Here is a 163010-nt window from a genome sequence, read left to right as displayed (position 1 = left end):
TGTAGGCGATGAGGTGTGGGTAGGAGTGAAAGGCTAATCAAGCCGGGAGATAGCTGGTTCTCGCCGAAATATATTGAGGTATAGCCTCGGATGAATTGCGCCGGAGGTAGAGCACTGAATGGGCTAGGGGTCCTACCAGATTACCAAACCCAATCAAACTCCGAATGCCGGTGACAACTGTCCGGGAGTCAGGCAGCGGGAGATAAGTTCCGTTGCCGAGAGGGAAAGAGCCCAGACCGTCAGCTAAGGTCCCAAAGTCAGAGCTAAGTGTCAAAGGATGTGGGAACGCTTTGACAACCAGGAGGTTGGCTTAGAAGCAGCCATCCTTTAAAGAAAGCGTAATAGCTCACTGGTCAAGCGAGCCCGCGCCGAAAATATAACGGGGCTAAAGCTCTGCACCGAAGCTACGGGCTCTCGCAAGAGAGCGGTAGGCGAGCGTCCTCAAGGAGATACACGGTAGACGGAAACGACTACTAACGGCCTTGAGGAGTGACTATGCAGGCATGAGTAGCGATAAACCGGGTGAGAAACCCGGTCGCCGTAAGCCCAAGGTTTCCTGGGGCAGGATAATCCTCCCATGGGTTAGTCGATCCCTAAGCCGAGGCCGAGAGGCGTAGGTGATGGAAAGCAGGTTAATATTCCTGCACCACTAGGGACAGCATTGAAGCGAGCGGGGACGGAGAAGGGTAGCTCAGCACGGCGCATGGTCGTCCGTGTTCAAGCCCGTAGGCTGAACCACTAGGACTCGATAGAGACAAACGGTGGTTCACTAAGGCCGAGAGGTGATGAGGTCCGGTCTTTTGACCGGGACACTGAGTAATCCCACGCTTCCGAGAAAAGCCGCGCGCAGAGCTCCTCTAGTGATCGTACTGCAAACCGACTCAGGTGGGCGGGGTGAATATCCCAAGGCGCGTGAGAGAACCCTGGTTAAGGAACTCGGCAAATTGACACCGTAACTTCGGGAGAAGGTGTGCCGCTGGCGGTGAGAGGCTTCGCGCCTCGAGCTGTCGGTGGTCGCAGTGAAACGGGAGTTGTGACTGTTTACTAAAAACACAGGACTCTGCGAAGTCGAAAAGACGACGTATAGGGTCTGATGCCTGCCCGGTGCTGGAAGGTTAAGGGGATATGTCAGCGCAAGCCGAAGCATTGAACCGAAGCCCCAGTAAACGGCGGCCGTAACTATAACGGTCCTAAGGTAGCGAAATTCCTTGTCGGGTAAGTTCCGACCTGCACGAATGGCATAACAACATCTCCACTGTCTCGACCAGGGACTCAGCGAAATTGCATCGGGGGTGAAGATGCCCTCTACCCGCGGAAAGACGGAAAGACCCCATGAACCTTCACTGCAACTTGGCAGTGATTTTCGGGTTGTTCTGCGTAGGATAGGTGGGAGGCTTTGAAGCCGGGCTTCTGGGTTCGGTGGAGCCAACGTTGAAATACCACCCTGGATGTTCTGGGAATCTAACCTGCGCCCGTGATCCGGGTGAGGGACACTGCCTGGTGGGCAGTTTGACTGGGGCGGTCGCCTCCTAAAATGTAACGGAGGCGTGCGAAGGTTCCCTCAGCCTGATTGGAAACCAGCCGTAGAGTGCAAACGCATAAGGGAGCTTTACTGTGAGACCGACAGGTCGAGCAGGTGCGAAAGCAGGTGTTAGTGATCCGGTGGTCCCGTATGGAAGGGCCATCGCTCATCGGATAAAAGGTACTCTGGGGATAACAGGCTGATCGCGCCTGAGAGTTCATATCGGCGGCGCGGTTTGGCACCTCGATGTCGGCTCATCGCATCCTGGGGCTGGAGCAGGTCCCAAGGGTTCGGCTGTTCGCCGATTAAAGCGGTACGCGAGCTGGGTTTAAAACGTCGTGAGACAGTTTGGTCCCTATCTTCCGTGGGCGTAGGACACTTGAGAGGAGCTGCCCATAGTACGAGAGGACCTGGGTGGACGTACCTCTGGTGTTCCGGTTGTCACGCCAGTGGCATAGCCGGGTAGCCATGTACGGAACGGATAACCGCTGAAAGCATATAAGCGGGAAGCCGGCCTCAAGACTAGGTGTCCCTGCCGTAAGGCACTAAAGGCCCCTTGTAGACTACAAGGTTGATAGGCCGGGTGTGGAAGCGCTGCAAGGCGCGGAGCTAACCGGTCCTAATAGGCCGTGCGGCTTGATCATCTCTCTAAGGCACTATTGTAGTTGGCGCCCGGAGTCCGGGCGACGAGACACGACCTCAACGCAAGTTGAAAGTCGTCTCGTCACGCGAGCCAAGCACACGTGTGTGTCGCTCCTCGAGCGCAAGCTCGAAGGGAGCAGCTAGGCAATGAACGCAAAAACGCCCAACAGATCACGGTGGCGATATCGAGGAGGCCACACCCGATCCCATCCCGAACTCGGAAGTTAAGCTCCTCGGAGCCGATGGTACTGCACGGATTCCCGTGTGGGAGAGTAGGACGCTGCCGGGTTAATACCCCAAAAGCCTCAGGCCAAAAGCCTGGGGCTTTTGCATTTTGTTTTCGCGCGCCCACCGGGACGCGCCGCGAGCGGCTCGAGCGTTTGCCCGGAGCCTGGGGCGGTTTTGGGCCCCGCGCGCACTCTGGCGGTAACCTCTCGGCGACCCAATGCAACGGCGCTCTTGGCTCAAGCTCGGCGGCGGACTGATCGCCGGAGCGGCGCTGGCTGCCGTCGTCGGGTTTGGTCCGGTGGTTCGCTCGCGCGCCACCGAGCAGGCTGCCAGGCGTGGAGCGACGCTCGAGATCGGCTCCGTGAGACCCGGTGTGGGTCGTGTATGGCTCCGCAACGTGACGGCTCGCCTGCCCGACGTGCCCGCGGTCGAGGTCAGCCTCGACGCCGTGGAGGTCCGGCTGGGCGCGTCCCTGTCGCCGCAGGCGCTGGTGGCCCACGGTGGACAGCTACGCATCCGCGGCAGCTTCGACGAGGTCTCGCAGCAGCTCGCTGCTTGGCGCGCCAAGCGAGCGAACGATGCTGGCGGCAGAGGCGGGGGTGCGCCGTATTCGGTCGATGGACTCACGGTTCAGTGGGATGCAGTTCGGGAGGGCAGCGCGCCGCAGTACGCTTGGGGCGCTCGTTATTCGAAGAACGGCGAGACCGAAGAGCTCGCGGTCGACTTGATGCGCGTGGCGTTCGACGGCGTGAGCCTGGAGGTCAGCGGGGGGCGGATCGCCTTGGGTCGCCGAGACGGGCACCGGGTGATCGAACGACTGACGACGGATTCGGCGAATCTCGTGGCGGATCTCTCGGCGGAGGCGCTGGACAAACGCTTGCCGCTGCCGAAACCAGTCGCCGGCTCGGGCCCCAAGGGCAAAGGAGTCGGCTCCGACGCGGGACCGAACAAAGCGCCGGACCACTGGGATAGCGCGTCGCTCATCGATCCCGAGCGTGGAGCCCGAGCTCGGAAGTCCTTCGCGCGCCTCGCCACACTCGCCGCAGACGCCCTGCCGGTCGATTCCGAGCTGGACCTGGGCGGCCTGCGCGCTCGCCTGCTTCGGGGCTCCGAGGCCCTCAACGTGGGGCCCGCGCGGCTGAGGATCGTGCGCGGGGCGGAGCAGGTGTCCGTCTCCTTGGCGCCAACCGCAGACGCCGAGAGCGCGCTCCGTCTGGGATTGGACGTGCCGATTGGAGACGGGCCGGTCAAAGCCAATGTCGAGGGAGGGCCCGTGAGCTTGGCGGCTCTGGGGGTGCAGGAAGGCGACTTCGGCCTACTGGATGTGTCCAAAGCCACCCTCGCTGCCCGGGCCAACCTGACCCTGGCTGCCGATGGTCATGAGCTGACCTTCGTGGGCAACACCAAGCTCGCGCAGCTTGCGGCCAACAAGAAGTGGTTGGCTCCCGGCCCCGTGCGCGGGCTCACGCTCGCCTTGCAAGGCCGCGCCGTCCTGGCGCTGGACGGCACGCGCCTCACGATCGAGGACGGCCAGCTGGAGGTAGGCAAGGTGCGCCTCGACCTGAAAGGTGAGCTCCAGCAGACCAAGGACTACAAGAAGGTCTGGCTCGAGGGCGGGATGCCACTGGCGTCTTGTCAGTCGATGCTCGACGCAACACCCGAAGGCCTGATGCCGCTGCTTTCCGGAACGCGGCTGACCGGTACCTTCTCGCTGACCGGCAAGCTCGAGGTCGACACGCGGGCGCTCGACAAGATGGTCACCAGATGGTCGAGCGTGAACGAGTGCAGGATCACCGGAGCGCCGGCCGACATCGCGCCGAGTCGCTTCTCTCACTCGTGGACCCGGGAGGTGCTCGATGTCACCGGACGGCTCGTTCAAACTCAGAGTGGCCCCGGAACCCTGGGCTGGGTTCCGAAGGGCTCCATCTCGAAACACATGGATACGGCAGTCCTGATCTGCGAGGACGGCGCGTTCTTCCGTCATCGCGGCTTCGATCAGGAGGCGATCCAGAACTCGATTCGCGAGAACGTGAAGGCGGGGCGGTTCGTGCGCGGCGCCAGTACCATCAGCATGCAGACCGCGAAAAACCTGTATCTTTCGCGGGAAAAGACCCTGTCGCGCAAGCTTCAGGAGGCCGTGCTCACCCACCTGCTCGAGCAGGAACTGTCGAAGGATCAGATCCTCGAACTCTACCTGAACGTGATCGAGTTTGGTCCGGGCATCTACGGCATCGGGCCCGCCGCCGCGTACTATTTCAATTCGACTCCGAGCCAGCTTTCTCTGGGGCAAGCGCTGTATCTGGCGAGCATTCTTCCGAACCCCAAGCGCCAATACTTCGGGGCAGATGGTGCGGTCACACCCGGCTGGTCGAACTACCTGCGCAAGCTCATGCGCATTGCAGCCAAGATCCATCGCATCAGCGAAGGCGAGCTCGAAGATGCGCTCGCTGAGCAGGTGACGTTCAAGAAGCCGAACTCGCCGCGCATCGGGGTCGATGGCGAGCTCATTCCGGAAGGCGTCGACGCCGAGGGGCCGCCGCTCGAATCCGAGCAGACCGTGGAGTGAGTCGCGACGGAGCGGAGTTCACTCGGCGCGTCGGAAGGGTCGTGTTCACTTCTCGCCGGCCGCCCGCAGCTTGGCGAAAAACGCACTCAGGCGCCCGGCGCACTCGTCGCGGCGCACGCCAGCTTCGACCGTGAAGCGGTGGTTGAGGCGCGCGTCACGGCCGATCTCGAACAGACTGTCGATGGCGCCGGCCTTGGGATCTGCGGCGCCGTAGACCAAACGGCCCACGCGAGCGTTGACCAGAGCCCCTGCACACATCGGGCAAGGTTCCAGGGTCGCGTAGACGGTGGCGCCCTCCAGCCGCCAGTGCCCGATTGCCAGCGCCGCCTCTCGCAACGCCAAGATCTCCGCGTGGGCGGTGGGATCGGCGTCGAGCTCACGGCGATTGTGCGCCCGCGCGAGCGGGTTGCCGGCCGCGTCGACGATCACGCAGCCGATCGGCACGTCGGCGTGTTCTTCGGCGAGGTCGGCCTCGGCCAGGGCCTGGCCCATCCAGTCGTGATCGTTCTGGCTCATGGCCCCGCCCTCCCCCGGGAGGCAGGTCTCTGGCGCACCCGGCATGATTCGAACATGCGACCCTCGGTTCCGTAGACCGATGCTCTATCCAGCTGAGCTACGGGTGCTTGGCGGGGCGCTTCATAGCACGGTGGCGCCAGGGCTCAACTGAACAAACGCCCGACCCCTGCGCCCTCCGCAGGCCCGGAATGAGCCAAATCACGGCCGGGCTAAGCTTCGGGGGTCGTGCCGAAACTCTCTCCCATCACCCTCTGCGGATCACTCTCGCTCCACCCCGTTCTGCTCGGCGCCGCGATGCATCGCGCGGGTTACGAAGCGCTGGGCCTGCCGTTCGTGTACGTCCCCTTTGCGGTCGAGGAGAGTGACCTCGTTGGTGCACTCGCGGGCATGCGCGCGCTCGGCATCCGAGGCTTCGGAGTTTCGATGCCCTTCAAGCTGTCGATCATCCCGCTGCTCGACGCGATCGACCCGCTGGCTGAGCGCATCGGCGCCGTGAATACCGTCGTGAACGACGACGGCCGGCTCACCGGCTACAACACGGATGCGTGGGGCGCCGAACGGGCGCTGGCTGAAGCCCTGCCTTTGGCGGGGAAGCGTGTGGTCGTGATCGGTGCCGGCGGCGCCGCGCGTGCTGCAGCGTTCGGATTCAACGCGGCTGGGATGCGGGTTCACATCGTCAATCGAACTCGGGAGAAGGCAGAGGCGCTCGCGCGTGCTGTCGGCGGCGACGACAAGACCGTCGGCGCGGGCGGGCTCGCTGAGCTCGAGAAGCTCGACGTCGATGCGGTGGTGAACTGCTCCTCGGCCGGCATGGCCGAGTACGGTGACGAGGTCTTGGCGCCCAAGCGATTGCTGCGACCCGGCATGGTGGTGATGGACATCGTGTACAAACCGATTCGCACCCCGCTGCTCGTCGCCGCAGAGCGCGCCGGAGCACGGACCGTCCACGGTGGCCGGATGCTCCTCCACCAGGCTTGTCGGCAGTTCGAGCTCTACACGGGGCGGGATGCGCCGGCCGAAGCACTGGACGCGGCGCTGGAGCGCTCCATCGGCCCCTGAGCCCGATCCTGGGTCGAGCTTCGCAACTATTTCATACCCCTCGATCAGGCATGACTCCAATGCCAGAGCGGGTCCAACGGGGCGCCCGCAGGCTTGCCAATCTGTCTAATAATTACCTGCATTTATGAGTCGCCGTGACACCCTGGCACGCTCACTGCAAAGAGCGTTGCGGCTTGGATCTAGCGGAGCGCTCAGCCGCTCTGCTCTTAGGCGCTTGTGCTTGGACGCCCCGGGGATGGGGTGCTGGAAAAACGTCAGCTTTCTTAGCTTTCTCTTCTTTCTTCGCTTCTCACTTCACTTCGCTTCTCGCTTCACTTCACTTGCCCCGTCTGCGGACGTTTCGCTCTCGCGCGGTGGTTCTTGCAAAGCCCGGTGGTAACCCCGCCGGGTTTTTTGCTTGTGCGCCCAGCATGGGCGCTGTCTTGCGGGTGCAAGTCCCGTCGGAAGGAGGTCATCCCGATCGAAGCGAACCGCAACTGCGGAAGGGAGACCGACCGTGGGAAGGAAGGGGGAGCGAAACCGCAGGCCGATGTACAAGAACCGGATCCGAGGCGACGCCGAGCGGGGCGAGCGAGCAAGTGACCGCGAAGCTCCGATGACCAAGCTCAGGCGGCGTAAATCCGGCGGTCGTGCGGTGAAGGACAGCGTTCTTACCTGGGGAGATCTCGCCTCACGCTCGAAAGGGTGACGCAGCAGCGGCGCGAGAAGTCAGCCGAGGTCGTAGTAGCCGGCGGCGGCGAAGGACCGAACGAAGAGGAGAGCGAAACGACCGTGGGTCTCGAAGGCAAACGGCCTCAGATGTCCAGGCAACTGGAGCTGCCGCTGGTGGGTAGGGGTGAAGCCCCGAGAGGAAAGCGGAGCGAGGAAGCGCCGACGGCGACGTACGGAGACGAGCGCTCGGGAACGAGTGACTTGATGGAACGGGTGGTCAGCCGCCGGAACCTTCAAGCCGCGCTGAAGCGAGTGAGGAAGAACAAGGGTAGTCCCGGCATCGATGGGATGACGGTCGATGAGCTGCCCAACCATCTGCGCGCCCACTGGGCCGAGCTTCGCGAGCATTTGCTTTCGGGGACGTACCAGCCCGCGCCGGTGAGGCAGCGGCTCATCGAGAAACGAGGCGGTGGGGTGCGCGAGCTTGGCATCCCGACCGTGCTCGACCGATTCATTCAGCAAGCCCTGTTGCAGGTCTTGCAGCCAAGATTCGACCCGAGCTTCTCGGAGCACAGCCACGGTTTCCGGCCGCGGCGCGGCGCACACGACGCTGTGCGTGAGGCGCAGCGCTACGTGCGGGAAGGCCGACGCTGGGTGGTAGACGTGGATATGCTCATGGGCAAGCTCGCAAAGCGAATCGAGGACAAGCGAATACTGGGACTGATTCGCCACTACCTCGACGCCGGTATCATGGCGAACGGGGTGGTCGTGGAGCGGCACGAGGGAACGCCACAAGGCGGTCCCTTGTCTCCGCTCTTGGCGAACACGCTTCTCGACGAAGTAGACAAGGAGTTGGAGAAACGCGGGCACGCCTTCGTGCGCTACGCCGACGACTGCAACGTTTACGTGCGGTCCAAGCGTGCGGGCGAGCGCGTAATGGGGCTGCTACAGCGGCTCTACGCGAAGCTCCGACTCCAAATCAACGAGTCGAAGAGCGCCGTGGCGCGGGTGTGGAACCGCAAACTGCTCGGCTACTCCCTCTGGGTGGCGCCGGGTGGCGTGGTGAAGCACCGGGTTGCGGACAAAGCCCTGACGACGATGAAGGAACGGGTACGGCTCATCACGAGACGAACTCGTGGGCGGAGCATCGAGCAGGTCGTGGCCGAGCTGCGAGGTTACCTGGTCGGGTGGAAGGGGTACTTCTGCCTGCCAATACGCCCCGCATCTTCAACGACCTCGACGAATGGATCCGCCATCGCCTGCGAGCGATCCACCTCAAGCAATGGAAGCGAGGGCGTACCATCTACCGCGAGCTGCGTCTCCGAGGTCTCTCGAACGCGCCGCGGCCCAGGTGGCCGCCAACGGCCGGCGCTGGTGGAGAAACTCGGCCATGGCGATCCACATCGCACTTCCCAACGAGCTTTTCGACGCGCTGGGTGTGCCCCGGCTCGCCGCGTAGCCTCAACTCTTCGAACCGCCCGGTGCGGACCCGCATGCCGGGTGGTGTGGGAGGGGTCCCCGAGGCAAACTCTCGGGGCCCCTATCCCGATTGCCGACTCCCGATCGCAGCCGCCGCAGCGTCAGTGAAGTTTAGGCAGCCCAAACAGCCCGCCGTTGGGTGACTCGGCGTGGCAACGCTCACACAGCGTCAGCACGCCGTGTTCATCCGGGCGTCCGTCGGGCTGGTACGCAGAGTAGCTCCAGCCGTTCTGCCGCCGCTCCATGACGTAGACCGGGCCAGGATCGCCAGATTTCTCGCGTTTGTGGAACGCCGCGATCACGGAACCCTCCGGCAGCGTGCTCCCGGGGTGCAGGCTCAGATAAGCGGCCCGCGCACTCTCGCTGACCCGCACGTCCATGAGCAATCCGGCAGTGCCATGACCGCGTGATGCGAACGCAGCCGCGTTGACCGGTGACCACGCCGATACCTCTTCGAAGCGCGACCACGGCAGCACCGGCCGACGAACCACGGGCTTTGCATGCGCCTGCGATGGCCGTGGGCGCTCTTCTGGCGGACGCCCGCCTGCGCACGCCGGCACGGCGAAACAGAGCAGGACGAGAGGCACGTTGGCTGCGCGCAGGCGAGGTGCATGGTACCACGATGACGCGTATGTCGCGCGGCCAGGTCGTGTTTGCTCTCGCGTTCGCTGGCTGCGCCACGGCCGCGTCGCCGCCGAAACCCGCCGCGAGTCCGGCAGTGAACGACGACTCCGTGGCTGCGAGTGCGTCAGCGGACGAAGGCGAGCCGCTGAAAGTGTCCCCGCGCGGCTGGCTGGGTGTCGAGGTCAGCGTGTCTCCGGACGCCGACGGCGGCGTGTTCGTTCGAGGCATCCTGCGCGGTTCGCCCGCGGAGCTCGCTGGCTTGCAGGCGGGTGACCGCATCCTGAAGCTCGGCGGGGCTCCCGTGGTGACCCCCGGGGACGTCGTGCGCCTGGTCAGCGAGCGGGAGCCCGGCGTGCGCCTGCCGGTCGTGGTTCGCCGCGCGGGGGCCGAACGCTTGCTCGCCGTGAAGTTGGGCTCCGCTCCCGACGTGGACGGCGTGATGAGGATGAGCTTCGTCGACGCCGCCGCGCCGCGGCTCGACGCGCTGGAGACCGTTCAGGGCAGCATCGAGCCAAGTCTGTCGGCGCTCCGCGGCCAGGTCGTCGTGCTCGAGTTCTGGGCATCGTGGTGTGGAGTGTGCCGGTTTCTCGTGCCGAAGATGAACGAGTGGCACGCGCGTTACTCAGCCCAGGGTGTGGTGGTGCTGGGGATCACGATGGACGCGGTGGTGCCGGCCTCTCGAGCGGCCTCGCAGCTCGGGATCCTGTATCCGGTGGCCTCGGATCACAGCGGCAAGACAACCGTGGCGTACCGCGCCAACGCGCTGCCTACCCTGTTCGTGATCGACAAACGCGGCGTCGTCCGCGACGTCCTCGTCGGTTACTCGTCGGGTCGCATCGCCGAGCTGGAAGGGTTGGTTCAGCGGCTCACCGACGAGCGTTGAGCACCAGCGCCCAAGCCGGGTTAGGCTTCGCTCGTGGGCATCACGCACAGGATTGCCGCGGCGTGCGCCGCGATGCTCGTGACTCTGCCGGCGTTGGCACAGGTCGACGTGGGCATGTTGAGCCGCGCGATCGGGAAGAGCGCTGCAGCCCGTCCGCTCTCGGTGCTGGTGGAGCTGCCAGCGGGCGCCAAGACACCGCCGGGCTTGGTGCGCCTGTCCCCGGGGTTCTCGGGGTTCCACGGAACAATCGCTACCATCGGGGAGTTGGCCGCGAGTCACCCGGATTGGAAGCTCAGCTGGGCGCCGCCGCGCCGCACCTTGCTGAACGCCGCAGACGACACCACCCGCGCCGCGATCTTCAGGGACTTCACCGGTCTCACCGGGAAGGGCGTCGTGGTTGGCATCGTAGACACCGGGTTCGATCCGAAACACCCGGATCTTCGGGATGCCGCCGGGAAGTCCCGCGTGGCCTGGGCGCTCGACCTTTCGCGACAGCCTTACGGCGCTCACGCCGATCTCGAGGCCGACTATGGGTGCACTGGCGGCGCGGGTTACTCGTGCGCGGTCTTTTCATCGGCGGACCTCGACGAGCTGATGCTTGCGGACTCGGCACAGCTGCCGCGCGACACACTCGGGCACGGCACTCATGTGGCGTCGCTCGCAGCCGGCAACGGCTTGTCACAGACTCCACCGAAATATGTGGGCATCGCGCCGGAAGCGACGATCGTCGGCGTGCGTGTGACGCGCACGGGTGAGGGTTCGATCCTGGATCCGGACGTGCTGCTCGCGACCCGCTTCGTCTTCGAGCGGGCAAAAGAACTGGGCATGCCGGCGGTCGTGAACCTCAGTTTGGGCAGCGATTTCGGCGGCCACGATGGCCTTACGCCGCTCGAGCGGGGGTTGTCCGAGTTCGTCGGGCAGAGCCAGCCTGGGCGCGCGATCGTCGTCGCCGCCGGCAACAGCGGAGGGATCTACGGCAACCTCTTTCCGCCCTACCCGCCGCCGTTCGGGATCCACACCGAGGTTCACGTGCCTCGCGAGTCGAGTGTGCGGGTTCCGATCATCTCCCCACCCGTGGGCAAGAGCAGCACCAACGCCACGATCTACGTCTGGATCAGCGCTCGCCCCGGCGACAGCCTGGAGGTCGGCGTCGACGACGAAGATGGCGAGTGGATTGAACCGCTGGGTCCGGGCCACGGCGCCAGTTACTCCGACGCGGGTGTCGAGGTGACGATTCTGAATCAAGTGAGTGGTGAAGGCAGCCCCATCACGGGTGGCTCCAACGGCGCCGTCGTAGTGCTCGATGGCACCTGGAAGAGCGGGACCACTTTCGCAGTGCGCCTCGAGGGGCACGGCACGGCGCGGCTGTGGCTCCAGAGCGAGGGGGATCTCGCGCAGGGCGCCTCCGGACCGGGCGCGCTCTTCCCGCGCGCGAGCAAGGAGGGGACCATCGGCATCCCGGCTACCGGCGCGGATCTCATCGCGGTCGGCGCGACCGTCAATCGCGTCGCCTGGACGGATCGCAAGGGTGAGCACATCGGGCTCGAGTCGCTGGGGGCGCTCACGAACCCGAAGTCCGACTCGTCCGCTTATTTCAGCGGTGCCGGGCCCAACTCTCTCGGGCAAATGAAGCCCGACTTGGTGGCGCCCGGCGCGTTCGTGATCGGCGCCATGTCGTCGCTGGCGGACCCTGCGACGAACGGCGGGGGCGGCCTGTTCGCCGGCGGAAGCGTGTGCGGTGACCGGCCCGGATGCCTCGTCGTCGATGACTTTCACGCACTGTCGAGCGGCACGTCGATGGCCGCCCCGATCGTGTCCGGCGCCGTCGCCCTGCTGCTCGAGCGTGATCCCAACCTCGACCAAGGGCGATTGCGGACTTTGCTTCAAGCCGGCGCACGTTCGCTCGATGGTGTGGTCCTGCTCGAACAGCAGACCGGTCCGGGCGAGCTCGATCTGCTCGGAACCCTCGCGGTCATGGACGCGGAGAAGTCGCCGCTCGCAACCGTGCCCGACGCGAGCGAGAGCTGGCTGGCGCTGGCAAGCTCGTACGTTCATCCCGATCCCGAGTGGCCCGTCGAGGCGGTGCTCGAGCTGCGAACGGATGAAAAGAACATCGTCGATGGGTTCGAGCCGTCACGCCTCGCGCTGCAGGTCTCGGGGGGTCGTGCCGTGTTGCCGTTGACGCGGATTGCGCCGGGCCTCTGGCGTTTTTCGGCGGTACCGAATGCGGCCTCCGGCGGTGGGGTGCTCTCACTCCGGCTGACCTTCGACGGCCAGACTTTCCTCGAGCGAAAGCTGCCGATCGCGGTGGACCGAGGTGTGGCTGACGGCGGCGTCGACGCGCGCGGGGGCTGTGAGGTCAGCGGCCGAAGCACGAATTCCGTCCAGATCTGGGCTCTTTTCTTGGCTTCGATCCTTTTGGGCCGGCGGCGCATCAGAAGGCGTCGAGCGTGAAGAGGTCTCTCGTCTGTGTTGTTCTCTGGCTGGCCGCCTGCGCGGAGCAGCCCGCCTCGCCGCCCGAGTCTGCCCCTCGGCCGCCGGTAGCGACTGCGCCAACGTCAGCGCCTGCGGCGCCGCCGGTGTCGACGGCCAGCAGCCCTGCGCCGCCGAACGCCGCCGACGCGAGTCCACCTCCGCTCTCGACACCCAACGCCCTCGCGCTGCCGACGGATGACGCCGGCCCAGAAGCAGCTCCTCTGAACCTTGGAAGCTCGCGCACCCAAGCCCTGCGTCGCATCGCGGTTCACGCGCAGAACTGCCACGCTCGGCATGCGCCTGGCATCAAGGGCCGGCTCACCTTGAGGGTCACCCCCGACTCCAGTGGCGCGGTTGCCAAGCTGAGCATCGACAAATCCAAGACGTCCGCGGAGCTTCGTCTGGCAGCGTTCGAGAGCTGTGTGCTCGACGCGGTGAAAAAGGAGACACTCTGGCCCGCACGAGATGCCGACGACCAGGTCGAACTACCGCTGACCTTCGATCCCTGAGTCAAATCTGGGTGAGGTAGACGGTGCAGCCGTGGGGCTCGAACGGTGAGTAGTCCGGATCGAAGGGATGAGACAGGGATACACCGCCGAGGTTGGTGCCGACGATCAAGACTCCGTGGGCCCCGTCGAGGTCGGTCAGTGTCTGCTGCACCTGAGTGCCTCGCTCCACGAACGGGGCATAGATCCGGGATAACTCCCGCCCTTCGGCGTCCACGCGCACGATCGCCCACTGAAACGAGACGGGTGATTCCCACTCTGCCTGGAACGCCAGTTCCTTGTCGCCGAGTGGCCGATCGACCTCGAGCCAGACGTACATGGCGCCGGTGGGTTCGATGGGACGGAGTGACGCTACCCGCCGCGGCAAGCTCGAGAGCTTGATCGACCAGTCGTAGCGAACGCGGCCGAAGTCGCCGGACCACTCGAGCTGAGGCAGGTGCTCGCCGTCGTCTCTTGCGCCCAAGAAACCGCGTGTCACTGCGAAGCCGGAGAGCAGCATGGCAGCGTCACGCGGTTTGTCGTCCAGCGCGCGCCGCAGCACGTCGAACACGTCCGGCGAGTTGTTCCAGAGCAAACCCCGCGGTTCGGTCTTGCTCGCAGCGATCGACATCAGATTCGTCGCGAGTGTGCCGGGGTATCCGGTGCCGCGACTGGCCTCGAGATACTCGAACCAAAGACCCGCGCCCTCCGACGACTCGTTCAGCTCGCGGCTGGCGATGGCGCGTTCGGGGTGAGCCTGCACCTCGTCGATCGCTTCCATGTCCGCGCTCGTGGGCGCGGCAATCAAGCTCCAGAGGTGACTGGCATAAGCGCGGCGCAGGTGTGGGGTTTCGGCGGGGTCGAGTCCGAGCCCGATGGCTTCCCCGACGCAGAGCGCGGCCTCGCGCTCGAGCAAGCGGTGCTCTGCGTCGCCAACCAGGCAAAATCCCGCGGCTTGGTCGAACAGTCTCGTGACCTGCGGCTCCACTCCGATGCGCAGGCGACTCGTGTCACTCGTGAGGTAGAGGTCGAGGTGATCGCTGCCACCCATGCCCGCGTCCGACAGCGGGCGCGGCAGTCGGAGGACCTCGACCAGTCGCCCGTAGGCGTTCTCGAGCGCCGACAGCGCCCGGAGCGCGCGCTCGGGGCTCGTGTTCGCGCTGCGATGGACACACACCGGATAGCGGAACGAGCAGCCCGGACTCTCGACGTCGGCCGGGCGTGACACCGGTGATCGGACCGTCGCGCCCGTTGGCAGCCACGGGTCGGTCTGAACCGGCGCCTTCTTCTGGACGGCTCCACCGCCAAAGAGAAGCGGTGCTTCCCGCTTGGTTTCAGCGCGCGCCCAGCCGGTCCACACGCTAAAAAGCAGCGCAAAAGCCAGCCACCGGCGCGATTGCCCCGGATCCGACGGAGAATTGACACGCTCTCGCACGGCCGACCTATACTGGCACACCCCGCGAGGGGCTCCCTTTCCACGAGGTAGCATGGCGGTTCCGCGTTTCGACCCATCCCACTCAGTGAAGTTCGACCTGGGCCGCGGATCGGTGCAATTGGAAGGGACCGGCCCGCGCTTGCTGGTGCCGCCGGATGCGCTGGTCGAGCTCTGCCGACACGCAGGGCAAGACTCGCTGACGGATTTTGGGCGCAAGCTCGGGACGGAAATCGGCCTTCGTGTCAGCAACTCCCTCGGAGATGCCGGCAAGACCATCGGTGTCGAGGGATTCGTGGACCACCTGGGCGGCAACCTCGCGCTGCTCGGTTTTGGATCGCTGTCGCTGGAGCGCTGGGGTCGCGCGATTGTGTTCGTGGTCGAATCGTCGCCCCTGAGCGCCGCCGGTGATCCGCTGCTGGGCGCATTGTTGGAAGGTGCGCTGCAACGTTGCATGGGCCGGGACGCAACGTCCGTACTCCTGGGTCGCGACGCAGAACACGTTCGGTTCTTGATGACCGGTGCCCGTGGTGCAGAGCGGGTCCGAGCTTGGCTGTCCGAAGGAAAGTCGTTCGGCGAAGCCCTCGAGCGCCTGCATGAAGGAAGCGGGGCATGATGGGCTCGCAAGATCAGATCACGCGGTTGCAAGGACTGCTCGAGCGCGTGCAGGCCAATGCCGCCCGGCCCCGCGTCGTGGTCGCAGCTCAGGCGTCTGCCGCTGCCGAGCCCGAAGCGGTTGTCGCGCTGGAGCCGGTCGCCGAGATGGTTCCGGTCGCCGAGATGGTTCCGGAAAGTGAGCCGGTTGCACAGGTTGTTCCGGCGAGCGAGCCGGCGATTGCAGCCGTTGCCGAGCCAGCCCTTGCGCCCCCGGAGGAGACTTCCATCGTGCGCGTGGTGGAAGCCCCCAGCGCCGTTGACGACGGAGAGGTGTCCGTCGAAATGGGTGAGGCATCCCTCGAAGATGTCGACTTGCTGGAAGACGACATCGTCGACATCACCGACGAGGGAGAGGAAGAGGCTCTCGCCGAGGCGGACGTCGAGCCTCCCGCGTCCTCGCGTCGACCGATTGCGGGCAGCATGGGGGAAGCCCTCGCGGGTGCCGCGGAGCAGGTTGAGATGGACGAAGGGCGGGAAATTCCCCTCAAGACCCCGCCGCCCGAGTCAGGGCCGCAAGCTGCGGTTCCGCCTCAGCACGCGCTCGCGGCGCCGCCGCTGCCGGAGATCGACGAGCTCGCCGAAGTCGACATCGTTTCGCGTACGCAGCCAACCGCGGCTCAGCTCGGCTCCACCGTGGAGCTCGAGCCAGGCGACGACGCGGAGCTGGAGCTGGGCGAGCCGGTGGCCGAAGCGCCGCCCGTGCACCTGGTTCGCGACGAGCGCCCAGCGGCGCCCGAGGTGGTGCGACCTCAGGTCGTCGAGCGCCCCGCGCTCGCGGCAGCGGCTCCGCCAGCCAGTGCCTTCGTTGCAGCCGCCAAGACCTTCCAACCGCAGAGCTTCGCCGAGCTCTTGGATGCGTCACTCGCCCTTGGGGCCGACTGACCGCTCCAATTCGTCCATCACAGAGGCTACGTCGCCCGAGAGTGCGCTCTGCGGCTCCAGCCAACGAACCGGTTGATCGCGCAGCCATGTCCGCTGACGCCGGGCAAACACGCGCGTTGCGCGGATGATCTGTTCAGCGAGCGCCGTGGTGTCGATGGCGCGACCCGTGCTCAGCGCGTCGTGGACCTGTTTGTAACCGACCGAGCGCATGGCACGCGCGCCATCGAAGCCTCGTGCAACGAGCGACTCGACCTCGCAGACGAACCCCGCGGCGAGCATGGCCTCTGCGCGCGCCCGGATGCGACTATCGAGGGCCTCGGGTGTGTGACGAATGCCGATCAGTCGATGCGGATGTCGCACCTCGCGGAATGCATGGTCGGCGTGCCACTGGCTGAGCATGATGCCCGAGAGCTCGAAGACCTCGAGCGCTCGGCTCACGCGCACGAGGTCATTTTCTGCCAGGCGCTCCGCGGTCTTCGGGTCGACGCGCCGGAGCTCCGCGTGCAACGCGCCACGACCCTCTGCTTCGGCGCGCAGTTGATGGCGTTCGCGGATGGCCGGGTCAGCCGGAGGAGCATCCGCCAGCCCGCGAGTGAGGGCACGGACCCAGAGAAACGTGCCCCCGCACACGATGGCGCGTCGGCCCCTGTCGCGGATCTCCCGGACCTTCTCGTCCGCGAGCTCTGCCCACTGCGCCGCGTCCATCGCTGCGTCCGGCTCGACGACGTCGATCAGATGATGCGGGGCGCGCGCACGCTCTTCTCGTGACGGTTTGCCCGTACCGATCTCGAAGTGGCGATAGACCTGCACACTGTCGGCGCTGATGATCTCCCCGTTGATGGCCTCGGCGAGGCGGATCGCGAGCTCCGTCTTGCCGGACGCGGTCGGGCCCACGAGCACGAGCAGCGGATCGGTCATCAGCGCCGTCCGACGCGTCGGTCCAGCTCGTTCCAACCGGTGAACGTGACGACGGGCCGGCCGTGGGGGCAGTGGCCCGCAAAGTCAGCCCCGTCGAGCGCGGCGAGCAGCGCCGCCGCTTCGTCGGCAGAGATCGGATCACCCGCTCGGATCGAAGCGTGGCAAGCCATCGTGGCGAGAGCCAGATCGACGGCGTCGGAAAATCCGCGACCTCCGCCGCGCGTGACCTCACTGAGCAGATCACGCACGAGCCGCTCAGGGCTGCCTTTTTGCAGCAGCTTCGGCACCGCATGCACACTCAGGCTCTCGGGCCCGCGCACTCGGAGGTCGAGCCCGACGGCCGCGATCTCGTCGCCGCGCGCCGCGACCAACTCGGCCTCCGCGCTGGTGACCTCGACGAACACGGGGAAGAGCAGCGCTTGCGAGGCCACCGAGCTCGAGCGATAGGCTTTCCGCAGCTTGTCGAACATGACGCGTTCGGCGGCCGCGTGTTGATCGAGCACGTACAGGCCATCGTCCGCCTCACACACCAGATAGGTGTGGCGGACCTGAGCCACGAACCGCAAGTTCGCCCAGCTCATCTCCGGCCGCGGGCGGATCGGAGAGCGCTCGGAGTCCTGCACCGCGACCAGCGGCGGCTCGGCCGCCCGGTAGGGCGCACTGAGAGGGGTGCTGGTGTTGTCCGCGGAGGCAGCCGCACCCCCGGCCAGGCCCCACGGATCGTCGCTCTCATCGCTCGGCTTCGCCGGAGCTGTGGCCATCTCACCCTGAGCCGTGTGCGAAACCGCGGCTTCGGGTTGCGATGCGCTCGGAGCCCCAGCCGCGCCGGTGGGTGCAGTCGGCGAGCCGTGGGCGGCGCGCGACGCATGAAACCCCGCCGTTTCGCGGGCGTCCGCCGCCGCAGTGCGCGGCTGAGCTGGTGTTCCTCCCCAGCGCCGGCCTGGCGGCAACGAGAACGCGGTCGCGAGCTCCCGCGACAGGATCGAATACAGAGCGTCGTTGGCCGCGCGCGGATCCGCGAAGCGCACCTCGGATTTCTGCGGGTGTACGTTCACGTCGATCAGCACCGGGTCGATGTCGAGGTAGACGACACCGCGCGGATACCGGCCGCGCTCGAGCACGCTGCCGTAAGCTTGAGCCACCGCGAGCGCGAGGGCGCGATCACGAATCGGCCGATCGTTGACGAACAATCGCAGCCCACCCGCGCCCGCCCGCGCGGACTCCGGACGCCCTAGGAAGGCCTCGACTCTGAGCGGGCCGCGCTCACCCGCGCAGCGTGTCAGCTCATCGGAGCCGAGCACTTGCGCAACACGCTCGGCGCGCGTCGCGACCCTCAGCCACTCGCGTACGGGGCGACCATCCCGGGACAACGTGAAGCTGACGTCGGGCCGAGCGAGCGCTGCGGACTCGACGACGTCCGTAACGTGACCTGACTCCGTGCCGGTGGAGCGCAGGAACTTGCGGCGCGCCGGCACGTTGTAGAACAGATCGCACACGCTGATGGTCGTGCCGATGGGAGCGCCGGCCGGGCGAAGGTTCGGCGCGGCGCCTCCCTCGATCGACAGCTCGACTCCCGCGTCGTTCTCCCGGACCCGTGTCTTCAGCGTGAAGCGACTGACCGAGGCGATGCTGGGCAGCGCCTCGCCGCGAAAACCGAAGGTCTGCACGTGGCTCAGCTCGTCGAGAGAAGCGATCTTGCTGGTGGCGTGCCGCTCGACGGCGAGCTTCGCGTCGTCTTCACTCATCCCCGCGCCGTCGTCCGACACCAGGATCAATCCGACACCCCCCGCCTCGATCTCGACGTGGCAACGCCGAGCGCCCGCATCGAGGGCGTTCTCGACCAGTTCTTTGACGGCGCTCGCCGGCCGTTCGACGACCTCGCCCGCGGCGATCTGATTGGCGAGCTCCGGGGGCAGGATGCGGACGTTCCCCACGGCGAAGGCTCAGCTTTCTTCGCTCGCGTTCGGGGCGGGGCGCGCCAAGAGCTCCCGCGCCGAACGCCGGCTCACCGCCACCGCACCCAAGCCCAGGAGCGCCAGCTGGATCCCGAGGCGAAGCCGAAACGTCCACCAGGACTTCAGTCGCACCAGCTTGTCGAAGTCCCCCGGCGCGATCGCCTCGGGACGTTGTTCGATGCCACTGTGCACGATGGCCTCGACCACACGATTGCGGACCGGTTGGTACAGCGCGTAGCCGACGATCAACACCGCAGCGTTGGCCAGGATTACCTGGACCGCGAAGGCCGGCGAGGCTCGACGGGCAAACAGCGCCTTGCTGCTCACTGCCACGAGCAGGCCCCCCAAGATGACGTGGGCCACGCCGAGCGGGAGCGCGTGTCGGGCGATCGACTGCACACCCTCGACGAAACCCCGAGTGAGGACCTCCTGGCTGGCGTCCCCGCGCAGCGAGCCGAAGGCGGAGGAGAACGGGTTGCGTACGATCTCGATGGCGGCAAAACCTTCGGCCGCCGCTGTCATGCCAACCAACCACAGGGTCACGAGCGCGATCACCAAGTAGATGGGTCGCCTGGGTGTCTCGTCCTGGTCCGCCACGTCGTTCCCTCGAGGGTCGCTCGTTACTCCGCGTAGCATGCCCCAAGTCGTTGCGCGACACATCGCGCCACGTACTTCTGGGTCACAGCATTCCGGCGCGCCGCGCCGCTTCTTCGATGCCGCCTCCGGACCATGCGTCCGCCTCGAGGGTCTCCGTCGCAGCCGCCTTCACCTCGTCCGGTGCTTGGCCCATGGCGTAGCTACGCCCCGCGGCCGCGAGCATCGAAATGTCGTTGATCCAGTCACCGACGGCGACGGTCTCTTCAACGGTGACGCCGTAGTGCTCGGCGATGCTGCTCAGGGCCGTGGCTTTGCTGACGCCGGCCGCGCGCACGACCATGCCCCAATTCGCATCGAGATCCCGCCGCGCCACCGCGAAGAACCCGATCTGGATGTGGTTGCCCGCAAGCTCGAAGATCCGCTGCGCCGCGGCGCGGATCTGGCCTTCGTCACCCAGCGAGACCAAGGCCGCAACCGAGCGGTCATCCTGGAAATGGGCCGGGTCGAGCACGCGCTTCAGGTGTACCGAGCGCTTGGACCAGAGGCCCACGAACGGCAGGAACGGCACTCCGCGCTGGTCGTGCAGCACCGAGTCCTGAGAAAACACGAAGGTGATCGGGTCGAACTCCTCGATCGCCTCGATCAGGGGCTCCGCGGCTTCGGCGAGGATGGGATGGGTCGTCAGCGCCGTGTCATCGCTGCAATCCACGACCTGGCTACCGTCCAGGCAACCGACGGCGCCGGTCACGCCGATCTCGCGGGCGATGTCCCGCGTGCCCGAGTACATACGCCCGGTGCACACGGTCACGTGAATGCCGCGCTGCTGAAGCTCGATGACTGCTCGAAGATCGCTCTCGTGCACCTGGCCGCTCGAGTCGAGCAGCGTGCCGTCGAGGTCCGTGACGAGCAGCTTGAAACGGGTCAGATGGCCGTCACCGGATAGACGGAGACGCGCTTCTTGATCCGGGTTGCGAACTCGTAGGCAACGACACCATCAACCAGTGAGTACAGCGTGTAGTCACGACCGACGCCGACGTTCTTGCCAGGAGCTATCGACTGCCCGACCTGGCGAACGAGAATGCCACCGGCGCGAACTGCTTCGCCGCCGTAAACCTTGACGCCACGATGCTGCGCGTTCGAGCCGCGACCGTTGCGAGTAGAGCCGCCACCTTTTTTGTGTGCCATCGATCAGCCTCAGCCGGAAATGCCAGTGATCTTCACTGAAGTGAGTTCTTGTCGATGACCCATCTTGCGGTGGTAGCGCTTGCGGCGCTTGAACTTGAACGTGGTGATCTTCTCACCGCGTCCGTGCTCGACGATCTCGGCACTGACTTTCGCGCCAGCCACGGTGGGCTTGCCCACCTTGATGATGTCGCCAGAAATCAGAAGCACATCGGTGAATTCCACCGTGGTGCCGGGTTCACCCACGAGGCGCTCCACCACGAGGGTGTCGCCTTGGGCCACTGAATACTGTTTGCCGCCAGTGCGGATGACTGCAGTTGCCATCGGAAGGGCGCGGAACCTAGCCCGCGCGTCCGAACCACGCAAGACGTGAGCGGACTTTCAGCGGTCGGCCGGGTCGGCTCCCGGAGTTTCGGTCCGGGCGTCGCCGGAACTCCCGCGGCCGTCACGCGTCACGCGTTCGGCACCGGCCCTTCGGCCGCATTTGGCTTGCCTCTACTATTGAGTGGAACTATACAACTGGGGTCAGGCGCCGACGCCCTGCGTCAGGGCCACTGCGCACCGGGAGAAAAGCATGATTTCCTTCGAGCCTTCCGAGGATCAGAAGCTCATTGTGGGCACCGTGGCGGACTTCGCGCGAGAGAGCCTCGCCCCCCGCGCGCGGGAGTTCGAGAAAGCCGCGGCCATCGCCGCCGACGTCCGGCGCGCGGTTCACGAGATGGGCCTCAGCTTGGCTGCGCTGCCCGAAGCGCTGGGCGGGCAGGGCCTGGGCCTCACGACCGCGGTGATGATCAACGAGGAGCTCGCCTACGGTGATCCGGCGGCGCCCTTTGGCCTGCCGGGCTTCGGGGCCTTCCTGCATGCGGCCAGCGAGCTCGGCTCGGACGAACAAGCCAAGGCGCTGCTCGCGCCGTTCGCGGATCCCGAGGGCGAAGAGCCGTTCGGTGCCGTCGCCTGGAGTGAGCGCAAACCAAACCGCGAGCGGCCGGGGTTCGTCACCACCGCGAACAAGGTGAACGGCGGCTTCGAGCTGACGGGTGCGAAGGCCTTCGTTGGTAACGCGGATCTTTCGCAGACGTTCATCGTTTTTGCGCAGGTCGAACCGAGTGACGGGTGGAACGGCATCGGTGCGTTCGTCGTGCAGAAAGACAATCCGGGTCTGAAGGTCTCGGGTCGGCACGACACACTCGGCCTCGAGTGTGGGCACTTCGGTGAGATCGTGCTCGAGGGCGCCAAGGTGAAGGACGCGGATCGGCTCGAGGGTCGTGGTGACTTCACGCTCGCTTGTGCGAAGTTCTTCGCCAAGTACTCCCTCACCGTCGCCGCGCGCCAGGTGGGTCTCGCGCGGCTCGCCTTCGACATCTCGCGCGAGTACTGCGACATCCGCAAGGCCTTCGGCAAACCCATCGGCCACTTCCAGGCCATCGCGTTCACCCTGGCGGATCGCCACATGGACGCCGAGAGCGCGAAGGAGCTCGTGCGGCGCGCCGCGTGGGCCTGGGACAGCGGTAAAGAGAGCCCGACCTGCTTGCTCTACACGGCGCAGGCCGTGGCCCACGCGCATCAGGTCGCCATGCGCTCGGCCGACGACGCGGTGCAGCTGCACGGCGGGGCGGGGTTCATGCGCGACGTCATCGTCGAGAAACTCATGCGCGACGCCAAACAGATGGCCCTGGCGGGCGCGACCGCGGAGCAGATGGATCAGCTCGCAGCCGCGGTCGAGCTCGGCATTCCGCTCGATCCGGCGCTCATCTTGCCAACACCGGAAACCCAAGCCGTCCTGACCTGAGCCGTGCGCACCCGCGTCAATCCAGAGGAGATGAAGCCATGATCGACTTCGAGCTGAACACCCAGCAGCGCGCACTCAAAGAAGCCCTGCAGGAGATGGGCAAGAACGTGATCCGACCCCAGAGCCTGGGTTGGGATTGGGTTAAGACCGTCGACCTCGACTTCTTGCGCACGTTCTACATGATGAGTCAGGCGCTCCGCGGGGACAGCAACCCGATGGAGGACTTCAACGAAGGGTCGAAGACCCGCGACCCGAGCAAACCCGTGCAGACCAACCGCACGGCGGCGGTGGGGGCGGAGGAGCTCGCGTGGGCCGACGCGAGCATCATGCTGAGCTTGCCGGGGCCTGGGCTCGGTGGTCCGCCGCTGCGCGCGACGGGCACGCCGGAGCAGAAGGAGCGCTTCTTCTCCATCTTCCGCGACATGAGCCAGGAGCTGCGCTGGGGCGCCTACGGGCTGACGGAGCCGGGTGCCGGCAGCGATGTGGCTGCGATTCGCACGAGCTGCAAGAAGGACGGCGACGTGTACATCCTGAACGGTCGCAAGTGTTACATCACGATGGGCGGACGCGCCTCGTGGGTGGTGATCTTCGCGACCGTCGATCCCGCCCTGGGGCGAGCCGGCCATCGCGCCTTCGTGGTTGAGAAGGGCACGCCGGGTTTCTTCGTGGGAAAGATCGAGGAAAAGATGGGTCTTCGCGCCAACGAGACGGCGGAGCTCGTGCTCGAAGACTGTCGCGTGCCGGCGGCGAACCTGCTCGGTGGTGAGGAGAAATACCAGACCAAGGAGGGATTCATGACGGCGATGAAGACCTTCGACAACACGCGTCCGATGGTCGCCGCCATGGCGTGTGGCATCGGGCGGGCGGCCTACGAGTACGCGCGGGACTTCGTCAAAGAGAACTACGTGCTCGGACGACCCGTCCCGCGCTACGCGGCCATCGCGGAGCGCCTGGCGAAGGTTGGGCGTCAGCTGGAGGCGGCGCGCATGCTGGTCTGGAAGGCCGTGTGGATGGCGGATCAGCACATGCCCAACGCCAAGGAGGCCAGCATGAGCAAGGCGCTGGCGGGGCAGGCGGCGATCTGGGCGTGCATCGAGGCCATCGAGATCTGCGGCGCTCACGGCACTCTGGCCGAGGACCACGCCCTGCTCGAGAAGTGGTTCCGTGACATCAAGGTCTACGACATCTTCGAGGGCACCGGGCAGATCCAGCGCATCGTGATCAGCAAGCGGCTGCTGACCGACCTGCGGGCGTTCTGAGCCCAGGCAACGCCTGCACTCAGCGGCTACCCCTCGTGGTAGATCGCGGCGGTGCGCCGCCTGGAAGACATCGATTGGGCCTCGTGGAAAGCCGTGGACGAGGCCACCCTCCTGTTCGTGATCCGTGACGAAGAGGTGCTCCTGATCCGTAAACAGCGCGGGCTCGGGGCGGGCAAGATCAACGGGCCCGGCGGGCGGCTCCATGTCGGAGAGGCGCCGCTACAGGCTGCGATTCGCGAAGTCGAGGAGGAGGTGTGCGTCACGCCGCACGACATCAGCGAGTGCGGGGAGCTGTCGTTTCAGTTCGTCGACGGGTACTCGATCCACGTGCACGTGTTCCGAGCAGCTGGCTGCGTCGGCGACGCGCGCGCGACGCCCGAGGCCATCCCGCTCTGGACGCCCATCGATCAGATCCCGTACGACGAGATGTGGGCGGACGACCGCATCTGGCTGCCCATGATGTTCGAGCGCCGGCGTTTCAACGGGCGTTTCATCTTCGACGGCGACACGATGCTCGACCACGCGATCGACGTGGCGGACGCTTTGGGTTGAGCTGGCGCCCGCGTCACGGCGTGTGGGTGCGGCTGAGCGCGCCCGTGCTGGGAGTCACCAGCGCTGTCCCTTGGGTGCTCCTTTGAGCCCGACCAACCCGGGGATGGGTTCGTTTGGAATTTCGCTCGACAGCTTCTGGTAGAGCTCCTTCATTGCCGTGAAGCGCTCGGGATCCGACTTGGAGAGATCGTTCTCCTCCTTCGGATCCTTCATCACGTCGAAGAGCAGCCACTCTTCGTCGTTGCCGATTTCGATGATCTTCCAGCGCTCGTCGATGACGGCGCGGCGGCGATCCATGATGTCACAACGAGGCAGCTCGGCGACGATGGGGCGGAGCTCGGCCGGGGCACCCAGGGCCTCGGGCACCAGGCTCTTGCCGCGGAACGGCGGATCGTGCGGCAGACCCATCAGGTCCGCGAAGGTGGGGGCGAGATCGATGTGGCCGCGTGGGGTCTCGATGCGGCGGGGCTCGGCACCCGGGATGTGGATGATGAGCGGCACACGGATCAAGCTCTCCCAGACGTCGTAGGCGTGACGGAATCGCCCGCGCTCGCCGAAGCCCTCGCCGTGGTCGGCGGAGATGACGATGGCGGTGTCCTTGCCCCAGGGTTGTTTCTGGGCCCAGTCGACCAGATCACCGACCCACTGATCGGTGTAGTGCACCTCGTTGTCGTAGAGCGCGCGGATGTCGAGGCCCCAGTCGGGGTGGTCACGATGTTGCCGGTACGTGTAGTGGGGATCGAGGAAGTGGTAGTAGGCGAAGAAGCGTTTGCCATTCTCCTGGCTCACGTTCTTGGGCTCGGAGAGCATGGTCTTGGCGAGCTTGTTGAGCGCTTCGCTGGTGACGTTCTCGATGCCCTGGGTGTCGAGCTCGGTGCCGCGCAGCAGGCGGTAGTCGTCGAAGCCCTGGTTCAAGCCCATCACGGGCTTGAAGTACCCGTGACCGTGACCTGCCAAGGCGCGGAAGCCCGCCTTCTGGGCGCGCTCGCTGATGAAGAGATTATCGGGGCCCCAGAGCGTGAAAAAGAAGGCGTCACGCTGCATCTCGCTCGGGTACTTCCCGACCAGCGCAGGGGCGACACTCTTCGCGGTGTAACTCGAGATGGAGTACGCGCGCGGATACAGCGTGCTCCGTTTTCTGAACGCATCGAGCCAGGGTGCGATGGGCCGCTCGTAGCCCGTCCATGGCATGTCCCAGCGCAGGCTATCGATCAGGATGAAGAGGACGTTGTAGGTCTGCTTCAGCTTGGGGGGCGCGGGTGAAGGTGGAGCGCCGCTCTTTTCGGCCTCCCCCGACGCCGGCGGCGCGTCCACGGCGGGCGACTTGGCCGCGTTCTCGCCGGGTGCGCTGGACCCTTTCGAACAGCCGAGGGCCGCCAAGAAGGCCAGGCAGGTGAGGTTCGGGAGGCGGAAGCGCACGGGGGAGGGAATTGTGACCCGATCCGCCCCGTGCGCCTCAATTTTCGGCCGCGTCAGCCGCGGATGATGGCGGCGCGCGCGCTCGCGTCCTGACCGGAACGGACCTCTTTCAGGAAATCCATCACCTTGTCGATGAAGGCGCGCGCGTGGTCCATGTCGGCCGCGTGTTCGTCGGCGGCGCGCTCCGAGCGACTGGCGCTCGCTTCGTGCCCCACCGCTCGAGCGTCCGCCACACTCGCGTCGTGTTCGAAGACGGCGCTGCCAATCTTGCCGAAGCCATCGAAGATCGCAGCCATGCCCTGAGCGGTTTGCCCAAACACCTGTGCTTTGGCCGGCGTCGCGAGCCCGGAGACCCCGCCTCCGACGTTGATCATACCTGCTGCCATCCCGGTCATTCCGGAGATGACCGCGGCGTTCCGCCGGTCGTCGGCCGCGTCCCGCATGTTCTGGACGCGAAGCGCGACCTGGTTTTCGATGTTGCGCTCGCTGGCGAGTTTCATGCTGCGGGCCTGCTTGCGATCGTCGGAGGCTGACTCGGCGAGCAACGCGGCGATCTGATAGATCGCGTCGTCGCTCAGCGGTGGCGTACCCGCAGAGGGCTCTGGCAGCGTCGTCGTGGCGCCCACGCTTACGCCTGCGTTGGTGTTCCCGGCGGCCTCCGCCACATCGTTGACCGTGACCTTCGCCCCATTCGTGATGCTGATTCCCATCTTCATACCCTCCGCGAGGCCATCAACAACGCTCCATCCTTGGCCTCGATGGCGGAGCGAACGTGTCCGAGTGCGCGCTGGTCCGACTTGTCGGATGCAGCGATGGCGTCGAGCAAGAAGCCGAGCATGCGGTCAGCACGCTCGGCCTTCGCGCGGTCGGCGGTGGCGTCGGCCATGAGATCGGCGGCTTCGCCCTCACACTCTCCTTGTTGCCACTTGGCGTAACCGGCTCCGGTCGCCGAGGCACCGCTGATGATGGTCCCAGCCGACCCCAGGAAGCTGCCAACCTTTTGCAGCTGCGATGCCGTGGCGGCGGCGCTCCCACCCAAGGACGCGATGCCGGCGCCGCCGGTGCAGGCGGCACCTCCAACCCACAGGCCGATCTCGACGTAGGTAGCAGTCTTCGGGTCGAGACCCGCGTCTTCGAGCCACTCCGTTTTTTCGAGGACCATCGCGGCTGACGAAAGAATCGCCCCGCTGACAGCGAGGACTCCGACAACGCCCGCCCCGCCCGTCGAAACCGCGAACCCAACCGCAGCAACCACGGCTGCGATCTTGGCGATTTCCCCGAGGTCGCCGCCGATGCCGAGGAAATTGCCCGCGTCGCGGGCTTTCTCCTCAGCGTGCCGGAGTTCTCGGAGGGCCCTGTCGCGGGCGACTTGCTTGCGTGCGCGGAGACCCTCGGCGTTGCCGCGGGAGGCGTCGAAGCCGGTCCGCCGTGCGTCGCTCATCAGTGCATAGAGCTCGGACAATGCGTCGGTGTTGGTCTGCGGCTCAGGAGCCGGGAGCAGGCTGTCCAAAGCGGTGGGCGTCGATGCGCCGCGCGTCGAAGCGGCGGGGGTCACCTGGGTGACGGGAATGCCGCTGCTGATGCTGGTACCCATCATGACTTCATCCCCTCTCGTTCCACCAACTCGGCCAAGTCTTCGTCGGCGCTGTCTTCGGCCAGGCGTCGGGCCACCTCCAGGGCCTCGTCGGCCTCGGCGTCTTCGCCGAGGGCTCTGAGGGTCCGGAAGCGGGCGAGCGCACAGCGCCCCGCGGTCGGCAGGGCCGAGACCGCGGTCGTGTAGAGCTGGAGCGCGATCTGCTCCTGGCCGACCTGAGCGTGGCACTCCCCGAGCGCGAGCCAGCTGCGTTCGTCCTCCGGGCAGAGCCGGAGCATGATCCGGAACAGCTCTGCGGCCTGCACGTAGCGATCTTGTGAGAACAGCGAGTGGCCCATGGCGTAGAGCGCCTCTTTTGCGTCGCTCGAGAGCGTGGGCGGCACCGAGCCAGAGTTGGTGGTTATCATCGCGCACCTCACCGGATGTTCCCGACGATTCCATCCAGACCCTTCAGGTTCTTCTCCATCATGTTGGTCGTCAGCTGGATGAGGGTCTGGCGCGACGAGACTAGGGACTGAAGCTGGATCATGTTCAGCTCGGCGTTCTTGCCGAGGTCGTCGATCATGTCAGCAAGGGGTTTGAACTTCGCGTTGAATTCCGACTCGGCGCCCGTCGGCAGCGCAGCGGTGGCGACGTCGTGTTTGCCTTCGCTGATGTTGCCGTTTGGAAACCAGCTCTTGTAGTCGAGCAGGAGAGCGGCTGCCTCTGCGTCCATGCCCGCTCCTTTGAGTTCCTTATAGGCCTTTGTGTACGCATCTCCGATCTGCTGGCCGAGCTGCTTGACCTTGTCTGCACTCTTCCCGCTCGTGGTGTGGGTTTCGATGGCGGTCTTCAGCTCCGACAGGATCTTCTTCTTCGCCTGCATGTTCTTCTGCTGAGCCATGAAGGACTTGATTTCGTTGTCGATGCCCTTGAGCTGCGTCTGGCAATAGAGCAGCAGCCCCTCTGCCGTCAGCGAGACACCGCTGGCCAAGAAGCCGTCGACGTTGTTGTTGACGCTGTTGGCCATGAGCTGAGTTTGAGCGTTCAGGATGGATTGAATCGGGTTCTGCATCGGTCTACCTCTTCTTCTTCGGTTTCTGTTCGACACGGTCAGCAGCGAATGACGCCGCAAACTTGGGTCCTCGGGTCCACGGGGCGCGCGGCGGCGGCCTGAGCGATCTCTTCAAGCTCGGCTTCCGAGACCTCGAAGGTCGCGTCGCTGTGCGCGAACGTCGCGCGGAGCAGCTCGAGTGATGCGTCCTGTGCTTCGAGCTCAGCGGACAGTTCGTTCAGTACGGATTCGAAATCGCTTCGGCTCATTGCTGCCTCCTGGCGCTGACGTTTTGGGCGTCAGTGCGCGTCCCATCGGGGGAGGTGTGCGCGGGTTGCGCACTTTTTCCCCCCCAACGCCGCTGCGCTGACCCCGCCCCTTCCCCCCTCCGCCCGACTTCGGGTTATGCTCCCGGTTCCGATGCGTCGCGCTTCCCTTGCCTGGGCCCTTGCCCTCGTCCTCGTGGCGTCGAGTGGGGTAGTCCTGACGGGATCCGATGTGGGCGCTCAGACGAAGAAGGGCGCGAAGGGCGGCAAGGTCAAGAAGGTCTGGAAGAACGGCAAGCTCGTTCCCGTGGACCCCGCCCCCGACGAGGGCGACGACAAGGCCACGAAAGACGCCAAGGACGCCAAGGATCCCAAGACGCTGGCCAAAGACTCGAAAGAGCCCAAGGCCGAGGGCACCAAGGAGTCCAAGAGCGGAGGCGCCGAGACCAAGGCTACGACCGGAAGCCCCTCGGTGCTCGAGACCAAGAGTGAAGGCGACGGCGGCGTGAAGACCTACAAGTTCGGACCCGTCGAGGTCGAGGGCCGACTGAAGTCGCCGCAGGTCGTGTACTTCATGCGCCGCGTTCGCGCGGAGTTCGCCGCGGGAATGCTCGGGCACCGATCCTTCATGCGTGAGCTCAGCGATACCCGCCGCAGCCCCGCCGTAAAGTAAGAGCCATGGCCCTTCCCGCTTCGCAACCCATCGTCCTGCGCACCGCCGCCGTCTGGGGGACCACCGTGCTCGCAACACGGCAGCTGAGTGGCGGGCAGTCGTTTGCCTTCGGCGACTTCAAAGAAGCCACGCTCCCGAAACCCGACAACAGCGTGATGCCGGACGTGCCGGTCCGTGCCGTCGCCAGCGGCTGGGAGCTCGATGCGCGAGGCGCGACGGGCGGCGTCATCTACCTGCGCGGACGCCGGGAGAATCCCGTCGATCTTGGACGCGGCGGCGCGCCGATCCCCATCGTCGCCGGTGACTTCGGGGTCGTGCAGTACGGCCCGACCTTCAGCGTCTTTTTCCAGTTCACCCACGCGCCGCCGGCGTTGCGCACCCGGCGCCGCTGGGAGTGGTCGCTGATCTTCGCGTTCATCTTCTCGCTCGTCGCCATCTGCGGTGGCCTGGCCATGATCTGGGCCATCACCACGCCACCCGCGATCCCCAAACCGCTCGAGCTGACCAGCTCGGCGGAGCTCGCGGTGCAGTTCAATCTGAAGGAAGAGCCCGTCGAGCCCGAGAAGCCGACCGGCAAAGAGGACTCCGACAAAGGCCAAGGCATCAAGGACCCCGGCGCCAAAGACAAGAAGGACATGGGCGGCGGCAAGAAGATGAAGAACGAGGAGGGGCAGCTCGGCAAGAATGGTGCAGCCGACAAGACCGAGCTCAAAGGTGAGATCCGCAACGGGCTCGGTGGCATCTCGGAAGTCCTGAACAGCGAGGTCGGCGAGGAAGTGAAGAAGACCCTCGGCACGATCAGCTCGGTTGCTGATGCACTGGGTGGTCTGCGCTCCGACAACATCGTGCTCGGTCGTGGCACCGGTACTGGCCTCAAAGGCTCCGGCTCCGGCGGCGGTGGCGATGGTGAAGGTGTGCCGTTCGGTTCCGGAACCCTCGACACCGGTTGGGGTCCGGGCAAGGGCGGCGGCTTCGGTTCCGGCAGCGGCGGCCCCGGAGGTCGCGGACTCGGGGGCTACGGCAAGGGCGGTAAAGGCGGCGGCGAGGGCTCGGGCTCCGGCGATGGCAAGGGTCCCGGCGAGAAGGCGGTCGCGGGCAAAGACGTCCCCAAACCGGGTCAGGGTCTCACTCCGGCACAGATCTCACGCGTGGTGATGTCGCGGTACGGCGCGTTCCGCGCGTGTTACGAGGCCGCGGCCTCGTCGAATCCAACCATGTCCGGCAGCGTGAGCATCGGCTGGAGCATCTCTGCTGGCGGCTCCGTGGCGGGCGCGAGCGTTGGTAGCTCTTCACTCGGCAACCCGCGCGTCGAAGGCTGCATCGTGCGGCAGTTCAGCCGCCTCTCCTTCCCGACTGCGGACAAACCCACCAACGCCAGCTGGACCTTCAGCTTCAAGCCGAGCAAGAAGTAGCCGACCACCCGGACAATGCGGGCTCATCCCGCCTGTTTTGTCCGGCCGCCTTTCGGCTCTGGCACGCGCGTGGCATAGTTGGAGTTCATCTCTTCTCCAGGGGTCCGAAAATGCCGACAATCTCGCTAGTCGTGTCCCGTTTGCTGGGGGGCATTGCCCCCGCCCGTTGGGGTCTCTCCCCCTCGCACGGCGTCGTCGCCGGTCTGCTGGGGCTGCTCGCCATCGGCTGCGGTTCCAAGGACGAGAACCGAACGCTGGAGCCGATCCAGCTCGGCATGACGAAAGGCATGGGTGCCATCTACGAGAGCGACGAGATGAGCATGTACGAGGTGAAGAAGGCCGTGGCGTTCCCGATCCGCGCACCCACGGCTGCGGAACAAGCCGCGCTCAGCGGTGCGCCCGTTGCGCCCTTCCCGAGCAAACCCTGGCTGCAGAGCTCCGATCTGAAAGTACAGGTCACCTGGACTCTGACCAACCTCGACGCGGAGACCCACAACGTCGAGATGCTCATCGACCCGTGGAACGAGTTCGGGCGCTACTGGCCTGGCTTGAGCGTGACGGACGCCCAGCGTGAAGAACAGATGCCGAATCTGTCCGGCATCGACGTCCTGATGGAGCTGCCCGGAACAGCGAGCGGGCGCGCGTCGCGACGCCACGGGATCTTCACGTACGAGGACATGAAAGAACTGTCCATCGACCTGGCCACCGCGATGAACATCATCGCGACCGCGCCGCCACCCGATCCGGCCATGGAGGCGGAAGACAACCCCGCCGTTGGCCTGGTCAACCACGCATTCGCCGTGGAAAACCGCTCGTACAACGACGTCGTGATCCAGTCCTACATCCCGACCACGATCCCCGGGCTGACCGGCTTCGACATCGGCCTTCGTACGTACGAAGAGGCAAACGTGGCCATCGAGATCTTGGTCGAGGTCGTGGATCCAGGCAGTGGCAAGGTCGTCAAACGCGATGAAAACGTGACGCTGCTTCCCGAGCCGGCGACCTACATTACCATCGGCAACGGCTCGTACTGAGCCTCGCCGCTTGACTCGCTCGGCGGGCGTGGCCGAGCCTTCGCAGGTGGTCGCGGATTTCGACCCTCTGGGCGTCGGCTCGGCCGTTGCGCGCGCGCTCGGTGCGGCGGGTGTGCGCACAAGCGTCTCTGCCGATGGCGCCGTGTCCCTCGGGATTGAAGCGCTCGAAGAAGCAGAGGCCGAGCTCAGGGGGTTCGGAGTCGCGCTTCAGAGCCCTCGTCGAGGCCATTCCAGAGCCGGTGTTCATCGTCGGTGCGCGCGGACTCTCGTACGGCAATCCCGCCGCCGTGCAGCTCTTCGGCTACGACCGGCTGGAGGAGGCCCTGGGCAAGGACCCGCGGAGCGTGGCTCATCCGGACGACCTGCCGCAGCTCGAGCAGCGAGCCATTGCCATGTTGCTCGAGCGCCGCACTCTGGCCCCGTTCGAGTACCGCGTATTTCGACGGGACGGGACGCTGCTCACCATCGAGGTGAGCTCGATCCCAATCGAGTACGAAGGCACCCCCTCGATCCTGACGTTCGCGCGGGACGCAACGCTGCGCAAACGCCTCGAAGCCGAGCTGCTCCAGGCCGATCGGCTGGCGGTGCTCGGTCTGCTCGCCGGCGGCCTCGCCCACGCAATGAACAACCCGCTGTCGTACGTGTTGCTCGATCTGGAGCAGGCCGAACGTGCGCTCGAGCGGGGACTCACCGAGGAGTGCGACGCGGCCAACGTCCTCATGCGGCTCCGCGAAGCCCATGACGGTGCGCAGCGGATCGCGGAGGTCGTGCGTCGCATGCGTACACTCTCGCGGATTGACGACGATCGGCGAGGTCCAGTCGACGTGCGGGCCGTGCTCGAGGCAGCGCTCGAGCTCGTTGGCAACGAGCTGCGCTACAAAGGCGAGCTCACGACGGAGCTCGGAGATGCTCCTCCGGTGTTAGCCAGCAAGAGCCGGCTCGAGCAGGTCTTCTTGAATTTGCTGGCTCACGCGGCGCAATCGCTCCCCGAAGGGGGTGAAGGCCGCGTGCACCTGGTGCTCAAGGGCGAGGGTCAGCAGGTGATTGTGGAGGTGTTCGACGACGCGCGGTCCCGCGACCCGGCTGAGCTCACTCAGGCGCTGATTCCATTCGCAACCCCGCTCGAGGGTCTGGAGCGAGCGCTCAGCCTACCGCTCTGCCGCAGTGTGGTGGAGGGGCTCGGTGGTGAGATGAGCGTCGACGGGACGGAGCACGGCATGCGCGTCCGGCTGGTTCTGCCCGCAGCGTCGGCCATGGTCAGCAGTCTGCCACCGCCGCGGACGTCGTCGCAGTCGAGCTTGGGATCCTCGAGCTTGGCTCCCACTCGCGTCTTGGTCATCGACGCAGATGCCGCCGTTGGTTCCGCGGTCCGACTGATGCTCGAACCCGAGAGCTCCATCACTTGTGTGCGCGACGCCAACGAGGCCGTCGAGTCACTGCTGGCCGGCGACGTGTATGACGTCGTGCTGTTCGATTGTTCCGCGTCCGACGCCGCAGGCGAGGGCCTGCTGTCGATCGTCGAGCGTTCCCTGCCGGGGGTCGCCGCGCGCGTCGTTCTGATGACCGCCCGCGACGCCACGCTGGGCGCCTTCGGGCGCAACAACCTGCGCATCACGAAACCCTTCGACGTGGCGGCTCTGCGGGCGGTGGTGGAGCGCGTTCGCCGGCCCACGCCGGCTCAGTGACTGGGGAGCGGCGCGGCGCTGCCCGCGGCGGGTGGATGAACGGCAGGACCGTCGTCGCGCAGCAAGCGCCCGAGGACTTGCTGCAGATTGCCCGAGTCGAAGCCGAAGACCAGGCGCACGGCGTTCTGCTCGACGGAGCTCTCGATCCCCGAGATCGGATCTGCACCGAGCTCCCGCGTGAGCCCCGCCCGCGCATTCGCGATGGCACCGTCGGCCCACTTTCCCAGCTCACTGCAGGCGGTCTTGTCGGGACACGCAAGCAACAGGGTGGCGCGGGCTTCGGGCAAGAGATCGACGCGCAAGGCGCCGGCGCGCACGACCCGAAGCGGCGCGCGCGTGGCTTCGTCCTCTTGTAACCAGCGCTCGAGCCAGCCTGGCCGGGAGATCCAGGTCGCTGTGATGGCGCCGGCGCCCCCAACAGAAGTTCTCAAGGTGGAGTGCATCTCGTCGCTCAACAACGTGGGAGTGTGTCCCTCTGCCGCATCCACCATGCTGCGGAAGTAACCGCCTTCCCCCACGATGGCGGGTCCTGCCTTGCGCACGGCGATCTCCGGTCCTTCGCGGCTCTGGTCGCGCACCGATGAGAACGTCCCGAGCTGATTCTTGACCGGAGAGCCGCCGCGTCGGTCGACGACCTTCGCCACACACGGCAGGAAGCGTTCGGGATCGAAGTTGCCCGTCGCGACGATCCCCAGGGTCGGCGCGGCCCCGGGTCGCTGCTCCGGCACGGACAGCGCGAGCTCCCGGATCTGCTCGGTCGGGTCGAAGCCGCAGATCTCGGTAATGGAGCCCAGGCCTGCCAGCTCTCGACCGCCGCCGGTCAGCGCAGCCCCAAGCGGACTCCTGCGCACGCGGGTGAGGTCAGCGTGTACGACGAAGCCGGCGCCAGCCGGCAGGGCCGCGAGCGCCGGCGCGAGCCGCTCGACTGGCACACCCTCCGGCGGTTCGCGCTTCTTCGGCGGTCGAGTGAACAACCAGGCGGCCGCCACGGCCGAGGCGAGCGCGATCCAGTGCTCCCCTCTGCCCAGGTTCATCGATCCGCCCGCCGCGCCGAGGGTGCTATTCGATGGCGTCGTCGGCTCGTCGCCCATCGCCACGCCGTCGGCCCTCCGGGCGAGGGGGGAACACTCGCCGGTCGAGCGGCGAACGTCGTCCGACGAGGGAGCGTTTGCCGTCGCCTTCGCTGAAGACCTGACGCAGATCGTCCACATCGCGCGCGCCGGAGCGCCGCAGCTGATCCGCGTGCTGAGTGCACAGGGCGACGATACGCTCGCCAATCAGCACTCGCCGGATCCGAGGTTGCGCCGGCGCGTCGACTGGGGTCGCGGGCTTCGGCAGGTTTTCGCAGACTTCGCATGGGCGCGACATGAGGTCGAAGCTGGCCCCGCTGCCGCGCATTGGCCAACTTCCTGCCAAGTCGCTTATCGAAGCTCACGCCGGCGCACACCGCGCCTCGACCCATGCAATCACGTCCTCTTCCACCGGGCGTCCAACGAAGCGCGACAGCTCCTGAATCCCGGTGGGACTGGTGACGTTCACTTCGATCAGCTTCTCGCCAATCAGGTCGAGGCCGACGAACCAGAGCCCGTGCTGGCGCAAGCTGGCGCCGACGGAGCGCACGAGCCGCTCTTCGGTGGCGGTCAACTCGGTGGGTCGTGCATTGCCCCCGACGTGGATGTTCGCGCGAAAATCATCGGCGCGAGGTACGCGCAGGATCGCGCCCAGGGGTTCGCCGTCCAGGACGAGCACGCGTTTGTCGCCCGCGACCACCGACGGGAGGAACTCCTGAACCAGGGCCAGCTCGCGCCCTTCGTGCGTCAGCAGGTCGGCGAGCGCACGGGCGTTGCGATCACCCGTGGACAGGGTCACGACGCCCGTTCCGCCGGCACCGTCGAGGGGTTTGAGCACGGCCTGATTGCCGACGGTCTTCACGAAGGCGAGGATCGCTTCGGGATCGGAAGACACCAGCGAGCGCGGCATGTGTTCGCTGAAGTGAAACGCGAATAGCTTCTCGTTGGCGTCCCTGAGACCCCGTGGATCGTTGAGGACCAGCGTCCGGTCTTTCACCAGATCCAGTTGTTGTGTCAGGTGGGCGTAGGCCGGATCGAAGGGCGGGTCCTTGCGGATGAACACCGCCTCTATGGCCGCGAGCTCGATTGGCTCGGGCGCGCCGAGCACCACGTGCGGGGCCTCGTCCGCCACGCGAATCGGCCGAGCCTGTGCCCGGACCTCTCGGCCTTCGTTGGAGATGGCGCGCGGCTCTGCGTGCAGACATTCATGCCCGCGCTTCTGCGCAGCGCGCATGAATGCAAAGCTCGTGTCCTTGGTGGGGAGCATTTTCTCCGCCGGATCCATTACGAACAAGAAGCGCACGTCGTTTCGTCCCTTTGCAGACAGACCGCGGGAGCGTATCAGACAAGGGGTGATGTTGCGCCGCGCGTTCGTTCGGTTCGGGAAGACAAAGACCCCTTCGCCGCTGGCCTTCGCCGCAACTCTGGTCCTCGGTCTGGCGCTGCTCGCGCCGGAAGCGCCTGCCCAGAGGGCCGCGCGAGCTGCGGCGGCGACGGAGAACGAGCTGGCCACGCGCGAGGCCCTGGCTCAGATGCGAGCCGGGGGGAACGCGGTCGACGCGGCGATCACGGCTGCGCTGGTTGCGGGTGTTGCCAGCCCGACCTCGAGCGGCATCGGCGGCGGGGGTTTTGCTCTGGTGTGGATGGCCGCCGACCAGAAGGTCACGACCCTCGACTTTCGGGAGACCGCGCCCAAAGACATGGACGTCCGCGCGCTCGAGAATCGGCCGCTGCCGGCGGCGGAGCGCGGCAAGCTGACGGGAACGCCGGGCGAGGTCGCGGGGCTGTTCGAGCTGCATCGTCGCCACGGCAAGCGTGCGTGGAAGGACGTCGTCGAGCCGGCGGTGCGCATTGCCACCACTGGCTTCCCGATCAACCCGCACCTTGGTGCGTCGCTGGTCGGTTCGCAGAAAGATCTGCGGGCCGATCCAGGGATCTCCGGGATTTTTTATCCGGGCGGGAAACCGGCGGCGGTCGGCAGCTTGGTCAAAAATACCAAGCTCGCGGCGACCCTGAAGCGCATCGCAGCCGAGGGCGCGCCGGGGTTCTACAGCGGGGTCACCGCTACGGATGTCGTCAACGCAGCCCGTTCGGTGGGCGGCGCGCTGACTCAGGCTGATCTCGATACGTACAAACCCGTGACGCGCTCGGCGCTGCACGTGCGCTGGGAGGGGCACGACATCTACACGATGCCGGCGCCATCGGCCGGTGGGATGATGCTGGCGCAGACGCTGAAGCTGTTCACCAAGGCCGAGCTGGTGAAATACGGTTGGCAGACCGGAGTTTTCCAGCACGCGCTCGCCGAGGGCATGCGCGGAGCGATTGCCGATCGCATGCGCTACCTGGGTGATCCGGATCAGCAGAAGGTCGACCTGGATGGCCTGCTCTCGGACCAACGCATGGCGGTTCGGAAGAAGACGATCGCGCTCGACCGAACTCACGCCAGCCCGCGGTTCGGTCTGGAGGAACACGGCACCCATCACCTCGTGACCGCGGACGCTGCGGGCAACGTGGTCTCGCTGACGACGACGGTGAACCGAGTGTTTGGCACCAAGCTGACCGGGGTGGACTCCGGAGTGGTGCTCAACGACGAGATGGACGACTTCGCGAAGCAGAAGGACGTGGCGCCGTTCGGCATGAAGGAGAGCCCGAACCGTCCCCGACCCGGCGCGCGCCCGGTCTCGAGCATGACGCCGACGTTGGTGGTCAAGGATGGCCGCGTGGTGTTTGCTCTGGGCGGCTCCGGCGGAACGACCATCGCCACCAACGTGACGCAGCTACTCGTCGGGCGTCTGGCGTTCGGCAAGTCTCCGGCGGAGCTGGTCAAGTCCGCGCGCTTCTACGTTCCAACGCTGGGGTCGAGCATCTTGCTGGAGAAGGGGGCCGCGCAGACTCTCGTGGACGACCTGACCTGGCGGGGCGAGTCCGTCGGGACCATGCCGTTCACCACGAGCGGCGTTCAGATGCTCGCCATCGACAAGGGCCGCGTTTTGCCGGCGTCCGATCCGCGCAAACACGGCAGCGCCAAGGCAGAGTAGCTGCCCGCCCTCGCGCCCGCGAATCAGTGTAGCGAAGCGACGACGAGCTCGGCGCTCTCGCGGTCGTCGAGATCCGTCGCGACGGCGTAGCCCACTCCGCGCCGCTCGACCGCAGCGATGCTGTAACCGCGGCGAGAGCCGACGTAGACCGGCGTGTTGCGGACCACCCGCGGCTCGAGGGTCGCGCGCAATGGGAAGCGCGCGGAGTTGTACACGTAGAGGGAGACACGATGCCCGTCGAACATGTAACGGAGCGAAGCCGCGCGCTGGTTGAGCTGCCGAACGGGCACCACGCTCGCACCCTCCCAGCGCAAGCCGTACTGCTGAAGACTCGGGAGCCGCACGGGGACCCCCACCTCTGGTTCGAGCTTGCGGACGAGGGATGGTTCGACGACGTCGGGATCACGCGACGCCGCGTGGTGCGTGACCAGCTCGTCGATCATCTCATCGAGCGAGGCGGTCACTCCAGGTGTGCTCGTTGCCATGCTGGTCGAGACGTTCATGCCGTCGTTGACCGGGCGACTCTGTTGCTCGAGGGCTCCCCAGACCAGCGTGGCCCCCGCTGCCGCCGCGACCGGCACGATGAAGCGCCAGGCCAACGGCCGACCTCGGTCGAGCGCGTCACGCCGCTCGTCGCGCTCTTCCTGCCGTTCACGCTCAGCGGAGAGAGCCCGCGCGACCCGCGCAGCGAACTCCTCCGATGGGTTGGCATCTGCCTGGACGGAGCGCTGCAAGCTGAGCTTGAGCGCTTGATTCAACTCGACCGTCTCGCGACAACAGGCGCAGTCACCCAGGTGAGTCTCTAGCTCGACGACCTTTTCGGTCGGCAGCTCGCCGTCACCAAACGGCTCGAGGAGCGAAGCGGAGCGTCGACAGGGAGAGCTCATTGCGACGCACTCCGCTTGGCGCGATAGGTCGCCAGATCGGTCGGTTCGCTGCGTGCGCCCACGACCGGTTCGTGGCTCACGATGCCCATGTCGAGGGCGTGTTCGTAGAGGCGGGTCTTGAGCAGGCGACGACCGCGGTGAAGGCGTGACATGACGGTGCCAATTGGGCAGCCCATGATATCCGCGATCTCGCGGTAGGACAGCTCTTCCACATCGGCCAGAACCACCGCCAGGCGAAACTCTTCCGGGAGCTCATCGAGCGCCATGCGGATTTCTCGCTCGAGCACCGGCCGGAGCGCCGCGGACTCGGGATCGCGCATCGATGACATCGTCGACGCGCTGACCCAGCCGTCGGCCAGCGGGTCCGCGTCGGGTCCTTCGAGCACAGCCTTCTCCAGGCCGCCGCGACGGTAGCGGTTGATGAACGTGTTGGTCAGGATGCGCATGAGCCAGGCCCGCATGTTGGTCCCCGACTCGAACTGCTCACGGGCGCGCATGGCCTTGACCAGCGTGTCTTGCACGAGGTCTTCGGCTTCCGTTGGATTGCGCGTCATGCGAGTGGCCACGGCAAGCAGCGCCCCGAGGTGCTGGATGGCTTCGCGCTCGAACTCGGAAGGGACTGAGCCCCTGCCCTTGGAAGAAGAAGAGAAGAGTTTCACCGGTGCGCCTTCAACCGGGGAAGTATTGGGTCTATTCCTTGGCGCCGCTCGTGTCCGGGAGGCGTTTTTCCAGGGCATCCAGCCGTTCGTTCAGGCGTTTCACGTCCGCCTGCAGCTCCCGGAACGTAGAAAAATTGGGCAATACCGTGCGGATACGCTCGTCGATGGTGTGCTGCCACTGCTCCAGCGTCGCGCGAAAACCTTTGTTCTGGTCCTTGCTGTCGGTCACGTCTTCCTCCGGCTCAGGCGGTGGCGGTTCGCTGCCGGCGCCCGGCTCTTTCGGGATCAGCCGTCCGATCGGGCCCTCGCGCAGGGAGGAGAGCAGCTTCTCGCCTCGATGTCGGATCAGCGCTTTCAGTGTGGTGAGCGGGATGCCCCGAGGCCGGGCCTTCAGCTCTTCCGAGATGATCAGCGCCAGGGTGACGTCGGTTTTGTCCTCTTTGCTAGCGTTGTCGATGATCTGGACGTCTTCACCCGCCCGCACCATGTCGGCGATCTGAAGCAGGGTGACGTAGCGACTATCCTTGGTGTCGTAGAGCTTGCGGTTGGAATAACGCTTGATTACGCGCCGATCCGCCGCCTCGCCTTCTTCGACCAGTTCGCTCGACATCACTCGCAGCTCGCATGGAAGCAAGATTGCCGCAGAGCGTCAAGCCCCCGAAAACGGCCATTTATCTGGCCACGCCCAGTCGCGGCTCACAGCGCGACGCGTTCGCGGGACGAGTCCAGCTCCGCCTGACACAGCTCACAGATGCTCTCGAGGAAATCCTGGAAGCTCGAACGTCTGAGGCCGATCTCGTTGATCCACGCGATGACTTCCATCTCGCCGCGTGAGTCCGTGTTGGCGGGATTGAAGACGAACAGCGTCGTTGCTTGCAGGTCGATGCCGAAGGGGATCAACACCTTCGGGCGGGTACGCGACGGCGGGCCGTAGTCGGGCACCGGCGTCTCCGCAGCTTCGAAGGTGGCTCGCGCTGCTTCCGCGTGTGAGCGTTCAGCGATGCTCGCGGTGCCGAGCAACGTTGCGCCGTCGTAGAAGCGCGACCAGCCGTCGTGCAGCATCAAGAATTCGCGGTAGCTGGGCGGGAGCGAGCGGCCGAGGCGCTGTTCGGCGGCCGCGATGTCGGCCCCGGACGCGCCCGGGTTGGGGCGCAGGCCGAAGTCGCGGTAGGGCGCGATGCGCAGGATCTCGCGTTGAACTCGCTGGATGTCACGGAGCAAGATGCGGAAGTCGGCCATGGGATCGCCTCGATTGGCCGGACGGTACGTGGGGCGCGTGGCAGGGGCCCAGAAATCGGCCGGCGCGACCGCCGAACGCGGGGCTAAGCTAGCTGCGAATGGACGCCGGGAACCCCGCAATTGAAGCGCGCGATGTGAGCGCGGGATACGGGCGCGTCGGTGTGCTGCATGGGGTATCGCTGAGCGCTCGGGCCGGCGAGCTGGTGGCCGTGCTCGGGCCCAATGGCTCGGGGAAATCCACCCTGATTCGCGTGCTCGCGGGGACCCTGCCGGTGCGAAGCGGCGGCGTCTGGTTGCACGGCCGACCGCTCGCGGAGCTCGGTCGCGAGGCCATCGCGCGGGAGATCGCCGTCGTGCCGCAAGAGAGCGACGTGGCTTTTGGGTTCGACGTGCGGGAGGTCGTGATGATGGGGCGCGCGCCGCATCAGTCGGGGCTGCTGCGGGTGCGTGAGGTCGATCAAGTGGCGGTGGAGAGTGCCCTCGAGCGCTGCCAGATCGGACCGCTCGCGACACGACGCGTGGCCGAGTTGTCGGGCGGTGAGCGGCGGCGCGTGACCATCGCGCGCGCGCTCGCCCAAACCGCCAACGTGTTGCTCTTGGACGAGCCGGCCGCGCATCTGGACGCGCGCCATGCCGTCAGCGTCGGGGATTTGATGGGGGAGGAGGTGCGGTCGCGCGGAGTGGCCTGCGTTGCGGTGATGCACGACCTCGCAGCGGCGGCGCGCTGGGCCAGCCGCATCGTGTTGCTTCGGGCGGGTGAAGTCCGGGCAGATGGACCGCCGGCCGAGGTGCTCGATCCGGGACTGCTCGAGTCCGTGTTCGGGATCCCGATGAAGGTCGCGCGAGACCCCGAAACGGACCTGCCCTACGTGGTCACCGGACACTTATCGAAGTAGCGGTTTTTCGCGTAACTCGTTGGGGTCTGATAAGGCACGAGGCATGCGACCCGCTTTGCCTTGCGCGGCCCTGGTGTCGGCGCTGACGCTCGCGGGTTGTGGGTTCGATTCGCCCGCGGCCCTGGTTTCTGCGGTGGATTTTGCCCCTAGCGAGGCCGAGGTGGGCGACCGGCTCGAGGTCATCGGGTCCGGTTTCCCGGAGGGCAAGGCCGCGACCCTGAGCTTTCGCGGTGACCTGCATCGCCCGGGACAGGAGCCCGAGCGGGGCGTGGAAATCGTCGCCCCGGCCCTGAGTACCTCCCAGAACCGGGTTTCCTTGCTGCTCAGCGAGAAGCTGCAGCGTGACCTCTGTGGGCGCGGAGAGAGCGCCGATCACACGACCTTTCGTGGCGAAGTGACGGTTGCGTTCGCGGCGCGGACGACCGGCGCCCCACCCGTCACGGGTGTGGTCCCGCACGTGGTGCTGGATATCCAAGGTCCTGCAGTTCCGACGGAGTTGTCCCGCGCGCGCGAGGCGGAAGCGCGGCGGGCCCTCGATTTCGTGGGCGTGGTGATCGATCCCAAAGCCACCGCGGCGCCGTTCGCGGTGACTGCGGTAATGCCCGGCGGTCGGGCCGAGCGGGCCGGCATTCTGGTGGGCGACACCCTGGTCGCGTTGGACGGAGTGAGTCTGCGGGCCGTCAGCGACTTCACCTTTGCCTCCGACCGCTCGGCCACGTTCAGCCTCAAGCGCGGGCGGCTCAAGGAGCCGATCGACCGCGCCGTCGACGTGCAGGGGTTCCGGGAGCGAGCGCCGAAGGAGCTGGCCATCGCCGGCGTGCTGGTCGGATTGGTCGTGATGCTGTTTGCGCTGTGGCTCGCGCCGGTGTCGCGCATGCTCGGCTGGGTCGAACGCCGGGTTGCATCGCGTCTGCGCGAGCGAATGGCCAGGACGAAGGCTCCCGGAAACCGCCGGGCGCGCCTGTGGTCCACGGTGGAAGCGTCGTTCTCGGACGAGCTCTCGCCGAGCGGCGAGCCACTGTTCGTTCGCTTGCTTCCGTACGCGATGTTTCTCGGGATCAGCGCGGGTGCGACGACCATCGCTTTCGGCAAACCACTGGTCTCGCGCGATCTGGACTTCGCCTTGATCGCGCTGTCCTCGGTCACCTTGTTGGTGGTGGTGGCGCTGATGAACGCGGGCTGGCGCGCAAAGGGGCACTGGTCGATCGCACGAGGGCTCAAGGGCGCGCTCGCCACGCTCGCGCTCGAGCTCCCCATCATCGCTGCGTTCGGCTGCGTGGTGCTGGCAACGGGCAGCGTTCGCATCGCCGACATCGTCGAGGGGCAGGGCGCGCTGCCGTGGACCTGGAATGCGTTCCGGAACCCGGCTTTGTTCCTGGCGTTTTTCCTGATCGTGTTCGCCTCGTTCCCGCAGTCACGCCGCGCGACGTCGCGGCTGGTGGAAGCGGATCTCGAGGAGCCGAACGGCGGCGGTCTGATGTTCTACGTCGAGTGGGGGCACTTGCTCGCGGTGAGCACGCTTGCTGCGATGGTGTTCCTGGGTGGCTGGCGGCTGCCCGTAGCGAGCGTCTCATCTGGCGCGATCTGGTGGCCCGCGCTGGGCGCCCTGCTCTTGCAAGTGAAGTGCTGGGCTGTTGCCGGCATCGTGGTCGCGTTGCGCTGGGCGCTACCGAAGGTGCACACCGACCAGATGACCGGTGTGTTGATCCGCGTCGTGGCACCGGCCGCGCTGCTCGTGCTCGCGGGGAGCGCGGCCTGGGCATCCTGGCGAGATACAGCGGTCTGGCGAACCCTGGAGCCAGTCCTGGGATATGTTCTGTTCGGGCTGGCGGTCGGGGCGGCGCTGAAGTTCGCGCGCGCCGTTCAGGGCCACGTACGAGCGCCCACGGCACCGATGCACGTCAATCCTTGGCTGTGAGCTTGAAAGGGCCGCCAGCCGCGACTAGCGTGCCTCGCGGCCGCACGCCGCTCCAATGCCCGAGTACTCTGGCTCGCTACAATCTTTCGAGCTCGCGGTCGCGCTGTGGTTGGCTCCCTTGCTACCGCTCGTCGCCGCGCTCTACGCCGCGCTTGGCGGCTACGTCGGCGCGGGCAACGACTCGGATTTGCCGCGGGCATTTCGACCTCGAGTAGTGGCGCTGGCCGCGAGCGTCGCGGCGCTCGGCATCGTCGCGTTCCACCTCGTGGTGCTGCTGGGCTTGCCGGAAGATCAGCGACAGCTGCTGTCCCACGCCTGGGGGCTCTTGCGTGTGGGCTCGCTGGACGTGAGCCTCACGCTCTCCGCAGATCCCACGACCATCATGCTGGCAGGGGTCGCGTCGGTTGCCGGCGTGGCCGGCATCGTCCTGACCGCGGGTCAGGCGCCCGAGGCCCAGCGCCGATGTAGCGCCGGGGTGGGCCTGGCTCTCGGCGGCGCGCTGCTGGTCGTGCTCGGCGACGACCTGGTGCTGGTCTTGGTCGGGTCATTCCTCTCCGGACTCGGTGCGCTCGTGCTCGCGTCGCGTGACGAAGCGGCGCAGGCTGCCAGGGGTTTTGCCCTAGCGCGCATCGGCGACGCCGCGCTGCTTGGTGTGAGCGCGGTCTTGCTCTGGGGCCTCTCGGGCAGCTGGACGGGTGGCGGAGACTACGTGCCCGACTTCCGTGCGCGACTGTCGGCGGTCCAGATCGGCAACGCACCGCCGGCGCCGGTGGAGAAAGAACGCGGGCGGGTCCAGAAGGACGGCATCGGATTCGTGAGCATGGCGGCCATGCCGGGCACCTCTGTGCAGATCGGTGGCGCGCAACTGTGTGCGACGGACATCGACGGCAAGCGCGGGGGTGTGGGCACCCTGGGGCAGCCGTGTCGAGAGATCGCGCGCTCGCCGTTCGCGCGCTTGCCGCTGCCGGTTGCGCTTCACGACATCGAGGCAACGACGGGGCCGGGCACACTCGATCTGGTCGTGGAAAAGACCCGCGTCACGGCTGGTGTCGAGACGATGCTGGCGGTGACCGGGGCGACCATCGTGATTCGCGAATTGCGCGATCAGCTGTTGATGCGGGACGCCTCCGGTGCGTTCCCGCTCCGCGCTGCGCTCTCCAAGCGTTACGTGATGGGTCAGCCGTTGCTCGGCCTGGCCGGGGTGTTGATCGGCATCTTTGTGCTATTTCGCGGCTTGTTTGCCGCGTTAGCGAGCGCACAGCGGGCGAGCGCCCGCAGCGGACCCGTGGCGCTGGCTTCGCTGGCTGGCGGCGTCGAGCTGTGGGTTGGCGCCGCCGTCGTGCTGCGGTTGGACTTTCTCTTCAATTTCATCCCGACCACGTCGATGCTGCTCGGACTCGCGGCTGCCGTGGCTGCGTTGCTGGCCGCAATCCGGGCCACGTACGGCTTCGTCGTGGCGGAGTCGGTTGTCGGGATCGTGCTCGCCAACGCGCTCCTGTGTTTGTCGGCGGCGATGTTCGGCGCGCATTCGGCGGCGGTGGCGGGTCTCGTCGTGACTGCGTTCGGTGCCCTTGCCTGGGTGCTGACCCTCGCGGCCATCGGCGACGAGACCTTTGGTGATCTGCGACTGCTCGCTGCACGAGCGAGCTCGACCAGCGGGTTGAAGCGGCCGCTCTTGCTCGCTTCTCTCGCGCTGGCAGGTGCGCCCTTGCCGATGGTCGGCATGTTCTGGGTCCGCGAACGCGCGCTCGGCGCAGCGGTGATGGCCGAGTCGGGGCTGGGCTACGCCGCGTTTTCCGCCGGGGCGCTGGCCAGTTGCCTGACGGCCTTTGGGGTCTGGCGCCTATTCTTCGTGGCGGCCTCCGGCACCGCCGCGGACAAGAAGGTCTCGCGCAAGGCAACCCTCGAGGCGTTTGCGTTTGGCGCCGCGCTCATCAGTTTGAGCGTGGGTCTGCTCACCCACTCACACGTTCTGGTCGGGGACGCTGCACCCAACCTTCTGGACGGATGGCTGTCGCGTCCGGTGGAGGCCGCGGGCGCGCCGACGATCGATCGCGGTGTTCGCTTCGGAACACTGGCGATGAGCTTCATGTTCGCTTTCGCCGGGTTCATTGTGGCCCGCGTGCGCTATGGCGCAGCGCGCTCCTCCGATTGGGCGAAGGTCGAATCGAAGCGGCCGTTCTCGGTTCGGTTCGAATCACCAGGCGATTGGTCCGACAGGCTGTGCGCTTCACCCGCGCTCGGCGTCGCACGATTCGTCGCGCGATTCGACGGCGCTCTCGAGGCTCTGGTACTGGGCGGGGCTCAGCCCGACCCGACCCCCGACGTTGCGTCGTCGACCGTCCGGGCCGAGGACGAAGCGCGGAACGAGACAGAATCGAACGCAGGAGATCTCGAGTCGAACGAGTCTGCGGTCGCCGACTCCGAACCCGAGCCGCAGGCGGAGAAAGCTCTGGAGCGTGAGCCAGAGCCGTCGGCGTCCGATGCTGGGCAGAAGCCCTCGGCGACGCCGCACAAGAAGAAGAAGAAGAAGGGGAGGAACTCGTGATGCGTGCGCTCTGCATGGCGATCGTGCTCTTCCTCGTCACGTTCGCGGGCTCGGCTCTGGCTGCGCCGCTCGAGGTCCGCGCCCAGAGTGGAGGCCTTCCCCTCGAGCTCGTCGCCAAGGACGGGAATCTCAGCGGCAAGCTCGTGGTCGAAAACCGGGGCTCGACCCCGGTCCGCGCGGAGATTTCGCTGCGCGACGGTTCCAACATCGATCCACGGTTGCCGATCGGTCTTCGAGTGAAGTTCTCCGGCGCCGACCGCGCGGTGATGCTCAAGCCGGGTGAGCAGCGAGAAGCCGAGATCGAGTGGGCCGCGCCCCGGGGTCGTCGCCTGCACCCGGTCTACGGCCACGTGCTGGTGACTGCCGAAGGGCAGGAGTCCCGGCCGGTGGCGGCGGGTTTCCACTCCGGCTTCGCCACGGGCGAGGCCGGGCCGAGCGGGCGAGTGCTCACGTTCTCGTTGCTCGCGCCGCTGCTCGCGGCGCTGATCCTGCTCGCGTTCCGCGGCCGCGAGCCCCGTCCGGGTGCTGGCCGCTGGGTTTGGCTCGCCGGCAGCGGCGTTCAGCTCGCGCTCCTGGCGTGGGGTGTCTCGCGCTTCGACGTGTTCCACACGCGCTTCGCCGGCGGTGACGGGCTGCAGCTCGTGGAACGCATGCCACTGGTTCGAGGCCTGGGCATCGAGTGGTTCGTCGGGGTGGACGGCGCGAGCTTGGTGCTAGCGCTCGCGGCTTCGCTGCTCACACTGCTTTCTGCACTCCTGGCCGACCCGAAGCGCGCGACCGCGTTCGGCGGTCTGGCGCTCCTGGCGAACGTCGGGCTGGTCGGTGCTCTGGTGTCGATCGATCTGGCGCTGCTCGCGGTGTTCTGGTTGTTGACACTGCTCGCGGCGGTGCGCCTGTTGTCCGTGTGGGGCGGCGACCCCCGGATCACCCGCGGCGCCGGCCTGTCGCTCGGACTCGGCTACGTGCTCGTGGCGTTTGCCATCTGGCAGCTGTCTGGCACTGCGACGCCGGCCTATCTGATTGACGGCAGCAGCGCTCCGCGGGTGTTCTCGCTCATCGAGCTGTCACACGGCGGGTTCGTGCCCCGCACCGCTTCCCTCTTCGGAGTGAGCTCGACCAAGCTGGTCTACACCTGTCTCTTCTTGGGCAGTGCCATCACGCTCGGTGTTCCGCCGTTTGGCGGCTGGTTGACTGCCGCCCTCGCGCGAGTGCCGACGTCAGTCGGGCTGCTGCTGGCGGGTGGTGTCGGATTGCTCGGCGTGCACGCGCTGTGGCGGGTCGGCATCGCCGCGCTTCCGCACGGCACAGCGTGGGCCGCGCCGGCGGTTGCAATCTTCGGTGTCATCGCCACGCTCTACGCGGCGTTGGTTGCGCTGGCGACGGACGATCCACGTCGCTTCGGTGCCCATTCCCTGGCTGCCTCGGCGGGGGCCTTCCTGGTCGGGTATGCCTCGCTGACCGCGATCGGCATGCAGGGCGCGCTCATGCTGGCCGTCTCTCGGGGCTTCGTGGTGGCGTTGCTGTTCGGAGTGTTGTCACTGGCACGCGCGGACGATCAGAGCTCCCGACTCGGTCCGATCGCCCGCGGCGCACCGCTCTTGGCGGCGCTTGGCGCCGTGGCCTGGGTCGCCGCTGCTGCCGGGCCCGGGACCCTCAGCTTCCTCGGCGTGGCTTCGAGTGTGATCGGTGGACTACCGACGTTGCGCCTGCCGGCGCTCGCGGAGGTCTTTGCGCTCGCGGTGCTCGCGGCGGCGAGCGTCCGCAACTACCGCCGCACCTTCCTGTTGCCTGACGATGGCGCCCCCGCGTCCGCTCTGCCCGCGCCCACGCCCGAGCGGGAGCTGTCCGTGGTGCTGACCGCCGGCATCGTGCTCGTGGCCCTCGGTTTTTGGCCCCGACCGCTGCTGCGGCTGATCGATGCGAGCTGCATCGATCAGGCTGAGCTGGTGAACCCACCGGGCGCGCTCGAGGTCGTGCAGGTAGAAAATGCGGACGAGCTCCGATTGAGCGCCGCTGCCCCGCTCAGCCCGAGCCTTCGAACTCCGCTCTGAGCAGCTTCTCTTCCTGGCCGAGGCGCCCGACCACCTCCATCGTGCGGTCTGCTGCGGTCTTGTAGACGCGTATCGACCCCGGCCGCGCGTACAGGTCGGAGAAGTCGATGGGCTCGCCGAAGACCACAAAAATGGGCCTCCCGGTGCCGTCGTAGTTGCTCGTGACCTGCCGCGGCAGATCGTTGATCAGACCGTTGATGAACACCGGGATCACCGGAACCCGGGCGGCATGGATGATCCTTCCGATGCCGGGCTGCGCGGGCAGAAACGTGTACGGATCGTCGTCCTTCTTGCGCGTACCTTCCGGGTGTAAGCCCGCGAACGCCCCGCCCTGCTGCAGAAGCCACACCAGCTCTTCCAGGCTCGTGACGTTCAGCGGCTGCTGTTTCTTCTCGCGAAAGATCGGCGGATACATCGCGAAGAAGCTCATCAGCCCGTTCACGACCAATCCCGCCGGCGAGTCGTAGAAAAAGGCAGAACGAACGGGAAACACGATGCGATGTGGCAGCCCGCGGCGCACCAGGTCGCCGGTGACCACGTACAGATCGAAGAAGCTGCGGTGGTTCGAGACCAGGATGAAGCTCTGGGCGACGTCCAAGGGCGGCAGGCGCTCGAGACCGTGCACGTGCCGCAGGTGTTTCGTGAAGTGGTGGATCCAACTCGAGCCGATGTGGTGCTGGCACCAGCGCAACGAACGTTCGATTCGCCCCGGCTCGAAGGTGCTGCGCACGAAGCGGATCTGAGCGCGTTCGGTGCGACTCAGGCGGTCGCCGGCAGCGGCAAGCAGATCCGGGCGGCCCATGTCAGGACGGAAGCGGGGGCTCGGGGGTCTGGTCGAACACGATGTCGATGTATCCCGGCGGCGGCACCAGCTCCCCCAGGGTATCGATCAGCTGCTTGGTGACCTGCTCGAAGTCGATGCTGCGCGACTTCGGACGCAAGCTCAGGGTCATGTGGGGTTCGAGGTCGCGGTCCGCGTTGAAGGTCGAGAGCACCTCGTAACGCTCGATATTTCCCAGCTCCGCCAGGCAGCTCTCGAGCGCGCTCACGAAGGCGGCGGGTGGCGGGCTCTCCGCCTCGGCAATCAAGGTCTTCTCGAAATCTTGGACCGGAATGTCACGCACGTAACCCACCAGCGGCAGCGCACGACCACTGGCGATGCTGCCCACCTCGTGGCGGTGCAGCATCAGCTCCGTGTCGTGCCCGGCGTTGATGATCAGGGCGACGACGTTCTCGTCGTCGATGACCTGATGCGCCAGGTCGAGCCCGACCTTGGCCGGCAACGAGCAGTACTCGAGGGCGCCGTCATCGGTGAGCCAACCCAGCTGCTCCGCCAGCGGTTCGAGGATGTCCGGTCGAGTGAACATCGCGCAAAACAGATGGCCATCGTCGTCCTCCAACATGTGCGGCGTGATGGTCAGATCTTCATCCAGCTCGACCCGCGTGCCGACCTCTGCGCCAGGCACCTGCTTGGCCAGCGGGACGAACAGCTCACCTTGTTCGAGGCGGCGCACCAGATCGGCGACGTCGCGCCGGAGTCCTCGGCGCGCGCTCTCCACCCAGTGAGTGAGATCCGTCGGGTCGAGCACGTCCGCGCCGTTTCCGTTGTCGTCGGACGCCATGGGCGGGCGCGAATAACACGCAATTGTCGTCGACGCACGCCCGCCGTTCTGGCAAGGGTTCGTCCATGAGCGAGGTGCGACGAACGCTGTATCCACCGATCGAGCCCAATCGAAGCGGGCAGCTGCGAGTCTCCCCGGTTCACGAGATCTACTGGGAGGAGAGCGGAAATCCTGAGGGAAAGCCGGTGGTTTTTCTGCACGGCGGCCCGGGTGGGGGCACCGAGCCGAAGCAGCGCCAGTTCTTCGACCCCGCGCGCTACCGCATCGTCTTGTTCGACCAGCGCGGCTCGGGCAAGAGCACTCCGCACGCCCACCTCGAGGACAACACGACCTGGCACCTCGTCGCTGACATGGAGGCAATTCGTGTGCACCTCGGCATCGAGCGCTGGCAGGTGTTCGGTGGCTCCTGGGGCAGCACTCTGGCGCTGGCCTACGCCGAGAAACACCCGGAGCGCGTCACCGAGCTCGTGCTGCGTGGCATCTTCATGCTGCGAGCCTGGGAGCTTGCCTGGTTCTATCAGGAGGGCGCCAGTCGCTTGTTCCCGGACGCCTGGGAGAAGTACCTCGCGCCCATTCCCGAGGCGGAGCGAGGTGATCTGATCTCCGCCTACCACCGTCGGCTCACGAGCACCGATGCGTCGCTGCGGCAGGAGGCGGCACGGGCGTGGAGCGTCTGGGAGGCCACGACCAGCTATCTCCACACGCATCCGGAGCAGATCGCCCAGGCGGCTGGGGACGAGTTCAGCTTGGCCTTCAGCCGAATCGAGTGTCACTACTTCGTGAACCGCGGCTTCTTCGAGCGAGAGACGCAGCTGCTCGACGACGTCGGCAACCTTGGCCACATCCCCACCAGCATCGTGCAGGGGCGCTACGACGTGGTGTGTCCGCTGCAGAGTGCGTGGGAGCTCGCGAGCCGTCTACCGCACGCCAAGCTGTACATCGTGCCCGACGCGGGGCACAGCGCCTTCGAGCCGGGGATCGTGCACGAGCTCGTGACCGCGACGGACGCCTACGCGGGGCTGTGAATCACAGCGCAGCGCTGTCGAGGCGGGTCGGCACCGCGCGCGCAGACTAGCCGTACCCAGCGACCAACACGCTGTTGCCGCGCGCGCAGGTCAAACCGGCCCATTCGAGCCGGCGATCAGCACCGACATCCGTCCGGCGAAGCGAAGCCCCCAATGATCTCGGCGGCTTTCGCCGGGGCGCTGCTTTGTGCCGCGCGGGGACTATGCTCTGCCCCATGGCCATCGCGACATCGCCCAACGCCCCCGCCACGTTTGCCTCGAAGCCAGCCAAGAGCCTGAGTGATCAAGAGATCGCGGACACGGTTCAGAAGCTGCGCGCCACGTTCGAGTCCGGAGTCACGCGCTCCGCGGAATGGCGCATGAACCAGCTGCGGCAGCTCTACCGGATGATCGAGGACGAAGAGCCGAAGTTCCTCGCCGCGCTCACCAGCGACCTCGGGAAGTGCGCCGCGGAGGGCTGGCTCGGAGAGACCGGCTTCGTGCTGAACGAGCTCAAGCTCCAGCTCGCGAACCTGAAGAGCTGGATGAAACCCCGCACCGTGAAATCACCGATGACCGTGAAGCCGGCGACCGCCAAGCTCTACCCCGAGCCGCTCGGCGTGGCGCTGGTGATTGCGCCGTGGAATTACCCGTTTCAGCTCGCCATCTCGCCCCTCTCGGGTGCGATCTCGGCGGGCAACTGCGTGGTCGTGAAGCCGAGCGAGGTCGCGCCGGCGACCAGCGCCGTCATGACCGAGATGCTGCACAAGTACCTCGACCGGAGCGCCATCGCGGTCATCGAGGGGGGGGTGCCGGAGACCACGGCGCTCCTGGCGCAGCGCTTCGATCACATCTTTTACACCGGCAACGGCGCAGTGGGTCGCATCGTCATGGCGGCGGCGGCCAAGAACCTCACGCCCGTCGTGCTCGAGCTGGGCGGCAAGAGCCCCTGCATCATCGATCGCGACGTCAACCTCGAGGTCGCCGCGCGGCGCATCGCGTGGGGCAAGTTCTTCAACGCCGGGCAGACCTGCGTCGCGCCAGACTACGTGCTGGTCCACGAGTCGGTCGAGAAACCCTTCCTCGAGAAGCTGGCGGCGACGATCCGCGAGTTCTACGGCGACGATCCCCAGAAGAGCCCGGACTACGCCCGCATCGTGAACGCGCGCCACCACAAGCGTGTCTCGGCGTTGATCGACAGTGGCAAGGTCTTCACCGGTGGCAAGACCGACGCGGAAGATCGCTACATTGCCCCCACGGTGCTCACCGACGTGAGCCCCGACAGCCCAGTCATGCAGGAAGAGATCTTCGGACCCGTCCTGCCCGTGCTGAAGATTTCGAGCCTGGACGAGGCAGTGCGGTTCGTGAACGACCGCGACAAACCCCTGGCGCTCTACGTCTTCTCCAACGACGCCGATCGCGCGCAGACGGTGATCGACGGCACGAGCTCCGGTGGCGCTTGTGTGAACGATACCGTCGTCCACCTCGCGCCCCACGAGCTGCCTTTTGGCGGCGTCGGCCCGAGCGGCATGGGCGCCTACCACGGGAAGGCGAGCTTCGACTGCTTCACGCACACCAAGAGTGTGCTGCACAAGCCGTTCTACCTGGACGCGCCGCTGCGCTACCCGCCGTACACCGACGAGAAGATGAAGTGGGTCAAGCGGCTCTCCTGACGTGAGCGCGGAGCCCGCCTATCCCGAGCCGCCCTGGTACACCTTCGGCTTCGGGGTGATGTGCCCGTACTGGGTGCGTGTCCGCGATCTCAGTCTGCCTCTCGGGCTCGAGCCGGTGGGGGTCGCCGGGCGAACGCTCGGTTTGCTCGGTTACATCGAGTACCGCCCGCCGTCGCCGCTCGTGTACGGCGAGCTCCTGTGGATGCCCGCCACGGTGCGCTTTCGTGCGCGCGACGGTAAGGTCACGCAGGGCTACTACGTGGCGCGCATGTACGTCGACCATCCGGGCTCGCTGGCCGCAGGTCGGGAGCTGTGGGCGTTGCCCAAGACACTCGCTACCTTCGAGCGGCGGCCGGGCGGCGTCGACGTCAGCGCCGATGATGGTACTCGGCTGTCGTTCGAGCACCGGGGCGTGGGGCCGGCCTTTTGGCTGAAGAGCCGCGTTGCAACGCTGCAGGTTCAAGGCGAAGGCGTGGTGCGTTTTCGTTCAGACTTCGCCGGGCTCGTGCGTCCAGCCCGGACGCGGATCGCCGGTTTTTCGAGCGAGCACCAGGCTTGGGCGGCGTTTCCGCGTGCGCGCGGCGCGCTCGGACTCGGCAGCATGTTCGAGCGCTTCGAGAGCACGATGCGCGCGCCGCTGGCGATGCGGTGAAGCGCGCCGCGTGGTAGTACTCGGGCTCGCGCAAAAATGCCCATTGTCCCCACCGTTCCGCAGATTCTAGCGAGTATTTCCGAGGCTTTCGGCCCGCGCAGACGCCACACCTGGATGGGCCAGACCCGCGCGCACGTCGAGCTGCGCGAGATGAACACGGACGAGCTCGAGCGTTTTCGGGTGGCGCTCACAGAGGCCGCGGGGCGCATGGCGCAGGTGAAGTGGGTGGAGGTCAATCCACACACCCGACGCGCGGTGATCGAGATCGAGCGAGGTGCGCACGAGCTCGATCAGCTCGTCGAGCTCGTGGAGGGGGCGGAGCGTAGCGCACACGTCGACAAGGCAGCCTTTCCTGAGACGGCCGCCGAGCACCCGGCGGATACGGAGCCACTGCAGCGGCTCGGGCTGGGTGCGGCGCTCGACGTCCTGGGGCTTGGTATCGGGACCGCACTCAAGTTCTCTCCCTTTCCTTCTTCCGGCATCGCCGCCTCGATCGCGGCGGCCGCGACGGTGGTGCGGGCATCACCCCGACTGCGCGGCGGTATCGATCAGGCGCTCGGGCAGCGCCGCGCCGATCTCTCGCTGGGCGGCGTGATCTCCGTCGCACAGGGTCTGGCGCAGCGGCCCATGGCCTCGTTCGTCGACCTTGCGCACAGGGCGGCGCTGTTGCGCGAGGGGCGTGTGCGCAAGGAGACCTGGGAGGCACGCGAGGCCGAGCTGTGCTCCGCGCCCTTCGAGCACGATCTTCGGCGGGCGAGCGTCGATCCGCGGCCCGTGCCGCTGCCTCGGGGACCCATCGAGGAATACGCGGACCGTGCTTGGGTCGTCTCGCTCGGCGGGTTCGCGGTGAGTTTTCTCACCACCCGCAGTGTGCAGAACGCGGTGGCGGCGCTGTTCGGCGCGTTGCCAAAACCCGCACGCCTCGGGCGCGACGTGTTTGCGGCGGAGCTCGGGCGTGCGCTCGCGGCGCGACGTGTGCTCGTCACCGATCCGGACGTCTTGCGCCGGCTCGACCGCATCGACTGCCTGGTCATTCAGGGGGATCTGGTCGCCCGTGATCGCTTCGAGGTGACGGATGTCGTGACCCTGGAGGGCATCTCCCGCAAGGACACACGACAGCGTGTGCTCGAGCTGTTCGATCCCGAGCAGCCGGTACGAGTCGTCCGCCAGGCCAACTACGCACTGGGTCCGCCCGGGCGTCTGGACGCTGGCATGTCGATCGAGCTCGAGGAACGGGCGCGGGAAGTCGCGGCCCGCGGCGAGCTCTGCCTGGGATTGGCTCACGACGGGCGGATCGAAGGCATCGTTGCGCTCTCCATGATCCCGCAGACCGGTGTCGAGGAGCTGATCACTGCGGCGCACGAGGCGCAGATGCGAGTGGTGATCGCGTCCAACGACGAAGCCGCGCTCCAGGGCCTGAACGTCGACGACGCAATTCCCTCCGGTGACGGGCTGCCGAGCGGGATCCGGCGGCTGCAGCGCGAGGGGCGCAGCGTGATGCTGGTCGCGACCGGTCGCGCCGTGGGCATCGGTGCAGCGGACTGTGCGGTCGGTCTGGTGCGCGCGGGCGAGACTCCCCCGTGGGCTGCGCACATGATCTCGCGCGACGATCTGTCCGACGTTCGCTTCGTGCTTTCGGCGTGTGTCGCCGCGCGTAAGGTGGCCAAACAGAGCGTCAATCTCGCGCTGGGTGCCGCTGGTGTCGGCACCCTGGTCGCTGCCGGGGGCGTCGTCAGCATGACCACCCGGCGTGTGTTCACCGTGGTCAATGCCGCGTCCCTCATGGCCATGGCGAACGGCGCGCGGGTGAGCGCAGTGCTCGAGCGGCGGGCGTTGCCGCCGCCGCGTGACCGCACGCCCTGGTACGCGCTCGACGCGCAGGGAGTGCTCGCAAAACTCGGGAGCACCGAGGCCGGGCTCAGCAAGAGCGAGGCGCACAGTCGTCGTCGGCCCACACTCAAGGACAAGCCGGCTTTGCTGGAGCTGTCAGAGGCGGTGACGGACGAGCTGTTCAACCCGCTCGCCCCCCTGCTCGCGGCGGGAGCTGCCTTGTCCGCGGTGGCGGGCTCCGTGGCCGACGCCGGCATGGTGGGCGGGGTGGTTGGCCTGAACGCTCTCGTCGGAGGGGTGCAGCGCTTCCGTACCGAGCGAGCCATCCGGCGTCTGGCCAGTGATACGACGCGCCGCGCTCGAGTGCGTCGCGGCGGCCAGGTGCTCGAGATTGACGCCAGCGATCTGGCTCGGGGGGACGTGATTCTGCTCTCGCCCGGGGATGTCGTGCAGGCGGACTGCCGCATCGTCAGTGCGGAGAGTCTGGAGGTCGACGCCTCGAGCTTGACCGGCGAGTCGCTTCCGGTGCGCAAGGGTGTGACCGCGTCGTTCGAGCCGAACGTCGCAGATCGCGGCAGCATGCTCTACGAAGGCACCAGCATCGCCGCTGGCAAGGCCACGGCCGTTGTCGTGGCGACGGGTGACGAGACCGAGGCGCGTCGCGGCGCGAACACAGCGCGGCACGACATCGCGACGAGTGGCGTGGAAGTGCGCCTACGCTCGTTGATCAACATGACCGGGCCCATCGCGCTGGGCGCGGGCGCAGCGCTGATCACGACCGGGGTGCTGCGCGGGCGACGGCTCAAAGACGTGGTGAGCTCGGGTGTGAGCTTGGCCGTCGCTTCAGTGCCCGAAGGACTGCCGCTCTTGGCCACGGCGGCGCAACTGGCCGCGGCGGAGCGTCTGAGCAAGCGCGGCGCGCTGGTGCGCAACGCACACAACATCGAGGCGCTGGGTCGCGTCGACGTGTTGTGTGTGGACAAGACCGGGACGATCACCGAGGGGCGCATCGAGCTCCGTCGGGTGTGCGACGGCACGGCCGACGAGGCTATCGACGCGCTGAGCCCGAGCCACCTGCTGGTGCTCGCGGCCTCACTGCGAGCAACACCGGAGCTGGAGCACAGCGCCGCGTTCGATCCGCTGGATCTGGCGCTGCACCGCGCGGCGTCCGGATACACGTTGCGTGCGGAGTACGGCGCCGCGGGCTGGCGCAGAGTCGGTGAGCTCTCGTTCGAAGCCGGGCGCGGGTACCACGCAGTGACCGGCCAGGCTGCACACCAGCGCTATCTCGACGTGAAGGGTGCACCGGAGGTGATCCTGCCGGCCTGCACGCGACGCTTGCAGGGCGCCTCGCGCGTGGCGCTCGACGAGGTGACCCGGGCTCGCCTGGTCGAGCGCGCAGCGGAGCTGGGACGGCGCGGCTTGCGGGTGCTGTGTGTGGCCGAGCGTGTCGTGGGCGAGGAGGATCGCCTCGACCCGGCTCGACTGGTTGGCCTCTCGTTCGTTGGTTTCATCGCCTTCAGTGATCCGGTTCGCCGAACGGCCCGGGCCGCCCTCGAACAACTCAAGACCGCTGGGGTCGAGACGGTGATGATCACGGGCGATCACCCGAGCACGGCCGAGGCCGTGGCGCGCGAGCTCGACCTGATGGCGGACAAACGGGTGATGACCGGCGCCGAGCTTGCCGCGCTCACCGAAGAAGAGCTCGACGCGGTGATCGGGAGGGTCAGTGTTTTTGCCCGTCTGACACCGTCGCAGAAGGTCCGGATCGTGAGGGCGTTTCAGCGGGCAGGGCGCTGTGTGGCCATGGTCGGTGACGGCTCCAACGACGCGCCCGCCATCCGCCTTGCGAACGTCGGTATCGCGATGGGTGAGCGCAGCACGAGCGCCGCGCGCGGCGCTGCGGATGTGGTCATCACCGACGAGCGCATCGAGACCATCGTCGACGCCATCGTAGAGGGGCGAGCGATGTGGGCCAGCGTGCGGGACGCCGTCTCGATCTTGATCGGCGGAAATCTCGGCGAAATCGGCTTTTCTGTCGCAGCTGGGCTGATCGACGGTCGCTCGCCCTTGAACGCGCGGCAGTTACTCCTGGTCAACATGCTGACCGACGTGGCGCCCGCGATGGCGATTGCTCTGCGTCCACCCACGAAGGAGACACTGGAGTCTCTGGCGAACGAAGGCCCTGATGCTTCGTTGGGCGACGCGTTGAGCCGCGGCATCGCCTCGCGTGCCATCGTGACCACGGCGGGTGCAGGCGCCGCGTTCCTGATCGGCCGGTTCACGGGTACTCGAGAGCGGGCGGCGACCATCGGGCTGCTCGCGTTGGTTGGAACCCAGCTCGGGCAGACGGTGACCTCCGGCGGCATGAGCCGCCCCGTGCTGCTCACGAGTGCGCTGTCGGCGGCGGTGCTCGCCGGCATCGTTCAGACGCCCGGCCTGAGCCAGCTGTTCGGCTGTCGGCCGGTCGGCCCCGTGGGTTGGGCGACGGCGATCGGCGCGTCGGCCTTGGCCACGGCGGGTGCCACGCAGTACCCGGAGCTGATCCAGAAGGTCGCCGAGCGGCTGCGCATCGTGCAGATGCTGCCCGACGATCCCTTCGCGAGCCCGAAGCTCGGGGCGCCAGTGGCAAGCCAAAGCTGAGCGGTCGCCGTCGCCACCTGCGGTTCACGCGTGCCCCGCTGCTTCCATAAGTGCGCCCGCGCGAAAGTTGGCCGGAGGGGCGGCGGCTTGGCATTGGCACGGGATGCGAAGCCATCTCATCGCTCTCATCACGGTCCCGGTCCTGGTGGTCGCCTGCGGAAACCAGGGCATCCCCAACCCGATTGCAGCCGACGATGCCACCGACTCGATCGACATTGCCGCCGCCAAATCGTCGCAAAAGACGGCTTCGATCAGCGCAGACGACCTGCCTTTCATCGACAAGATCCCGAGCGCCGAAGAGACCCTCCCGAAGTCGAGCCCCGAGCTCGCGCACAAACGGGTCGGTGATCGTTCGGTGCACCGCTTCAGCGGTTCGTACACGAAGACGCCTCTGATCTTGAGCCAGGAGGTCGTGGCGCGGGCGGGGAGTCTGATCGTCATCGACTACACCCTCGAGGAGGGTGATGCCGCGACGCGCCTGCGTGTGACCCACGATGTTGGTAGCGATCGAGTCCTGCGCGTCCGCGAGATGCGCGGCAAGAAGGAGTTGCTCTCGAGCGCGGCGGCGTTCGAGAAGATGCTGGCCAAGACCAGCTTTGCACCCGACGACAACGAAGCCGAGATCGGGCGCGAGAAGAGCACCTGTCTCGTCGCAGGGGCGGCGACCGCGTGTGAGAAGACGGCGTACCGAGTGAAGGTCGGCGACAAGCTTGCGACCTTCTCGGTGTCACGGGGCAATGACGGGAGCGACCTGTCGGGGGAGATCAGCGACGAGTCCGGCTCCATCATCTACAAGGCCGAGCTCGTGGAGACCCGCACCGGCTTGCCGGCGGGTGTTGCGGCTCGTTGAGCGAAGCTGACTCGTGATAAGGTTTCGACCATGAAGCTTGCCCTGGGGTGTGGGATCTTTGCGGCTCTCGTTGCGATTCCGTCCGTGACCTTCGCGCAGGGGCAGCCTCCCGGAAACACGGGCGCGCTGCCTCCGGTCGAAGAGCCGGCACCCGGGGCCGAGACCCCGCCCGCACAGCCGCCGCCCGCACAGCCCCCGCCCGCACAGCCGCCGCCCGCACAGCCGCCGCCGCCCGGTGCGCAGCCGCCGCCCGGTGCGCAGCCGCAACCCTACGGCTACCCGCCACAACCCTACGGCTACCCACCGGGCGCTCATGGCCCACCACCGGTCAGACCGAAGCCCGATCCGGTGCGCAGTGTGTCGATCACGATCTCGCCGCTGCACCTGATCGCGCCGATCGTCGAGCTGGAGGTCGAAGGGCGTGTCGTCGATCACCTGGGTCTCGCCGTCATCGGCGGTTACGGTTCGCTGAAGGTCGAGACCAACAGCGGGACGGAGACCTTCAGCGCCTACGAGCTGGGCGCTCAGGCGCTCTGGTATCCAATGAAACCGTTCGACGGAGTCCAGGTCGGGGCGGAGTTCCTCTACGTGCACGTCAAGGCAGATGACCTGAACGGTGGCGAGATCAAGGGTGTCGGAAACGGCGCTGCGGTGGGTCCGCTGATTGGCTACAAGGTGCTCACGAGCGGTGGCTTCACCTTCGTCGCGCAAGGCGGCATCGAATACGTCGCGATCAAGGCAGACGCCAACGACAGCGCGGGCAACTCGTCCAGTGAGAACGACTCGCGCTGGATCCCGTTGCTCAACCTGAACCTGGGTTTCTCGTTCTGAGGCTCAGCTCTCGAGCGCGGCCTTCAAGCGCTCGAGCTGTTCGCGCTCTTCGTCCTCGACGTTGCCGTCCGCATACATGACGGCGCGTACGGATTCGACGAACAGCCGGCGATGTTCCGCCGGCACCAGGCTCGGGTCCACCTCGGTCGGGGCCGGTGCCACATGCAGCCACTGAGCGACCTCGGCGCGGTCGGCTGGGTCGAGCTGCATGCGCTCCACGAGTCGTTCGACGAACCGCCGTTCTCCCGGGTGGAGCTCGAGATCGGTCCAGGCGTAAGCGCAGACGAACTTGATCAGGAGCAGTCGTTCTTCGCGTGACAGGGCTTCGAGCATGGCGTTTCTCGGGGCTGTGCTGGGCGGACGGCCGAGCCGCCCCAGAGCTGATGTTCTTGCACGTTTTTTCGGTGCTGTCTCACTTCGACAGCGTCTGCTCCACGACGATGCTCGTGCCACTTGGCGCGATCTGCCAGATGTCGACCGGCCCCTCGGTCTCCTCACTCAGCGGGTCGAAGTCGAGGGCGCCAGAGGCGCCGTTCACGTCGACGTCGCCGCCCAGCGAGAGCTCTTTGCCGATTTCGCCCCAGCTGACCGGAACGATCGGCAACGCCTTGCCCAGGCTCACGTGGCGCAGCCCTCGTGCGATGCCCAGGCCGTGAACCCTGCCCTCTTGCCCGAGTGAGCGAGCGCTGCCGTAGAACGCCAGCCAGGTCGCGTCATACGCGTGGGCGACGTACGAATAGGAGTTGGCCTCGACCTGGAACGCGGCGTTGTAGCTGGCTCGAAACTGTTCGTAGACGTTGCCGGCGGGGACCGAGAACCGGCTGCCTCGCACTCTCGGGAACATCGCAGATGCCCCCGCCGCGGCGCTCAGGAAATCGGCGTTTGCGGCGCTGTCGGTCAAGAACAAGTTCTTGGACGCGTAGACGCTCAAGCTGCTCGCGGCTATCAAGAAGGCCGAGGCGTCCGTTGTCTGTGACGACACGAACAGCACCCAGGGCGCAAAACTCTTGCCCGCTGCCACCACCGCCGCGTCGCGCTCCGAGCTGTTAGAAAAGACGCTGCGATGAGTGTTGCCACCGATACTCTGGAAGGACTTCTCGAACACCGTGGCCAGCCCCTCGCCGTAGGCGCCGAGCTCGTGAATCAGCTCGATGTCCTTGACCTGCTTCTGCTGCAGGTAAATTGCGATCGCGTCCCCTTGCAGAGTGTCCGGCGGCGCCGTGCGCCAGAAGCGCCCGGGGTTCTCGTCCGTCGGGTTCTTCGCGTCGATTCCGCTCAGCTCGGGGCTGGTCGCCGAGGGCGAAATCATCACCACGTCGCGTCCGCCCAGGGCCTCGAACACGGCCAGCGCATCCGTGGAAGCACTCGGCCCGATGATGGCCGGCACGCCGATCACGTCGGCCAGGTAGAGGCCGCTCTGGACCGCAGCGGCGCCGCGATCTCGCGAGTCGTACTGAGAGTTCTTGGCGATGTCGCAGAACACGACACCGAACGGGCGATTCTGGAGACCGCCGCCTTCGGTCACGTGGGTCGTCGCAAGGCGAATGGCGTTCTCGCGGGCCTGGTGTGTGATGACCGAGCGGTCCATCAGGCTGCCGATCACGATGGCGTTGGGATAACTCTCCGGGCGCGTCAGCAGGTCTTCGGGAAACGTGACCTGACAGCGCGGGCTTGGAGCTGCCTTCTCACAGTAGCCGTCGCCCCCGCAGACGAAGCCGCTGCCGAACGCTTCGCGACAGCCGACGCTGCTCGAGCACGTGGTGATCTCCGGGCGAGTGAACGAGCAGCTGGCCGCGCCCAGCAGGGCGACGCCGCACAGAGCCGTGCGCGCTCGACGCCAGGGATCAGAGCCGACCGCGGACACGCAACATCCCCCCCGATGGTGATGCCTCGACGTCGGCGACAAAGCGGGATCGTGCAGCGGTCTTGCTCTCGCTGCTTGGTTCGCTCACGAGGAGATAGAAACCCACGCCGGCACTGACGAGGCCGATGCCCATGCCCAGATCCGCAATCAACGAGTAGCGTTTGTCGCGATCGAGCGCCGACCTGGCGGACTCGCCGCACAGCGTCTGACCGCCGGACTGTTTACACGCCGCGTCGGCGTCTTTGCGCGCGGACAGCGCCATCAGACCAAACACGGCTCCGGTGCCGATGGCGACGCTGCCGGCACCCACGAGCACGTAGCCGAGTGTCGAGCCCCCCGAGTCGGCACTGGGATTGGCCTGGTCGCGGGTCGGCGACGCGGCCTTGGGTTTTTCAGGTTCGGAGTCCTCGGGTTCCGCCGCGCGTTTTCGGCGGTGTTTTTTCGGTTCCGGCTCATCCGGTTCGTCCTCGACGACCGGCGCCTTCGGCTTCTTCTTCGCCTGTTCCTCCGCGCGCTTGCGGAGGTTCTCGACGCGCTTCGAGATGACGTCCTTCTCCGCAGGCTTGGCGTGGGGCAGATACTTCTCGAGGGCGTCGGCTGCGTCCGCGAGCTTGCCCAGGCGTTCGAGCGCGTTGCCGATGTTGAACAGCAGCGGTGAACGCTGGCTCAGGCGGTAGGCCTCCTGAAATGCGGTGAGCGCGTCCTCGTAGCGCCCTTCCGCGTAGGCGGCGTCGCCCTTCTTGTAGAGCTCCCGCGCGCGCGCGTCGTCGCTCGAGCCTCCGCTGTCGGGTTTGGCTCGCGCGGTGGGACTGGCGCCCACGACCGCGAGCGCGATCAGAACGACGGAGGCGGCCCTCACTTTTCAGCCCACGGGTCGACGTTGTCCGTCTTCAGCCCGCTGCCCTTCGCGCCCGTGGCAGTCGGGGGCGGTTTCGGCGCGACAGGTGCGGGTCTCGGAGCGGTCGGTTTGCCGGTCTTGGCGGGTTTCGGCGCTTCGGTCTCCAGCGGCTGCAGCACGATCTGCTCTGGCACCTTCGTGGTGGCGTCGAACTCGATCGAGTGTGTGACGTGTCCGGGCGCGGTGATGACCAGCTTGTGGGTCTTGCCATCCGACTTGAAGGTGCTGGTGAAGCCACCCGTGCCGATCACACGTCGGTCGAGCTCGATGCTCGCCGCCTCGGGTTTTACCTTCACACTCACCGTGTAGCTCTGGCTGCTCACGCCGAGGCCTTCGACGACCTCCACCTCGTCGTTACCGCCATCGCGATTTTTCGCCATCGAGACCAGCTTCGACGCCCCGAACGTGACACCCAGTCCGACCAGCGCCGCGGCAACGCTCGCCAGTGTCCACCAGGCCATTCCGAGTGGGCGGGCCGCGGGTTCCGCGCCGGTGCGGAGCGCGCTGGCGCTCTGCCCCAAGGTTCCGCCGGTCTCCTCGTAGGGGACACGCTGCAGATCGGGAACCGTGACGTCGGGGTGGACCGGGGACGACATGGCGCCGAACTGCGCCTCCCAGATGGTGCGCGTTCGCGGGCTGGCGAACGGCAGCAGCGCCCGGCCGAGCGCCGCGACGTTGGGAAAGCGATCGTTCTTCTGGCGCGCCATGGCCCGCAGCACGATGCGCTCGAAGTCGATGGGTAACCCGGGCCGGTGCGTGTGGGGCGCTGGGAAATCACCCTGGGCGATGGCGTACATCAAACCCATGAACGTGTCCGCCTTCTGCGCGAAGGGGCGGACACCCGTCGAACCTTCGTACAAGATCACACCCAGCGAGTACTGATCCGCGCGGCCGTCCAGGTCGCGATCACCTCGCGCCAGCTCGGGCGAGACGTAGTGAGGGGAGCCGAGGAAGGTCGAGTCGGTCGTCAGATCGGAGGGCGCGGCCTCTTGCACCACCTTCGAAATGCCGAAGTCCAACACCTTTGGTGTGAGCTCGCCGCTCCAGCCCTGAGCCAGGAAGATGTTCGCGGGTTTCAGGTCGCGGTGCACGACCCCTTGCGCGTGAGCGGCTTCGACCGCGGCCAGCACCGGCACCATCAAGTCGGCGAGGCGGGATACGTCGAGCGCGCCCTCGCGACGGAAATAGGCGTGCAGCGACTCCCCGTCCAGGTACTCCATCACCAGGCAGGGGAGGCCGTCGATCATGCCGACGTCGGTGGCGTCGACGATGTGCGGGTGCCGGATGCGTGATGCGAGCTGCCCCTCGCGGAGGAAGCGGGTGACGACGATCTCGTTCTCGGCGTAGGCGCGGCGCAGGGTCTTGATCGCTACGCGTTTGCCCAGACCCGTGTGAACGGCCTCGTACACCTCACCCATCCCGCCAGAGCCGATGCGACGCTTGATCGTGTACTGACCGACGGACGTGCCGGAGGTCAGGTCGGGGGCTGCTTCGGGTTTCATGGCGGGGTCGGAGCCAAGACAGGATAACAGTCGCGCCCGTCGGCGGAAAATTCGCCCTGGATCTTGCTCAGTTCAAGAGGCCGGGGTCGAAGTCCGGCTCCGTGTGCGGGCGTGAAGGACCGGCCTGATGGTGGACCAGCTTCCAGGCGCCGCTCTCGCGGGCGAACACGTTCGTTGCGGCCAGCTCGACGTCCGGTAGCTCCTCCGTGCAAGTAACGATGGCGGTGTCTCCGATCACCGACGCCGCTGCGTCCCGGTGCTCGACCGCAGGTGCGCCGGGGTTCTCCAGAATTGCGCGCCAGCTGGCCGCAACCTGGGCGTGCCCGCGCAGGATCTGCCAACCGGGGTGGATGCAGGCCACGGCGTGATCGCTCGCCCAGAGCTCGAGCATGCGCTCGATGTCACGCTCGGCGAAGGCGGCGTAGAAGGCTGCGTTGGCAGCCAGGACTTCTGCCTCCACCGTGCTCACGCGCTGACGGTAGCATGGGGCGCTACGAGGGCACGGGGCGTCCATGTTAGGTTCTCGGGCATGCGCCCTGCGCTCCCGTGCCTCGCCGCGCTCCTGCTCGCTCAGGCTTGCGGCGTCGAAGAGTCGGGGTCTGCCCCGCCCTCGGGGGGCGGCGGGGCGGGTGGCGTGGGGGGAGTTGGGGCGTTCGGAGGTTCCGGGGTCGGTGGCTCAGGAGGCTTGGGCGGAACGGCAGCGAGCGGTGGTGGTGGGGCGAGCGGTGGAGTTTCCGGTGCGGCTGGGGCCGATGCGTCCAGTGACGCCCTGGTCGACGTCTCGCCCGACGACGCCGGCAACGATGTCGTCGACGCCGGCGACGCAGCTCCCGACGGCGCGGGCGACGGAGGCCTGGTCACCCAGTTTGATGGCGCACGCATCGAGGTGCCTTGTGCGGGGGTACTCTCGAGCACCAACTGTGCGGCCAAGCAGTCGCTGAAGAGCTTCGCGTTCGAGGGGACCGCGGGCACCGTGTACTCGGTCACGCTGCGGTTCCGCGGAGTGGTCGAGCAGAACGGTTACACTTGCCAGACCAAGACGGGGTTCTTTTGCGACGGAGCAACACCCGTCGCCGCCGGCTGGGGACAGTTCCTGATTCGGGTCGCGGACCCGTTGAACACCTACGCAATGAACGCCGGCAGCGCGGGCGTCCAGTACTGCTCGATGATCGATTACCAGGCGACCATCCTGGTCAAGGGCGGAGCGAAGGTCGAGCTCGATGGTGACCCGCTCGACGGCGAACAGCTCAGGAATTTCGACGCTGTCAGCAGCCCGATCGTCGTGGCAAACATCCCTCCGGCGCCGAGCCCTTTCGATGGGCAATTCGTCCAGCTCGACGTGGTCTCGATCACACCGAAGTGAGCGCGTGAAGGGGCGACGACGCGATGTTCTCGACGCGCAGCGCATTTCTTCGTGAGCCGAACGCCATGGCTCGCGCAGTGGCTTCCGCGCGCGCGCGCGGGGCACCGCTGATTGACCTCAGTCAATCGAACCCGACCGCGGTCGGCCTGCCGTACGAGCGCGAGCGCATCATCGCTGCACTGACTGACGCGGCGCTCCTGAGCTACGAGCCGATGCCTTTCGGGCTCGATTCGGCGCGCGGGGCGGTGGCGGCCGAGCTGGCGAGAGATGGGCTCGCGGTCCCGGCCGAGCGCGTCGTGCTGACCGCGAGCACCAGCGAGGCCTACGCTTTCGCGTTTCAGCTTCTGTGTGATCCCGGTGACGAGATGCTGGTGCCGGCCCCGAGTTATCCGCTGCTGGAGCACCTGGCGACGCTGTCCAGTGTGCGGCTGGTGCCGTACGCCCTGGCTTACGACGGGGCGTGGCACGTCGACCTCGACTCCCTCGCGCGCGCCCGCTCCGAGGCGAGCAAGGCGGTGGTCGTCGTCAACCCGAACAACCCCACCGGCAATTATCTGAAGCGGAACGAGCTCGAGTCCATTGCCGCTCTCGGGCTGCCCATCCTCAGCGACGAGGTCTTCGCGCGGTACCCGCTCACCGACGATGCGAACCGAGTGACCAGCGCGCTGTCGACCGATCGAGTGCTGGTACTTTCCTTGGGTGGGTTGTCGAAGCTGTGTGCGATGCCACAGCTCAAGCTGGGCTGGATGTTGCTCGGGGGGCCGGCAACCGCGGTTGCGGAAGCGCTCGGGCGTCTGGAGCTGATCTGCGATTCGTATCTGTCGGTGGCGGCCCAGGTGCAACACGCACTGCCCGAGTTGTTCGCGGCTGCTCGAAGCACGACCGACGCGATCCGAGCGCGCGCGCGGGGCAACCTGCGGATGCTCCGCGAGTTGATCGTCGACGCGCCGCTGAGTTTGTTGCACGTCGAGGGCGGTTGGTACGCAACGCTGCGCTTGCCCCGGGTGAAGTCGGAGGAAGAGTGGTGTGTCGGCCTGATCGAACACGCGGGGGTACTGGTTCAGCCCGGTTGGTTCTTCGACTTCTCGGATGAACCCTGGGCCGTGGTCTCACTGCTCACGGCTCCCGAGGAATTTTCGCGCGGCGTGACGGCGCTGTTGGCGCACGTGCGGAGCTGCACGGACGCCGTAGGCGGTTGCTGAGCCGCCTCCGCCTCCGACCCTGTTGGCTCGTTTCACAGCGATCCTCCGCTACTGAAGTGACGACTCAGCTCCGTGTCACTGGACACCCGTCGAGCAAGGGCGCCGGTTCGATTGCGCCCGGGGTCCGAATTGGCCATTCTGCCGGCGGCCCGGAACTTGCTCGGTACATCGGGCCGTAGTCGGCTTGCAGTCCCAGGAGGACACCGTGACTCGTCGCCACTCAGTTGGGTTCGTGCTCATTGCCAGCGGAATTCTGGCCGCATGCGGAGCGCGTGATGGAATGGACAGCGCGTCCGACCTCTGCCCTGTGGGTTATGTCGAGAAGTCGGGTCAGTGCATTCCGATCACGGGTGGCACAGGCGGCATTGGTGGCACAGGTGGAGTCGGTGGGTTCGGAGGCAGCGGGGGGATCGGCGCCTTTGGTGGTGCCGGTGGCTTTGGTGCATCCGGTGGCAGCGGTGGTAGCGGCGGCTTCACGGGTGATTGCTGTCAGGCTCATCCGTGGCCCGGCTGCGGTGAACCCAACATCACGCAGTGTGTGTGCGCGAACGATCCGTTCTGCTGCGACGGTCAGTGGGACGGTGCGTGCGCTAGCGAGGTCACGTCGCTGGGATGCGGCAACTGCGGAGTCGGAGGTGCCGGAGGTGTCGGCGGCTTCGGTGGAGCAGGTGGCTTCGGCGGCGGTGGCTTCGGTGGCACCGGAGGTTTTGGCGGCGGCGGTGTCGGCGGCGGCGGCTTCGGCGGCGGCGGGTTTGGCGGTACCGGAGGGTTCGGCGGATTTGGTGGCGGTGGTTTTGGTGGAACCGGCGGCTTCGGCGGCTTCGGTGGCTTCGGCGGCTTCGGCGGCGGCGGTTTCGGCGGCACCGGAGGTTTTGGCGGCTTCGGTGGCGGTGGTTTCGGCGGTACCGGAGGTTTTGGTGGCTTCGGCGGCGGCGGCACGGGCGGCGCCGGTGGCGCGGGCGGCATCGGCGGGATCGGCGGCATCGGTGGGGTTGGCGGCATCGGTGGCGCAGGCGGCACGGGAGCAACGGGCGGCGCAGGTGGCTCGGGTGGCACCGGTGGTGGCTGTGCGGTCGGCGACTGCGACAACGACGGCTACACGGTGGCGGACGGTGATTGTTGCGATCAGCCCGGCGCTTGCAGCACGACCCCCGAGCTCGTGAACCCGGGCGCCATCGAGTACATCGGCAACGCCGTCGACGACGACTGCGATGGGTTCTTCGACGAGATCGATCCCCCTTGCGACAACGCCGTCACCAACTCGGGCACGGGTGATCCAATCGACTACGCCAAGGCGCTCGATCTCTGTCAGTTCACCACGGAGACCGTGCCCACGAAGAAACAGCAGAAGTGGGGCGTGATCAGCGGCAAGCTGACGCGAGCTGACGGCACGGGTGCACCCGCGGCACTGAGTCGGTCGGTGCGCTCCAAGTTCGGCAGCGCGCTGTTCCCGCTCAAGGGCCAGAAGTTCGCGGTGCTCTCGTCCGGGACCGCTGCGGCTCCGGGCGACACCAACCCCGCGCACCAGACCTTCCAGGGCGGACTCGACACGGGGACAACCAGTGGTTTCCCGCCGGACTGGTTCGCCGCGAACGGCAATGTCTTGCCCAACGCGCCCGGTTGTCCCGGCGCTGGTCAAGGCGGTGGTCAGGCCTTCAATCCGGTGATGTTGACCTTGCGCTTGCGCGTGCCCACGAACGCCAAGAGCTTCAGCTTCAACTCGTTCTTCTTCTCGGCGGAGTTCCCGGAGTTCGTGTGTACGACCTTCAACGACTTCTTCGTGGCGTTGGTCGACGCAAACGTCACCACCAACCCGAAGGACAAGAACCTTGCGGTCTACATCGCGCCTGACTTCAAGCGTTACCCAATCGGTGTGAACCTGTCGTTTGCCACGAACCTGTTCGCGGTCTGCGACGACGGTCCGACGGGCTGCTCTGGCGGTGTTCCCGGAAACGCGAAGTGTCTGGCGGGACCGACGCTGCTCGGCGGCACCGGGTTCGATCAGGCGACTGGCGGCTGCGGCACGCCGCCCAACGACAGCAAGCTGCTCGGCGGCGGAACGGGCTGGCTCACGACCGCGGGCAACGTGAAGTCGGGTGACATCATGGAAGTCCGCATGGCCATCTGGGACACCGGGGACGGTGTGTACGACTCGCTGGTCCTGCTCGACAACTGGATCTGGAACCTGAACCCCGCGTCGCCCGGGACCCGCTGACGGGCCCGGATTTCCCCCCGGTCTGCGGCAAGGAGTAGACTGGGGGCGATGCGCGCGGGATTCGGAGCTCTCGGTCTTGTTTGGCTCGCGCTCGGCTGCAACAGCCTTGCGGGGCTAGACGATCTCGAGAAGGTCGACTGCGTGAAGGACTGCGCGGGTGCGGGCGGAGCAGCGGGAACGACTCCGGAGACGGTCTGGGTCGGGCGCAAGACCAGCTGCACGGTGCTCGTCGACAAGAGCGTCTGGTGTTGGGGTGCGAACCCCGGAGTCTTGCCGGGAACCGTCTCGACAAAACCAGTCCTGGTCAGCGGGCTTTCGGACATCAACTCCATCTCCGTCGGCCAGGAGCACGCTTGTGCGATCGACGGGTCGGGCACCGTGTGGTGCTGGGGCCGCAACGACTACGGCCAGCTCGGTGACGGCAGCAATGCACCGAGCCCCGAGCCCAAAGCGGTCCCAGGTCTGCCCGTGCTCGACACCGTGGTGGTCGGTTCGACCCATTCGTGCGCGTACACGAGCCCCGACACCGATCCGGTTCAGCTCTTCTGCTGGGGCCAGAACGACTACGGTCAGCTAGGCGACGGCTCGACGAACGACCAGATGAATCCGGTCAAGGTCACGCTGCCTGGAGGTGCCAAGGCCGTGCGTGTCGGCCCCGGTACGGGTTACACCGCCGCCATCGTCAGCGTGGGCGGCGTGCTGGAAGCGTGGTGCTGGGGCAGAAACGACAAGGGGCAGTGCGGCCAACCGACGGCGCAAGGCACGGTGCCGTTTGCCACGAAGATCCCTGGACTGCCGCAGCTCGAACGCGTCTACCCCGGCCATCAGCACGTGTGCGGACGCACGGTCGGCGAAAAAATTCCGTGGTGCTGGGGCGCCAACGACAACGGTCAGATCGGCATCAACACCAGCAGCGCGAGCGAGCTGCCGGTGCAGGTCCTCGGCGCCCAGACCATCGACACCATGTACATCGGGGCTCGCCACTCCTGCCTGATCACACAGTCCGCGAGTGAGGGTGTATGCTGGGGCGCCAACGACTTCGGTCAATTTGGTGGGCAACCGAGCCTCGACCAGCCGTTGCCCGGTCCCGCCCCCATCCTGGATAAAGCCGCGGGTTCGATGCGCCAGGCCGAGCACGGCTGCCGGATCTTGGAGGGTGTCATTGCCTGTTTTGGCGCCAACGACAGCGGACAGCTGGGCAACGGCAAGATCGAGCCCTTCAGTGCGCCCGTTCAGGTCGATCTCGTCCCGTAGTTGCAGGGTGCTGGCCGGAACGCGCCTGGCACCCGTATAGTTGGCGGGTGACAGAGATCGCCGAGGGGACGGAGGTCACTCCGTCGATCCGCCTCAAGCGCCGCTTGAGCGCCGGCGGCATGGGTTCGGTCTGGATCGCGGATCACAGCACGCTCAAGACCGAGGTGGTGGTGAAATTCCTCCACGACCGCCTGGCCGAAGATCCAACCAGCCAGGCGCGTTTTGCTCGCGAGGCTTCGGCTGCGTCGCAGGTCAAGAGCCCCCACGTGGTCCAGATGTTCGACCACGGAGTGATGGAAGGCGGACACCCCTTCATTGTCATGGAGTTGCTCGAGGGTCGAGACCTGGCCCAGGAGATCCGCCGCGGAGTCCTGGCTCCGGCGCTGGTCGCGCACATCCTCGAGCACATCTCCCTGGCGCTTGGGCGCGCGCACTCCCGCAACATCGTCCACCGCGACATCAAACCCAACAACATCTTCTTGTGCGATGTTGGAGGCAGCCAACCGTTCGTGAAGCTGCTCGACTTCGGGATTGCGCGCGAGGGCGATCACAACCTGACCACCACCGGACACCTGGTCGGCACGCCCGCGTTCATGAGCCCCGAGCAACTGTCGGGAAGGCCGGTCGATGCCCAGAGTGATCTGTGGTCGCTGGCGATGGTGGCGCTGAAGGCGCTGACCGGAAAAAACCCGTACGAGCGTCCGACCATTCCGGAGACCCTGGGCGCCGTCGTTCACGGTGACGTGCCCGTGCCCTCGGCGTTCGCTCCCGACCTGCCCGCCGGAGTGGATGCGTGGTTCGCGCGGGCGTGTGCGCGCGATCCCAGTCAGCGTTTTGGCAGCGCAGCGGAGCTTTCGGAAGCCTTCTGGTTGGCGATCGGCATGCCGAAGCTCCCGATCTCCTCGCCCACCGCGAGCTCGGGGCCAATTTCTGCCGGTCTGCCGACGGTATCGATCACCCCCGCGGAGCCCATCACCGAGGGCACGTTGCGGTCGACGGTCGATGGCCGCTCACACGTGGGCAGTCTCGCGCCGCCCGCGCCGGGACCCCGCCGCCGCGCGCTATCCGCAATTGCTGCGGTCGCGGTCTTGGTCGTGGTCGGCGGAGTTTCGTTCCGTTTCGGCGCGGCATCCCCTCCGGCTCCGGCACGGCTGCAGGTTGCGCTCGGGACCTTCGCCGAAACAGCGCGAGGCTCCCGGGCATTGGCCACGCCTCGTGCCGTGGAGAGCTCGGCACCGACCGCCTCGGGCGCGCCGACGCCTTCGAGCGCTCCGGCAGCGCGGGTACCGGCACTGCGCCCGCCGCACAAAACCGTGGCGCCGCGGCCGAAGCCCAAGGACGACGATGACGTCGGTTTCTAGCTGGGAAGGCGCGCTGGTCGCGGCGTGTTTGTGCCTTGGTGCTCTGCGGGTCGAGGCAGCGCCGAGCGCAGCAGAGAAAGAGACTGCGCGCAAGCTCGTCAAGTCCGGGCGCGTGAAACAGAAGGCCGGTGAGCTGAAGGCCGCGCTCGAAGATTTCAAGGCGGCGCACGCCATCATGGGTGTGCCCATCACCGGCGTCGAGCTCGGCAAGGCCCAGATCGAGGCCGGCATGCTGGTCGAGGCTCGAGACACGTTGCTCGGTGTGTCGAGGTCCACGCCCGCACCCCGAGAGCCTCCGTTGTTTGCAAAGGCGCGCGGCGAGGCCAAGGCACTCTCCAAAGAGCTCGAGCCGAAGATCCCCGAGCTCACCGTGGAGCTCGTGCACGCGCCGGCTGGCGTGCGCATCATGGTGGACAACGTGGAAATCGCCGCGGCTGCCCACGAGGCTCCGCTCGCCCTGAATCCTGGCATACACGTGATCGTCGCGCGGCTCGGGGAGCGCGAGACGCGCACCGAGGCGAGCTTGAGCGAGGGAGAGAAGCACAAGCTGAGCTTCGATCTATCCGCGCTGGCCGCGCCGAAGGCCAAACCCAAGCCCGCCGCTGCGAAGTCCGGGAGTGAGACCAACGCCTGGGTCTACGTTGGTTTTGGTGTTGCTGGTGCGGGCGTACTCGTCGGCGGCGTGACCGGAATGATGGCGCTGTCGAAGGGCTCGAAGGTCGACGGCGACTGTGTCGACAAGCGATGTCCGCCTTCGACGCACGACGACATCGATGCCGGGCGGACGCTGGGCAGCGTGTCGACGGTGGCCTTCCTTGTCGCCGGGGTCGGGGCGGGTGTGGGCATTTATGGGCTGCTCAACCCGAAAAAGAGCACGCCAGCTGAACCCGGGGATCAGCTGGCGTTGGACGTGTGGGTCGGACCGACCGGTATCGGCGCCCACGGTCGCTTTTAGTCTTCAGCGACGTGCGCGGTTGCGGCGTGCGCCGAGCAGCGCGAGGCCCAGCAGACCGAGGGTCAGCGCTTCTGGTGAGCTGCCCCGGGAGTCCGCGACGCGACAGCCGCAGCCACCTGGTTTCTCCTTCACCTCTCCGGCCGGTTTGTCGTCGGGCGGTGGAGTGTCGGCGGGGTCTTCGGACTTCGGCTCCGCGGCCTCTTCCGTCTTCTCTTCCTTGTCGCCGGTCTCTTCCTTCTTGTCTTCCTGCTTGTCGCCGGCCTCTTCCTTCTTCTTTTTGCTCTTCGGATCGGCGAAGACCATCGCGCGGCGATCGATGATTTCGTTCTCACCGTCGAGCTTCAGCGTCGTGGGCGAGCCGATGATCTGACCGTTGCGGGCGTCACGAACCGTCACCTTGTACTCACCGGCCTCGATGCCGTGGGCGCGCGTGATCTTGAAGCTGAAGTTCGTTCCCTTCTCGATCTTGCCCGTGCCGGGGTCCATGAAACCGATGTCGACGCCTTCGATGATGTCCTGACGGCCCACCAGCGGAACACGCCGCTCGACCAGCTTGTCGCCATCCATCATTGCGCGCTCGAAGTAGGAGAGCGGTGAGAACTCGAACTTGACCGGGATGAGTGACGTGTCCGGCGCCTTGTTCAGGAAGATCTTGACCTCGATCTTCCAGGACTTCGACTCCGTCTCCTTCACGGTGGTCTTGCTCCACTGCACACGCCCGGCTGCCAGCGCCAAGCTCGAAACCAGGAGCACTGCCAACAGCGCTGCCAAGGTGGTGATGCGCCGGACCCATGAATTTCGCTTCGACATCTCGCGACCTCCGAGGCTCCGAAGCTAGCGCGGATCTTCACCGGGCGAGATTGAAAATCCCGAGCCAGGTCTGGGCGGATATGCTCTGCGCATGGTTCGCGCCTTTTCGACGCTTCGGGCGGGAGCGGCGGCCCGGGCGACGTGCCGAGCGGGTGTCACGGTCTCGAGTCGTACAAGGGAAACGCGGTGATGCGGCTGCGCTGGATGCTCTTCGGGGTGGTCGCGCAAGCGTGTTCGACACCGATGGGCGGAGTCGGAGGCGCTGCTGCGCCGGAGACCGAGGCGCCTGTGTTGGGCGACTCGGGCAGCGGCGTGGAGGCTCGCCCCGCCGCGGCTGCTACCGCAGTGGATGCGGTCGTCGGGCCACCGGACGCTGGCTTGCCCTGCTCCGACGAGCTCGGCGCCGAACGGGTCCGCGTCAGCTGCGACGGCACGCGGTTTCTGGTGCGGGACAGCATCGAGCTGCACCCCGCGCGCGCGTTGCCCGAGGAGCCGACCCGGAGTGCGCTCGCGGCACTGACCGATTTGCTCGACGCACATCCGGAAATTCTGCTCGTGCGGATCGAGGTGTATGTCGGCCGAGCGGTGGGGCCGCGGCCCGACCAACGCCGCGCCGCGCTCGCCGAGGCCCAGCGGCGCGCGGACGCGCTCTTCCAATATCTCTGGCGCAAACGCGGCATATCGGCCGAGCGGCTCGAGGCGGTGGGCTACGAACACGAGCCGAAGCTCACAGCGTCGAACGGGCGCTGGCCGGTGATTTTGCGGATCGTGCAGCGAGCGCGGGATTGATCCTTTCCTTCCGTTGACGAGGCGGCGTACGCTGCGATCTTCATGCGTTGGGGAATCGTCGCTGCGATTGGGTCATGTTCCATGCTGGCTGCGCTCTCTGCACGAGCCGAGCTGCCACGGGACTACTTCTTGGATGCTCCGCCTGCGGGCACTTACTCGATGTCCGACGTGTACAACGTCGGCGCTCAGCAGAGCATCGAGAACCGGGCGCACCTCGAGGAGGGCATGAGCATGCTGACGACCCGCCTCTCCGGGATCGCCAGCTACCCCTACGCGGATGGCAGCCTGAACCTGGACGCGCGGTTGTTCCTGTTCACTCTCGGCGGCAGCGTCGGGTACCGGCAGGTGTATCGCAACCACACCTTTGCGGCGGGTGAAGACGCGAGCCGCGAGGCGCGCCGGCAGCGAGAGAAAGACGGCGACTTCGACTCGCAGGGTTTTGCCTACGGCGAGGCGCGCCTTCGTGTGGTCATCCCACTGGATTCTCTGTTCTTGCTCAGCACCACCACGATGCGCTGGGAGGACGTGCGGGACAACTCGTTCGACTGGTTCCACGCCAACATGCACGACGGCGGCAGGATGGTGAAGAGCGAGGCCACGCTGTTCTATCGGCACCGCGATTTTGGCGCCATCGGGCCCTACGGTCGCGTCATGAACGTGCCGCGGACGCGGGACGACGGAACCCACAACCGCGAGACCGAGCTGCACTACGGGCTGGTGTTCGGCACTCGGCCCGGCCTGATTCGGGCGCGTGGCGGCAACGCGGACCTCCTGCTGGTGCAGGCAGTGTTCAAGTTCAACGACAAGAACTACGGGCTCCACCCCTACGGACTGCCCGTGTATCCGCTGATCGTGTATCGCGGAATGCTGAAGCTGTTCTGAGCGGAATCAGCAGCTCGAGCCGAGCGCCCACTTACCGTCGCACTTGCACAGGTAAGCCTGCTTCAAGAAGCAGCAAGCGTCGGGCGGATTGCTGCAGCTGCTGGTGACGATCGGAGCCTGGTTACAGGGTGCGGTTGGCTGCGTGGGCTCCACGCAGGCTCCGCCGGTGCCTCCCGTCGCCGAAGTGCCTCCTGTCGCCGAAGTGCCTCCCATTGCGCCAGTGCCTCCCATTGCGGCGACGCCTCCCGTACCGCCCGCGCCCGACCCGCCCATGCCCCCGGTCGAGGTGGTGCCACCGGTTCCGCCGGTCGTTGCGGTGCCCCCGCTGCCGCTCACACCCCCGCTGCCGCTCACGCCCCCGCTACCGCCCGCGCCCGCGCTGAGCCCACCCGCCGCGGCGCCGCTGCCGCCAGTCGAAGTGGAACCCCCGCCCGAGCTCGCGCCGCCGCTGCCGTTGTCTGGATTTTCCGTGGTGGACGTACAGGCAGTGACCCAGACCCCCAGCAGTAGCATCCAGGCTCGCATGGCTCGTGAAGAGTATCCGGCGCGGTGCTTTGGCGCCCGAAATTTGTGTGCGCCCGCTAAGCCTGCCGTGCGCGCGCGCGCCGTGCCCGCTGGAATCCGTCGAGTGCCACGGACCCCGCCAGCGCGCCAGCCGAGAGCAGGGCGACCAGGCCCCAAGTTCCGGTGGAAGTAGCGGGCGCGGCGCCGCTCAGCTCGACGACCCCGAGCACTCCGAGGTGTGCGATGTAGGCGAGCAGCGCGTGGCGTCCCAGCGCAAGCAGCGGGTAGAGAGGCCGCGTTTGCGCCAGCCCTCTGCCAATGCGCAAGAGGCCGAGCAACGAGGCGCCGAGCGGCAGGCACAGTCCAAGCGCGCCGAGCGCGGAGTGGTTCCAGAACGAGACCGCGCGCTTTGGACCCGCCGCGCCGAGGGAGTCGAGCGCGAGCAAGCCGTCGTGCACGCCGTAAAAGGAGCTCCGCTCCGTGGTCCAGCGCGCGCCGCTCGCAATCACGACGACGAACAGCACGACGGAAATCGCGAAAGCAATGCCTGGCGTGCGTGACCCGTTGCGCGCGCGGCTCAGCGCGAAGAGCGCGCCCATGCCGGTGAAAGCGATCAGCGGAATCGCACCCCCGGGGCCAGCGTTGAGCCCAGGGACGGTCGCGCCACTCCAGTCGAGCCAGGCGGTGGTGCCGAGCACGACGCAGGTGATTGCCGCGAGACTTGCTCTCGGAGCACGGCTGACGAGCGCTGCCGCGCATACGAACACGGCGATGGCGATCGCCGACAAGATCCCCGGTGACACGAGCAGGTCAGGAAACTCGACGCCGAACTGCGGCACGAACAGCACGCTCGCGAGCACGTACAGACCCACGGCGCGCCCGGCGACCTTCCGCAGCAAGCCCGCCCCCAGCTTCTGGTGCGCCAGCACCAGGGCCACACCAGCGATGAACAAGAACGACGCGGCGATGTACGGCTCGGCCCACATGAAAAACGCGAGGCTGCGCTCGAGCTGGCCACTCCCAGGCCCGCTCTGCAGGCGGTGCGCATGTACGACGAACATCATCAACACCACGAGCGCGCGGTAGAGATCGAGCCCCGGCTCGCTGCGGTTTGTGGCGGAACTTGCCGCCAAATGGCTGCTCTCGCTCGGCATCTCTTCGCGCGCGGGGCTCCGGCGGTACAATGACCTTCCGAGGTGCACATGGGAAGCCGGCTGAAGACACGCTCGTCGATCTTGCTGGCGTCGATCCTGGCGCTCGCGTGTGGCACCGATCCCAGTGACGAGGGGAGCGGCGGCAGCGCGAGCGGCGGGGGCGGCAAGGGCGGCAGCGGCGGGACCGGCGTGTCCGGAGGCGGCGGCTGGGTGAGCGGCGGCGGTGCGAGCGGCGGCCCCAGCGGCGGCAGTGGTGGTGACGGCGGCAGCGGCGGGTTGACCCCGCTCCCCTGCGACTCGCGCTTCAGCGTCAACGAACCGGCGACGGTGGGTGTGCCCTTCGACGTCACGCTGGCGGACAACACACCCTACGCCTACGTCGACCTCGAGGTCTCGGGACCCGGAGCTCCGTCGAGCGCGTGGGTGGGTGTCAACGGCTCGAAGCCTTGGAAGTGGACGTGGACCGTGAGCGGTCACGGTGCCGGCGTCCTGGACCTGACGTTCAAGAAAGACAAGAACGGCAACGCGGGCACCACGGTCGCGACGTGCCAGATCCACTCGGTCACGAGCGGAGGCAGCGGCGGGACGTCGAGCGGTGGCGGGGGCGCACCCGGTGGTGGCGGCGCTCCCAGTGGCGGCGGTACCGGCGGCACGACCAGCGGTCCGCCTCCCGCGAACCGTTATGGCATGGGACTCGTGAACCCAGGCGACGCGACGGACGCGGATCTGACCGCGAAGCTGGCGGGACCTGGCGGCTGGTATCTGGTGATCTTCGCTGACATCACGCCAAGCAGGACCAGCGCCGACCCGAGCTGGAAGAGCAGCATCCAGCAAGCGTACGCCAAGGACTTGATCCCGGTGATCCGGATGGCTCCGCCGTGGGGAGATCGTCGTGTGCGCAACATGGGTGAGAGTCCGACGGCCTACAAGAAGCTGGCACAAGCCTACAAAGCCGTGATCCAGGACCTGCCGTTGCGCGCCAACTGGCCGCTCTACGTTCAGATCCACAACGAGCCGAACCTATGTGACGAGTGGCAATGCGACGCCTCGGCGGGGACACTCTCCGACAAGACCATCGCCAGCGAGTACGCCCACATGCTGAGCGACGTCGCGGATGCGCTCCACTCGATCGGTGATCCCCGGATCAAAGTCTTGAATGGCGCCCTCGCTCCCGGTGGTGTGGCGTGGTGTCAGTGTGGGACCAGCAACTTCGCGGCCGGCACACTCTCGGCCACGTTCTTGACTCTCATGAACCAGGCGGTGCCCGGCGTGTTCAACAAGATCGACGCGTTCGCCGCGCACTCGTACCCGGCCAAAGGTGAGGGTTGGGGATTCTTCGTGGCCTACTCCGAGGCCATGACCGGCCTCAAATATTTCGAGAAGGAGCTGGCGGCGATCGGCAAGAACAGCATGTCAGTCGTGATCACCGAGACCGGGTGGACCATCAGCGGCGACGGCCAGAACTGGAGCCGCGATCAGGTCGCCGACTTCAGCGTGCAGGCAGTGAAGAACGTCTGGACCACCCACCCGAACATCATCGGTGTGACCCCGTTCATCTTGCGCGACTCGGCCTGGGACAAGTTTGCCTGGGCCAAGCCGGATGGCACGCCGTATCCGGTCTACACCAAGGTGCGCGCGAATCGCTGCGCGGTGGCGGGCGCGAAGAACTGTAACTGACGCGGCTGATCGAGCGGCGAAGCGCGCTGGGCACGCAACGAGCGCGGCGCGAACCCGCTCAGTCTCGCGGCGGGGGTGGCGACGGGATCGTGTCGCGATCGTCGTCGTCGTCGTCGTCCGGCATCACGACGTCGAGGGTGGATTGGCGCTGGGGCGCCGGCACGGTCTCGCCGTGATTCGACGGAGCGTCGTGTTCGGGTTGCGTGGGGATGTGGTCTTGCTCGGAGCCCGGCACCCAGCCCAAGCTGGGGAGCTTTGGCGCCGGCGGCACGACGACTGGCTCGGACGCGGCTGGGCCATCGATGCGGCGAGTGCCACTTCGTTTGCGCGAAACCGAGCTGTCACTGCTCGGTTCTTGCTCGTGCTCTGGCTGGCTCATGTCCCCACGTCCCCGGCGTGTGTGCGGGGAGTCTAGTCCCATGGATACGAATTGCACGTCAGTTCGGACCACCCCAGCGGCGTACCAGCCAGGGCGGAAAATGCTGCGGTCGCGTCGATTCCCGCGAAGTGGACGCATTGGCCGGTTCGGCGCATGATTTCGGCATGCGGATCGGGAAAGCCGCGCTGCTGCTCTCGCTGGGCGGATATTGGCTCGCGGGCTGCGGTGCGCGCACGGGTGATGAGCTTCGTCTCGATGGCACCGGCGGTACCGGCGGCGTGTCCGCTAGCGGAGGCCTGGGTGCAGCCGGCTTCGGCGGCACACCTTTCGGCGGTGGCGGCTTTGGCGGCACGCCCTTCGGTGGCGGCGGATTTGGCGGCACTCCGTTCGGTGGCGGCGGCTTCGGTGGTGCACCCCCAGGCGGTGGTGGATTTGGCGGCGCGCCCCCAGGGGGTTTCGGCGGCACACCCTTCGGCGGCGGTGGCTTCGGCGGCGGTGGTTTCGGTGGCACCGGTGGCACATCGGGTGATTGTTGTTTCGAACACCCGTTCCCCGGTTGTTCGTCACCCGATGTTGCCAAATGTGTGTGCGCGCAGGACGGGTACTGCTGCTCGAATCAATGGGACAGCTTGTGCGCCAGTGAGGTCGACTCGCTCGGCTGCGGATTCTGCGGCGGGACCGGCGGCTTCGGCGGTGGCGGTTTCGGCGGCATGCCCTTCGGCGGTGGTGGCTCCGGTGGCGCACCCCCAGGCGGTGGCGGTTTTGGTGGCATGCCGTTCGGTGGCTCGGGTGGCGTTCCGAACTGCGGCCCCGTGCCGTGTCCGCCCAAACAAGTTCCGAACACTCCCATCGTGCTTCAAGGCTGCTGCCCGTCGTTCGGGCCGTTCGTGTGCGGGCTCGACACCACGCCCATCTCACAATTCGTGCCGCTCCCGGCGGCTTGTGTGCAGAAGAATCAGCCCGGCAAGATCGATCCCACCTGTCCGTCGCAGCCGACACCGCAGGGCCAATCGCTGCCGGGTTGCTGCAAACCGAGCGGCATCTGCGGCACCTGGTTCGGCATCATCGATCTGGGTTGCGTCGAGACCTGGCAGACCGGCGGACCGCCACCAACCAAGTGCGGCGGCGGTTTTGGTGGCGCCGGCGGTGGCGGCGGCTTCGGCGGCGGCGGTTTTGGTGGCGTCGCGGGCTTCGGCGGAACCGGCGCTGGCGGCGCGTTCACCGGCGATTGCTGCACGACTCAGCAATGGGCCGGCTGTGGTGATCCGAGCGTCTACAAGTGTGTCTGCCCGCAAGATCCCTTCTGCTGCAACAACAACTGGGACGGCATCTGTGTGAGCGAGGTCACCTCCCTCGGCTGCGGTAAGTGCGGCGGCTCTGGCGGCGCTGGCGGTGTGGCCGGGGCTGGCGGCAGCGGCGGCGCGGGGACGTGCAACCCAGCCGCATGTCCTAGCCCTGGACCGGTCAAACCCTGCTGCATGACACCGAACGGACCTTGCGGAATCGTGACGCCCAACGGGTGCCAGCCGTTCTTCTTCGGCGACGGTGGCGCACCCTGATGTACGTCGCCGTCAGTGTGTGACGGTGGGACGTGGTGTGTGTTCGACCAGCGCGATGGGCCACGCCGCGCTGTCTCGTCGCCACTCCCCGGTGCCTTCACGACGAACGTCGACTCGCACTTGATACATGCCGTTCACACTCGGGATGGGTAACCCGAGTGATCGAGTTCGAAAGCGGGGAGTCGCGGACTTGAAGTCGAAGGGCTCCGTGTAGGTCTCGAGACCGGACTCGCCAACCATCGCGATGCGCACCTGAAAGGTCTGCGACATCTCCGTCGGGGCGATGTCGAAGTACGCGTGTAGCTCCAGCGGCAGGAACCCACCTGGGGGCGGGGGTGCATTCGGCGGAATGTTGAGCTGCTCGACCAAGTTGAACAGCGTGACGTTGTTCGAGTGTTGATCGAGGGACGAGCCGCTCGACACCGCGAGCAGGTAGCAGCGAGGCATGGTTGACGTCAGCGGCGTAATAGGGTCCGGAGCCAGAGTCGAGTGGTGTTGTGTTCCAGGTCCAGGATCGAGTCGAAGAGCGGCATGCGCTCCGGGCAGACCTCGACGCAAACACGAGCTTTTCCGCAGCTCGCGACGCCGCCTGCTGCCATTGCGGCCGCGAGGCGAGCCGCGCCCCGCGCCGCGCCGGCGCCGGTCCGGTTCAGGAAACTCACTTCGTTGAGCGCGGCCGCGCCGACGAAGGCTGCATTCGACGTCTCGGGACAGGCCTCGACGCAGGCTCCACACTCCGTGCAGCGATCGAACCCAGCCAAGGCTCGCGGGACCGGGAGCGGGCCTTCCGCTTCCGCGTCCAGCCAGGCGCCGAGCTTCAGCCGGGCGGTGCGGAGTCGAGCCTTGTCGACGATCAGATCGCGCACGACCGGGAACTTGCTCAGCGGCTCGAGCACGATGCTCCCGCGCTTGGGGCGGGCCTCGTGGAGCGGCGTGCGACACGCGGGTCGCACGTGTCCGTTGACCAGCATCGTACAGGCGCTGCAGCCATCGGCGCGGCAGTTGGACTCGAACGCGATCGGCGCCACGGGTTTGCCTTCGCGGGTAACGGGGTGCTTGGCGATCGTGTGCAGCGCCGTCGCGATGCTGTCCCCGGCTGCGCCCTCGACCTCGAACTCTTCGAAGCGACGGGTCTCGAGCTCAGCGGGCGAGTCCTGACGCAAGATACGCAGCACCAGCTTTTCGCTCATGGCGCCTCCGGAGCTGGTTCCGATGCTGCCGCGCCGGCGACAGCGTCGTTGCTCGTGTCGGCTTCGATGACGACAGCGATGGCCCGCGCGAGTGCGAGCGCGGGCGACAGCTCGTCGAAGGCGGCGAGAGCCTGGTTGGCCACGTAGGCATCGTCACCCAGGCCGACTTCCTCGAGGCGCCCCTCGAGCTCGTCGAGTTTGTGTCTTAGCTCCGCCGTTGCGAGGGTCGCGGCCAGGTGCTGGGCCATCGCCTGCCGCAGCTCGTGCGCGACCTTTGCGGGTGTATCGTCACTCTTGCTCTTTCGTTCGAGCAGACGCTCGGTCCGCAGCAACGCCTGCTTTTCTGCGTCACGGGCCAAGCGCTCGGTGTCGCCGGTCGCGGCGGCGGTTTTGTCGCGGAAACGCGCCACGGCCCGAGCCGCGCGTTTGCCCCCGTGCAGCGCGGCCAAGAGCGGCGTGCCCGGCGTGGTTGCCTGCCCGAAATACGCGCCCGTGATCCCTCCCGCGGCGTACAGCCCCGGAATGGTAGTGTTGTGGCAGAGCGGTGACTCCGGGTCCGTATCGTGGCCGATGAACAGACCCCCTAGCGTCCGATCCGGTGTGCGCGACACCACGATCGGCTCCGAATAGGCATCCGAGCCGGTCACGCGACTGTAGCTCTCGAGCGCGGGTCCAGCCGCGATCCGGAGCGGCGCGCGATCGATGGCGGTGAGATCCAGGAGTCCCGCGTCGACCTTCGCGCCCAGACTCTCGAGGCGCCGGGGCAGCTTCCTGACGAAGCCGCCCGCGCGATAGGCGTGAGGGTGCCAGCTCACTCGCTCGGGGGACAGCAACCGCGCGCCGTGTCCGAGCGCCACGCCCGTGACTGCGCCGAGCGATGGTGGAGAGAGTGTGTCGGCAACGAACAGCCCGGCGTGTCCGCCGCTGCACAGGCAGACCCCGTGCGCTCGAAGCGCGGACACCTCACCCGTGGCGAAAGATCGGACCAGCACTCCAACCGCGCGCCCCTCGGCGTCGAGCAAGAGATCCACGACTCCACACGCCGTGTGACGCTCGAACTTTCCGCGCGCCTCGTAGCCGAGCAGAAGTTGAGAGAGTCGGCGGCTGACGTGGCGAGCCGTGAGGCAGCCCGCGTGCAGACTGCGCGCGCGACTCGAGCCGGCGAGCTGCTCGAACGCCAGCTCGTCTTGGCGCGTGCGCTCGAAGGGCACGTCCAGGGAGAGCAGCCAGCTCACGAGCTCCGGTGCATCGCTGGTCATCGACTCGAGAAACGGCCGCGACTCGGCGCCTGTGATGTCGAGCAAGTCTTCCAGGTGCCGGGCGGGGTCGTCGTCTTCGCCGAGCGCCGCGTCGATCCCGTCATGCCGCGCGCTGCTCTCGGCGTCTTCAGCGGGCGCTCGAGCCAGCAGCAACACGGGAACACCCAGGCGCGCCAGCTCCAGGGCCGTGGTTTGCCCGGCAATGCCCTCGCCGACGACGAGCGTCGGAAGCTGGGTGCTGGCGCTCACTGCGCGCCCCATGGCGAAATGCTGCCCGTTGCGATCTGGATCACGGTGGCTGCGCTGACCAGAAAGACGAGGGCGCCAACCAGCGCGGAGATGCGTGCCACGCGCTCGAGGCTCCGGGTCGACGCCACGAGCCCGAAGCTCGCGGCGAAACCGACGACGCCGTTGGCCAGGTGATACACGGTCGCGGCGACACCCACGAGGTAACCGACCGCGACGAAGGGAATGCCGAGGAACCCAGTGCTCGACAGGCTGGCGTAGAGCTCGGTCTGCAGGTCCGCGCTGCTGCCGAGGCCTACGAGCACCCGCACGCGGGTCTCCCACAGGTGTGCGAGCACGAACAACAGAACGACGACCCCGCTCACTCGCTGCAAGACCCACGCGAGGTTCCCCGAGTAGGGGTAGGTACCGACGTTCGCGCGGGACTGGCGCGCGAGGGCCAGGCCGACCGCCGCATGGAATAACAGCGGCACTCCGAGCAGCAGCGCCTCGGCGCCCAACCGAAACCGAGTCTGGTGCGACAGCGCGCCGGCGAAGGAGGCGGAACCGCGGAGCGCCTCGGTCATCGCCGCAAGGTGCGCGAGCACGAACACCCCGAGTGGCACGACGCCGGTCAAACTCATCCAGCGTCGCAGCGCGAAATTTCGCCGATTCGTTTCGGCGAGAGGCGCACGGTCTTCACTCACGAAGGGCTCGGCGGACCGTAGCCTGGCCCGCGCCGAACCTCCACACGCACGGGAGCCGCCTAGAACACCGATCAGCTTGCGCTGCTCGTGTTCTAGGACACTTACGTTGGGGCTGCGCCCCAAACCCCCGGCCTTCGGCCGTGCGCGCTCCGCGCGCGAGCGCCGAACACCTTGCAAGTCGCTGAAAACAAACGACCTTCAAACCTGTTCGGCGCTCTAGAACACCGATCAGCTTGCGCTGCTCGTGTTCTAGGACACCTACGTTGGGGCTGCGCCCCAAACCCCCGGCCTTCGGCCGTGCGCGCTCCGCGCGCGAGCGCCGAACACCTTGCAAGTCGCTGAAAACAAACGACGTTCAACCTGTTCGGCGCTCTAGGCGGGTCCCTTTGTGCCGCAGCCGAAGAGCACATCGACCTGCCCGTTCGCGTCCAGTTTCACCTTCGTGCAGGTGCCCGGGCAGAGCAGGATCTTGGTCGGGCTCAGGTCGTTGTCGTAGTACCAGCCATCGCCGCTGGGCGGGCAGGCGGCTTCGTTGTCGTACTTCGACCAGACCTCGGGTGCGCCGCCGGTGCCCGGTGTGTACTGCACGTTGACCTTCTTCGGGTCGACGACGCCGCCTTCCGGCGTGGGAATCAAATACTCACAGGCCAGGGCAGCGCCGCGGATGGCGTTCAGCGCGTCGATGAACTGCTGGTTCACGTTGCCGGTGGTGTCGACGATGAACGCGGTCTTGGTGCCGCCCGCCGCCGCGATCGCGTTCAAGTTCGAGAGTGCACTGCCGACGCCGATCACGAACGTGAGCACCTTGGGTGAGCCACTGGCGCCCTGCTGTGCGACCGCCGCGGCACCGGAGACACTGCTTCCGCAATCGTTGGGCTGGCCGTCGGTCGCGAGCACGATGACCACGACGTGATCCGGGTTTTTAATGGCGTGAGTCTGCGCGTAGGTCAGCGCGCCCTGCATTGCCGTGAGCGTCGGTGTGCCGCCGTTGGGGGACGCCCCGCTCAGTGAGCCGGTGATGGCGCCGGCGTTGCCCGGCAAGATGCCGATCGGCACACTCGGTGTGGAGTAGGTGCCCACCGAACACTCGGGGTTGTCGGGGAAGAAGTCGAGCCCGACGCCGATGCCCTGTGACTGGGTGTCGTTGACGAAGGCGTTGATGGCGCTGACCGTGCTCGACCATTTGGAGCCCTGCATCGAGCCGGACTTGTCGAGCATGATGTAGAGATCGAGCGGCAACAGCTCGGCCTTCTGCGACTCGGACGCACAAGCGTTGGCGTCGGTGAGTGAGCCGTCTCCGCTCCCACCCTCGATGATCAAGCCGCCGCCCGAGCCGCCGGTCGAACCGCTGCCCGTGGACGCCGCGGAGCCGCCGCCCTTGCCACCCACATTGACGTTTCCGCCCTCGCCGCCGGCAATTCCGCCGTCGTCGGCGCCGCCACAGGCTTGCGCCAACAGGAGGGTCCCAACCGCCGCTATGAAGCCGAACTTTACGAGCCGGTTCGTCATGTCGTCCTCGTTCCTACAGAGTACTCTACGAGCGCCTCTCCTGCGAGCTTGTGATGCGCTTCGAACGAGTTCCATCCTCATCCGAGCTTTCCGTCCTCGGCGCATCACTCGTCCTGTTTGGTGCCTTGCTGTCGGCCACGGGCTGCGCGAGCGACGCTTCGACGCGGACGTCGCCGGAGGCGAGCGTGGCAGCCTCGCTCAGCGCTCAGCGAGACTTCCGAGCCATCCAGCGCGCCTGGACGACGGCGAGTCCAGGCGATCGCGGTCGGCTCGAACCGAGCCTGGTCTCGTTTCTCGAGCGGCATCCGGCGGACCCACGGGTCCGGATCGCGCGGGTGTACCTGGCATGGCTCTATGTTCAGCGCGGGCGCGTGAACGAGGCGGTCGCCCTGGTCAGGCTGACGCGGCAGGGTCGCAGCGGGACGGCGCGAGACTTTGCCGCCGTCGCGGAGGCGGCGATTCTGCTGCGCGAAGGCAAACCCGAGCAGGCTCTGAGTGTGCTGGCGCCGCTCGAGGGCAAACTCATCGACCCAGATGAGCGTTTCCTGTTCGGAGAGCAACGCGTGCTGGCCAATCTCGCCGCGCAAAAGCCCACCGCTGCTCTGCGCGCGATGCGGGACTGGCTGGCGGAGACTCCGCCGGAGGAGCGCGATGCGGCGCGCGGTCGGGTCGTGCGCTTGGTCGATGAGATCGCCGCCGAGCCGCTGTTCGGAGCCCTGACGGAGCTGGTCGCCGACAACGACGCACCCAACGCCAATCCCGAGCGCGAGCGCGCACGGGGTTTCCTCTTGCCGCAGGTGGCAGAGCGGCTGATGAAGCTGTGCATCGAGTACGAAGACGGATCGCTCGCGCGGCGGCTGCTCGACACCGGCATCGAGGTGTTTCGTCGTGGAGCACGCGGGCAAGAGCTCGTGCGGATCGCAGCGACCGCTTCGGTCCTGCCGCGCGTCGCAGGGCGTGCGGTCGGATTGGTGCTCAGTATCGGCAGCGCCGAGGCCCGTCGGCGATCGGCCCAGCTTGCGACCGGTGTTTCCCGCGGGCTCGGGCTGCCGGCATCGGCGGCCGACGCCGACGCCGTACAGCTCATGACGAGTGAGGACGATGGCTCCGAGGAAGGTGTGGCGCACGCCCTCGCCGAGCTTGCGGGAGAGGGAGCGGCCATCCTGATCGCCGGAGTGGACCCGAAGACGGCCGCCGCGGCGGCGAAGTACTCCGAGCACACGGGGATCCCCGTGGTCCTGCTCTCTGCGCCGGCCAACGGACTGAGTGGGGCTGCGTTTTTGCTCGGCGAGAGCCCCGAGCGCGAGAGCGAGGCATTGTCGACGGGTGCGGACGCGCTCTCACTCACCACTCGAACCAAGATCGGCGCGGGCGGCATCTCCTGTGAGATCGCCGCTGCCGCGGCGGGGCAACCGCGTTTTCCGGTCCAGGGGTGGAAGAAGGACAAACTGGACGGAGTGCTCGTCATTGGCGATGCAACTTGCGCCCGCGACGTGTCGCGAGAGTCTGCCGAGACCGGGCGACGCGTGACCTTGGGTCTTGGGCTCGAGGCGGGAGAGATCTTCGCCGAGCTCGAGGCGCTGCAGCCACGCTTCGCGCTCTCGGCAGGCTCGTTCCCGCATCGTCCCGGAGTGACCGCCTCCGCTGCCCAACGCGAATGGGTTGCACAGTCCGGGCACGCGCCGAGCTGGTTCACCACGCTGGGCCACGACGCGGCGCTCCTGGCTCGGATCGCGCTCTCGGATTTTTCCCTCGAACGAAGCGTCGATGCACAAACGGTGGCGGTGTTACATCGGCGCGCTACTGATCGCCTCGGCGCCGCACAGGCGGAGCTCTGGTCCAGCGAGGCGCGCGGTTTTGGTGGTGCGCGGATCTTGACGCGCAGTCTGGGCACGGTGGTGTGGAAGCGGCCGCGAGCGAACCCGTGATGAAGCCGGCGGCGCCCATCGAACTCGCCACGAGACGCGAGACGACGCGCCTCGCGGCACGTTTGGCTCCGCACCTGTCGGGCGGCGATCTCGTGGTGCTCTCCGGCGAGCTGGGCGCAGGCAAGACCTTCTTCGTCAGGGCTCTGTGCCGAGCCCTGGGCCTTCCAGGGCGTGTGCGCGTGACCAGCCCGACGTTCTCTCTGGTGCACGAGCACGCTACCCAACCGCCCATCGCGCACGCCGATCTGTATCGGCTGTCCACGCCGCGAGAGGTGCGGGACCTCGGACTCGATCATCAGCGCGACGATGGACGCCTGCTCATCGTCGAGTGGGGCGAGCCCTTCATCGAGGTCCTGGGCGGAGATGCCTTGGTGCTCACGCTGGGGCTCGGGCCGCGGCGCGCGGTATTTCGGGCGACCGGTGCGCGCTCGCGGCGAATTCTGGCGGAATTCAGCCAGAGCAGCTAACCCTCGTTCGAGACGTGGGAGACTGATGGCGGTGGCCCAACAACGGATGGCGAGCGGAGGCCCCGGCCTGCTCGCGAGCTTCACCGGGCCGCCTATCGCGGCGCTGGAGACCATCGGGCAGCTCTTGCTGCTCACGGGCCGCACCATCGCCTGGTCGATCCGCCCACCCTATCGCATCAGTCAGCTGCTTGCGGCGATGGACTTCGTCGGAGTTCAGTCGGTGTTCATCGTGTCGTTGACCGGGATCTTCAGCGGCATGGTGCTGTCGCTGCAGACCGTGAACAGCCTGCGGCAGTTCAGCGCGGAGGGCAGTGTGGGCGCGGTCGTTGCCATCTCTCTGGCGCGAGAGATCGCTCCGGTGTTCAGCGCGCTGATGGTCACCGCGCGGGCGGGCAGTGCCATGGCGGCCGAGCTGGGGAACATGCGGGTCACCGAGCAGATTGACGCGCTGGTCACGATGGGGGTCAGCCCGGTTCAGTACCTGCTGTCACCCCGCATGGTCGCCGCGATCTTGATGGGCCCCCTCTTGTGTGTGCTCTACGGCTGCGTCGGCATGGTCGGCGCGTGGATCGTCGCCGTGAAGTGGTTGAGCGTGGACCCCGGCGTGTTCGTCGCCAACATCGAGCGCTACCTGGAGCTCAAGGACTTCTGGATGGGCATGATCAAGGCCGCAGTGTTTGGTTTCTTGCTCTCGGCAATCTCCTGCAACCAGGGCTTTTACGCCAGCGGCGGCGCTCGCGGTGTGGGCCTGGCGACCACGCGAGCCGTGGTACAGAGCGCGGTCGCCCTGCTCATCGCGAATTACTTCATCACCGATTGGCTGACCCAGCTGTGATATCCCTTTCGACTGGGAACATGGAAGCCGAAGCCTTACCAAGCGCAAAGAACGACGACGCGGACGATGTGCGTTGGGCCCTCGAAACGGCGCACGCCGTCTGGACGCAGGGCGACCAGCGCTCTGCTCTCAACTGGGTCCGCCGGGCCGCCGAGGCCGCCGCCGAAGCGGGCGCCGATCTGCGCGCCGTAGAGCTGGCGAAGGCCGGCGCCGAGCTGCGAGCTCTGCTCGAAATTCCGCGCACGCTGCCGCCGCCACCTCCTGCCTCCGATCAACCCATCGAGTCGGTCCCACCGCAGGCGCGCGTGCGACACCACGCGGTGCGCGTGGCGGTGATGTTGTCTCCGGATCACGACGGCGCGTTCCTGGCTTGGCCGTTGAAAAAGGGAGAGCCGGCGCCATCCAACTCCCACGAGGCGCTGTTCGTCGCGCTGGATCCCGACGCCGATCTGTTCGTGTTCAAGCTCTGACTAACGCAAGAGCTCTGCGATCAGCTCGGGTCGCTCGTTGCTCTGTGGCAAGGCGCTCGGTGCCACGAGCTCGGCGTGTTCCAGATCGGCGCCGATGCGGAAGCGCACGGAGTCGAGGGCCGCGCTCGACCCGGCAAAAAAACCGTCGCTGGTGTGCACCCAGCCGCTCGGGCGGTCGGGTCGGGCGCGGAAGGTGACCGCCTTGCCGTCACTCACACGGTGGATGCGAGCCTGATGACTCGCGGACAAGAGCAGCGTCCCGCTCGGGTTGAACTCGAGGCTCCAGATGCGTGCCTGGGGTCCACTCAGGGTGCGAAGCAAGGTGTGGTGTTGGGTGTCGACGAGGCGAATCGAACTGTCGTCGCTGGCGACGGCGACCTGCGCACCGTCCGGACTCACGCGCAGCTGGCGCACCGCCGCGCCGATGCTGACGAGGGGCGTGACGCGGCCGGTGGTCGGGTCCCAGACGGATGCACCCCGATTCATGCCCGGGAAAACGATGTGTTTGCCGTCCGGGTAGAACGCCGGGAGAGCAAACAGCGTGCGGCCGGAGGTCTTTGCGAGCAGCGCTCCCGTTCCAGCATCCCACAACGACAGGTACTGTCCCGAAGTCACGAGCAGCTGCCGCGCATCGGGCGAGAACAAGAGCCCGTCTGCACGGCTGAAGGGCTGCACTTGTTTCAGATCGAGCGTTGCGACGAGCTTCCAGCTCTGTGTGTCGAAGAGCTCGACTGCGTCGGCTCCCCCGACGACGAGCAGGCTGCCTTTCCAGAGAACGCCTGCGATCATGCGCGCCGTGGTCGTGAAGGTCTTCACGACCTTCTGCCGTCCGTGGTCCCAGATGCTCACGCTGGCGCCGATCACGACCGCCAGGCGCTCCCCGTCGGGGGAGAACTGAAGGCGCGGACCCCAGTCGTCGCGGGTCGGTCTACTGATCGTCGTGACCTTCGCGCCGCTCGCGGCGTCCCAGACCCGCACGGAGCCGTCGCCGACACCCGCTGCGATCAGCTTGCCGGTCGCTGACCAGACGGGCGCACCGGGCTCACGACCCTCTCCTGCAAGGCGCTGCAAGATGCGGCCGACGCGCGCGTCCCACACGTCGATCCAGCCGGCGGCCGCGCTGGCAAAACGCTCCCCCTTCGGGTCGAAGCTCGCCGCTCGGACCTCGCCCCACGGTGTGCCGAAGGCGCGCAGCGGCGCACCAGTGTCGGCGCGCCACAACCGCACCTGAGGGTCGTCGTTGCCGGTGACGAGCAGCGATCCGTCGGGGCTGATGGCGAGCGCCTCGAGGATGCCGACGGAATAGCTGGCGAGCTGCCTGCCGCTCGCAACGTCGAGCACGTGCACGCGCTTGCTACCGCCGGCAATGAGCCGCGCGCCGTCGGGGCTGAACACCAGCTGAGACACCGGGCTGGTCAGCGGAATGTCGCGCGTAGTCTTGCCGGTCTGGGCGTCGAACATGAGCACGTGTGCGCCCGTGGGTGCAGCGACCAGCGATCCGTCGGGGCTGAAGGCCACACGCCAGGTGCGCGCCATGCCGGTGGCGCGAACCCGAAGCGTGCGGGCGTCCCAGATGTGAACGCGGCCGTCCAGGCTAGCCGTGGCCACGCTGCGACCGTCGGGGCTGAGAGCCACTCCGAGCAGCTGGCGCCCCTCGCCGTTCGGCGTTTGCGCGGTGTCGATCAGTCGCCCCGTTGCGGCGTCGTACACCGACAGCTCCGCCTTGGGCCCGACCGTGTAGATGCGCTTGCCGTCCCCGCTGAGCTCCAGGTCGAAGCCTGGGTGCTCGATGGTGAGCTTGGGCGCGAACCGCGCGAGATCCCAGACGATGATGCGCGAGTCGCGAGCGATGGACGCGAAGACCTTGCCGTCGGCGCTCCACGCGACGCGCTTCAGCGCCTCGTGATGCCCGACCAGGTGCGCCACGAGCCCGCCAGTCGTGTTCCAGATCCCGATGGTGTGATCGAAACCGCCCGTTGCGACGAAGCGTCCACTCGGATGAAATGCCACGGACCAGACCTGCGCGACATGCCCGGTCTGCGGCACGAGCACTGGCTCCCTCGGAGCTGCGGCGGGCGGCGCCGGCGCCTCTGTCTCGCCGTCGGTCGCGCGGGCACGCGCCACGACCCTACGCTCCACGAGGTCCGGCGGCAGCCCCTCCAAGCAGCCGGCGGCCGAGCTTACGAGCACAGCTGCGGCGAGCGGGAGGACGCGCATCGCCGTCCTACGCCGCGCGCCCGCCGGGACTTCCTCGCTAGTGCTCGCGGATCACTTGCACTTGGTGTTTTCGCAGCGATCTTCTTCGTTCGGGTCGTCGGTCACCGCGTCGTTGCAGTTGCACGCACCCTTGCAGAACCAGCTGATCTTGCCGGTGCGGAAGAACTCGTCTTGCTGGTCGAACGAGGGTGTCAGATCGCGGACCCGGTCGTGAGGGTCGCAGCCGTCCTTGGCCGGAGTGTTGGTGACCGGCAGCGGCTTGAGGCCAAAGTCGTACTCGACGAGCACGGACTTGTCGGTGAGCGGACCCTTGCCGCGCTCGATGCCGTAGTAGTCGTCGAATACGGGCTGAGCCGCGTCGTCGGATTCGAGCTGCACCGCCCCTATCGCCCGCGCCATGATGTGTGCGCCAAACGGCGTCACCTGGTGATCACCGCGGGCGATGTGCATGAGCACGTGGTGGGCCGGGGTATTCGGCATCAAGTCGTCGGTCATGTAGGGCGCGAGGCCGCCCGGCTCGACGCGATCCCACGACATCTGCACGGCCCCCAGCATCAGCTGCGCATAGGCACCGTTGAAGTCGAAGCCCGACTCCAGCATGATTTCGTAAGCGGGCCAGTCGAAGCTGCGGTTGAGCAGCACGTTGTAGGGCATGCCGGTCTCACCCAAGAGGCCACGCGTGACGTCGGTGCTGACGGCCATGTACGTCCCGCCCATGATGCCGCCCTGGCTGTCGCCGCGATACGCGCGCACGCTCTTGTCGACCCACGCAGGATCCAGGATCAGAGTCCCCTTGCTGTCCTTGATGCCTTCCTTGGCGACGCGGCCCATCATCATGCGCATCGCCAGGAGCTGGTTCACCATGCCCTGGAACTGCCGCTCGGGAAAACCCTTGATGCCTTGAAAGTTGCCCAGCAAGAGATCGAGCGCCAGGGGCACACTGTTCTCGTCGAAGCCAAACAGGTTGGTCGAGAACGCGATCCAAGCGTTGTGATTGGCGGCCCGGGCGAGGTAACCGCCCTGGCCCTCGGTACGACTGCCAAACAGTCCGTGCCCGTTCTGCAACAGGCCGTGTTTCTTCGAGGACTGCACGCTTTTTGGCACGAGCACGAGCACGTCCCACTCCATCGTGCCGTTCTGTTTCAGCTTGCCGTCGGCGCCGATGTTGAGGCGATCCATCGGCTTCTTCTTGTCGTAGTGCACCGCCGCGGTCGTGAGGTAGAGCGGCACGGTCATCACGAGGTTGATGCGCCGGATCAGGTTTTCGTCTTCGGGCGGCAGCTCCTCGACACTCTTGACGGTGAACGTCGGACCGTCGTCCCCGACCGCCGCCAGAGCGAGATCCCGCATCTCCATGATCCGCCCCGTGATGTTCTCCTTGCTCGCCGTGGAGTAGTCCCAGGCGAGCTGCAGGTCCTTCTTGTCGACCCCAGCCTTGTCGAGCTCGGAGAAGATCTCCTTGTACAGGCCCTTGCGGGCGTAGACGCTCCACTTCTCAGCGGCTGTACCCTTCGACAAGAGTTTGCCGTCCCTCAGCGCCTTGAACGCCGGGCTGGGTGCGATGACCGCCTCGTTGACGTCTTCGACGTTGCGGATCGCGACGATGTAGCGGGTGTTGTCCTTCAGGCGCTCGGCGGGTCGGATCATGAGCAGCCGCTGATCTTCCCGGTCGTCGATGCCGTCGTTGGCGGTGCTCATGTCCAGATCGACCCAATGCGGGATCTTGCGCCCGGTCGGCACCTCGAGCAGCACGGTCGGGTGGTCTGGCTCGAGGGACTTCTCGATGCTGTAGGGGGTGGCGCAGGCGGAGCACTTGGCCAGCGGAAGGTGAGCGAGCGGCGCCTGTGAGGGAGAGAACCCGTCGTGGTCGTAGAAGAGATCCGGTGGTGCGTGGGAGTCGTCGTGGCGCGGTGGAAGCGTGGTCGGTCCGAAGTTCACCCGCTTGCCGTTGGCGTGAATCCCGTCCGGGTCGTCGGCCAGATAGACGTTGGAAGGGAAAGGCAACCCGCAGTACGTGGGGGCGATCGGATCACAGTCGCCGCCCAAGAGCGGCACGCTGCTCTCGGGTTGTTTTGGAATTTCTTCCCCTGCGTCGTCGTTGTCTGCGCACCCCATCGCGAGACAAACGAACGTGATCGAACCGAGCGCCAAACATCGCGACCGAAGTGAAGTCATGGGTTTTTCCGAGGGCGCCCGGAGCATACCAGCGACCCGGCCAGGGCTCACATTTCGCCCAGCGGCTCGGGATTTGTCCGGGCTCGCGTGGGGTCGCCGCGGACCGCGCCGCGGCCCTCGATGCGGTCGCGGCGCGTATGGCCATGACACGCGAGTCTCGCCCACGGAAAGCGCGCTCAATGCGCCTCGCGCGCCCGGGGCTCGCCGGGCCGAGAGGTTGCGCTAGGATGCCGCGACCGTGCAGGACCTGGAAGCAGGCGTCGAACAGGAGCGGCGCGCCCAGGTTGGGCGTGTGCCTCCGGTGGTGGAGGGCAAGCCCGAACCGGCTTGGCGTGCCCGTCGCCGCCGGCTACGCCGGCTGCGCAAGGCGGTCGGGGCCTTCCTGCTGCTTTCGCCGGCCATCGCCGTGATTGCCATCGACGCCTCGAGGCGCTCGGAGCTGCTCGGCACCTTCCAGGGTTATTACCGCTGGACGTACGCGGGCGCTGTGGCCGAGAGCTTGGTGCTCTGGTCGACGCTGCTCTACGCCGCCTCGCGCAGGAGCGGTTGGGGTCGCTGGGTCGCCGCCGCGCTGTTCGTGGTCGGCATCACGTTCTCGTTTGGCGGACAGGCCTATTTCTACTCGCAGTACCACGCCTACCTGAACGTCGACGTCTCGCTGTTTGCGTCGAACTTCATGGACAGCGTGCTGAACCAGCTGTTCGCAGACATCGGCAACTACCTGAAGGCCAAGGCGCCGCCCTTGATCGTCGCGATTGCCATGCTCGTGGTGGCGCGGCGGGTGATCCGGCCGCGGCGCATCCCGAGCATCCTGGCTTGTTACCTGGCGCCGGTGTTCGTCATCGCGTCGTTCTTCATTCCGACGCAGCACCGCCACATCCAGGCCGCGACGCCGGACGTGCTCTACTTGAACGCGGTCGGCGGGTTGATTCGCACGCAGCTTGGGCTCACGGATCAGTCGAACCAGCTGCGCCCGCGCGCTCGGGATTCACTGCCGGTCGAGCCGCTCAGCGCCAAACCCCCGACGCCGCGCAACGTCGTGCTGATGATCCTCGAGAGCGTCCGCGCGGACGCGACCTGTGTCGAATACGATCCCGAGTGCCAGCGCACCGGGACGTCGAACCTGCTCCTGCCCAAGCGCTTCCCGCTCAACCAGATGCGTTCGCTGGATTCGTCGACGGCCATCTCGCTGGCGGTGCTCTGGGCGGGTATTCTGCCGACCGAAGATCGCGAGACGCTCCACACCTGGCCGCTGTTGTTCGACTACGCCCACGCGGCCGGTTGGGACACCGCCTACTGGACCAGCCAGAACATGATGTTCGGCAACGCCCGGCTGTGGGTGAAGAACCTGGGCGTCAGCAAGTTCGTGGCCGCGACGGATCTCGATCCGACTGCGGATCTCGACATGGGCGCGCCCGAGAACCTGCTGGCCGACCGCGTGAACGCGGAGATAGGTGAGCTCAAGGAGCCGTTCTTCGCGGTGATTCACCTGTCGAACGTGCACTACCCGTATCACATCGACCGCAACGGTCCGCTGCCCTTTCAACCCTGGACCACCAGCAAGGCCCCGGACGACAACCCCCACTTCTTCAACTACTACCAGAACAGTGTCTATCAGCAGGACCTGCACGTGGCGCGCATGCTGAAACACCTGCGTTCCACCGAGGCGGGCCAGCGCACGGCCATCGTGTATCTGAGTGATCACGCGGAGGCCTTCCGTGAGCACGGGCAGATGGGCCACACCTTCAGCGTGTTCGACGAGGAGATCCACGTTCCGGCTTGGATTGACGCTCCGGCGGGTGTGCTCAGCGAAGAGCAGGCGAAACACCTGGCGGCCAAGAAGGACGAGTACGTGTTTCAGGTCGACATCGCGCCGACCATTCTCGATCTGATGGGCCTCTACGACGAGCCGAGCATCGCCAAGTACAAGACCAAGATGCCGGGCCACAGCCTGTTGCGCCCCGAGGTGACGAAACAGGCGCTGGCGATGACGAACTGCGCCGGCGTGTGGAGCTGTGCCTTCGAGAACTGGGGCTACATGCAGGGCAGTCTGAAGCTCGAGGCCCGCGCGTGGGACACCGGCTGGCACTGCTACGACGTCGCCACGGATCCCGAGGAAAAAGACCCGCTTCCCCGGGAACGGTGCGCCGAGCTCGAGGCCCACGCGATGAAGACCTTCGGACGTTTGCCGGGGAAGAAGCCCGACTGAGCCTGACTCTGAGCGACGCCGCGGGCGCCGCTTCGTCCGAGAGTGCAGGGCGGGCGCTGCGTGATAGATCTCCTCGCGAGGACGCCGCGATGCCCACCAACGAGCCTTTTCCCTCGCTCCTGATCGACGCCGCCGGCATCAGCGCGGCGGGTGCCTTCGCCGAAGCGCAGGCGGCTTTCCTGGATCCGGATCCGGCGGAGGTGGGCGAGCTCGGGCGCCTCTTGCGCGAGAAGAACGCGGCCATCGTCGCGCACTTCTACATGGATCCCGAGCTTCAAGGTGTGCTCGCCGCCACCGACTGGCCGCACATCTTCATCTCCGACTCGCTGGTGATGGCGGACCGCGCCGTCGACATGGTGAAGGCAGGTGCCACGACGGTCATCGTGCTCGGCGTCGACTTCATGAGTGAGAACGTGCGAGCGATCCTCGACGCCAGCGGGTATTCAGACGTGCCGGTGTACCGCGTGGCGGAGCAGGCCATTGGCTGCTCGCTGGCCGAGGGAGCCGAAGCGCCAGCCTACGGCGCCTACCTCACGCTCGCCCAGAAGACACCGAGCTCCCTCCACGTCGTCTACATCAACACGAGCCTTCGCACGAAGGCCTACGCTCAGTCGCTCTTACCGACCATCACCTGCACGTCGAGCAACGTGGTCAAGACGGTGCTCCAGACCTTTGCCCAGATCCCTGGTTCACACGTCTGGTTCGGGCCGGACACTTACATGGGGCAAAACTTGGCCGGGCTGTTTGGTCGCTTCGCGAGCTGCCCGACGAGACAATCCGTGCGCTCCACCCCGAACACAGTCGCGAGACGATCTCGGCGTTGCTCCCGCGGTTCCACTACTTCGAGCAGGGCAACTGCGTCGTGCACCACATGTTCGGTGCCGAGGTCGCCGAGCGAGTGCGGAAGGAATACGAGGATGCGTTCATCACCGCGCACCTCGAGGTGCCGGGCGAGATGTTCAGCGTCGCGCTCTCGGCTCAGCGGCGTGACGCGGGGGTGGTCGGTTCGACCTCGGACATCCTGGGGTTCATCGGACGCAAACTGGACGCCGCCGTGGCCGCCGGCTCGCCCGCCCGGCTTCGCTTCGTGCTCGGCACCGAGGCTGGCATGATCACGAGCATCGTGCGCCGTGTGCGCCAGACGCTGGCCGACGTCGCGGCCACCGGTGGGCCGGACGTGAAGGTCGAGATCATCTTTCCAGTCGCGAGCGAGGCAGTCGCACAAACTGGCGAGAGTGAGCTCACCCTCGTTCCCGGGGTCATGGGCGGTGAAGGCTGCAGCACCGAAGGCGGTTGCGCGACCTGCCCGTACATGAAGATGAACAGCCTCGACGCGCTGCTCGGTGTGCTCCGCCGTATCGAAACCGAGCCTCGCACGCGGCTCGCGGCATTCGAGCCCAAACACTACGAGGAGCGGATCGCGGGCAAGACGATGGCGGAGCTGGGCGGCGTACCCATCCTGCACATGCGCGAGCTCGGCAAGCTAAGCCGGCTCTCGGACGTTCTCGTGAACGACGTGCGCACGCGAAACGCGACTTGAGGGTTGGCCGGTGCTGGCGCCGAGCTGCCTTGTTCAGCTCTCGAGTTCGGGCTAGAACCCCCGCATGTTGCGTCGAGCTCTGTGGGTCGCGTGTTTGTTCTCGGTTGCCCCCCTCGCCGGTTGTTCTTCGGACGACGCGGGCGGTAGCAAACAGGGCACGGGTGGTAGCGGCGGCACCGGCGGAAACGGACCCGTCGATGCGCTGCTCGAGGCGACGTGCACCGACAGCATCGACGACGTCTACGCAACGCCGCCGGCGTTGACCGGAGACGCCGGCGCGCTGCTCCGCTGTGCCCACGACAAGTACCTGACGAAGGACGAGCTCCTGGCTCAGGCCAAGGCGCGGGGTTACGACGGGCCCGACTTCGTGAGTGGTGCCCACGTCTACCGAGTGCTCTTTTTGACCTCGCGCGGTGATGCCACGAACAGCCCCGGGTTCTCCACAGGCGTGGTCTATCTGCCGGACGCACCCATCGCGGACAAGGCGCCGCTCGTCGCGAGCGGACACGGCACCGTGGGTCAGGGCAAAGACTGCCTCGTCTCCAAGAACGCGACGCTCGCGGGTGGCGATCCGCCGGCGCAGTGGGAGCCGATCGCGGGCGCGGGGTATCCGGTCATCGCACCCGACTACGCGGGCTACTCACAGTTTGGCGCGGCCGGGAACCCGGTCAGCGGTTACTTGCTGCCGAACGACGCTCCACGCTCACTTCTGGACTCGGTCCACACGCTGCGCAGCATGATCCCGAGCCACGCGGCACAAGAAGTCGTGCTCACAGGCCACTCTCAGGGTGGGCACGTAGCGCTATCGGCCCTTGCCATGGCCGAGTCGCATGGCATCGACGGCAAACTCTCCGGTGTCGTCGTCTACGCGCCGTTCTGGATGAGTGGCCTCATGCTCGGCGTCGGTTTGTTCATCGGCGGAGGCATTCCGATCCAGGGCAACGAGCTCTTGGCGGGCGCCGGAGCCTGGTACTATTACTCCGCGGCGGAGCTGGCGGATGGCCCGGGGCACGGCGCCGACATGTTCGCTCCCGCCAAACAGGACACCGTCAAGACTTTCGTCTCGGATGCATGTTTGGGCGACAACACTCTCCTCCACTCGCTTGGAGAGTTTCTCGCCGATCCGTTCGACCCCGAGTTCGTCAAAGGCGTCGGTGGGTCGGCGATGAGCGGCGCCCCGTGCGCGACAGACGGCTCCGAGGCGGCGAAGCTGTGCGAAAAATGGTTGCCTCGGTTGAAGAGCTCCCGCCCGCACCTGACGGGCTCGGCGAAGAGTGTGCCCATCCTCTGGATGTACGGAGACAAGGACACCTCGGTCTCGCCTGGATTTGCCACCTGCGGAGTCGATCGCTTGAACGCAGACGGCGCGGCGCTCGAGACCTGCATGATGCCCGGCAAGACCCACGGCGGCATCGTGCGCAGCGGCTCGGGCCGCGTGAACCAGTGGATCGGCGCGACGACTCTGGGCTTGCCGGCGCCGCCGCCGTGCGACCTCGATTTCACGTTCACCACCGACGGCACGGGCGCGAAGCTCTCGTCGATGTCCGACGGCAAGGGCGGGCAGACGGTGTGCCAGCAGCCGCCGAACAACCTGGCTGACTGAAGCTCGCGCGCTCTCAGCCGCGCTGCCAGCGTGTGCTTGCGTGCACGGCGCGCGTGGGCGACTCCGCCGCGAGCGGGTGCTTCGAGGTGCAAACTTCGGAAGTCAAACGGGTCGCGTGGCGTTTTGTTCGCAAGCCGACCGTTTGGCATGTGTCAGTGGAGCAGCCCTCGAAGAACTACCGCCCACAGGTCGAACTGGCGCACACGTGCCCAATTTCGAGGTCATCCCCTGCGAAAGACCGCTGCGAGACGAGAGCCGAGCACATGCCGCGGAGTGAAACCTACATGCGCGTCGGTGGTGCTCCCGAGTGCTCCGCCGTGGGCCCGTCACGCACTTATATGAGTGTGCGGTTGTCCGAGAAGCTTGCTCAGTCGTTTGCGTCCGGGCATCCTGGTTTGTAGAAGTGGCCCCTCTTCGTCTCCCCCTTGCCCTGCTGATCCTCGCGGTGAGCGCACCCGCTTGGGCGGAGGACACGAAGTGGGACGCGGCCCCCTCGACAGAGCTGCCCGCGACGCTACGTTTGCCCACCAGCCTGCTCGCCTCGCTCGGAACGGCGACGGATCAAGGCCCGCCGCGCAAGAAACAAAAACGCAAGCGGCCGGACTGCAATCAGAATGGCTGCGGTTACAAGTCGCTGCTCGGGGGCATTTCGATCGCCAAGGACATCCAGGCGAGTGATGACGTCTCCGTTCGCGTGCTCCCCACGAACTCTGCTCTCGGCGGTGAGAGCTCGGCGCCAATCCTGGTGCGCGCTCGCGTCGACGGCCAGTACGGCCTTCACCTCAGTGCAAAATTCTGAAAAGACTTCGCCCGCTGCCTAGCGCGGCAATTAGCCGCGAGCCCAGCATCCCATCCCCAACCTCCTCGAGCTGACTCCGTGCGAGGTCGGCGGGCGTCTGCGCATGATCACGCTCTACATCGCGACCTCGATCGACGGGCGCATTGCGGGAGAGAACGACGATCTGGAGTGGCTCGAGCTCGCGGGTTCCGGTGGCCGTGGCGGGGACTATGGCTACACGGCGTTCTACCAGACGGTCGACGTCACCGTGCTGGGCCGAGGCACGTGGGAGGTGTGCAAGCGCTTCGACCCCTGGCCGTACTCGGACCGTCCCTGTGTGGTGATCACACGTCGCGATGATCTGGTCGCGGTAGACAACGAGACCTTCGAGGCCTTCGACAGTGCGAGGTGGCGCGAGCGCGGCAAACACGAGCACGTGTACCTGTGCGGCGGAGGCGGGGTGGTGAAGCTGTTCCTGGAGCACGACCTGGTCGACCGCATGGAGCTCGCGACCATTCCCGTGATGCTCGGCGCGGGACCGTCGCTCTTCTTGGACGGCGTGCCCGCGCGCAAGTGGCGGCTCGAGACCAGTGAGGCGCACGCGACGGGTGTGGTGCAGTCCGTCTTCGTCAGGGCGTGAAGCTCAGAACGGGCCGCGGCTGGCCGGGTGAACCCGGAGACGGGTGCCGCAAGGGACCTTGACGCTGGCTTGCCGCTGCATGGACTGCTCTGTCGCTGGCTTCCTGCGCGAACCGACCGGCTCCAGCATCAGCGCGCCGAGCCCGAGCGAGTCCACCACCAACTCCTCACCCACGACGTGAACCCGGGCCCTGATCTGCGCCTCGTCGGTGATGCAGTGCACGAGCATGTCCGCGCCGTCCGCCTTGGCTTCGCAGCTGGTGGGCTCCGGGCTTGCCCAGACTTCGTAGTTGAGCTTGGTGGTCGCCGCCGTGATCTTGGCGACCAGCATCTCCAGGCGCGGAGCGCTGGGACCCAGACTCTGCCTGCGTGTGGAAAACCGGAGGTAGACGTCGAGGGTCGGTGGGTGTGCGGCCGGTGCGCAGGCGGTCGCGGGTGGCGCGGCGTCGGCAGGCGGGTCTGGCGAGTCGCCGGGTCCCGCGTCTGACGCGTCGGGGTGCATCCCAGCGTCCGTGGATGCCGCGGTGCTGGGTGCGGGCGGCTCGGACGTCGTGACCTCGACCGGAGCGACTTCGGCAGTGGGGTGCGGCGGTGCTGTGTTCGCTGGCTCGGGGTCGGTCGTTCGCTGGCACGCCAACGCCAGGACCGCTGCCAACGGAACAGCGCTCCGGAGCTTCATTTCAATTCGACCAATACGTTGTCGTAGTGAACGGTGAAATCTTGGGTTTGTTTCGGCGCGAAGCTGACGCCGACGCGAATGCGTAGCCCGTCGTTCATGTAACCGTCGGGCAAGAACTCCGAGCCCACGACCTTGTCGTCGATGGTCACGGTCAAGCTTGGCTTCACGGTGCGGGTCATGTGCATCACGACCCGCGACCACTTGCCCTTCTGTGGGAAAGCCGTGAGACCGTAGTCTTTGTAGACCGTCTGGCCGCTCGTGTCTGGATACCCCAATTCGATGTGCGCGCCTTGCGGATACAGCTCGAAGTTCGCGACGTGCCACTTGCCCGATGGATCGATGCTGATGGACGCCACGTCGGCACTCGCACCGATCTTCGAGACGTCCGTGAGAATGTCGAACGCGAGCGTGACGTCCTTGGCGGTCGGTGCGAAGTCCCCGTAGGCGTAGGCGTAGCTGTCGGTGTCCGGTGTGCCTGCCGGGATCAGGCTGCGCATCGCGTTGGGCGCCGAGCTCGAGGCCTGAGTGTCGAGCACCAGCGTGCACGGGGGTGCCAGCTCGACGCCGTTGAAACCAAAGCCGAGTGCCTTGCCGTCGTCGAAGTCCTTGCACAGTGCCGCATCGGTGTGGTTCGCGCAGAAGCCCGTGGATGTGCCGCCGCTGCCCGCGCCACCGCTGCCAGCGCCGCCCCCCGTGCTTCCTGCCACGCCGCCGGCGCCTGCGTCCTTGGCCGGCTCGAGCTCCGCGACCTCGAGCGAACAGGCGCTGAGCGCACACGCCCCGAGTGCGACCCACCCGCTCCACATGGGGTCAGGTTAGAGCATTTTTCGTCAGAACTGAATCGTGCGCTCCTCGCGGCCGAGCTCTCGCAGATCCTGGCGCGTGCGGTAGAACTCTTTCCACAGATACAGGTAGCCCGCCAGCAGCCGCTCGGGGCTCATGTGTTTGGGTTTGAAGACCACGTTGGCGTCGTTGTAGCGCGACCAGTCGCGGCTGATGATGCGGTCTTCCGACAGGAATCGATGCCAGATGGCGGTGCCCGGGTACGGCGTCAGGATGGCAAACTCTGCCTTCCGGATCCCCGCCTTGGTGGCGAACTCGAGCATGCGATCGAAGGTGCCCTCGTCGTCGTCGTCGTTGCCGACCAAAAACGACGTGTAGGGCTCGATGCCGTGATCGAAGGCCTTGCGGACGGCGTCGTGGGCCTTCGACAGTGCGTCGGGATCACGCCCGGTGAAGGCCTTCATGGTGAACGGATCGAAGCCGCCGACCAGATAGAACATGTTGATGCCCGCCGCGCGCATGCGGTGCAGAAACTCACTGCTGGTCGCCCTGATCATCGGCATGCTGGTGCCGAGGTAGCTGATGGGCGCGGGACCGCTGCGTTCAGCCAGCGCGTCGAGCAGCCAGCCAAAACGCCGCTGAGTGCCGGAGCCGAAGAACAGGCTCGTGTCCTCCGTCAACGAGCCGAGCTTGCCGCGGGCGGCGAGCTGTTCGATCTGGCCGAGCGCGTGTTCGGTGCCGAAGTGTCGCAGCTTCGGGCCCATGCTGGTCGGCAGCACACAGGCGAAACACTTGAGCGGGCAGCCGCGGGCGATCTGCACCGGGTAGTCGTCCGGTCGATAGGCGTCGGTCTCTTTGTCGATGTAGAGATCGACCTTGGGCAGGGGCAGAGTGGACGGATCGACCGCCGAGCCGCCGTAGCGTGGGTGCAGCTTGCCCTTCGCTGCGTCCTCGAGCACGGCGTTCCAGACGCCTTCGCCCTCACCCACCACGACCGCGTCGGCGTGCGCCTGGGCGACGTCCGGCATCATGGTCGGGAAGATGCCGCCCATGACGACCTGTTTGCCGCGGGCGCGGAAGGCGTCCGCGAGCTCGAGCCCGCGCGTGGCGGCGGGAGTGAAGAACGAGAGCGCCACCAGATCGACGTCGTCGTCGAGACCCACGTCCTCCACGCGGTCGTCGCGAAAGTCGTACTCCCAGGTCGAGGGTGTGACCGCCGCGAGGCAGGCAATGCCGAGGGACGGCGGCCCGAAGTACTCGTTGCAGGGCACCGCCTCGCGTAGCTCCGGGTGGTGCTCGGCGTGACGGGAAAACTTGGGATACACGAAGCGCAGCTTCATTCGGGACTCTCCGGGGATCGGGCCGCGGTGCGGCGGAAGGGGGCGTAGAGGTGCTCGCTCAGGGCGTGCACGCGGGACTCGTCGCGCACGGCGCGTCCGAGGTCGTCCAGGTGCCGCTCGGCCTCGAGCATCAGGTCTTCGGTGGCGTGACGGGCGAGCGAGAGCTCGAGGTCGTCCTGGCGAGCGTGGGCGCGCAGCAGACAGCCGAGCGCGGCGGTCAGGGCGAGGCTCGCGCGCGCCACCGCCTGCAGCACCAGCTGATGGCGTACGACTCCGACACCGTGTTCGGTGCGCACGCTGAGGGTTGCGTCGACGAAGCGAGCGCGGAGTGAGTCCCAGGCCTTCGCCTCGCGCTCCAGCGGCCCGCTCAGCGAGGGGGCGAGGCTCGCGCTGTCGGCTCCGGGTTTTCTGCCGAGCACCGCCGCGCCACCCCGGACCAGGAGCACGTCGTTCGCGCCCTCGAAGATGCGCGTGATGCGGCAGTCGCGCAGCAGGCGCGCGACACCGGTGGGCTCGATGAAACCCAAGGCGCCGTGCAACTGAATGGCGCGGTCGCAGATCTCGAAGCTCGTCTCGCTGCACACGACCTTCGCGGCCAACGACAGCTCGTCGATGGGCTCAGCAGCGGCGAGCGCGTGACCGACCCAGCGCACCAGGGTCTCGGCGGCGTAGAGCTGAGCGGCCATGCGCGCGACCTGCGCGCGAGAGGCGCTGAAATCGCCGATGCTGCGCTGAAACTGCTGACGCGAGGTGACGTGGGAGAGGGTTTGTTCGAGGGCAGCGCGGGCCGTTCCGACACAACCAGCCGCCATCAACGTGCGGCCCCACGCAAGGGCCGCGTGGGCTTGATCGATGCCGCGTCCCGGCTCACCCAGGATCATCGAGCTCGGTACGGTTGCGCCTTCGAACGTCACCGTCAGCGTGGAGGAGCCGCGGATGCCGAGTTTGTCCTCTTCGGGACCAATGGACACGCCGACGGTCTCGCGTGGGATCAGGACCAGCGAGTGCGCGCGCGCGCCGCCCAGGCCCGGAGTGCGCGCGAGCACGGTGAAACAGCCGGCGAAGCCGCCGTTGGTCACGTAGACCTTCTCGCCGTCGAGTTGGATGCCGGCGTCGGTGACGGTGCCGGTGGTGCGGATCCCGGTGAGATCGGAGCCCGCCTCCGCCTCGGTCGCCGCGAACGCGGCGATGCGCGCGCCCGACGCGATCTCGGGCAGCAGGCGCGCGCGGAGCTCGTCGCTTCCGAGCTCGACCAGCGGGCGAGTGCCGAGGCCCGAGTGCAATCCGATCATGATCGCCGTCGAGCGCTCGATGGTCGCGATGTCCGCGATCACCGCGCAGGCGCTCTTGAGCGAGAAGCCGGCGCCGCCGTGCTCTTCCGGCACGGTCAGGCCGAACAGGCCGGCTTCGGCGACCGCCTGTCGGAGCGATTCGGGAATACAGCCCTCGCGATCGATGCGGGCGGCGTCCGCGAGGGTCGCGACGAGGCGTTTGCTCTCCGCGAGCACGAGCGGAAGCGCTTCTGCTTCGGCGGGGGTCGCGTGCGCTACCGCGAGCCCTGCGCCGAGGGTGGCGGGGCTCTCCAGCCCGAGTGCTAGCGGACTACGAGGTAGCGCTCTCGCCACGCTGCTCCGAGGTGACACGCGCCACGAAGGCACACGCATCGTCGATCGTCACGAGCTCCATGGCTTCGTCGAGCTCGATGTCGACGTCGAGCTCGTCGCTGATGCACGAGAGCAGCTCGAGGCTCGCGAGGGAGTCCATGCCGAGATCCTCGCGCAAGCGGTCTTTGCCGCTGATCTTGCTCGAGTCGAGCTTCAAGATCTTGGCGACCATCGCGACCACGCGATCGCGATGGGGGTTTTCATGCGTGCTCATGCTGCCTCCGTGGTTCCGTGGGGGGGACGAGCTTCAGGCGCGAAAACCAGGCGTAGGCGCGGTCCAAGGCGTCGTCCAAGGGGGTGAATCGCAGACCGAGCTCTCGCTCGGCGCGGGCGTTCGAGACGGGTTGGCCCGTCGTGATCAGATCGACCATCTCGCGGGGGATCGGCACTCGCTCGCGCTTGGGCGCGGCGGCGCGCTCGTCGGCCTCTGCCCGCGCGCGCGCCTCGTCGGCGGCAAGCTCCAGAGTGGGGACTCGACCTCCATAGCGGTTGGCCACACGCTCGAGCAGCGTGCGAATTCTCAGATCGTGACCTCCGACGCAGAAGCGAGCTCCGGGCTCGGCGCTTGCGGCTCGCACGTGGGCTCTTGCGACGTCGGCGACGTCGACCATGTTCACCGTGCCGTCGACGATCCACGGCAAGACGCCGCGCACGACGCCGACGATGAACGCTCCGGTGCCGACGCGTACGTCGTTCGGTCCCACACAGCCACCGGGCAAGAGGGTCACGCTGGGCAGCCCACGCGAGGCCGCCGCGTCCAGCTCCTGCTCCATGGCCCACTTCACGCCGCGGTAGACGCTGCCCTCGGGCATCGACGACAGGCGATCCCCTTCGTCCGCGCGGCAGTCCTTTGGCGCGGGCCCCAGCGTTGCGATGGTGGAGGTGTAGACGAAGCGTTCCACGCCGACTGCTAGCGCAGCTTCGCAAGCGTTTCTGATCTGAGCGACTCCAACGGCGAGTGCGGCGTCGAGGTCCAGCGAGTAGCGTGGGTAATACGCGCCGCTCAAGAACACGGTGTCGCAGCCGTCCATCGCGCGCCGGAGCGCCTCGCCGTCCTCCAGCGACGCGGGAGCACGTTCGACGGCGCGTTTCCTGAGCAACAGCGTCGCGCTCTCGGGCCTCGTTGTGACCCGCACCGGGACACCTTCGGCGAGCAGCGCGTCGATCAAGTTCACCCCGATGAACCCGGTCCCGCCGATGACGAGCGCGCGTTTCACGTCGGACCCGCTTCCGTGAGCAGGCGCGCACACTCCTTGCGCCGGATCTTGCCGCTCGACGTGCGCGGCACACTGCCGACGCTCCACAGCTGCACGTCGTCCACACCGACGCCGAGCACCGCCAGGACCTCGCCGCGAATTGCCTTCGTCAGCGCTTCGCGACCGGAAGGGTCCGTCTCGCTGGTCTCGGCGACGACGACCAGGTCATCGGTGCCAGTGCTCTCGTTCTCTCGCCCGAACGCGGCGACACCGCCCAGGCGCACCCCCGCAAGCTCGCCGACGATGCGCTCGACGTCGTACGGGTAGAGGTTCCTGCCCGCCTTGATCACCATCTCTTTCGCGCGGCCGGCGATGAACAGCTGGCCGTCGGCGACGAAGCCGAGATCGCCGGTCGAGAGCCAACCGTCCGAGAGCACCTGCGAGCTCGCTTGCTCGTTGCGAAAGTAGCCGTCCATCAGCGAGGGACCGGAGACGCGCACCTCACCGACCACGCCGGGTGCGACGACCTTGCCCGAGGCATCGACAATCGAAATGGAAGTGCCGGCCAGCGGTCTGCCGACCGAGACTGCGTGGCGAGCGTTCGCTTCGCTCGAGCGCACCGCGCGTCCGGACTCCTCGAGCTCCCGGCGGTCCACGTCGAGCCCGCGCGGCCCCTCGCCCACGCTCGAGAACGTCACGGCGAGGGTTGCCTCGGCCATGCCGTAGACCGGCATCATGGCCCCGCGATCGAAGCCGAGCGGCCCGAATTTCTCCTGAAACCGCGCGAGGGTCGGCCCATGAACGGGCTCTGAGCCGTTGAGCGCGACGCGCCAGGTGTCGAGGCGCACTCCGTCGAGCTCGCCGGCACGGGCGGTGCAAAGGTCGTAAGCGAAGTTGGGTGCGGGAGACAGCGTTCCGCCGACCTCACTCATCAAGCGCAGCCATCCGGCAGGCTTCACGATGAAACGCTCGGGTGGCATCACGTGCAGCGGTCCGGGGTGGCAGATGGAGCGCAGCAGCGCGCCGATCAAACCCATGTCGTGAAAGAGTGGCAGCCAGCTCACGCCGACATCGGCGTCGGTCTGTTTCATGCCGGTGGCGATGGCGTAGGTGTTGGACACGGCCGCGCGATGAGAGATCATCACGCCCTTGGGTTTGCCGGTGGTCCCAGAGGTGTATTGCAAGAAGGCGGTGTCGGAGCCCGAGAGCGAGGGACCGCGTGGATCGATCGGAGCGGAGCCGTCGATGTCCGCTTCGACCAGCACGTTCCCGAGCAGAGACGAGAGGGTCGTGTCACCGGCCACGGCCTCCTTGATGCGCGGATAGGTGATCAGCCACTCGGCTCCCGCGTCGTTCAAGATGACGGTGAGATTTTTCAGGTAGCGTTCGACCCCACCGAAGGTCATGGGAGACGCGAGCGGCACCGGGATGGCGCCGGCCAGCATCGAGCCGAGCAGCGCTTGCACGAAGAGCGCCGAGGTCGGTAACAACAACGCAACGCGGTCACCGCGCTGAAGGCCGCGGTTGCGTAGGGTGGCGCTGATGCGCCAGGCACCCGCGAGGGCGTCCGCGTAGGAGAGCGCGTGACGCTGCCGCCCCTGGTGCAGGGTCAGGAAGGGTGCACCGCTCTTCACGGCGGCTTCGAGGGCGCCGATCAGAGTCTCGTGCGGAGAGCGAATGGGGTCGGCGCTCGTGAGCAGCGCCAGCCCGGGGTCCGAGTCGGACATGTGCTCCGTGTCGGAACACTCTCGCGGCGCAGGGTCAATTGAAGACGGCCCCCGGGAGGCTCAGTAGTGGAGTCGAAATGATTTCGATCAAGTCCCGTGAAGCGCCTGCGCTCTTCGCTTGACGGGAGGCGGGCACCTCGCGGTCGAGAATGCCTCCGGCGCCCGTGCGTGCAGCCCGGGGGAAGCCCGTGCTACGGGTTCGCGATGCCGCGCGTCGCCGTCACGGGTCTCGGGATGGTGAGCCCCCTCGGGCTCGACGTCGAGACGTACTGGCAAGCACTGCTGGCGGGGCGCTCGGGTGTGGACTTCATCACCGACTTCTCGACCGAGAAGCTGCGCACGGACATTGCTGCCAGTGTGCGTGGTTTCGATCCAACGACGGTGCTCGACAAACGCGAGATCGACTACACCGGACGCGTCGTTCAGTTCGGGCTCGCCGCCTCGACCGAGGCCATCCGGCAGGCGCGGCTCGAGGACGTCGACCGGACGCGGGTTGCGGTGCTCGTGTCGTCGGGCCAAGGCGCCGTCGAGATCTTCGAAGAACAGGTGCAGCGCGCGGCGACGCGTGGACCGCGGGCGGTGTCGCCCTATTTCATTCCCTCGTCGATGCCGAACGCGCTGTCGGCGCTGGTGGCCACCAAGTTCGGCTTCATGGGACCGAGCTTCAACGTTGCCAGTGCATGCGCGACCGCCGCGCACTCCATCGCGCTCGGCGCGCTGCTGATCGGGAGTGGAGACGCCGACGTGGTGGTGGCGGGCGGCGGAGAGGCTGCGACTTGCCCGAGCACCATCGCGGGTTTTGGCAACGCGCGTGCGCTGGCCAAGGCGTACGAGGGGGATCCGAAGCGAGCCTCGCGACCGTACGATGTCGACCGAGGTGGTTTTGTGATTGGCGAGGGCGCGGGGGCGCTCGTGCTCGAGAGTGAAGCTCACGCGCTCGCCCGCGGCGCGCGCCCGCTCGCCTGGCTGGCCGGGTGGGGCATGTCGAGTGACGCGGAGCACGTCACGCGCCCGCACCCGGAGGGACTCGGGCTGCGGTTGGCGATCGATGCCGCGCTCGCCAAGGCCGGCGTCGGTCCGGCCGACGTCGGGTACATCAACCCGCACGCCACCTCGACGCCGGCGGGGGACGTCGCGGAGTACCAGGCGCTCCGGGCAGCCTTCGGGGACGCCCTCTCGGCGATCCCGATCTCCGCGACCAAGAGCATGATCGGGCACCTGCTCGGTGGCGCGGCCGCTGCCGAGGCGATTGTGTGTGTGTGTTCACTGCGCGATCAGCGGCTCCACCCGTCGATCAACGTGGACCGTCTCGATCCGGTGTTTGCCATCGATCTGGTGCGCGAGGCTCGCGCCGTCGACCTGAGCTATGCGCTGAAGACCAGCGCAGGCTTCGGCGGACACAACGCCGCGCTGGTATTTCAGCGCGCGTGAGCGCGATGGGGCCGGCGCCGACGCCTGCGCAAAAACGACGCTTGGAGTGTTTCGGCTGGTTCGACCACAATCTGGGGCGTATGAAGCCGCTGCGCGCAGGCGCACGGCGAGCGCCGCCAACCGTATTCACTTGGCCTCGGAGTCAACCATGTCCACACGTCTCGACTACGCCACCCTCAGCCTGATGGACGCTCTCGATCTCGCAACCCTCATCGAGCTCGAGGCCTACCGGCGCTACAAGATGTTCGCCGCGCAGCTCGGCCAGGGTGGCACGAACAACCCGGCCTCGGTCTTTGCATCGATGGCCGAGAACGAGGCCAAACACGGTCAGCAGCTCGCCGAGCGGCGCAAGGCTCTGTTCGGGGTCACCCCTGCGCGGGTCACGCTGGACGATCTGTTCGACGTCGAGGCACCAGACATGGGTGCCCCTCGCTCCACGATGTCCACACTGCAGGCCTTCCAGGTCGCGCTGTCCTCGGAACAGAAGGCCTACGACTTCTACGACCAGGCCCTCGAGCACATCAGCGACGCCGAGATCCGCGCGCTGTTCACCGAGCTGCGGGACGAGGAGACCGAGCACGTTCGCATGGTACAAGAGGCCATCGCAAAGCTGCCCCCGAGCGCGAGCGTGGAGCTCGAGCTGGACCTGGACGACTCGCCCTCGCTGTAGCTCGAGCCGCGCGTGTCGGCCTCGAACCGTGGTGGCGGCAGAGACCGCGGCTGAGCTCGCGCCCGACGCGCCTCACTTCGGTACGCGCGCCACCACCCCGGCCTTGTAGCTGGTGAAGTACACGTGCGTCGCGTCGACGACGAAGGTCGAGGGTTTGTTCTCGAGGAGCGCCACGTTGTTCCACGCGGCGCCCGACAAGGGGCGCGCGCTCACGGCCGCGGCATTCTGGGAGACGTTCGTCGCAACGTAGAGGTTTGCCGCGTCGAGCGCGAACCAGAGTACATCGTTGGTCCCAGCCAGCGTTTTCGGCTGACTCTGCCCGTTGGTGAGCTCGTAGACGACGCCAGGTTTTGTGTACGACCCGGACGTCTCCCAGTAGAGCGCGGACGGACCGACCTCGATCAGGTCGATTTCTCCCGAGCCGCTCGGCGCCGTGAACAACGGGGTCGCTGCGCCTCCGGTCTTGGGAAAGCGCAGCAGTGCGCCGCCGAAATCGTTGGAGACGTAGACGTAGCTTGCATCGACGGCGAGCGCCCGCGGTTGCGAGAGCGTGGTCGTCAGTACCTGGCTCGTTCCTCCGGCCTTGGGCACGCGCATCAGGTCCTTCGAGTTGGTTCCGATCCAGTAGAGGTGCGTCGAGTCGGTCGCGACCCGACTGGCGCCGACCTGGTTCGCCAGGACCTTCACGGCCTTGGTTGAAATCGAGACCGAGATCACGTCGGCGAAGAATGCGCCCTGCATCGTGTAGAGACTCGAGCCATCCAGGGTGAAGTCCACCATGCCATTCCCGGAGTGAAGTAGCTCCGGGGTCCCGCCCTGCTTGGGCAGACGCCAGAGCCCACCGAGCGTCGAGTCCGTGGGCAGCTCGGCGCTGCTCCAGTAGACGTTGTTTGCGTCGACTGCCACGCGAGCCGGGTACTTCTGGTTCGCGAGCAGGTCGATGGTCGTGTAGCTCGGCGCGCCGCCGCTGCCTGCACCGCCGGTAGCTGCACCGCCGACGCCTGCAGCGCCGCCGGTGTTTGCACCGGCACTTCCGCCGCTGCCTGCAGCGCCGCCGATGTTTGCGCCCGCGCCGCCTCCCGTGTTGGTGACGCCGCCGGTGTTTGCACCGGCGCTGCCGCCGCTTGGCGAGGCACCCGTGGCGGCGTTCCCGCCGCTGGCTGCGCCTCCGCTTCCACCCGCAGGGCCCGCGTCGTCCGAGCCTCCGCAGGCGCACGGACCCAGTGACAGGAATACGAACGTGGCGAGCTTCGAGAAACGCCTGAACATGCTGACCTCCGGCCGAGTGTTACCTCAGCCGAATTCAGCAAATTCCTCCGACCAAGCCCCTGGCGTCGGAGGCCAAGGGTTTGGCGCGCAGGGTCAACTCAGCGGTGGCCGGCGCGGAAGCTGCGGGGCCGACGCCGGGCGCCTCCCGTCGACGGGCGGCTCGCGCCGCTGTCGGGCGTAGCCGAGCGCGCGGTGTCATTGCGTGGGGTGGTGGGGCCGTGGTTGGCAGCGCTGCGCGGCGCCTCGTAGCGGCGCGGCTCTCGGTCACCGGGGCGTCGTGCGCCACCATCGTTGTACCGAGGACGATCATCGAGGCTCGGTCGGCTCGTGGCTGCCGGAAGCAATGCGGCGTCGGCCACCGGAACCTTGCGCTGAATCAAGCGCTCGATGTCCCGCAAGAACGCCCGCTCCTCTCCGTCGCAGAACGAGACCGCAGTGCCCGTGGCACCAGCGCGGCCCGTGCGGCCGATGCGGTGCACGTAGCTCTCGGAGATGTTCGGCAGGTCGAAGTTGACCACGTGGGAGATGCCGTCGATGTCGATGCCGCGGGCGGCGATGTCCGTCGCCACGAGCACCGGGATGGTGCCGCGTCGGAAGTCTTCCAGCGCACGCTCGCGCGCGTTCTGGCTCTTGTTGCCGTGGATTGCCGCAGCGGCGATGCCCGCACGACCGAGCTGCTCGGCGACACGATTCGCTCCGTGTTTGATGCGGGTGAAGACCAGCGTGCGCTCGACCCCCTCCGCCCGGAGCACTCGCTCGAGCAACACGCGTTTGTCGGCCTTGTTGACGAAGTACACCGACTGCGTGACCAGCTCGGTCGTGGACGCAACCGGAGTGACGGCGACCTTGACCGGGTTCACCAGGATGGTCTGGGCGAGCTCGCCGATGTCGCGGGGCATGGTGGCGGAGAACAGCAGCGTCTGCCGTTGTTTCGGCAGCACCCTGATCACCTTCCGCACGTCGTGGATGAACCCCATGTCGAGCATGCGGTCCGCCTCGTCGAGCACGAACACCTCGAGCCCGTCGAGCTTCACGAAACCCTGGGACATGAGATCGAGCAGCCGACCCGGAGTGGCGACCACGATGTCGACGCCACGGCTGAGCGCTTGCTCTTGCGGGCGCTGGCCCACGCCGCCGTAGATCACGGTGTGACGCAGGCCGGTGTTCTTGCCGTACGCCTCGGTGCGCTCACCGATCTGTGCGGCGAGCTCGCGCGTGGGCGACAGGATGAGCGCGCGGATCTTTCGCGCGTTTGGGGTCCTGGAGAGGCGCTGCAAGATCGGCAGCACGAAGGCGGCCGTCTTGCCGGTTCCGGTCTGCGCACAGCCGAGCAGATCGCGGCCCTCGAGCAGCGCCGGGATCGCCTGAACCTGGATCGGGGTGGGGGTCTCGTACCCTTCGTGCAAAACCGCGCGGACCAGGCTCGGCTCCAGGCCAAGCTGAGTGAAGGGTGAGGCGAGGACCTCGGGGGAGGGTTCGACGTGTCGCGGCGTTGCGACGCGGTCGGCCGTGTGGGTCCGCGCATCGCGCGGCCCAGAATGAGTGGGGCCGTCGGAGCGAGCGGAGGAGTTGCGGGCGGGCGTCCGCCCGAGCCGCTCGGGGCTGAATGAGTTCATGAAGTAAAAAACACGCTTTCTGGCGGCCTATTTGCCGCTTGCGTCACAATTTCGGGAGCGCCGGTTGCCCAGGCGTCACTGGCCGAGACGGCCATACGAATCGTGAGCGGCGGTTAGATAGCGCGATTTGTGGCCATTGGCAAGGTGACCCGCCCGCGCAACCGCCCGTCGAGAGCCCTGTGACCCTGGGCGCACGTGAGCCGCCGGCGATCGACTTCGGCCGCGCTCGACGAGCGTTCAGCGCCCTCCTGCGAGACTATGCTCTCGCCGAGTCCGACGATCATGTCGACCCCGAAGCTCGCCCGCTACGCCTGGCTGTCGATCGCCGCGGCGATCGCGACCATCGCGCTGAAGATGGCGGCCTGGCGCCTGACGGGTTCGGTGGGGCTGCTCTCTGATGCCGCCGAGTCGGTCGTCAACCTGATCGCTGCGATCACCGCGCTGTGGATGCTCACGCTCGCGGCCAAACCCGCGGACGAGGAGCACGCCTACGGCTACAGCAAGGCGGAGTACTTCGCGAGCGGCGTCGAGGGCGCGCTGATCCTGGTGGCGGCCGCGGCCATCGCCTTTGCTGCGGTGGAGCGCCTGCTCGAACCCGCGCCCATCGAGAAACTCGAGTTCGGACTCGTCGTGTCGCTGGCTGCGTCGCTGATCAACCTGGCGGTCGCGCGAGTGCTGCTCGTCGTTGGCAAACGACACCACTCGATCGCGCTCGAGGCGGATGGGCATCACCTGATGACCGATGTCTGGACCTCGGCGGGTGTGCTGATTGGGGTTGGGCTGGTGGCGGTCACGGGCTATCAGCGCCTCGACCCGATCGTGGCCATCCTCGTTGCCCTCAACATCGTTCGCTCCGGCGTCATGTTGATCCAGCGTTCCGCGCGCGGGCTGCTCGATGTGGCGCTGGTGCCCGAAGAGCAGCAGGCGCTGCGCACGGTGCTGGACCGCTACGCGGGACCCGAGCTCGAGTTTCACGCGCTTCGCACCCGCCAGGCCGGCGCGCGGCGGTTCGTGTCGCTGCACGTGCTGGTGCCGGGCGACTGGAGCGTCGAGCGAGGTCACCAGCTGCTCGAGGAGATCGAGAAGGACATCCGCGCGGCGGTCCCCAACGTACACGTGTTGACCCACCTCGAGCCGCTGGAGGACCCGCGTTCGTTCGAGGATCAAGCGCTCGATCGGCCGGAGCCCGACGGCTGAACGTCGTCACTCCGTCGGTGCGCGTTCGACCTTCGGCACCGCGGCGTTCATGCGTTCGGCGAAGTGCTCCGCGGAGCGAGCCTGGGACAGGTCGAGCTCGAAGTCTGGGCGCGTTGCTGGCGCGAGCTTGGCCCGCAGCTCCGTGAGCTCGCGCTTCGACAGCCCAACCGCTTCCAGTGCCGCCGTGTCGAGGCGCGCGTCCGCACGCGCCGAAAGTCCCTGCTCGCTTTCCTCCACGAGCTTGCGAAGTGCGTCGAGCTCCATCCGGCTCATGCGCGCGCCACACACGTCGTAGTCGATCCACGCTTCGTACGAGTGCGGCGCGAGCTTCTTGAGCATGCCGGCCATCACACGCCCGTACTCCTGGATCTCCCACTGAGCGTGGGTGTCCACTCGTAGCTTGAGGAAGTGCTGCAGGTTGTGCAGATCGATCTTCCAGTACCACTGCGTGTAGGTCGAAAGCGGCAGATCGATGCGGGCCAGCTCCCGCGCGATCTCCTCGTTGGTCATCCACTCGTAGGCCGACTGTGACAGGCGCCGGATCTCGTTCCAGCGTGTGATGGCCTCCTGGTACTGCTCCGTCGGCACACTCTGCCCGCTGCGCCCCTGGTTGTTCTGGGCGCTCTGGGTCTGAAGCTGCGCTTCGCTGGGTGTGTAGAACAGCATCGGCATGAGTGAGTACCGCCCGCTGTACTCGTTCACGCTGTTGTGGACGACGAAGCCGTTGGCGACGAAGTTGTGGTAGGGACCGGCGACCTCGAGGTCGTAGGTCATCTGTTGCCCCACGTATTCGATGCGAGCGACCTTGGAGAAACGTCGCACCAGGCGAGTCGTTGCCGGGCCGCGCTTGGCCTTCGGACGAGGTTGCCTCTCGCGTCCGCTCCAGAAGCCCTCTAGTCTGGAACCCGACGCGACGGCCTCGAGCAGCGCGAGCTCGAGGTTGTCGGCGTGCAAGCGGTCGTGGCACTGCCTGCAGAGGGAGATGAGATTTTGCTCGTCGCGCGCGCGCGACGGGTTGTGCCAAACCGGATCGACGTGGTGGGCGTGGAGTCGGCCTTTGGCGGCGCAGACGGCACAGGCGTACCCGAACCGCGCGTGCACGCGTGCGGCCGCCTGAGTCGTCCAGCGTCCGATGCTCTCGCGCTCGGTCGATGTCCCGCCTTTCCAGAAGTTGGAGGCGGTCCCCGATCGGGCGCGACGAATGGTGGCGAGATGCTCCGGGCTCAGCGTCCTGGGTTTGGTTGACGTGCGCCTCTGCCCGCGCTGCGTGAGCCCGGACAGGCGTGCCTTTTCTCCAGCCGTGAATCCAAGACCAAACAGCTTCAGATACTTGCGAATCGAGTGGTAAGAAATCCCGGCCTTCTGGGCGATCTCGTCGACGCTGAGCCCGGCCGCGCGCTGCGCGCCGAGCCACTCGCGATCGCGATACGCCGGTGCTCCGTTGACCGAGAATGCGGGCGCCTCCTGCCTCCAGCTCACCGACCCGCGCTCCGACAGCTGGAGGCCGGTCGCTTGCTCCAACGTCAGCCAACCACGCTCGGTGAGGCACCGATGGTCCTTCGACATCTCGAGGGAGTATCCGTTTTCCAGCGTCACGCGGAACACCGGCTTCACCCCGCTCTCCCAGACATCGACGATCTGGGTGTGGATGATCTCCCCGGTCTTCTCATCGCAGCTGCGAAGGCGCATCTTCGAGAGGCGCTCGCGCATCGGGACCTTCGCCGTCGGTTGCCGCAGGGCAAAGGCGTGCCAAGCGCGACCAGAAACCAGGGTGACGCGCTTCGTGACGACCCCCGGAGGTCCCGGGAGGGGAACAGCCGAAGTGGTGGCGGGCGCCTCGCGGGAAGCCGGCGCGCCCCTCCGCGAGTCGAGCGCGCCGCTGCGAACGTACTCTCGCAGAGTCTCCTCGCGCCGCTCGACCAGCCGCGCGAGCTCCGGAATCGTGTACTCCGACTCGGCATCGATCCGGCTCACGAAGAGCGGCTTCTTCTTGGCGATGGGGTGTTCCGTTCCCGTCGTCCACATGCGGTGGAAGTCGGCGATCGCCACGTTGTGTCGCTGTCGTCCGCCGCGCAGCTGGGCGCCGGGAAGGTCGAAATACAGCTGGGCGTCGCCGGCCAGGCAGGCCGTTCTGTGCCGGATCCACTGCCGCGCCACGAACATCGGCATGCAACAGTGGAATTTGAGCTCGACCATCTCGGTCGGGGTGGTGTGCAGGTGGCGGCGCAGGTAGCGCAACAGGCCTCGGGTGAGCTGCGCCTTGCGGGTGCCGTAGCCGTAGCTCACGCGGGCCGCGCGTTCGATGCACTCGTCGGTGCCCATGTAATCGACCAGCGAGACGAAGCCGTGATCGAGCACCGGGAAGTAGAGGCCGAGGATCTCCTCGGCGCCGGGGGAGCTGGGGCGGCGAGACTCGGTCATGCGATGAGCTCGGCGATCTGCACGGCGTTGAGCGCCGCGCCCTTGCGCAGGTTGTCGGCAACGATCCACAGATTCAGCGCGCCCGGCACCGCCAGATCGTCACGAATGCGACCGACGTAGACCGGGTCGGTGTTGGCCGAGTGGAGCGGCTGTGGCTCCTTGCCCGGGGCGTAGTCGCCGTCGTCCACCAGCTCTACTCCCGGGGCGTTGCGCAAGAGCTCCCGCGCGCGCGCGGCGGTCAACGGCCGCCGGAACTGCACGTGAACACTCTCACTGTGGCCCGTCACCACCGGCACTCGCACACAGGTCGGGGTCACGCCGATCTCGGCATCGCCCATGATCTTGCGCGTCTCGTTGACCAGCTTCAGCTCCTCTTCGCTGTAGCCGTTCTCGCCGGCCTTCCAGTCCGAGAGCACGTTCATCGCCATCTGCGACGGGAACACCTTGGCCTCGGGTTGTTTCCCGGCCCCGATGGCGGCGATCTGCGCCTCGAGCTCCGCGACCGCTGCGTGCCCCTTGCCGCTCGTTGCCTGGTAGGTGCTGACGATGATGTGCTTGATGTGCGCTTCGTCATGCAGTGGCTTGAGGGCAACCACCAGCTGAATGGTGCTGCAGTTCGGGTTCGCGATGATGCCCTTCTTCCGGTGCATGACCGCCTGCGGGTTCACCTCCGGCACGACCAACGGAACCTCGGCGTCCATGCGCCACGCGCTCGAGTTGTCGATGACGACGGCGCCGGCCGCGGCAGCAATGGGTCCGAACTCGCGGGATACCGAGGCACCGGCGCTGAACAGGGCGATCTTCACGCCGTCGAACGACTTGGGAGTGAGCTCCTCGACCGTGAGCTCAGCGCCGCGAAACGGCAGCTTCATGCCGGCGGACTTGCCCGAAGCCAGAGCCACCACGCGGTCCGCGTGAAAGTCGCGTCGCTCCAGCGTGCGGAGCATCTCGCGTCCGACTGCACCCGTTGCACCGACCACTGCCACTACCATGCTCATCGTGCTTCTCCATGAGCGCGGGCCGTGACCTGCCGGCCTAGCCGGCCGGAGTGGTCCGGCGCCCTGCGCCGCGCCCGGAACGTAGCTCAGAGTGCGCCTTCCGGCGACCATTCAGCGGAGTTTTTCCGGCTGGGCCGGGGTCCGCTGTTCGCGGTCGATCTGCTACGCTCGGGCCGCGATGCTTTTCCGGCGCGTTCTTCCCTCGCTTGCCTGCACGGCAATCGGGGTAGTCGCGTGCGCCCACTCGAGCGGCGGTGGCGCAGACGCGCTCAGTGGCCGGGGCTCCGCGATGCCGCCCGTCCGAGTGGTCACTCCGGCTCGTGTCGTGGCGCTGCCGGATGCGTCGGCGTCGTTGGTCGAGAACGATCCCGACGGCACGACCCGCTTCATCTCGCGCGGCATGCGAGTGCTAGCGAGGCCCGACGGTTCGCTCGATCGCAGCCGACAGACTTTTCCCGCGGGCAAGCAGGTGCGGGCGCTGCGACTGCCGGCTCGGTTGGGCGCGGGTTTCATCTTCTACGCGTCCGGCTCGGGCTCGACCCATGTCTGGAAGTCGAGCGGTTGGACCGACGATTTGACGCCGTTCGCCAACGTCGACTTCGACGTCGAGCGCGTGGTGGACGGCTTCGATCGCATCTACCTCCAGGACCAGCGCTCTTTCGACGTGGTGGCGCTCGATCCAGACACGGGCAGCCCCACCGATCTGGGCCCACTGCCGCCGTCGCCCGCCTACTCGGGCATGGCGTTCGCGGACGCCTGGCTGGCGGTCGTCGAGGTTCCCTTTCGCGGGGTGCTCGCGACCTTCGACGCGGGCGCGAGCTGGCGCCCGCTGGGTCTCTCGCAGAGCTACGGTGTCTTCCTCGAGCGCGGTGAGATCGCGATCAACACGGCCCAAGGTCGCTTCGTGCTGGACCCGTCGGGGCGACTGCGCAAGCGCGTGCAGGCCAATGACGACGACGCAGCCTTCGTCGGAGCCGGCCGCCGAGGTGTGGGCGCGCCAACCGCCAGTGTGCCGACCCCGCCGGAGCCACCGCCTCCCACTGCGGCTGGCCCGCTCGGGAGGCTGCCACTGCGCGAGGCGATCTTGCACGGTATGCCCGACACCGCCGACACGGCGATCGTGGCCAAGGACGGCGTGCTCGGGCGGGTCCGGCTCAGCGATGGGCGCCTGCTCGACTTCAAGGAGCAGGCGTTTCCCGCCGGCGCGAGCTGCACGGGTGTGCCCTTGGGTGAGGGTTTCGGTTTCGTCTGTGGTCAGGAGCAGGGAGCGACCACGGTGTACGCGTTCAAGAAGCCGCTCTCGCTCGAGCCAGTGATGCGTTTCGAGGAGCCGCGCTTCGTCGCACCGAGCGGCAACGGTGCGCTGGTCGTACGCGGTCCGTGCAAGGGAAAATCCGCGGGTGCAGTCGGCGCGTATTGCATCCGTACGCGTGGCGGTCGCGAGAGTGAAATGCGTGTGCGCGGTGATCTGGGCGTCGAGCGCCTGGTGGCGTTGTCCGACGGGGGTACCGCCGTGCTCGTGCCTCCGCGCCTGGGTGCACCCGGCACGTTGACGGTCGTTGCGGCCGACGGCAGCGCGAAGACCGTCCGGCTCAAGTTGCCGAAGGACGATGTTGCCAGCCTCGCAATGCTGAAGAAGGGCCTGTGGCTGGAAGGGTTCGTCGAGCGGGACGCGGCAGGAGGAGGAGCGGCGCCGAGCAGTGTGCCCGCCCCCCCCAAGGTGCTGCGCAAGAAGGGCAAGAACGCGCCGGGCGCGGAGAAGAGCAAGGCGCCCGCGGCCAAGGCGCCCGCGGCCAAGGCCAAGTGGAAGAAGCAGCTGTCGGGGTGGGTGGTTGCCGCGGGGCCTTTTGTCGGCGTGCGCGTCGATCTGGACGGGGCAGTACACGTCGGACGCATCGAGAGTGACATCGACCGTGCGTTGGTCTCGACCGATCTGGCGCTCGTGCTCGGGCGCGGTGGCAGTGCCACCGAGACCATCGATGGGGGTTTCACCTGGAGCGATCTCGATCTGCCGTCGGACACCGCCGATCCGGTGGCGCGTGCCAAGGCTTCGCTGTCCGCCGAGCGTGGCTGCTCGCGCGTCGGTTGTGTCGCGGGCGCTTGGATGCGAGTAGGCTGGCGCGGGCGAACCGAGAAGGATGACGTCGAGGTCGTCGATACGCCGAAGTTCTCGCGCCTCCCGTCGGCCAAAGGTGGGCGCTGGAATCTCACCTGTGCACCCACCGGAGAGATGGCAGGGCTCGCACCCAAACCCGAGAAGAAGGGCGCCGCGCCGGACGAGGAGGTAGGCATGGTCGGTGGCGCCTGGGGGCGTCCTCGCTGGGGCATGCCTGCGACCACGGCGCCCTCGCCGGACGAGCTCAAGAGCAGCGAGTGGATCTCGTTCAAGGGCACGGCCGCTCCGACGAAGAAACCAGCCGAGCTCGGCTTCGATCTCGGCACCGAGAACCTCGGCGCGCAGGTGCGCGGCTACGTCTGGGGTGCGCGCGGTGCTGCCTGGGATCGCGTCGGCAATTTTCTGCTGCGCGCTTACGATCCGTACGCGTTGAAGAACGCCGTCTGGTCCTCCGCCACGGTGCGCTCTCCCTGGAACGACGCGATCGGTGCGTCACAGGTCTTCAATCGTGACTACAATCAGCCGAGCGCGTGGTCACCGGTGCTCGAGCCCTCGGGCCGCTCTGCGGCGATGTTGGTCAATGCACGCGGCACGACCGAGCTCTATCTGTTCGAAGAAGGCCGGGGTGTCGTGGCGGTGCTCGACGCGGCAAAATGGGGCCTTTATCAGCTGTCCGGCGTGGTGAAGGTGGGCAGCACCTGGTACCTGGGTTCCTACATTGCCAACAGCACGTTTCGACTGTTCAAGGTCGACGCGGGTCGAGTCGCGCAGGTGCGCGACTATCCGATGGCGAGTGGCTGGCGTCCGAACACGACGCTGATGGTGAACCTGGTGCGCAACGCGCGCAGCGACGCGGTTGGGATCTGGGTGGAAGCTCGGCGCACGCGCGGTGCGGGGACGTCGTGGTTCGTGTATTCGGTGGACGCCACCAGCGGTGAGGCGCTGGACGTCGTGCAGGTCGAGCCGAAGACCTTGGGGCAAACACCGCCGGTCTGTGCGCCGGGGGCCGAGGGCTGGTTGCTCGTCGGCGAACCTCCGGTCGAACCCTATGTCGACTACTTGCAGAGCGCCGACGCGATCCGCTCGCGTGACCTTCAAGCAAAGCTCTTGCTCCAGCCCGAGGGACTCTGCGTACAAGTACTGAGCGCGGAAGCGGACACCGACGTTCCGGCGCGGGTGACCCGCGCGGAGCTCGGAGCGCGAGCCAACGGGCAGGAGCCGATCCCGATGGTGCTCCAAGAGCGTGGTCGACTCGGGCGTCGTTGGGGCTTCCGCTGTGTGCGTTAGCGCAGTTGGACGCGCTCTGGGTTGCAAACCTGAAAGACGCTGAAGTGCGCTTCCGAAATCCCTCGTCGCGCCCATAACCTCATTCCTTCCCAGTATTTGCAATTTCAAACGCGGACTGCTACCTCATCGGCGTCCGCGTGGAGTGAGGCTGTCCCCCCCCCGGCCCCTTCACGCGGACACTTTCATCGTGCGTGGCGTCGGGTGCTCTCGGACCTGCGTCAGGCCAGGGCGCCGACCGCCTGCTCTCCGCGGTAATTCGCCCGATTTGGCCAAGGACGCCGACAAACCGCTCGATGCCCGCTACGCTTCGCGTTCGGAGGCAGATTGTTACGTCGCAGTAGAGTTCGTTCACTCTGGGTTTCGTTCTCCGCGCTCGGCTTGATCGGCGCGCTTTCTTCAGCCAGCTGCGCCGACAACGACGAGGGCGCCACCAAGAAGACCACGCCGCCGGACTATCCCAAGCCCGGCCCGGGTGAGCTGTGTGAGTGGCCGCCGAACCCCGGCTTCGTGAAGATCCAGTTCCAGCCGTCGTTCACCGCGATCGCGCCGGGTGAAACTCGGGTGGTGGAGGTCATCGTCGAGCCGGACGTGTGTGTCGCGACGAAGATCACGTTCGAGTCCGGGGACGAGTCGATCATGGTGGCGCCGAAGGCGGAAGAGCTCTACCTGACGAAATCGAAGTTCAAGATCTCGCTCACGGCCAAGGGACTCGGGCAGACGAAGCTCACCGCGAGCTTCCCGAAGGGCGACGGCACCAACGCCACCGCCGAGCTGCCGGTCGAGGTGATGACGCCGGACATCCCCGCCTGCTCGGGCTCGGGCGCAGGCAAGCTCGACGACGGCAAGACGGTGAAGGGTAGCGGTGGGCTCGCCCTCGCCGGCATCGGGCTGCAAGCGGGCGGGTCCAAGCCAAACAGCGGCAGTTTCTTGTGGAGTGTGCAGCCCTTCGACGTGACGATTGGCTGCGCCAAGGATCAGGTGCCGGAGGGGTTCACCGCCATGGGTCCGGCAGTGACCTTTGGTCCCATCGACAAACGCCTGAAGCGCGAGATCCCGTTCAGCCTGCCGATCAATCCGGCGGTGATGCCGGAGGGCGCCACTCTTCGGCACGTGACCGTGAGTTACACCGGGCCGCGCGCGCAGACACCGCGCAGCATTCCCATTGCCAACCCGCGAATCGTGCGCGGCGACGCCGGTTATACCCTGGAGTTCATGGCGCCGCGGCTCGGCACCTACCAGGCCGTGGTGCAGTCCGACGGCGGGGAGCGCAAGCGCATGCGCAAGCTCACCCACCGCGCCTTGATCGGCATCTCGATGGGCGGCGGCGGCACCGCGATGTTCGGTCTCCGAAACCACGAGCGCTTCGACGTGCTCGCACCACTCGGCGGTCCCGTCGATTGGACCTGGATGCTCGGACACATCGAGCGCAACCACCTGGGCGGCTGGACCCCCAATGACGGCACGACGCCGCCGGCAGCACTGCCCCCGATGCCGGAGACCGAGCTGCCCTACGAGCACCCGAGCACGTTCAACCAGTGGTGGTACGAGTATCCGAAGACTGGCAACGGCGGCAGCTTCCCGCGCGAGGAGTACGTGCAGATCTTCCGCGACCTCGCGCTGATGTTCGGCAACCCGAACGGTTACAACCCGGCGCCCGGCGCTGAGAACCTGCCCGCCGGCATCTCCCCGACGGACCCGTCGGTGGTCGGCGACCACCCGGGGCGGGAGTGTGCGGTGTGGATCGATCCCCTCGACGGCCCGGACAAAGAAGCGCAGAAGAAACTGGCCACCGAGTGCCCCAAGGAACGTTGTAGTCACACCACGACGCTCAGCAACTACTTCGACGACGAGTTCAATCCGAAGGGCACGTTCCCGGTCATCACCGTGTGCGACGGCTCTCCGCAGGATTCGTCGTTGTCACCCTGGGCGAACACATGGAAGCCGACCAACAACGACAAGCCGCTCGAGCTAGCGCTGGCTGTCGACTACAACGGCAACGGGGTGCGTGATCTGGACGAGCCGCTGATCCGGGCAGGGCACGAGCCCTTCGATGATTTCGGTGCCGACGGACTGCCGAGCGACAAAGAGCCCGGCTACAAGCTCGGGGTCAACGAAGATCCAAACGGCGACGACTGGGATCCGCAGTACAACCCCACCGGGAAAGAGGGGAATTACCGCTGGGACGCCGGAGAGCCGTTCAAAGACGACGGGCTCGACGGCGTGCCGAACACCAAGAGCAGCCCCTACGACTTTGGCGAGGGCAACGGCAAGTTCGACTACGCGGCGGGCTATCGCACCTTCCTCGAGCGCGACTCGCGGACGGTCATCGAACAGCTGCCGATGGGCACACACAAACAGCCGCTCGACGATGAGGCAATCTCGCGGCTCGACCTGTGGACGGATGGTGGCACTCGCGATCTGTTCAACTTCGCGGTCGACGCCGCTGCTCTCGCCGGCGCCTGGTCATCGCGCAACCGGGTCACGCACTACTACACCGAGGCGCACAACATTCCGGGTCAGAACCCGGCCGATGTGAAGAACTTCACAGGTAGCAAGCTGGACTTCAGCTCGATCCCCGGCGGCGTGCTGTTGCGCTACGGCAAGATCGACCCGGTGCAGAAGGACGTCGACCTCGGCTCCGGGCAGCACGTCGGGACCGTCGACGAGATCGCCCGGCGCTTGCAGTCGGCCCTCTACTTCATCGGCAGTCGTTGGCCGGATTCACCGCGCACCCAGGACGAGTCGAGCAACATCGAACCCGTCGCAGGCGCGACAGCGTGCGAGGTGAACGGTGCCTGTGACTGGGTCTTCACCGATTCGCGGGGGCGCACCGGTCCGGTCAGCGTGAACCTGCCTCCCGGGTACGCCCACAAGGATCTGCAAACCAAACGTTATCCGGTCATCTTCCTCTTGCACGGGTACGGGCAGACGCCGGAAGACCTGAAGGCCGCCATCATCTTCCTGTCGAATTGGATGAACTTCCCTGGTGACTCCACCGCGACGCGGCTGCCGAAGGCCATCATGGTGTACGTCGATGGCCGCTGCCGTCCGGGTAAGGACGAGGCGGAGTGCATTCGCGGTACTTTCTACGCGGACAGCGTGCGCGAGAAGGGTCCCAAGATCGAGAGCTGGTTCCTCGAGCTGATGGACGAAGTCGACAAGAAGTATCGCACGCAGCCGGCGAGCGAGATCGAGTGGGTGGAGTGATGCTCGTCGCGTGTGACGGCTGCAAGCGCCACATCCGAGACGAAGAGACCGAGTGCCCGTTCTGCGCTGCCGCGCGCGGGCGTTCGCGGCGCCGCGCCGTCAAGCTCGCGCTGGTCGGCGCGGCGGGGCTCGGCGCCATGACCATCGGTATCGGCTGCGCCTACGGTATGCCGGACGACTACGGGAGCGACGCGGATGTTGATGCCGGGGTCGACGACGCGGCGGACGACACCTCGGGGCAATGAGGGCCGCGGTCGTCGGCGAGGCGCCGCGCCCGATCTATGTGGTGTGGGAGCTCACGCTCGCGTGTGATCTGGCCTGCGCCCACTGCGGTTCGCGCGCGGGCAAACCCCGCGCGCACGAGCTGACCACGGACGAAGCACTCGAGCTGGTCCGGCAGCTCGCTGAGCTCGGTGCGCGGGAGGTGACGCTGATCGGCGGGGAGGCCTATCTGCGCGACGACTGGACGACGATTGCTCGGGCCATCGTCGACGCCGGCATGCGCTGCGGCATGACGAGCGGCGGCCGCGGGCTCGGACGCGAACGAGCGGAGCAAGCGAAACGCGCGGGGCTCGCCTCGGTCAGCATCTCGGTGGACGGGCTGCGCGCAGCCCACGACCGGCAGCGTGGGGTGCTCGGCAGCTTCGAGGCGGCGCTCGCTGCCATGCGTCACCTGCGCGCGGCCGGCGTCGGCATGACGGTGAACACCCAACTCAATCGCTCGAGCTTGCCGGATCTCGAGGGCCTGCTCGAGCTGCTGATCGCGGAGCGCGCAGAGGGCTGGCAGGTGCAGTTGACGGTTCCGATGGGGCGGGCTGCGGATCGGCCGGAGTGGTTGTTGCAACCCTGGGAGCTGCTCGAGCTCTACCCACGCCTGGCGGCGCTCGCGGAGCGCGGGCGCGGGGCAGGGGTGGCGTTCTGGCCGGCGAACAACATCGGCTACTTCGGTCCGCACGAGAGCGTGCTCCGAAACCGTGGCACCGAGGGCGGGCGCATCTGGCGAGGCTGTCCCGCCGGCACCTACGCCTTGGGCATCGAGGCCGACGGCAGCATCAAGGGTTGTCCATCGTTGCCGACGGCGGACTATGTCGGGGGCAACGTGCGCGAGCAGTCCCTCGCTCGCATCTGGGACGAGACGCGGCAGCTGCGGTTCACTCGTGATCGCACACGCGCTGATCTCTGGGGTTACTGCGCCGAGTGTTACTACGCGGACGAGTGCCGAGCGGGGTGCACGTGGACTGCGCACACGTTCTTCGGGCGCGCCGGCAACAACCCGTACTGTCACCATCGTGCGCTCGAGCACGCGGCGCGCGGGCAGCGCGAGCGTTTGGTGCAAATCGAGCGGGCGCCGGGCAGGCCGTTCGATCACGGGAGGTTCGTGATCGAGGTGGACGAGGAGCAGCCTGAAGGCTGAGGGCTCAGCTTCCCAGGCAGCCCAGCAGCAGCTCGACCTTCGCTGATTTGTCCGCGCTCACCGTGGTGCAAGACGAGGGGCAGAGGGTCACTTTGGTCGGATTTGCCGGGTTGTCGTAGTAGAAACCGTTGCCCGTGCAGGCGGCCGCGCTACCGACCTGCAGGTAGGTGGTCGGGGTGCCGGTGCCGCCGGGGGTGTACTGGACCTCCACCTTGGTCCAATCGATGACCCCAGCGTCGCTGTTCTGCGGCGTGAGCAGCTCACAGGCCACGGCCTTCACGATGTTGTTGGCGATGTTGTTGAAGACCGCGGAGTAGTTGGTGTCACAGACCGGGTGCCGCAGCCCGCCGGTGAGGATGCTCAAATCCTGATATTGCGGACCCGCGTTGACGGCGGTCGAGCACACACTCGTCGTCTTGGGCTGCGTCGGCGCCAGCGGTGTATTCACGCCGACGATCGAGTGAAAGACGTAGTTGCGCTTGGCGGTCGTGCCGAAATAACCGGCGCCGGCGCCGGTCAGCAGGAAGGTATCGAACTGCGCCGCGGTCGTGGGGTTGGACTGATCGTCCGTCACCTCGATGAAGGCCTTGTAGGCCCCGGGGCGGAGGTTGGCTTTGATCTGAGTCCAGTAGGTGGTGTTCATGAACAGCGAGAGGGAGTCCCAGCTCTCGATGCTGCGGTTGACCTGGAAGAACTTCGGAGGGTTGTTCTGGCCACAAGCTGCGGCGCCAAGCGGAGGTGCCACGCACACCTGCCGTGCGGCGGTCGGGTAGGCGTAGTTTGCGAACATGATCACGCGGTAGTCGAGCCCGCTGTTCTGGATGATGGTCGCGAAGTTGCCGTTCACGTTGGCCTTCACCTGCGCGATCTCGGTGGCCATCGAGCAGGACTGATCGATGATCCAGATGATGTCCACGGGCGGGCTGGAGGCCGACGCCGTCACCGCCGCGCAAGCATCGTCCGCACCTGCGTCCGGCGGGTCGTAGGTGAACGACACGTCCGGCAGACCCGCGTCGGCGCTGCCAGCCGAGCCGCCAGAGTTGCCCGCGCCACCTGCGCTCGAACCCGATGCGCCGCCCGCGCTCGAACCCGATGCGCCGCCCGCGCTCGAACCCGATGCACCGCCCGCGGCGGAATCTCCCTTCGCTCCGCCGCTCGTTGCGCCGCCGACCCCGACGGCCCCGCCACCCGCGGTTCCGCCTCCGCCGTCGGAGCCGGAGCAGGCCGAGAAGAAGAAGCCCATCACAGCCGCGAACACTCCAACCTGACCAAGCCAGCGCATGGGGCAGATTGTCTCACGAATTGTGCGCCGGATCATGGAAGACCCGCGCCTACCCTTCGGTACATCGGGTCAGAGAGCCGCGACCAGCGCCGCCATCACCGCGGCCGCGAAGGCCGCGCGCGTCTCGGGTTGCCTCCAGCGCAGTGCCTCGCGATCGTCGACCGCGTTGTGGGTCTCGACGATGACCGACGGCAGGTTGGGTCGCCAGAGCACGAAGACCCTTTCGCTGGTCGGGTGGCGATCCACAAAAACCCCAGGCTGGCTCGGGTCTGCCGCGTAAGTGGGTGAGTATTCGTCCACACCAAGTGGAAGGAAACCCGCGGCGCCGAGCTGCTCGGACAGCGCTCGGGCGAGGCCCAGACGCCGGTCCACCAACGGCGACTCACCCTGGTCCGACCAGAGCAGCGAATAACCCGGCGCCGAACGGCTGCGCGGGCAAAGTGCTCCGGGACTCGGCTGCCAGAGCTCCGTCTTGCCGCGCACGTCCGAGTGCAGACTCACGAGCACGTCGGCAGGCCAGGCCTCCGCCTCCTGGACTCGCTGGGCGTAGGGCACGAGCCGATCGGCGCCGCGGCTCAGCTTCACGTCGAAGTGATCGCTGCGGATCAGCACTGCGCCGAGCTCTTCCGCCAAGCCGAGCGTGAACTCCTGTTCATCGACGCAGAATGCGTTCCGGTTGCCCGTGTTGCCGGGAGCGCCGTGCCCCGCATCGATGTACACCCGCCGTCGACCGAAGCCGGCGGGGAAGACCGAGTCGACATGGCGGAGGGTCGCCCCGGTCTCGGGCCACGCCGGAGTGTTCGGGGTCTTCACCAGGGCGCGCGCCAGCGCAAAGCTCGAGAGGCCGAGCCCTGCAACGACCGCCAGTACTGCCGCTCTCTGCACGCCTGGAACCGGATTGTCCTCCGGCTGGCTGCGTGATCACGAATTTCTTGGAACGGTCACGGGGCGCTGAACACGGCCATGCCAACACCGAACAGGATCAGCCCGCCCTCGAGCAGCCAGAAGAGCAGCCAGATACCGCCGAAGATGCCGCCCATGATGCTGCCGACCAGGGCCAGCGTTGCGTTGTGGCCGGTGTCGCCTTCGTCCTTGGCCTTTTGCCGCGCGCGGTTACCGAAGTAGAGCGCAGCAAAACCCATCGGGAAGCACGTGGTCGACATCGTGGCCACCGCGAGCACCAACGAGATGACGGCGTCCGAGTCGGTTGGCCTCGCGGGTTCGATGGCCGGCACCCCATAACTGCCAGCGGGCGGCGGGACAAAACCGACGGGTCCACCTGGGGGTGGGCCGCCCGGGGGATATCCTGGCGGGCCCCCGGGGGGTGAGTAAGGCGGGCCCGGCGGCGGCTGCATGACCCGCAGCCTACCCGAAGGCTGCGGTCAGGCGGAACCATCAGTTCAGGGTCGCTCGAGCTTCTTGGCCATCTGCTCGCCCAGCTGGGTCGCCCGCAGCGTTGCATTTTCCACGGCGTCGATCAGGGTGCGTCGGAGACCGCCCGCTTCCAGCGTGTGCAATCCGGCGATGGCCGTACCGCCGGGGCTCGTCACCATGTCTTTCAGACGTCCGGGGTGCTCGCCGGTATCCAGGAGCAGCTTTGCCGAACCGTAGACGGTCTGCGCAGCGAGCAAGAGCGCGGTGTCCCGATGCAGGCCCACCTTCACGCCGCCGTCCGCCATCGCTTCGATCATGAGCATCACGTAGGCCGGCCCGCTCCCAGACAAACCCGTGACCGCGTCGATCAACGACTCGTCGAGGACCACGCTGCGGCCGGTGGCATCGAACAGAGTCTTTGCCACCTCCACGTCCTCTGGCGTCGCGTGCGCTCCCGGCGCGATCCCCGTGGCCCCCTGGAGCACGATGGAAGCCGTGTTCGGCATCGCGCGGACCACTCGGACGCCGGTGTGCAGGCGCGACTCGATCGACCGGATCGGGACGCCGGCGGCGATGGACACAACCAGCGTGTCGGGTTCGATGCTCGCGCCCACGTCGTCGAGCACGCGGTCCATGACCTGCGGTTTGACCGCCAGCACCAGCAGGTTGGCCCAGCTCACCAGCGCGCGATTGTCCTTCTCCGCCGCGATGCCGTGCAGCTTCGTGAGCTCCTCGAGGCGCTCGGTCCGGATGTCGCTGACTCGGATCTGCTCCGGTCCAACCGTCTTGGATGCCAGCAGGCCGCGGATCAAAGCTCCGGCCATGTTTCCAGCGCCGAGCAGGCCGATCTTCTTGGTTTTCACGCCGCCAAGGATTGTCGAGGAGCGCGCTTCGAGCAAGCTCGGGCTGTCAATCCACTTGTTATCACCCCGCCGCGCGCGGATGCTACGCCGCGACATGTCGCTCGCGGACTCTGCGCTGCCCTCGGCCGACACCATCTACGCCATCGAGCGCCCCAGCCCCAAGCTGCTCTGGTTGTACGCGCTGCGCGCCTTTGCCCTCGGCTTGTTGGGGCCCTGGTTCTGGTTTTCGTTTCTGCCGTTTTACTTCCGCTACCACACCCTCCGTTATCGCTTCGACGCGGAGGGGGTTGCGATGAGCTGGGGTGTGTTCTGGCGCCGCGAGATCTATCTGACCTACGCCCGAGTGCAGGACATTCACCTGAGTCGCGGGCTGTTCGAGCGTTGGTTCGGGCTGGCGACGATTCAGCTTCAGACCGCGGCGGGTTCTTCCGGCGCGGAGATGAGCATCGAGGGGCTCGCCGAATACGAGACCGTTCGAGACTTCTTGTACTCACGCATGCGCGGCGCGAGTCACCGGGAGGAGCCGCAACCGGCGACCGAAGACAGCGCGGAGCTGTTGCTCGGGGAGATCCGAGACGAGCTGCGCGCCCTCCGGCAGACGCTCGAGGCACGGTGATGTATCAGCCCACGCGCTCGCTGGTGCTGCGGCTGCTCGCGGCGCCGACCGAACCGCCGGAGGCGCCGGCCGGCTCACCGGGGATGACGCGGGTGTTTCGCGCTTCGCCGCGGCTGCTCACGCTTCGCTCGCTGCAGGTCGGGTTGGTCGGTTTTCTGACCATGTTGCCGGAGGTGCTCGGCATTGCGGGTGCGCTCGCCAGCGAAGCTCATTGGGCGGCGCTCGGTCTCAGCTTGGTGCTCTTGGTGGCCGTTGTTTTCACCGTGATGCACTGGTTCGTCGTACGTCTCGACTACGACATGCGCCACTACATCGTCACCGATCGTGCCCTGCGAATTCGCGAGGGTGCGCTGGTCATTCGCGAGAGCACGTTCACGTTCGCCAACGTGCAGAACGTGAGCGTGCAGCAAGGACCCGTGGACCGGATGCTCGGCATTTCCAGCGTGCGCATCGACACCGCCGGCGGTGGCGGTGGCTCCGAGCAGCAAAAGGCGTTTGCCACTCATCGCGGCGTGCTGGCGGGCATCGAGAACGCCGAGGAGGTTCGTGATCGGATCTTGCAGCTCTTGAAGGCCTACCGTGACGCGGGGCTAGGAGACCGGGAGCCGGGGCACGGCTCGTCGAGTCAGGGGTTGTCGCCAGCCGCGCTGGCCAACCTGCGGCAGGTCCGCGACGAAGTGAAGAAGTTGCGAGAGGCCCTCACGCCTCACTCAGCGTAGCGCGCCGAAAACCGTGAGCGCGCGGCGCACGCCCTCGGCATCGACGGCGGTGAGGACACCGGCTGGCAGGGTTCGAGAGTCGGTGGGCCCGAACCAGATCGCGCGCGCGCCGACCGCGAGCGCACCGACCACGTCCGCCTCCCAGGCGTCACCGACGTGGATCAGCTCGCTCGTGGCGACTCCGAGCAGGTCGGCGGTCCACTCGAAGATGCGCGGCTCGGGTTTTTCGAAGCCGAGCACGCCCGAATCGGCGAAGGCTCGGAAGCTCTTGCGAATGCCGAGCTCGGTACACAGCTCACTGAGCTTGCCCTCGGAGTTCGACACGACCCCGAGTGGCAGCCCCAGCGAGTCGAGCTCTTGCACGAGCTCGAACATGCCGGCGATGGGTCTACGCCACAGGTTGGTCGAGGGTTGTTCCGTCCACAGCCACTCGGCCAGGTCCGCGGCGACTCTCTCTTCGACGCCGGAGCGTGCGAGCAGCGTACGCATGAACGTACACCACGCAGCGTGGGCAACGAGACCGGCTTTTTTTGCCGCGCCATAGGCGTCCCAGGCGGCAGTCAGCTCTCGACCCGCCCGTGCGGCGTCGAGTCGAGCGCCGCGCTCGGCGACGCGTCGTGCGAGCATCTCGAGATCCAGCTCGGCCAAGGTCTGCCCGAAGTCGAAGGTGATGGCGAGTTTCACCCAAACAACCCCTTCAGCTTCTCCACGAACGTCCTCTGCTTGGGCTGCACGTCCTCGCCCAGCTCTCGGCCCAGCTCTTCCAGCAGCTCTCTCGCGCGCGCGCTGAGGTCGGTCGGGACTTCGACGCTGATCTCCACCAGCTGATCGCCGCGTCCACCCCGCAGCCGGTGGGGCAGGCCCTTGCCCTTGATGCGGAGAATGGTGCCGGGCTGGGTTGCGGGCGGAACGCGCAGCTTCACCTTGCCTTCCAAGGTCGGCACCTCGACCTCTCCGCCCACCGACGCTTGCACGAAGCTGATGGGGACGGCACACGTGACGTCGTCACCCTGCCGCTGGAAGAATGGATGCGTCGCGACGTCGATCAGAACTTCGAGGTTGCCCGGCGGGCGCTCGGGACCGCTGCGACTGCCGCCGCCTTCGACGACCTTGGTCGCGCCGGCCTCGACCCCCGCTGGGATGCTCACTTCGAGCGTCTTCTCGTGCCTCGCGAGCCCTGCGCCAGAGCACAGCTTGCACGGTGTGCTCGGCAGCTTGCCGGTGCCGCGACAGCGTGAGCACGCGCGCTCGACCGCGATCGGGAAGATGGCCTGCTGGAAGCGGACCTTTCCGCGCCCGTTGCAGGCGACGCACGTCGACACACTCGTGCCTGGTTCGGCGCCGCTGCCCGCGCAGCCCTCGCAGCGATCAACGAGCTCGTAGCTCAGCTCCTTGGTGCAGCCGCGCGCGGCCTCTTCGAAGCTGAGCTCGACCTTCACCCGCACTGTGCCGCGATCGCCGCCGCGGATCCCGAATGCGTCGAGGATGTCGCCGAACATGCCGTCGAAGCCGCCGAGATCGACGAACGACACGCCGCCGCCCGCGCCTCCGCCCGGCCGAAAGGCCGCCTCGCCGTAGCGGTCCCACGCTGCCCGTTTGTCGGGGTCGCTCAGGATCTGGTAGGCCGCGTTGATCTCGTTGAAACGCGCGGCCGCGCCGGCGTCGCCGGGGTTCCGATCCGGGTGGTGCTCGAGCGCGCGGCGCCGGAAGGCGGTCTTGACGTCCGCTTCCGTCGCACCACGGTCGATGCCGAGCACCGCGTAAGGATCACGCACGAATCGGCCATACCACGGCATGCGCAGCGCTTTGAGCCATGTCGAACGCCGGGCCGGACGCGACGGCGGCTTGGCCGATTTGCCCGGGCCGCTCTACTCTCGGGGGGGATGAGTACGTCGGACCCGCCCAGCGATAGGCGCTACACCGATCGTCTGCCTATCGAGCTCAAGGTGGAATACCGAAGGGTGAACACCTTCTTTGCGGACTACACGCGCAACATCTCTCGCGGTGGGACCTTCATCGCGACCGAGCGTCCGCTGCCCGAGGGCACCGAGTTCATCTTCGCCTTGGGGGTTCCGATGATGGCGGAGCCCCTGCGCTTGAAGGGTCGAGTGTGCTGGATCACTCCCACCGAAGAGGCCACCCGTGCCAACCCCGCCGGAATGGGCATCGAGTTTCAGTTCACGGACGCAGAAGAGCGCCGGGCCACGGAGCGCACGGTCGAAAAACTGTTGGTCGAGCAGCTCGGTGAGCACGTTGCCGAGCGCCTATTGGGCAAGAAGCTCGACGACTGATCAGGGAACCGCGACGCCGTCCGGGAGTTTCAACGGAAGTGCGGTCTCGCGCGCCAAGAGGTCGCGGGCGATCGTGACCTCCACCAGCTCGATGGCCTCGCTCGCGGCGACCTCCGCTAGATCCTTCTTGGTCTCGCCGGCGCCTTTGGCTCGCCGCAACATGGCGGTGTAGAACTTTGCTTCGGTCTTCTGCCCGCGGGTGCGAGCTGCTTTGACGAGCTGTTCATCGCTGAGCTTGCCGCGTGCCCACGCCGCCAGCTTCGATGGCCAACCGCTCTGGTCGCCGATGGCTGCGAGCGCCTCTTCGACGGCGCCGTCGCTCGAGTTGCCGCCTCGATCTTCCAGCAGCTTCAGCCAGAGCGCCGCGTAGACCAGATCTTCGTCCGCCAAGCTGCCCTCGCGTGCCTGGCGCAGAGCCTGGCGCGCCGTGGCCACGTCGCCGCCGGTCAACGCTCGGCGCGAGGCGTCGAGCACGGTGGCGGTCAGCTGTCGCAAGTCCGCACGTGAGATCTCGAACGCGCGATCCGTTGCGCGTTTGGCCTGCTCGGTGGCGCCGAAATGTTCGAAGACCCGGGCCAATACCCGCTCGGCACGGGCTTGGTCCGCGACCGTCTTGGCCTGTTCGCGGGCGGTCAGCGCAGCCTTCAGCGCTGCATCGAGCGCGGTCTTGGCCTCGGCAACGCTGCCCTTGTCGCGGTTCACCTCGAACATGGCGACGAGTGCTTCCGCGCCCGCGCCCGCGTCTCCATATTTGCGCGCGAGCGCGGCCACTCGGTCGAGAGAGCTGAGCGCCGCCTTGGAGTCCCCGCGCTGGCGATCGATTGCCGCCAACATGTTGAGCGCCTCGAGCGACGGCTCGGATTTCGTGGCAGCTTCGATCAGCGGACGTGCACGACCGAGCTCACCGGCCCGAGTCTCGAGCACACCCATGACGTAGCGCAAGCGTGCCGGAGTCGGGCGCACCTTGCCGACCAAGCGCGCGCCGTCCGCGAGAGCAAGAATGGGCTCGGCGGTCTTGAAGGTGCGTCGGGCCGCCGCGTGCTCGCCGATCTCGGCTTCCCCGAGCATGGCCCGCAGGACCAGCGCAGAGGCCCAGCTCAGATCTTGCGCAGACGGCGCGTTGCCGAGCGCAGGCGCGAGCACGGCGGGCGCAACCTCCGCCATGCCGTTGTCGACGAGCTCGACCGCGAGCGGGCCGGCACCCCGAAGTGAGCGTGGCTCTGCGCGGAACAACTCCACTGCGATGCCCCATGCCGCGGCCTTCGCGAGCGCGGGGCTGAGCGACGTCTCGGGTCGGTCTGCACCGTCGGAGTCGCTGTAGAGGCGGTATAGATCCGACCAGGCCGAGGGGTCGTCGTCTTCTGCCGCGTGCTCCAGGCGCTCGACCAGACCGGGCGGAACGATGCGCAAGAGATCGCCCTTCTCCAGGGCTGCGAGCGCACCCTTGGCGTCGCCGTAACGCAGGTAGATTGCCACCAGGGTCGCGCCGCCCGCGCGCATGGCGCGGTAGGCCTCGACCGCCTCTTCACGCTCGAAGTTAGCCGACTGTGCGGCCTCGCTGGTGTTGAACTCGAGTGCCTTCTTGATCCAGACGATGGTGCCGTCGCGCGCGGCGTCGACCGCCTCCTGCTTCGGCTCGACCATCGCGCGATCGGTCGCTGCGCGCTGCTGGCTCCCTGCGGCCTGCATCTGACCTGCCGTGCCGGCAGAGCGCGACCAGTGTGAGAGTGCTTCGATGTGGGCGTCGACGTCGCGGCGCTCCTGACCATCCGGCAACAGCGTCCGCAGCATGCCGTAGAGCGCACGAGCGCGCCCTTCACTGCCGACGCGCGAGACCTCCGCCGCGCCGGCGCGCAACGCCGGCACGCCGCCCTCGATCATCTCGTGGCGCAGTTCGCCGACCCGCATGAGGTAGAGCGCTCCAGTGAGTGCAGTGAGACCTGCATCGCGGTTCTCCCCGTCGAAACGCGCGGCGGCCCGCGCGAGCTGCCGACGCACGACACCCGCCAGGAGTCCCGTTCGCTCGTTCGTGAGCTCGTTCGACAACAGGATCTGGTAAGCGCTGCTCGCGAACTTCTCGTCACCGACGTTCGCGGCCACGACCGTGCCGTTCAGCTCCGAGGGGGTCTTCGGTCCTGCCTGTCGTGTGGTGCCGCAGCCGGCCGCCGAGAACGCGAGGGCCGAAGCGAGCACGAAGAAAGGCAGACGCATCGTGGGCGGGAGTCTACTCGGGCCGGGCCATGGTCTCGACTTTCGCGGCGTTCTTCCCGGCAATCTTCGCCTCTTTGGCAGCGAAAACACCCGGGCTTCCCCGCCAGTTCAGCGCTCGCCGGCGCTGCCCCAGGCTCGGATGGGCGCGGGTTTTTCCAGCCGTTCCGCCCTCGCGCCCCGTCGGAGTAGGATCCCCTGCCCCGACGGATGAGCGACGAGCCGCCACACCCAGTACCCGAGCGCCTCGCTGACTTCGAGGTGATCCGCCGGCTTGGCGCCGGCGGCATGGCCGAGGTGTTTCTGGCAAAGCGCCGCGGAGCCGAGGGCACGTACAAGCTGCTCGTCGTCAAGCGAATCTTGCCGCAGTTCGGTTCGTCGCGGCGGTTTCGATCGATGTTCGCCGAAGAGGCCCAGCTCGCGACGCGTCTCAACCACCCGAACATCGTTCAGGTCTACGATTTTCAGGACTATGGCGAGGAGGGACAGCTCCTCAGCATGGAGTACGTAGAGGGGCCCGACCTGCGCAAGGTGATGCGTGCCGCGCGGAGCAACCAGAAGAAGATCCCGCCGTTCGTCGCCGCCTATTTGATCGCCGAGGTGGCCAAGGGTCTGCACTACGCCCACGAGCGCAAGGACGAAGGCGGCGCGCCGCTCGAGATCGTCCACCGTGACGTGTCACCGCAGAACGTCCTGGTCTCCTTCGAGGGCGCGGTGAAGGTCGCCGATTTCGGCATCGCGACCGCGAACTTGTTCCGGGAAGAGCCGGGCGTCTTGAAGGGCAAGACCGCGTACATGTCGCCGGAGCAGGCCCGCGCCGAGAAGGCGGACCGGCGCACGGACATCTACTCGTTGGGAGTCGTGTTTCACGAGCTGCTCACCGGTCGGCCACTCCACGGAGCGGCCGAGGGGCAAGAGCTGCTCGACGCCGTGCGCACCGGCAACGTCGAACCGCCGAGCACCTTCGCGCGCGACGTGCCGACGGAGCTCGAGGCCATCGTGATGCGTGCGCTCGCCAAGGGCGCCGCCGATCGCTTCCAGAACGCGCGGGAAATGGCTGCGGCGATCACGCGTGTCCTGTTTCAAAAACAGGAGATGGTGGACGCACACGTGCTCGAGGGCGTGCTTTCGCAGCTCGTCAGTCGCGAGCACACCTCACCTGGCGTCGACGACGGCATGGGAGGCCAGGCGGAGAGTCAGTTCGGCGACGACGAGAGTGATGGGGGTTCCTCCACGACGGGCAGCGTCGGCTCGGCGGTGCCGGTCGTGCTTCCGACGGACGAGGCGACCGGACCCGGTCGGCCGATCCACCCGCGGCGCACGCGCGAGGCCGGGCGAGAAGTGCGGCACGTGGCCATCGTCACCTTGCGCCTGCAGGGCATCGACGAGCTGGAGAAGGCGGTGGGGCCCGGCGGCGCGACCCGCTTCTTGGAGCAGCTCCGAGGTACGCTGGACGAGATCGCCTTCAAGCGCGCGGCCCGCTGGACCTGGGAGGCGCGTCAGACTCCCGTCGGCGGCGGCTCACCGTCGTTGTCCACGTCCGCGCGGGCCGTCGTCGGGCTGACCGCGAACCCCGCGCGCGCTGCGTTCGACGCCGCTTGGTTGGCGGTCGACGTGCACGAAGCAATTCATGGCACGACCGACGACCTGCCGACTCCGCTCGCGGCGAGTGTCGGCATCGTGAGAGGGATCGCGACCGGCCGACGCGACAAGGGCGGTCATCTGGTGGAGCACGCGCTGCAAGAAGCTGCGGACTACCTGTCCGGGCTGCTGGGTGAACGCGCCCCGGCCGGCGTGACCTGGGTCGCCGGAGGTTTGTATCGCCTGGTGCGGCGCGACTTCGTGTGGGGCGACGCACCCACCATCGTGCTGGACGACGCATTGGCCCGCGATCTGCCGCAAAACATGCGGATCTATTCGCTGGTGCGACCCCTGACCCGCGATGAGCGTTTGCACGAGAGCGCCCACGCTCCGAGCGATCTCATCGGTCGTGATTCGGAGCTCGCCGATCTGCACGCGGCTTATCACCAGGCGCTCACACCCGGTGCGAAAGGTGGCACGGGCCAGGTGATGGCGCGGGTGGTGTACGGCGAGATGGGCATCGGGAAGACGGCGCTGGCTGCGACCTTTCTGTCGGAGCTCCCGCCTGACGCACGCGTGCTGCGCGTCGAGTGCTCTCCTTCGCGAACCGAGGTGCCCTTCGCGAACGTCGGCGATTGGGTTCGCCAGCTCACCGGCACCAAGTCCGATCAGTCACTGGAGGAGGTGTCCCGGGCCATCACGGAAGTACTCGGAGACTTCGCGGTCGGGGCGCAGGGAGCAGAGATCGTGCTCCGGATGGCCGAGCTCACGGTGGGCCGAGTGGCCGCGGCCTCGGACGACGGGGACGTCGCCCACTACAAAAAGCTCATCAGCTCGGGCATCCGACGTTTCTTCGCGCGCGCCGCCCTCGATTCCCCACTGGTGGTGATGATCGAAGGACTGCAGTGGAGTGATCGGCCCAGTCTCGAGCTGGTGGCCGAGCTCCTCAAGCGCGCTGATCCGATCCCTCTCCTGGTGGTGCTGGTGACGCGTCCCGACGAGGCCACCGCGGCGTACATCGACGGGTTGGTGCGCATCGAGCTGATCGGACTGTCGGCGGAGAATCAGATCCGCTTGTTGCAGGCCCGACTGGGGGCACGCGAGGGCGTCGAGCAAGTGTGCTCCGACCTCTTGCCTCGGGCGGCGGGCAATCCGTTCTTCCTCATCGAGATGGTCGACGCGCTGCTCGAGCGCGGCACGCTGGAGCTTCGCGAACGCCCGGACGACAGCCAGGAGCTGGTGCGGGTCGAGCGACCCGGAGAAGAGGCCGGCCCCGCGCTGCCCTCGACCCTCGAGCAGCTGATCGCCGATCGCCTGGCGGAGCTGCCGATCGAGGAGCAGGAGATCGTCGAGTGGTTGGCCGTTGCGGGCGGTCCGCTCGAAATGGAAGACCTCGATGCCCTGAAGGGTGAGAGCGCCGAAGAGCCGGTGATTCGCCTGTGCGCTCGCGGGCTGTGTGACGCAAAGGGCGACACCATCGACGTGCGCCACCCGCTCACCCGCGACGTCGCCTATCGCGGCCTGGAAAAACCCACGCGCGAGCGCATGCACCGTCGTCTTGGGCAGTATCTGGCAGGAACGCCGCTGGCCCGCGGGCTCACCGCCGCCATCGTCGCGCGCCACCTGTCGCGAGGCAAAGCCTCCGCCGAGGCCGCCGAGCTCTATCTGGAAGCGGCCGGAGTGGCCCGAGCCAGTTACCAGGTCCAGCTGGCGACGCGCTATTATCGCCGCGCGATCGCCCTCTTGCCCGCCGACGATCTGCGCCGGCTCGAGGCCCACGAGGCGCTGGAGAACATCACCCGGTTTCAAGGCCGCTGGCGCGAGCGGCGCAAACACCTGACTGCGCTGCGGCAGCTGTCGCGCAAGTCGAACTCGGTGACGTGGGTCGCGACCGCGCTCTTCCGTACCGCGCGCTTCGAACAGGACGAAGGGCACCTCGCGCGTGGGCTGACCAGTGCAAGACGCGCTGAGCTGATGAGTCACAAGTCACAGATGCCGGTGATGGAGGCTCAGACTCAGGCGCTGATGAGCGAGATGCTCCGCGACCTGGGTGACATGCAGGGTGCCCTCGCTGCCTGTGACCGGGCGCTCAAGACCGCCGACCACCCGGACGTGCCGCCACGTTTTCGCGCGGAGGTGCTGCGCACGCGCGGCACCCTCTTGCGCCGGGTGGGGCGCACCGACGAGGCCGTCGACGCTCACGCCGAGGCCATCGCCGTCTTCCGCCAGGCCGGCGCGCGTCGCCAGGAGGCGCGGGCGAAGAACTCCCTGGCCTACGCGCTGTTCGTGCTGGGACGCTTCGAAGACGCGATCGCCCTGGCGCTGGACGCAATTCGCATCGATCTGGCCATTGGCGGGCGGTTCCAGATCGCAAAGACGCTCTCCAACATCGGTCAGTGTTACGCGCGACTCGGTGACATCCAGCGCGGGTTGGCCTACCTGAAGCGCGCTCGGGAAGCTCACGAACGCTACGGCGATCAGGACGCGCGTGCCGATACACTGCTCTGCACTGCCGAGGTCCTGATGGAGCTCGGAGACGTGGCCGCGGCGGACACGTTCGTCGGTGACGCCGGCGCGCTCACCGCCGTGACCGGCAGCGCCTACGACTCGGTGCACGAGAAGATCTTGCGGGCCATTTTGGCTCGGGCCACGGACGACTCCGGCAGCGCGGTCATGTTCGCGTTCGATGCGCGCCAGGCCGCCGAGGCTCAGGCCTACGTGGCGTACCATTTCTACGCGATGGCGGTCGAAGCAGCGGCACGCGCCGACATCGGTGAGTCCCACACGGGGATCTTGCTGGCGACGACGGCGATGGGAGCCATCGAGACGATTCAGGGCTCCGAGTACGGGCTCGAGACGCGCGCGCTGTGCCTCGAGGCGCTCGAGCGCGCGGGCTCGCCACAGGTCACCGAGATGCGGCGACGCGGACGAAAGTTCGCCCTGGAGCTGTACGACTCGATCCGCGACCCCGAGCTCAAACAGCAGTTCTTGAAGCGCGCCGCAACGGCCAAGTTGTTCGGCAGCGAACCACCTGCGGCGCCGGACCTCTCGACCGCCAAGCCCAAGGTCGATCCGCCGCCGTTGCCCTCGGACTTTCCTCAATCCAGCGATCCACCGCCGGCCGAGGCGCGAGAAGACGTTCAGTCGGACGACGAGATCGGGTAGCGTGCGCGCTTCGTGACGGAGAAGCCCCAACACCGGAGGCTCGCGGTCATCCTATCTGGAGGCGGAGCCCGCGGCGCGTACGAGGTCGGTGTCCTCTGGTACCTGTTCGACGAGCTGGCCCGCATGCGCGGTGCGCCGCCGCGCGTGGACGTGATCTGCGGCACCAGCGTGGGCGCGATCAACAGCGCCTACCTGGCGGCGCACATGGGCGATCCGGTCTTGGGCATGCGCCGCCTGGTCGACGTCTGGTCGGGTTTGGCGCTCGATGACGTGCTCGGCTTCGGCTGGCGCCAAGCCGTCAGCCTCCCGCGCGTGCTCTACGGTGGCGGCAGTGGGGCCGGGCTCTTCGATGTGTCGCCGATGGCGCGCCTGGTGCAGCGTGAGGTGCCCTGGCGCGCGGTGACCCGCACGCTGAAGGCCAACGTGCTCAAGGCATTGAGTGTGTCCGCGACCGAGGTCGCGACGGGCCGCACCGTGATCTTCATGCAGACGGCGCCCACGACCTCGCTGCCGACGCGGGCCCCGCCCCGCACGCTGATCCGCTCCGAGCGCATCGGCCCGCAGCACGCGCTGGCGTCGGCGGCCATTCCACTTTTGTTTCCGCCGGTGCAGATTGGCAGCCAGCTCTACGTCGACGGCGGAGTGCGCCAGAACACCCCCATCGCCCCAGCAATCCGCCTGGGCGCCACCCACGTCCTGGTAGTTGGTACTTCGCGACTGGTGCGGGGTGTGGCTCACGCCAAGACCGGACCGCTGGCTTCACCCAGTGCCACCATGCTGCTCGGCAAGATCATGAACGCGCTCTTGCTCGACCACCTCGACAACGATCTCGGGTTCGTGAACCTGCTGAACGATCTGATGCAGAGCGGGGAGGCGAGCTTCGGCCCCGACTTCGTCGACAAGTTGAACGAGGCTGCCTTGATGCGCGGCGGTCACAGCTTTCGTCCCATCGAGACACTCGTGGTGCGGCCCACCGAGGGCATTGGAAAGATTGCGGCCGAGTACATGCGCGCCGGCAAGCTGCGCGGGGGTCCCCTCGTGACCAAACAACTACTCCGGTTGATCGACGTCGGTCGCATCGACGACGCCGATCTCGCCAGCTACCTGCTGTTCGATGGCGGTTTTGCACGCCGCCTGATCGATCTGGGGCGCAGCGACGCCCACGCGCGCCGCGCCGAGATCCTCGATTTTCTCGGTGCGGCCGAGGACGACGCGCCGATCGAGGGTGGCGGTCGCGAGGGCAGCGGCTGGTCGCTGCCTCCGCCAGCGGTCGGCTGAGCCTTCTTGCGATGCCTCAGGCCACCGCGAGCGCGGCCTCGAGCTCCGCGACGGCCTTGCTCTCGCCCTGTTTTTTTGCGAGCTCGACCCCCGCGCTGAGCCACACCTTGGCCTCATCACCCCGGCGATTGTCGATGAGCAGCTGACCAGCCATCAAGTACATCGGCAGATAGTCCGGATCGGCCGCACGCAGCGCCTCGAACGTCGTGAGCGCGTCGTCGGGGCGTTCTGCCTTTTTGTATTCCATCGCCAGCGCGTAGCGCGCAAACGAGTCGGCCTTGCCGCCTTCGACCAGCTTCTCCAGCATCTCCAGCCGTTTGTTCATGCCTCGCGCTTCGTCGGGCCGAACAGGGCGGGCGTCAAGCCGGGTCGTCCGGCTTGGGTTAAGCTGAGGGTTCGGCGCCCGCGGAGCTCGGGTGCGAAAGAGACCATGACCGCCCTCGGCCCCGGCGCCCGACTCGCCCACTTCGTCATTCAGCGTCAGCTCGGCGCAGGTGGCATGGGTGTGGTCTACGAGGCGCTCGACGAGACGCTCGGGCGGCGAGTCGCGATCAAGGTCTTGCCACCGGAGCTCGTCGGGTCGGCGGAGCGCCGCCAGCGCTTTCTGCGCGAGGCGCGCTCCGCGGCCCAGATGAGTCATCCGAACATCGCCACGGTGTTCGAGATCGACGAGGTCGATGGGCGAGTGTTCATCGTGATGGAGCTCGTCGCCGGAGAGAGTCTGCGGGACCTGATGACCGCGACTCGGGTGTCGACGTCGCGCGCGCTGGACATTGCGGTTGGTGTTGCGCGCGGCCTCGCCCACGCGCACGCGGCGGGCCTCGTTCATCGGGATCTGAAGCCGGAGAACGTGATGGTTCTGCCGAACGATGCCGTCAAGGTGCTCGACTTCGGCATCGCCAAGCCGGAGGCCGCCGAGTCCAGTGACAAAGCTGCAGCCGCCACCGCGATCACCGAAGAGGGGCGGGTGCTCGGCACACCGGGTTACATGGCGCCGGAGCAGGCGCGGGGTGAATCGGTGGATGCAAGGACCGACATCTTCGCCATCGGTGTGGTGCTCTACGAGATGGTGACGGGCGTCCGGCCATTCCAGGGGAGCTCGTCGCTCGACATCATCGTCTCCACCACCCGCGACGAGCCCCCGCCGGTCGCGAGCCACAATCCGGGCGCGCCGCGCGTGATCGAGAGCATCCTGCGACGCTGTCTCGCAAAGGATCGAAACGACCGTTATGCGAGCGCCGACGAGCTGGCGGGTGTGCTCGAGGCGGCGGCCCGGGAGGTCTCGCTCCACGAGCTGGCGACGACGCAGGCCATGCCGACACCGTTTCCATCCGTGGCCCCGCCGAAGACGCTCGCCATGCCGGAACCTGCGGCGACCACCACCGCCGCTTCCGCCTTGGCGCCGGCGCCGCCACCGTCGTTTCGTCTGCCATGGGCGGTCGGGGTGGGCCTCGTCGTGCTGTCGGTGTTCGTTGGCATCGGTGCCGTCAAGGCGCTGCGTGGACGCGAGCGTCCGAGGGAACCTCCGAGCGCACCCGCCGCGCATCCCGAGCGAGAGCCCCGGCTCGGGCTCGACACACTCGATCGCTATTCTCGAGAGGTCGGCTCCGTCTCACCCGGAGAGTGGGAGACTGCCGCGCTCGACTTCGAACGCGCGACGGCGGCAGTGCGGCGGCCAAGCGAGCGCTGGAAGGCCGCTCGGCCGTTTTGTTTGGGCATGCGTGATCTCTCGCGAGGTGATCTGGACGCAGCCCTGGCGGCATTGCGCAGCGCTGCCGCGGTCGATCCGTCGTTCGCGCTGCCCCACGTCGGGCTCTCATCGGCGCTGGTGCGCGCAGGCAAGACCGACGAGGCCGTTCGGGAAGCGCAGACCGCGCAGACCCTGGGGCCCGAGCTGGTCGTTGCCATCGCGGCGGCCGGGCGTGCCTACGCTGCCGCGGGTCGCAGCACGGATGCCATCGAGCAGCTGCAGCGTGCCCTGGCGAAATCGCCGGTGCCGGGTCTTCGCGCGCAACTGGCGCTCGCACATCACGCGGCGGGCTTCGACGATGCTGCGGAGCGCGAAGCGAACCAAACGCTGAAAGAAGATCCCGACAACGTGATGGCGCACGTGCTCCTGGCGGAGCGCGCGCTGGAGAAGCGTGACGGCAACGCTGCGCACGCGCACACCGAGCGCGCCGTGGCGGTCGAACCTCGCAACGTCGCGGCGTGGCTCGCCCACGGAGACGCGCTGCTGCTCGCCAAGCGGAACAAGGAAGCCCGCGCAGCGCTGACCGAGGCCGTGCGTCTGTGGACCGAAACCAAACAGCTCGGTGCGCCGCTGGAGCGGTTGAAGATCGTGAAGAGTGCGCTCGACCAGGGCAAGCTGCCCCCGGCGCGAGCTGCAAGCGCAGCCGCAGCGGCGGCGGGCAGGGCGGGCCCGAGAGCGAGCCCCGCACGCCCGTCGGCGAGACCGCCTCGCACCAACCCGGCGCAGGATCTGGATCTCTGATCGCGCACGGCGCACGCCGTTTCTGGCGGACCCTCCGTTGTTGTCCGGGCTTCGTTTCGCGCAAATCGTGCCGTGAAGACGCGGGTCATGCGCAGAATATCAGCCGGGGCTCTCACCGGACTTGGCTATCCAGTGAGTTGATTTTGCGGCGATCCGGTGATCGAGCTGAGCGATGTCATGTGCCCCAAATTCTGGGCATGCGCCTTGTAGGGCCGCCGTGCGAAACAGGCTCCGAGTTGGCCCCGCGCGTCGGGGTCACGCTCGAAACCCATCTCACGCTGGCAACGCCAGGAGGTAGTCGATCATGAGGGCTGCAATCGTTCCCATCTCGTTGGCTTTGGTGCTCGGAGCTGGTGTCGCCAGCGCGCAAGATGACGCGGCACCCGCGGACGGTGCAGCCCCCACGGACGGTGCAGCCCCCGCGGACGAGACACCGGCGGTAACAACGGAAGCCGCTCCCAAAGCTGCGCCGACGGAAGCCGCAACCGCCGAGGCGAAACCCAAGAAGCCCCCGTACTCGTTGCCCTGGCAGTTGCGCCCCATCGCGCCGGGCAACGTCGCCCGCCTCGACACGTCGATCCAGATGTACAAACCGAAGGGCGCCGACTCTGGTGGCAACATCATCGCGACGTCCCTGCTCTTCGCGTACAAAGTGACGCCGGACTTCGCGCCGCTCGTACGGCTCGGGTACGTGACACACTCACCGTCGGATCCTCCTGGTGGTGCCAGCGGCTCTGCGTTCCTGAACCCGGTGATTGGTGGGCTCTACGGCATCGCGCTCAGCCCCGAGATGAAACTCGGCTTGTTTCTGGGACTGGCGTTACCGCTGGGCTCGAACGGTGGAAACAGCCCGAACGCCGAGAAGTCCGTGGCGCTTGCCGGGGGCATGGGCGCGCGTCGCTACATGGACAACGCCATGTTCGCGACCAACTACTTCACGCCGTTTCCCGGCGTGGGTTTTGCGTATGTGGCGAGCAACCTCACCATTCAAGCCGAGGTTACGGTGCTCCAGCTCATGCGCGTGAAGGGGGACAAGGTCAATCCGGACAAGTCGAAGACCAACTTCACGAGCGGTCTGCACGTCGGGTACTTCGTGATCCCCGAGCTGTCGATCGGTGCCGAGCTCAACTACCAGCGCTGGCTGTCGAAGCCGAAACAACCGCCGGTGGAGGCGAAGAACTCGACCGCCGACAACTTGAGCGTTGCGATCGGACCGCGGCTTCACCTGAAGGTCGGCGAGAGCATGTGGCTCCGGCCGGGCATCGCCTACGCGCGCTTCCTGGACAAACCCCAGGGCGACGGCGACACGTACGACTCGAACCACATCATCCAGATCGACGTGCCGATCGCGTTCTGAGCGGGGGCCGTACTCATGACAACCGGGCCCGGACGTTCCGGGTCACGGCTCATGCGTGGGCCCGGCCGCAGGCCGCCCCGGAACCGCACCCGGGGTCTTGGCACGATCAGATCACGTACTGGAACGAAGACCCGAGTGCGAAAACCGGCCGGGCCCGGCGCCGGCTGTTTCACCCGCTTGGAACAGTCGCACGGCAGTTCGGTGGTCGAGGCAAGAAACAAGAACTCCGAGAAGGACGTGCGCCCGGCTTGCTGATTGAGCCCGGGTGACGGCCGCAGCGCTGCGGCTGGCGCGCGGCCGCCTTCGGCGCTGACCGAAGTCGTTGCATAAGCGCATATCATGAGATATGCATGAGCATAATGCGTACTTCGTTGGATATCCCCGACAGCCTGTTCCAACGCGCCAAGAAACTCGCGCGTGAGCGCAAGACCTCGCTTCGCGCGCTCTTGCTCGAGGGCCTCAGCGAAATACTCCAACGCGAGCGGCCGACGGCCGACCGGTACCGAATGAAGGACTGTTCGTTCGGTGGCGGGGGCCTCGTCGAGGGGCTCGAATGGACTGACAGCGATCGGCTGCGCGACCTGACGTACGAAGGGCGCGGCGCGTGATCGCCGTCGACACCAACATCCTGGTGTACTCGCACCGAAGCGACTCCCCGTTCCACGATCGCGCCGTGCAGGTGGTGCGCCAGTTGGTCGAGGGTGGAACGCGCTGGGCGCTGCCCTGGCCGTGTATCCACGAGTTCGTGGCCAACGTCACCAACGCTCGGATCTACAAGGCACCGACACCGCTCGATCTCGCGCTCGAGCAAGCCAGTCAGTGGCTGGGCTCGCCCGCCGTCCGACTACTCTCCGAAGAGGAGGGATACTGGGATTCCCTGGCAGCTCTGCTCCAGTCATCCCAGGTCAGCGGGGCCAAGGTCCACGACGCACGCATTGCTGCGCTGTGCATCGCGCACGGAGTCGCGGAGCTCTGGACCGCCGACCGTGACTTCAACCGCTTCGCCCCGCTGAGAACAGCGAACCCTCTCGTCGAGGGCTCCGAGCGCTGACGGCGCTTCACAGGGTTCGCTCGAGCTCGGCGCCCGTCGCGTATCACCAGCGTCTGCGCCGCCAGGTCGCCCAGGCGTTGGCGCCTGTCGGTCCACGCGAGCACCAAGTACCCGCTGCGCGCGGCGGATGCGTTTCAGCTCGGTGCGGCCATGATCTACTGCCGTGGGCAGCCGCGAGGCCGGTGGTTCGTCTGCTACGACGACGAGCTGAGGACCGCCGCCGATCTCGCTGGCTTCACCGTGCTGCCGCCCTGAAGGTCGGCGCGATCTCGCGATCGCCGGGGCCGGGTCGTGCGGCGCGAAGCGCGCTTGCACGCGGAGGTTTGCTCCGAAGCGCCCTAGAGAGTCACCCTCCGTTGCTGACTTCACCGGGACCAGCAAAAGGACGACACCCCCTCCCGCCATCAGGCCTCCTCCGGCCGCAGCGACGACCGTTCCCACTCGAGCGTTCATCCGCCGGCTTTGAATCTCCCGCTCTTGACTTGAGTTGCACTTGGCAGCGCACGAGCTCTCGATTTCGTCGGCTTGCGAAGCCCCTCCCACCGCCAGCACCAATCCGTAGAGCGTGACCAGGCCTCCGGCGACCAGGCCGACCACCCCGGTTTGGACCCATGTCTTGGCGCTCGATGCCAGCGCTGGTCATGACGAGTGCCTTGAGCTTCATGCGGCCGCCGCATTCACAGCGCTCGACGTCGATTTTGAAACTGCGCCGGAGCAAGGCTTTGCCATTGGAACAGTCGCAGGGCAGTTCGGTGGTCGAGACAAGAAACAAGAACTCCAGTTCGGTGGTCGCGACAAAGACTCCGAAAAACAAGATTTCCACCGAGACAAGAAACAAGAAATTCTCACGGCAAACAGCAGACCGTCAGCTCTTGCTGCTGAAGCTCACCGCTTGCCTTGGGACCGCCGGTTGGAGCACAGGTCGGTTTTGCCAGGGCCGTGTATTTCATGGACATGACGCCCGCGCTCGGGATGGCGGTGTTGCAGGCCAGGGGCACCGCGTCACTTCCCATTGGCGTGCCGGTGCAGTTCAAGGCGCCGAAGGGCTGAATCGAGCCGCACGCCGGCGACGTGCAGCCGCACGAGCCGATGGCGCAGCCGCGTTTGTCGTCTGTCTTCCAGGTGTGGATCGCCTGCGTGTATGCACCCGAGCAGGGCTGGTTCCCGTCCTTGCTGATACACAGCTTTCCTGTGGTCGGCGCGGCAGGGTTTGGCACACAGGTCCCGGACGAGCCGCAGTTGCCCTGAGCGGCGGGGGCGCAGCCTCGGATGCTGCGGGTCCACGCGATGTTGTCGAGGTTCGCGTCCACGGCTGGTGTGCAAGGCGTGGTGGTGGCGCTGATGATGGCGTGAGAGACAGCAGAGCAGAGGGAAGTTCCGCCTTGCACACAGGCACCCGAATTGAGGGTCACGGTAGTGCAGGGGGTGCCTGCACAGCAGGTCGCACCCGTACACCCCGCGTTGTTGTAGGCAGCAACCTGCACGCTCTTGCACGTGGCACTGCTGCCGTCGCACACACACGAACAGCCCGGAGCCGGCGCACTGCCACTCAGCTGATTGTGCGCGACGAAGATCTCGTTCGGATAACCACCACCACAAGCGGGTGCCGTCTTGCTGTTGGCGTCGACGATGGTGAGCGGCCCTTGCCAACCTCCGGGGACCGCCGGCGCACAGACCCCGCTGCCGCTGCACGCGGGCAGACCTCCGGTCGCGCCGGTGCCGGTGGTGCCGCCCGTCGCGCCGCCCGCGCCACCGGTCGTGCCACCCATACCGGCCGCCGAACCAGCGGCCCCGCCGGGTGCACCGCCCGCACCCGCCGCCGCGCCGCCTGCGCCACCGGTCGTGCCTCCCACGCCGCCCCCGTCACCCGCGCCTCCGCCCGACCCACTTGCCGCGCCAGTTCCCTTGCTGTCGGTGAACTGATCCCCGCCGCAGCCTTGGCCGACCCAGACCCCGCACGCGATTGCCCCGAGCGAAACCCAGCCTCGTAGCCGCATGATTTCCACTATACAGCCTTCGCCCGGTCCCTGCCTCTCTCGGCCGAGTTCGGCCCTGTGGTAGGTTCCCGCGGCTTCGTGGGCAGAGTGCCCAGCACCTTGGAGGGAGCATGCGTCTCGGTCGCCGCAGTTTGTTCATCGCTCTAACCGCTCTGGCCCTGCCCGCCGCGAATGGCTGCAAGAAGGGCGCGTCCGGCGGGGGCAGCTCGAGCGGAGGGGGAACCGAGATCGTCATCGGCCACTACGCCTCGATGACCGGCAGCACCGCGCACTTCGGTCAGGACACCGACAAGGCCGTGCGGTTGGCCGTCGACGAGGTCAACGCCGCCGGCGGGGTGCTCGGCAAGCAAGTGAAGATCGTGACGCTCGACACGCGCGGCGACTCCGCCGAGGCCGCCAACGCCGTGACGCGTTTGATCGACGTCGAGAAGAGCGTCGCGATTCTGGGCGAGGTGGCCTCGAGTCTCTCGCTGGCCGGCGGGCGCGTGGCGCAGCGCCGCAAGATCCCGATGATCTCCCCCTCGTCGACGAATCCCAAGGTGACCGAGGTCGGGGACTACATCTTCCGTGTGTGTTTCCTCGATCCGTTTCAGGGCAAGGCCATGGCGAAGTTCGCCAAAGAGAACCTGAAGGTCGAGAAGGTCGCGATCCTGAAGGACGTGAAGAACGACTACTCCATCGGGCTCGCGGCGGCCTTCAAGGAGTCGTTCGAGAAGATGGGCGGCAAGATCGTCGTCGAGCAGTCCTACGGCCAAGGCGACACCGATTTCTCGGCGCAAGTGACCGCGATCAAGGGCACCGACGCCCAGGCCATCTTCCTGCCGGGTTACTACGCCGAGGTCGGCGCGATTGCCCGCACCGCCGAGCGCCTGGGGGTCAAGCTCCCGCTGCTCGGAGGCGACGGTTGGGACGCGCCGGATCTGTTCAAGATCGGCGGCGACGCCATGAACGGCTCGTACTTCTCGAACCACTTTGCGCCGGACGCCGCGACGCCCAAGGCGCAGAAGTTCGTGGCGGATTTCAAGGCCAAGTACGGGATCGAACCCACGGGGCTCGGTGCTCTCGGTTACGACGCGGCGGCGGTGCTGATGGACGCCATCAAACGCGCGGGTAAGACCGACAGCGACGCGCTGCGGACCGCCATCACCGCGACCAAGGGCTTCGAAGGTGTGACCGGGATGATCACCATCGACCCGGAGCGCAACGCGCAGAAGAGCGCGGTCGTACTCAAGATCGAGGGCGGCAAAGCCAAGTTTGCCGCCACCGTCGCGCCGTGAGCGAGCTCCTCCAGCAGATCATCAACGGCCTCTCGTTAGGCTCCATCTACGCCCTGATCGCTCTGGGCTACACGATGGTCTATGGCATCTTGAAGCTGATCAACTTCGCGCACAGCGAGGTCTTCATGGTGGGCGCCTACGCCGGCTACTACTCGGCGGGTTTTCTGGGCATCGAAGCCCTGGAGAAGAGCGGGCGAGGATTCCCACTGTACCTCGCGGTGGCGGTGCTCTTGTTCGCGATGTTGGTCTCGGCCACGCTGGGTGTGACCATCGAACGCCTCGCCTACCGGCCGGTACGGACGGCGCCTCGCTTGACACCCTTGATCACCGCCATCGGCGTCAGCCTGCTGCTCCAGAACCTGGGCATGCTGGTGTTCACGCCCAACCCTCGCCGCTATCCGCCCATCATCAAGGAAGTCCGCTACGAGCTCGGCGGCGTCATCGTCACGAACGTCAAGCTGACCATCTTCCTGGTGACGGTCGTGCTGATGATCGGGCTCTGGTACCTGGTGCAGCGCACCTGGACGGGACGCGCGATGCGCGCGGTGAGCGTGAACCTGGACGCGGCCAAGCTGATGGGCATCGACACCGATCGCACCATCAGCGCGACCTTTGCCATTGGCTCGGGGCTGGCGGCCGCCGGCGGCATCTTGTTCGGCCTCGATCAGATCACCATCAACCCGCTGATGGGAGTGCTGACGGGCCTGAAGGCCTTCGTCGCAGCGGTGCTGGGCGGCATTGGTAACGTCCCGGGTGCGGTGCTGGGCGGGTTGCTCATCGGCCTCGCCGAGCAGCTCGTCGCTGGCTACGTGAGCCCGGACTACCGGGATGCCATCACGTTCATGATCCTGATCGTGATCTTGATCCTGCGTCCGGAGGGCATCCTGGGCGTGGTGCGCCAGGAGAAGGTGTGATGGCCGAGGTCACGAAGCTCGAGCCGAAGCACTGGCTGATCCGCCTCGTGGTCGCGGCGGCGGTGGTCGCCGGCATCTACGGCATCGGGCTCGGCGCGGAGGCCGGGTTGATCGAGTACGTGCAGCGCATCGTGATGATCGCCGGCGTGAACATCATCCTGGCGGTCGGCTTGAACCTGATCAACGGCACGACCGGGCAGTTCTCCATCGGCCACGCCGGCTTCATGGCGGTCGGCGCGTATGGCACCGCGTACGTTGGCGTGCAGCTCGCACCGCGGGTGACGGCTCTGCTGGGAGCCGGCGCGATCAGCAACGCCGTGACGTTCAACCTGGCGCTGCTGGTCGGCGCGCTCTTGGCCGGCATTACCGGCGTGCTGGTGGGCGTGCCGAGCCTGCGCCTGAAGGGGGACTACCTCGCCATCGTGACGCTGGGGTTCGGCGAGATCATTCGCCTGGTGTTCAACAACACCAAGGCCCTGGGCTCGGCCACCGGCTACTTCGGCGACGACCCGGCGGGGTTGCCCCCGTACTCCAACTTCTTCTGGGTCTACCTGTGGGTGGTGGTCATCATCCTGATCGTCCGTAACATCACCTTCTCTCAGAGTGGACGCTCGCTGATCGCCATCCGCGAGGATGAAATCGCCGCCGAGGCGATGGCCACACCGACCACGCGCCTCAAGGTGACGGCGTTCACCATCAGCGCGGCCACCGCCGGGATTGCCGGCGGGTTATTTGCTCACATGCAGAGCGGGATTCGTCCGGAGGACTTCAAATTCGAGAAGTCCATCGACATGATCGTCATGATCATCATCGGCGGGTTGGGTTCCATCACGGGTGCGGTCATTGGTGGGATCTTCCTGGCCGTCACCCTGGAGCTGATGCGCGATCTGCAAGAGTATCGCCTCGTGCTCTACGCGCTCCTTCTGGTCATCATCATGATCGTCCGCCCGCAGGGGCTGCTCGGAACGCGGGAATTGTCCCTCTCGCTGTTCAAGCGCAAGGCGGCGGCGAAGTGAGCCTGCTCGTGCTCGAGAAGATGGAGAAGATCTTCGGCGGCCTGCGCGCCGTGGCCGGCGTGAGCTTCCAGGTCGAGCCAGCGCAGATCTTCGGCCTGATCGGTCCGAACGGCGCCGGTAAGACCACCATCTTCAACGTCATCACCGGGGTCTACCAACCCGACGGCGGTCGCATCAGCTTCGACGGCGAGGACATCAGCGGCTGGGCACCCGCCAAGGTGGCGGCCCGCGGCATCGCGCGGACCTTCCAGAACATCCGGGTGTTTCGCTCGATGACCGTCGAAGAGAACGTGATGGTCGCGGGGTTTCGTATCCACAAAGCGGGGCTGCTCTCGGCCGTGTTTCGCAATCAGCGCTACATGGACGACGAGCGAGAGTTCAGGCGCCGCGCCGCCGAGTTGCTCGACATCTTCAACCTGAAGGACCTCGCGGCAGAGCCGGCGGACAGCCTGCCGTACGGCTCACAGCGGCGGCTCGAGATCGCCCGCGCGCTGATGCTGTCGCCAAAGCTCCTGCTGCTCGACGAGCCCGCCGCTGGTATGAACAGCCAGGAAGCCCGGGAGCTCGAAGGGCAGATCCGGTTCTTGCGTGACGACCTCGGTCTCACCGTGGTCCTGGTCGAGCACAACATGAGCGTGGTGATGTCGGTGTGTGAGAACATCCACGTCGTCGACCACGGCGAGACGATCGCGGAAGGTTCACCGGAGCACATCAAGGAGCACCCCAAGGTGCTCGCGGCGTACCTCGGAGAAGAAGATCCCGAGGAGGCCGTGAAGGACTACGAGGCGGTCAGCCGGCCCTTCAACCCCGCGCCAGAGGAGCCCACCAATGGCTGAGGTGCCCGCGCTCGAGGTGAAGGACGTGCGCGTGAGCTACGGCGGCATCGCCGCGGTGAAAGGCGTCTCGCTCGAGGTCGCGGCCGGCGAGATCGTGACCTTGATCGGCGCCAACGGTGCCGGCAAGACCAGCACACTGAAGAGCCTGGTCGGCCTCGTGCCGCTCAAGAGCGGCAGCGTGAAGATCTTCGGTGCCGACATCAACGGGAGGAAGACCCACCAGATCGTCTCCGACGGGGTGGCGCTGGTGCCCGAAGGGCGCGCCATCTTCGGCAACCTGACGGTGCGCGAGAACCTCCAGCTCGGCGGTTTCAAGCGGCGGGCCGCGGCGGAGCAGAAGCGCGGCATCGCGCGCTCGGTCGAGCTCTTTCCTCGCCTGGGCGAGCGCATGAGCCAGGAGGGCGGCACGCTCAGCGGTGGCGAGCAGCAGATGCTGGCCATCGCGCGGGCCATCATGGCGCAGCCGAAGCTGCTGTTGCTGGATGAGCCGAGCCTGGGATTGGCGCCGAAGCTCGTGCAAGAGGTGTTCGCCGCCATCCGCGAGATCGCCAAGAGTGGCATCACCATTTTGCTCGTGGAGCAGAACACGCGGCTCGCACTCCAGACGGCCAACCGCGCCTACGTGCTCGTGACGGGGGAAATCGTGCTCTCGGGCAGCTGCCAAGAGCTGCGGGAGGACCCGCGCATTCGGGCCGCGTACCTCGGCGAAGACGTGCACGCCTGAGGCTTGGGCGTCAGCCGAGCTCCAGCCACTCTGCGCGCACGCGCCGCGAGCCGAAACCGGGAAAACGCGCGACGACGGTGACGCTGCCGTCGTGTTCGACGCGCTCGACGACGCCGCGTCCGAACTGTTTGTGCCGCACGCGGTCTCCGGGTCGGATGTTCGGCGAATCCTCGTCGCTCTGCGCCACGTCGTCGAAGGCTTCGCGATCGACCACCCGTTCCCCGGGTGACAGCGCAGCCACCATGCGTGCGCGCGCTTGGTCGACGCTGGTCTGCCACGCGGGCGCACGCGGCCGCGGTGCGGACCAGCCTTCGTCGTCACTCGTGCGTGTGATGTAGCTCGCCGGCAGCGCCCGGGGCAGGCCCTCGCGCACCACCGAGTCTTCTGGAAAATCTCGCAGGAATCGGCTGGGCGCGCAGTAGCGCGTGCGACCGAACAGCATGCGCGTCTCCGCGTGGGTCACGAACAGGCGCTCGCGTGCGCGGGTGATGGCCACGTAGGCGAGGCGGCGCTCCTCCTCGAGGTCGTCGATGCCATCCGAGTCCATGCCGCGATATGGGAAGGTCTCCTCTTCGAGCCCGGTCAAGAACACGCTGGTAAATTCCAGGCCCTTGGCCGCGTGCACCGTCATCAGACTCACGGTGGGCACGTCCTTCGCGGCATCGATGGCACTCACCAGGGCAACCCGCTCGAGCCATCCAATCAGCGTCGGGGTCTCACCCTTCGTGTCGGCGTCTTCTTCGTACTCGCGGATCGAGCTGATGACCTCCTCCAGGTTCTCCATGCGCGCGTCGCTCTCGGCGCTGTCCTCTTCACGCAGTCGTTTGCGGTAACCAGTCTCTTCGAGCACACGGCCCGCGAGCTCACTGGGGGCAAGCTCCGGTGCCGCGGTGCGCAGGCTCTCCATCAGCGCAACGAAGCCGTTCAGCTTGGCGCGGGCAGCTCCGGTCAGGCGGCCTTCGCGGACCAGCGCGACCAGGGCTTCGTAGGCGGAGAGCGCGCTTTCGGCGGCGCGGTCGAGCACGATTTCCACGGTCTTGTCGCCGATGCCGCGGGCGGGCACGTTGATGATTCTGAGCAGATCCGCGTCGCTCTTCGGGTTCTCGATCAGGCGCAGGTAAGCGACCAGGTCCTTGACCTCGGCGCGCTCGAAGAAGCGCATTCCGCCGATGATCTGGTACGGAACGTTCTCGGTGCGCAGCGCCTCTTCGATCACGCGCGACTGGGCGTGGACGCGGTAGAACACCGCGATCTGCTGGGCGTCCACGCCGCGATGCAGCTCCCCACGCACACTGCGGACCACGAACGCTGCCTCGTCGCGCTCGTTGCCCACCGCGCGGATGCGGACCGGCTCGCCGCGCGCGGCGTCGGTCCAGAGCTGTTTGGGCTCGCGATCGAGAGCCGGCGCGATGACCCCGAGCGCGGCGCCGACGATGTTGGCGGTCGAGCGGTAGTTCTGCTCGAGCTTGACCACTGTTGCGCCAGGAAAGTCCCGGCGAAACCCGCGAATGATCTGCACGTTGGCGCCGCGCCAGCGGTAGATGGACTGATCGTCGTCCCCCACGACGCACAGGTTCTGGGTGGACGCTGACAGCGCTCGGACCAGCCGGTACTGAGTCAGGTTGGTGTCCTGGAACTCATCGACCAGAACGTGAAAAAACCGCTGGCGAAGCTCGCGGCCGGCTTCACTCTGCCGGTTCTCGGCCACCCGCATGGCCAGCACGATCAGGTCCTCGAAATCGACGGCGTTCGACCTGCGCAGGGCCTTCTCGTAGCCCTCGAACAGATCGATCAGCTCGGCGTCGAACCCGCTCTCGCGGTCCAGATCGCCCGGGCCCCGCCCCTCGCGTTTCTGGCTGTGGATCTTGGACAGCACCCAGCGCGGCGGCATGCGTTTGTCGTCGAGGCCTCGCTCTTTGAGCAGGCGCGCGACCACCGCCTTCTGATCCGAATCGTCGTAGATCACGAACTTCGGGCCGAGCCCCACCTCCGCGTGATAGCGCCGCAGCAGGCGCGCACACACCGAGTGAAAAGTGCCGGCCCAGAGATCTCGAGTGACCTCGGCTCCGGCCAGCTGCTCCAGGCGTTTCTTCAGCTCACCGGCGGCCTTGTTGGTGAAGGTGACCGCCAAGATCCGATACGGCGGGACGCGGTGCTGCGAGAGCAGATTCGCGATGCGGTAGGTGATGACGCGTGTCTTGCCGCTTCCGGCGCCAGCAAACACCAGGAGCGGACCCTCGGTGTGCGCGGCGGCTTCCATTTGCGGAGCGTTGAGGTCGGCCATCCGCCCTCCGGTCTACCAAGGGACGAGCCTCGGGACCAGCGCCAGCGGCCTCAGCTGACGATGTCGACGATCATCTGTGGCGCCCAGGCGAGATCACCCCGCGCGAGAGTGGAGCGTGCCCGGACGCCCGCCATTGCCAGCGAGCCCTCGATGACGCCGACGAGCCACTGCCGGATCGGCGCGTTCAGCGCTTCGATGTCGCTTACACGCACGACACACAAGCTCGGAGTCGGTTCGAGCTCCCAGCTGCCGAACGAGAACAAACGCGAGAGCACTGGCACGAGGCGGCGCAACACCGTGGGCGCGTCGCCGGGGCGGAGTGCACTTCTCAGGAGTGCGCCCAGCTCGGAACCAACTGCAGCGGCGCCGGCAGTACGGGCCCAGCCGACGTTCGTCATGGCAGGTCCCTGCGTCACCGCGCGTGTGTAGCGGTTCAAGATCTCCAGGTCGTAGAGGACGATGGCCTGGTGCGTACCCTCCTCGAACTCGATGGCCTCGGTCTTGGACAGTGAATCGAGCACACGTCGCCGGGCTTCGGTGCCGAAGACCTGCTGGGTGTACAGGTCAATGGCGCGCAATACCGCGCCGCGGGCCTCGGGTTTGCCGCTCGAGTGGGTGGGGGTCGGAAGGGGTCGTGAGCGGGCGGCGATCGGGCCGCTTTCCATGGGGGCATTGAAGGCGACGGCCGGATCCACCGAGTCGCGGCGGGTGCCGGGCGGGGTGGAGATCGGGCGCTCGCCGCTCTTGTGGCGGCGCTGCCGCAGCTGCTCGGGCCGGAGCAACTCGTGGAGCGCCTGCCGACGCTCGCTGATCGAGCCAGCGAGCCTGGAGAGATCGTCGGCGAGCTCGCGCGCCGTGGCGTAGCGCTCGTCGGCGCGTTTGGCCAACGCTCGCTCCAGAATTGCTTGCAGCGTCGGGTCGCTGGGTCCGCCGGCCTCGCTGAGCAGCGGCGTGCGCGAATGCGCCACTTTGTAGGCCGTTGCGACGGCGGTTGGCGCGTGAAACGGCCGGCGGGTCGTCAGCAGCTCGAACAACACGACACCAACCGCGAACACGTCGCTGCGCTGATCGATCGCCTGCTCGCCGTTGGCTTGTTCCGGCGACAAGTAGTCCGGGGTTCCCATCACGACCCCGGTGCTGGTGCGCGGTCCGGCGCCGGACGGCCAGAGCGCCTTGGCCACGCCGAAGTCCAGCAGCTTGATCTCGATCTCGTCCTCCTCGAACGCGAAGAAGATGTTGCCGGGTTTGATGTCGCGATGAACGACCCCCGCGCGGTGGGCGGCCCCGAGAGCGTCGAGCACGGGCAGCATGGTGGCCAAGGCGGCTGCGAGGGGGAAGCGGCCGTTCTCGAACAAACAACGCCCCACGCTCTCACCGACCAGGTAGTCCATGACCAGGTACGGTCCGAGCGTGGACTGCCCGGAGTCGTGCACGGTGACGATGCCCGGATGGTTGATGCGAAATCCCGATTGCGCCTCGAGGAACAGCCGGGCCGCGAAGGTGGGATCGTCCGTCTTGTGCGGCAGGAGCAGCTTCACGGCCACGGTGCGGCTTCCGTCGAGTGTCTCCGCGCGGTACACCTCGCTCATCCCGCCGGTGCCGACACGCTCGAGCAGACGGTACTTCCCGGCTACGAGTCGTCCGGGTGCGGGGTCTGCGGTCATGGTCGACAACGGCTCGGCCCACTCTGACGCGGGGCTCCTCTAACTTTGAGTGTACCAGCAAGCCCCGGGACAATGTTGGTGTAGCAAGGGGGGTTGGCGGCGAAACCAGATGGCAGCGGAACCTCACAGCGTGCGGGATGCGGAGCCGGCCCCGAGCAGCTCGATACGAGCGCTGCGGCTGGATCCGACGGGGGTCGTCGCACCGCCGTTTTGCGCATGTTGCGCGGCCCCCGCGGCAAGTTCCCGGGTCGAGCGACGGGGAGCGGGCGTCGAGCTCATCATCCCGTACTGCGTTCGCTGCCTGCGCCACGCGAGCGCCGCCACGACGCGGTCGTTGGCTGCGGCGCTCGGGTCGTGCCTGGTGGCGTTCACGCTGGCCCTCGCTCTGCCTCTAGCCTGGCCGTCGGCAGGGCTGATGGTGAACACTTGCGTCGTGCTGTTTGCGGCGTGCTTGCCGCTGCTTCTGCGTCTGCGAAGGCCCCGGGTGGAACCCGGCCACAGCAGCGCCGAGCGGGCGGTCTGGTGGATGTCCGACGGTCGTCTGGCCTGCTGTCATCCCCGGTTCGCGGCCGAGCTCGCGGAGCAGAAGGACGCCGAGCTGGAGGAAGTTCCCCGGGCAGAGCCTCGCTTCGCGCCGTGGTTGGTGGTCGGCCCGGTGGTAGCGTTGATCGGCGGACCCAGCAGCTGGTTCCTCCACCATCCGGTGGTGAGGGTCCTCAACCTGACCGCGGGTCGCATCGAGGTTCAGGTCGACGGTCGGACCGTGGTCGCAGTTGAGCCCAGCAGCACCGAGAACCCGACCGCCGGAGCCGAGCTGCGCATGCCCAGCGGTGACCACGATCTGGCGCAGATTTCGCGGGACGGAGCGGTGTCGAAAAGTCGGGTGACGCTCGAGAGCGGCGGCATGCACCTCTTTGCGCCCGGCAGCGGTGAGTACTGCTTTTGGCTCGAAGAGACCCGCTACGGGCGCGATGAAGCCGATGAAAGCGTCATCGTTCCGCTCACGGGCGAGAGCCGTTTCTGGGTTTTGCCACGCCAGGTCGACACCTGGTTCGCCGAGAACCCCACCCCCGCCGCCCCGGATCGACGCTCCTCCGGCGGCGTGCTCGTGGCGCTGCGCCAGGCACCCTGTGCTCAGGCGCCACGTGCGGCCAGGCCGTGATGTTTGCGATCGGGCACTTTCCGGCTATAGAACGGGCGACGTGAGTGACGAAAACGATCCCGCGAGTGAAGGCAACGGAGCGGAGCCGGAGGCTTCGAACCCCGACCCGGTAGACCCGCCCCCAGCCGCTCCTCCGGACCCTCTGGAAGAGGCGAAGGCGGAAGCAGCCAAATTCCGAGAGCAGCTGCTGCGCACGGCGGCGGACTTCGACAACTTCCGCAAACGCACACGGCGTGAGCTGGCCGACGCCGAGTTCCACGGGCGTGAGGACATCCTGCGGGAGCTCCTGCCGGTCTTCGACAACCTCGATCGTGCGATGCTGCACGCCGACGCGGCAACCGACGTTCAGGCTCTCGCCGACGGGCTGCGGATGGTCTCGAAGCAATTCCTCGACACCCTCGGCAAGCTGGGAATCGAGCGGGTCGGCGCCGTCGGTCTGGCCTTCGATCCCGCCGTCCACGAGGCGATTCAGCACCTCGAATCCAGTGAACATCCGGCGGGCGTGGTGGTGGCGGAAGTGCAGTCGGGATATCGCCAGGGCGAGCGGCTGCTGAGGCCGGCCCTGGTTGCCGTGTCGAAGGGCCCCGCCAAAGTCTCGGAAAACCCGGCGCCTCCGGAAGAACCCGGGTAAATGCGCTCTTCCCTCGGGTAACACCCGGGGTAAGCTCGGACGCCCATGGGGAAGATCATTGGCATTGACCTCGGCACCACGAACTCATGTGTCGCGGTGCTCGAAGGAACCAACGCCGCCGGTACGCCGGAAGTGCGCGTAATCCCCAACGCCGAGGGGGCGCGCACCACCCCCTCCGTGGTGGCAGTGACGGCGAGCGGTGAGCGCCTGGTTGGGCAGGTCGCGAAGCGGCAGTCCACGACCAATCCCGAGAACACCGTCTACGCCATCAAGCGGCTGATGGGCCGCAAGTTCGACGACGACGAGGTGAAAAAACACACCGCTGGTGTCGCCTACCGGGTGGTCGAGAGCCCCAACGGGGACGCCTGGGCGGAGCTCCAGGGCAAGGCGATGTCCCCACCCGAGATCTCGTCGGTCGTACTCGGCACCATCAAGCAGATCGCCGAGGCCCATCTGGGTGAGCCGGTCTCCGAGGCGGTGATCACCGTTCCGGCGTACTTCGACGACGCCCAACGCCAGGCCACCAAGGATGCAGGACGCATCGCGGGCCTCGAGGTGAAACGCATCATCAACGAGCCGACGGCGGCCTCCATCGCCTACGGCTTGGACAAACAAACGGCGCAGCGCATCGTCGTCTACGACCTGGGCGGAGGCACCTTCGACGTCTCGATTCTGGAAATTTCCGGCGGCGTCTTCAACGTGAAGGCGACCGGTGGTGATACCCACCTGGGCGGCGAAGACTTCGACATGATGATCATCGACATGCTCGCCGACGAGTTCCAGAAGGCGAACGGCATCGATCTGAAGAAGGACCGCATGGCGCTGCAGCGGCTGAAAGAGGCTGCGGAGCGGGCGAAACACGAGCTTTCGTCGTCCCTCGAGACCGACATCAACATTCCGTTCGTTGCCACCGGCAAGGCGGGCCCGTTGCACCTCGAGCGCAAGTTCAAGCGGAACGAGCTCGAGCAGCTGACCCGCGCGCTCGTCGATCGCACCATCGCCTCGTGCAAGACCGTGATGAGCGACGCCAAGCTCGGTCCCGACAAGATCGACGAGATCGTGTTGGTGGGTGGCATGACCCGCATGCCGGCCGTGCAGAAGGCCGTCAAGGAGCTGTTCGGGAGGGATCCGCACAAGGGCGTGAACCCGGACGAGGTGGTGGCGATCGGCGCCGCGCTGCAGGGAGCCGCGCTCGGCGGGGTCATCGACGAGGTCTTGCTGCTGGACGTGACACCGCTCTCGATCGGAGTCGAGACCGGCGGTGGGGTCTTCACCCGGCTGATCAGCCGCAACACGACGGTGCCGACGGAGAAGAGCGAGATCTTCACTACCAGCGTCGACAACCAGAGTTTCGTGCCGATTCACGTGTTGCAAGGCGAGCGCGAGATGGCCGCCGACAACCGCAGCCTCGCCCGCTTCGAGCTGAGCGGAATTCCGCCGGCGCCGCGCGGTGTGCCGAAGATCCAGGTGACCTTCCGCATCGACGCCAACGGCATTCTATCGGTCGAGGCCAAGGACCTCGGGACTGGGCGTGGCCAGAGTGTCAGTGTCACGCCGACCAGCGGCCTGAATCAGACGGAGATCGACTCGTTGGTTGCCGAGGGCGACAAGTTCAAAGAGACGGATCAGCTTCGCCGAGACATGGCGGAGATGAAGAATCAGTGCGACACGCTGATGTACACCACCGAGCAGGCGCTCGAGGGTTACGCCGATCTCCTGGGTCCGGAGAAGGTAGCGGGAGTGCGCGAGAAGCTCGAGACGCTTCGGGCCGGCCTCAATGGCGGGTCCGACCTGACTGCGCTGCGCGAAGCGTACTCCGCGCTGGAGAACGCCACCTTCGAGATCGCCGAGGCAATGTACGGCGATTCCGAAGGCGAAGCATGAAAGCGCGATGACCGAGGGCGACCCCCAGCGGACTTATGGCCGGTATCGGCTCGAAGAACGCATCGGGGAGGGGTCGATCGCCGAGACCTGGCGTGCCAAGAGCTTCGGCGTCGAGGGGTTCGAGAAGACCCTCGTCATCAAGCGGCTGTTGCCGGCCTTGGCCCAGGACAGCGTCTTCGTCGAACACTTCGTGCGCGAAGCGCAGCTCGCGGTGCGCCTGAGCCACGCCAACGTGGTGCAGGTCTTTGACCTCGGCCGGGTCGAGGAACCTTCCGGCGACAGTTATTACCTGGCCATGGAGCACGTTGCGGGTCGAGACCTCGGCAGTGTGAGCTCGTCCTGGCAGCGGGCAAGCACCGGCGCGCCGCTGGGGTTTTCGCTGTTCGTTGCCTCCGAGATCGCAAAGGCTCTCGATCACGCCCATCGCCGGCGGGACGAACAGCTCGAGCTGTTGGGTGTCGTGCACGCGGACGTGGCGCCGAACAACGTGCTCTTGTCGTGGGACGGCGAGGTCAAGGTCTCGGACTTTTGCGTCGTGCGCGCGCTGTGGGAGCACACGCGCGACAACCGGCTCGGCGACCCGCGCATCGTGAAGAAGCTGAGCAGCGCCAGCCCGGAGGTGCTCGCGGGGGCGGCGCCTACCGCGCAGAGCGACGTGTTCGCGCTCGGCGCGCTGCTCTACACCCTGCTGGCGGGGCAGCACCCGTTCTCGGGGCGTAACGCCAAAGAGACGTGGGCTGCGATCGTGCGCGGAGTCTTCCGACCTCTGGCCGAGGCGCGGCCCGAGCTCCCGGTCGGTGTGTGTGCGCTCGTGGAGCGTGCGCTCTCCCCGAACCCGGATCAGCGGCATGCCTCGAGCGGCGAGCTGTACGAGGAGCTGGTCGCGCAGCGTTACGTCGCGGGCGCGCGCTTCGCGGCGGAAGATCTGGCCGATCTACTCGAAGGACGTCGCCTGCCGGCGCTACCCAGCTCCGAGTCGGTCGAGGATCTGCTCGAGGTGACACGCTCGGATTTGCGTCGCCCCGCCTTCCTCGACGTGAGTGTGCCGGCCGCGCCTCCCGAGGAGGAGATCAGCGTTCTCGGAACACTCTCCGAGCTCAAGAACGAACGCGAGCTGTCCTTGCTCTTGGTGCGCCTCGGCTCGCGCGCGGACAAACCCGAGGTGCGGGAGCACCTGCGGCAGCTGTTCACCCGTTACGGCGGACGACTCTTGGCCGAGACCCCCGGCGAAGTGGCCGCGGCCTTCGGTCTCGGTGGTCTCGACACCCTCGACACCGAGAACGCGGTGCGCGCTGGGCTGGTCGCCGTGCGCGCCTACTCGGCCTTGCACGACCTCAGCGTCGTCGTCGAGCTCGCGCGTTTGTGCCTCGACGACGAGGGTGCGCTGGTCGAGGACCAGCGGGTCAAGTCCGCGCTCGCCGGCGTGCGGCGACTCAGCTCCCTGGCGGTGCGGCGGGTCGTGATCTCCGCCGAGGCGGCTCGTAATCTGCGCGGGCAGTTCGAGCTCAAGCCGGTCGGTGCTTCAGGCAAGGGCCCGCCCTATCTGGTCGGAGCGGAGCGTCCCATCGACGCGGCCGAACAGCAATTCGTCGGGCGAAAGCCGGAGCTGCGGCGGTTGGGAGAGGCGCTCAAGGTCGCCGGTCGCCGCCAGCTCCAGGTGCTGGGTCTGGTTGGGCCCCACGGCATCGGCAAGACTCGGCTGCTGCACGAGGCCATCGCGCGCATTGCCCGCGGTTCGTTCAGCATCGGTGCTCACGTAGCCCAGTGCCTACCGCGCGGGCGCGAAGAGCCGCACGGTGCACTGGTGGTGATGCTGCGCGCGATGTGTGGTGTGCGCGAGGGAGATCCGCCTTCGGTGATCTTGTCGGTAGAGCCCCGGCTGCGTGCGCTCGGTCTGGTGGGTGTGGAAATTGCGGCCGTGCTCAGTGCGCTCGGAGTAGCGGGAAGCGCGGCGGTCGGCCCCGGGGCCTTGGCTGCCGCGGTCTCGCGCATGTTCGCCAGCCTCGCCGAGGACCGACTTCACATCTTCGCCTGGGACAACTCCCACGAGATCGACGACGAGTCGGGGGCCGTCTTGGCAAGTGTCGCAGCGCGGCTGGCGACGAGCCGCGTCGTGCTCCTGTTCTCGGGTCGCCCGCGCGACGAGGCGCCGTACGAGGCTGTCCCGGGTTACCTCGAGCTCACCCTCGACGATCTGGAAGAAACCGACGTCGCGCGCCTGGTCGCGCTCAGGCTGGGGGTGGAAGAAGCTCCGCCGGAGCTGGTTGCCTTCGTGCTCGAGCGCGCGGGGGGACACCCCATGTTCGTCGAAGAGCTCCTGCGCGAGGCCCGGGAGTCCGGCGCGATCGAGGTGAAGGATGCCAAGGTCGCGCGCATGGCGCTCGACGGTGTGCTGGCGGTGCCGCGACCGCTCAGGACCCTGGTCATCGATCGTGTGCGGCGTTTGCCCGATCGCGAACGAGATCTGCTCGTGGCGTCTGCCATCTTGGGGGCCCCGGTCGACGTATCGGTGCTAGGCGCCATGCTCGACCTGCCTCTCGGCAAGGTGAGCGCGCTGGCGGACGCGTTGGTGACCAAACAACTCGTGGTGCGCGATGATCCGGTCACGCTCGGATTTGCCACGTCACTCTTGCCCGAGGTCGTGCTGGGTGAGCTCGATCCGGACGCAAAGATGGAGCTGCACCGGAGCGCCGCCAACGCCTACCCCATGGTGTTGGCCGAGCGCACGGAGCAAGAGGCCCATCGCATCGCGCGGCACCTGGCCGAGGCGGGTGAGCGGGACCGCGCTGCGGGTTTCTACGCCACCAGCGCTCAGTATCATCTCGCTGCGCGTCGGCTGGAGCGTGCCGCAGGAGATTTCGCCCGCGCCATCGAGCTGTCCGACTGGCGCGCTCAGTCCGCCGCGGAGCTGTGTGAGTGGGTCGAGGCGCTGGGACACGCGGTGCGCCACGTGCGCGCGGGTGCGAAGCTCCCGGAGCTGGTGCAGCGATTGTGGCTGCACATCCAGTCGGACTCCGCCTTCGACGCCGAGATGGCGGTCCGCATCAGCATCAACCTGGCGCTGATCCTGGGCGCGCTGAGCCGCTACAAAGACGCACTCCGGCTCCTGGCGAGTGCGCTCGCCCAGGCTCAGCCCTACCCGGTGCTCAGCCAGGCCGCGCACATGGCCGAAGGTGAGATCGCGGCGCGCCAGGGTGAGTTCAAGCTCGCGCTCGCGGCGCTCGAGCAGGCCGAGGGATTCGCCCTGGGTGGGGCCCAGGAAGAACACCGGCGTTTGCTCTCGACGGCGCAGGCAGCGGGCGCCGCCGGCGAGCACGACAAGGCGCTCGATGCGCTCGACCGCGCGAGGAGCCTGTTTGGCGAAGGGGAGGAGCCCGTGCTGGCCGTCGAACGCGCCAAGGTGCGCGCGCTGATCCACGGATTTCGTGGGGACTGGGCGCGTTGCGCCGAAGAGAGCGCGGCGGCGGCCGATCAGGCACGAGGGCTCGGCTTGCCTCACGAAGTCGCCATCCACCTGCACAATCAGGGGGATGGTCTCATGCGGATCGAGGACTTCCCGCGCGCGTACGTCGTGCTCACGCGTTCGCTGTCGGTCGCCGAGCGTATTGGTGCCGAGCGGTTGGTGAACCTGAACCAGATGATGCTGGCGTATCTGGACGCGTTGAACGGATCGGAGGCGGCAAAGAAACTTCTGGGCCAGAAGCTCGCGTATGCCGAGGCGCAGAAGTGGACCTGGGACGCTCTCTCCGGTCGAACACTGCTCGGCAAGCTGCTCGCGAAGGCGGGTGACGTCGTCGGTGCCCGCAGGGAGCTGTCGTTGGCCAAGCGTCTGGCCGAGACCACGGCCAATCAGCTGGTGCTCGACGATTGTGAGCGTGCGCTCGCCGAGCTCGGGCTGGTCTCCCGCTGAGGGGCGGCTCAGAATCGCAGCGGCACGTAGTTCGGCGGAATGGTGCCCGAGGCTCGATCTTTTCGCGTCTCGCCCTCGGGGCGGAACAGGAAATACGCCGCGATGCCCAGGCCCACTGCGAGTGCGGCGCCGCCGGTCACGAACATCCAGGTGCCGCCGGAGTCCCGATCTTTTTGCGGAGGCCCCTGCTGGGGGATCAGCTCCAAGGTCACGCGCTCGGTCCTCGCCTGATCGTCTTCGATCACGATCTCGGTTTGTTTGTCGCGCTTGCCCTTGCCCGTCACGGTGAGGGTGTGGGTGCCGCTCGCCAGCTTGCCCTCCCACTGTCCCTTGCCAACGACCTTGCCGTCGATGCGGATCACCTCGTCAATCGCCGCCAGGACGCGCAGGCGGCCCTCATGAACGATCGGCACGAGCTTCA

At 67.0% G+C, this 163010-nt stretch carries 131 protein-coding genes, 1 tRNA gene, 2 rRNA genes and 1 pseudogene (2 of these 135 cut by a window edge); 71 read left to right on the top strand and 64 right to left on the bottom strand.

Going from position 1 to position 163010, the window contains the following annotated elements:
• The 3 genes from IPI67_35260 to IPI67_35250 all read left to right on the top strand — a co-directional run.
• Positions 1-2166: ribosomal RNA gene (locus IPI67_35260) — 23S ribosomal RNA — on the top strand (it extends 844 nt beyond the left edge of the window).
• A gap of 170 nt (positions 2167-2336) precedes the next feature.
• A 5S ribosomal RNA gene (gene rrf / locus IPI67_35255) occupies positions 2337-2453 on the top strand.
• A gap of 156 nt (positions 2454-2609) precedes the next feature.
• A complete protein-coding gene (locus IPI67_35250; GenBank protein MBK7585435.1) occupies positions 2610-4958 on the top strand; it encodes a transglycosylase domain-containing protein in 2349 nt (782 codons plus the stop codon).
• Between the two features lie 45 nt (positions 4959-5003).
• Here IPI67_35250 and IPI67_35245 read toward each other — a convergent pair whose 3' ends face one another.
• Together IPI67_35245 and IPI67_35240 are read right to left on the bottom strand one after the other, a co-directional pair.
• Positions 5004-5450, bottom strand: coding sequence for a nucleoside deaminase (locus IPI67_35245; protein MBK7585434.1), 447 nt, complete (start codon positions 5448-5450; stop codon positions 5004-5006).
• Positions 5451-5504: 54 nt separating this feature from the next.
• A tRNA-Arg gene (locus tag IPI67_35240) sits at positions 5505-5581 on the bottom strand.
• 187 nt (positions 5582-5768) lie between these two features.
• Here IPI67_35240 and IPI67_35235 point away from each other — a divergent pair.
• Both IPI67_35235 and ltrA read left to right on the top strand, forming a co-directional pair.
• A complete protein-coding gene (locus IPI67_35235; GenBank protein MBK7585433.1) occupies positions 5769-6533 on the top strand; it encodes a shikimate dehydrogenase in 765 nt (254 codons plus the stop codon).
• Between the two features lie 999 nt (positions 6534-7532).
• A pseudogene (gene ltrA, locus IPI67_35230) lies at positions 7533-8643 on the top strand (group II intron reverse transcriptase/maturase).
• A 121-nt stretch (positions 8644-8764) separates the two neighbouring features.
• Here the strand turns inward: ltrA and IPI67_35225 are convergent.
• Positions 8765-9154, bottom strand: a complete 390-nt coding sequence (locus tag IPI67_35225; protein ID MBK7585432.1) for a hypothetical protein — start codon at positions 9152-9154, stop codon at positions 8765-8767.
• 131 nt (positions 9155-9285) lie between these two features.
• Here IPI67_35225 and IPI67_35220 point away from each other — a divergent pair, with 131 nt between their 5' ends.
• From IPI67_35220 to IPI67_35210, 3 genes are read left to right on the top strand one after another with little or no spacing between them, the layout of a single operon-like run.
• Positions 9286-10170: a redoxin domain-containing protein gene (locus IPI67_35220; protein MBK7585431.1), complete on the top strand. Its 885-nt coding sequence runs from the start codon at positions 9286-9288 to the stop codon at positions 10168-10170.
• A 33-nt stretch (positions 10171-10203) separates the two neighbouring features.
• On the top strand, positions 10204-12624 hold the full coding sequence (locus tag IPI67_35215; protein MBK7585430.1) for a S8 family serine peptidase: 2421 nt from the start codon (positions 10204-10206) through the stop codon (positions 12622-12624).
• On the top strand, positions 12621-13154 hold the full coding sequence (locus tag IPI67_35210) for a hypothetical protein (GenBank protein MBK7585429.1): 534 nt from the start codon (positions 12621-12623) through the stop codon (positions 13152-13154). Before IPI67_35215 ends, IPI67_35210 begins: the two co-directional genes overlap by 4 nt.
• Before the next feature lies 1 nt (position 13155).
• On the opposite strand, the gene IPI67_35205 is transcribed toward IPI67_35210, so the two are convergent.
• Entirely contained in the window at positions 13156-14565 is a 1410-nt protein-coding gene (locus tag IPI67_35205) for a hypothetical protein (protein ID MBK7585428.1), read from the bottom strand.
• 85 nt (positions 14566-14650) lie between these two features.
• Between IPI67_35205 and IPI67_35200 the strand changes: the two genes are divergently transcribed.
• Both IPI67_35200 and IPI67_35195 read left to right on the top strand, forming a co-directional pair.
• Positions 14651-15178, top strand: a complete 528-nt coding sequence (locus IPI67_35200) for a hypothetical protein (GenBank protein MBK7585427.1) — start codon at positions 14651-14653, stop codon at positions 15176-15178.
• Positions 15175-16101, top strand: coding sequence for a hypothetical protein (locus IPI67_35195; GenBank protein ID MBK7585426.1), 927 nt, complete (start codon positions 15175-15177; stop codon positions 16099-16101). The genes IPI67_35200 and IPI67_35195 overlap by 4 nt, the downstream gene beginning before the upstream one ends.
• On the opposite strand, the gene miaA is transcribed toward IPI67_35195, so the two are convergent.
• From miaA to rplU, 6 genes are all read right to left on the bottom strand, one after another.
• Positions 16078-17019: a tRNA (adenosine(37)-N6)-dimethylallyltransferase MiaA gene (gene miaA / locus IPI67_35190; protein MBK7585425.1), complete on the bottom strand. Its 942-nt coding sequence runs from the start codon at positions 17017-17019 to the stop codon at positions 16078-16080. The genes IPI67_35195 and miaA overlap by 24 nt on opposite strands.
• On the bottom strand, positions 17019-18953 hold the full coding sequence (gene mutL / locus IPI67_35185; protein MBK7585424.1) for a DNA mismatch repair endonuclease MutL: 1935 nt from the start codon (positions 18951-18953) through the stop codon (positions 17019-17021). Before mutL ends, miaA begins: the two co-directional genes overlap by 1 nt.
• A 9-nt stretch (positions 18954-18962) precedes the next feature.
• Complete coding sequence (locus IPI67_35180) at positions 18963-19571, bottom strand: hypothetical protein (GenBank protein MBK7585423.1); 609 nt, start codon at positions 19569-19571, stop codon at positions 18963-18965.
• An 82-nt stretch (positions 19572-19653) separates the two neighbouring features.
• Positions 19654-20496, bottom strand: a complete 843-nt coding sequence (locus IPI67_35175) for an HAD family hydrolase (protein ID MBK7585422.1) — start codon at positions 20494-20496, stop codon at positions 19654-19656.
• Entirely contained in the window at positions 20493-20756 is a 264-nt protein-coding gene (gene rpmA, locus IPI67_35170) for a 50S ribosomal protein L27 (protein MBK7585421.1), read from the bottom strand. The genes IPI67_35175 and rpmA overlap by 4 nt, the downstream gene beginning before the upstream one ends.
• Before the next feature lie 9 nt (positions 20757-20765).
• Entirely contained in the window at positions 20766-21077 is a 312-nt protein-coding gene (gene rplU, locus IPI67_35165) for a 50S ribosomal protein L21 (protein MBK7585420.1), read from the bottom strand.
• A 250-nt stretch (positions 21078-21327) separates the two neighbouring features.
• Between rplU and IPI67_35160 the strand changes: the two genes are divergently transcribed.
• From IPI67_35160 to IPI67_35150, 3 genes are read left to right on the top strand one after another with little or no spacing between them, the layout of a single operon-like run.
• Entirely contained in the window at positions 21328-22542 is a 1215-nt protein-coding gene (locus IPI67_35160; GenBank protein MBK7585419.1) for an acyl-CoA dehydrogenase family protein, read from the top strand.
• A 38-nt stretch (positions 22543-22580) separates the two neighbouring features.
• Complete coding sequence (locus IPI67_35155; protein ID MBK7585418.1) at positions 22581-23801, top strand: acyl-CoA dehydrogenase family protein; 1221 nt, start codon at positions 22581-22583, stop codon at positions 23799-23801.
• Positions 23802-23852: 51 nt separating this feature from the next.
• The gene (locus IPI67_35150) at positions 23853-24353 is read left to right on the top strand and encodes an 8-oxo-dGTP diphosphatase (GenBank protein ID MBK7585417.1); all 501 of its coding nucleotides are present in this window, start codon (positions 23853-23855) and stop codon (positions 24351-24353) included.
• Positions 24354-24407: 54 nt separating this feature from the next.
• Here IPI67_35150 and IPI67_35145 read toward each other — a convergent pair whose 3' ends face one another.
• The 6 genes from IPI67_35145 to IPI67_35120 are packed head-to-tail and all read right to left on the bottom strand — an operon-like array spanning position 24408 to position 28668.
• Complete coding sequence (locus IPI67_35145; protein ID MBK7585416.1) at positions 24408-25772, bottom strand: sulfatase; 1365 nt, start codon at positions 25770-25772, stop codon at positions 24408-24410.
• Positions 25773-25825: 53 nt separating this feature from the next.
• Positions 25826-26482 (bottom strand): hypothetical protein, encoded by a 657-nt coding sequence (locus IPI67_35140; GenBank protein MBK7585415.1) that lies wholly within the window; start codon positions 26480-26482, stop codon positions 25826-25828.
• A 2-nt stretch (positions 26483-26484) separates the two neighbouring features.
• Positions 26485-27369 carry a hypothetical protein gene (locus IPI67_35135; GenBank protein ID MBK7585414.1) on the bottom strand — a complete coding sequence of 295 codons (885 nt, stop codon included), beginning with the start codon at positions 27367-27369 and terminating at the stop codon, positions 26485-26487.
• Entirely contained in the window at positions 27366-27773 is a 408-nt protein-coding gene (locus tag IPI67_35130) for a tetratricopeptide repeat protein (protein MBK7585413.1), read from the bottom strand. Before IPI67_35130 ends, IPI67_35135 begins: the two co-directional genes overlap by 4 nt.
• A gap of 8 nt (positions 27774-27781) precedes the next feature.
• Complete coding sequence (locus tag IPI67_35125) at positions 27782-28420, bottom strand: hypothetical protein (protein ID MBK7585412.1); 639 nt, start codon at positions 28418-28420, stop codon at positions 27782-27784.
• Positions 28421-28458: 38 nt separating this feature from the next.
• A complete protein-coding gene (locus IPI67_35120; GenBank protein ID MBK7585411.1) occupies positions 28459-28668 on the bottom strand; it encodes a hypothetical protein in 210 nt (69 codons plus the stop codon).
• 151 nt (positions 28669-28819) lie between these two features.
• Here IPI67_35120 and IPI67_35115 point away from each other — a divergent pair, with 151 nt between their 5' ends.
• From IPI67_35115 to IPI67_35100, 4 genes are all read left to right on the top strand, one after another.
• Entirely contained in the window at positions 28820-29338 is a 519-nt protein-coding gene (locus IPI67_35115) for a hypothetical protein (protein MBK7585410.1), read from the top strand.
• 5 nt (positions 29339-29343) lie between these two features.
• Positions 29344-30750, top strand: a complete 1407-nt coding sequence (locus IPI67_35110; GenBank protein MBK7585409.1) for an AgmX/PglI C-terminal domain-containing protein — start codon at positions 29344-29346, stop codon at positions 30748-30750.
• Between the two features lie 131 nt (positions 30751-30881).
• Positions 30882-31784: a hypothetical protein gene (locus tag IPI67_35105; GenBank protein MBK7585408.1), complete on the top strand. Its 903-nt coding sequence runs from the start codon at positions 30882-30884 to the stop codon at positions 31782-31784.
• Between the two features lie 155 nt (positions 31785-31939).
• Entirely contained in the window at positions 31940-33469 is a 1530-nt protein-coding gene (locus IPI67_35100) for a PAS domain S-box protein (protein MBK7585407.1), read from the top strand.
• Here IPI67_35100 and IPI67_35095 read toward each other — a convergent pair.
• The 3 genes from IPI67_35095 to gshB are packed head-to-tail and all read right to left on the bottom strand — an operon-like array spanning position 33463 to position 35842.
• Positions 33463-34503: a hypothetical protein gene (locus IPI67_35095; GenBank protein MBK7585406.1), complete on the bottom strand. Its 1041-nt coding sequence runs from the start codon at positions 34501-34503 to the stop codon at positions 33463-33465. The two genes, IPI67_35100 and IPI67_35095, sit on opposite strands and share 7 nt — an antisense overlap.
• Positions 34504-34528: 25 nt before the next feature.
• Entirely contained in the window at positions 34529-34867 is a 339-nt protein-coding gene (locus IPI67_35090) for a hypothetical protein (protein ID MBK7585405.1), read from the bottom strand.
• A gap of 33 nt (positions 34868-34900) precedes the next feature.
• Positions 34901-35842, bottom strand: a complete 942-nt coding sequence (gene gshB, locus IPI67_35085; GenBank protein ID MBK7585404.1) for a glutathione synthase — start codon at positions 35840-35842, stop codon at positions 34901-34903.
• Between the two features lie 52 nt (positions 35843-35894).
• Here gshB and IPI67_35080 point away from each other — a divergent pair, with 52 nt between their 5' ends.
• Positions 35895-37577 (top strand): gamma-glutamyltransferase family protein, encoded by a 1683-nt coding sequence (locus IPI67_35080; protein MBK7585403.1) that lies wholly within the window; start codon positions 35895-35897, stop codon positions 37575-37577.
• Between the two features lie 23 nt (positions 37578-37600).
• On the opposite strand, the gene IPI67_35075 is transcribed toward IPI67_35080, so the two are convergent.
• The 4 genes from IPI67_35075 to IPI67_35060 form a co-directional block, all read right to left on the bottom strand.
• A complete protein-coding gene (locus IPI67_35075; GenBank protein MBK7585402.1) occupies positions 37601-38464 on the bottom strand; it encodes a hypothetical protein in 864 nt (287 codons plus the stop codon).
• Positions 38461-39201 carry a sigma-70 family RNA polymerase sigma factor gene (locus IPI67_35070; protein ID MBK7585401.1) on the bottom strand — a complete coding sequence of 247 codons (741 nt, stop codon included), beginning with the start codon at positions 39199-39201 and terminating at the stop codon, positions 38461-38463. Before IPI67_35070 ends, IPI67_35075 begins: the two co-directional genes overlap by 4 nt.
• The gene (locus IPI67_35065; GenBank protein ID MBK7585400.1) at positions 39155-39733 is read right to left on the bottom strand and encodes a polyhydroxyalkanoate synthesis regulator DNA-binding domain-containing protein; all 579 of its coding nucleotides are present in this window, start codon (positions 39731-39733) and stop codon (positions 39155-39157) included. Before IPI67_35065 ends, IPI67_35070 begins: the two co-directional genes overlap by 47 nt.
• An 86-nt stretch (positions 39734-39819) precedes the next feature.
• On the bottom strand, positions 39820-40362 hold the full coding sequence (locus IPI67_35060) for an SMI1/KNR4 family protein (GenBank protein MBK7585399.1): 543 nt from the start codon (positions 40360-40362) through the stop codon (positions 39820-39822).
• A 98-nt stretch (positions 40363-40460) separates the two neighbouring features.
• Between IPI67_35060 and IPI67_35055 the strand changes: the two genes are divergently transcribed.
• The 4 genes from IPI67_35055 to IPI67_35040 are packed head-to-tail and all read left to right on the top strand — an operon-like array spanning position 40461 to position 47775.
• Positions 40461-41258, top strand: coding sequence for an ABC transporter ATP-binding protein (locus IPI67_35055; protein MBK7585398.1), 798 nt, complete (start codon positions 40461-40463; stop codon positions 41256-41258).
• A 43-nt stretch (positions 41259-41301) separates the two neighbouring features.
• The gene (locus IPI67_35050) at positions 41302-43176 is read left to right on the top strand and encodes an NADH-quinone oxidoreductase subunit H (protein MBK7585397.1); all 1875 of its coding nucleotides are present in this window, start codon (positions 41302-41304) and stop codon (positions 43174-43176) included.
• Between the two features lie 55 nt (positions 43177-43231).
• A complete protein-coding gene (locus IPI67_35045) occupies positions 43232-45724 on the top strand; it encodes a hypothetical protein (GenBank protein ID MBK7585396.1) in 2493 nt (830 codons plus the stop codon).
• Positions 45721-47775, top strand: coding sequence for a hypothetical protein (locus IPI67_35040; protein ID MBK7585395.1), 2055 nt, complete (start codon positions 45721-45723; stop codon positions 47773-47775). Before IPI67_35045 ends, IPI67_35040 begins: the two co-directional genes overlap by 4 nt.
• Here IPI67_35040 and IPI67_35035 read toward each other — a convergent pair.
• Complete coding sequence (locus tag IPI67_35035; protein MBK7585394.1) at positions 47747-48577, bottom strand: 1-acyl-sn-glycerol-3-phosphate acyltransferase; 831 nt, start codon at positions 48575-48577, stop codon at positions 47747-47749. The two genes, IPI67_35040 and IPI67_35035, sit on opposite strands and share 29 nt — an antisense overlap.
• Position 48578: 1 nt before the next feature.
• Positions 48579-49397, bottom strand: a complete 819-nt coding sequence (locus IPI67_35030; GenBank protein MBK7585393.1) for an SseB family protein — start codon at positions 49395-49397, stop codon at positions 48579-48581.
• A gap of 65 nt (positions 49398-49462) precedes the next feature.
• Here IPI67_35030 and pip point away from each other — a divergent pair, with 65 nt between their 5' ends.
• The 6 genes from pip (at position 49463) to IPI67_35000 (ending at position 58880) form a co-directional block, all read left to right on the top strand.
• Positions 49463-50422 carry a prolyl aminopeptidase gene (pip, locus tag IPI67_35025; GenBank protein ID MBK7585392.1) on the top strand — a complete coding sequence of 320 codons (960 nt, stop codon included), beginning with the start codon at positions 49463-49465 and terminating at the stop codon, positions 50420-50422.
• Positions 50423-50637: 215 nt separating this feature from the next.
• Entirely contained in the window at positions 50638-52074 is a 1437-nt protein-coding gene (locus IPI67_35020; GenBank protein MBK7585391.1) for an aldehyde dehydrogenase family protein, read from the top strand.
• 1 nt (position 52075) lies between these two features.
• Positions 52076-52726, top strand: a complete 651-nt coding sequence (locus IPI67_35015) for an acetoacetate decarboxylase family protein (GenBank protein MBK7585390.1) — start codon at positions 52076-52078, stop codon at positions 52724-52726.
• A gap of 114 nt (positions 52727-52840) precedes the next feature.
• Positions 52841-57199: an HAD-IC family P-type ATPase gene (locus tag IPI67_35010; GenBank protein MBK7585389.1), complete on the top strand. Its 4359-nt coding sequence runs from the start codon at positions 52841-52843 to the stop codon at positions 57197-57199.
• A 103-nt stretch (positions 57200-57302) separates the two neighbouring features.
• Positions 57303-58049: a hypothetical protein gene (locus IPI67_35005; protein ID MBK7585388.1), complete on the top strand. Its 747-nt coding sequence runs from the start codon at positions 57303-57305 to the stop codon at positions 58047-58049.
• 30 nt (positions 58050-58079) lie between these two features.
• Positions 58080-58880, top strand: a complete 801-nt coding sequence (locus IPI67_35000) for a DUF3575 domain-containing protein (protein MBK7585387.1) — start codon at positions 58080-58082, stop codon at positions 58878-58880.
• Positions 58881-58883: 3 nt separating this feature from the next.
• On the opposite strand, the gene IPI67_34995 is transcribed toward IPI67_35000, so the two are convergent.
• The 5 genes from IPI67_34995 to IPI67_34975 form a co-directional block, all read right to left on the bottom strand.
• The gene (locus tag IPI67_34995; GenBank protein ID MBK7585386.1) at positions 58884-59174 is read right to left on the bottom strand and encodes a TerB family tellurite resistance protein; all 291 of its coding nucleotides are present in this window, start codon (positions 59172-59174) and stop codon (positions 58884-58886) included.
• Positions 59175-59292: 118 nt separating this feature from the next.
• Positions 59293-60744, bottom strand: coding sequence for an ABC transporter substrate-binding protein (locus IPI67_34990; GenBank protein ID MBK7585385.1), 1452 nt, complete (start codon positions 60742-60744; stop codon positions 59293-59295).
• On the bottom strand, positions 60725-61603 hold the full coding sequence (locus tag IPI67_34985) for a tetratricopeptide repeat protein (protein ID MBK7585384.1): 879 nt from the start codon (positions 61601-61603) through the stop codon (positions 60725-60727). Before IPI67_34985 ends, IPI67_34990 begins: the two co-directional genes overlap by 20 nt.
• Positions 61600-63144, bottom strand: coding sequence for a serine/threonine protein kinase (locus IPI67_34980; protein MBK7585383.1), 1545 nt, complete (start codon positions 63142-63144; stop codon positions 61600-61602). The genes IPI67_34985 and IPI67_34980 overlap by 4 nt, the downstream gene beginning before the upstream one ends.
• 67 nt (positions 63145-63211) lie before the next feature.
• On the bottom strand, positions 63212-63658 hold the full coding sequence (locus IPI67_34975; protein ID MBK7585382.1) for a nuclear transport factor 2 family protein: 447 nt from the start codon (positions 63656-63658) through the stop codon (positions 63212-63214).
• Between the two features lie 15 nt (positions 63659-63673).
• Here IPI67_34975 and IPI67_34970 point away from each other — a divergent pair, with 15 nt between their 5' ends.
• The 6 genes from IPI67_34970 (at position 63674) to IPI67_34945 (ending at position 71494) form a co-directional block, all read left to right on the top strand.
• Positions 63674-64507, top strand: a complete 834-nt coding sequence (locus tag IPI67_34970; GenBank protein MBK7585381.1) for a hypothetical protein — start codon at positions 63674-63676, stop codon at positions 64505-64507.
• Positions 64508-64572: 65 nt separating this feature from the next.
• On the top strand, positions 64573-65709 hold the full coding sequence (locus IPI67_34965) for a pyridoxal phosphate-dependent aminotransferase (protein ID MBK7585380.1): 1137 nt from the start codon (positions 64573-64575) through the stop codon (positions 65707-65709).
• A gap of 205 nt (positions 65710-65914) precedes the next feature.
• Positions 65915-67924: a hypothetical protein gene (locus IPI67_34960; GenBank protein ID MBK7585379.1), complete on the top strand. Its 2010-nt coding sequence runs from the start codon at positions 65915-65917 to the stop codon at positions 67922-67924.
• A 48-nt stretch (positions 67925-67972) separates the two neighbouring features.
• The gene (locus IPI67_34955; protein MBK7585378.1) at positions 67973-69178 is read left to right on the top strand and encodes a hypothetical protein; all 1206 of its coding nucleotides are present in this window, start codon (positions 67973-67975) and stop codon (positions 69176-69178) included.
• 47 nt (positions 69179-69225) lie between these two features.
• Positions 69226-70539 (top strand): protein kinase, encoded by a 1314-nt coding sequence (locus IPI67_34950; protein MBK7585377.1) that lies wholly within the window; start codon positions 69226-69228, stop codon positions 70537-70539.
• Positions 70523-71494, top strand: a complete 972-nt coding sequence (locus IPI67_34945) for a hypothetical protein (GenBank protein ID MBK7585376.1) — start codon at positions 70523-70525, stop codon at positions 71492-71494. Before IPI67_34950 ends, IPI67_34945 begins: the two co-directional genes overlap by 17 nt.
• 3 nt (positions 71495-71497) lie before the next feature.
• Here IPI67_34945 and IPI67_34940 read toward each other — a convergent pair whose 3' ends face one another.
• Positions 71498-72304 carry a hypothetical protein gene (locus tag IPI67_34940; GenBank protein MBK7585375.1) on the bottom strand — a complete coding sequence of 269 codons (807 nt, stop codon included), beginning with the start codon at positions 72302-72304 and terminating at the stop codon, positions 71498-71500.
• A 189-nt stretch (positions 72305-72493) separates the two neighbouring features.
• On the opposite strand from IPI67_34940, the gene IPI67_34935 reads away from it, so the two are divergent.
• Positions 72494-73093 (top strand): hypothetical protein, encoded by a 600-nt coding sequence (locus IPI67_34935; GenBank protein ID MBK7585374.1) that lies wholly within the window; start codon positions 72494-72496, stop codon positions 73091-73093.
• 42 nt (positions 73094-73135) lie between these two features.
• On the top strand, positions 73136-73975 hold the full coding sequence (locus tag IPI67_34930; GenBank protein ID MBK7585373.1) for a hypothetical protein: 840 nt from the start codon (positions 73136-73138) through the stop codon (positions 73973-73975).
• A 6-nt stretch (positions 73976-73981) separates the two neighbouring features.
• On the opposite strand, the gene IPI67_34925 is transcribed toward IPI67_34930, so the two are convergent.
• The gene (locus IPI67_34925; GenBank protein MBK7585372.1) at positions 73982-74500 is read right to left on the bottom strand and encodes a hypothetical protein; all 519 of its coding nucleotides are present in this window, start codon (positions 74498-74500) and stop codon (positions 73982-73984) included.
• A 56-nt stretch (positions 74501-74556) separates the two neighbouring features.
• Complete coding sequence (locus IPI67_34920; protein MBK7585371.1) at positions 74557-75612, bottom strand: DUF1624 domain-containing protein; 1056 nt, start codon at positions 75610-75612, stop codon at positions 74557-74559.
• A gap of 69 nt (positions 75613-75681) precedes the next feature.
• Here IPI67_34920 and IPI67_34915 point away from each other — a divergent pair, with 69 nt between their 5' ends.
• Entirely contained in the window at positions 75682-77310 is a 1629-nt protein-coding gene (locus tag IPI67_34915; GenBank protein MBK7585370.1) for a hypothetical protein, read from the top strand.
• Between the two features lie 58 nt (positions 77311-77368).
• On the opposite strand, the gene IPI67_34910 is transcribed toward IPI67_34915, so the two are convergent.
• Positions 77369-77689, bottom strand: a complete 321-nt coding sequence (locus IPI67_34910) for a hypothetical protein (protein MBK7585369.1) — start codon at positions 77687-77689, stop codon at positions 77369-77371.
• Positions 77690-77853: 164 nt separating this feature from the next.
• Here IPI67_34910 and IPI67_34905 point away from each other — a divergent pair, with 164 nt between their 5' ends.
• The gene (locus tag IPI67_34905; GenBank protein ID MBK7585368.1) at positions 77854-79248 is read left to right on the top strand and encodes a hypothetical protein; all 1395 of its coding nucleotides are present in this window, start codon (positions 77854-77856) and stop codon (positions 79246-79248) included.
• A 12-nt stretch (positions 79249-79260) separates the two neighbouring features.
• On the opposite strand, the gene IPI67_34900 is transcribed toward IPI67_34905, so the two are convergent.
• The 5 genes from IPI67_34900 to IPI67_34880 form a co-directional block, all read right to left on the bottom strand.
• The gene (locus IPI67_34900; protein ID MBK7585367.1) at positions 79261-79695 is read right to left on the bottom strand and encodes a hypothetical protein; all 435 of its coding nucleotides are present in this window, start codon (positions 79693-79695) and stop codon (positions 79261-79263) included.
• An 8-nt stretch (positions 79696-79703) separates the two neighbouring features.
• Complete coding sequence (locus tag IPI67_34895) at positions 79704-80438, bottom strand: 4Fe-4S dicluster domain-containing protein (protein ID MBK7585366.1); 735 nt, start codon at positions 80436-80438, stop codon at positions 79704-79706.
• Positions 80435-81958 (bottom strand): FAD-binding protein, encoded by a 1524-nt coding sequence (locus IPI67_34890; GenBank protein MBK7585365.1) that lies wholly within the window; start codon positions 81956-81958, stop codon positions 80435-80437. The genes IPI67_34895 and IPI67_34890 overlap by 4 nt, the downstream gene beginning before the upstream one ends.
• Positions 81943-82566, bottom strand: coding sequence for a hypothetical protein (locus IPI67_34885; protein ID MBK7585364.1), 624 nt, complete (start codon positions 82564-82566; stop codon positions 81943-81945). Before IPI67_34885 ends, IPI67_34890 begins: the two co-directional genes overlap by 16 nt.
• Positions 82567-83001: 435 nt before the next feature.
• Entirely contained in the window at positions 83002-84138 is a 1137-nt protein-coding gene (locus tag IPI67_34880; GenBank protein ID MBK7585363.1) for a VWA domain-containing protein, read from the bottom strand.
• Between the two features lie 185 nt (positions 84139-84323).
• On the opposite strand from IPI67_34880, the gene IPI67_34875 reads away from it, so the two are divergent.
• From IPI67_34875 to IPI67_34860, 4 genes are read left to right on the top strand one after another with little or no spacing between them, the layout of a single operon-like run.
• Entirely contained in the window at positions 84324-86066 is a 1743-nt protein-coding gene (locus tag IPI67_34875; GenBank protein MBK7585362.1) for a hypothetical protein, read from the top strand.
• Entirely contained in the window at positions 86066-86533 is a 468-nt protein-coding gene (tsaE, locus tag IPI67_34870) for a tRNA (adenosine(37)-N6)-threonylcarbamoyltransferase complex ATPase subunit type 1 TsaE (GenBank protein ID MBK7585361.1), read from the top strand. Before IPI67_34875 ends, tsaE begins: the two co-directional genes overlap by 1 nt.
• Before the next feature lie 46 nt (positions 86534-86579).
• A complete protein-coding gene (locus IPI67_34865) occupies positions 86580-87368 on the top strand; it encodes an ABC transporter permease (GenBank protein ID MBK7585360.1) in 789 nt (262 codons plus the stop codon).
• Between the two features lie 20 nt (positions 87369-87388).
• The gene (locus IPI67_34860) at positions 87389-87838 is read left to right on the top strand and encodes a hypothetical protein (GenBank protein ID MBK7585359.1); all 450 of its coding nucleotides are present in this window, start codon (positions 87389-87391) and stop codon (positions 87836-87838) included.
• Here IPI67_34860 and IPI67_34855 read toward each other — a convergent pair whose 3' ends face one another.
• Both IPI67_34855 and IPI67_34850 read right to left on the bottom strand, forming a co-directional pair.
• Positions 87839-89962, bottom strand: a complete 2124-nt coding sequence (locus IPI67_34855) for a WD40 repeat domain-containing protein (GenBank protein MBK7585358.1) — start codon at positions 89960-89962, stop codon at positions 87839-87841.
• A gap of 144 nt (positions 89963-90106) precedes the next feature.
• Positions 90107-92230: a hypothetical protein gene (locus tag IPI67_34850; protein MBK7585357.1), complete on the bottom strand. Its 2124-nt coding sequence runs from the start codon at positions 92228-92230 to the stop codon at positions 90107-90109.
• A gap of 238 nt (positions 92231-92468) precedes the next feature.
• Between IPI67_34850 and IPI67_34845 the strand changes: the two genes are divergently transcribed.
• The 5 genes from IPI67_34845 to IPI67_34825 all read left to right on the top strand — a co-directional run bounded on the left by IPI67_34845 (position 92469) and on the right by IPI67_34825 (position 99000).
• Positions 92469-94439 carry a sulfatase-like hydrolase/transferase gene (locus IPI67_34845; GenBank protein MBK7585356.1) on the top strand — a complete coding sequence of 657 codons (1971 nt, stop codon included), beginning with the start codon at positions 92469-92471 and terminating at the stop codon, positions 94437-94439.
• Between the two features lie 89 nt (positions 94440-94528).
• Positions 94529-95551 (top strand): quinolinate synthase NadA, encoded by a 1023-nt coding sequence (gene nadA / locus IPI67_34840; protein ID MBK7585355.1) that lies wholly within the window; start codon positions 94529-94531, stop codon positions 95549-95551.
• A gap of 492 nt (positions 95552-96043) precedes the next feature.
• On the top strand, positions 96044-97582 hold the full coding sequence (locus tag IPI67_34835; GenBank protein MBK7585354.1) for a hypothetical protein: 1539 nt from the start codon (positions 96044-96046) through the stop codon (positions 97580-97582).
• A gap of 445 nt (positions 97583-98027) precedes the next feature.
• Complete coding sequence (locus IPI67_34830; protein ID MBK7585353.1) at positions 98028-98381, top strand: hypothetical protein; 354 nt, start codon at positions 98028-98030, stop codon at positions 98379-98381.
• Between the two features lie 103 nt (positions 98382-98484).
• Positions 98485-99000, top strand: coding sequence for a dihydrofolate reductase (locus IPI67_34825; protein MBK7585352.1), 516 nt, complete (start codon positions 98485-98487; stop codon positions 98998-99000).
• A 3-nt stretch (positions 99001-99003) separates the two neighbouring features.
• On the opposite strand, the gene IPI67_34820 is transcribed toward IPI67_34825, so the two are convergent.
• Genes IPI67_34820 through IPI67_34790 form a run of 7 tightly spaced genes read right to left on the bottom strand, consistent with a single transcriptional unit; the run spans position 99004 to position 106388 of the window.
• Positions 99004-99678: a hypothetical protein gene (locus IPI67_34820; protein MBK7585351.1), complete on the bottom strand. Its 675-nt coding sequence runs from the start codon at positions 99676-99678 to the stop codon at positions 99004-99006.
• Positions 99675-100484, bottom strand: coding sequence for a hypothetical protein (locus IPI67_34815; protein ID MBK7585350.1), 810 nt, complete (start codon positions 100482-100484; stop codon positions 99675-99677). Before IPI67_34815 ends, IPI67_34820 begins: the two co-directional genes overlap by 4 nt.
• Positions 100485-100508: 24 nt before the next feature.
• Positions 100509-101801, bottom strand: coding sequence for a cobalamin-dependent protein (locus IPI67_34810; GenBank protein MBK7585349.1), 1293 nt, complete (start codon positions 101799-101801; stop codon positions 100509-100511).
• Positions 101798-103426: an acyl-CoA dehydrogenase family protein gene (locus IPI67_34805; GenBank protein MBK7585348.1), complete on the bottom strand. Its 1629-nt coding sequence runs from the start codon at positions 103424-103426 to the stop codon at positions 101798-101800. Before IPI67_34805 ends, IPI67_34810 begins: the two co-directional genes overlap by 4 nt.
• Positions 103404-103679 carry an acyl carrier protein gene (locus IPI67_34800; GenBank protein ID MBK7585347.1) on the bottom strand — a complete coding sequence of 92 codons (276 nt, stop codon included), beginning with the start codon at positions 103677-103679 and terminating at the stop codon, positions 103404-103406. Before IPI67_34800 ends, IPI67_34805 begins: the two co-directional genes overlap by 23 nt.
• The gene (locus tag IPI67_34795; protein MBK7585346.1) at positions 103666-104682 is read right to left on the bottom strand and encodes an NAD-dependent epimerase/dehydratase family protein; all 1017 of its coding nucleotides are present in this window, start codon (positions 104680-104682) and stop codon (positions 103666-103668) included. The genes IPI67_34800 and IPI67_34795 overlap by 14 nt, the downstream gene beginning before the upstream one ends.
• The gene (locus IPI67_34790; GenBank protein MBK7585345.1) at positions 104679-106388 is read right to left on the bottom strand and encodes a fatty acyl-AMP ligase; all 1710 of its coding nucleotides are present in this window, start codon (positions 106386-106388) and stop codon (positions 104679-104681) included. The genes IPI67_34795 and IPI67_34790 overlap by 4 nt, the downstream gene beginning before the upstream one ends.
• Positions 106389-106592: 204 nt before the next feature.
• On the opposite strand from IPI67_34790, the gene IPI67_34785 reads away from it, so the two are divergent.
• Positions 106593-107819 carry a beta-ketoacyl-ACP synthase II gene (locus tag IPI67_34785; protein MBK7585344.1) on the top strand — a complete coding sequence of 409 codons (1227 nt, stop codon included), beginning with the start codon at positions 106593-106595 and terminating at the stop codon, positions 107817-107819.
• 148 nt (positions 107820-107967) lie between these two features.
• Entirely contained in the window at positions 107968-108489 is a 522-nt protein-coding gene (locus IPI67_34780) for a ferritin family protein (protein MBK7585343.1), read from the top strand.
• 72 nt (positions 108490-108561) lie between these two features.
• Here IPI67_34780 and IPI67_34775 read toward each other — a convergent pair whose 3' ends face one another.
• Both IPI67_34775 and IPI67_34770 read right to left on the bottom strand, forming a co-directional pair.
• Entirely contained in the window at positions 108562-109758 is a 1197-nt protein-coding gene (locus tag IPI67_34775) for a hypothetical protein (GenBank protein ID MBK7585342.1), read from the bottom strand.
• Positions 109759-109856: 98 nt separating this feature from the next.
• Positions 109857-111374, bottom strand: coding sequence for a DEAD/DEAH box helicase (locus tag IPI67_34770; protein ID MBK7585341.1), 1518 nt, complete (start codon positions 111372-111374; stop codon positions 109857-109859).
• A 258-nt stretch (positions 111375-111632) separates the two neighbouring features.
• On the opposite strand from IPI67_34770, the gene IPI67_34765 reads away from it, so the two are divergent.
• On the top strand, positions 111633-112571 hold the full coding sequence (locus tag IPI67_34765) for a cation transporter (GenBank protein MBK7585340.1): 939 nt from the start codon (positions 111633-111635) through the stop codon (positions 112569-112571).
• 6 nt (positions 112572-112577) lie between these two features.
• Here the strand turns inward: IPI67_34765 and thyX are convergent, their stop codons facing one another.
• Together thyX and IPI67_34755 are read right to left on the bottom strand one after the other, a co-directional pair.
• Positions 112578-114992, bottom strand: a complete 2415-nt coding sequence (thyX, locus tag IPI67_34760; GenBank protein MBK7585339.1) for an FAD-dependent thymidylate synthase — start codon at positions 114990-114992, stop codon at positions 112578-112580.
• Positions 114989-115990, bottom strand: coding sequence for an aspartate-semialdehyde dehydrogenase (locus tag IPI67_34755; protein ID MBK7585338.1), 1002 nt, complete (start codon positions 115988-115990; stop codon positions 114989-114991). The genes thyX and IPI67_34755 overlap by 4 nt, the downstream gene beginning before the upstream one ends.
• Positions 115991-116279: 289 nt before the next feature.
• On the opposite strand from IPI67_34755, the gene IPI67_34750 reads away from it, so the two are divergent.
• From IPI67_34750 to IPI67_34735, 4 genes are all read left to right on the top strand, one after another.
• Positions 116280-119393 carry a hypothetical protein gene (locus IPI67_34750; protein ID MBK7585337.1) on the top strand — a complete coding sequence of 1038 codons (3114 nt, stop codon included), beginning with the start codon at positions 116280-116282 and terminating at the stop codon, positions 119391-119393.
• Between the two features lie 378 nt (positions 119394-119771).
• Complete coding sequence (locus IPI67_34745; GenBank protein MBK7585336.1) at positions 119772-122600, top strand: hypothetical protein; 2829 nt, start codon at positions 119772-119774, stop codon at positions 122598-122600.
• Complete coding sequence (locus tag IPI67_34740; protein ID MBK7585335.1) at positions 122597-122845, top strand: hypothetical protein; 249 nt, start codon at positions 122597-122599, stop codon at positions 122843-122845. The genes IPI67_34745 and IPI67_34740 overlap by 4 nt, the downstream gene beginning before the upstream one ends.
• Positions 122842-124014 (top strand): radical SAM protein, encoded by a 1173-nt coding sequence (locus IPI67_34735; GenBank protein MBK7585334.1) that lies wholly within the window; start codon positions 122842-122844, stop codon positions 124012-124014. The genes IPI67_34740 and IPI67_34735 overlap by 4 nt, the downstream gene beginning before the upstream one ends.
• Before the next feature lie 4 nt (positions 124015-124018).
• Here IPI67_34735 and IPI67_34730 read toward each other — a convergent pair whose 3' ends face one another.
• The 4 genes from IPI67_34730 to proC form a co-directional block, all read right to left on the bottom strand.
• Positions 124019-125296 carry a hypothetical protein gene (locus IPI67_34730; GenBank protein ID MBK7585333.1) on the bottom strand — a complete coding sequence of 426 codons (1278 nt, stop codon included), beginning with the start codon at positions 125294-125296 and terminating at the stop codon, positions 124019-124021.
• A gap of 69 nt (positions 125297-125365) precedes the next feature.
• A complete protein-coding gene (locus IPI67_34725; protein ID MBK7585332.1) occupies positions 125366-126181 on the bottom strand; it encodes an N-acetylmuramoyl-L-alanine amidase in 816 nt (271 codons plus the stop codon).
• A 56-nt stretch (positions 126182-126237) separates the two neighbouring features.
• The gene (locus tag IPI67_34720) at positions 126238-126651 is read right to left on the bottom strand and encodes a DUF4190 domain-containing protein (protein ID MBK7585331.1); all 414 of its coding nucleotides are present in this window, start codon (positions 126649-126651) and stop codon (positions 126238-126240) included.
• Between the two features lie 45 nt (positions 126652-126696).
• Positions 126697-127629, bottom strand: coding sequence for a pyrroline-5-carboxylate reductase (proC, locus tag IPI67_34715; protein ID MBK7585330.1), 933 nt, complete (start codon positions 127627-127629; stop codon positions 126697-126699).
• Between proC and IPI67_34710 the strand changes: the two genes are divergently transcribed.
• Positions 127628-128149, top strand: a complete 522-nt coding sequence (locus IPI67_34710) for a PH domain-containing protein (GenBank protein ID MBK7585329.1) — start codon at positions 127628-127630, stop codon at positions 128147-128149. The two genes, proC and IPI67_34710, sit on opposite strands and share 2 nt — an antisense overlap.
• Positions 128149-128868, top strand: coding sequence for a PH domain-containing protein (locus IPI67_34705; protein ID MBK7585328.1), 720 nt, complete (start codon positions 128149-128151; stop codon positions 128866-128868). The genes IPI67_34710 and IPI67_34705 overlap by 1 nt, the downstream gene beginning before the upstream one ends.
• On the opposite strand, the gene IPI67_34700 is transcribed toward IPI67_34705, so the two are convergent.
• Together IPI67_34700 and dnaJ are read right to left on the bottom strand one after the other, a co-directional pair.
• The gene (locus tag IPI67_34700; GenBank protein MBK7585327.1) at positions 128860-129552 is read right to left on the bottom strand and encodes an HAD-IA family hydrolase; all 693 of its coding nucleotides are present in this window, start codon (positions 129550-129552) and stop codon (positions 128860-128862) included. The two genes, IPI67_34705 and IPI67_34700, sit on opposite strands and share 9 nt — an antisense overlap.
• A complete protein-coding gene (gene dnaJ / locus IPI67_34695) occupies positions 129549-130643 on the bottom strand; it encodes a molecular chaperone DnaJ (protein ID MBK7585326.1) in 1095 nt (364 codons plus the stop codon). Before dnaJ ends, IPI67_34700 begins: the two co-directional genes overlap by 4 nt.
• Positions 130644-130751: 108 nt before the next feature.
• Here dnaJ and IPI67_34690 point away from each other — a divergent pair, with 108 nt between their 5' ends.
• On the top strand, positions 130752-131159 hold the full coding sequence (locus tag IPI67_34690) for a TIGR02266 family protein (GenBank protein ID MBK7585325.1): 408 nt from the start codon (positions 130752-130754) through the stop codon (positions 131157-131159).
• On the opposite strand, the gene IPI67_34685 is transcribed toward IPI67_34690, so the two are convergent.
• Entirely contained in the window at positions 131160-133370 is a 2211-nt protein-coding gene (locus IPI67_34685; protein ID MBK7585324.1) for a hypothetical protein, read from the bottom strand.
• A 207-nt stretch (positions 133371-133577) separates the two neighbouring features.
• On the opposite strand from IPI67_34685, the gene IPI67_34680 reads away from it, so the two are divergent.
• Positions 133578-138113, top strand: a complete 4536-nt coding sequence (locus IPI67_34680; protein ID MBK7585323.1) for a protein kinase — start codon at positions 133578-133580, stop codon at positions 138111-138113.
• Positions 138114-138125: 12 nt separating this feature from the next.
• A complete protein-coding gene (locus tag IPI67_34675) occupies positions 138126-139391 on the top strand; it encodes a patatin-like phospholipase family protein (protein MBK7585322.1) in 1266 nt (421 codons plus the stop codon).
• Positions 139392-139407: 16 nt separating this feature from the next.
• On the opposite strand, the gene IPI67_34670 is transcribed toward IPI67_34675, so the two are convergent.
• Positions 139408-139716, bottom strand: coding sequence for a tetratricopeptide repeat protein (locus tag IPI67_34670; protein MBK7585321.1), 309 nt, complete (start codon positions 139714-139716; stop codon positions 139408-139410).
• 105 nt (positions 139717-139821) lie between these two features.
• On the opposite strand from IPI67_34670, the gene IPI67_34665 reads away from it, so the two are divergent.
• The 4 genes from IPI67_34665 to IPI67_34650 all read left to right on the top strand — a co-directional run bounded on the left by IPI67_34665 (position 139822) and on the right by IPI67_34650 (position 144290).
• Positions 139822-141882, top strand: a complete 2061-nt coding sequence (locus IPI67_34665) for a protein kinase (GenBank protein MBK7585320.1) — start codon at positions 139822-139824, stop codon at positions 141880-141882.
• A gap of 304 nt (positions 141883-142186) precedes the next feature.
• The gene (locus IPI67_34660) at positions 142187-143239 is read left to right on the top strand and encodes a hypothetical protein (GenBank protein MBK7585319.1); all 1053 of its coding nucleotides are present in this window, start codon (positions 142187-142189) and stop codon (positions 143237-143239) included.
• Positions 143240-143598: 359 nt separating this feature from the next.
• Positions 143599-143847: a DUF2191 domain-containing protein gene (locus IPI67_34655; GenBank protein MBK7585318.1), complete on the top strand. Its 249-nt coding sequence runs from the start codon at positions 143599-143601 to the stop codon at positions 143845-143847.
• Positions 143844-144290, top strand: coding sequence for a PIN domain-containing protein (locus IPI67_34650; protein ID MBK7585317.1), 447 nt, complete (start codon positions 143844-143846; stop codon positions 144288-144290). Before IPI67_34655 ends, IPI67_34650 begins: the two co-directional genes overlap by 4 nt.
• Before the next feature lie 845 nt (positions 144291-145135).
• Here IPI67_34650 and IPI67_34645 read toward each other — a convergent pair.
• Positions 145136-146287 (bottom strand): hypothetical protein, encoded by a 1152-nt coding sequence (locus IPI67_34645; GenBank protein MBK7585316.1) that lies wholly within the window; start codon positions 146285-146287, stop codon positions 145136-145138.
• Positions 146288-146397: 110 nt separating this feature from the next.
• Here IPI67_34645 and IPI67_34640 point away from each other — a divergent pair, with 110 nt between their 5' ends.
• From IPI67_34640 to IPI67_34620, 5 genes are read left to right on the top strand one after another with little or no spacing between them, the layout of a single operon-like run.
• The gene (locus IPI67_34640) at positions 146398-147564 is read left to right on the top strand and encodes an ABC transporter substrate-binding protein (GenBank protein MBK7585315.1); all 1167 of its coding nucleotides are present in this window, start codon (positions 146398-146400) and stop codon (positions 147562-147564) included.
• The gene (locus tag IPI67_34635; GenBank protein ID MBK7585314.1) at positions 147561-148478 is read left to right on the top strand and encodes a branched-chain amino acid ABC transporter permease; all 918 of its coding nucleotides are present in this window, start codon (positions 147561-147563) and stop codon (positions 148476-148478) included. Before IPI67_34640 ends, IPI67_34635 begins: the two co-directional genes overlap by 4 nt.
• The gene (locus IPI67_34630; protein ID MBK7585313.1) at positions 148478-149494 is read left to right on the top strand and encodes a branched-chain amino acid ABC transporter permease; all 1017 of its coding nucleotides are present in this window, start codon (positions 148478-148480) and stop codon (positions 149492-149494) included. Before IPI67_34635 ends, IPI67_34630 begins: the two co-directional genes overlap by 1 nt.
• Positions 149495-149514: 20 nt before the next feature.
• Positions 149515-150330 carry an ABC transporter ATP-binding protein gene (locus IPI67_34625; protein ID MBK7585312.1) on the top strand — a complete coding sequence of 272 codons (816 nt, stop codon included), beginning with the start codon at positions 149515-149517 and terminating at the stop codon, positions 150328-150330.
• Positions 150323-151054: an ABC transporter ATP-binding protein gene (locus IPI67_34620; GenBank protein MBK7585311.1), complete on the top strand. Its 732-nt coding sequence runs from the start codon at positions 150323-150325 to the stop codon at positions 151052-151054. The genes IPI67_34625 and IPI67_34620 overlap by 8 nt, the downstream gene beginning before the upstream one ends.
• Positions 151055-151064: 10 nt before the next feature.
• Here IPI67_34620 and IPI67_34615 read toward each other — a convergent pair whose 3' ends face one another.
• Positions 151065-153338: a UvrD-helicase domain-containing protein gene (locus IPI67_34615; GenBank protein MBK7585310.1), complete on the bottom strand. Its 2274-nt coding sequence runs from the start codon at positions 153336-153338 to the stop codon at positions 151065-151067.
• A 50-nt stretch (positions 153339-153388) separates the two neighbouring features.
• Entirely contained in the window at positions 153389-155002 is a 1614-nt protein-coding gene (locus IPI67_34610; GenBank protein MBK7585309.1) for a serine/threonine protein kinase, read from the bottom strand.
• A gap of 980 nt (positions 155003-155982) precedes the next feature.
• Here IPI67_34610 and IPI67_34605 point away from each other — a divergent pair.
• Genes IPI67_34605 through IPI67_34595 form a run of 3 tightly spaced genes read left to right on the top strand, consistent with a single transcriptional unit; the run spans position 155983 to position 162589 of the window.
• The gene (locus IPI67_34605; GenBank protein MBK7585308.1) at positions 155983-156795 is read left to right on the top strand and encodes a nucleotide exchange factor GrpE; all 813 of its coding nucleotides are present in this window, start codon (positions 155983-155985) and stop codon (positions 156793-156795) included.
• A 45-nt stretch (positions 156796-156840) separates the two neighbouring features.
• Positions 156841-158679 carry a molecular chaperone DnaK gene (gene dnaK, locus IPI67_34600; GenBank protein ID MBK7585307.1) on the top strand — a complete coding sequence of 613 codons (1839 nt, stop codon included), beginning with the start codon at positions 156841-156843 and terminating at the stop codon, positions 158677-158679.
• Between the two features lie 7 nt (positions 158680-158686).
• Entirely contained in the window at positions 158687-162589 is a 3903-nt protein-coding gene (locus IPI67_34595; GenBank protein ID MBK7585306.1) for a protein kinase, read from the top strand.
• A gap of 8 nt (positions 162590-162597) precedes the next feature.
• Here IPI67_34595 and IPI67_34590 read toward each other — a convergent pair whose 3' ends face one another.
• Positions 162598-163010, bottom strand: the 3' end of a protein-coding gene (locus tag IPI67_34590) for a PEGA domain-containing protein (GenBank protein ID MBK7585305.1). It continues 700 nt past the right edge of the window; only the last 413 of its 1113 coding nucleotides appear in the window; its start codon lies off the right edge, out of view; it ends in the stop codon at positions 162598-162600.

The organism is Myxococcales bacterium (genome assembly GCA_016706225.1).
In the GTDB taxonomy this organism is placed as follows: Bacteria; Myxococcota_A; Polyangia; order Polyangiales; family Polyangiaceae; genus JADJKB01.
This window is presented reverse-complemented; position numbering and strand designations above follow the sequence as displayed.

Excerpts from the sequence above, each read along its gene's own strand:
- IPI67_34815 (MBK7585350.1), bottom strand. The coding sequence starts at position 100,484 with ATGTGGAGCGGGTGGGTCGCACTCGGGGCGTGTGCGCTCAGCGCCTGT.
- IPI67_35020 (MBK7585391.1), top strand. The coding sequence starts at position 50,638 with ATGGCCATCGCGACATCGCCCAACGCCCCCGCCACGTTTGCCTCGAAG.
- IPI67_34895 (MBK7585366.1), bottom strand. The coding sequence starts at position 80,438 with ATGAGCGAAAAGCTGGTGCTGCGTATCTTGCGTCAGGACTCGCCCGCT.
- IPI67_35250 (MBK7585435.1), top strand. The coding sequence starts at position 2,610 with ATGCAACGGCGCTCTTGGCTCAAGCTCGGCGGCGGACTGATCGCCGGA.
- rpmA (MBK7585421.1), bottom strand. The coding sequence starts at position 20,756 with ATGGCACACAAAAAAGGTGGCGGCTCTACTCGCAACGGTCGCGGCTCG.
- IPI67_34785 (MBK7585344.1), top strand. The coding sequence starts at position 106,593 with ATGCCGCGCGTCGCCGTCACGGGTCTCGGGATGGTGAGCCCCCTCGGG.
- IPI67_34970 (MBK7585381.1), top strand. The coding sequence starts at position 63,674 with ATGCGCCCTGCGCTCCCGTGCCTCGCCGCGCTCCTGCTCGCTCAGGCT.
- IPI67_34945 (MBK7585376.1), top strand. The coding sequence starts at position 70,523 with ATGACGTCGGTTTCTAGCTGGGAAGGCGCGCTGGTCGCGGCGTGTTTG.
- IPI67_34775 (MBK7585342.1), bottom strand. The coding sequence starts at position 109,758 with ATGTTCAGGCGTTTCTCGAAGCTCGCCACGTTCGTATTCCTGTCACTG.
- IPI67_35055 (MBK7585398.1), top strand. The coding sequence starts at position 40,461 with ATGGACGCCGGGAACCCCGCAATTGAAGCGCGCGATGTGAGCGCGGGA.
- IPI67_34655 (MBK7585318.1), top strand. The coding sequence starts at position 143,599 with ATGCGTACTTCGTTGGATATCCCCGACAGCCTGTTCCAACGCGCCAAG.
- IPI67_34865 (MBK7585360.1), top strand. The coding sequence starts at position 86,580 with ATGGCGAGCGGAGGCCCCGGCCTGCTCGCGAGCTTCACCGGGCCGCCT.
- IPI67_35140 (MBK7585415.1), bottom strand. The coding sequence starts at position 26,482 with ATGGGAATCAGCATCACGAATGGGGCGAAGGTCACGGTCAACGATGTG.
- IPI67_34680 (MBK7585323.1), top strand. The coding sequence starts at position 133,578 with ATGAGCGACGAGCCGCCACACCCAGTACCCGAGCGCCTCGCTGACTTC.
- miaA (MBK7585425.1), bottom strand. The coding sequence starts at position 17,019 with ATGACCGATCCGCTGCTCGTGCTCGTGGGCCCGACCGCGTCCGGCAAG.
- IPI67_34925 (MBK7585372.1), bottom strand. The coding sequence starts at position 74,500 with ATGCGAGCCTGGATGCTACTGCTGGGGGTCTGGGTCACTGCCTGTACG.
- IPI67_34630 (MBK7585313.1), top strand. The coding sequence starts at position 148,478 with ATGGCCGAGGTCACGAAGCTCGAGCCGAAGCACTGGCTGATCCGCCTC.
- IPI67_34835 (MBK7585354.1), top strand. The coding sequence starts at position 96,044 with ATGTTGCGTCGAGCTCTGTGGGTCGCGTGTTTGTTCTCGGTTGCCCCC.
- IPI67_35010 (MBK7585389.1), top strand. The coding sequence starts at position 52,841 with ATGGGCCAGACCCGCGCGCACGTCGAGCTGCGCGAGATGAACACGGAC.
- proC (MBK7585330.1), bottom strand. The coding sequence starts at position 127,629 with ATGTCGCGGCGTAGCATCCGCGCGCGGCGGGGTGATAACAAGTGGATT.
- IPI67_35050 (MBK7585397.1), top strand. The coding sequence starts at position 41,302 with ATGCGACCCGCTTTGCCTTGCGCGGCCCTGGTGTCGGCGCTGACGCTC.
- IPI67_34770 (MBK7585341.1), bottom strand. The coding sequence starts at position 111,374 with ATGAACTCATTCAGCCCCGAGCGGCTCGGGCGGACGCCCGCCCGCAAC.
- IPI67_34690 (MBK7585325.1), top strand. The coding sequence starts at position 130,752 with ATGAGTACGTCGGACCCGCCCAGCGATAGGCGCTACACCGATCGTCTG.
- IPI67_35080 (MBK7585403.1), top strand. The coding sequence starts at position 35,895 with ATGTTGCGCCGCGCGTTCGTTCGGTTCGGGAAGACAAAGACCCCTTCG.
- IPI67_35070 (MBK7585401.1), bottom strand. The coding sequence starts at position 39,201 with ATGCCCTGGAAAAACGCCTCCCGGACACGAGCGGCGCCAAGGAATAGA.
- pip (MBK7585392.1), top strand. The coding sequence starts at position 49,463 with ATGAGCGAGGTGCGACGAACGCTGTATCCACCGATCGAGCCCAATCGA.
- IPI67_35035 (MBK7585394.1), bottom strand. The coding sequence starts at position 48,577 with ATGGGCCGCCCGGATCTGCTTGCCGCTGCCGGCGACCGCCTGAGTCGC.
- IPI67_35075 (MBK7585402.1), bottom strand. The coding sequence starts at position 38,464 with ATGAGCTCTCCCTGTCGACGCTCCGCTTCGCTCCTCGAGCCGTTTGGT.
- IPI67_34710 (MBK7585329.1), top strand. The coding sequence starts at position 127,628 with ATGTCGCTCGCGGACTCTGCGCTGCCCTCGGCCGACACCATCTACGCC.
- IPI67_34625 (MBK7585312.1), top strand. The coding sequence starts at position 149,515 with ATGGAGAAGATCTTCGGCGGCCTGCGCGCCGTGGCCGGCGTGAGCTTC.
- tsaE (MBK7585361.1), top strand. The coding sequence starts at position 86,066 with ATGAAGCCGGCGGCGCCCATCGAACTCGCCACGAGACGCGAGACGACG.
- IPI67_34685 (MBK7585324.1), bottom strand. The coding sequence starts at position 133,370 with ATGCGTCTGCCTTTCTTCGTGCTCGCTTCGGCCCTCGCGTTCTCGGCG.
- IPI67_34720 (MBK7585331.1), bottom strand. The coding sequence starts at position 126,651 with ATGCAGCCGCCGCCGGGCCCGCCTTACTCACCCCCCGGGGGCCCGCCA.
- IPI67_34705 (MBK7585328.1), top strand. The coding sequence starts at position 128,149 with ATGTATCAGCCCACGCGCTCGCTGGTGCTGCGGCTGCTCGCGGCGCCG.
- IPI67_35120 (MBK7585411.1), bottom strand. The coding sequence starts at position 28,668 with ATGAGCCGAAGCGATTTCGAATCCGTACTGAACGAACTGTCCGCTGAG.
- IPI67_35135 (MBK7585414.1), bottom strand. The coding sequence starts at position 27,369 with ATGATGGGTACCAGCATCAGCAGCGGCATTCCCGTCACCCAGGTGACC.
- IPI67_34610 (MBK7585309.1), bottom strand. The coding sequence starts at position 155,002 with ATGACCGCAGACCCCGCACCCGGACGACTCGTAGCCGGGAAGTACCGT.
- IPI67_34800 (MBK7585347.1), bottom strand. The coding sequence starts at position 103,679 with ATGAGCACGCATGAAAACCCCCATCGCGATCGCGTGGTCGCGATGGTC.
- IPI67_35115 (MBK7585410.1), top strand. The coding sequence starts at position 28,820 with ATGCGTCGCGCTTCCCTTGCCTGGGCCCTTGCCCTCGTCCTCGTGGCG.
- IPI67_35090 (MBK7585405.1), bottom strand. The coding sequence starts at position 34,867 with ATGCGCGGCAGCGGGGCCAGCTTCGACCTCATGTCGCGCCCATGCGAA.
- IPI67_34940 (MBK7585375.1), bottom strand. The coding sequence starts at position 72,304 with ATGTCGAAGCGAAATTCATGGGTCCGGCGCATCACCACCTTGGCAGCG.
- IPI67_34780 (MBK7585343.1), top strand. The coding sequence starts at position 107,968 with ATGTCCACACGTCTCGACTACGCCACCCTCAGCCTGATGGACGCTCTC.
- IPI67_35065 (MBK7585400.1), bottom strand. The coding sequence starts at position 39,733 with ATGTCGAGCGAACTGGTCGAAGAAGGCGAGGCGGCGGATCGGCGCGTA.
- IPI67_34955 (MBK7585378.1), top strand. The coding sequence starts at position 67,973 with ATGCGCGCGGGATTCGGAGCTCTCGGTCTTGTTTGGCTCGCGCTCGGC.
- IPI67_35060 (MBK7585399.1), bottom strand. The coding sequence starts at position 40,362 with ATGGCCGACTTCCGCATCTTGCTCCGTGACATCCAGCGAGTTCAACGC.
- IPI67_35005 (MBK7585388.1), top strand. The coding sequence starts at position 57,303 with ATGCGAAGCCATCTCATCGCTCTCATCACGGTCCCGGTCCTGGTGGTC.
- IPI67_34620 (MBK7585311.1), top strand. The coding sequence starts at position 150,323 with ATGGCTGAGGTGCCCGCGCTCGAGGTGAAGGACGTGCGCGTGAGCTAC.
- nadA (MBK7585355.1), top strand. The coding sequence starts at position 94,529 with ATGCCCACCAACGAGCCTTTTCCCTCGCTCCTGATCGACGCCGCCGGC.
- IPI67_34670 (MBK7585321.1), bottom strand. The coding sequence starts at position 139,716 with ATGAACAAACGGCTGGAGATGCTGGAGAAGCTGGTCGAAGGCGGCAAG.
- thyX (MBK7585339.1), bottom strand. The coding sequence starts at position 114,992 with ATGACCGAGTCTCGCCGCCCCAGCTCCCCCGGCGCCGAGGAGATCCTC.
- IPI67_34640 (MBK7585315.1), top strand. The coding sequence starts at position 146,398 with ATGCGTCTCGGTCGCCGCAGTTTGTTCATCGCTCTAACCGCTCTGGCC.
- IPI67_34660 (MBK7585319.1), top strand. The coding sequence starts at position 142,187 with ATGAGGGCTGCAATCGTTCCCATCTCGTTGGCTTTGGTGCTCGGAGCT.
- IPI67_34910 (MBK7585369.1), bottom strand. The coding sequence starts at position 77,689 with ATGAGCCAGCCAGAGCACGAGCAAGAACCGAGCAGTGACAGCTCGGTT.
- IPI67_35155 (MBK7585418.1), top strand. The coding sequence starts at position 22,581 with ATGATCGACTTCGAGCTGAACACCCAGCAGCGCGCACTCAAAGAAGCC.
- IPI67_35095 (MBK7585406.1), bottom strand. The coding sequence starts at position 34,503 with ATGAACCTGGGCAGAGGGGAGCACTGGATCGCGCTCGCCTCGGCCGTG.
- IPI67_34665 (MBK7585320.1), top strand. The coding sequence starts at position 139,822 with ATGACCGCCCTCGGCCCCGGCGCCCGACTCGCCCACTTCGTCATTCAG.
- rplU (MBK7585420.1), bottom strand. The coding sequence starts at position 21,077 with ATGGCAACTGCAGTCATCCGCACTGGCGGCAAACAGTATTCAGTGGCC.
- IPI67_34825 (MBK7585352.1), top strand. The coding sequence starts at position 98,485 with ATGATCACGCTCTACATCGCGACCTCGATCGACGGGCGCATTGCGGGA.
- IPI67_34900 (MBK7585367.1), bottom strand. The coding sequence starts at position 79,695 with ATGCCTCGCTGCTACCTGCTCGCGGTGTCGAGCGGCTCGTCCCTCGAT.
- IPI67_34885 (MBK7585364.1), bottom strand. The coding sequence starts at position 82,566 with ATGAGTTTGACCGGCGTCGTGCCACTCGGGGTGTTCGTGCTCGCGCAC.
- IPI67_34915 (MBK7585370.1), top strand. The coding sequence starts at position 75,682 with ATGGGAAGCCGGCTGAAGACACGCTCGTCGATCTTGCTGGCGTCGATC.
- IPI67_34735 (MBK7585334.1), top strand. The coding sequence starts at position 122,842 with ATGAGGGCCGCGGTCGTCGGCGAGGCGCCGCGCCCGATCTATGTGGTG.
- IPI67_34765 (MBK7585340.1), top strand. The coding sequence starts at position 111,633 with ATGCTCTCGCCGAGTCCGACGATCATGTCGACCCCGAAGCTCGCCCGC.
- IPI67_34595 (MBK7585306.1), top strand. The coding sequence starts at position 158,687 with ATGACCGAGGGCGACCCCCAGCGGACTTATGGCCGGTATCGGCTCGAA.
- IPI67_34615 (MBK7585310.1), bottom strand. The coding sequence starts at position 153,338 with ATGGCCGACCTCAACGCTCCGCAAATGGAAGCCGCCGCGCACACCGAG.
- IPI67_34935 (MBK7585374.1), top strand. The coding sequence starts at position 72,494 with ATGCGGCTGCGCTGGATGCTCTTCGGGGTGGTCGCGCAAGCGTGTTCG.
- IPI67_34965 (MBK7585380.1), top strand. The coding sequence starts at position 64,573 with ATGGCTCGCGCAGTGGCTTCCGCGCGCGCGCGCGGGGCACCGCTGATT.
- IPI67_34790 (MBK7585345.1), bottom strand. The coding sequence starts at position 106,388 with ATGTCCGACTCGGACCCCGGGCTGGCGCTGCTCACGAGCGCCGACCCC.
- IPI67_34890 (MBK7585365.1), bottom strand. The coding sequence starts at position 81,958 with ATGGGGCGCGCAGTGAGCGCCAGCACCCAGCTTCCGACGCTCGTCGTC.
- IPI67_34980 (MBK7585383.1), bottom strand. The coding sequence starts at position 63,144 with ATGAAACCCGAAGCAGCCCCCGACCTGACCTCCGGCACGTCCGTCGGT.
- IPI67_35160 (MBK7585419.1), top strand. The coding sequence starts at position 21,328 with ATGATTTCCTTCGAGCCTTCCGAGGATCAGAAGCTCATTGTGGGCACC.
- IPI67_34860 (MBK7585359.1), top strand. The coding sequence starts at position 87,389 with ATGGAAGCCGAAGCCTTACCAAGCGCAAAGAACGACGACGCGGACGAT.
- IPI67_34975 (MBK7585382.1), bottom strand. The coding sequence starts at position 63,658 with ATGGACGCCCCGTGCCCTCGTAGCGCCCCATGCTACCGTCAGCGCGTG.
- IPI67_34605 (MBK7585308.1), top strand. The coding sequence starts at position 155,983 with ATGAAAGCGTCATCGTTCCGCTCACGGGCGAGAGCCGTTTCTGGGTTT.
- IPI67_34905 (MBK7585368.1), top strand. The coding sequence starts at position 77,854 with ATGCGGATCGGGAAAGCCGCGCTGCTGCTCTCGCTGGGCGGATATTGG.
- IPI67_34930 (MBK7585373.1), top strand. The coding sequence starts at position 73,136 with ATGCGTTGGGGAATCGTCGCTGCGATTGGGTCATGTTCCATGCTGGCT.
- IPI67_35000 (MBK7585387.1), top strand. The coding sequence starts at position 58,080 with ATGAAGCTTGCCCTGGGGTGTGGGATCTTTGCGGCTCTCGTTGCGATT.
- IPI67_35045 (MBK7585396.1), top strand. The coding sequence starts at position 43,232 with ATGCCCGAGTACTCTGGCTCGCTACAATCTTTCGAGCTCGCGGTCGCG.
- IPI67_35030 (MBK7585393.1), bottom strand. The coding sequence starts at position 49,397 with ATGGCGTCCGACGACAACGGAAACGGCGCGGACGTGCTCGACCCGACG.
- IPI67_34850 (MBK7585357.1), bottom strand. The coding sequence starts at position 92,230 with ATGACTTCACTTCGGTCGCGATGTTTGGCGCTCGGTTCGATCACGTTC.
- IPI67_34880 (MBK7585363.1), bottom strand. The coding sequence starts at position 84,138 with ATGACGAACCGGCTCGTAAAGTTCGGCTTCATAGCGGCGGTTGGGACC.
- IPI67_35130 (MBK7585413.1), bottom strand. The coding sequence starts at position 27,773 with ATGATAACCACCAACTCTGGCTCGGTGCCGCCCACGCTCTCGAGCGAC.
- IPI67_35195 (MBK7585426.1), top strand. The coding sequence starts at position 15,175 with ATGATGGGCTCGCAAGATCAGATCACGCGGTTGCAAGGACTGCTCGAG.
- IPI67_35245 (MBK7585434.1), bottom strand. The coding sequence starts at position 5,450 with ATGGGCCAGGCCCTGGCCGAGGCCGACCTCGCCGAAGAACACGCCGAC.
- IPI67_34750 (MBK7585337.1), top strand. The coding sequence starts at position 116,280 with ATGCCGCCCGTCCGAGTGGTCACTCCGGCTCGTGTCGTGGCGCTGCCG.
- IPI67_34755 (MBK7585338.1), bottom strand. The coding sequence starts at position 115,990 with ATGAGCATGGTAGTGGCAGTGGTCGGTGCAACGGGTGCAGTCGGACGC.
- IPI67_34810 (MBK7585349.1), bottom strand. The coding sequence starts at position 101,801 with ATGAAGCTGCGCTTCGTGTATCCCAAGTTTTCCCGTCACGCCGAGCAC.
- IPI67_34645 (MBK7585316.1), bottom strand. The coding sequence starts at position 146,287 with ATGCGGCTACGAGGCTGGGTTTCGCTCGGGGCAATCGCGTGCGGGGTC.
- IPI67_35235 (MBK7585433.1), top strand. The coding sequence starts at position 5,769 with ATGCATCGCGCGGGTTACGAAGCGCTGGGCCTGCCGTTCGTGTACGTC.
- IPI67_35220 (MBK7585431.1), top strand. The coding sequence starts at position 9,286 with ATGACGCGTATGTCGCGCGGCCAGGTCGTGTTTGCTCTCGCGTTCGCT.
- IPI67_35110 (MBK7585409.1), top strand. The coding sequence starts at position 29,344 with ATGGCCCTTCCCGCTTCGCAACCCATCGTCCTGCGCACCGCCGCCGTC.
- IPI67_34730 (MBK7585333.1), bottom strand. The coding sequence starts at position 125,296 with ATGCGCTGGCTTGGTCAGGTTGGAGTGTTCGCGGCTGTGATGGGCTTC.
- IPI67_35125 (MBK7585412.1), bottom strand. The coding sequence starts at position 28,420 with ATGCAGAACCCGATTCAATCCATCCTGAACGCTCAAACTCAGCTCATG.
- dnaK (MBK7585307.1), top strand. The coding sequence starts at position 156,841 with ATGGGGAAGATCATTGGCATTGACCTCGGCACCACGAACTCATGTGTC.
- IPI67_34820 (MBK7585351.1), bottom strand. The coding sequence starts at position 99,678 with ATGAAGCTCCGGAGCGCTGTTCCGTTGGCAGCGGTCCTGGCGTTGGCG.